We start from the raw sequence: 230,686 nt of genomic DNA, 5'->3' as shown, positions 1-230,686 counted from the left end.
TGCGGCGGACTGGCCGCCGGTCCATGCGCAGCAGGAACGCCGCAAGTTCCTGCTGCGCACTGCCTCCGGCTCCTGGCTTTTGAAATTCGCCGGCCTCGGACGCCTGGGCGAGGCCAAGCTGGACCGGGCCCGCGCGTTGCATCAGGCGGGTTTCACGACGGAACCCATGGCACTCCGTCATGGCTTCCTGGCGGAGCGCTGGTTGGACGGCGCGCAACCGCCCTCCACCATGCCTTTGAAACGTTTGGCCGACTATCTCCGGTTCCGCGCGCAACGCTTTCCGGCGGAGTGCGACACAGGCGCCAGCCTTCCGGACCTGCTGGCGATGGCACGCGTGAACATCGGCGAGGCGCTTGGCGCCGCGGCAACCGTCTCCTTGGATCGCTGGACGCCGGACATCCTGAGAGAGCTGGACGCCGGGGTCCGGCGCGCCGTCACCGACAACCGCCTTCACATCTGGGAGTGGCTGCGCACCACCGACGGCCGGTTGCTGAAGACCGACTCGCTCGATCATGCCGACGCGCATGACCTGATCGGCTGCCAGGACATCGCTTGGGACGTGGCGGGGGCCATCGTCGAATTCGGCCTTGCGGCGGCGGAAGCCGGCCGGCTGTGCGGCGCGGTGGGCGCTTCAAAGCGGCTGGTGGCCTTCCATCTTCCCTGCTATCTCGCCTTCCAGATCGGCTGCTGGTCATTCGCCTCCTCCGATGCGGGAGCGGCGTCGATGCGTCGCTTCTACGAGGAGGCTTGGAAACGGCAAGCGGGCCGTGGCGAGCGCTCCCCACCCCCCGCCGTCACCCCATGACCACCGCTTCGAGCATCACCTTCGGACCTGGCTCGTTCCCGGCAATCGTGGAACTCGTGCTCAGCCGGTCTGGGCAGCGCCTTCGAAGACCGACAGCGTTTATTGGCCTTCTGCCGTCTCGTCACCGTGCGCCGGGCTGATCACAAGCAGCAGGTCTCCGGGCTGGATGATATGGCGGTGACGCTCCGTGAAGGGAATGGCGTGGCCATTGCTGTGGATCTGCACGACCACGCCGGCGGTCGCCATTGCCATGGTCTTGCCGATCTCCTCCGGGGCCGCCGGGCGCTCCGTCAGCACCATTTGGCCACCCACCGACATGAGGTCGCACAGGAAGGGTGTCGCATGGCTGGTTTCCACGGCATCGGCCATGAGATAGCCGCCGATCCTGGGCGGCGACACCACCAAGTCGGCGCCGCTCAACTTGGCCAGCTTGATGTTCTCCTCCTGCTTGATGTTGCCCACGATCTTGGTGCCGGCGGCCAGATGGCGGACCGTCAGGATCACCAGAATGGTGGTGTCGTCCCGGCCCGAGCTGACGATCACGGCCTTGGCGCTTCCCACGCAGGCCCGGGTGAGCATCTCTTCGCTGGTGGCGTCGCCGAGCAACCCGATGAACCCCGCCTCGGCCGCCAGCCGGACGCGTTCCTCCGATTGGTCGATCACGACGATCCGTTCGCCCGGATGTCCCTTGGCGACCGTCTCCTGCGCGGCGATGAGTCCACTATGCCCGAAGCCGCACAGCACGATATGCCCCTGCAGATGCTTCTGAATCCGGCTCATTCGGAAATCCTCGATGATCCGCTGCACAACGAATTCGTAGGCGGTGCCCAGGAAGATGAACCAGATGAAGATGCGGATGGGCGTGACCGCGAAGGCATCGATCAGCCGCGCGGTGTCGCTGACCGGAACGATGTCGCCGTAACCCACGGTGGTGACGGTGATCATCGCGAAGTAGAGGATGTCGGGAAAGCTGACATGGCCGTCGATCTGGTCCTTCAGCCCATCGCGGTCGAACCAGAACACCGCGATGACCAGGGCGATCAGGACGACCACGAGCCCGACACGAAGGGCGAGCGTCTGTTCCGCCGACATTCCGGAGCGGACATGAAGAACCCGGCCCTGCCGGGGCTTAGACTTGATCCGCCACATCTCGTTGCCATTCCGCTCGCCAAGCTTTGGCATGGGCCATCCATTGAATGACACTCCCGGCCTTCATAACGGGGATCGCCGCGTGTCGCTCCACAAGGTGGCCAGGTGGAGCGACTTTCCGCTCAGGCCGTGCCGACAGGCGGAAGCTGTTCGAGCAGGGAGCGCGCATTGTCCAGGATCTCCGACGGTCCGTCGGCGCCCAGCGCAAAGACGAGGCGGTCGTCGGTCCGCCGCACCTGCCCGGTCCACAGACGCTCCAGCGCGGCTTCGCGCACGGCACGGCAGGGCGTGTCGTTCAGGGTCAGCGACACACCGGAAGGGCCGGCGGCCAGGGCGGCGACGCCCAGCCGCCGGCAGCGCGCGCGGAGTGCGGCGGCCGCCAGCAACAGCTCGGCCTCCTCCGGCAACGGCCCGAAGCGGTCCTCGATCTCTTCGCGCAACGGCTCGACCGCCGCTTCGTCGCGCAGGCGCGAGAGGCGGCGGTGCAGGCCGATGCGCAAGTCCTCTTCCGGAAGGTAGGCGGCGGGAATGGTCTGCGGCACGCCCAGGCGCAGTTCGGGGGAATCGTCCGTCTCGGCGCCGGCCAGCGCGCGGGCCAGCAGATGCTGGTACAGCTCGGTTCCGACCAAGCGCAGATGGCCACTCTGATCGGTTCCCAGCAGATCGCCCGCCCCACGCTGGTCGAGATCGAGCAAACTGAGGGCGAAGCCGCCGCCCAGGCTTTCGATCGCCTCAAGCGAGCCCAACCGCCGCTCGGTCCGCTCGTTGAGCGGCGTGTCCGGATCGGTCAGGAGATAGGCGTAGGCCTGCGCTCCTCCGCGCCCGACCCGGCCGCGGAGCTGATGGAGCTGCCCGAGCCCGAACAGGTCCGGACGGCGGATCACGATGGTGTTGGCGCGGGGAATGTCGATGCCGGTCTCTATGATGGGGGTTGAAACCAGCACGTCGACCGCTCCTTCCGCCACATCGACCATGACCTGATCGAGTTCGGCAACGGGGAGACGGCCGTGCGCGACGGCGACCGACAGACCGGGGGCAAGCGCGCGCACCTCGGCCTCCAGCGCCGGCAGGTCGGCGATCCGCGGGGCGACGCAGAAGCTCTGTCCGCCCCGCGCCTTTTCGCGCATCAAGGCGGACCGCAGAACCAAGGGGTCATAGGGGGCGACCCGCGTGCGCACCGGGCGGCGGCGCACCGGCGGGGTGTCGATGACGCTGACTCCCCGCAGCCCCGCCAGCGCCCCCTGCAGCGTCCGCGGAACCGGCGTGGCGCTGAGCGCCAGACAGTGGACGCCGGCCGAAAGCCGGGCCAATGCCCGCTTCTGCACGGTGCCGAAGCGCTGCTCCTCGTCGACGACGACCAACGCCAAGTCGGCGAAGCGCACCGTCTTCGACAAGAGAGCGTGAGTGCCGACCGCGATCGCCACCGATCCGTCGGCGAGGCCTTCGCGCACGGCTTTTGCGGCCGACGCCGCCATGCCGCCGGTCAAGGGCTCAATGCGCAGGCCCAAACCAGCCAGCCGCCGTCGGAACACCTCCAAGTGCTGGCGGGCGAGCACACTGGTCGGAGCAAGAACGGCAACCTGCCGGCCGGTGGAAGCGACCGCCGCCGCGGCGCGCAACGCCACCTCGGTCTTGCCATAGCCGACGTCGGCGCAGACCAGATGGTCCATGGGCCGCCCGCTGGCGAGTTCGGCCATCACGGCGCTGATGGCGCGCCGCTGGCCCGCGGTCTCCTCGTAGGGGAAGCGGGCGGCCACGCGCCGCATCGGTCCGGCCGGCGGCGCGATCACGGGGGCTTCCGTGCGGGCCCGGCGCTCGGCTTGGCGCAGGAGGCTTTTCGCGGTTCGGCCGATCTCGCGCTCCAACTCCGCGCGGCGGGTGATCCAATTTCCGCCCTTCAGCCCATCGAGCGCCACCCGGGCGTCGGTGCTGCCGTAGCGCCACACGCGGTCGAGGTCGGCCGCCGGCACCAGGAGCCGGTTCTCGCGGGCATACTCCATCACCAAGACGTCTTCCGGCTGGCCTCCGGCCTCAACTGTTTCGAGCCCGCGCACCGCACCGATCCCGTAGTCGAGATGGACCGCGAGATCGTCGCACGACAGGTCGACGGGTGCCAGCGGGGCGACCGGGCCGGCTCCGCCTTCCGGACGGGGGCGTTGGGCGAGCACCGTAACCCCGTCGAACGTGAAGCCTGCGGCGACCCGAAGCACCAGGGCTGCCGGCGTCACGGGAGGCCCATCCACCGGCCACCGGTTGAGCACCGGCACCGGCCGGCCGGCCGCCACCGCCACCCGCTCCGCCATTCTGGCCGCGTCGGCGGCGTTCGCGGCGGCGATGATCACGGATTCACCCGCGACAATCCTTTCTCCGGCGAGGCGGGGGAGGGTGCGTTCGGACACCGCCGGCGCCTCGCTGGACAAGGCTTGCCCATCGGGCTCCAGGGTCAGAACCGCGCGTCCCCGCAACGCCATCTCCCACGCGTTGCGGTCGAGGTGCATGGCGGATGCGTCGGCTTCCTCCAGATCGTCGAAGCGCGCCTCCAGCCGGTCGCCAACCCCCTCGTCAATGACGATGGGACTGTCGGCAAGAAGCTCAAGCACGCCCGGTAAGCGGTCGTAGGCCAGGGGCAGCAGGCGCTCGAAAGCGTAGGGGCGCCGTCCGGCGGCGAGTTCCTCCGCGAGCCCTGCGGCCGTCGGGTCCCTGCGGCTCTCCAGCCCTCGGATCAACCGTGCGACGATCTCCGGTACCGCCGGGATTTCGGTCACCGGATGAACGGTGATCCGGTCGCAGTCGCCCGTCGAGCGCTGGCTTGCCGGATCGAAGGTCCTTAGCCGAGCGACCCGGCCATCAACGATGTCGCAGCGGATGGGACGGTCGGCGTCGCCCGCAAAGATCTCCACCACGGAACCGCGAAATGCGGCCTCCCCCGGTTCGTCGATCCGCTCGTCGAGGATGTAGCCGCCGGCGATCAGGCGCCTGCGCCAAGTCTCCTCGTCATAGGGTGTGTCCGTCTCGATGACCAGCGCGACGTCGGGCCAGGCATCGGGGGGCGGAAGACGCTGCAGCGCCGCCTCGACGGTCGCCAGAACCAGCCGCCCGGCGCCTTTGACCGGTCGGGACAAGGCGGCGACGGCAGCGGCGCGTTGCCCAAGCACGGCCCGCGATGGCTGGTCCCGCTCGCCAGGGGGAACGTCCCAACCTGGAACAAGCACGACATCAAGGTCCGGCGCGGCGTCCCGGATCGCCCTGGCGAGCCGGACAGCCCGGGTGTCGCTGCGGGTCACGACCAAGGGCGCCGCCTGTGAACAGGCGGCGCATCGGGCAAGCTCAATTGCCAATGCGCCTTCGGCCGGGGCGGCGCAGGTCATTGACCGGTCCAAGCGGAAAGCGGCGCGGTCGAATTGCATCAGAGATGCAGCATCAGGCATGGCACACTGCGTCAGGGGAAACAGGGACAGTGGGCTCTTAACAGCCGGACGCCCGTTCATTCCCAACAGAGTGGGCAAATTCGTCGAATGTTCCGTGCGAAAGGGGGCGGTATGTCGTCGGCGGGGACGGCTGAGACCTGGCCCTTGCGCGTTATGACCATGACCTCGTAGCGCGCAATGATGGGCGCGCTGTGCGGAAGCTCCGGAATCCGAGCCCCGGCTGGACCAGCCGTTCGACCCGCCGATGGTCCTGCTCGACCATGTTGTTCAAACACTTGCATTGGCGCAGCTTGGCGAAGCGCCACAGCTCGCCGTGCCCGCGCTCCGCCGACAGGATCACCTCCGCCGTGAATTGCCGGCCCTTGAAAGGGCTCCTGCCACCGCGCATCACTCCGCCGCCCCACTTGCCGTAACGCGCGCGATCCTAACCCGACCCCGTGCGGGGCCCCAAATGTGTGACGGAACCGCTAGGTGTCCACGTTACCGCCATCATTTCTTCACGAGGGGGCAATCGCTTTGTGACAGTGGCCGAAAGGCCTCCTCCGCGGGGATCGTGGCGCGCAGGGTGTAGTAGTCCCAGGGGTATTTGGACTCCGAGGGCTTCTTCACCTGCATCAGATACATCTCGCGCATGAAGCGGCCGTCCTCGCGCACCCAGCCGTCCTTCACGAACACGTCGTTGATCCGCGTGCTCTTCAGCTTTTCCATGACCGGGCCGGCCTCGTCGGTGCCCGCGGCCTCGATGGCCTTCAGGTAGGCGAGCGTCGAGGAGTAGACGCCGGCCTGGCCCATGTTCGGCATGATCTTCACCCGCTCGTGGAAACGCCGGGAGAAGGCGCGGGTCTCGTCGTCGCGGTCCCAGTAGAAGGCGGTGGTCAGGTACATCCCCTGCGTCGCCTCCAGCCCGAGGGCGTGGACGTCGGTGTCGAACAGCAGGAGGCCGGCGAGCTGCTGGCCGCTCTGGGTCAGGCCGAATTCTGAGGCGGCCTTGATGGCGTTGCGCGCGTCCATCCCGGTGGTGGCGAGGCCGACGATCTTGGCCCCCGACGCCTGCGCCTGCGTCACATAGGAGGCGAAGTCCAGATTGTTCAACGGGAAGCGCACCGCGCCCAGGACCTTGCCGCCGTTCTCCTGAACGATTTTCGCCGTGTTCTCCTCCAGCCCATGGCCGAAGGCGAAATCGACGGTGAGGAAGTACCAGGTGTCGCCGCCCTGCTTGATCGTTTGCGCCCCGGTGCCCTTGGCCAGCGCGTAGGCGTCGTAGGCGTAGTGGATGGTGTTGGGCGTGCATTTGTCGCCGGTCAGGCGGGTGACGGACGGGCCGTTGAAGATGGCGACGCGGTCTTTGTCGCGGACGATGTCCGCCACCGCCAGCGCCAGACCGGAATTCGCCACGTCCTGGATGAGGTCGACGTTCTGCGCGTCGATCCACTCGCGCACGATGGCCGAGCCCACATCCACCTTGTTCTGGTGGTCGGCCGTCAGCACCTCGACAGGCTTGCCCAGCACCGTGCCGCCGAAATCCTCCACCGCCATCTGCGCGGCGGCGACGGAGCCGCGGCCGCTCTGGTCTGAGAAGGCCCCGGACAGGTCGGTGATCACCCCGATCCGGACGACGTCGTTCGAGATCTTCGCACCCTGCTGCGCCGCCGCCGGCAGCATGGTGGCCAGCAGCAGCGCGGTCCCGGACAGCAGCGCGGTGCTCAACTGACGCTTCATCGTTTCCTCCCTGTTTTCCGTCGTCCCGGCGAGCCTTCACCGAAACCCGTTGCCATACCGTCCCGCCCCATGGTCGATTCCACAACGGCGCGTGATCCGGGGCATGGGTAAAATGGGGAAAAACGGTCGGTTCGACGTACAAATTACCTCCACGCTTGATCCCCATGCCGAACAGGCGGAAGGTGCAGGGGAACGGCTGTTCTGTCCGGCCTTCGGCGGGAATCCGGTGGACTGCGCCGAGTATCTGGCTCTGCTTCCCGTCCAGGACAGCAACGGGCGGCTGCTCGCCGCCTTGGCTGAATTGCCGGACGGCGTGCCGGAGGGTGTGTGCGTCGGCGTGCTGGCCGTCGACCCCTTCCGGCCGGTGGGGCCGTTCCTGAAGACCCTGCGCCGGTTCGGGGTGCGCGCGGTTGCAAATTTCCCCACCACCGCGCTGTTCGACGGGGAAACCGGCGAGACGCTGCGCGGCGTCGGGCTCGGTGCGGAGCGGGAAGTGTCGTTCCTGGAGCAGGCCGCCCATGCGGGATTCGCCGTCACCGGCTTTACCGCCGACGCGGACATCGGCCGTCGCCTGCGGACGGCGGGTGCGGGGCGCCTCGTCGTGCATCCGGGTGCCGCGACCGGCGATGCCTCACGCGACGCCGAGGCGGTCGCGAACGCTGCGGCGGTCGTCGCCGAACTGCGCGGAGAGGGCGGCGGCCCCGTCCTCCTCTATCGGCCGGCCGGCTTCGAGGATTATCATGACCTCATGAGGCGGGCGGCCGACGGGCTGGTGATTCCGCCCGGCGCCGGTCACTCCAACAGGCCGTAGTGGCGCATCTTGTTGTAGAGCGTCTTGCGCGACAGGCCGAGGAAGCGGGCCGTCTCCCCCCGGCGGAAGCGGTGCCGCCGCAGGCCGTCGAGGATCCAGTCCCGTTCCGACTGTTTGGGCGACCGGTCTCCCGGCGCGTCGGGGCGTGGGCGGCCCGTGCGCTTGCCGTCCAGGGAGGGCAGGGCTTCCGCCTCGATGACATCGCCGCTGCCGTCCAGCGCCTGTTCGACCACGGCGCGCAGCTCGCGGAGATTGCCCGGCCAGTCATGGGCGATGAGCAGCCGGAACGCCCGCGGCGACAGGCGCACGGGACCCGCCGATGGGCGCAGCGCCGCCGCGAAATGCTCGACCAGCAGCGGAATGTCGTCCAGCCGCTCGCTCAGCGGTGGCAGGTCGATGGCGCGTCGGGCGAGGCGGCGGGCCAAGTCGGGCACGAGCGTCCCCGCACCGGTCGCGGCCTCCAGACCCGCCGTTCCGATCAGTATGATCCGCGCGTTGGAGCGCAGGCTGTCCTGGCCGCCCTGACGGCGGAAGCTGCCACGCTCCAGGAAGGCGGCAAGCTCGGCCTGCGTGCCGGGCGCCAGTCCTTCCGCGTTCTCGATCACCAGCGTCGTCCCGTTGGCGGCCTCGACCCAGCCGAGGCGGCGGCGTCCGCCGTCCGCCGGCTCCGCCCCGAACAGCCACCCGCCGTCCAGATGGCGGGCATCGACGGTCATCGGCGGACGCTGGCGCTGCGGCCCGCGCCCGTGCAGCAGAGTGGCCACCAGCGAGCGCCCGCTGCCGTCCGGTCCGGCGACCCACACCGGCCCGCCGTCGGGGCCGAGATGCTCCAGCCGCGCCCGCGCCTCCACCAGCGCGTCGGTGCGGCCAACCAGCCCCATCCCCTGGCCGGTCTGGTCGAGGCGCCGTTCCAGCCGGTCGATGCGCCGCTGCAGGGTGGAGACCAGCTTGAAGGCGGCGGTCATCTCCTCCATCGAGCTTTCCGAGGGCAGGCGGTCGATGGTCGAGCCGCCGATGTAGCCGTCGGCGCGCGCCTCGCGGCAGGCCTCGTGCATCTCCTGCGGGGTGGTGATCGGCCCGCCCTCGATCACGCACAGCGCGCCGGGGTCGGCGGTGCGGATCGCCTTGATATGGCCGCGGGCGCGGTTGCCGACCTGCAGCACCGACTCCCCGCTGGGCACGCCCACGGCGCCGCCGGCGTTCCAGCCGATGTTGAAGCAGTAGACGTCCACCCCCGCCCGGGCGAGCGCCAGCGCCTCCTCCCGGCGGCGGAAATAGCCGACGGTCGCCAGCCCGGCGGCCCGCGCGGCTTCCAGCAGGCGGACCTCCCGCGCGAAGCCCAGGCCGGTGCGCTCCAGCGCCTCGCGGAAGCGCCCGTCGACATGAGACACGGTCGGGAAATTCACCACCCCGGCGAATCCCCAACCGCGCAGCCGCTCCATGAGAGGAGAAAACTCCTCCTCCGCGAGGCCCCAGGCGCAGGCGCCGAAGAAGACCGGAATCGGTGTCGCGTCCACGATCTCCGAGCAGGCGAAGTCGGCGACGAAGGCGTTGCTGTCGCGCAGCGCCAGCATGGTGGCGATGGATGATGCTCCCATGGTGCGGAAGCGTCCCGCGGCCAGCGCCAGCAGGAAATCGGCGCCGCCGCGCGCCGCCGCGCGGGCGGCGAGGCCGGTGCCGATGGCGGCGCCGACCAGCAGCGTGTGCCGGCCCGCGCAAGCCCGCCGCAGCTCGTCCAGCAGTTGAGTCCGGTCATGGGTCATGCGAACCACTATACCCAATATTACCCGCTCTACCGCAAGGCTCCGGTTGGCACCCCCGGCGGGCGGCCTACACTTCCGGAAAAGACGAAGGGAGGAGGCCCAGCCATGGCGGATGCGGAGCGAAGCGCGGCGACGGTCTATGTCGTCGGCTGTTACGACACCAAGGGAATCGAGTTGGACTATGTGCGGGGGCTGATCGCGGCGGAGGGGCTGCGCACGGTGACGGTCGATGTGGGCACCCGCCCGCCGGCCGTCCCGGCCGACGTCCCGGCGCGGGACGTCGCCTCCTGCCACCCCGACGGGGCGGAAGCGGTGCTGGGCACCGACGATCGCGGGCTGGCCGTGTCGCGCATGGCCGACGCCTTCCGGCGCTTCGTCGAACAGCGCACCGACGTCGCCGGCATGATCGGCCTGGGCGGCTCCGGCGGCACGGCGATCATCGCGCCGGGTATGCGGGTGCTTCCCGTGGGAACACCCAAGCTGATCGTGTCCACCGTCGCGTCGGGCAACGTGGCGTCCTACGTCGGCGAGACGGACCTCTGCATGATGGCCTCGGTCACCGACGTCGCCGGGCTGAACCGGATTTCGCGCCGCGTGCTGGGCAACGCCGCCCACGCGATGGCCGGCATGGTGGCGCGCGTGATCCCCGAGACGGACACCAAGCCGGCGCTGGGCCTCACCATGTTCGGCGTGACGACGCCCTGCGTCACGCAGGTGTCCCAGGCGCTCGACCCCGCCTACGACTGTCTGGTCTTCCACGCCACCGGCACCGGCGGGCGGGCGATGGAGAAGCTCGTCGCCTCGGGCCTGCTGGCGGGCGTGCTGGACGTGACGACCACCGAGGTCTGCGACCTGCTGATGGGCGGCGTCTTCAGCGCCGGGGAGGAGCGGCTGGACGCCATCGCGCGGGCCGGCATCCCCTATGTCGGGTCCTGCGGGGCGCTGGACATGGTGAATTTTGGCCCGCGCGACAGCGTGCCCGACCGCTACCGCGACCGGCTGTTCTATGTGCACAACCCGCAGGTCACGCTGATGCGCACCACGGCGGACGAGAACCGGGCGATGGGCGCCTGGATCGGCCGCAAGCTGAACGCCTTCACCGGGCCGGTGCGCTTCCTCATCCCCGAAGGGGGCGTGTCGGTCCTCGACGCGCCGGGCCAGCCCTTCCACGATCCCCAGGCGGACGCCGCGCTGTTCGACGCGCTGGAGCGCACCGTCGAGCAGACGGACGCGCGCCGGCTGATCCGCCTTCCCCACAACATCAACGACCCCGCCTTCGCCGCCGCGCTCGTCCAGGCCTTCCGGGACATCGCCGCGACCGGCCACGGCACGACGCCATAAGGAGCCTTCGACGATGCCCCGCATTCCCCGTCAACAAATCCTCAACCGGTTCCGCGGCATGATCGCCCGCGGCGAACCCATCGTCGGCGGCGGCGCCGGAACCGGCCTGTCCGCCAAATGCGAGGAGGCGGGCGGGATCGACCTGATCGTCATCTACAACTCCGGCCGCTACCGTATGGCCGGGCGCGGCTCGCTGGCCGGGCTGCTCGCCTACGGCAACGCCAACGAGATCGTCGTCGACATGGCGCGCGAGGTGCTGCCGGTGGTGCGGCACACCCCGGTGCTGGCCGGCGTCAACGGCACCGATCCCTTCATGATCCAGGACCAGTTCCTGCGGCGGCTGGCCGATCTGGGCTTCTCCGGCGTGCAGAACTTCCCGACCGTCGGGCTGATCGACGGCGTGTTCCGGGCCAACCTGGAGGAGACCGGCATGGGCTACGGGCTGGAGGTGGACATGATCCGCGCCGCTCATGAGCTGGATCTGCTGACCACGCCCTACGTCTTCTCGGAAGGCGAGGCGGTCGCGATGGCCGAGGCCGGGGCCGACGTCATCGTCTGCCACCTCGGCCTGACCACCGGCGGCAGCATCGGGGCGGAGACGGCGCTGTCGCTGAAGGACTGCGTGCCGAGGATCGACGCCTGGGCGGAGGCGGCCCTGCGGGTGCGCAAGGACGTGATCGTGCTGTGCCACGGTGGCCCGATCGCCACGCCGGAGGACGCCTCTTTCGTCCTCGGCGCGTGCGCCGTCTGTCATGGCTTCTATGGGGCGTCCAGCATGGAACGCCTGCCAACGGAAACCGCGCTGACCGAACAGACGCGCCGCTTCAAGGCCATCACCAAGCAACGCTGAGGGGGGAAAAGCATGGCACGGGTCTATGTCAGCGCCGTCATCGACGCGCCCGTCGGGGTGGTCTGGGACAAGGCGCGGGATTTCAACGGCCACCACGCCTGGCATCCCATCATCGCGGACAGCCACATCGAGGACGGGCTGCGCAGCGACACGGTCGGCTGTGTCCGCAACTTCGGGCTCACGCCCGGCGGTCGGCTGCGCGAACAGCTGGTGTCCTTCAGCGACCGCGAGCGCTCCTACACCTACACGATCCTCGAATCCCCGCTGCCGCTCACCGACTACGTTGCGACCTTCCGCCTGACCGAGGTGACGGAGGGCAACCGCACCTTCGGCGAATGGTGGGCCGACTTCGAGTGCCGGCCCGAGGACCTGCCCACGCTGCGCGAGCAGGTCGGCCGGAACACCTTCGCCGCCGGCTTCCAGGCCCTGGCGGACCTGTGCCGCGCCGGTGTCGGAGCGCCTGCCGCAACTCCGGCACCGCCTTGAACAGGTCGGCGACGAGGCGGTGGTCAGCGCCCTGGAAGATCGGCGCCTCCTCGTCCTTCTTACCGGTGAGGGGCCATCGCAAAGCGGGGGGCCATCATACCGACCGCCGGAATGGTTGGTGAGCGTGTGGTTCGGCGGCGGTGTGGTCGAAGGTGAGCGAGCCGTTCACCGGCGTCGGCGCACGGGGGGCTCATGCCCGCAAATGGATGCCGCCTCACCGGCAGGCTTTCGCGCCGTCGCGATGATGCGGCGTGAAGGGTGTTCTGACAGGAAGGGAGGAATCACCATGAAGCCCCAGCGGTCCGCACCCCTGCCCTCGTCACCCTTCGCGCGCCCCGACGGGTCCTGCCTCGGTCGCCTTCCGGACGGGCAGGAGGACGAGCCCGTGCCCGCCGCGCCAGCGGAACCCGAGGACAACCCCGTTCCGCCCACCGAGCCGATGAATCCGGCTTGATTCGGTTCGGAACATCGACGCACGTTGGCCACTACCGACCCGCCGCTGAGTGTCCGTCCCAAGCCCGCGGCGATGATGCGCGTTCATCCACGCCGCCAAGCGCCTCTTCCCCAGGGCGGTAAGCCCGTGCAAGGGCGACGTCCTGTGACGGCGTGAGCACGGCGTCCACGGCGCTGAGCAGTGCGGTCTCTTCCTTCTGAATGTGCAGAACGAGGCCGTCGATCAACTGATGCCCGAAATGGCGGAAAGCCGGCCAGCTTTCCTCATCGAACCCCTCACGCAGAGCCAAGGCACACAGCCGGGCGATGCGGCGGACGAGCGGGCGCAGAGCTTCATGGTCGGTCGACAGGTCGGCCGTCATCTCGTAAGCGCCGGCGGCGGCGATGGGGGGGAAGAGGCACTGCTCTTCCAGGAGGAAATGCCGTTCGAGGTCCTGGCCCAGCTCCTTGCCGAGGGTGGCGAGCAGACCGCGACCGTCCGCGTCGAGATGCGGAATGTCGTCCTCCATGCGCTCAAGATAGGCTTCGAACGCGTTCAAAAGGTCGATGGTCCGGTGATGATCGTCGTGCAGGAGTTGGCCGGTCTTGCTGTCGGTGTGCATGTTCGAAGTCTTTGGAAAGGAGGTCACGCGTCGGGTCGGCCATTCCAGGCGGCAAGGCTGACCAGTCGAGGGTCGCCGGCGTGGTCCACCAGCATGCGCCGGACCCGTTCCTGCCATAGGGTGCGGAACTGTGGCGCTTCGTCCGGGGATGCCGCGTGGGACAAAAGGCGCCGCAGAAGGCCGGGCATCGCCGGATCGACCGGCACGACGCTGATGTCGAGCGTCGCTTGCACGCCCGCTCCCGTGTCGGTGCGGACGAAGGCCATCGTCCCCTGAATGCCGCCCCCGAAGGACAGGAGGTTCCGGCGGTCGAAGAGTCCAGCGATGCCCTTGAAGCCGGTGCTCTCCGTCGCTCCGGTCAGCAGCGTGGCGACGCTTGCCATCACGCCCGCCACGCCTTCGTCGGCGGCCTCCCGGACAGACACCGCAACGGCCCCGCGCTTGGGCATCTCGTCGGGGTACAGACGCTCCAGTGACCGTACGGTCATCAGGTAAGCGCCCGCGACGGTCGGGCAGGAATGGCCGGCCAGCCGCACCGCATCGGCGTAGCCGTACTCAAGCAGGCCGTCCTCGGCCGCGCCGAGGAACGCGCTGAGCGGATCGCACACGACGAGCCGCGGCGCCGCATCATAAAAGGATGGAAAGGTCATGACCGGATCATGCCACGATGATGCGAAGGCTTCTTTGTCCTCGCGCAAACGGCACGGCCAAGCACCGCCGGCATGCGGGAAATACCCAACGGAGGAAGGCAGGGGCCCGCCCCTTACCTTCCCCGTGCGCATCCCACCGGGGTGGGATCAATGCTTCATTTCGCCGAGCTGCTTGCGGGAGTCGCCGCTCTTGTCGAGGATGATGCTGTCGTCCGCCTTTCCATCGACTTCCAGAATGCCGATGAGCCCTTTGGTGGCACGGCTCAGAGCGTGGTCGACCAGGGCGTACTTGCCCGGGTAGTCGACCTTGAACTCCACCATCGTCGCTCCGCCGGGCGCCACCGTGACCGTCTGCACGTTTTTCAGCGGAGGCGTGTCGAGGGCACCGAGGTTGTGGACGCGATCGAAGATCTCGCCGATGACATGGAACGACGAGGTGAAGTTCGGCCCGCCGACACCGAACCAGATGCGCACGGTTTCGCCCACACTGGCCTTCAGCGGTTTGTCCTTCACCAGCCCACCCACGGCGCCGTTGAACACCAGATAGCCGGGCTTCTCGTTCACCAAGCCGTCATAGTCGTCTTCCGCCGCCGGCAGGTTCTTCGCCTTGGTGGCGTAGATCTCCTGCTGCATCACATAGAATTCCTTGTCGACCTTCGGCAGGCCGCCTTCGGGTTCCACCACGATCAGGCCGAACATGCCCTTGGCGATGTGCTGGGCGACCATCGGCGTGGCGCAGTGATAGACGTAGACGCCCGGCGCCATCGCCTTGAACGAGAATTCCTTGGTCTGGCCCGGCTCCGCCTGGGTGATCTGTCCGCCGCCAAGGAAACCGGTGGCCGCGTGGAAATCAATGGAATGGTTCATGATCGATCCGGGCGCGTTCGTCATGGACACGTTCACCGTGTCGCCGACACGGACGCGGACCATCGGGCCGGGGACCTTGTTGTTGAATGTCCAGTAGGTGTAGGTCGTGCCGTCATCCAGCCTGGCTTCGACCTCGGTCGTGGTCAACACGACGTTGTGGGTCTTGGGCGCGCGCTTGCCCGCCGCTTCCGGCGCCGGGACCGCCGCGGGGTCCTGGACGATGTCGACCGCCGGCTCCTTGACCTTCGGCTCGGCGTACAGAGTGGTGGCCGATGCGGCGCCGATCCCCGACAGGGCGATGAGGGCGGCGGCGCTGACGGTGGCGAGGAAGGTCTTGGCTTTCATGATGCAATCCAGGGCGAGTGTTGCGTCTGAAGCCAATGTCCCGGACTTCGCGTCCCAATTACTTGACGGCCGTCAAGAATTTGAAGAAATGACAGCGTTTTGATTGTTCGTATTTTTCCTATTTTTATCGCAATTTCAATAGATTTCCCACGGAATGAGGAAGTGACAAGGGTGTATGGCTTGCAAAGAGGTGCAAAACACCACGTCCCGCCGGCCGCCGCAGCCTGGGCGGTGTCCAACCCAGCGAATTGCGATGTCTCCGTTTTTCTGGACAGTTTTGCGGCTTTGCTATGGCGGATTTCAATCCGCTGTGGACCGCGACGGCGGTCCCGGCCGCACATGCGGGCGAAGCCCGCCGGCGAATGATCCGTGCGTCGGCGGAGGTGGCCATCGTAAACCTCGTCGCCGTGGTCTCTCCGGTGAATCACACCGCACGGTCCTCCGGGAACCGCCGCGTGAGTCGCACTGCGCAGGGCTTGGTATCACTCAGGGTGGAGGGGTTTCAGGGAAACAGGTCACTGAGACGGACGCTTTGTCCGTGGTTCATCCGGTGGGTGCCGGGGTCAGCCCCCTATCCGCGGCACCGGTTCGGTCTCGACCGTCGCTTGACCGCGCGAAGCGTCCGTGATCATGCGAACGACATCATCCACCTCCGCGCAGGGAATTCGGATCTGGAGAAGCACGCCGTCGGGCGTGAAGCCGATGGTTTCGGCAAGCGCCGCGGGGAAGGCGCCAAGTCCCGCCCTGATCCTGGCCTCGTCGGCGAAGGCGCAGGTGACGGACAGGGTGGCGAAGGCGATGATCGGCTGGCGTTCGGCGGCGTGCAGACAGGCCGCCGCGGTGCCGCCGTAGGCGCGCATCAACCCGCCCGCACCGAGAAGAACGCCGCCGAACCAGCGGCTGACCACCACCGCCACCCGATCCAGGTTCTGGCCGTCTATGGCCTGAAGGATCGGGCGCCCCGCCGTTCCCCCGGGTTCGCCATCATCGTTGGACCGGTAAAGGTCGCCGATCCGGAAGGCCCAGCAATTGTGACCGGCATCCCGCTGGCTGAGCGCGGCGATGAACTCACGGGCGTCTTCCTCGGTGCTGACCGGCCCCGCCGAGGCAAGGAAGCGGCTTTTCTTGATGTCCTGCTCGAACCGCTCGTTCTTCTTAAGAGTGAACATTGCCTTTTGCCGCCATCGTTCCCGCACAGCCAAGAGGCCGACGCTTCCATGTGCCGATGGAACGTAGTCGTGCGATGGGGAAATTGCGACAACGCCGCAGCGATACCGGCAACGACACGCGCAATGGACAATGGCTCAGCCGTAGCGCTGCTCCAGCCAGCCGACCGCGAAAGTGGTGATGGTGGCCGCCTCGACTATTGTGCCGGGTGCCTCCCCAACGGTCCCCTGCAGGCCGTGCCCGGTCGCGAGAAAGTCCATGACGATGGTGGCGAAATAGGCCTCATCCGGGCCAGGCACGACCGGAAGCGATGTCTGGAACTCTTCGACCATCCGCCATCGGGTGCCCGCCGCCGTGGCGAACGGCACCTCGCAGCGGCGGATGCGCTTACGCGGAACACGCGCGAGATGCTCGGCGTGGTGGAGCAGGGTCATGGTGTCGAGCGGCGCGCCCACCATCAGGACCTTGCCCCCCGCGTCCACCAGCTTGGCCAGTGGCGAGCCGGGGCCGTACCCGTAGTCCAGCGGATGGTCGGCCGTCAGCCAGTCCGCCCCCGCGCCGATTGCGGCCACGGACGCACCCGGATTGCCGCTCCGTCGGGCGCCCGGCCAAGTGCGGATGAATTCGGCCAGCACACCGTTCTCCCGTGCCGCTCGTGATGCGGCTGGATGGAAGGGCGGCACATGGGCCCGCCATTCTTCGGCGACGCGGCCGTTCCCATCCAGAAGCTCATCATAGCGGGCGTCCCAATCCGTGTAGGCGAGGATCGTGCCATCCGGTCCCGAAGCATCAAGCAGGGCTCCGATCAAGGCATCCGGCCCGTTCAGAAGCGCTCCAACCCGGCTCATCGCCGCATGGACCATCACGATGTCTCCCGGGCCGACGCCCAGGCGTTCGACATCCTCGCGCAACGAGGCCCGCGTGCGGAAGGAAGGGATGTTCAACATGTCGTACCCGCATTTGCAGTGCCCGATCGGCTTGCGCCCACGCCGCCGCCTATGCGCGCTCCTGTGCCTCCATGGCCTTCAACGTGCGGTCGCGGGTGGCGATCAAATGATCGCGCATCGCTGCGGCCGCTCCCTCGGCGTCCTTGGCGCGCAGAGCCTTGCAGATGGCGACATGCTCCTCCAGCGAGGGATCGAAGGCGTTCGGCACCTTCTCGATCACCGCGTTCCGGCACCAGGCCACCGAATCCCGAAGCGTCGCCATGATGCGGGCCAGCCGCTGGTTGGGGCAGTGGGCCAGCACGAAGTCGTGGATGACCTCGTCCACCTCCTGCAGGCGAGCCTGCCGTTCCGCCTCCGGGGCGGGGCGGCCGGCGGCGATGTAGGCTTCGGTCATCGCCTCCACCTCCGCCTCCGGAGCGTGGGGGGTGGCCAGCTCCGTCACCAGCGGCTCCAGGGCGATGCGGAGCTGGAACACCTCCATCAGGGCGTTGCGGTCGATCTCCGCCACGAAGATGCCGCGCCGCGGGTAGATGTGGACCAGCCCGTCCGCCTCCAGCCGCTTGGCGGCGTCGCGCAGCGGCGTGATGCTGATGTTCCACAGCGCCTTGTACTGGTCCAGCATCAGCCGCGATCCCGGCGCCAGCCGGCCGGAGATGATCTCGCTCCGCAGCCGCTGGGTGACCTGCTCGCCGATGGAGGCCGTGTCGAGGGGACCGTTGCCGTCGAGCATGGAAGACCGTTCCTCAGTGAATCGCCGCAGACGGAGGCGCCGCGTCAGGTCCGACATTTTAACACCGCGCCTCCACCGCCTTCAAACCCGCCTTCACATCCTTGGGGCATCGGAGGCCGTCACCGCGCCGTGAACCAGGCGAGCGGCGCCATCACCAGCTCCGGGAAGAGCACCAGCAGGAACAGCACGGCGGTCTGCGCCAGCAGGAAAGGGCCGACGCCCTTCATCAGGTTCGACATCGACATGCGCCCGACGCCGCAGACCACGTTCAGCACCGTGCCGACCGGCGGGGTGATCAGGCCGATGGCGTTGTTCATGATAAAGAGGACACCGAAATAGACCGGGTCGATGCCCGCCTGTTTGATGATCGGCATCAGCACCGGGACCATCAGCAGGATGGTCGGCGCGAAGTCCAGCGCGGTGCCGACGATCAGAACGATGATCATCAGCGCGACCATCAGCAGAAGCCGGTTGTCCATCACCGGGGCCAGCAAATCGGCGAGCTGGGCCGGGATGTTTGACGCGGTGATCAGCCAAGCGGAGATGCCCGCCGCCGCCACCAGGAACATCACCACCGCCGTCGTCTTCGCCGCCGACAGCATCAGCCCGTACAGGTCGGCGATCTTCAGTTCGCGGTAGATGACCAGCCCGACGAACATGGCGTAGACCGCGGCGACCACCGCCGCCTCGGTCGGCGTGAAGACGCCGGTCTTCAGCCCGCCGATGATGACCACCGGAAGCAGCATCGCCCAGAAGGCGTCGGCGGTCAGCCGCAGCCGCTCGCGCAGCGGCACCTTGGGCGGCGTGGTCAGGATCTCGCGGCGGGCCAGCCACCACCAGGTGACCAGAAGCGCCGCTCCCATCATGATTCCCGGCACGATGCCGGCCAGGAACAGCTTGGTGATGGAGACCTGCCCGGCGACGCCGTACAGGATCATGCCGATCGACGGCGGAATCACCGGCGCGATGATGCCCCCGGCCGCGATCAGTCCGCCGGAGCGGTGGATGTCGTAGCCCGCCTGCCGCATCATCGGCAGCAGGATGGAGGCGAGCGCCGCCGTGTCCGCCACCGCCGAGCCGGACAGCGAGGCCATCAGGATCGCCGCGAACACCGCGACGAAGCCCAGCCCGCCGCGCAGGTGGCCGACCCAGGCCATCGCCATGGCGATGATGCGCCGCGACATGCCGCCGGCGTTCATGAATTCGCCGGCCAGCATGAAGAAGGGCACGGCCAGCAGCGGGAAGCTGTTGGCGCCGTCCCACATGCTCTGCACGACGATCTGGGGGTCGAGCATCCCCATGAAGGCCATCAGGGCGAGGCCGGAGACGATCAGCGCGAAGGCGATGGGAAGCCCCAGCGCTATCGCGCCCAGCAGGCTGCCGACGAAGATGAAGATGGTCACGGCGCCGTTTCCTTCAGCGTGTGCGGGCCTTTCAGCCGGTTCGGGTCCACCTCGCCCATGCCCTCCTCCTCGACCTGGATCAGCTCGTCGTCGCCGACCTTGCCGAGCGCCAGCCGGACGAGGTTCAGGATGCACATCAGCCCGATCACCCCGCCGGTCAGGTAGGTGACGCCGAAGACCCAGATCATCGACAGGCCGGTCACCGGGGCGTGGTTCGTCGCGTTCAGATCGTGCTGGAGCAGCGTGCCCTGGACGATGACCGCGCAGCAGACCAGCATGACGATCTGGTTGATCGCCCAGCAGACCTTCTTGCCGGCGCGCGGCAGCAGGCGGACCAGGGCGTCCACGCCAAAGTGCGACCCTTCACGGAAGCCGATCACGGCGCCGATGAAGGTCATCCACACGAACAGGAAACGCGGAAGCTCCTCCGACACGTCGATGCCGCTGTTGAAGACGGCGCGCAGCACGACGTTGCCGAACACCATGACCAGCATCGCCGCGATGCACACCACCAGGATGCCGTCGAGGATTCTGAAGAAGAGGGTGCCGTTCCACATCACGGATCTCCGGCGGGACGTCTCCAACCCGGTCACGCGCTGCGCGACCGCACGGTGTAGCGGGCGAGCTGGTCGGGATCGACCTCCACGCCCAGCCCCGGCCCGCCGGGCACGGCGAGGCACCCGTCCACCAGCGTGAAGTTGTCGATCAGCAGGTCGTCGCGCAGCGGGTTGTGGGTGCGGTCGAACTCCACCATCGGCTCGTTCTGCAACGGCACGCCGAGCGCCGTGTAGGGAACCAGCGGCGCCGTCGCCAGCGCCTGGAGCGCCGCGGCGAGCGCGATGCCGGACCCCCAGATGTGCGGGACGGTCATCACACCGTGGGCGGTGGTCAGCGCCAGGATCTTCTGCCATTCGGTGAAGCCGCCGGCGCAGCACAGGTCCGGCTGGGCGATGTCGATGCAGCCCTCGGCCAGCAGCTCGCGGAAGCCGAAGCGGGTGTATTCGCACTCGCCGCCCGCGATGGGCACGTCGATGGAATCGCGCACGCGGCGGTAGCCCTGGCGGTCCTCCGGCGGCACCGGCTCCTCGAACCAGCGGACGTCGAAGCGCTCCAGCGCCCGCCCGATCCGGATGGCGCCCGCCGTGTTGTAGGCGTGGTTGGCGTCGACCATGATCAGGGTGTCCGGCCCCAGCACGTCGCGGACCAGCGCCACCCGCTCGATGTCCTGGACGATCGGCAGCAGGCCGATCTTGATCTTGATCGCCGGCAGCCCGGCCTCGCGGTAGCGCTGCGCCTCCTCGGCCAGCGCCGCCATCATGCGCGGCGTGTCGCGGAAATAGTCCGGGTAGTAGCAGCCGGTGCCGTAGGCCGCGACCTTGTCGCGGAAGGCGCCGCCCATCAGCGCGTGCACCGGCCGGTTCAGCGACTTGCCCCACAGGTCCCACAGCGCGATGTCGATGGCGCTCAGCGCCTCGATGTAGGTGCCCTTCTGGCCGAAGTCGCGGCAGAAGGAATAGAGATCCTCGAAGACCCGCACCGGCTGGTCGGCGCGGCGGCCGATCAGCCGGGGGGCCAGCACGTCGATGATGCAGCTTTCCGGCGGTTCCGCCGGGCCGTACTGCCCGCCCTCGCCCCAGCCAACCAGACCGTCGTCGGTGGTGATGCGGACCAGCAGGCTGTTGCGCTCCGGAAACGCCGCCTGGGAGGAATAGAAGGTCTTCGCGTTCAGCGGAGTCTTCAGGATGAAGGTGTCGATCTTTTTGATGAGCATCGGGGTTCCCACGGGGAGATCGGGCGTCGGGCGGGCGCACGGCTCCACGGGCGGACTCGTGGCCCGCCCGTGAGTCACTGGGCGCGCGTTACGGGTTGGCCTTGCGGAGCTGGCCGAGTTCGGATTGCAGCAGGGTCATCGTCTCGGCCCCGATGGCCGCGGCGTGCTTCTCGTAGACCGGCGCCACCTTCTGGAGCATGCGCTTGCGCTCCTCGGCGGACAGCTCGTTCACCTGCATGCCGAGGTCCTTCAGGCGGGCCAGCGACTTCTCCGACTGCTCGCGGTTCACCCGGCGCTCCTCGGTGCGGGCCACCGCGGCGCAGGACTGGAGGATGTCCCGCTCGGCGGACGACAGGCCGTCCCAGATCTTCTTGGAGTAGAGGATCACCGCCGGCGTGTAGGCGTGGTTGGTGACCGACAGGTACTTCTGCGCCTCGTAGAACTTGCCGGTCTCGATGTTGGCGTAGGGGTTCTCCTGCCCGTCGACCGCGCGGGTCTCCAGCGCCGTGAACAGCTCGCTGAAGGCCATCGGGACGGCGTTGGCGCCCAGCGTGGAGAAGGTGTCCATGAACACCGGATTCTGCATCACGCGGATCTTGGTGCCGCCCAGATCCTCCCATTTCTGGATGGGCCGGCGGGAGTTGGTGAGGTTGCGGAACCCGTTCTCCCAATAGGCGAGATTGACCAGCCCGACGCCCTGGAGCTTTTCGGACAGTTGCTGGCCGACGGCGCCGTCGAGGATGCGGTCGGCCTCCGCCTCGTTCTCGAACAGGAAGGGCAGGTCGAAGACGCCCATGGCCGGCACCAGAGAGGCGAGCGGCGAGGTGGAGGCGACCACCATGTCCAGCGAGCCGCCGCGCACGAGCTGCACGGCCTGCATGTCGCTGCCCAGCGCGGCGTTCCAGAAGCTCTGGATCTTCATCTTGCCGCCGGACTTGTCGGCCGCGCAGGCGGTCAGCGCCGACACCCCGGCCGCGAAGGGGTGGTCCTGAGCGACGGCGGCCGAGAGGCGCATGGTGCGCTCCGCGGTCTGCGCCGTGGACGGGACGGCGGCGAACAGCGCCGCCACGGCGACCGTCAGGACGATGGGCAGTTTCTCGACGTTCATAGGGGCGTTCCTCCGATCCGCATTGTTCAGGAGACCGGTTCTGTGCCGGCCCCGAAAGGTTGGTGACGCGCACAATGCCTGATGCATCAGGCATTATCAAGGTCATTAGCGTGCGAAGCTAATCCGTCGCGTCGCGGACGGGTGAGCCGCCGGAGGCGGGCATCGGGGCAGGGGCACCCTTGCGTTTTGCTGGGTCTGGGTCGCCGGACACTGTTCAAAGCCGAAGCGGCGCGCCGACGTCGGAAAGTGGACGCGCCGCATCGGCGGACCCGCGCCGTCCGGCTCGGTTGGCTGGAATCACGACGGCGTGTCGCCCGTCGACGGGCGTGCGGATCGCTCAACGTCCGACAAGGACGCGCGCGGCGCGTGCGGACCGTGCTGTTGACCCGGCGCAATCGCCCGCCGGGGAGCCCGGCGGCACAGCGGCCTGTGTCCGGGGGCCCCGATGTCTAAAGTTCGCACCCCGTTTCCATGCCGGTCCGCGGTGGCCGCAGCGGGAACGGGTGCGCCGCCCCTCAGGGTGTCTAGAAGGTGGGCGGAGAGTTGAGCCACAGGACCGCGGCTGGAACGGTCCCCGGATTGGCGTAGCCGTGAGGAATCTCGGACGCGAAGAACGCGGCATCGCCCGCGCCCATCCGGGTGGTCTCGTCGCCCAGGATCAGGTCGATCTCACCCGACAGCACATAGACGAACTCCTCGCCCGGATGGGTGATGCAGCCGTCGGAACGTCCCCCGACGGCCACATGATGGATGTTCACCTGAAAGGAACTGCCCGGGGCGAGCACGGACAGCGCTTCGAGCTGCACGCCGTCCCGCCCGCGCAGCAGGCCGTCGGACAGGATGGGGCGATCTCCGTTGCGAACGATGATCGCCGGCTGGGCCCGCTCGGTCGGCAGCAGGTTTCCGATGTTGGTGTCGAGCGCCGTGGCGATCCTGTGCAGCGTGTTGAGCGATGGCCGGGCCTTGCCCTTCTCGATCTTCGACAGCAGCGCCACCGAGCAGTCGCAGCTTTTCGCCAGGCTCGACAGGGTCATCTTGCGCGCCACGCGCAGCTCATGGAGCCGTCTGCCAAAATTTTCGGACAGAAATTCGTCCTGCATCATCCCCGACTTTCACGCTACGCGCACTTTTTCCCGAAAACCGTGCCGAAACACACCCGCGCAGTCTTCGAAGGCCGCCATCCTATCGTCCCGGACCAACCTCCGCCACAGCGATGGGGTGCCGGGAGGGTCCGTTCACAGGCTCTCGGCGCAGGCGAAAACGGCCTGTGCGAGCACATGGGCGCCCAGCACGATGTCTTCCGCCCGCGTGTCCTCCACCGGCGTGTGGCTCCGCCCGCCGATGCTCGGCACGAACAGCATCGTGGTGGGGACGCTCCGCGCCAGCACCATCGCGTCGTGGATCGCGCCGCTCGGCAATGGCATCGACCGGGCGCCGCGGGCCGCGGCGGCGTCGGCAACCAATCCCCGAAGCGTGGGGTCCAGCGACACCGGCGCCAGACGCCCGGCCTCCTCCAGCGAAACCCGCACACCCTCCTGGCCGTCGAACTCGTCGACCAGCATCGCCAGCGCGGCGCTCAAGCCGTCCAGCGCCACCGGGTCGAGGTCGCGGAACTCGAGCAGAAGCTCCCCCCGCTCGACGACGACGTTCACGGCGCCGGGCTGGAGCGACACCTTGCCCAGGTTCCACACGCTGTCCGTCGAACCGGCTTGGCGGAAACGGTGGTGGCAGGCGTCGGCGAAGCGGTAGAGCAGGCGGGCGGCGTCGCGGCGCAGCGCGATCGGCGTCGTGCCCGCATGGTCGGCGCGGCCGTCGAACCGCACGGCGTAGCGGCGCATGCCGAAGATGCCGGTGACCACGCCGATGGGGAGGCCGGCCGCCTCCAGCCGCGGCCCCTGCTCGATGTGGGCTTCGAAGAAGGCGCGGTGCCGTTGCGGGTCGAGACGGAGCGGCGGGGCGGTGCCCATACCGGTGGTGTCCAGACCGGCGCTGGCCGCCTCCTCGGCGAAACCGGCCGGCAGACCGGGGAGGTCGCCGCAGAAGGAGCGGCTGCCCAGGCAGCTCAGGAAGCGTCCCTCCTCGTCGGAGAAGTCGATCAGGTCGATGCCGACCGGCGCGCCGGGGTGGGCTTCCATCCAGGCGCGGGCGATCTCCAGCCCATAGGCGAGGCCGAGCGTGCCGTCCAGCCAGCCCCCGGTCGGCACGCTGTCGGAATGGGAACCGATCAGCACCGACCGGCCGGCGCCGGGCGCCGCGCCATACAGGTTGCCCACCGCGTCGATGGTCGCCTTGAGGCCGATCCTTTCCATTTCGCCGGCCAGCCAGCGGCGGGCCGCCAGGTCCGCCGGTGAGAGCGCGGGCCGGCAGACGCCGGACCCCACCGCGCCGAATCCCGCCAGGGTCCGCAGGGTCGCCAGAACGGCGTCGCCATTGACGTTGAGCATCGATCGGAAATCCCCGCGCCTCCGCCGCCGACGGACGGGGCGCTTCGCAAAGTTCGTAGGAAGGGAAACGGTGGAGAAGAGGGCGGGGAGCGGGCGTCCGCTCCCCGCCGCCGGGTCCGTCAGGTCCCGGTCTGGCCGGCCTTGCGCATGGCGAGGCCCGCCAGGAAATAGGTCACCGCGTAGACGATGACCCGGTACATGATCGCCGAACCGGGCGGGATGCACAGGAAGGACAGCCCGTCGCAGCCGCGCTTGCCGACCTCGTGCGCGATGCGGATCGCCTCGTAGTCGGTCATGCCGATCGGCTCGGCCAGCTCGCCCAGCACGTCGCCCTCGGTCGGTCCGGCGCCGCCCAGCACGTCCATGTCGAAATGGGCGTAAACGCCGGCCGTGCCGTCGTAGGCGTGGCGCAGGTTGTCGATCACGCCCTGGATGCCCAGCTCCGTCCGGATCTTCCACATCGGCATGAAGCAGGCGCCGTTGCGGAGGTAGTGGCGGACGATGTCCGGATTCTCCAGCATGCCGCGCTCGCCGATCTCGACCAGATTGCGGATGGCGTAGCTGGGGCAGTCGCGGAACAGCTTGTCCTTCCAGTTGGTCGAGCCGGCGACGTAGTCGTTCATGGTGGCCCAGTCGTAGGGCCAGCAGTCCCAATGGGTGTCGAGGCTGATCATGCCGACCGGCCCCTTCACATGCTCGGCCACCGGCCGGCCGATGGCGTAGGAGGCGCAGGGCGAGTTCTGGCCGATGACGATCGGCACCGCGCCGGCGGCCAGCGCCGCCTTGACCTTGCGCTCGACGCCCTCCTGGGCTTCCAGGATGCGCTCGACCGTGCCCTCGTAGCTGGCTTCGAGGGGGATGTCGACGTCGCCGTAATCGACGACCTTCAGATGCTCGAAGATGTCGAGGTCGAAGTCCTGCACGTAGCCGCCGCGGTAGCGGATCGACTGCTGGCGGACGCGGACGGTGGCGGCCAGCCATTCGGCCTTGTCGACGCCGCTGTACTTGGTTCCCCAGCCGGCGGCGAAGGGCGCGCCGATGATGACGGCGTCGGCGCCGGCCAGATCCTCGTCCCGGATGGCGTAGGGAACGCCGAGGAAGGTCGGCATGTCCGCCTTGATGCGGGGAAAGTGGGTCGTGCGCCAGGTTTTGCCGGCCAGGGTATCCTGCCAGCTCGGGTATTGCGGCATGGACGCAGATGTCCTCTTCGGGGGTTTTTCAGGTCGACCGCTGCGGATCGGGTCGGACGGCGGAGCCGGCGATCAGGGAGCCTGCTTCGGGAATTCGCGCAGGGCGGGCTCGTTCACGTAGCGGCCGCCGGAGATGTACTTGGCGGCGATCACGTCCCACTGGCCGGAGGTCAGCAGGTTGTCGAGCCCGACGTTGAGGACCGACTGCAGCTCGCTGTTGCCCTTGCGGACGGTCCAGGCGATCGGCAGGAAATTCACCGGCCGGTCGTTGAACAGCATCTTCACGCCCGGCTGCTGTTCGGTGAAGCGGGTAGCGGTGAACAGATCCTCGAAGCTGGCGTCGGCGCGGCCGGCCGCCACCTCCATGAAGCCCGCGGTCAGGTTGCCGCCGGCCAGCGAGGTCAGCTTGGCGTTGGGGATGGTGCGGCGCACGAAGTCCTCGGCGGCGGTGCCCTGGACCACGGCGATGCGGACGTCCGCCTTGTTCATGTCGGCCAGCGAGGCGAAGCGCGCCTCGTCGTTCTTCACCACGGCGACGCTGCCGAGATAGAAGATCGGCTTGGTGAAATCGACCACGGTGGCGCGCTTCACGGTGGCGAAGGTCGCGCCGATGGACATGTCGAACTGGCCGGCCTGCAGCCCGGCGACGAAGTTCGCCCAGGTCGTCTCGATGAAGACCGGGCGGACGCCCATCTGCTCGGCGATGGCGCGCGCTGCGTCCACGTAGAAGCCGGTCAGTTCGCCCGTCTTGGGGTCCTTGGCGGTTCCGGGCGGGGAGGGGATGTAGCCGATCTTCAGCTCGCCCTGCCGGACGATCTTCTCGACCTCGCCGGCGGCCTGGGCCTTGACGGCGCCGAAGGTCACCAGGGCGCCAACCACCAGCGACGAGATCAGCGTGCGGAATGCGGACATGTTCAGCCTCTTCAATGCAGGACGCGGGCAAGGAACGCGCGGGTCCTCGCGTTGTCCGGGTTGGTGAAAATCTTGCCTGGTGGTCCCTCTTCGACGATTCGGCCGCCTTCCATGAAGACGACCCGGCTCGCGACGTCGCGCGCGAAGCTCATTTCGTGGGTGACGATCACCATGGTCATGCCTTCGGCGGCGAGTTCGCGCATGGTGGTCAGCACCTCGCCGACCAGTTCGGGGTCGAGCGCCGAGGTCGGCTCGTCGAACAGCATCAGGCGCGGGCGCATCGCCAGGGCGCGGGCGATCGCGGCGCGCTGCTGCTGCCCGCCCGACAGCTTGGTCGGACGGACGTCGCGCTTGTCGGCCAGCCCGACCTTGGCGAGAAGCTGCTCGGCGTGGCGGACCGCCTCGTCGCGCGCGACGCCCTTCACCTGGATCGGCCCCTCGATGACGTTCTGGAGCGTCGTCATGTGGGGGAACAGGTTGAAGTTCTGGAAGACCATGCCCATTTCGGCGCGCAGCCGGTTGGTCTGGCGCTCGGTGGCCAGCCGCCGCTGGCCGTTGGCCTCGACATAGCCGACCAGCTCATCGCCGAAGCGGACCTCGCCCTCGTCGTAGCGTTCCAGAAAGTTGATGCATTTCAAAAGCGTGCTCTTGCCGGAGCCGCTGGGTCCGATGATCGCCACGACGTCGTGGGGCTGCACGTCGAGATCGATGCCGCTCAGGACGCGCGCGCTGCCGTAGCTCTTCCCGAGGTTGGTGATGCGCAGCATTGGGGAAACTCCACCGGAGGATCGTGCGAGGATCGGTCAGGCCCGCATCTTCAGGCGCCGTTCCAGGCGCTGCGACAGCCAGATCCAGGGGTAGGTGATGATGAAGAAGAAGATCGCCAGGAACGTGTAGACCTCAAGCGGGCGGTAGGTCGTGGCGATGAGGTTGTTCGATTCCTGAAGAAGCTCATAGACCGCGATCATCGAGCCGAGCGTCGTCAGCTTCATCAGGTTGGCGAATTCGTTGATCAGCGGCGGGATCATCTTCTGTCCGGCCTGGGGCAGGATGATGCGGCGGAGCGCCGTGAAGTGGTTCATGCCGATGGACTTGGCGGCGAGAAACTGGCCGGTGTCCACCGCGTTGATGCCGGCCCGCACGATCTCCGACACGTAGGCTCCGGAATGGATGCCGAGGGCGATGATGATCGAGGTCATCGCGCTGAGTTGGTAACCGAAGATGATCGGAAAGCAGTAGTAGAGCCAGACAATCTGCACGAGCGCCGGAGTGGCGCGAATCATTTCAACATAGACGGATGTGACGGATCTTACAAAGATACCGGATGATTCGCGGCTCACGCCGACCAAGAGTCCGATCAGCAAGCCGATAGCGGAAGACAGTAACGTTATCTGGAGGGTCGTAATGGCCCCGCGTGCGAAAATCGGCCAATACTCAAGTATTATGGCAAACTGCCATTCGTACCCCATCGCCGATGCCCCTGTTCATGGTTTGGCTTTGTCGCCAGACCTAATTTTGAATGGCGTTCAAAATGCTTGATTGATTTGGCAGTGTCAATGGGGTTTCACGATGCATCGGGCATCGGTTTCGGGCTCATGGCCTGTTCAATCAAAGGTGGTGGGTGAGGCGGAGCCATTCTCAGGTTGCTTCGGCGCATGGAGGCGCCGCCCCGATCCGAGGAGCGGCCAGGAAATCGGAGCGGGTCCGTTTCCCATGCGTGATGGGGGATGCATGGGGTGACGATGCCCGGCCGGGCGCTTCCAAACGAAAATGAGAATTCTTCGCATTTGAGCATGAGGCGGAGGGCGCCCCCGTTCGTCTGAACAGGAGGATTGGTGGTTCCATCTGAGAGGACGAGATGAGCGTCGGCAAGTCGCGCACGCGGCTGTGGTTCCTGTGGCACTCCTGGTTGGCGATGCCCATCTGGGCGTTCCTGTTCTTCGTCTGCCTGACCGGGACCATCGCCGTGGTCAGCACCGAGATCATGTGGCTGGTCAACCCGGCCATGCGGGCGTCGGGCGCCGGGGAGCCGCTGCCGGTCAGCGCGCTGATCGCCGCCGCCGAGGCCACGGCGCCGGGCGGGCGGGTGAGTTCGCTGAACTGGGGCGGCTCCCACATGGCGGTCAGCGCCCGCATGGCGATGCCCGACGGCACCTTCACCACCGCCTGGGTGGATCCGGTCAGCGGGGCGGTGCAGGGGCTGTCCACCGGCAACTCGTTCCAGAGCTTCTTCCGCGCCCTGCACGGCTGGCTGATGACCTTCCCCGTGGGCTGGTACCTCGTGACCTTGCTGGCCATTCCGCTCGTCGGGTCGCTGGTCACCGGGCTGGTGGTCTACAAGCGCTTCTGGAAGTCCTTCTACCAGCCGCGCATCCGCTGGCGGCAGGCGCCGCGCGTGATGTGGGGCGACCTGCACCGCGTCGCCGGCACGTGGTCGATCTGGTTCATCGCGGTCATCTCGGTCACCAGCCTGTGGTTCCTGATCTACATGATGCTGTTCCATCTCGGGATGGGGCTGGGCGGCGGGAAGGCGCCGGTGCTGCTGGCCCGCGACCAGATCCCGGTGAGCGCGACCGCGCCGAGGCCGGACGTCGACGCCGTCCTGGCCAGCGCCAAGGCGGCCCTGCCCGACATGCGGCTGCGCTACCTGTGGCTGCCCGGCACCGCCTACGACCCGGCGACGGTGGCGGGGTCCAGCGGGCAGGTGCCGCTGCTGCCCGACTATGTCCGGGTGAATCCCTTCACCGCCGAGGTGATCCTCATCGAGGGCGGGATGGAGGCGGCCTCGGGCATCGAGTTGACCCGCACCATTATGCGCGCCCTGCACACCGGCGATTTCGGCGGCCTGCCGGTCAAGCTGGTGTGGTTCGCTTTTGGCCTGCTGATGACCACGCTGGTCTTCAGCGGCATGCTGATCTGGATGAAGCGGACCGCCCGCGCCACGGTCGAGGCGGTGCGCGACGTCCGGCGCGGGGCCCGGCTGGCGGAGGGCCCGTCCAATGCGTAATGACTCAATGCGTAAGTTCTGGCGGCGCGGCAAGTTCCATCTCAGCGCCCTGATGATGCTGGTGCCGCTGCCCTTCCTCCCCGACTATTTCAGCCCGAAGCCGATCTTCGTGCCGCCCGAGATCCGGCGGGACGTCGCCGTCGGCCCCTTCCCGATCACGCTGGCGACCTACGACGAGGCGCCCAGGCGCATGCCGACGGGGGAGCGGATGAAGGAGTACCGCATCCACATCCGTCCCGCCGACATCGACCATGTGCGCGGCGTTTTCCTGCGCGTCGGCAAGCCGCGCAGCCTGCGCACCGCGGGCGCGCTCGCCTTCGGCAACCCCTATGAGCGGGAGGCCGACGTGACCGTGCCGGACGAACTGGCCGGCACGGAGGAGCTGTGGGTGACCATGGAGGATTGGAGCGGCGGGGTGCATCAGGCGTCCCTGCCGCTGGGCGAAATTTTCGGAGGAAAGCGATGAAGACCCACCGCCTGTTCGCCCTGGCGGGGCTGTTCGCCCTGTGCGCCGCCGGTGCGGCGGAGGCCCATTACCCGATCTGCGAATGCCGCATGGTCGAGGGCGACACGGTGCAGTGCACCGGCGGCTTCTCCGACGGGTCGAAGGCGCCCGGCGTCGTGCTGGACGTCATCGCGTACGACGAGCAGGTGCTGGTCAAGGGCAAGCTGGGGCCGGATTCCACACTGTCCTTCCAGCGCCCCGCGCAGGACTTCTACGTCCTGTTCGACGCCGGGCCCGGCCACACGGTCGAGATCGAGCACACGGCGATCAAGTAGCGCCCTCAGCGAAGCCGGAACCATGCATCACCAGATCGTCCGCCGCGCCGGGGCCGAGCGCGAGACCCTGTGGGTCCTGCTGGCCGCCGGCGCCATTCTCGCGTCCGCCACCCTGGCGGTCGGGCTGCGCGCCGCCCCGGACGCGGACGCCCCGCTGGCCGCCCACCTCATCGACTCCCGCACCGGCCTGACCGCCGCCGAGCAGGGTCTCTACGCCGACCTGAAGGCGGCGGGGGAGGAGATCGCCGCCCTGCGGACGGCGGAGGGCCGGGTGCCGACGCCGGAGGAGCTGGCCTCCGAGGCACTGCCGCCCTTCGCCGCCGATCCCAGCGCCGCGGCACGCGGCGGGCACGCCTGGACCCTTGCCGAGACCGGCGATGGGGTCGCCTATGCCGGCGTCTCCGCCGCGCCGGAACTGGCCGGCTCCCTGGTCCTGCGGCTGGACGGCCATGGCGCCGACATCTGGCTGAAGCGCGCCGCCGAAGCCCCGCCCGCCCCGCCGGAGGACGCGGCCCTGTCCGCCGCCGGCTGGAAGCGGATCGTCTCCACCTTCACCGCCGGGGTGACCCGATGAGCATCCTTCCAAACCGCGGCCCAAACTGCGGCCCGAACCGCCGCCTGATCCTGGCCGGCGCCCTGGCCGCCGCAGCCATGTCCGCCGCCGTCGTGCCCGTCCGCGCCGTCGCGGCTCCCGCCGGACGCCGCCGCTTCGGCGTCACCCTGCACCCCTACTATTCCTACGTCGCCAACATCGTCGGCGACGCGGCCGAGGTGGTGCCGGTCATCCCGGCCGGCTTCAACCCGCACGCCTACGAGCCGCGCCCGGAGGACATCCAGCGCATCGGCGGGCTGGACGCCATCGTGCTGAACGGCATCGGGCACGACGATTTCGCCGGGCGGATGATCGCCGCCTCGGCGAAGCCGTCGCTGCCGGTCGTCGAATCCAACGCCGACGTGCCGCTGCTGCCCGCCGCGGGAACGGCGGCGCGGGCGGCGGGGAAGGTGGTCAACCCGCACAGCTTCCTGTCGATCACCAATTCGGTCCTCCAGGTCTCGACCATCGCGCGCGAGCTGGGGCGGCTCGACCCGGACAACGCCGCCGCCTACGCCGCCAACGCCCGGACCTATTCCCGCCGCTTGCGTCAGCTGCGGGCCGACGCGCTGGCGAAGCTGGCGACGGCCGGCACCGCCAGCCTCCGCGTCGCCACCATCCACGGCGCCTACGACTACCTGCTGCGCGAATTCGGGCTGGAGGTCTCCGCCGTCGTCGAGCCCGCCCACGGCATCGAGCCCAGCCCGGCCCAGCTCGCCGAGACCATCGCGACGATGCGCAAGCTCGACGTGCAGGTGATCTTCTCGGAACTGAACTTCCCCAGCGCCTATGTCGAGACGATCCGGCGCGAGACCGGCATCCGGCTCTACGCCTTCTCCCACATTTCGCATGGCGACTACGCGCCGGACCTGTTCGAGCGCGAGATGGCCCGGAACCTCGACACGCTGGTGCTGGCGATGGCCGAGGCGGCGCCGTGACGGGTCCCGCCATCCTGTTCGACGCGGTGGGCCTGATACTGGGGCGCACGGTGATCCTCGACGGCGTGTCCCTGCGCGTCGCGGCGGGCACCGTTCACGCGCTGGTCGGTCCCAACGGTGGCGGCAAGTCGTCGCTGATCCGCGCCCTGCTCGGGCAGGCGCCGCACCGCGGGACGATCCGGCTCGACTGGCCGGGCGACGGGCCGGGCACCATCGCCTATGTGCCGCAATCGGTCGAGTTCGACCGCGGGCTGCCGCTGACGGTGGAGGATTTCCTGGCCGTGCTGTGCCAGCGCCGCCCCGCCTTCCTCGGGCCGGACCACCGCATGAACTACGGCGCGGCGCTGGACCGCGTCGGCATGGCCGGCAAGGCCCGCCGCCGCTTCGGCGCCCTGTCGGGGGGCGAGCGGCAGCGCGTCCTGCTCGCCCAGGCGCTGATCCCGGCGCCGGACCTGATCGTGCTGGACGAGCCGATGACCGCGCTCGACGAGGCCGGGATCGCCATCTTCGAAACGCTGCTGGCCGAGCTGTCCGCCGCCGGGACCACCGTCCTGTGGGTCGAGCACGATCTGGCCCAGGTGCGCCGGCTGGCGACGCGGGTGACCGGCCTGAACCGGCGCGTGCTGTTCGACGGCGCCCCGCTGGAGATGCTGTCGCCGGAGCGGGTGTTCGACCTGTTCTCGGCCGTTCCCCGCCGCACCGAAGCCGAGAGGATCGCGTCATGAGCTTCGAGGCGTTGCGCGCCCTGGTCCAGGGCTGGGCCGTGGCCGGGCTGCTGCCAGCCGGGCTGACCCACGGCTTTCTCGTCAACGCGCTGCTGTCCGGGCTGGTCATCGGCCCGGTGCTCGGCGGGCTCGGCACGCTGGTGGTGACCAAGCGGCTGGCCTTCTTCTCCGAGGCGGTCGGCCACGCCGCGCTCACCGGTGTGGCGATCGGCATCCTGGTGGGGGAGCCCTACACCGGCCCCTACGCCAGCCTGTTCGGCTACTGCCTGCTGTTCGCGCTGCTGGTGAACTACACCCGCAACCGCAGCAACCTGACCGCCGACACGCTGATCGGCGTCTTCCTGTCGGTGTCGCTGGCGCTGGGCGCCAGCCTGCTGCTGATCCTGGCCAGCCGGGTCAACATCCACATCCTGGAGAACGTGCTGTTCGGCTCGGTCCTGACGGTGGACGACCGTGACCTGACCGTGCTGCTGGTGGTGGCCGCCGGGGTGACCGCGCTGATGCTGCCGCTGTTCAACCGGCTTCTGCTGGCCAGCTTCAACCCGGCGCTGGCGCGGGTGCGCGGCGTGCCGGTGAAGGGGCTGGACTATCTGTTCATCGTGCTGGTGACCGTGGTCACCGTCGCGTCGGTCAAGATCATCGGCGCCATCCTGGTGGGGGCGCTGCTGGTCATTCCCGCCGCCGCGGCGCGGGTCGTCGCCTCGTCGCTGCGTGGCTTCTTCCTGCTGTCGGTCGCCTTCGCCAGCGTGGCGGCGGTGGCCGGAATCCTGCTGCCCGTGCAACTCGCCCTGCCGGTGCCGTCGGGCGGCGCCATCATCCTGGCGGCGGGGCTGCTGTTCCTGGGCGCGCTGCTGGCGCGTCTGTTCATGAAAGGGGAAGAGGGATGAAGCGCGTCACGCTCGCGGCGCTCTTGCTGCTGTCCACGGTGGCGGGCGCCTCCGCCGAGACGGTGCTGGCCGGTCATCCGGTCACCGCCGGGCTGGCCCAGGCGCTGACGAAAGGCACGCCGGTGGCGGTGGAGGCGGTGGTTCCGCCGGCCATCCCCATGGGGCGCCAGCACGCCTTTTTGAGCGGACGCGGGGAAGCGAAGCTGGCGGAGGCCGCCCGCAAGGCCGACGCGGTGCTGACCCTGCGCTCCGCCTGGGCCGAGGACCCGCTCTATCCGCTGGCGCGGCGGGCCAACATCCGCCTCGTCGAGATCGACGCCGCCCGGCCGGTGGACGGCGCCCTGCCGGGGATCGCGGTCAGCGGCGGTGCGGCCTTCCCCTGGCTGGGCATCGCCAACGCCGGGCGCATGGCCGACATCCTGGCCGCCGACCTGCGGCGCCTCTATCCCGGGTCCGCCGACGCCATCGACGCGAATCTCGCCGCCCTGAAGCGCGGGTTGCTGACGGTGTCGTCCCGGTCGGCGCAGGCCTTCGCCGCGCTGCCGGACCCGTCGGCGGCGGCGCTGTCCGACCGCTTCGCCACGCTGGCCGCCGACCTCGGGCTCAACCTGCGCCGGGTCTGGACCCGCGACGACCGCGACTGGACGCCGGAGCGTCTGGCCGAGCTGACCACCACCCTGAAGGCCGAGGCGATTCCCGTGGTGCTGCACCACCGCCAGCCGGCGCCGGAGATCGCCCGGGCGGTGGAGGACGGCGGCGCCCGGCTGATCGTTCTGGACAGTCTGGAGAGCGGTCCACCAGCGGCGATGGACACGGCGCTGGGGCATATGGCGGAGCAGGTCGAGGCGGGGTTGCGGTGAGAGGTGCGGTGCCCCCTCCATAAAACGGGTTGCCCCCTCCCTAAACCCTCCCCCGCTATCGCAGGGGAGGGGACTTTTTTCTCCCTCCCCTGCGAAGCGGGGGAGGGCCGGGGAGGGGGCAACACCCCGACACCCCCATCACTCACTCGCCAGCGCCGCCACCGGGTCGAGCCGCGCCGCGCGGCGGGCGGGGATCAGGCCGAAGACCATGCCGGTCAGCACGGCGGAAGCCACCGCCCCGGCGATCGCGGTCGCGGTGAAGACCACCGGCATCGCCAGCAGCCCGATCACCGCGCCGCCGGCCAGCCCCAGCGCCACCCCGACCAGCCCGCCCAGCCCGGCCACCAGCGCCGCCTCCATCAGGAACTGCCGCTCGATGTCGGCGGCGCGGGCGCCGACGGCCATGCGGATGCCGATCTCGCGGGTGCGCTCGGTCACGCTGACCAGCATGATGTTCATGACCCCGATGCCGCCGACCAGCAGCGTGATCACCGCGGCGCAGCCGAGCAGCAGCGTCATGGTGTCCTGGGTCTCCGCCGCCGCCTGGATGCGCGCTGTCCCATCGTGGATCTGGAAATCCTCCTGGCCGTGACGCCCGGAGAGCAGGGCGTGGATGGCGTCGCGGGTCTGCGCGATCCGCCCCACGTCGTGCACCGAGACGAGGATCAGCTCCAGGTCCGGCTTGCCGATCAGCCGTTGCACGCCGGTGGACAGCGGCACGAACACCCAGTCGTCGGTGCTCTGGTTGCCGGTCAGGTCGCCCTTCCGCGCCATCACGCCGGTGACCAGGAAGGGAATGTTGTTCACCAGCACATGCTTGCCCAGCGGCGGCTCACCGCGCGGAAACAGTCGTTCGGCGACGCGGTGGCCGAGAACCGCCACCGCCGCTCCGGACCGCTCGTCGGCACGGGTGAAGAAGGCCCCCTGGGCGACCGGCCAGCGGTGGGTCAGCGGCAGCGACGCCGAGGTCGCCAGGACTTCGGTGCGGTGGTCGATGTTGCCGTGGCGGGCCATCACCGGCGCGGCGAGGAAGGGCATCACGCTCTCGACGTTGGGCAAGTCCAGGATGGCCTCGCCGTCCGCCTCGGTCAGCGGCGTGGCCGGCAGGCGGGGATCGCCGCTGCCCGCCACGACATAGACCAGATTGACCCCCAGCGCGCCGACCCGCGCCATCACCGCCTGCTTGGCGCCCTCGCCGATGGCGAGCAGGGCGATCACGGACGCCACGCCGATGACGATGCCGAGCAGGGTCAGCGCCGTGCGGAAGCCGTTGGCGCCCAGCGACCGCAGCGCCGCCGAAAAGGCTTCCCCGGCGTCGGTCCACAGGGAGGCGCCGGTCGCCGCGCGCTCCGCCGGGGTGGGGGAGGCACCCGCCGCCGACGGGGCCGGGCGGCCGCTGTCGGCAACGATTCGGCCATCGCGCATTTCGATCACCCGGCCGGCGGCCTCCGCCACCTTGCGATCGTGGGTGATGAGGATCACCGTGCGCCCGGCGGCGGACAGCTCACGCAGCAGCGCCACCACCTCCGCCCCGCTGGCGCTGTCCAGAGCGCCGGTCGGCTCGTCGGCCAGGATCACCGGGGCGTCGTTCATCAGCGCCCGCGCGATCGACACGCGCTGTTGCTGGCCGCCCGAAAGCTGGTTGGGGCGGTGATGGCGCCGCTCCTCCAGCCCCAGGCGGCCGAGCAACGCGACGGCGCGGTCTTCGCGCAGCGCGGCGGGCAGGCCCGCGTAGCGGCCCGGCATCTCGATGTTCTCCTGCGCCGTCGTGCCGGGAATCAGATGGTAGTGCTGGAAGACGAAGCCGAACCCGTCCCGCCGCAGCGCCGCCCGCTCGTCACCCTCCAGCGCCGTCACGTCGCGCCCGTCGACGCGGTAGCGCCCGGAGGTCGGGCGGTCGAGCCCGCCGAGGATGTTCATCAGCGTCGATTTGCCGGAGCCGGAGCTGCCGACGATGGCGACGAACTCCCCCGCTTCGACGGTCAGCGAGACGCCGCGCAGCACCTCGACCGCTAGGCCGCCGCCGCTGATGTAGGTCTTGCGGATGTCCTCCAGGACGAGAAGGGGGCCGCTCACAGCCGGAATCCGATCTTGGGCGGGCGGCCGTCGTCGGTCTTCCAGCCCACCACGATCCGCTCGCCTTCGGCCAAGCCGTCCAGGACTTGGGCGTTGAAGCGGTCGCGCACCCCGACGCGGACCTCGCGCGTCTCGATGGCGCCGCCGCTGCCGATCAGCGTCACGCGGTGCCGTTCCGCCGACTCGTCAGCCAGGGTCAGGGCGGCGACCGGCACGGTGACGGCGTCCTTCGCCGCGGCGGCCACGAAGAAGACCTGGGCGGTCATGTCCGGGCGCAGTTCCCCCCGGTCGTTGGCGATTTCGAACAACGCGGTGTAGAGCACGACGCTGTTGGTCGCCCCGCCGCCCCCGGACGGGGACGAGCCGTTGCCGTTCCCCGTCGCGGGCGGCTTCGGCGGCGCGGGCAGGATTTCCTGCAGGCGCGCGGTCCAGCGCCGTCCCGGATGGCCGAGCGTCGTGAAGTAGAGCGGCATGCCGTCCGTCAGCCGCGTCACGTCGGCTTCCGACACCTGGGTCCACACGGTCATGGCCGACAGGTCGGCGATCCGCATCAGCACCGGCGCCTCGTAGGCGGAGTTGATGGTCTGGCCCTGGCGGGCGTCCACCGAAATCAGCGTGCCGCTCATCGGCGCGTAGATGCGGGTGTAGCCGAGCTGCGCCTCGTCGGCCTGGAGTGTCGAGTCCGTCTGGCGGATCTGCGCCTGGGTGGCCTCGACCTGGGCGGCGGCGATGCGCGCCTCCATGCGGGCCTGGTCGTAGGCCTCGCCGCGCCCCGACCCGCTGCGCCGCAGTGCTGCCTGACGGGCAAGCTGGGCCTCCGCGAAGTCGGCGCGCGCCCGCTGCTCGGCCAGCAGGGCGGTCAGGCGGGCGCGCTCGGCCCGCCCGGCCTCGACCTTGGCCTGTTGCAGGGCGGGGTCGATCTCGGCCAGCAGATCGCCCTCGCGGACCATCTGCCCGACCGTCACGTGCAGCCGGGTCAACTGGCCAGACACCTGGGCGCCGACATCGACGTAGGCGCGCGGCTGGATCTTGCCGAGCGCCGTCACCGTGTCCTCGACCGTGCCGCGGCCGACCACCGCCACCTCCGCCGAGGCGGCGGGATCGGCCGGGCGCAGCAGGGCGGCGGAGGCCAGCCCGCCGAACACCAGCGCGGCGGCGGCGAGGCCGCGGCGGACACCGCGCCGGGAGCCGGAGGTTGCCGCCGACCGCCGCGCCGTCATCACCACGTCGCCCGCAGGGACAGCAGGACGTTGCGCGGCTCGCCGTAGTAGCCGTAGTTCTGGACGCTGCTCAGGTACTTCTTGTCGAACAGGTTGTTGAGGTTCAGCGTGGCCGAGACCTTGTCGGTGATCTGATAGCGCGTCATCAGATCGACCACCGCGTAGCCGTCGCGGTCGTAGCGCCGGGCGCCGGTGCCGGTGTAGACGTCGCCTTCCCACTTGATGTTGCCGCCCACCGTCACGCGGTCCCAGGCGCCCGGCAGGCGGTAGGTGGTGAACAGCTTGAAGGTGTCGCGCGGCACGTAGGTCATCATCCGCTGGCCGTCGGCGTTCTTGATCGAGGTGTGGCTGTAGCCGCCGCCGACCTGCCAGCCGGTCATCACCTCGCCGGCGACTTCCAGCTCGAAGCCCTTGCTTTCCGCACCCTTCACCGCCCGGTATGCCTGCGTGCCGTCCGGAGCGAAGCGGCCGGGATCGGCCTCGCCCAGATTGTCCTGCTGGATCAGGAACACCGCGGCGCTGGCGTTCAGGGCGCCGCCGAAGAACTCGGCCTTCACGCCGGCCTCGTAGGCGTTGCCGTCCAGCGGATCGAGGGACTGGCCGCTGACGTCCTTGTAGTCCTGCGGCTTGAAGATGCTGGTGTAGCTGGCGTAGACCGACCAGATGTCGGTCAGGTCGAGCACGACGCCGGCGTAGGGCGTGAGCACCCCGTTCTCCGACCGCTTGCTGTAGCTTCCCGCCCCCGCGTTTGGGCTGCTCTTCTCGATCTGCTCCCACCGGCTGATGCGGTTGCCGAGGATGACCGACAGCGCGTCGGTCGGGCGCAGGCGGGTGGCGGCGTAGGCGGCCACCTGCCGCTCGTCGGTCTGCGACCGGCCGGTCGGGTTGAGCGTCGGCTGGGCGATGCTGCCGTTCCAGGTGAAGTAGTTGGGGATCGAGTAGTCGTACCCGGTGATGTACCAGAGCGGGTAGTCGAGCCCCTCGCGCTTGGCGTAATATCCATTGATGCCGACCATCAGGTCGTGCCGCCGCCCGAACAGATCGAAGCCGCCGTTCAGGTCGGCGCTGACCGAGGTCTGCTCCAGGTCCGAATTCCAGCGGCCCGGCCAGATGCCCATGCCGGTGCCGTCCCGGTTCAGGCTGCCGCGCGTGCCGAAGCCGAGCAGGCTGTCATATTCGCGGTTGTTGCGCTCCACGTTCAGCGTCGCCGTCCAGCCATCACCGAAGCGGTGCTTCAACTCGCTGAAGACGGTCAGGTTGTCATGCATGTGGTACGCCCACCGGGCGCCGCTGTTGTAGGAGCGGGAGAGGTTCGTCTTCGTCCCGTCGCTGTAGAACAGCGGGAAGCCGGAGTTGGAGGCGTCATCGGAGCGGTGCTTCTGGTACTCGACGCCGACCGTCCAGGTGGTGTCCTCGGTGACGTCGGCCTCCAGGATGCCGTAGAGCACCTTCTTGCGCGCGTGCAGGCGGTCGATGAAGCTGTCGTTGTCCTGATAGGCGCCGACGACGCGCCCGCGCAGGCGGCCGTTCTCCGTCAGCGGACCTGACAGGTCGGCCTCGCCGCGGTAGCGGTTCCAGGAGCCGATCTGGCCCTCGGCGTAGGCCTGGAGGGTCGGGGTCGGGCGCTTGCGGACCAGGTTGACCGAGGCCGACGGCTCGCCGACACCGTTCAGCAGGCCGGTCGCGCCGCGCACCACCTCGATCCGGTCGAACACCGCGGTGTCGGAGATGGAATCGTCGAACCCGTACACGGTCGAGCGCGGGATGCCGTTCACCTGATAATTCGTCACCGGGAAGCCGCGGGAGAAGACATCGTCTCCGTCGCTGCCCAGCGGGCCGCGCTGCATCCGCGACACGCCGACCGTCTGGTCGAGCACGTCGCGGATCTCATTCAGCCCCTGGTCGTCCATGCGCTGGCGGGTCATCACGCTGACCGACTGCGGCGTCTCGCGCGGCGTCAGCGGCAGCTTGGTGGCGCTGTCGGTCGATCCGGTGGTGTAGGAGCCGGTGCCCTCGCTGCGGCCAGGATCGCGGGACAGCCCGCCCTGGACCGTCACCGGGTCGAGCACCGCCGCACCTCCCGCCTGGGCCGGCAGCTTTTCCAGCGTCACCGTGTCGGGATCGACGAAGCGGGCGATCAGGCCGGTGCCGGCCAGCAGCCGGATCAGCGCGTCCTGCGGCGCCAGCGTGCCGGTCACACCCGGCGAGGAAACGCCCTGGGCGATGTCGGAGGGGTAGAGCACCTGGAAGCCGGTGGCCTGCCCATAGGCGGCGAGCACGCCTGGCAACGGTCCGGCGGCGATGGCGAAGCTGACGGTCCGGCCCTGCTGGGCCACCTGCGTGGGCGCCTCATGGGGCGTCACGGGCGCCGCCAGGGCGCCGTGCAGCGCGGTCGATGCCAGCAGCATGCCCAGCAGAGCCGGAGTCCAGCCGGTCCGCACCTTGTTCCCCCACACCTTGTTCCCGCGCGCCGTCTGCCCCCGCAGCAGGCGCCCCCCAACATCGATCATCACCGAGACCCCGTCATTTTGCGAATGAGTTGCATTTTCGCGTATGCAAGTCACGACGTTGTCCGGTGGGAACTGCCTCACCTTGATTTTGAAAAAATTTGATGCGGACCGGCTAGACGGAGCGGATGATGACCAGACCGGGAACGGGGCGCAGCGTGCGCAAGGGAAGCGTGCGGAGAATGGCGTTCAGGGCGGCGTCCGGCCGGCTGATGTCCACGCTGCCGTCGAAGCGCAGGCCGGCGAGCGGGCGGTCCCACAGCACGATGCGGGCGGGGTGGTAGCGGTTGAGATCGGCGATCACCGCGTCGAGCGGCTGTGCCTGGAAGACCAGACGGCCGTGCCGCCACGCGTTCTCCACCGCCACGCCCTGGTTCAGCAGCGGGCCGGGACCATCGGGTCCGTAGGACCGGCTTTGCCCGGCGGCGATGGGGAGGGAGGGCTCCGTCCCGGTGGTCAGGCTGGCCGTTCCGGCCTCCACCGCGACCACCACGGAGTCCAGGCAGCGGTGCACCACGAAGCTGGCGTCGGCGGTGGCGATCCGCCCGTTGGCGCAAGCGACGACGAAGGGACGCCCCGGGTCGGGAGCGGTGATGAAATGCGCCCGTCCCCCGGTCAAACGGACGCGCCGCTCCGCGGCGGTGAAGTCGATGGACAGCGCGCTGTCGGCGTCCAGGGTGAGGACCGAGCCGTCGTCCAGCGTCACCGTCCGCCGCTCGCCAATTCCGGTCTTCAGGTCGCCCGGCCAGCCGGTCAGCACGACCGCGCCGCCCAGCGCCGCGGCGCAGGCCGCCGCCCCGCCGGCGGCGCCGAACGCCAGGAACCGGCGGCGCGTCGGAGCGGCCCGGCGGTCCTTGCGCGGATCGGACACCCGGTCCAGATCGCCCCACAGCCCGGCCAGCCGGTCGTATTCGCGGCGGTGGGCCGGGTCCTGCGCCAGCCAGGCATGGAAGGCCCGGCGGTCCGCCGCGTCGGCGTCGCCGGACTCCAGGCGCACGAACCACGCCAGGGCCGCGTCCCGCGGGTCGTCCGGTAAGCCCGGTTGGTCGCGCTCGCGCTCCATCACGGCGCCAGCCGGTCGCGGCAATGGGCCAAGGCCTTCATGACATGCTTCTCCACCATGCTGCGCGAGATGCCGAGGCGCGCGGCGATGTCGGCATGGCTCAGCCCGTCGAATTTGTGAAGCAGAAACACCTCGCGGCAGCGCGGCGGCAGTTCGTCCAGCGCCCGGCTCAGCCGTTCCAGCCGCTGCTTGTGCTCCAGCGTCGCCTCGGCGTCCGGCTCGTCCAGCGGGCGGTCGAGCCCCAGTTCCGCCGGGGCGAAGCGCCTTCCCCGGCGGATTTCCGCCCGCAACCGGTCCAGCGCGATGTTGTCGGCCATGCGGTACAGGTAGGAGCGCGGGTTGTCGATCTCCGGCAGCGCGGTCAGGCTGCGCAGGCGCAGATAGGTGTCCTGCACGACATCCTCGGCCAGGCAGAGCGACCCCAGACGCCGGGCCAGATGGCCGGTCATCTCTTCGTAGTGGTCGAGCAGCAGACCCAGCAGGGAAGTCCGGTCTCTTTCAGCCATGACAAGGACAACACCCGTTCCCAGAAGCTTGCGGCCTCTCATAACAACGAATGCGAATCATTCGCAATCAATAGATCGGCCGATAAAAATTTCTTTTCTGGGGATGGGTGAGGGGGCGGCGGGCGGCGGTCGTCCTTGTGTCTGGTATCCTGTGCGCGAACGCCGGAGCGCTGTCCGGTGTCCCGTCGCCGGCCGTCTTCGGGTTCGCCCGCCGGCCGCCGCTCCGGCCGGCGCGAGGCTCAGTTTCCCGCCAGAACCTCCAGACAGGCGGCCGGTGGCTCCGGGATGGCTTTGGGTGGCCGGGGCGCCGGCGATTCCTTCGGGGGTTCGAACCAGCTCAGAAGCTCCTGGCCGCAGCCGTCCCCCGGTGGAATGGGCGCTTGCGGGATGCAGGCCGTCGATCCGGCCGGGCAGTTCATCCGCACATGGAAGTGGGAGTCGTGTCCGGCCCAGGGACGAACCGCGTTCAGCCAGGATCGGTCGCCACGCTCGCTCTGGCAGAGCGCCAGCTTGATTGCCGGGTTCACGAACACCCGCGCGACCTTCGGACTGGTCGCCGCCAGTTGCAGCAGGCGCGCCTGCCGGGGGCCGAACCGCTCCGGGAGGACGCGCTGCGTCTGCCGGTTCACCATGGTCGGGAAATCCGTCCGCTCCCGCGCCTCCCGCGCGAGAGGCGGCTGGTCGAGATCGAACCACACGTCCACGTCGAGGCCGATCTGGTGGCTGGCGTGTCCGCTTTCCATGCGGCCGCCGTAAAGCTTGGAGATGTCGCCGATGGCCAGCCGCCCGAGCCGCTCGGCCTGCGCCCGGCGGGCGAGGCTTTCGACGAAGGCGATGGTGTCGGGGTGGCCGTGGTTCCGGTTCCGCGACAGGTTGACCGCCTGGTAGCCGAGGCCTTCGGGGGGCAGCGTCTGCGCGCCGCGGATGCAGCCGTTGGCGTAGCTGCCGATCGGCTGTGCCGAGGGGAACGGGATCGACGGCTGGAAAGCCACCCTGCCGGGATCCATCGGCAGGGTGCCGGAGGCCGGGGGGGACGATCGGGGAACCGGATCGGCCGCCGTCGCGTCAGCGGTGAACCAAACGCCGCAAAGGATCGTCAGCGCTGCGAAAGACCATCGTCGGGCCATGACCGGTCGGGAACCTCTCATCGTTGACGTCGCCCGACAATAGCACGGGAACTGTGGTCTGGGCGTTGCATCCGGTGGGAGGTGGGCCGCCGGATGGACGTCACGGGTCCCGCGCCGATGGCCGGCGGCGTGAGCGTGGACCCGGCGCCGCGTCCCGGATGAGAGACGCCCGATTGATCAGGTTCAGCCAGCCGGGCCGGAACCGGCGGACACCGGCGGCTCCCCGGACAGAAGGCCCCTGGCCAGGAGCTGAAGATACATCCGGACGGCTTCTTCCGGCAGATTGACGACACCGTTCTCATCGGTGTAGCGCAAGGCGAGATAGCCACGCGTGGCGATCAGCATGTAGACCAACGGTTCCAGCGCCTCGTCGCCGAGGTTGGCGATCTCGCCGTTCTTGCGGGCGTTGCGCAGAAAGCGCATGTAGCCGCCGGTGATGTTGTGGAAATGCTGGCGGTGAGCCTTCGGCGCGAAGATCTCCGCCTCGTTCAGGATGCGCAGGAAATAGGGCATGCGCTTGAGGAAGGAGAAGAAGGCGCGGAACGATTGCTCCTCCTTCTCCAGAAAGGTCTTGGCGCCGCTGGCCTGCTGGCGGATGTGAACCAGCATCTTTGCCCCCAGCACCGGAAGCAGCTCGTCGAAGATCTCCTGACGCGAGGCGAAGTAGTTGTAGAAGGTGCCCTGCGCCAGGTTCGCCCGCTGGGTGATCCGGGTGATCGAGGCGTCGATGTAGCCATATTCCCCGACCACCTCGGCGGCGGCCTGGAACAGAGCGTCGCGAACCTCTTCCGACCGCTGCACCCGCGTCTTCTTTCCCGCCGTCCGCCCCATCGCCGCCATCGCCTGAAATCTCCCTCTGCGTCCCGGATTTAGCTGTTCGCCACGCTTTTGACGAGAGAATCCGACGTCTGATGGAGGTGATCGGGAAGCCGCCCGAACGCCTCCAGCACATCGCCGATCGAAGCGCCGGGCAGGGCGCGGGCGAAGCGCTCGATCCAGTCGTAGGCGTCGGCGGGCACCCCGGTTTCATCCCCAATGCGGCGGACCAGAGCGCTCACCGCCTCCCAGGGCAGGGAGAAGTCGCCGGTCGTCATGTCCTGGCGGCGGGCCAGCGCCGTGCCGTCCTCCAACATCACGTCGATGGCACAGCACAGCCGCCGCACGCCCTCGTCGGGGACGAGAGCGACGCGTTCGACCAGGGCGTTGACCGCGCCGTCGTCGTAGCGGGTCATCGTCTCCATGGTCGGCACGCCGCGCAGCAGGGTCAGCGCGATGCAGAAGGGGATGCTCATCAGCGTGCCGGAGATGCTGGCGAAGGGTCCCTTCGAATCCATGCCGGCGTAGCCGGTCTCGAACGGGTTCATGCGCACGGTCACCGACCGGATGGCCCGGCCCGCCACCTCGCCGCGCAGGGCGAGCGCCGCGGTGACCGGGGTCTGGTTGAAGGCGCAGACCGGGTAGGGCTTGAAGGTGACGCGGTGGATCGACCAGTCGCGGCCCAGCCGCGCCGCCAGTTCCGCCGGATCGCAGCCGGTGCGGGCGAAGGCGCGGACGAAGCCGGTCCGTCCCTCGAAGGCACGGGGCGCCGAGACGGAGCCCGCCGCCGCCAGCCGCGCCGCCGTCAGGCCGTTCACCGCGGCGACGCCGACCTGATAGCGCCACTCGTCGGTGCCGTCGTCGAAGGATTGCAGGATGCCGCCGGTGAAGGAGGCGGCGTTGGCGAGCGCCGCCGCGATGCGGTCCTCCGGCAGGCCGAGCAGGTGCGCCGCCCCGGCGGCGGCGGCCAAGGTGCCGTAGAGCGGCGAGGCGCGCAGGCCGGCGGGCGTGGTCAGCGGCGAGAAGGCGTTCTCCAGCAGCCCGCCCGCCTCGTAGCCGGCGACCAGGGCCGGCAGCAGCCGTTCCACCGGGCCGTCCCCGGCCTCGACCAGCGCGGTCAGCAGCGGGATCAGCACGGCTCCGAGGTGGGCGGCGCCGCAGGTGTCCTCCTGCGCCCGGCCGTGGAACAGGGCGGAGCCGGCGAGCGCAGCGCCGGGGATGCTGGTCCGCCGTCCGTCGCCCAGCATGGTGGTGCCGTCGGATCGTTCGCCATGCAGGGCCAGCGCCGCCGCCCGCGCCACCGGTGCGTAGGGGGTGCCGTGGCCGCCGAGGGCGATTCCGTAGCCGTTCAGCAGGCAGACCCGCGCCTTCTCCACCACGTCGGGCGGCAGGCTGTCCAGGGTCAGGCCGGCGACGAAGCGGGCGATGGCCGCCGCCAGGGTGTCGGGAGCGGTCAGGTCGGGAGCGGTCAAGGGGTGTCCTCCGAATGGGCGGGGGCCAGCTCGTCGCGCAGCACGCGCTTCAGCACCTTGCCGGACGGGTTGCGCGGCAGCGCCTCGCGCAGCAGCAGGCGCTTGGGGATCTTGAAGCCGGCAAGGTGCCGGCGGCAGTGCTGTTCCAGCGTCTCGGCGTCGAGGCTCTCGCCCTCCTTCAGCACCACGACCGCCGCCGGCACCTCGCCCCAGCGCTCGTCGGGGACCGCGATGACGGCGACCTCGACGACCTGGGGCAATAGGAAGACGACCCGTTCGATCTCCGAAGACGCGATGTTCTCGCCGCCGCTGATGATCATGTCCTTCTTGCGGTCGGTCAGGAACAGGAAGCCGTCGGCGTCGAGATAGCCGACGTCGCCGGTTCGGAACCAGTCGCCGTAGAAGCTGCGCGCCGTCTTCTCCGGGTCCTTCCAGTAGCCCTTGGTGACCTTCGGGCCGCGCAGGCAGATCTCGCCGATGTCCCCGGCGGGCAGGGAGGTGCCGGCATCGTCGCGGATGTCGACCTCCACATGGGCGAGCGCCCGGCCCGTCGAGCCGATCTTCTCGATCTCGCGCCCGGCCTCCATCAGCGTGTCGCCCGAGCAGCTCTCCGTCAGGCCGTAACCGTCGATGTAGCGGGCGTTGGCGAACAGGCCGGTGAAGTCGCGGATGCGCTGCTCCGGCGTGCGCTCGCCGCCGCCGATCGCCCATTTCAGGCTGGAGACGTCGTAGCGCCCGCGTTCCGGGTGGGACAGGATGCGCCCGACCATCACCGGGGCGAACCAGGCGCCGGTCAGTTGCTCGCGCTCGATGGCGGCGAGCGCCGTGTCGGGATCGAAGTCGCGCAGCAGGCAGATCGTGCCGCCCAGCCACAGCACCGCGAGGCCGGGCAGGTCGAAGGCGCCGACATGGTACAGCGGCCCGACCGCCAGCAGCCGGTCCTCCGCCGTCAGCCCCAGCGCCGTCACATGGTCCATGCATTTCCAATAGAAGTTCTCATAGGAATGCATGACCCCTTTGGGGTGGTCGGTGGTGCCCGACGTGTACATCAACCGGAACAGGTCCTGCGTCCCGCGCACCCGCATCGGCGGCACCGGCCCGTCGGCGCCGGCCAGCGCCCGTCCGTCCGCCTGCGCCGCCGCATCGACCAGGACGGCGCGTGGGTCGTCCGTCACCGCCGCAGCCAGCTCGGTGTCGGCGAAGACCAGCACCGCCCCGGCGTTGCCGGTGATGAAGGCGACCTCGGGGGCGGCCAGCCGGTAGTTGATCGGCAGGAACACCGCGCCGAGGTGGCTGGCGGCGAAGGCGATCTCCAGGAAGGCGGCGCTGTTCTTCATCACCACCGCCACCACGTCGCCCTCGCGCACGCCGCGCCGGTGGAGGAAGGCGGCCATGCGCCCGATGCGGTCGAGGAAGTCGGCGTAGCTGATGCGCTGGTCGCCATAGACCAGCGCCAGCCGGTCGGGCGTGCGCAGCGCGTGGAACCGGATGAAGGCGCTCAGATTGACCACGGGTGTCCCCTCCCTCGGGATGTGCGGCCGGCTTATCCGCCGGCTTCGCTGTCTATACGACCTCACTTGCCGGCTCTCAGCGGATGCCGGTGGCATCCGCTTGCCGCCAGCGGGAACTCTGTTCCCGCGAGAGGTCGGGCTTCGGCCGCATGGGCGGCCGGGACCGCGGTTGCGGTCCGAAGCGGATCGTAATCCGCTTCAGTAGGATTTCGGCATGCCGAGATCGTGCATGGCGATGAAGTTCAGCACCATCTCTTCCGACACCGGGGCGAAGCGGAACAGCCTCGCGTCGCGCCACAGCCGCTCGACATGGTATTCCTTGGCGTAGCCCATGCCGCCCATCGCCTGCATCGACCGCTCGATGGCGTGGGACGCCGCCTGCGCCGCGATCAGCTTGGCGATGTTGGCCTCGCTGCCGTAGGGCAGGCCCGTATCGCAGAGCGACGCCGCCTTCAGATTCATCAGCCGGGCGCATTGCAACTCAGCGTGGGCCTGGGCGAGCGGGAACTGGACGCCCTGGTAGGCGGCCACCGGCTTGTCGCCGAAGACCTTGCGGTCCTTGGCGTAGTCCACCGCCAGCCGGATGGCGAGGCTGCCGGCACCGACTAGTCCGGCGGTGGTGACGATGCGCTCGGTGTTCAGCACGTCGAGAAGCTGGTGCCAGCCGCCGTCGAGCGTGCCGATCAGCTCGTCCGGCTCGATCCGCACGTCGTCGAAATAGACGGTGCTCGAAGCCAGCGTGTTGGTGCCGACCTTTTCGATCGGCTGGTGGCTGAGCCCTTCGCGGTCCACGTCGATCAGGAACAGGCTGATGCCGGCGGTGCGGCGGCCGGCCTCCTCCAGCCGGGTGGTGCGGGCCACCACCAGCATCTTCTGCGCGTCGGGCACGCCGGTGATCCAGATCTTCTGGCCCTTCAGCCGCCAGCCCTGGCCGTCGGCGTGGGCGAAGGTCCGGATCTCTAGGCTGTTGGAGCCGGCGTTCGGCTCGGTCAGCGCCATGCAGAAGTTCAGCTTGCCCTGGATCAGGGCGGGCAGCATGGCGTCCTTCTGCGCCTTGCTGCCGAACTTCGCCAGCGCCACGCCGCCGAAGATCGGGTTGATCATGAAGAGCTGGGCCAGAGTCGCGCCGCCGCCGGCCGCCGACAGCGCCTCCACCACCAGCGCCATGTCGAGCATGCCGAGGCCGGAGCCGCCATATTCCTCCGGCAGGGAGACGCCGCCGAGGCCGGATTCGCAGATGCCGGCCCAAGCCTCGGTCGGGAAACTCTTCTTCGCGTCCTGCTCACGCCAATAGTCGGGACCGAACTCGGCGCCGACGCGCGACGCCGTCTCGATCATCAGGCGCTGTTCTTCGGAAAGCTGGAAGTCCATGGGGAGTCGTTCCTTGGGTCAGGCGGCTTTGGTTCAGGGTGCGCGAAGCAGGCGCAACGGCCGCTCCAGCCCGGCGATGATGCGGTTGAGGAAGGCCAGGGCGGTCACGCCGTCGAACAGCCGGTGGTCCGCCGACAGGACGAGGCCAAGTTCACGCCGCAGCACCGGGGCGCCCGCCTCGTCGGGACGGAACACGGGACGGACGCTGCCGACGCCGAGGATGCTCGACTGGCCGGGATTGATGATCGAGGACATGTAGGTGACGTTGTGCATGCCGGCGTTCGACACGGTGACGGCGCCGCCCTGGAAGTCCTCCTCGGTCAGGCGCCCATCGCGGGCGCGGCGGGTCAGCGACGCGGCCTCCGCCGCCAGCCGGTCGAGCGGCAGGGCCGCCGCCCCGCGCAGCACCGGGGCGACCAGCCCGCGCGGCGTGTCCACCGCCATGCCGATGTCGCCGCGGCCCAGGGCGAGGATCGCGCCGCCGGAAGGCTCGTCGTCCCACACCCGGTCCATCTCCGGCATGGCGGCGAGCGCCCGCCCGACCGCGGCCAGCACCAGATGGGTCATCGAAATCCGCGGCAGCCCGGATTCGGTGTCGGCGTTCAGCCGGTCGCGCAGGGCCGCCAGCTCCGTCACTTCGGCCTCCGCGGCGAGGTAGAAGTGCGGGACGTCGCGCTTGGCGGCGGTCAGGCGGCGGGCGACGGTCGCCTGCAGGGCGGTGGGCTTCGACCGCTCTCCGGCGGATGTCTCGATCTTCGGCGCCGGGGGCGCGGGTTGGGGTGCCGGTTGAGGCGTGGGCCGCGTTTGGGCCGCCGCCTCGACATCGGCCACCTTGATGCGGCCACGCGGCCCGCTTCCGGCCAGCGTCGTGAGATCGACGCCTAAACCCTCGGCGCGTCGACGGGCGAGCGGTGTCGACAGGATGCGCTCCCCGTTGCTGCGGACCGGGGCGGGCAAGGGGCGGGCGTTGGCGGCGACGGGTGTCGGGGCGGGTTTCGCGGCGGGCGCCTCCGCCGGCTCCGGAGCGGGGGCGGCGCCCGCGCCGTCGGCGGACCAGCGGGCGATCGGGGTGCCGACGGCCACCGTCTCACCGGCGGGGATGGTCGTCTCGATCAGCACGCCGTCGCTGTCGGCCTCGACCTCCGAGGCGATCTTGTCGGTTTCGACGACGAGCAGCACGTCGCCGCTGCGGAAGGGCTGGCCGGGAGACACCCGCCATTCGGCGAGCACCCCCTCGGTCATCGTCAGCCCCAGCTTGGGCATCACCAGTTCGCGGACCATGGTCATTGCCCCGTGAAGGCGGCCTTGCGCTTCTCCAGGAAGGCGCGGCAGCCCTCGTGAGCGTCTTGGCTGTCGAGCACCAGCCCGATCATCGCCTGTTCATAGGCCAGCGAGGCGCCGAGCGGCATTTCCGCGCCGTGGCGCAGCGTGCGCTTGGTCAGTTTCAGGATCAGCGGCGACTTGGCGGCGATCTTCTGGGCGGTGGCCATCGCCTCCGCCATCAGATCGGCCTTGGGCACGGCGCGATTCACGAGCCCCCAGGCAACCGCCTCTGCGGCGGTGAACTGGTCGCCGGTGAAGACCAGTTCGCGCGCCCGGCAGGCGGGAATCTGGCGCAGGATGCGCTGGGTGCCGCCGGCGCCGGGGAACAGGCCGAGGTTGATCTCCGGCAGGCCGAACTTCGCGCTGTCGGCGGCGATGCGGATGTCGAGCGACAGCACCAGCTCCGTCCCGCCGCCGAGCGCCCAGCCGTTGACGGCGGCGATGGTCGGCTTGTCGCAGGTCTCGAACCGGCGGAACACCCGGTGCACGACCTCCGCGAAGTCGAGATAGTGGGCGAGGCCCTGGCGGCTGTCGAGGTCGGCGATGTCGCCGCCGGCCACGAAGGCGCGCTCGCCGGCCCCGGTGACGACGATGACATGGACGCCGTCGTCGGCCTCCAGCTCGCCCAGCGCCCGCTCCAGCTCCAGCAGGGTCGGCACGTCGAGCGCGTTGAGGGTCGTCGGGCGGTTGATGGTGATCAGGCCCACGGCGCCGTCGCGGCTGGTGAGGATGGGGCGTTCGTCCGTCATGATGCTGGTCCTCCCGTGGGACGTTCAGGCGAGCGTGCTCTTGACCGCCGCGACGATCCGGTCGGCGTCGGGCAGATAGGCCGCTTCGAGGGTCTTGGCGAAGGCGATGGGCATGAAGGGCGCGCCGACCCGCAGCACCGGGGCGTCGAGGTCGTCGAAGGCGTCCGACGCGATGCGCGCGGCGATCTCCGCCCCGACGCCGAAGGCCTGCACCGCCTCGTGCGCGATCACCACCCGGTGGGTCTTGGCGACGGAGGCGAAGACGGCCTCCTCGTCCCAGGGCTGAATCCAGCGCAGATCGACGATTTCCGCCTCGATGCCCTCGGCGGCCAGCCGGTCGGCGGCGGCGCGGGCGGCGTAGAGGGTGGCGCCGTAGGTGACGATGGTGGCGTCGCGGCCCGCCCGGTCGATGCGCGCCTTGCCGACCTCGCGCGGGGCGGTCACGTCGATGTCGCCCTGGAGTGCATAGAGCGCCTTGTTCTCGACGACGACCACCGGGTCCGGCGCCTCGATGGCGGCGCGCAGCAGGCTGTAGGCGTCGGCGACGGTGGCCGGGCAGACGACGCGCAGGCCGGGGATGTGGGCGAACCACGCCTCCAGGCACTGCGAATGCTGCGGCCCGGCGTTCAGCCCGCCGCCGTGCGGCGTGCGCAGCACCATCGGCACGCTGCATTGTCCGCCGAACATGAAGCGGGCCTTGGCGGCCTGATTGACCACGGCGTCCATCGCCAGCGTCACGAAATCCATGAACATGATCTCGACCACCGGCTTCATGCCGGTCAGTGCCGCCCCGACGGCGGCGCCGACCAGGGAGGCCTCGGAGATCGGCGTGTCGCGCACACGCTCCGGCCCGTGGGCGTCGAGCAGGCCGCGGGTCGCCTTGAACGGCCCCCCGGCGGCGGCCACGTCCTCGCCCATCAGCATCACGGCGGGATCGGCGGCCATCGCGTCGTTGAGGGCCTGGGCGACGGCGTTCACATAGCGCAAAGGCTTCGGCATCGATGGTCAGGCCCCGGCGGTGAGGGTGGTCGGCGTGTAGACATCGCGGAAGGCGGCGTCCACGTCGGGCAGGGCGTCGGCACGGGCGGCCTCCAGTGCGTCGCGGATATCGGCGTCCACCGCGTCGACGAGGGCGGCGAGCGCCGATTCCTCGACACCGGCGGCGAGCAGCGCCTCGGCGGAGCGGCGCAGCGGGTCGTTCTGCGGCAGGCCGGCGATCTCGTCGGCGTTGCGGTAGCGCTGCGGATCGCCTTCGAAATGGCCGTGCCAGCGGGTGGTCAGGCATTCCAGGATGCGCGGACCGCCACCGCGGGCGGCCTCCACCACCTCGGCGGCGGCTTCGGCCACCGCGGCCACGTCGTTGCCGTCCACCCGGCGGTGCGGCACGCCGAAGGCCGCGCCCAGCTTGTCCAGCGTCGCGGCGAACTGAGTGGAGGTCGGCGAGAATTCCGACCAGCCGTTGTTCTCGCAGACGAAGACCATCGGCAGCTTCCACAGCGCCGCCATGTTCAGGCACTCGTGCAGGGCGCCCTCGGCCATGGCGCCGTCGCCGAAGAAGGCGACCGCCACGCCGCCGGTGCGCCGCGTCTGGTGGGCGAGCGCGCTCCCGGTGGCGAGCGGCAGCCCGGCCCCGACGATGCCGTTGGCCCCCAGCACGCCGAGCGACAGGTCGGCGACGTGCATGGAGCCGCCGCGCCCGCCGCAGATGCCGCCGGCCCGCCCCATGATCTCCTTGAAGAAGAGGTCGAGCCTCACGCCGCGGGCGAGCACATGGCCATGGCCGCGGTGGGTGGTGGCGAAGCTGTCCTGCGGCCCGAGCGCGCCGACGACCCCGGCGGCCACCGCCTCCTGCCCGACGCTGAGGTGGATGAAGCCGGGGATCTCGCCGTCGGCGAACAGCCGGGACAGGGTGGTTTCGGTCGCCCGGATCGTCTGCATGGTGCGGTGGAGCGCCAGCCGCCGGTCGGTTGGGATTGAGTTGGCCGGAATCGAATCTGCCTGAGCGGCGGATGACGGCATGGATGCCTCCCTTCGCGTTTCTTCCGCGCCCCGCCGGTGTGTGTGGGAAGGCGCGGTGCGGAGTCGATGCTCCGTTGGTCAGCCAAACAATGAATGATGATTCATGTTTCAGTCAAGCGGTCTGTTTGCCCCATTCCCGCTCCCTCCTGCTGGGTGGGACGACGGCACATCTGGTGACCCTCTCCCGCCCGCCTCCGCGGGCTTCCTCTTCCGGGGCGGGAAAGGGGGCAGCCTCAAATACACCGTTGCGCTGACAGTTGGCGCGCGTTACATTCTCAATGAAAAATGACTCATGGTTCATTCAAAAAGGCGAGGCAGCACGCTCCGCCGCATAAGGGAGGGAAAAGCGCCATGCACCGTCGTTCCGTCATCCGCTTGCTCGGGGCCGCCGTCACGCTGACCTCGGCTCTCGCCCTGTCCGCCGGGTCCGCCGCCGCTCAGGACACCATCAAGATCGGCATGACCTCGGCCCTGACCGGCCCCTACAACGAGTATGGCGAGGGCGGGCGGCGCGGCGTCGAACTCGCCATCGAGAAGTGGAACGCCAAGGGCGGCATCAACGGGAAGAAGGTCGAGCTGGCGATGCTGCTCGACGACCAACTCGTGCCCGACCGCGCGGTGCAGAACATGCGCCGGCTGCTCGACAACAAGGAACTGGTCGCCATCATCGGCCCGGCGGGCAGCGGCCCGACGCTGGCGGTGATCGAGATGGCCGCCGCCGACGGGCGCCCCTACATGAACCCGGTGGCGCAGACCCCGACCGTCACCTACCCGGACGGCGGCAAGCCGCGCCCGAACGTCTTCTCCTTCGCGCTTCAGAACGACGTCGAGTCGACGGTGCTCGGCCGCTACGTCGCCAAGCAGTTCAAGAAGCCGGGGCTGGTCCACGAAAGCACGGCCTACGGCGTGTCCGGCGCCGACATGATCGCCAAGGAGCTGAAGGCGGCGGGCGGTGCCGTCGTGGCGACGGAAACCTACAACCAGCGTGCCCAGGACGTGACGGCGCAGATCGCCCGCCTCCAGCGGGCCGGGGCCGACGTGGTGGTCTGCGTCGGGCTGGGCGCCGATCTGGCGGTGATCCGCCGCACCATGGCGCGGCTGAATTTCAACGTGCCGCTGGTCGCCTCCAACGGCGCCCTGTCGATCCCCTACCAGGAGGCCGCCGGGGATCTGGTGACCGGCACGCGCGGTTCGATGGTCTACGTGTTCGGCGAGGAGACGTTGAATCCGGCGGCCCAGGGCTTCGCCGACGCCTACAAGGCCAAGTACGGCACCGACCGCTGGTGGGGCAACGACCCGCAGCGCCCGCAGATCTTCATGTCGCTGTCGGTCAGCAACGCCTACGACGCCGCCGACGTGCTGTTCGAGGGCATCAAGCGCGCCAACTCCACCGATCCCAAGGCCATTGCGACGGCCATCGAGGGAATCCAGGGCCTGCGCGGGGTGAACGCCACCTATTCCTTCTCCGCCACCAAGCACCACGCCATCGCGCCGGAGGATGTCGCGATCTTCGAGTATGTGAAGACCGGCGACAAGATCGGGCTGACGATCGTCAAGAACTGACGGGGTGCCCTCTCCCGTCCCGGGAGAGGGAAGGGGCCCGCCGCGAAGCGGTGGGAAGGGGGAGGGGTGATCGGGGCATGGAGTCCGTACCACGCCCGACGACCCTCACCCTCCCCACTTCGTGGGTCCCCTCCCTCCCCCGGGGCGGGAGTGGGGTGAGAAAGGACGACGCCATGCATTTCGTGCTGCAACTCGTTTTCGCCGGCGTCTGTGTCGGCGCGGTCTACGCGCTCATCGCCATGGGGCTGTCGCTGACCTTCTGGACCACGCGGACGCTGAATTTCGGCCAGGGCTCGCTGCTGATGACCGCCTCGGTGGCGACGGTGGCGATGCTGGGCGCCGGGATGCCCGCGGCCATCGCCGTGCCGCTGGGCATCCTGCTGGCCGGCGGGCTGATGGTGGTGGCGGAGCGGATCGCCATCCGCCCGCTGCTGAAGTCCGGCGACAGCATGGGCTGGGTGGTGTCCACGCTGGGGCTCGGCATCTTCCTCCAGGGCTTCGTCTCCAGCGTCTTCGGATCGCAGGCCATCGCTTTCCCGTCGCTGGTCTTTGACAGCCTGGATTCGGTGGACGTCGCCGGGGTCCAGGTGTCGTCGCAGTATCTCGCCGTGCTCGCTTTGTCGCTCTCCCTGATGGTGGCGATGGAGCTGTTCCTGCGCCGCTCGGCCTGGGGCCGCGCGGTGCGGGCGGTGTCGCACGACGCCGACGCGGCGGCGCTGGCCGGCATCCCGGTGCGCCGGGTGATCGTGCTGTCCTTCGTCGCCAGCGGCGTGCTGGCCGGCATCGCCGGGGTGATGGTGGCGCAGATCACCGGCACCGTCGATCCCAGCTTCGGCTTCAACCTGATGGTGCTGGGCTTCGTCGCCGCGGTCTTCGGCGGCATGGGCAACACCGCCGGTGCCCTGGTCGGCGGCATCGCTCTCGGCGTCATCGAAAAGCTGGTCGGCGGCTACGTCTCCACCGCCGCCGAACACGGCATGGCCTTCGCCATCCTGATGGTGATCCTCGCCATCCGCCCGCAGGGCCTGTTCGGCCGCAAGGAATTCACGAAGGTGTAAGGGCCAGCCATGCGGAATCTCCTCTCCTTCCTCACCCGGACCCCGGTGGTCGCGGCCCTGCTGGTGGCGCTGGGCGTCGCCGCGGAGTTCGTCAGCGGCGCCACCGTGCAGATCTGGTCCTTCCTTCTCGTCAACGTCCTGCTGGCCCAGAGCATCAACCTGCTGACCGGCGTCGCCGGTCAGATATCGCTGGGCCACGCCGGCTTTCTCGGCATCGGCGCCTACGGCTCCGCCCTGCTGATGAAGAACTTCGGCCTTCCGCTGCCGCTGACCCTGCTGGCCGGGGTGGCGATGGGGGCGGTGAGCGGCTGGCTGCTGTCCTTCGCCGCCGGGCGGGTGCGCGAGTTCTACCTCGCCATGATGACGCTCGGCTTCGGCATGATCTTCTACGAGGTGGTGCGCGAGTGGACCTCGGTCACCGGCGGCATGATGGGGCTGAGCGGCGTGCCGTCGCCCGGCCTGCGCACGCTGACCCTGCTCGGCTGGTCCATCGGCCCGACCGCCTATTTCCAGATCATGCTGGCGGTGGTCGCGGGGGTGGTGTGGCTGCTGCGGAACTTCGTCACCAGCCCCTTCGGCCGTGCCTTCTTCGCCATCCATGTCAGCGAGGTTGCGGCCGGCAGCATCGGCGTGCCGCGCGCCCGGACCAAGCGCAACGCCTACATGCTCAGCGCCGCGCTGGCCGGGCTGGCAGGGGGCTTCTACGCCCATCTCGTCGGCTATCTCGGGCCGGAGACCTTCGGGCTGCACCGCTCGGTGGAGGTGCTGGTGATGGCGGTGGTCGGCGGGCTGGGCACGCTGGCCGGACCTGTGCTGGGCGCCGTCGTCTTCACCTACCTGCCGGAGAAGCTCCAGATCTTCGCCGAGTACCAGTTCATGGTCTACGGCCTAATCCTGCTGCTGTCCTTCGTCCTGCTGCCGCGCGGGCTGGCCGGTTTGCTGCTGCCGCGCCCGCGCTTCGCCAAGGACGTGGCGCCGCTGCCCGCCCAGCCGCCCGCCGCACCGAAACCATCGGGGAGCGGGCCGCTGCTGAGCGCGGAGGGGGTTTCCATCAGCTTCCTCGGGCTGCGGGCGCTCGACAACGCGTCGGTCACCGTGGGGGCGGGGGAAATCCTCGGCCTCGTCGGGCCGAACGGGTCGGGCAAGAGCACGCTCGTCAACATCATCAGCGGCATCTACCGGCCGGGCGACGGGCGCGTGACCTTCGACGGCGCCGCCATCACCGGCCTGCCCGACCACGCGGTGGCGCGGCGGGGCGCGCTGCGCACCTTCCAGGACCCGCGGCTCGTTCCCGCCTTTACGGTGCGCGAGAACGTGCTGCTCGGCGGGCACCGGCTCTACCGGCAGAACCCGCTGGCGGCGGCGCTGAACCTGCCGGGTGCCCTGCGCGAGGATGCGGCGATGCTGGGCCGCGCCGACGCCATCATCGCCATGGCCGGCCTGTCGCATCTGGCCGACACGCCGGTGCGCGACCTGCCCTATGGCGACCAGCGGATGACCGAGCTGTCGCGCGTCATCCTCGCCGACCCGCGCCTCGTCATGCTCGACGAGCCGGCGGCGGGCCTGTCGGAGGTCGAACTGCAACGGCTGGGCGGGCTGGTCCGCCATCTGAAGGAACGGGGTGTCGGCGTGATCCTGATCGAGCACCACATGGATTTCCTCAACGAACTGGTCGACCGCGTGGTCGTGCTGGACAGCGGGCGGGTCATCTACCAGGGCGGCATGGCCGGCATGTACCGCGACCCGGCGGTGGTCGCCGCCTATCTCGGCACCGAAACCCACCCGGGGGAGGCCGTCCATGCCTGACGAGATCAATCCTGCGAGCGGCCTCGAAATCCACGGGCTGGAGGTCCGCTACGGACCGGTGGAGGCGGTGCGCGGCGTCTCGCTGCGGGCCGAGCCGGGGACCATCACCGCCATTCTGGGCGCCAACGGGGCCGGCAAATCCTCGCTGATGAAGGCGATCTCCGGTTTGGTCCCGGCGACGGCGGGGCGCATCACGCTGGACGGCGACGACATCACGCGGCTTCCTCCGCACGAGCGGGCGCGCCGCGGCCTGTCGCACGCGCTGGAGGGGCGCCGGCTGTTCCACCGCATGACGGTGGAGGAGAACCTGAAGGTCGCCTGGGACTTCCGCAACCGCGGCGGCAACTTCCGCGCGGTGGCCGACCGCGTCTACGAGCAGTTCCCCATGCTGGCGCCGCGGCGGCAGACCCCGGCGGGCATGCTGTCGGGCGGGCAGCAGCAGATGGTCATCCTGTCGGCGGCGCTGATCCACGAGCCGCGCTACCTGCTGCTCGACGAGCCGTCGCTGGGGCTGGCGCCGGTGATCGTGCAGCAGATCTTCGGCTTCATCGAGTCCGTCTGCCGCGAGCGCGGCACCACCATCCTGCTGTGCGAGCAGGTGGCGGCCATCGCCCTGCGCGTCGCCCATTCCGGCTGCGTGCTGCGGCGCGGGCAGGTGGTGCGCGGCGGTCCGGCGGCGGAGCTGGCCGCCGATCCGGCGCTGTCGGCGGCGTATCTGGGCGGGTGAGTGGGTGCTGCGCTTGCCCCCATCCCGGCCCTCCCCCGCTGACGCAGGGGAGGGAGAATGGTCCCCTCCCCTGCACAGCGGGGGAGGGTTAGGGTGGGGGCAAGTGTGCCCATGCCGGACCAATCAACGACGGGAGGAAACCACCATGCAGTCGGGTGTCTACGAGTTCCTGGCGCAGGACCGCGTCATCTACGGCCGCCCGGCGGCGGAGGCGGTGGCGGAAACCGTCGCCAAGCTGGGAAAACAGCGCGCGCTGATCGTGGCAAGCCGGACGCTGAGCCGAGGCACAGGCGTCGTCGCCGCCATCCGCGACGCGCTGGGCGCGCGTTGCGCCGGGGTCTTCGATTCCTGCGTCGAGCATGTGCCGCGCGCCTCCGTCCTGGCGCTGGCCGCGGAGGTGCGGCGGCTGGAGCCGGACCTGATCGTCACGGTCGGCGGCGGCACGCCCATGGACACGGTGAAGGTCGCTCTGGTCGCGCTGGCCGAGGGCATCACCGACACCGCCGGCTTCGACGCCGTTCGCATCCGCGTCGCCGAGGACGGAACCCGCATCGTCCCGGCGGTGAAGGACCCGCCGCTGCGCCAGATCATCGTGCCGACCACCCTGTCGGGCGCCGAATTCTCCAACCTGGGCGGGGCCACCGACCCGGACCGCCGGGTCAAGGACCTCTACACCGGGCGGCACATCGGCGGGCAGGTGGTCATCCTCGACCCCGCCGTGACCGTCCACACGCCGGAGCGGCTGTGGCTGTCCACCGGTATCCGCGCCGTCGACCACGCGGTGGAGACGGTCTGTTCCCGCAAGCCCCAGCCCTTCACCGACGCGACGTGCCTGCACGGGCTGGCGATGCTGGCGCGCTCCCTCCCCGCCAACCGGGAGAGGCCGGACGATCTCGACGCGCGGCTGGACAGCCAACTCGGCGTCTGGCTGGCCTCGACCGGGCTGGGCCGGGTGGAGTGGGGGGCCAGCCACGGCATCGGCCACCAGCTCGGCGCCGTCGCCAACGTGCCGCACGGCCATTGCTCCTGCGTCATGCTGCCCAGCGTGCTGCGCTGGAACCACCCGGTGAACGCCGACCGCCAACGGCTGGTGGCGCAGGCGCTGGGGCGGGAGGACGACGACGCGGCGGCGGCGGTCGCCGATCTGGTGCGCGCCCTGGGGCAACCGGACAGCCTGCGGGCGGTCGGCGTGACGCGCGACCACTTCGCCGCCATCGCCGCCGGGGCCATGCAGAACATGATGGTCCGCAGCAACCCGCGTCCGGTCATCAAGGAGGACGATGTCCGGGAGATCCTCGAACTGGCCTGGTGATCCGCAAGCGCCACCACCGTACGGCCCGAACGGCCCCGCCCCTCCCGGCGGGGCCGTTTTGCGTTCGGGATGCGGAGGGGAGCAGCCGTGCAAAATGACTATGGGGGTATGCATTTCAAACAATGCCAAAGACAGACAATTCGTTTGACCAACAATATGTGTGCACTCATAATCTTCATAGAAAATAGAATTCTCAATAGAGAACGGAGAGCGCGCCATGCTCACCGACGACCAGGACCGGGAGTCCTTCACCCTTTCCACGACCTTCAACGCCGGCAAGCCGGTCGGCGCGGTGGTCAGCGCCTTCGCGATCCTGCGTCATCTGGCGGCGCAGGATGGCGCGGTGTCGAGCGCGCAGGTCGCCCGCGCGCTCGGCCTCAACCCGAGCACCTGCTTCAACATCCTGAAGACCCTGGCCGCGGAGCGGGTGGTCCAGTTCGAGGAGGTCGGCAAGGCGTACCGGCTGGGCGCCGGGCTGCTGGAGCTGGCGGGCAGCGCGCTCGACCAGGTCGGCTACACCCGGCTGCTCCATCCGGAGCTGGAACGGCTGGCCGCCGCGTGGCAGACGCCGATGACGGCGTGGCTGCGGGTCAGCGACCACCGCGTCATGCTGGTGGATCAGGCGGTGTCCAGCTCGGCCATCCAGATCCACATGCGGATCGGCCACCGGCTGCCGCTGCTGGTCGGCGCGCTCGGCCGCTGCATGGCGGCGCACGCCGGCCTGCCGGTGGAGGAGATGCGCCGCCAGTACGCCGCCGTCCGCCAGGACAACCCGCCGCCCTTCGAGCAATTCCTGGCCGAGGTGGAGGAGGCGCGGGCCGCCGGCTACGCGGTGGACCGCGACGGCTTCACGCGCGGCGTGACGACGGTGTCCAGCCCGATCCTCGACGCCGAGGGCCGGCCCTTCCTGGCCCTGTCGGCGGTCGGGCTGACCGCGCAGTTCTCCGACGAGCGGGCCGCGGCCATGGCCGCCGACCTGAGCGACACCACGCGGCGCATCGGACGGCAGCTTGCCGGGTCGGGCCGAACCGTCCTTCAGAGGGAGAGCATTCGATGACCCCGGTGATCTCCGGAGCCGCCGACACCGCCGTCGGACGGCTGGACGGCAGCGGCTGCATGGCGCTTCACGCCGAAGCGGCGTCCGCGGCGCTGGCCGACGCCGGCCTGCGCGCCGACGAGGTGGACGGCGTGCTCTGCGCCTATTCGCTGGCCGAGCCGCATCTGATGCTGTCGTCGGTCTTCAACGAGTATTTCGGCATCGCGCCGTCCTACAGCGCCGCCGTTCAGGCCGGCGGGGCGACCGCCTGCGCGCTGGTGATGCAGGCGGCGGCGCTGGTGCGGGCAGGCATCTGCCGCAACGTGCTGGCGGTCTGCGCCGACAACCGGCTGACCGGGCTGGGGCGCAGCGGCGCCGTTGCGGCGCTGGCCGAGGTCGGGCATCCGCAGTTCGAACGCCCCTACGGCATGTCGATCCCCGCAGCCTACGCGCTGGTCGCCCGGCGTTGCATGCATGAACGGGGCGTCACGGCGGAGCATCTCGCCGCCATCTCCGTCACCCAGCGCGGCCACGCGCGCCGCCATCCCAAAGCCCAGGCCCGCGACCCGCTGACCATGGAGCAGGCGCTGTCCGCCCGCATGATCGCCGACCCGCTGCGGCTGTTCGACTGCTGCCTCGTCTCGGACGGCGGGGCCGCCCTGGTGATCAGCGCCGCCGACGCGGCGGCCGACCATACGGACCGTACGGTGTCGATCCTCGGCTACGGCCAGATGAACACGCACGAGCACGCCTTCGCCATGCCGTCGCTGACCGATTTCGGCTGCCGGCAATCGGCGGCGCAGGCCTTTGCCATGGCCGGGCTGACCCCGGCGGACATCGACGTGGCCGAGATCTACGACAGCTTCACCATCACCCTGCTGGCCGAGCTGGAATCCATCGGCTTCTTCCCGAAGGGGGAGGCCGGTCCGGCGATCCTCGACGGCGCGCTGGAGCTGGACGGGGTCCTGCCCTGCAACACCCACGGCGGGCTGCTGTCCTACGGTCATTCGGGGGCGGCGGGCGGCATGTTCCACATCGTCGAGGCGGTGCGGCAATTGCGCGGCGAGGCCGAGGCCCGGCAGGTGGCGGGGGCGGAAACCGCCTTCGTCCATGGCGACGGCGGCATCCTGTCCGCCCACTGCTCGCTGATCCTGGGGAGGGCCTGACGATGAGCACGACCGATCCGTCCCTCATGAAACCCGCCCCGCTGGTCACCGCCGACACCCGCGCCTTCTGGGACGCCTGCGCGGAGGGTGCTCTGACCTTTCAGCGCTGCGCCGCCTGCGGCCACGTCCAGTTTCCGCCGCGGCCCTTCTGCACCGAATGCCGGGCCGCAGGGCCGGGGACGGAGCGGTCCGCCGGGCTCGGCACCATCCACAGCTTCACCATCGTCCACCGGGCGCCGACCGCGGCCTTCAAGGCGGACACGCCCTACGTCCTGGCGCTGGTCGATTTCGACGAGGGCTTCCGCCTGATGGTCAATCTGCGCGGTGGACCGCCGTCGGACGCCCGCATCGGCCTGCGCGTCCGCGTCCTGTTCGAGCCGCTGGCCGGCGGCGGCGCGCTGCCGCAGGTCCGGCCCTTGGTGGAGTGAACCCAACCCTTCGGGAGGGACCATCCATGCATTTGTTCGACACGCTCCGGGAAGGCGCCTCCTTCGGCGCCGAGGAGCTTCACCTGTCCGACGCGCTGATAGAGCGCTGGACCAGCCTGTATCCCGACGACCCGCCGGACGGGCGGATGCCCGCCGGGATGATCGCGGTGGCCACCATGCGGGCCTATTCCAGTCTCGTCGTGCCGCGCCCGCCGGGGAACATCCACGGTTCCCAGCGTTACGAGATGCTGCGCCGCCCGGCGGTCGGGGAGCGGTTGACCACCCGCATCGCCTGCGCTGGAAAGGAGCTGAAGCGCGACCGCCGCTGGGTCCATTTCGACACCGAGACGGTGGGGGAGGATGGGATCCCCTGCTTCCGCGGCCGCATGACCATCCTGTGGGCGGCCTGACCATGACGGACGGGATGACCACCATCGACCGCCTGACCCCGGTCACCAAGCGGATCGACCGCGCGGCGATCCGGCTTTACGCCGAGTTGACCGACGACTTCAACCCGATCCACGTCGATCCCGACTTCGCGGCGAAGACGCCGATGAAGGGCATCATCGCCCACGGCCTGCTGTCGGTGAATCTGCTCTGGCAGTCGGTCCGCCGCAGCCTGGGCGAGGCGGCGGTGTCCGACGCGATGCTGGACATCCGCTTCCTGCGCCCGGTGCGCGAGGGCGACGTGGTGACCGCGGGCGGCGAGCGCCGCGCCGACGGCGACGGCTACGACGTCTGGATCGACAACCAGCATGGGGAAACAGTGATCGCCGGACGCATCCTGCACGGGCCGGGGAGGGCGGCGTCATGACCGGCACGCTTCTCGTCCGCGACGACGGCAACCTGCGGCGCATCACCCTGAACCGACCCGCGAAGATCAACGCGCTCGACACCGCGACCCTGCGGGCGCTGGCCGAGGCCGTGGTCAGCGCGCCCGCCGCCGGGGCGGCTCTGGTGGCGATCGACGGTGCCGGACCGCGCGGCTTCTGCGCCGGCGGCGATGTCGCCGAGATGAGCCGGGGAGCCGAGGCCTTCGCCGCCCAGGAGGAGGCGCTGCGGGCGGCGATGCAGGCGCTGCACGGCTCGGCGGTGCCGGTGATCAGCGTGGTCCACGGAAGGACGCTGGGGGCGGGCTGTATCGTGGCGTGCCTCAGCGACCTCGTGCTGGGTGCCGACGATGTGCAGTTCGGCTTTCCGGAGATGCGCTTCGGCCTCTACCCGGCCTTCGTCCACGCCGCCCTGACGGAACGGCTGCCGGCGGCGCTGGCCTTCCAGATCCTTGCGGGGGGCCGGATGATGGACGCGGCGGAGGCCTACGGCTTCGGCTTCCTGACCGAGATCCTGCCCGCCGACGACCTCGCCGAGGCGGCGGAGGCGCGCATCGCCTACTACCGCGACCGGCTGGACGCCCTGGCGGCGGGCCGGCGCATCCTGCGGATGGAGAACCGCCCGTCGATGGCGGAAAAGACCGCGCGGCTGGCCCCGTTGCTGGCCGAGAACCACGCGGCGCCGTCCGTCCGGCGGCTGCTGTCCGGGCTGTCTTTTGCCCGCTGACGGACGCGCGCTGATGGGCGCCCGCCGACTTTCTTTCGAAACGGCAACGAGTCCCGCCAACGGGACCGCGTCACCCCCGAACAACGGATTCCTGGGAGGGAACGATGTCGAAACGCACCCTGTTCGCCGCGCTCGTGCTGAGCAGCGCCCTGTCCACTGGCGCCCTGTCCACCACCGCCCTGGCCGCCGACCCGGCGGTCTACAAGATCGGCGGCATTTTCGCGATGACCGGCGCCTCGCCCCATTACGGCAAGGTGATGAGCGCCGGGGCGCAGCTTGCGGTGGACGAGATCAACGCCCAGGGAGGCATCGACGGCATCAAGCTGCAACTGGTCATCGAGGACCACAAGAGCGGCAGCGCCCAGGCTGCGGTCGCCGGCATGAACCGGCTGATCGACGTCGAAGGGGTGAAGGCGGTGCTGCCCTCCTTCTCCACGGTGACGCTGGCCACCATGCCCATCGGCGACCAGAAGAAGGTGATGATGATCAACGGCGGCGGGGTCAGCGCCCAGACGGTCGGCACCTCCCCCTACATGTTCAACATCCGCTCCATGGCGTCGGATCTGGCCGCCGGCATCGCCCACCGCGCGGCCGAGCAGGGGGCCAAGAAGCTCGCCCAGATCGCCATCAAGTCGGAGTTCGGCGACGCCACCATCGCCGCCACCACCAAGGCGTGGGAGGGCATGGGGCTGAAGATGGTCGCCGCCGAGCAGTTCCAGGCCGACGCCGCCAACATCGACACCCAGGTCGCCAAGCTGCGCGCCTCCCAGCCCGACGCCATCGCCAACTGGCCGACCACGCCGCAGGCCGGGCTGGCGGTGAAGCGCATGCGCGAGCTGGGCATGAAGCAGCCGGTCTACTGCATGGAATGGACCGCCGAGGACACCAAGGTCGCCGGCAAGCACGCCGAGGGGGTCGAGGTCGTTACCGACTACTTCGCCGCCACCGAGGAGAACCCCTGGTCCAAACGCTTCGCCGACGCCTACAAGGCGAAGTTCGGCGAGATGCCCGACTTCTACGCCGCCAATTACTACGAGGGCGTCTACGTCATCGCCGAGCTGATCCGGCGGGCGAAGGCCAAGGGCGGCGACTATTACAGCGGCGAGCGTCTGGTGCAGGCGCTGTGGGAGAATCCGACCTTCGACAGCGTCTACGGCAAGACGCTGACCTTCCGCAAGAACGGCGTGGCGCAGAAGCCGGTGGCGGTGTTCCGCCTGGAGAACGGCGAACAGAAGTTCGTGAAGTTCACCACCGGCGAATGATCGTCGGTCCGCCCGACTTAGCCCTCTCCCCAGGGGGGAGAGGGGGAAAAAATCAGGAGGGCCATTCCATGGATCTGCTCATCCAACTGACCCTGAACGGTCTGTTCAACGGCGCGCATTTCGCCCTGCTGGCGATGGGTTTCGCGTTGATCTTCGGGACGACGGGCGTCGTGCATTTCGCCTACGGGCCGGTCTACGCGGTCGGTGCCTACGCCATCTGGGCGCTGGCGGCGCTGGTCGGGCTGCCCTTCTGGTTGGCGGTGCTGCTGGGGATCGCCTTCACCGCGGCGCTGGGCGTCGGCTGCTACCTGTTCATCTACCGCCCGTTCGAGATCAGCGGCAGCCCGCCCTTCGTCGTTCTGGTCGCCTCGCTCGGCCTGTTCATCGTCATGAAGAACCTGATCGGCATCGTCTTCGGCACCGGGGTCAAGACGGTCGACAGCGTCGCCTACGACGTGCATTTCGTCGGCGACGCCTTCTTCACCACGGTGCAGGTGGGGCAGGTGGCGGCGGCGCTGCTGGTCGGCTGCGGCATCGCGCTGTTCCTGCGGGCCAGCCGCTACGGCAAGGCCATTCGCGCCATGGCCGACAACCGCGAGATGGCCACCGTCATCGGCATCGACACCACGCGGCTGTCCATGCTGGTCTTCGCGCTGGGATCGGCGGTGTCGGCGGTGGCCGGGGCGCTGGTCCTGCTGCGCGACGGGCTGAACCCCAACATGGGCTTCGGCGCGGTGTTCGTCGCCTTCGTCGCGGTGATCGTCGGCGGGGTGGGATCGCTGCGCGGGGCGGTCATCGCCGCCTTCCTGCTGGCCTTCGTGCAGAGCCTGGGCATGTGGCAGATCCCCACCGAGTGGCAGAACACCATCGTCTTCGTGGTGCTGTTCGGGTTCCTGCTGGCCCGCCCCTCCGGCATCGTCCGCCGGGCGTGAGGGGGGAGCACAGCCATGGAATATCTCGCCCACATCCTCGTCATGGTCTGCCTCTACGGCATCCTGGCGACCTCCTTCAACCTGCTGATCGGCTTCGGCGGCATCTTCGCCCTGGCGCACGCCACCTTCTACGCCAGCGGGGCCTACGCCGCCGGCATCCTGGCGACGAAGCTCGGCATCGGTTTTCCCCTCACCCTGCTGGCCGGGGTGGTGGTGACCGCCGTCCTCGGCTTGCTGGTCGCCTTTCCCGCCATGCGGGTGGGCAGCCATTATCTGGTCGTCATCACGCTGGCGCTGCAGGCCATCACCATCGACGTGCTGATGAACAGCAAGCCGCTGACCGGCGGGCCGGACGGCATCGCCGGCATCCCCCCGGTGTCGCTGTTCGGCACCGCGCTGACCAGCCCGGCGAGTTTCCTGCCGCTGGCCGCGGTGATGGCGGCGCTGTGCTGCGCCGTCGCCTGGAGGCTCGGCGCCTCGCCATTCGGACGCTCCCTGCGCGCCATGCGGGAGAACGAGGCGGCGGCCCAGGCGGTCGGCAAGAACCTCGTCCGCATGAAGCTGGTGGTCTTCGCGATGTCGGCGGGGCTGGCCTCGGTCGCCGGGTCTCTGGTCGCCCACTACATCGCCTTCGTGAACCCGGAATCCTTCACCATCGAGGAGACCATCCTCATTCTCGCCATGGTGATCCTGGGCGGCATGGGGAACCTGTGGGGCTCGCTGGCCGGGGCGGCGATCCTGGTGCTGCTGCCGGAAGGGCTGAAGTTCGTCCATGTGCCGGGCGACATCGCCGACATGGTGCGGCAGGTGATCTACGGCGTCGTGCTGATCGTCATCCTGCGCCTGCGCCCGGAGGGGCTGTTCCCTGAGACGGTGTTCCGCACCCCGACCGGGGCCGCGCGGTCCAGCGTTCCCGCCAACGGCCCGCTCGTGGGTGCGGTGGAGCGCGCGGCCGGCACGCCGGGCGAGGTGGTGGTCTCCGCGACCTCGCTGTCCAAGCATTTCGGCGGCATCCAGGCGGTCAAGGACCTGACCATCGACCTGAAGCGCGGCGAGATCGTCGGGCTGATCGGTCCCAACGGCGCCGGCAAGACGACCGCCTTCAACCTGTTGTCGGGCTTCCTGCGCCCGACCGGCGGCACCATCCTCTACCGGGGCCGCGACGTCACGACGCTGAAGCCGCACGAGGTGGTGGCCGCCGGGCTGGCCCGCTCCTTCCAGGACCTGAAGCTCTTCACCAAGCTGACGGTGGTGGAGAACATCCTGGTCTCGCTGCCCGCGCAGCCGGGCGACCGCCCGCTGGACGTCTATTTCCGCCCCGGCCTCGTCCGCCGGACCGACCGCGAGAACGTCGCCCGCGCGCTGGAGATCGCCTCCTTCGTCGGGCTGCTCGCCAAGGCCGACGAGACCGCCGCCAACCTCTCCTACGCCGAGGAGAAGCTGCTGGTCATCGCCCGGCTGCTGGCGACCGGGGCCGACGTGCTGCTGCTCGACGAGCCGCTGTCCGGCCTCGACACCTTGACGGTGGAGCGCATCTGCGGGGTGATCCGCGACCTCGCCCGCGCCAACAAGGCGGTCTGCATCATCGAGCACAATCTGGAGGTCATCCGCGGCGTCTGCGACGAGATCGTCTTCATCGACGAGGGCCGCGTGCTGACCAAGGGACCGCCGGACACGCTGATGCGCGACCGCGAACTGGCCGAGAGGTATTTCGGATGACCGAGATTCACACCATGCCGATCGCCGAACCCGTCCTGGAGGTGCGCGGCCTCAGCGCCGGCTACGGCAAGCGGGCGGTGGTCCACGAGGTGGACCTGACGGTGCGGGCCGGCGAGATCCGTGTGCTGCTGGGTCACAACGGGGCCGGCAAGACGACGCTGGTGCGCTCCGTCTTCGGGCTGCTGCGGCCCTCCGCCGGGACCGTGCGCTACCGGGGGGAGGACATCACCCGGCGGCGCTGCGCCGACAACGTGAAGGCGGGGATCGCGCTGGTCCCGCAGGGGCACGGCATCTTCCGCAGCCTGACCGTGCGCGAGAATCTGGAGCTTGGCGCTTACACGGCCCACGACCCGGCGGAGATCCGGGCGAACCGCGACGCGGTGATGGACCTGTTCCCGATCCTGCGCGAACGCGCCGGCCAGATCGCCGGCACCATGTCGGGCGGGCAGCAGCAGATGCTGGCGATGGGCATGGCGCTGATGCACCGGCCCGACGTGATGATCCTCGACGAACCGTCGATCGGCCTCGCCCCCAACCTCGTCCAGCGCGTCATGGAGGCCATCGCCGAGGTCAACCGGGCGTTGCGCATGGCCGTGCTGATGGTCGAGCAGAACGTCGTCCACGCCCTGCCCATCGCGCAGAGCGTCACCGTGCTGCGCACCGGCCGCAAGATTTACGAGGGCCCGCCCGAGCCGCTGGGCGACCGCCAATACCTGATGACCCTTTTCTGAAGAATTCCGCACAGAAGGACGAAATCATGGCCCGTCAGAAGATGCTGATCGTGGGTGCGCTGGGGACCGTCGGCCGCCCGATGCTGGAGCATTTCGAAGCCTCCCCGGAATGGGACGTCTGCGGCGTGTCGCGCCGCACCCCGGATTTCGAGACCGCCGCCGAATGGACCGCCGTCGATCTGCGCGACCCCGACGACTGCCGCAAGCTGCGCGCGATCAAGGGCGTCACCAACATCTGCTACACCGCCGTCTATGAAAAACCCGACGTGACGCGCGGCTGGTCGGAATGGGACCATGTCGAGACCAACCTCGCCATGCTGAAAAACGTGGTCGAGAATGTCGAGGCGGTGTCGCCCAACCTGCGCCACATAACGCTGCTCCAGGGCACCAAGGCCTATGGCGGCCATCTCGGCCCGTTCCGCCAGCCGGCGCGCGAAAGCGATCCGCGCTACATGCGCCCCAACTTCTACTACGACCAGCAGGACTGGATCAGCGAGCGGCAGCAGGGGAAGGAGTGGAGCTGGAGCGTGCTGCGCCCGCAGATCGTCTGCGGCCTCGCGGTCGGCAGCCCCTTGAACATCATCACCGCCATCGGCGTCTTCGCCGCGGTGTCGCGCGAATACGGCCTGCCGCTGCGCTTCCCCGGCGGGGCGTCGCGCATCGGCGAGGCGACCGACGCCCGGCTGATCGCCAAGGCCACCGAGTGGGCCGGCACCAGCCCGCAATGCGCCAACCAAGTCTTCAACATCGCCAACGGCGACGTCTATGTCTGGGAGAACGTGTTCCCCAAGGTGGCGGAGCTGTTCCGCATGGAGCTGGAACCGGCTCAGCCCTTCTCGCTGGCCCGCATCATGCCGCAGAACGAGCCGATCTGGGACCGCGTGGTCGCGAAGCACGGCCTCAAGCCCTACAAGTACACCGAGGTCGTGCCGTCCTGGCAGTTCGCCGACTTCCTGTTCGGCTACGGCCAGCGCCCCAACCCGCACCACATGAGCACGATCAAGGCGCGCAAGCTGGGCTTCCACGACTGCGTGGACAGCGAGGAGATGTTCGTTGATCTCCTCCAGGAACTCCAGAAGCGCCGCATCCTGCCGGAATGAAAGAGGCCCGCCGCATGACCATCACGCGCAAAATCCACGGCGTTCCGGTGCAGTGGGAAACCCTGCCGGCGCTGGTTGCCGCCCGCGCGGCGCAGCATGGCGACGCGCCCCGGCTGACCGTCGCCGGGCGGGCGATGAGCTATCGCGAGCTGGACGGGGAGTCCAGCCGCGTGGCCGCCAACTTGCACCGGCTGGGGGTGCGCCGGGGCGACCGGGTCGCCTGCTTCCTGCGCAACGCGCCGGAGCATCTGCTGACCTGGGTCGCCGCCGGCAAGCTGGGGGCGATCTGGGTGCCGTTGAACGCCGGTCTGGTGGGGGAGGATCTCGTCCACACCCTGACCAACGCCACGCCCGCCGTCCTGGTGGTGGACGGCGAGTTGGCGGAGCGGGTCGAGGCGGTCGCGGACCGGCTGCCCCGCATGCGCGTCTACGCGGTGGACGACGGCGAGGGGAGGGGAGGCGGTCGCTTTCCGCCCTTCGCCGAGCTTCTGGAGCCGGGGCATCCGCTGCCGGTGGTGGCGGTGTCCGGCGGCGATCCCGCGGTCATCATCTACACCGGCGGCACCACCGGCCTGCCCAAGGGTGCCCTGCTACCGCATTTTGCCTGGATCGCGGCGGGGATGCGCTACGTCGAGGCGTTCGAGACGCGGCCGGACGACGTCCATTACTCGATCCTGACGCTGTTCCACGTCGGCGGGCTGATGCTCGGCGTGATGGGGCCGATGGTCGCCGACATCCCCACGGTGATCGACCGACGTTTCAGCGGCAGCAACTTCTGGGCACGGGCGCGGGAGAGCGGGGCGACCATCGTCGATCTCATCGGCACCATGATCACCGTGCTGACCGAACAGTCGGAGAGCGCGGCCGACCGGGACCACCGGGTGCGCGTCTCGCTGGGGGTGACGGGCCAGATCCCGCCCGCCGTGGCCGACCGTTTCGTCGAACGGTTCGGCATCGGCTTCGTCAACGTCTATTCGCTGACCGAGACCGGCGGCGTGCTGATCGTCAACAACCGGATGGACTCGCCCAAGCCGCGCGCCAACGGCCTGACCCACGGCTGGGCGGAGGTGACCATCCTGGACGAGGACGATCAGCCGGTGCCGCCGGGCGTCACCGGCCAGATCGCCCTGCGCCCCCGCTACCCGCACATCTTCATGTCGGGCTATTTCAACGCGCCGGAGCGCACGCTGGAGTGCTTGTCGAATCTGTGGCTGCACACCGGCGATCTTGGTCATCTGGACACGGACGGCTATCTGCACTTCACCGGCCGTCAGGCCCATTGGCTGCGCCGGCGCGGTGAGAACGTTTCGGCCTATGAGGTGGAAAGCGTGCTCAGCCAGTGTCCCGGCGTGCGCGAGGTCGTCGTGGTCGGCACGCCGTCCGAGAAGGGCGAGGAGGAGGTGAAGGCCTTCGTCATCCGCGAACCGGGCAGCGGAGTCGAGCCCGCCGCGATCGCCACGTGGTGCGAGGGCCGCATGGCCGCCTTCAAGATCCCCCGCTTCATCGCCTTCGTGGAGAGCTTCCCCCGCTCCGTGACGAAGCGCGAAGTGGAACGTCACAAGCTGCGCGCGCTGCCGAACGACGGAATCTGGGACCGCGAGGCGATGCCCTCGGGATGATGCCCCGTCTCCAACAAGGGCCGACGTTGCAGCGGAGCCGTCTAAACCATCGTCGCCGTCTAAACCATCGTCTAGGTGCATCCTACCGAAATGTTGCGGAGGTTTATCTCTGTCTAATGGTGCGCGGCGGGGGGCCGCGTCTAACCTCTGTCCGAGCGTAGGCGGCGGTCCGCCGGCATCCCGACGGAGACACCCATGGCCCCGGACCATCAGAGCAATCTCCATCTGCGTTACATCCCCCTGCCGCAGGGGCCGGAGGTGCTGGTGCTCCGGTCCCCCCGCGGAACGGCCGGGGTCGCGCGGGTGCGCTGCCTGGGCGGGGGCATCGGCCGCTTTCGCCGCCCCGTGCATGAGGACGCCTTCCTGGTCAGCCACCATCTGTCGAACTTCCATTCCGACATCCGGGTCGATGGTGTGCCGGTGGAGAAGCCGGGCGACATCGCCGGTCTGACCTCCATCCACGATTACCGGCGCACCATCGACTGCCACATGCATTCGGCCTTCGACGCGCTGACCTTCCATCTGCCCCGTTCGTTGCTGGAAAGCGTCCGCCCGGACGGCCGCGGCGGCCGGCTGGACGATCTGGCGATCGAACCCAGCCGTCCGTTGAGGGATCCCACCGTCGCCGCGCTGGCGTCGGCCATGCTGCCGGCGCTGACCCGCCCGGAGCGGATGAGCCTGCTGTTCCACGACCATCTGTGCTCGGCGCTGGCGACCCATCTCGTCACCGCCTATGGGCGGATGAGCGAGGGCGGGCGTGGCGGAACGCTGGCCTCCTGGCAGGAACGGCGGGTGAAGGACATCATCGCCGCCAACCTCCACGGGGAGATCCGGCTGGCCGACCTCGCCGCCGAATGCCGGCTGTCGGTGGGCCATTTCGTCCGCGCCTTCCGGCGCACCGCCAACACGACGCCCCATCAATGGCTGCTGCAGCAGCGGGTCGAACAGGCCAAGACGCTGATGCGCGAAAGGTCCCGGACGCTCGCCGACGTGGCGCTGGCCTGCGGCTTCGCCGACCAGAGCCATTTCACCCGGACCTTCAGCCGCCTCGTCGGTGTCCCGCCACGCCATTGGCGGCGGGACCAAGCGGCTTCCACAATGGCGACGGCCTTATCCCTTTGCCTGCCGGCGAAGGCGCCGGGTGTTGGTGAGGATGTCGATGCCCAGCGCGGACGCCAGGGCGACGGCGCCGCATAGGAAGACCGCGGCGTAGCTCCCCCCGCTGTGGGCGAACAGCGAGGAGTAGCCATAGCCGCCCAGCGCCTGGAACAGCGCGAAGGCGGTGGTGGCGCGGCTCCAGGCCGCGCGCTGCTCCGACGGGCTGCGCGGCAGCAGCTCATGGATGCGGCCCAGCACCAGGGGAACCACGCCCGGAGTCAGGGCGCCGATGACCACCGTCGCGATCCCGACCACCAGCGGATGGCCGCTGATCGCCAGGGCGGCGACGGCGACCGCCTGGAGCAGCAGCGCGATGCGGTAGGCCGCCGCGTAGCCGATCCGGTCGGCCAGCGATCCGACGGCCACCGGTCCGGCCACCGACGCCGCTCCGTAGAGGACCCAGCAGAGGGCGCCGACGTCCGGGCCGTGATTCAGGCCGCGTGCGACATAGTCGACCAGCAGCAGCATGACCGGCACCAACCCCAGCGCGTTCAGCGCGTACGCGGCGTAGAGCGCGCGGAGAGCGCGTCCTTCGTGCCGCGGGGCGTGGTCCACCGGCGCGGCGGGGACGGCCTGCGGCGGGGCCGACGGCGGCCAGCCGAACCAGGAGAGGGCGGTCAGCAGCAGCGACACCCCGCCCAGCCCCAGCCATGTCTCGTGCAACCCCAGCCGCAGCAGGGCCGGCACGGCGGTTCCGGAGGCCGCGATCCCCAGACCGATGCCGAGGAAGATCATGCCGCTGACGAAACCGCGCCGCGCGGCCGGGACATGGGGCAGGATGCTGGTCGCGACCAGCACCATGATGGCGCCTCCGGCCAGGCCCGAGACGAAGCGCCAGCCGAAGAACCAGCCGATCGACAGCGGATAGGCGCAGGCGATGAAGGCGAGGGAAGCCGTCAGCATCAGCACCCGCAGCAGCGCGCGGTTCGGCAGCCGGCTGGCCAGCGGCCGGCCGAGCAGGGCGCCCGCCAGATAGCCGGCGAAGTTCGCCGCGCCAAGCGTCACCGCGTCGGCGGCGGAGAACCAATGCGCCTCGATCAGCGACGGGACCAGCGGCGTGTAGGCGAAGCGGGCCAGCCCGACGGCGACGAGGCTTCCCGACATGCCGGCGAGCGTCGCCATCCAGGCGGCGCCGTCAAGGCGGTCCATGGCCGCGTTTGCGGATGTCCTGTTCATGGGCGTGAGTCCCTGTTGCGGCTCCGCCGCGGCGGGCCGCCCGTTGACCGGGAGGAAATGGAAAGGGGGGGCCGGCGCGGCGGGTCGGGTGTCCGGCTCAGGAGTCCGGCATCGGCGGCAGTCCCAGGCTGGCCAGGGCGGCGCGCGCCGCTCCTTCCAGCAGGTCGCGTTCGGGGCGGACGCGGGCCAGGACGCGGATGCCCAACAGGCAGGAGAAGAGCAGGCGGGCCGCGTCGTCGTCGGGAATGCCGGCCGGGATCGCGCCGCTCCGCCGCCCCTTGACGAGGCAGCGGCGGAAGAAGTCCTCGATGGTCGACAATTCCGCGTTCAGGAAGTCGCGCATGTCGGGATCGTCCGGTGCGACCTCCAGCGCGGAGTTCACCAGCAGGCAGCCGCGCCGGCAGCCGTCGCCGAGCGACCGCTCGATGCTTTCCCGCAGGAAGCCGGAAATGGCGACGGCCGGCGACGCCGCCGCCTCGTGCCGGGCGATGCGGGCGCGCAGCGAGCCGTCCAGGTAATGCTCCAGGGCGCGGCGGAACAGCGCCCGCTTGTCGCCGAAGGCGTTGTGCACGCTGGCGAGCGTCATGCGCATGCTGTCCGCCAGCTCGCGGGTGGAGGTCGCTTCGTACCCCTGGGTCCAGAAGCGGTCCACCGCCGCGTCCAGCACCGCCGTCTCATCGAACTTCCGCGGCCGCGCCATGAGTCCCGCCTTCCGAGCCGGTGTTTTAGATCATATGATCCAAAATACGCCCGGTGGCGTGATGGTCAAGGTCTTTGCCGTCGTACGAACGCAGGCCTGCCCTGCGCCGCCGCTAAAGCGAACTTCCGTTCGCTTTAGACTCACATCGCCTCACTTGCCGGCGGGCTTCGGCCGCATGTGCGGCCGGGACCGCCGTCGCGGTCCAAAGCGAATTGCAATCCGCTTTAATGGGCCGCCGCTGGTGGGCCGCCGCCGGGCCGCTAGTCCAGGGGTTTCAGTTCGCCCAGCAGGGTCGGCAGCAGTTCGGCCACCGTGGGGTGGATGTGGACGGCGCGTTGCAGGGTGGGGTAGGGCGCCTTGGCGTACATCATGTCGAGCACGCCGTGGATGGCCTCGTCGCCGCCGGGGCCGAGGATGGCGGCGCCCAGGATCTCGCGGCTGTCGGCATCGACGACGATCCGCATGAAGCCCTGCGTCTCGCCCTTCTCGACCGCGCGCCCGACGCGCGTCATCGGCCGCATCCCGACCAGCGCGCGCCGGCCGGAGCGGCGGACCGCCTCGTCGGTCATGCCGACGCGGGCGAGCGGCGGGTCGGTGTAGAGCGCGTAGGCCTGGATGCGGTGGTCCACGCGGCGCGGGTCGCCGTCGAGCAGGTTCGCCGCGACGATCTCGAAGTCGTTGTAGGCGGTGTGGGTGAAGGCGCCGCGCCCGTTGCAGTCGCCCATCGCCCAGATGCCCGGCACGGTGGTGCGCAGCGTCGCGTCCACGGTGATGTAGCCGCGGGCATCGGTCGCCACCCCGGCCCGGTCGAGCCCGAGGTCGTCGGTGTTGGGCACGCGCCCCACCGCCAGCAGCGCGTGGCTCCCCACCACCGACGGCGCGCCGGAGGCGCAGGTCACGCCCACCTCCACGCCGTCGTCGTGGGGGGCGAAGCGGATGCAGTCGGCCGACAGGCGGACCGTCACCCCTTCCGCCTCCAGCAGGTCGCGGATCGCCGCGGAAACGTCGGGGTCCTCGCGCGCGATCAGCCGGTCGCCCTTCTCCACGACGGTCACCTCGGCGCCGAAGCGGCGGTACATCTGCGCGAATTCCAGGCCGATGTAGCTGCCGCCGACCACCACGAGATGCCGCGGCACCTGGTCCAGGTCGAGGATCGTGCCGCTGGTCAGGATGCCGACGTCGCGCACCCCCGGCATGTCCGGCACCGCGGCGCGGGCGCCGACGTTGATGAAGATGCGCTCCGCCGTCAGCAGTTCGTCGCCGACGCGCACGCTGTTGGGGGATTCGAAGCGGGCATGGCCCTGCAGCACCCGGCAGTTGGGCATGCCGCGCAGCCAGCGCTCGACATTCTGGCGCGACCGGCCGGAGACGGCGTCCTTGCGCGCCTTGACCCTGGCCATGTCCACGCGCACAGCTCCGTCCAGCATCACGCCATACTCGGCGGCCCTCTGCGCCATCCGGGCCACGCGGGCGCTGGCGACCAGCGTCTTGGTCGGGGTGCAGCCGGTGTTCACGCAGGTGCCGCCGAATTGCTTGCGTTCGACGACCGCGACGGTCATGCCGGCGGCGGTGAGGCGCCCGGCGAGCGGCGGCCCGGCTTGGCCGGCTCCGATGATAATGGCGTCGACCATGGCGCGCTCCTGCAGCCGGCCCCGGGAGTGATGGACCGTCGCCGGCGGGCTGCCGGCGACGGTCGGATCCCGAGAAAACTTAAGTGTGGCCGGCGGCCGGTCAAGATCGGGCAACCGGTCGGCGGAGTCGCCCTTGGCGGCGGAATGCCGCTACCATGGGCGCCGAGGGAGAGGGGCCGATCCATGGAACTCAGTGTCGATCATCTGACGGAAGCCGGTTCCGGCAGCCGCGTCCTGGACAGCGACGGGGAAAGCCGTCTGCTGCGCGTGACGCGGCCGGACCAGCCCTTTCCCATCCTCGCCCGTATGGCGGTCGCAAATTCGGACGATCCGGCCGGACGCGTCGGCGCCACGCTCGACCGGTTGCGGCGCGAACACGCCTTGTCCCGCCGGCTCGATCCCGCCTGGGCGGTCAAGCCGCTCGACCTGCTGCAGCATGGCCATGTCCCGGTCCTGACCCTCGCCGATCCGGGTGGACAGCCGCTCTCGGTGTTGCCGGTGCCGGCGATGCCCTTCCGCCAGCGGCTCGCGCTGGCGCTCCGCATCGCCGAGGCGGTTGCGCAGTTCCAGCGCCGCGGCCTGCTGCACGGCGATCTGCGGCCGTTCAACCTGCTGGTCGACGATGACGGCGCGGTGCGCCTGACCGGCTTCGGCCGGGCCTGCGCCGTGCCGGTGCCGCCGGACCACGCCGCCGGGCGGCCGGACGCGCTGCTGCCCTATATGGCGCCCGAACAGTCGGGGCGGACAGGCCGGCCGGTCGACCAGCGCAGCGACCTCTACGCGCTCGGCGTCACGCTCTACGAGCTGTTCACCGGCGCGCTTCCCTTCGCCGCGTGCGATCCCATGGAATGGGTGCACAGCCATCTCGCGCGGGCGCCGATCCCGCCAGCCCAGCACGCGCCCGACCTGCCCCGGGCCATCGCCGACCTGCTGCTGCGGCTGCTGGCCAAGATGGCGCAGGACCGCTACCAGACCGCCGACGGCCTCGTCCGCGACCTCGCCCACGCGCTGCGGCTTTGGGACATGGAGGGCCGCATCCCCGCCTTTCCGGTCGGCCGGCGCGACGCGCCGGAAGGGCTGGTCCCGCCGCCGGGCCTCTATGGGCGGGACGAGCCGACGGCCGCCCTCGAGGCCGCCTTCGAGCGGGTCGCCGCCCGCGGCCGGATGGGCATCGTCCTGGTCGACGGCCGGTCGGGCGTTGGCAAGTCGGCGGTCGTCGGGGCGCTGGAGGAGCGTGTCGTGCCGCCGCAAGGCCTGTTCGCCGGCGGCAAGATCGACCAGGGCGAGCGCGACCTTCCCTACGCCGGCTTGGCGGAGGCCTTTCGCGGGCTGATCAGCCGCATCCTGGCGCTGCCGGCGCCGCATCGCGACCACTGGCGCCGCGCCCTGGCGGAGGCGGTGGGCGAGGGCGGGGCGCTGATGACCGCGCTGATCCCGAATCTCGCCCTGCTGATCGGCGCGCAGCCCGCCGTCCCGCCCCTGCCGCCGCGGGAGGCCCAGAACCGCTTTGACCTGCTGTTCCGGCGCGTGCTGCAGGTCTTCGCCCGCCCCGACCATCCGCTGGTCCTGTTCCTCGACGACTTGCAATGGCTGGACGGCGCGACCCTGGACCTGCTCGACCGGCTGGTCGCCGACGGGGGCGTGGGCCATCTGCTGCTGGTCGGCGCCTACCGGAGCGACGAGGTCGGCGACGGCCACCCCCTGCAGGCTCTGAAGCGCCGGATTCAGGCGGCCGGTGATGCGATCGATTGCGAGCGGATCGCGCTGGGGCCGCTGCCCCCCGACGAGCTGCGCCGCATGATCGCCGACAGCCTGGACCGCCAGCCCGAGGAGGTCGCGGCGCTCGCCGCCCGGCTGCAGGAGCGGACCGGCGGCAACGCCTTTTTCGCGGTCCAGCTGCTGACCGCGCTGGAGCGCTCCGGCCATCTGTGGTTCGACCGCGACGCCCGGCGCTGGGACTGGGACCTGACGGCGGTGGAGCGGGGGGCGGGGGGCGCCGGCATCGCCACGCTGATGAGCGAGCGGCTGGGCCGCTTCCCGGCGCCGGCGCGCGACCTGCTGTTCCGCCATGCCGCGCTCGGCGCCGCCGTCCGGCTGTCGACCCTGGCCCTCGCCGCCGGCCTGACGGAGGAGGAGACCGCGCGACGACTGGAGCCGGTGCTGGCCGAGGGGCTGATCCTGCGCGCCGGGGACGGAGTCCGCTTCCTCCATGACCGGGTGCAGGAGGGCGCATACGCCCTGGTGCCGGAGGAGGCGCGCGGCGCGCTCCACCTCGCCATCGCCCGCGCGCTGCACCGCGGCTTCGCGGCCGACCTGACGGGGGAGCGGCTGTTCGCTCTGGTCGACCAGTACGACCGTTGCCTTCCCCTGATCCGGGACTCACGGGAGCGGGAGGAGGTGGCGGCGCTCCATCTCGCCGCCGGCCATCAGGCCAAGGCCGCCAGCGCCCACGGTTCGGCGCTGGCCCACGCGCGGGGCGGCCTGCGCCTGCTGGCGGACGGCGGGGACGGGCGGCTGTCCTTCGCGCTGGAGCATCTCCTGGCCGAATGCGAGTTCCTCAGCGGCGAGCTGCAACAGGCGGAGCGGCGGCTGCTCGCCCTCGCCGGACGGGCCGAGCGCCCGGCGGATCGCGCGGCGATCACGGCGCTGCTCGTCACCGTCTTCACCGCGGTCGACCGCAGCGACCGCGCCATCGAATCCTGCCTGGCCTATCTGCGGGGGGTCGGGATCGATTGGCACGCCCACCCGCCCGCCGCCCTGGTTCACGAGGAGTATGAGCGGCTGCGGGCGGCCATCGGCGGCCGCCCCATCGCGTCGCTGGCGTCGCTGAGCGCCGACCCCGACCCCGACAGCCGGGCGACGCTGGACGTGCTGGCCGCCGCCCTGCCGCCCGCCTTCTTCAGCGACCGCAACCTCGTCTGCCTGATCCTCTGCCGGATGGCCAATCTGACCCTCCGAAACGGGGGGAGCGACGCGTCCGCCCTGGGCTTCGCCTATCTCGGCATGATGGCCGGCCCGTATTTCGGCGACTACGCCGCCGGCTACGAGTTCGGCCGCCTCGGCTACGATCTGGCGGAGCGGCAGGGGCCGACGCGCTACCGGGCGCGGGTGCTGATGACCTTCGCCTATCACGTCGTCCCGTGGACCCGCGACATCCGCAGCGAGCGTGCCTTGCTGCTCCGCGCCTTCGAGGAGGCGCGTGAGGCCGGCGACGTCACCTACGGCGGCTTCACCAGCGTCACGCTCGTCACCAGCATGCTGGCGTCGGGCGATCCGCTGGCGACGGTCCAGCGCACGGCCGAGGCGCGCCTCGCCTATGTCCGGCAGGTGAGGTTCGGGCTCTGCGCCGACATCCTGACCACCCAGCTGCAACTGCTGCGCGCCCTGCGCGGCCAGACCGAGGGGATCGACGTCTTCGATGGGCAAGGCTTCGACAACGCCGCCTTCGAGGCGCGGCTGCTCGCCAACCCCAGCCTGGACATCGCCACCTGCTGGCACTGGATACGCACCCTCCAGCTCCGCTGCATCGCCGGGGAGATGACGGCGGCGGTCGAGGCGGCGGAGCGGGCGGAAGGGCTGCTGTGGACCACGTCCGGCCATTGGGAGATGGCCGAGTTCCACGTCCACGCCGCTCTGGCCCGGGCCGGGGCGATGGACGACGCCCCGCCGGACCAGCGCGCCCGCCACGCCGCGGCGCTCGACCGGCATCTCGGCCAACTGCGCGATTGGGCGGTCCACGGCCCCGACAGCTTCGACGCCCGCCTCGCCCTGGTCGAGGCGGAGGCGGCGCGGACCCAGGGGCGGACGGAGGACGCGATGCGCGGCTACGACCGGGCGGTCCAGGCGGCCCGGCGCAACGCCCTGCCGCATGTCGAGGCGCTGGCCCATGAACGCGCCGCCGGCCATTACCGCCGGCTGGGGGTGGCGACGCTGGAGCGCGCCTGCATCCGCGACGCGGCCGAGGCCTACACGCGCTGGGGCGCCACCGCCAAGGTGCGGCAGCTCGCCCGGCGCTATCCCTCCCTCGCCCTGGACGCGGTCGAACCAGCCCTGCCGGAGGCCCCGCGCGGCTTCGATGGCATCGATCCGGCGGCGCTCCTCGGGACGCTGCGCGCGGTCTCCGAGCAGGCGGGCGTGGAGCAGCTCACCGCCACCCTGCTGACCCTGGTCCTGGAGCATGCCGGCGCCAGCCGCGGCCTGCTGATCCTCGCCCGCGGCGATGGGCTGCGGGTGGAGGCGGAGGCGACGACCGGGCTCTATGGCGTGTCGGTCCGGCTGGTCCGCGAGGACGCCGAGCGCATCCCGCTGCCCCACGCCATCGTCCACGGCGCGATCCGCGACCAGGAGGTGGTGATCGTCGACGACACCCGGGCGTCCGGCCCCTTCTCCGCCGATCCCTATGTGCGCCAGACGGAGGCGCGCTCCATCCTGTGCATGCCGCTGCTCCGCCGCCGCCGCGTCGTCGGGCTGCTGCATCTGGAGAACGCGCTGGCCACCCACGCCTTCACGCCGCAGCGGGTCAACGTCCTGACGCTGCTCGGCGCCCAGGCCGCGGCGGCGCTGGAGACCGCGACGCTGGACGAGAAGGAGGCTCTGCTGAAGGAGATCCATCACCGGGTGAAGAACAACCTTCAGCTCGTCACCAGCCTTCTCAACCTGCAGGCCCGCCGCATCGAGGACGAGGCGGTCGCCGCCCTGTTCGCCGACAGCCGCGACCGCGTGCGTTCGATGGCGCTGGTGCACGAGAACCTCTACCGCCTCGGCAACTTCGCGCGCGTGCCGATGCGCGAGCATCTGGAATCGGTGTGCGCCCATCTGCTGCGCGCCTATGCCCGGCAGGCCGGCGCGGTGCGGCTGGAAACCGCCATGGACGACCTGCAGCTCGACCTCGACCGCGCGGTGCCCTGCGGCCTGATCGTCAACGAGCTGGTCTCCAACGCCCTGAAGCACGCCTTTCCCGGGGGACGGGGCGGGGTGCTGGGCGTGGTCCTGGCGGTGGACGGGCGGGAATGCCGGCTGACCGTCCGCGACGACGGCGTGGGCTTGCCCGGTGGTTATGATCCCGATAGGATGGACACGCTCGGTTTCCAGCTGATCGCGGACTTGGTCGCCCAGTTGCACGGTTCTTTGGAATACAACCCCAGCACAGGAACAGAATTCGTCGTTGCTTTTCCCTTGAAGGGGCGCAATCGGGGACATGAATGATCGCGGCTCGTATCCTGATCGTTGAAGACGACCGTATCGTCGCGCGCGATATTCAGCATCAGGTTTCCCGAATGGGGCATGTCGTGGTCGGCCTGTCGGCCAGCGGCGAGGAGGCGGTGCGGCTGGCCGGCAGCCATCAGCCCGATCTGGTCCTGATGGACATCCGTCTGGACGGGGAGATGGACGGGATCGAGGCGGCGCGCCGGATCCGCGAGGCGCATCGCATCCCCGTCGTCTTCCTCACCGCCTACGCCAACGACGAGGTCGTGGAGCGGGCCAGCCGGACGGAGCCCTTCGGCTATCTGCTGAAGCCTCTCGAAGAGCCGCAGATGCGCACGGTCATCCAGATGGCGCTCTACAAGCAGGCCAGCGACGCCAAGCTGCGGCTGAGCGAACGGCGCTACGCCGCCACGCTCGCGAGCATCCGCGACGGGGTGATCCTGTGCGACCGCGACGGGCGCGTCGAATTCATGAACCGGGTGGCGGAGACGATGACCGGCTGGACGGCGGCGGACGCGGCCGGGCGTCCGCTGACCTCCGTCTTCGTCGCCGTGGACGAGGAAACGCAGGAGCCGCAGGAGGATTTCTCCGCCCTCGTCCGGCGCAGCGGCGCGCACGCCCCGCCGGACCGGCTGTCCCGCCTGCTGCCCCGCGGCGAGACGGCTCCGGCCCCGTCCGAGATGCCCGGAATCGTGGTGGAGGAGCGCTGTTCCGCCATCATCGATGACCGCGGCGAGGTGGCCGGCTCCATCCTGGTGTTCAGCGACCTGACGCAGCGCCGTCGCATCGCCGAGGCCTTGCGCAAGGCGCAGGCGGACCTCGCCCATGCCGGCCGCCTGACCATGATGGGGGAGCTGGCCGCCGCCGTCGCGCATGAGGTCAACCAGCCCCTGATGGCGATCATCACCAACGCCGGCACCTGCCTCCAGCACCTGTCGCAACCGGACCCCGACCTTGGCAAGACCCGCGCCGTGGCGGAGCGGATTGTGCGCGACGCCCAGCGCGCCGGCGATGTGGTCCGCAGCATTCATGCGCTGGCGCGGCGGGCCCCGGCCGATCCTGGATGGGTCGACATGAACGCCCTGGTCACCGAGACGCTGGCGCTGGTGCGGGCCGAGCTGCGCCGGGCCAGGGTCGCGGTGGAAACCGATCTCCAGGCGGTCCCGCCCTGGGTCCATGGCGACCGGGTGCAGCTTCAGCAACTCATCCTCAATCTGGTGATGAACGCCATCGAAGCGATGGCCGCCTCCGACCGGCCGCCGCGGCGCCTGCGCGTCGTCACCGCCAGCGGCGACGGCGGGGTCGGCGTCCGTGTCGAGGACAGCGGACCGGGCATCGCGGATGCCGATCCGGATGTCCTCTTCCGCGCCTTGTACACCACCAAGCCCGGCGGCCTGGGCATGGGGCTTTCGATCAGCCGGTCCATCGTGGAGTTGCATGGCGGGCGGCTGTCCGCGATGGCGGGAACGCCGTGCGGGAGCGTGTTCGAATTCGTGATCCCGGTATCGCTCGGAGGGACGTGATGGGGAGCAAGGTCGCCGAGGCGACGGTGACCGTGGTGGTCATCGACGACGATGAAGCCGTCCGGGAAGCGCTGGAAGGGCTGCTCGATTCCGTGGGGCTGCCGGTGAGGAGCTTCGGATCGGTGCAGCAGTACCTCGACCGCAAACCGGCCATCGATGTCGGCTGCATGGTGCTGGACGTGCGGCTGCCGGGGCGCAGCGGCCTGGATTTTCAGGCGGAGCTGGCGCGCTGCGGCGACAGTCTTCCGGTGATCTTCATCACCGGGCACGGCGACGTTCCGATGTCGGTCCGCGCGATGAAGGCGGGCGCTTTCGAATTCCTCACCAAGCCGGTCCACCACCAGCACTTGCTGGACGCCATCCACGCCGCCATCGCCCGGCATGGCGCGTGGCGCGACCAGGAACGCAGCCTCGTCGACCAGCGCGCCCGCTTCGACACGCTGACCATGCGCGAGCGCGAGGTCACGATGATGGTGGTGTCCGGCCTGCGCAACAAGCAGATCGCCGGTGACCTGGACCTCAGCGAGGCGACGGTGAAGCTGCACCGCGGTCAGGCGATGCGCAAGATGGGAGTGCGGTCGGTGGTCGATCTGGTGCGCATCGTCGACAGTCTGGTGCCTGACCACGCCCCGTGACGGCGCCGGCCCGAGCGCACCGGATTCGAACGGGGGCGCGGTGCCCGAAGGCAGCCGGGCATCGCGGTTTCCGGGCGTCCGATCGCGAGGGCCGGCTCAGCTTCGGATGAAGGCCAGCAACTCCTCGTTCACGATGTCCTTGTGGGTGGTGCACAGGCCGTGCGGGGCGCCGGCGACGATTTTCAGCGTGCCCTTGGGCAGCATGGCCGCAGCGGCCTTGCCGGTGGTGGCGAGCGGAACGATCTGGTCGTCGTCGCCGTGCAGGACCAGCGTCGGCACGATCATCTTCTTCAGATCGTCGCGCTGGTCGGTTTCGGAGAAGGCCTTGACGCACTCGTACTCGGCCAGCAGCCCGCCCATCATCCCCTGCATCCAGAAGCTGTCGATCACGCCCTGCGACGCCTTGGCGCCGGGACGGTTGTAGCCGTAGAAGGGGATCGTCAGATCCTTGAAGAACTGCGAGCGGTCGGCCTTCACGCCGGCGCGGATGCCGTCGAACACCTCCATCGGCACGCCGTCCGGGTTCCAGGCGGTCTTCACCATGATGGGCGTGATGGCGCCGATCAGCGCCGCCTTGGCGACGCGCGACACGCCGTGGCGGCCGATGTAGCGCGCGACCTCGCCACCACCGGTGGAATGGCCGACATGGACGGCGTTCTTCAGGTCCAGCGCCTCGGTGACCGCGGCCAGATCGTCGGCGTAATGGTCGAGGTCGTTGCCGAAGCCCGGCTGCGACGACCGGCCATGGCCGCGGCGGTCATGGGCGATGGTGCGATAGCCGTGCTGGGCCAGGAACATCATCTGGTCCTCGAAGGCGTCGCCGGTCAGGGGCCAGCCGTGGCTGAACACGACGGGCTGTCCGGTTTGCGGACCCCACTGCTTGACGTGGATATGAACGCCGTCCTTGGTGGTGACGTGGCTGCCCTGGAGCATGGGTCCCATTCCTTCGGTCAGGTGTTTGGTGTCGGTTTGCGGGCCGGCCGCTGCGGCCGGGGCGGCGAGCCCGCACAGCAGGCCGCCCCCGGCGACGGCGAAACAGGCGGTGCCGGACAGGATCGTCCGGCGCGACGGATGGAAAGTCTCGATGGTCATGCGATGTCCGGTCAGGGCCGCTCCGGTCGGCTGGACCGGTCGCGGTCGTCGTGATGGCTGGAGGGTAGCGGAAGCGCTGCGGGCTTGATTGTCGCTTCGGAACGGATTTTGTCGGTTCTGAACATCCCGCAGGCCGATGGAGGAAATGATCCCCGTCCGCCGGTCGGTCGTCGGTGGAGCCCGAGTCGCCGCCTCCGCCACCGTTGGACGGCATCGATCCATCGGTCCGCCATTGGTGGGACGGTTGGAAAGCCGGTCCGGTGTCCGGCGGAAGTGTCGGAAGGGGCCGGCTGCCGGACGAGGACGCCGGCTGGTGCGTTCGGCGTTGGTTCTGTTTGCCAAGGCGTTTTCCCGTTTTTTCGGAAACCCTTGGTTTCAAATTCAATCGAACGGTAACACTTGTCCGTGCTGGGTATCCTGTTGGGACGGCAGAGCGCGTGCTTTCGTTCTATGCAAGAAACTGGCAAAAAAGTAGGGATTTCCGCGGGCGGGTGCCGGCGCCTTCAACCAGCGGAGAAGCCTGCATGCCTCGCATATACCAATAATTAGGCCTTAATCTTACATTGATTCATCCGTTGAGACCGGTGTCCGCGCCGGTTGTGTGACTTGAGGGTTGATAGACCGTGGCGAATCCGACCTTCACCATGATCGGCACCAACAGCTTCGGCCTCTCCGACATCGGAAGCGAGGCGGCTCCAGTCCTGGCCGACCTTGATGGCGACGGCGACCTCGATCTTCTGGTCGGCAATGCGGACGGAAACACGGTCTTTTTCCGGAACACCGGAACGACACTGTCGCCGACCTACACGCTGGACAGCACCAATCCGTTCGGCATCACCAACCTCAGCGCGGGCGGCGCGCTTCCCTCCTTCGCGGACATCGACGGCGACGGCGATCTCGACCTGTTCGTCGGGAACCACGCCGGCACCACCCTCTTCTTCCGCAACAACGGAACGGCGCAGGCACCGGCCTTCTCGCTGGAGGGCACCAATCTGTTCGGCATCCAGGGCGCGGGCAGTTATGGGGCGCCGAGCTTTGCCGATCTGGACGGCGACGGGGATCTCGACCTGCTGATCGGCAACGCGGAGGGGAACATCCTCCTTTACCGCAACAACGGGTCGACGCTGGCGCCGACCTTCTCGCTGGAAGGGACCAGTCCCTTCGGCCTGTCCCGCGCCGTCGACGGCTACGCGTCCCCCGCGCTGGCGGACATCAACGGGGACGGCCTCGTCGATCTGATCACCAAGAGCACCGTTTACGTCAACGTCGGCACGGCGGCGGCTCCGACCTTTTCGCTGCTTGCCACGAATCCCTATGGGGCTCTCGGCCCCGGAGCGTACCCGCGGCCGGCTCTGGGCGATCTCGACGGCGATGGCGACCGCGATCTGGTGATCGGAGTCGACGGCGGCGATCTTGAGTATTTCCGCAATGTCGCCCCGGTGATCGTGACGCTGGGCGATGGCGGAAACACGATCGCGTTGTCGCAGATCAACACGCTCACCGGCGGAACCGGCACGGACGTGGTGGCCCTGGTCAACGTCGGGGCGACCTTCCTCGTCAGCGGGATCGAGACGCTGACCGGCAGCACCGCCAGCGACCTCGTGATCCTGGCCAACGGCGGCAACACGTTTCTGGTGAGCGGGGTCGAGACGTTGACCGGCGGTGCGGGCACCGACGTGGTGACGCTGGGCTCCTTCGGAAACACCATGCTGGTGGGTGGCGTCGAGACGCTGAGCGGCGGCATCGGCACCGACGTCGTGACGTTGAGCAGCCTCGGCAACACGGTGCTGGTGAGCGGCATCGAGACGCTGACGGGCGGCATCGGCACCGACGCCGTGACGCTGGGCGAGAGCGCGGGCAACACGCTGACGGTGTCGAAGCTGGAGACGCTGGCCGGCAGCGTTGGGACCGACGTCATGACGCTGGGCAGCGGCGGCAACACGGTGCTGGTGACTGGCGTCGAGTCGCTGACGGGTGGCACCGGCACCGACGTTGTGACTCTGGGCGGCGGCGGCGGCACGGTCCTGGTCCGGTTGATTGAGCAATTGATTGGCGGCACCGGCACGGACAACGTGACGTTGGGCAGCGGCGGCACTTCGTTGCTGATACGGGGCGTCGAAACGCTGACGGGGGGAGTCGGCACCGATGTGGTGACGCTGAGCAGCGGCGGCAACACGGTGGCGGTGAGTCTCGTCGAAACGCTGATCGGTGGCACCGGCGCCGACATCGTGAGCCTCGACGGCAACGGCAACACGCTGTTGGTGCGGTTGACCGAGACGCTGATCGGCGGGGCCGGCACCGATGTGGTGACGCTGAGCACCGGTGGCAACACGGTGGCGGTGAGTCTGGTCGAAACGCTGATCGGCGGCACCGGCGCCGACATCGTGAACCTCGACAGCAGCGGCAACACGCTGACGATCCGGTTGATGGAGACGGTGATCGGCGGGGCCGGCACCGACATCCTGACCGTGGGCACCGGCGGCGCCACGATGCGGGTGAGCGGCGTCGAGACCTTGATCGGCGGTGTCGGCATCGAGGCGGTGACGGTGCTCACGGGTGGGAACACACTGACGGTGTCCCTTCTGGAATCGTTGATCGGCGCCTCCGGCATCGACGTGGTGACGCTGGGCGGAGCCGGCAGCACCATGCTGGTGAACGCTCTGGAAACGTTGATCGGCGGCACCGGCACCGACGTGGTGACGGTCTCCGCCTCCGGGATGACCACGCTGGTCGGCGGCATCGAGACGCTGAACGGCAACTCCGGCCGGGATATCGTGACGCTCGTCGACGGCGGCAACACGATGTCGGTGTCACGGTTGGATTCCCTGATCGGCGGTTCCGGCACCGACGTGGTGTCCTTCGGCACGACGTGGGGCAACACCTTGATGGTCAGCGGCATCGAGACGCTGACCGGCGGCGCCGCGACCGACGTTGTGACGCTGGGCAGCGACGGCAACACCATCGGGGTGTCGGAGGTCGAGACGCTGTTTGGCGGCTCCGGCACAGATGTCGTGACGCTGGGCAGCGGCGGCAACACGCTGCTGGTCCGGCTGCTGGAGACGCTGACCGGCGGTTCAGGCACCGACGTCGTGACGTTCGGCACCGGCGGCAACGTGATGACGGCGAGCGGTGTCGAAACGATCAAGGGCGGCAGCGGACTCGACATCGTGACGCTCGGCGACAGTGCCGGCAACACGCTCACAGTGTGGCGGATCGAGACGCTGATCGGCACGTCCGGCACCGACCTGGTGGAACTGGGCAGCGCCGGCAACACGCTGCTGGTGGACGGTGTCGAGACGGTGATCGGCCGCGTCGGCGTCGACTTGGTGGCGTTGGGCAGCGCCGGCAATACGCTGCTGGTGAGCGGCGTCGAAACGCTGGTCGGCGGCATTGGCGCCGACGTGGTGACGCTGGACGGTGTGGGCAACACGCTGCTGGTCAGCGGCGTCGAAACGCTCAACGGCGGCATCGGCCTTGACATCGTGACGCTGGGCGACAGCGCGGGCAACACGCTCGTCGTGGCTGGCGTGGAGACGCTGGTCGGCGGCGTCGGCACCGACGTGGTAACGTTCGCCCCGGTCGGCAACCATGGAACGCTCTTCGTTTCCGGCATCGAGACCGTCCACACGCCGTTCCAGACATTGACGCTCAACGGTGTTGACACGCTGATCGTGCTGCCGGCCATCCCGTCCGTACCGGCGCTGAGCCCGGCGTCGGACAGCGGCGCCATCGGCGACGGGCTGACGAATGCGGCTCAACCCACACTGACCGGAACCGCCGAAGCCGGCGCCGTCGTCCATCTCTACGGAAACGGCGTCGAGATCGGGACGGGCACGGCCGATGGCTCCGGCGCCTGGTCCGTGATCCCCGGCACGACTCTTGCCGACGGGGATTGGACTCTGACGGCCAAGGTGATCGCGTCCGGTGTCGAGGGTGGGGTGTCGGGTCCCCTGCTGGTGACCATCGACACCGGAGCTAATACCCCGAGCGGACTGGCACTGGAAGCAGGCTCGAACAGCGGTTCGACCGCGGACACGCTGACCAACGTGTCGGCTCCAGTGATCACGGGCAGCGTCACCGAGGCTGGTGTGATCGTGCTGTACGAGGGCGCGACCGCCCTGGGCACGGTGACCGCTGCGGCGGCCGGCGCTTGGAGCATCACGGCGGCTTCGCTGGGCGATGGTGCGCACACACTGAGCGCCACGGTGACCGACGCGGCGGGCAACACCTCCTCCGCCTCCACCGCCTTGACCGTGACCATCGACACCAGCGCCAATGCACCAAGCGGGCTGGCACTGGAAGCAGGCTCGAACAGCGGTTCGACGGCTGACACGCTGACCAACGTGGCGGCTCCGGTGATCACCGGGACGGTGGCTGAGGCTGGTGTGATCGTGCTGTACGAGGGCGCGACGGCCCTGGGCACGGTGACCGCTGCGGCGGCCGGTGCCTGGAGCATCGCGGCGGCCTCGCTGGGCGATGGTGCGCACACGCTGAGCGCCACGGTGACCGATGCGGCGGGCAACACCTCCTCCGTCTCGTCTGCGTTGACCGTGACCATCGACACCGGTGCTAATACCCCGAGCGGGCTGGGGCTCACCGCGGGTTCCAACAGCGGTTCGACCGCGGACACGCTGACCAATGTGACGGCTCCGGTGATCACGGGCAGCGTCACCGAGGCCGGTGTGATCGTGCTGTACGAAGGCGCGACGGCCCTGGGCACGGTGACCGCTGCGGCGGCCGGTGCCTGGAGCATCACGGCGGCTTCGCTGGGCGACGGTGCGCATACGCTGAGCGCCACGGTGACCGATGCGGCGGGCAACACATCGGTCGCTTCCACCGCCCTGACCGTGACCATCGACACCAGCGCCTCTGCCCCGACGGGCATCGCCTTGGCGGCAGGCTCGAACAGCGGTTCGACCGTGGACACGCTGACCAACGTGACGGCTCCGGTGATCACCGGGACGGTGGCTGAGGCCGGTGTGATCGTGCTGTACGAGGGCGCGACCGCCCTGGGCACGGTGACCGCTGCGGCGGCCGGTGCCTGGAGCATCACGGCGGCCTCGCTGGGCGATGGTGCGCACACGCTGAGCGCCACGGTGACCGACGCGGCGGGCAACACATCGGTCGCCTCGTCTGCGCTGACTGTGACCATCGACACCAGCGCCAATGCACCAAGCGGGCTGGCACTGGAAGCAGGCTCGAACAGCGGTTCGACGGCTGACACGCTGACCAATGTGACGGCTCCGGTGATCACCGGCAGCGTCACCGAGGCTGGCGTTGTGGTTCTGTACGAAGGCGCGACCGCCCTGGGCACGGTGACCGCTGCGGCGGCCGGTGCCTGGAGCATCACGGCGGCCTCGCTGGGCGATGGTGCGCACACGCTGAGCGCCAGGGTGACCGACGCGGCGGGCAACACCTCTTCCGTCTCGTCTGCGCTGACCGTGACCATCGACACCAGCGCCAATGCACCAAGCGGGCTGGCACTGGAAGCAGGCTCGAACAGCGGTTCGACCGCGGACACGCTGACCAACGTGGCGGCTCCGGTGGTCACCGGGACGGTGGCTGAGGCTGGTGTGATCGTGCTGTACGAGGGCGCGACGGCCCTGGGCACGGTGACCGCTGCGGCGGCCGGTGCCTGGAGCATCACGGCGGCCTCGCTGGGCGATGGTGCGCACACGCTGAGCGCCACGGTGACCGACGCGGCGGGCAACACCTCCTCCGTCTCGTCTGCGCTGACTGTGACCATCGACACCGGCGCCTCTGCCCCGACGGGCATCGCCTTGGCGGCTGGCTCGAACAGCGGTTCGACCGCGGACACGCTGACCAACGTGGCGGCTCCGGTGATCACAGGCAGCGTCGCCGAGGCCGGTGTGATCGTGCTGTACGAGGGCGCGACCGCCCTGGGCACGGTGACCGCTGCGGCGGCCGGTGCCTGGAGCATCACGGCGGCTTCACTGAGCGATGGTGCGCACACGCTGAGCGCCACGGTGACCGACGCGGCGGGCAACACCTCCTCCGCTTCCACCGCCCTGACCGTGACCATCGACACCGGTGCTAATGCACCGAGCGGGCTGGCACTGGAAGCAGGCTCGAACAGCGGTTCGATGGCTGACACGCTGACCAACGTGTCGGCTCCGGTGATCACGGGTAGCGTCGCCGAGGCTGGCGTTGTGGTTCTGTACGAGGGCGCGACGGCCCTGGGCACGGTGACCGCGGCGGCCGCCGGCGCTTGGAGCATCACGGCGGCTTCGCTGGGCAACGGTGCGCACACGCTGAGCGCCACGGTGACTGACGCGGCGGGCAACACCTCTTCCGTCTCGTCTGCGCTGACCGTGACCATCGACACCGGGGCAAGCGCGCCGACGGGCATCGCCTTGGCGGCAGGCTCGAACAGCGGTTCGACCGCGGACACGCTGACCAACGTGGCGGCTCCGGTGGTCACCGGGACGGTGGCTGAGGCTGGTGTGATCGTGCTGTACGAGGGCGCGACGGCCCTGGGCACGGTGACCGCTGCTGCGGCTGGTGCCTGGAGCATCACGGCGGCCTCGCTGGGCGATGGTGCGCACACGCTGAGCGCCACGGTGACCGACGCGGCGGGCAACACCTCCTCCGTCTCGTCTGCGCTGACTGTGACCATCGACACCGGCGCCTCTGCCCCGACGGGCATCGCCTTGGCGGCTGGCTCGAACAGCGGTTCGACCGCGGACACGCTGACCAACGTGGCGGCTCCGGTGATCACAGGCAGCGTCGCCGAGGCCGGTGTGATCGTGCTGTACGAGGGCGCGACCGCCCTGGGCACGGTGACCGCTGCGGCGGCCGGTGCCTGGAGCATCACGGCGGCTTCACTGAGCGATGGTGCGCACACGCTGAGCGCCACGGTGACCGACGCGGCGGGCAACACCTCCTCCGCTTCCACCGCCCTGACCGTGACCATCGACACCAGCGCCTCTGCCCCGACGGGCATCGCCTTGGCGGCTGGCTCGAACAGCGGTTCGACCGCGGACACGCTGACCAACGTGGCGGCTCCGGTGATCACAGGCAGCGTCGCCGAGGCCGGTGTGATCGTGCTGTACGAGGGCGCGACCGCCCTGGGCACGGTGACCGCTGCGGCGGCCGGTGCCTGGAGCATCACGGCGGCTTCACTGAGCGATGGTGCGCACACGCTGAGCGCCACGGTGACCGACGCGGCGGGCAACACATCGGTCGCCTCGTCTGCGCTGACTGTGACCATCGACACCAGCGCCTCTGCCCCGACGGGCATCGCCTTGGCGGCAGGCTCGAACAGCGGTTCGGCCGCGGACACGCTGACCAACGTGACGGCTCCGGTGATCACCGGGACGGTGGCTGAGGCTGGCGTTGTGGTTCTGTACGAGGGCGCGACGGCCCTGGGCACGGTGACCGCTGCGGCGGCCGGTGCCTGGAGCATCACGGCGGCCTCGCTGGGCGATGGTGCGCACACGCTGAGCGCCACGGTGACCGATGCGGCGGGCAACACCTCCTCCGTCTCGTCTGCGCTGACCGTGACCATCGACACCGGTGCTAATACCCCGAGCGGGCTGGCGCTGGAAGCAGGCTCGAACAGCGGTTCGACCGCGGACACGCTGACCAACGTGACGGCTCCGGTGGTCACCGGGACGGTGGCTGAGGCTGGTGTGATCGTGCTGTACGAGGGCGCGACGGCCCTGGGCACGGTGACCGCTGCGGCGGCCGGTGCCTGGAGCATCACGGCGGCCTCGCTGGGCGACGGTGCGCACACGCTGAGCGCCACGGTGACTGACGCGGCGGGCAACACCTCCTCCGTCTCGTCTGCGCTGACTGTGACCATCGACACCAGCGCCAATGCACCAAGCGGGCTGGCGCTCACCGCGGGTTCCAACAGCGGTTCGACCGCGGACACGCTGACCAACGTGGCGGCTCCGGTGATCACCGGGACGGTGGCTGAGGCCGGTGTGATCGTGCTGTACGAGGGCGCGACGGCCCTGGGCACGGTGACCGCTGCGGCGGCCGGTGCCTGGAGCATCACGGCGGCCTCGCTGGGCGATGGTGCGCACACGCTGAGCGCCAAGGTGACCGACGCGGCGGGCAACACATCGGTCGCCTCGTCTGCGTTGACCGTGACCATCGACACCAGCGCCAATGCACCAAGCGGGCTGGCACTGGAAGCAGGCTCGAACAGCGGTTCGACCGTGGACACGCTGACCAACGTGGCGGCTCCGGTGATCACCGGGACGGTGGCTGAGGCCGGTGTGATCGTGCTGTACGAGGGCGCGACGGCCCTGGGCACGGTGACCGCTGCGGCGGCCGGTGCCTGGAGCATCACGGCGGCTTCACTGAGCGATGGTGCGCACACGCTGAGCGCCACGGTGACCGACGCGGCGGGCAACACCTCCTCCGCTTCCACCGCCCTGACCGTGACCATCGACACCGGTGCTAATGCACCGAGCGGGCTGGCACTGGAAGCAGGCTCGAACAGCGGTTCGACCGCGGACACGCTGACCAACGTGGCGGCTCCGGTGATCACCGGGACGGTGGCTGAGGCCGGTGTGATCGTGCTGTACGAGGGCGCGACGGCCCTGGGCACGGTGACCGCTGCGGCGGCCGGTGCCTGGAGCATCACGGCGGCTTCACTGAGCGATGGTGCTCACACGCTGAGCGCCAAGGTGACCGACGCGGCGGGCAACACATCGGTCGCCTCGTCTGCGTTGACCGTGACCATCGACACCAGCGCCAATGCACCAAGCGGGCTGGCACTGGAAGCAGGCTCGAACAGCGGTTCGACCGTGGACACGCTGACCAACGTGGCGGCTCCGGTGATCACCGGGACGGTGGCTGAGGCCGGTGTGATCGTGCTGTACGAGGGCGCGACGGCCCTGGGCACGGTGACCGCTGCGGCGGCCGGTGCCTGGAGCATCACGGCGGCCTCGCTGGGCGACGGTGCGCACACGCTGAGCGCCACGGTGACCGATGCGGCGGGCAACACCTCCTCCGTCTCGTCTGCGCTGACCGTGACCATCGACACCGAGACACCGTCGGTCGCCGTCGCGTTGAGCAAGACGACGCTCGGGGTGGGAGAGACGGCGACCGTCACCTTCACCTTTAGCGAGGCGCCGGTCGGCTTCTCGCTTTCGGCCGTGGCCGCGCAGAACGGAACGCTGTCGAACCTGTCCGTCCTGCCCGGCAGCGATGGGCTGGTCTACACCGCCACTCTCACCCCAAGCGTGGAAACGATCGCTTCCGACAGCCGGATCACCGTGGCAACGGGGTGGAGCGACACCGCCGGAAACAGTCCGACGGGAAGCGTGACCTCGGTCGGCTATGCCATCGACACCCGGAGTCCGTCCGGCAACAGCACTCCCGTGGTCGGCGGCGCGGTCGCCGGGCAAGCGGCCGACGACACCGCCAACCGTCTGCCCTTCGCCACCATGAACATTGCCGACAACGAGGCCAGCCAAGCCCAGACGATCGTGGTGACGGTCCGTGATTCGGGCGGCACGGTCGGCGACTCCACCGGCGCCTTCACTGGCGCCAGCCTCACCGCCAGCGGCTTTGTGAAGTCGTCCGTCGGCACCTACACCCTGATCGCCAGCTCCGCGGCGGCTGCCCAGGCCGCTCTGCGGCTGCTCGACTTCCAGCCGGTGGCCAACCGCGCCGCCCCCGGCTACCAGGAGACGACGACCTTTTCCGTGACGGTCACCGATGCGGACGGCGCGTCGGCGACGAACACCACGACCAGCGTCGTTGTCCTGTCGGTCAACGACGCTCCGGTGCTGGCGCAAACGCTCGGCAGCCGCAACGTGGACCAGGGGCAGGCCTTCTCCTACACGATCCCGGCGGGAGCCTTCACCGACGCGGACACCGGCGACAGCCTGACCTTCAGCGCGACCAGCGGTGACGGCTCGGCGCTCCCCGCCTGGCTCAGCTTCGACGCGGCCACCGGGCGCCTGTCCGGCACGCCGGGGAACGCCGACGTCGGCACCCGGACGGTGCGCGTCACCGCGACCGATTCCTCCGGCACGACGGTTTCGGACCTGCTGACCATTCAGGTCGTCAACGTCAACGACGCGCCGGTCGCGGCGAATGATGCGGGCGACACCGACCGGCTTACCCCGGTCACGGTGGTCGCGGCGAACGGCGTGCTCGCCAACGACACGGACCCCGACGTCGACGACCGGCTGACCGTCAGCGCGGTGAACGGCGACGCCGCCAACGTCGGCCGGGCGATCACGCTGGCCGGTGGCGGCCGGCTGACGCTGAACGCCGACGGCGGCTACAGCTTCGACCCGGCGGGCGGCTACGGCACGCTGCTGTTCGGCCAGACCCGGCAGGAGACGGTCAGCTACACCGTCACCGACCGAGCCGGCGCGACCTCCACCGCGACGCTGACCATCACCGTGCGGGGAGTCAACACCGCCCCGGCGGTGCAGGAGGCCAAGCACGTTGCCATCGACCAGAATTCCAGCCGCGTTGGCCTGTCGATCGACAAGCCGGTCGATCCGGAAGGCGATCCGCTGACCATCACGGTGACCGGCCTGCCGACGGTCGGGACGCTCCAGCGTTACAACGGCACGGCGCTCGCCGTCGGCGACACGCTGACGCCCGACCAGCTCGCCGCGGTGATCTACACGCCGCCCTTCGGCGCCACCGGGGCGGCGGGGGCCTTCAGCTACGCCGTGTCCGACGGGACCAACCTGGTCGGCCGGGCGGTGACGATCAGCCTGACTCCGGTGCAATGGCTGAGCCTAACCCCGTCCAGCCTGTCGATCGCCGAGGGCAACAGCGGGTCGACCAGCCTGACCTACACGATCACCCGGCGCGGCGACAGCTCGGGCGCCACCACGGTCAAATGGCAGGTCGATACGACCGGCTTGAGCGGCAACCTCGCCGACGCGGCCGATTTCGGCGGCACGCTGCCCAGCGGCACCGTCACCTTCGCCGCCGGCGAGACCAGCAAGACGATCACCGTTCCGATCAGCGGCGACCGGCAGGTGGAGGGCAACGAGCGGTTCCGGGTCCTGCTCTTCTCCCCCTCGACCACGGTCGCCGACGCCAAGATCACGGTGGAGAACGCGACGGCGATCGGCACCATCCTCAACGACGACCAGGCCGCCACCGTCGCCGCGGTGACCGGGCCGGCCGCCGGCCGCTATCTGGCGGCGCGCGGCGACACGCTGGACTTCACCGTCGCCTTCAGCGACGCGGTCAGCGTTTCCGGCACCGGCGCCCCGCGGCTGGCGCTGACCATTGGGACCCAGACCCGCTACGCCACCTTCCTGCGTGTGGAGTCCGGCAAGTTGGTGTTCCGCTACGCCGTCGGCGCGGGCGATCTGGACAACGACGGCATCGTGGTCGCCGGGGCCATCGACCCGAACGGCGCGCAGATCCGCGACAGCGCCGGCAACGCCGTCACCAACCTGTCCTTCGGCAGCGCGGCGCCGGTTACCAGCCACGTGCTGGTCAATGTCCGCGGCGGGCACGCCATCGACGGCTACATCGCCGGGGCCACGGTGTTCGCCGACGCCAACGCCAACGGACAGCTCGACGACGGCGAGGCATTCGGGACCACCAACGCGGTGGGCAGCTGGTCGATCCCCGGCGGGTCCGGTCCCATCGTCATGATCGGCGGCACCGACATCTCGACCAACCTGGCCTTCACCGGCGTCTACGAGGCGCCGGGCTCGGCGTCGGTCATCACCCCGCTGACCACCATCATCATGGGCATGGCGGGGCTCGCCGGGACGGACGGGGAGATCGCCGCGGCGGCGACCGAGCTGAAGAGCAAGCTCGGCCTCGACGCCGGCCTCGACCTGCTCACCTACGACCCCATCGTCGCTGTGACCACAACCGGGGCGGACGCCGCGGCCATCGCGAACGCGCTGAAGACCCAGGCCGCGGCGGCCAGCGTCGCCAACGTGATCGTCCAGGGCAGCGCCGTGCTCGCCGGGGTGGTGATCGGCACGCCGCGGGCCAGCGGCGTGATCGGGCGGGCACTGGTGGGGGCGATCGCCGACGCGATCAAGGCCGTCCCGGCCGGCGGCACCATCGACCTTGCCGATCCGGCGGTTCTGGCCGCCATCCTGGCCACCGCCGGCGCACGGATCGGGGCCGTGGACAGCGCGAAGCTGGCCACGGTGACGGGCGGTGCCGCCAACGTCATCGCCGCGTCGAACGGCGCGGTGATCACCGCCGGCACGACCAGCAGCGGCGGCATCGACGGGCTGACCCAGATGGCCCAGGCGCAAGTGGTGGCGCAGGGCACGGCGGCGGACGAGCTGCGCAGCGGCACCGCCGCGGGCGATGTGTCGGGTGCCGTCACCGCCTTCACCGGCGCCAACCTGCAGCAGCAGATCAGCGCCGCCCAGGTGGCCGTGGTCATCCCGTCGCGCCTCGCCATCACGGCGGCCGACGCCGACAAGCGCGAGGGCGACGGCGGCGGTACCACCTTCACCTTCACCGTCACCCGCGCCGGCAACACCAGCGGCGCCCTGAGGGTGGGTTGGACGGTCGCGGCCGGCACCGGTCCGGAGGGCGCGACGCTCGACGCCGCCGATTTCGGCGGGACGCTGCCCTCGGGGACCGTCTCCTTCGCCGACGGCGAGGCGACCAAGACCATCACCATACTGGTGTCGGGCGACACGGACATCGAGCCGGACGAGACCTTCACCGTCACCCTGTCCAACCCGTCGGTCGCGGCGACGGCGATCGAAATGGCGTCGGCGTCGGGGACCATCCGCAACGAGGATCCGATCGACCCGAAGCTCACCCTGCCGACCTCCCCGACCGTGGTGGCGGGAACGGCCGCGGCCATCGCCGGGCTGTCGGTGATGGACGGCGACAGCGCCACGGTGACGGTGACCCTGACGCCCGGCCACGGCAGCCTCGGTCTCGCCGGCCCCGCCGCGGTCAGCACGGCCGGCGACGGCACCGTGACGGTCAGCGGCAGCGTGGCCGACGTCAACACGACGCTGGCCTCGCTGGTCTTCACCGGTTCCGGCGGGCAGACGGCGGGCAGCATCGCGGTGACGGTGAACGACGGCGATCCCTCGACGCCGGACGCCTCGGGCACGCTCGCCATCGCCATCCAGTCGCCGCCGGCCAACGTTCTGCCGAGCAGCCCAACCATCGTCGCCGGCCGGTCGACCGAAGTGCTGGGGCTGGAGATCACAGACGTCGACGGCGGCACGATGACCGTTGTGCTGACGCCGACCAACGGCACGCTCACCCTGCCGCTTTTCGGGTCGGCCACGGCGAGCGACCTCGGCAACGGCAAGGTCCGGCTCACCGGCTCGCTGGAGGACGTGAACCGCACCCTCCAGCAGCTTGAATTCACCGCGTCGCGCAACGTCACCAGCGCGTCGATCCGCTTCGAATCCTCCGACGACCAGCCGCTGACCCCCGATGCCGACAGCCTGCTGGTCATCGGCGTGCTGTCCTCGCCGGAGCACACGGCGCCCACCGCCCTGTCGGTGGTCTCCGGCGTGGCGACGGCGGTGACCGGCCTGTCGGTCAGCGATTACGACAGCCCGACCCTGCAGGTCACGCTGACCACCACCAACGGCGCGCTGGCCCTGACGGCTCAGGGCGGGGTGACCCTGACCCAGCCCTCCGCCGGGGTCTGGCGCCTCCTCGGCACCCAGGCCGACATCACAGCGACGCTGGCTACCCTGACCTTCACCGGGACGGCGGGCCAGACCTCCGGCGCGATCCGGGTGACGACCAGCGACCTCGGCACGCTGACGACCGACGCCGAGGCGACCATCGCGGTGACCATCGCCGATCCGGCGACCCTGGTCGCGCCGACGCTCACCCTGCCGCAGCCGATCACTCTCGCCCAGGGCCTCGCCACGGCGCTGACGGGCATCCAGGTTGCCGATCCGGACAGCCCGGCGGTCACGGTGACCCTGACCCCGTCCCAGGCGACCCTGGGCACCACGGCGGCGGGACAGGCGGCTGTTGCGACGGCGGGTGAAGGAACGGTGACGATCACCGGGTCGGTCGCCGACGTGAACGCGACCCTCGCCGCCCTGCGGATCACCGGCGGCAACGCCGCCACGGCGACGGTCGCGGTGACGGTCAGCGACGGCATCACCACGCCGGCCACCGGCACGCTGACCCTGCCGATGCTGGACGTCACCCCGCCGGGCAGCCCGACGATCACCGCGGCGAGCGCTGACGCCGCCGGCACGCTGCCGGTGACGGTCGCCAGCACCAACCGCAACCGGCTGTTCGTGCGCGGTACGGCGGAAGCCGACAGCCGGGTCGTCCTGTCCGATGGCGGGACGGAGGTGGCGACGGTCACCGCCGACGCGCAAGGCGCCTGGGTCGCCGATCTCAGCGCGACGCCGTTGGCGGACGGCCCCCACGCCTTCACCGCGCGGGCGACCGACGCGGCCGGCAACACCGGTCTGGCGTCGGGCGTCCTGTCGGTGATCATCGACACCGTCGCCCCGCCGGCCCCGTCGGTGGCGTTCGACGACTCGTCCATCGACCAGGCCAAGCAGAGCAGCGTCGGTTTCGTCCTCTCGGGCGGCGAGGCGGGGGCGACCTTCCGCTGGACGCTGTCCTCCTCGGGCGGCGGCGGTCCGCTGACGGGGAGCGGAACGCTCACCGGGGCGGGGCGCACGGTTGGCGGGATCGACGTGTCCGGCCTGCCCGACGGCACGCTGTCCCTCTCGGTCACGCTGACCGATGCGGCGGGCAACGTTTCGGCGGCCGGGACGGCGACCGCGGCGAAGGCGGCGGGAGCGGTGGTGGACGGCGCGCAGGTCCAGACGCTCGCGTCGCAGTCCAGCGGACGGGCCGTCAGCACGGTGATGGTCCAGGCGCCCGCCGCCGGCCGCACGGAGGACCCCGGCAGCCCGAATCCGGCGTTGGCCGACGTGCCGCTGGTCCGCGAGACGCTGACCGACCCCGCCACCGGGCAGCCGACCGTGGTGACCACGCTGCAGGTCGGCCTGCCGACCGGTGTCGGCGTGACGGCGAGCGGCCCGGCGGCCCGCGAGGGGGCGACCCTGGCGCAGGCCGACCTGATCCAGGCGATCGAGGCGCGCACGACGGCCGGGTCGTCGTCTCGGTCCGACCTGTCCAGCGGCGCCGGCCGCTTCCTGGGCACGCTGTCGCAGCAGGCATCCCTGCTGCTGCGCACGCTCACCTTCAGCGCGTCCGCCACCGCGGCGGCGGTCCGGGTCACCGGCGCCGCGTCGGGCTCCGGCATGCCGACGGCCCTGGTCATCGACACCACCGGAGCCGCGGGACCGCTGACCATCCAGCTCGACGCGGTGACGTTCGCCGCGGTCGTCGGTTCGGCGACGCTGACCGGCGGCGAGGGCAACCAGGTGGTGTATGGCGACGGCAGCAGCCAGTCGATCACCCTCGGCCCCGGCGACGATCTCCTGTCCGGCGGTGGCGGCAACGACACGGTGGCCAGCACGCTCGGCGACGACACGCTCTATGGCGACGACGGCGACGACCTGATGCACGGCGGCGACGGCGACGACCTGATGGATGGCGGCGCCGACAACGATACGGTGGGCGGCGGGGCCGGCAACGACACGATGGGCGGTGGGGCCGGCAACGACATCCTGATTGGTGAAGGCGGCAACGACGCTCTGTTCGGCGGCACCGGCAACGACACCCTCTTCGGCGGCGATGGCAACGACACTCTGTTCGGCGAAGCGGGCAACGACGTCCTGTCGCTGGGAGCCGGCAACGATATCGCCAGCGGCGGCGCTGGGGACGACACGCTGTTCGGCGAGGATGGCAACGACACGCTGTTCGGCGAGGCGGGCAACGACATCCTGTCGCTGGGAGCCGGCAACGACCTGGCCGATGGCGGGGCCGGCAACGACACGCTGTATGGTGGAGATGGCAACGACACGCTGTTCGGCGGAGCGGGCGACGATGTGCTGGTCGGTGGAGCGGGCGACGATGTCCTGTTCCTCGACCAGGGGGCCGACACGGTGTGGGGTGGTGCCGGGGCGGACCTCTTCGCCCTCGGTGGGGCGTCCGGCGGGTCGATGGTGATGGATTTCACCGCGGGCACCGACCGGCTGGCGCTGTTCGACGCCTCGCTCGATCTCAAGAGCGTGATCGCGTCGGCGAGGGTCGTCAACGGCAGCACCGTGCTCGATCTGCGGCCCGGGGTGAGCGTCACCATCGTCGGGCAGACCGGTGATGCCGCCCGCTGGTTCAGCTGACGGGGAGGGAGCGGCCGCAAGCGCCTCCTCCTTCCGCGCTGTTGGACGCGGAAAGGAGGGTGTTATCGTCGGGTATGGCTGCGCGTGTGCTGAGGCTTTTTCCGGGACCGCCCGAAGAGGTGGCGCTGGCCGGGCTCTATGTGGCCGATGCGCTGCACACCCTGGGCAGCGCCGCGGCGCCGTTCGTCTATGCGAGTTTCGTCGGCAGCCTCGACGGGCGCATCGCCGTACCGGACACCGTGACCGGAGAAAGCCATCTTCCCAGCGAAATCATCAGCGGGAACGATTTCCGCCTGTTCCTTGAATTGCAGGCCCAGGCGGATTGCCTCGTCACGCACGGCGGCTATCTGCGCGACCTCGCGGCGGGCCGGTTGGACGACGTGTTGCAGATCGGGACGCGGGCCACGGACCGCGACCTTGCGCGGTGGCGGCGGGAGAACGGCCTGTCCGCCCAGCCCGCCATTGTGATCGCCAGCGCCAGCCTGGACTTCCCCGTGCCGGAGTCGGTGATCCGAGAAAGGCAGCGCGTTCTGGTTGCGACCGGCCGGCAGGCCCCGCGCGACCGGGTCGACGCGCTGAGGGCGCGCGGCTATCCGGTGATCATCGCCGGAGACGGTGCGTCCGTGGAGGGCGCGCCTCTGGTCCGGGAACTCGGCACGCTCGGCTTTCGCAGCGTGTATCTGCTGACCGGTCCCCGCATGCTGTCCACGATGCTGCGGGACGGGATGCTGTCGCGTCTCTACCTCACCATCGCCCACCGCGTGGTGGGTGGCGAGGGCTTTCACACCATGGCGACGGGCCCCCGGTTGGAAGGCGCCGGCCGTCTGCGCCTGTCGTCGCTGTACTACGACAACGCGGCGCCGGATGGGGCGGGCCAATGGTTCGCCCGGTTCGAGCCGTTGCGTCCGACGTGAGGCCGTCGCTCGCCTGACGGCCTTGTCGAGAAGGGCGGGCAGCGGAGACGCGATTCACCACTGCCCGCAAGGCGGTTGGCGGTGGGTATGGTGAGGCGCACGGCTTCGCCGTTGCCACGCCATCAAAGCTGGGCGCAGGCGTAGGCGTTTATTTCGGTGCCGACGGCGATCACACGGATTTTCGGTTTGCGCCAGGTCTTCATGATGCGCTCCCTTGGGTCCCGGTTGAATGGATAAGGACCAGCTGCGATTTCGGTCCTCCTGAGGAAGCCTACCGGTCCAATCCCGGTGCGGCCATCCTGCGAAGGGATAGCGGCACGGAAAATAGGGGTGGATGGCTTTGTGGTGAAGGCGCGCCGAATTTATTCAACTCTGTTTCTATTCCGCCGGTCTTTCCCGCAGCCGTCTCCAAATGCGTGCTTGAGGACGGATGCTTGATCGCCCCACCATGACGGCGCGCTCTTTCGAACAGACAAGCATGGACCCGACCCGATGACGAGGAATGGTGTTCCGGTTGCCTTGATCGCGCTTCTGATCGGCTGCGGCACGGCGCAGGCCGAGGACGGCTACCCCACCTACGCCCGCGTCGATTACGTCCTCGGCTGCATGGTTTCCAACGGCCAGGGACCGGACGTGGTGCGCAAATGCTCCTGCAGCATCGACGAGATCGCCGCGCATTTCCCCTACGACAGCTACGTGGCGGTGGAGACCGCGCGCGGCATGCAGGAGGCCCCCGGGGAGCGCGCCGCGCTGATGCGCGACGTCGGGTGGATCAAGGATCTGCTGAACGAGTTCCGGCAGGCCCAGGTCGCCGCCGACCTGAAGTGCTTCTGAACGGTCCGGCGGCGCCGTCCTCTCACGAACCGGAGTTGGCGCGGATCGGCCAGCTTTCCTGGAAGATCCGCCCGTTCGAATCCTCGGCGGTGACCTCCAGCGTTCCCTGCTCGTCCGGCACCAGGGAGAAATGGATGCTGGGGTCCTCGCTCAACGAAATGTCCGATTGCACATCGAGCACCGACGCCCCGTTGTAGCGGATGGCGATGGTTTTCACGTAGTGGGCGGGGATGAAATAGTAGTTGAGTTGGTCGTACTGCATGCCGGTGTAGTTGGGATGGCTGATCAGCAGTTGCGCGGTCAGCGGCTTCCCGGCGGTGATGCTGTCGGGCAGGTTCAGCTTCATCTTGCCCATGCGGGCGACGGCGAGCTGGGCGTTTTTCAGCGCCGGAGCGGAGCATCCTCCGGACGCCTTGACGAATTGCGTGGTGCGGAGCAGCCGCCCGTCGCTGGTCTCCGCGACGGCGGTGATGTTGGTGTAGGCGTTCACCCGCAGACGGGTGTCGACCGCCTGCGGGCTGTCGCCGTGGGCGAAACGGAAGGTCGCGGCCATCGGCACGGGATTCTCATCGACGATGAGATGGACCGCGGTCACCTGGACCCCGCCTCCCGGCGCCGTCACGATCCGGACGGGCACGACCGCCGCGTCGTTGGCCCGCTTCGGCGCCTCCAGGCTGAGGAGCGGACCGGCATCTTCGACGCTGCGGCCCGAGAAATACATGTCGCGCAGCATGTCCCAGCGTTCCTCCTGCGGCGAGGCCGCCAGAGCGCCCACGCTGCCCAGGCACAGCCAGGCGGCGCCCGCCAGCGTCAATCCCGACAGCGTGACGATGATCCGGTGCGGTGTGGTCATGGTGTCATTCCCATTCCAGTTCGGCGAAAGCCGCCGTCACGTTGCGCGGGTTGTAGGACTCGAACAGGCGCCAGCGCGGCGCCTCGTCGGCGGCGACCGTGTCGACCGCCTGCTGGATCGTGCCGTGGGCGGCCTGGACCTTCCGGACGCCTTCGACCACCCGGCCCAGGTAGCGGCGCAGGTCCCCGGCCGCATCGGGCCATGGGGCCGAAGGCGGTCCGTGACCAGGAACGACGCGCGTCGCCGGTTCCGCGGCCAGAGCGTCGAGAACGCGGAGCCAGCCGAGGACGGAGCCGTCGATCGCCGGCGCCCGCTCCATGAACAGCAGGTCCCCGGCCCACAGCGTCCTCGTTTGCCGGTCAAGCACCGTCAGATCGTTGTCGGTGTGGGCCACCGGCCACGCGACAAGCTCCAGCACGCGCCCGCCCAGATCCAGCTCCAGGCGGTCGGCGACCACGACGGTCGGCGGGATGATCCGGACCTCCGCGGCGGCGGCGGAGCCGACCGCGGCGTCGAAGGCCTGCCGGTAGTGGTCCACGCGCGCCGCCAGGGCGGCCTGGAAACGGACATGCGCGACGAAGTCCGGCCGGTCGGGCAGGAAGGCGGCATTCCCCAGCGCATGGTCCGGGTGCATGTGGGTGTTGATCACGTAGCGGATGGGACGGTCGGTGTGGAGGCGGACCGCCTCACGCAAACGATGTCCAATAACCGGCGAGCCGCCGCTGTCGATCACCGCGACCGCCTCGGCCCCGACGATGAACCCGCAGTTGGCGATGTCCCCGGCGTTCGCCGCGTCGGTCTCCTCGTGGCGGCCGGCGTGCACGAACACACCGGGGGCAACCTCGAACACGGGCAGGGGGTCGGCCATCGCCGGGGCCGCCGAGAGCAGGCAAACGAGCAGCCAGACGCCGCCCAGCGCCGCACGCGCGGACGACCAAAGGAACGTGGCCATGGCAGCCATCGTCCGGTCCTGCTTTTGTGTTCAATCGCCCAAGTATGGGACCGCCCCGGCGACCGCGGCAACCGGGCAAAGGTGTTTGTGCGGCGCACCGTCGAAGGCAAGCCAGCCGACGCTGACGGCGGGGGCGAACCATCCCGTGCGCTCCCGCAAGGCCGGCGCCACCAGCAGATTCGCCTCGAAGTCCCGGTAGTCCGCCCCCCGGCGCTCGGCCAGACGCCGCACCAGGAAGCGGCCGACCCCGGCGCCGACGAGCGGCAGGCTGTCGGCCGTCGGGTTCCGCGACAGCACCTGATCGAGCGCGTCCTCGATCCGACGGAGCTGGCGTTCCGCGAGATGGCCGGCGAGGCGACGGGCCTTCGGCAGGCCGTCCGGCTCCAGGTCGTCGCCGACCATCCGCAGCAGGCGCCGCGCGCTGGCGGTGATGCCGTGGTCGCGCCCGTCGGCCGTCGGGTGCTGGTCGGCGCCCTCCGGCAGCGTGCCGGTGAGGCGATGGACGTCGGCCATGGTTGCGAACAGCTCCGCCATCAGCGCGCGCCGGCCTCCGCCATAGGGAACGGTGCGGGCCACCGCCATGACCGGTGTGCGCACGACGCCGGTGTAGACCAGCTCGCCGCTGTCCAGCCGTTCGGCGTCGGAATAGCCGGCGTGGAGCGGGCTGCCGCCGACGAGCGGGACGATGTCGGTCGTGGTGCTTCCGACATCAAACAGAACGCCGTCGCCGCCCGCCGCGGTCACCAGAGCGGTGGCGTACCAGTTGGCGGAGGCCACCGCCTCCGCGCAGTCCGGCACGGCCTCGAGCGGCACCAGCCCGCGGGGACCGGCGAAGACGGTGAGCGTCGCGGCGGGCAGGGCGGTCCGCATCGTGGCGGCGATGCGGCGCACGCCGTCGGCGCGGTCGTCGAACAGGTCCGCCAACTCCCCGGTCATCGTCGCGGCCACCCGCTGCGGTAGGCCCCAGCGGGCGACCACCGCCGCGACGGCCTGCTCCAAGCGGTCGAGCCCCTGCCAGAGCGGGCAGGGCCATTGGTCGAGGTCGCGGAGCGTCCCCGTCCCGTCGAACAGGGCGGCCTTCAGGTGCGCCCCGCCGATGTCCAGCCCGATCAATCCGCCGCCATCCATGTCACCCCTCCAAAGTCAGAAGGACCGGTTCGATGCGCCCCACCGGCGGCGGCGGAACCGGCGGGTCGCGCGCCAGATCCAGCACCGCGGCGGCGACGTTCAGCCCCGTTGCGCGCCGCACTCCCACGGAGGAGGTGGTGAGACGCGGGTTGACCTCGATGACCGTCGGCCCGTCGGGGCTTACGACGATGTCCACCCCCACGCACCCGAACAGGCTGGGCAGCGCCGCCGCGACACCCCGCGCGAGATCGGAAAGGGCGGGGGACAGCGCCATCCCGCCGACGGTCCCTCCGCCGTAGGAGAAGACGCCACCGGACAGGGAGACGTTCTGGCGGTTGGCGGTCAGCGGCCAGGCCCGGCCATCGCGGCAGAGCATCGACAGGCTGGCCGGCGTGCCCGGCTGGAAGGGCTGCACCACGAAGCCGCTCCGGTCCGCCTCTCCCAGCCAGCCCCGCCATTCGGCAGGGGCGCGGATCAGCCGTGTGTCGATGCAGCCGGCCCCGTCGTCGGGCTTGACGACCCAGGGACCGTGTCCCGGCGGGCCGTCCGCAGCGACGGCGCCGACCCGCCAGACCGGGACGACGGGCAGTCCGGCCCCCGACAGCAGGGCCGCCGTCGCCGCCTTGCTGGACGCGACGGCCACCGCCTGGGCGCGGCTGTTGAGCAGGGTGCGCCCGCTGGCCTCGACCATGCGGCTGAAGCGCTCCAGCGCGCCGTCCGTCTCCGGGGCGATCGGCCAGACGCCGTCGGCCTGCCGGGCGAGATCCTCCCAAAGCGACCAGGACTCGCGCGGGTCGGTGATGGTTATGCTGCGCACGGGCGCCGTGAGAGGCGGAAGGCGGGCATCGCGGGTGACCGTCACCGCCACCCCCGGCACCTCCAGCAGGTCGGCCAGCAGGGCGTGGAGCATCAGGTCGCCCTCACGGGTAAGGCTGGCGGGGATGGGGGAGTCCGGCGGCATGCCCCCGCCGGTCACGAACTCAACGACCAGGATGCGCATGCCGTCCGTCACCATGCAGCCGAGGGGGTGGGAGATGTTCCACGTCGTTCCGGTGATCGACCTCAGGGAGGACGGCGTGGTGCACGCCCGCCGCGGCGACCGAGGCTGTTATCGGCCCTTGCACTCCTCGCTGTGCGCCGGCAACGACCCGGTGGCGGTGGTCGGCGGACTGCTGCGCCTGCATCCGTTCCGCGTCGTCTATGCCGCCGACCTCGACGCCATCCAGGGCAGCGGCGACAACCGGCCGGCGCTGGCGCGGCTGAAAGCGGCCTTTCCGGATGTCGGATTCTGGGTCGATGCCGGGTTCCGCAGCGCCGACGCGGTGCGCGGCTTCGTCGCGTCGGGGCTCGGCGACGCGGTGCTCGGCAGCGAGAGCCTGGACGGTCTCGCGCCGCTCGCCGCGCTGAAGGCCGATCCAGCCTGGGAGCGGGTGATCCTGTCGCTCGACTTCCGCGACCGTTTCGTCGGGCCAGCGGACCTGCCGGACCATCCCGACCTGTGGCCGCAGCGGATCATCGTCATGACCTTGGCCCGCGTTGGGTCGGGGGAGGGGCCGGACTGGAGCCGCCTCGCCGAGATCGGTCGGACCAAGCCGCAGGCCAGCCTGTTCGCCGCCGGCGGGGTGCGCGACGGCGACGATCTCCGGAACCTCGCGGCGCGCGGCAGCGCCGGCGCCCTGGTGGCGACGGCGCTGCACGACGGCCGCATCGGCGGCGCGGAACTGGATGGCCTGAACCGGTAGGCCGGTCACGCGGCGAAGGGATGCTTCACCTTGTCCTTCTGGTTCATCAGGTCCTGCGCGCTCGGGAAGCTGGCGACCGCGCGTTCGATGGCCTCCTTGGTGGCGCGGTAGTTGTAGTCCTGGATCTTGGCGTTGTCCTTGGCTTCCCAGTGGATGAAGACGCCGACGCAGATGAAGATGTTGTCGATCTCGTCCTGCGGGATGGTGCCTTCCGACACGCAGTCGGCCACCGCCTTGGCGACGGCGTGCTGGGCGGGGCCGAACATCTGCACGGCCTGCTCCGCGCCCTTGATGGTGACCTTGTTGAACAGGATGGTCGCCGGCTTGCACATCAGGTTGGGTGCCACGACGGCGAGAAGGGCGGTGAAGCCGTCCTTGTTGTTGGTCAGCGCGTTGCAGAAGGCCGTTTCCACGGCGCTGCCGCGCGGTCCCATGATCAGGTCGATGTGGGCGACCTCGTTCCCATCACCGACCAGCGACTCGCCGACGAGCACGCGGTTGATCTTCGTGGACTGTCCTCCCCACATCGGCATGTCCTTTCTCCCTAGCGTTTCCGACGTTCTTCGCGGAGCGCGTCGTTTTGAAGAACGTCCGTTATGACGGGCGGCTGCGGGGATTGCATGAGCCAGAATGCAAAAAGGCAACCCACGACAATATCCGCGGTCGTACCCGGGTTGACGCCATTGTATTTGAGGTCACGGTCCAGTTCCGCCAAGCGCGATCGCGTTAGCGTGAATGCACGATCCGGGGCCGCGTTTTCCCTCAATTCCGAAGCCCGCGCGCGTAACCATTCAGAACGCTCCCGCCCGTATTTTCGGGTGACATGGCTGTCGGGCAGGGTGGCGAGGAATTCGACATAAATCATCTCCGTAGCCTGCTCGAACCCCGCCCCGGCGTCCAGCCATCGCCGCAGGCCCGGCACGCCGGTGTCGAAGACGTCCGCGAAGCCCGTCGCGTATTGCCGGGCGATGGTGTCGCGGTCCCGTGCCTCCCGCATGGCGTCGAGCAGGGTCACCCGCGCCGGGGCGTGCACGTCCGCCCCTTCGACGCGGCCCAGCCCGGCGGGTTCGGCCAGCGCGATCGCCTGGAAAGCCAGCTCCGCGTCCGCCACCGTCAGACTGGCGAGGACATGGCCCAGCCGGTCGCGCAGGGGACCGCCGCCGGTCATCAGCGCGGCCTGGGCCAGCGGTGCGGCGAGCAGCAGGATGCCGAGGTTGGTGTTGCAGCCGACGGCCGCGCGCGTGGCCTGGACGGCCGCGTGCAGCCGCTCCCCGACGCTCAGCCCCGGCCGTGCGAGGATGGGTGCGGTGGCGTCGGCGCTGGCGAGAAACTGGGCAACGGTCATGCCGTGCCCCTCGGCGTGGATGTGCACATTGCCGGGCTTCAGCGCGCGCAGTTCGAGATGGCAGGCGGCGCGGTAGGCGCCGGCCACGCCGGAGGCCGGGTCGGGTGGGATCGGCGCCCAGTCGATCGTAGGCCCACCGATCATGCGCCGACGCGCTCCACGAAGTCGGCGGCCAGCGCGTCGGCGATGTCCACCGCGCTGACCCGCTGCAGGCCTTGCCACGCCGGCATGCTGTTGACCTCCAGCACCAGCCAGCGCCCCGCCCGGTCCTGGATCAGATCGACACCGGCATAGCTCGCGCCGACCGCCGCCGCGGCGCGGACGGCGAGGGTGGCGGGTTCGTCGTCCGCCGGGGCGGCTTCGCACGCCGCCCCCTGATGGACGTTGGTGATCCAGCTCCGCCCGTGCCGGGTCATCGCGGCGACCGCCCGCCCGCCGGTCACGAAGACGCGGCGGTCCTGCCACGCGCCCTCGCTCCGTGGCGGGATGAAGGGCTGGAGGTAGTAGACGCTGCCGACCGCTTCGGCGTCGGGGAGCGCGTCAGGTCCGTCCAACCGTTGCAGGCCGCGCCCCTGGGCGCCGAACAACGGTTTCAGCACCTGGTCGGGCGCGCGGTCGAGGATGTATCGGGCGGGTTCGGGCTCCTGCGTGGCAAGGGCCGGCGGGGTGGGCAGGCCGGCGCGGGCCAACAGGAAGCTCGTCATGCTCTTGTCCACGCAGCGCTCGATGGCCTGCGCGTCGTTGCAGACCGGTACCCCGAGGTCGCGCAGCGCGTGGAGCACGCCCAGGCGCAGCGTCACCTGCTCGAAACTGCCCTGGCCGACCGCGCGGACGAAGACGCCCGCCGGCAGCGTATCCTCGAAGCCGGGGATCAGCAGGCCCGTCGCCGTGTGACCGACGGCGATCCCGCAGCGCCGCGGCGAGACGCAGCGGCAGGGCAGGCCGCGCGCCTCGATGGCCCGGACCAGCCGCGGCGTATGCCAGTCGGGCCGTTCGGTGAGGATCAGGGCAGCGCGCTCACCGGACATCGCGGAACGAGCGCTCCACGAGGTCCGGCGCCAGGGTTCCGCCGTGGAAGCTGCGTCCGCTGTCCAGCGCGGTGACGGTCACGCGCGCCGGGCTGAACAGCATGGAATCGATGGCGTAGAAGTCTCCCTTCGCCGCCGCGAAGATTTCCGCGAAGGGGCGCCCGTGATCCCGCGAGGCGGCGGAAGGCAGGCGCTTGGCCAGATCCTCCGCCGCGTCGTCCGGACCGGTGACGTGCAGATGGACCGTCCCGCCGTAGAGGATCGCGTCGTTGGTGCGGCCCATCGCAGTGAGGAACTTGCCACCGGGTGGGGGAAGCGGCGCCATGCCGATGCCGTCGACGACGCGGTCGAGCGGGAAGCCGAGGGCATGCAGCTTGTGCAGGGCGACCTCCAGCACGCGGGCGACAACCTGGGTGGTCCCCGCGAGGCTCTGCGTCGGAGTGAGGACCAGGGTCAGCCGGTCCGCGGCGATGCCGCAGGTGGCGGCGATGTGGCCGATCAGGTCGGCGGGGGGCACCGCCGTCGCCTCCATGACGAAGGCCGCCGCTTCGGCGCTGTCGCGGTAGGCCAGCTCGTCGAACAGCGCCTCCTGCCGTGCCAGCGCGCGGCCGGGGCCGGAGCCCAGCGCGAAGAAGGCGCCCTTGCCGCTGCCGTGGCTGAGGCTCCAGCCGGCGTATTGACTGCCGAGGCAAGCGAGGACCGGCTGCGCGCTGTGGACGGTAACACCGAACGGCCAGGATGGCGGGCCGGGGACCGGTCCAAACGCGACCCGGCCAAGACCGCCCATGCAGAGTTCAGCGATGCGCCGTCCGGCCTCCAGCCCGCCGGGATGGCCGATCCCGGCATCGACGACGCAGGCCCCGCCGACCCTTTCGATGCCGAGGCGGAGCAGCGGGGCGTCGGCCACCAGCCGTTCGACCAGAGGCGCCGACAGCGCGGCGAGGCTTGGACGCGGATCTGGGGTGTGGGGCTTGGCCATTTTAGCCCTCTCCCCTCTGGGGAGAGGGTGGCCCGGAGGGCCGGTGAGGGGGATGCGCGTGGCGGAGCGCCCGGCAAAAGCGCAACCCCCTCACCCCAACCCTCTCCCCAGGGGGGAGAGGGAGCATCAAGTGCGCGAGCTGCCGGCACAGGTCAGCGGAGGGGACTGTGATCATCACTGCATCTCCATCGCGGCGAGGGCCGCCAGTTCGCGTTGCCGCCGCTCGGCATCACGCCGCGCCGCTGCGGTGCTGGGACCTTCCCCGAACACCGTGCAGACCGGCTCGCCGCGCCCGATGAGGGCCGGTGCCGCCGGCCGGTCCGCGGTCCAGGCCGGCCAGCGCCGGCCCGCCTCGATCCGGGTGGGCGCGTCGGCGTAGAGCACCGCCGCCGCCCGGCATCCCGGCAAGGCCGGAAGGCGGTCGGGCAGGCGCCCGGCGCAGGCGTCCAGGTGGAGGCCCAGCAGCGGCGACAGCGGCGGGCGGTCGAAGACGTCCAGCGTCGCGCCGGGACGCGGATTGATCTCCAACAGATGAAAGTTCGACCCGGTCACCAGGAAATCGGCGCTGTTCAGCCCGACCAGCTCGAACGCCGCCGCAAGGCGATTGATCATGGCGGGCAAGGTCGGGGTCCACCGCTCCGGACAGCGCCACGGTCCGGCCGCCCCGCCGTAGCGGTAGGGGCTGGCCGCGGTCGGCGCGGTCCACTGCCGGCTCAGCCCGACGATGACCGCGCGGTCGCCGTCCGCGAGAAAGAGGACCGACAGGGCATGGCCGGCGACGCGTCGCTGGATGTACCAGCCCGGCTGGGGTTTTCCGCTCGTCGCAGGGGTGATGTGCGCGCCGCCGCTGCCGCCGATCCGCTTCCGCAGATGGTCGCCGGGCGATCCGTCCAAGGCCGGCGCGACCGTAGGATGGGGAATGCCGAGCCGGTCAAGGAGGGTGGCGAAGCGGAACGGGTCCTTGATGCGCGCCACCACGTCGGGCCGGTTGCCCATCAGCGGACGGTCCTCCGCGAGGCGCGCCAGAAGCGCCGGGTCGTCTTCGAAGCCGGCGCCGTAGACCAGCGGCAGACCGCGCAGCTCCGTCCGCGCCAGGGCATCCCGAAGGGGAGCGGACTCCAGGCGCAGACCTTCGGCGAGCAGGCGCAGGCAGGGCTCGGCAAGCTGCTTGGTATCCAGATCGGCGAACAGATCGATGGCCGCCGGCCGCCGGCCGGCGCGGCGGGCGGCGGCGGCGAGCGCCCGCGCCGACAGGGCCGCAACGACGATGTCTGGACCCTCCGTCACCGCGTCAGCCGGCGATCTGGCGGGCGGCGTCGTAGGCATCGCAGAAATCCAGATACACCGCCGTCTTCGTTGCGGCGAGACGCGTCAGCAGGGCGTGCTGCACCCGGAACTTGACGGCGCCGACCGCCAGCGCTCCGACCCCGACGCCACGCCCGCCGGGGAGCGGCGTGCCGTCGTCTTTGGGGCCGACCCCTTCAATCCCGGACGGCGGCACCGCGTTGATGTCCGCCGCGACCAGCAGGCGGCCCGCCGCGGCGAGGTTGCGCGCCGACAGGATCTGCACGCCGGCCCGGCCGCAGCCGAACACCACCTCGGCATCGGCGAGCAGCGCCTCCCGCGCCGTGTCGTCGGGCGCATCCGCGCAGGCCAGCTCCACCCCGAAGCGCCGCCGGAACTCGGCGGCCTTCGGTTCCACGCCCGACAGGCCGCGGTGGCTGACCAGGGTGACGCGCGCGCCGGCCAGCGCCGCGATCACGGCGGCGATTCCGCCGACCACGCCGGTCGCGCCGAACACCTTGAGATTCAGCCCCTTGATCCCGTCCGGATGGCTGCGGCGCAGGGCGCGCTCGACGACGGCGACCATAGCGCCGGCCGTCGTGAAGGCGCCCGACGGATCGACCATGACCGAGATGGTGAAGGGCGCGAACATGGCCTTGCGCGCGGCGTCCATCATGTCGAGCGCCAGCACGGCGTCGCGCCCGCCGATGAACAGCCCGGTGCGCGCCGCGTTCGCCGGGTCCCGGGAGAACATCGCGTCCTGGGTGATGCCGGTGACCTCCTCCAGCGCGACGCCGGTGTAGGGGAACAGCGGTCCCATGCCGGCGTCCGCCGCCATGTTGACGTCGAAGGCGCTGACGTGCTTCAGCGGCGTCAGCATGTGCAGAACGTAGGGTGCGGCCATGGCGCGCCTCCCGCTTGGCTCGGGTGTGGAGGGGTCAGGAGGCCCGCAGCACCACCCGGTCGGTGGTGGATTCCAGCGTCGCGCCGTCGTTGCGGCCGCGGGCCAGATGGAAGTCCAGCGCGGTCCCCGCCCAGCGGCGCCGCGCCTCCGCCAGCAGGGCCTCGGCCCGCCGGGCGTCGCCGACGATGGCGAAGCCGGTCGGCCCCCAGGACGTCTGCCCGACACCGGGAATGCCCTCGGCCTCCAGCCACGCCAGCGCCTCGGCGACCAGCGGGCTGGTGAAGCGGCCGCCCTGGACCGGGGCGAAATGGTCGCCCACCGTGCGTTGCAGCTCGCCCACCGCCCGCCCGAAACGGTCGGCGTCGCCCTCGACCAGGGCGGGGAGGGCGGCCATGACGATCAGGCGGCAGAGATGTCCGGCCCGCTCCGCCGGAAAGGGCGGCAGCGCCTTGAAGGCCTGCAGCTCGGCGGTGCCGTGCAAACCCTGGCCGTCGCGGTGCAGGATCAGCAGCACGCGCCACGCCTCCGGAAAGGGCAGGCGGGCGACGATGGGTGGCGGCGCGTCGTCCGGCCCGCGGCCGCCGTCGAGGATCACGCCGCCCTTCTCGAAGGCGCCGATCCCGATGCCGGAGCGGGCGCCGCGCTCCAGTTCCGCGGCGAGGCGGCGGACCGTCGAAGGCCGCCCGTGCAGATGCGCGAGCGCGGTGCCGACCGCCAGACCGAGCTGGGTGCCGGAGCCCAGCCCGACATGCTCGGGAATGGCCTCCTCCACGGTCAGTTCGGCGCGGGCCGGCCAGCGGAAGCGGTCGCAGACCGCCCGCGCGGCCGTCAGCGCGCGCTCCGCCGACGGGCCGCTCGCGCAGAGGCGGTCGGACGGGCGCGCCCGGAGGGTCGTCGCCATCCCGTCGAGCGTCAGCCCCAGGCTGCCGAAACGGCGGCCCAGGCCGCCGTTCATGTCGAGAAAACCCAGATGCAATCGCGCGGGCGCCGTGACCCGCAACTCCCTGACTTCATCGACGCCGAGTGGCATGAGGACCTCACTCGTTTAAGGAAAGTTGCGTCGTTCTTTTGGTCATGATAATCTTGCGTTAAAAAAAGACCCCGATCCAATAGTATATACCTCTTCGGGGTGAGGACTGTTCGGTCACTTCGGGGAGGAAGACATGACCGCGGTTCAGGAAACCACCTATTCCGATACGGAAATCGCTGAGCGACTGCAGCAAATATTGCCGCGGTGGCGGTTCGAGGACGGCTGGATCCGGCGGAAGTACAAGACGAACAGTTGGAAGGGCACCCTGATGGTGATCAACGCGGTCGGCCATCTGGCCGAGGCGGCGTGGCATCACCCGGACCTCACCGCCTCCTACGCCTGGGTCGAGGTGCGGCTGAAGACCCATTCCGCCAAGGGCATCACCGACAAGGATTTCGACCTCGCCCGCAAGATCGAGGAGGTCATCCAGTGGCAGCCCGCCCGTGACGGCGGCGCGCTGGAGGGAACGCCCAAGGACGATCCGCGCTTCGCCTACATCAAGTACGACTGACGGCATGGCGAGCGAGCGACCAATCCCTCATGCCGTCCATCGTGACGTTGTGTGTCCGTTCTGCGGCCTCGGCTGCGACGACCTGACCATCGAGGAGGAACCACCCTCGACGCTGACGGTTCGCTCCACCGATTGCCCGGTGGCGCGCGAGGGATACTCCCGAACGACGGCGGCGGAACCTCCGCGCGTCGCGGGCATCCCGGTGCCGCTGGAGGAGGCGGTGGAGGCCGCGGCCGCGGTGCTGGCGGCGGCGCAGACGCCCCTGGTGGCCGGGCTCGGCACCGACGTCGATGGGGCACGGGCCGCCCTGGCGCTCGCCGAACGGCTGGGCGCGGTGGTCGATCACGCGCTGTCCGACGGGCTGTACCGAAATCTGGCGGTGCTCCAGCGCACGGGCTGGATCGCCACCACCCTGGCCGAGCTGCGCAACCGCTGCGACCTTCTGCTGGTGGCCGGACCGGACCCGGCGGCGCTGCACCCGCGCCTCTTCGAGCGCTGGGTGGCGCCCGCGCCGGCCCTCCAAACACCGCCATCGCGGGAGGTGGTGTTCCTGTGCGGCGAACCGCTGGACAGCACGCGCGCTGCTCTTTCGGGCCTTTCCGTCACGGTGCTGGCCGGTGACTCCGCAAGGGTCGGGGACGCGGCGGCGTCGCTGGCCGCGGCCTTGGCCGATCCGTCCCGCGCTTCGGGAACCGCCAGCATCGCGGCCGGCGACATCGCCGCCTTGGCGGAGCGGTTGGCGAAGGCGCGCTACGCGGTCGTGGCCTGGGCCGCCGCCGCTTTCGATGGGACGCACGCCGACCTGACGGTGGAGCGGCTGGTCCAGCTCGTGCGCGATATCAACCGGCACACCCGCTGCGCCGGTCTGCCGCTGGCCGGGCACGACAACGTGGTTGGGGTCAATCAGGTCTGCACGTGGCGCTTTGGGGTGCCGCTGCGCACGTCGCTGGCCGGAGGGGCGCCGCTGCACGATCCCCACCGCTTCGCCTGGGCGCGTTATGCGGCGGTGGCGGACGCCGTCATCTGGGTGTCCGCCTTCCGGCCGGAGGTGCCGGCCTTTCCGGCGGAGCAGACCGTCATCGCGCTGGCCCCGCCGGGAACGGCCTTCGTCGACGAGCCGGCGGTGTTCATTCCCGTCGGCACGCCGGGCATCGACCACTCCGCCCATGTCTTCCGCAGCGACACGGTGGTCGCCCTGCGCGCGCGGGGCCTCATCGACCGTGGTCTGCCGGACGGCGCGTCCGTGCTGAAGGCCATCGCCGCCGCTCTGCCAGAGGAGGCCCCCGCATGCTGACGAAGCTCGCCGGGGGGCGCGTTTACGACCCGGCCAACGGGCGCGACGGCGCGGTGGGCGACCTGTTCGTCCGGGACGGGCGGATCGTCGCCGATCCCGGCCCCGGCGCCGCGCCGGACGAGGTCCATGACCTGTCCGGGCGGGTTGTGATGGCCGGCGCCATCGACATCCACAGCCACATCGCCGGCGGCAAGGTCAACATCGCGCGCCTGCTGATGGCGGAGGAACATCGCGCGGCGGCGGAGGAGCCTTGCGGTTGCCGCGGCCTCGCTACCCCCTCGACCCACGCCACCGGCTGCCGCTACGCCCAGATGGGCTACACGGCGGCCTTCGAGCCGGCGATGCTGCCGAGCAACGCCCGCCACGCCCATCTGGAAATGGCGGACATTCCGTTGATCGACACCGGCGGCTATCTGGTGCTGGGCAACGACGACCTGCTGCTGGAGCTTCTCGCCTCCGGCGCCGGTGAGGCGGCGGTGGCCGATTACGTCGGCTTCATGCTGAACGCCACGCGCAGCCTCGCCGTCAAGGCGGTGAATCCCGGCGGAATCAACGCCTTCAAGTACAACCAGCGCCGCCTCGACGTGGACGAGAACGGCCCCTTCCACGCCATCACGCCGCGCCGCATCCTCACCGCCCTGGCGGGGGCGGTGCAGCGGCTGGGCATCCCGCACCCGCTGCATCTGCACGGCTTCAACCTGGGTGTTCCCGGCAACGTCGAGGCGACGCTCGACAGCATCGCGGCGGTCGACGGCCTGCGCCTCCACCTCACACACGTCCAGTTCCATGCTTATGGGGCGGAGGGCGACCGGAAATTCTCCTCCGCCGCCGCGCGGGTGGCCGAGGCGGTCAACCGCCGGCCCAACATCTCGGTGGATGTCGGGCAGATCATGTTCGGCCAGACGGTGACCGCCTCGGCCGACACCATGGCGCAGATGAACAACGCCGGGCTCGCCCATCCGAAGAAATGGGTGATGATGGACATCGAATGCGACGCGGGCTGCGGAGTCGTGCCCTTCCGCTACCGCGACAAGGCCTTCGTCAACGCGCTGCAATGGGCGATCGGGCTGGAGCTGTTCCTGCTGATCGAGGACCCCTGGCGGATCTTCCTGACCACCGACCACCCCAACGGCGCGCCCTTCACCAGCTACCCCGAACTGATCCGCCTGCTGATGGACCGCGACTACCGCCTCGCCCGGATGGCGGAGCTGCACCCGGCGCTGCCGGAGCACACCATCCTGGGGGCGCTGACGCGCGAATATTCGCTGGGCGAGATCGCCACCATGACACGCGCCGCCCCGGCGCGCATCCTGGGCCTGACCGACCGCGGCCATCTCGGTCCGGGAGCGGTCGCCGACATCACCGTCTACACCGACCGGCCGGACCGCCGCGCCATGTTCGAGAAGCCGGACCTCGTCTTCAAGGACGGCCGGCTGATCGTCCGCGACGGCGTGGTGGTGGCGTTCCTCCAGGGGCGCACGCATGTGGTCGAGCCCGCCTACGACCCGACCATCGAGTCCTGGATGGCGCGCCGCTTTGACGAGCGCATGGGCCAGCGGCTGACGCATTTCCGCATCGCGGAGGAGGAGATCCGCGGCGGCAACGGCTTGATCCGCCACGCGTGTCAGCCCGGATCATTTTGATGGGGGCGTTCTGATGCGGCTCAACGGCGTCCTCATCGACGATACCTTCGCCGAGGCCTTTCCCATGCTCGGCACGCGGCTGGTGATCACCGCCGACACGCCGGCCTGGGTCCAGGCGGCGGTGGTCAGCATGACGGGCTTCGCCACCTCGGTGATTGCCTGCGGCTGCGAGGCGGCGATGGAGCGCGTGTTGCCATTCGATGAAACCCCGGATTCCCGGCCCGGCGCCGCGGTGCTGCTGTTCGCCATGTCGAAGGCGGAGCTGGCGAAGCAGGTGGCACGCCGCGTCGGGCAATGCGTGATGACCTGCCCGGGGACGGCCTGTTACGCGGGACTGCGGGAGGGTTCTGTGATCCCGCTCGGCAACGCGCTGCGCTATTTCGGCGACGGCTGGCAGATCGCCAAGCGGATCGGCGGCCGGCGCTATTGGCGCATCCCCGTCATGGATGGCGAGTTCCTGTGCGAGGCGGCCACCGCGGCGGTGGAGGGCGTCGGCGGCGGCAACTTTATCATCCTGGCGGCGGACCGCTGCTCCGGGCTGGCGGCGGCGCAGGCCGCGGTCCTGGCGATCCGCAACGTTCCGGGGGCCATCCTGCCCTTCCCCGGCGGGGTGGTCCGTTCCGGTTCCAAGATCGGCGGCAAGTACAAGGGGCTGATCGCCTCCACCAACACGGCCTTCTGCCCGACCTTGCGGGCGGCGGCTCCGGCGTCGCTGGTGCCGGAGGGCGTGGAATCCATCCTTGAACTGGTGATCGACGGGGTGAGCGAAGCGGCGGTCGCCGCCGCCATGCGCGCGGGCATCGCCGCGGTGGCGGAGCTGGGCGCCGCGGGGGGCGTGGTGTCGGTCACCGCCGGCAATTACGGCGGCAAGCTCGGCCGCTACCAGTTCCGCCTGCATGAGGTGATGGCATGAGCGGCGTCGTCCTCACCACGCGCGATCCCGCCGGTCCACCCATCGACATGACGGGCGTGCTGCCCGAGCGTCTGGCCGAAGGCGGGCGGGAGGCGCTGGCCGGGCTGATGCTGGTCCGCGGGCGGGGGCGTCACCGGTTGGACGCGCTGTTCGCGATGGAGGACGGCGGGCCGTTCGGCGCCCTGATCCTGCGTCCCGGCGGCGCGGTGCTCGACGGGGTGGGGACGGGTATGACCGCCGGGGACATTCGGGTCGAGGGGGATTGCGGCGCCTATCTCGGCAGCGCCATGCGCGGCGGCACGTTGACCGTCGAGGGGAACTGCGGCGCCTTCGCCGCGGCCGGGATGGCCGGCGGGAGCCTGCGCGTCTTGGGCGATGCCGGGGATTTCCTGGGGGCGCCGCTGGCCGGCGGCACGCGCGGCATGAGCGGCGGCTCCGTCCTCGTCATGGGCAACGCCGGGGACCGTGTCGGCGAGCGGATGCGGCGGGGGCTGATCGCCGTCCACGGCCGGGTGGGGAGGCTGTGCGGCGCCCGGATGATCGCCGGGACCGTCGTCGTCGGCGCCGGTTGCGGTCCCGATGCGGGGCAGGCCATGCGCCGGGGCTCCATCCTGCTGCCCCAAGCGCCGGACGCCGTTCCGTCAGGCTTCGTCGATGGCGGCATGAACGACTGGCTGTTTCTGGACCTGATGCGGAAGGAGCTGATCGATGGCGGGGCTTGGCCCAGTGGATTCTCAACCGCCGGAACCCGCGCCCGGCGCCTTATCGGCGACCGGTCGGCCGGAGGGATCGGAGAGGTGCTTATTCTTGGGGAAGCGTAGCGGGCGCACACCCGTGAGCCGAACCGCCGCCCTTTTGACCATCGCCGCAGCGCTCCTGCTCGGGTCTCCGGCGTGGGGCGCCGATCCGCTGGTGGTCCGCATCAGCTATCTGACCCGCGCGGAGGAGCCGCGGATTCCCCAGACCTTCCTCGAACCGGTGTCGGAGGACGAGGGCGTCCAGGGCGCCCGCCTGGCCATCGCCGACAACAACACGACGGGGCGGTTCCTCAACCAGCGCTTCGATCTGGTCGAGGTGACCGTGCCGGAGGACGGGCGCGTCGAGGACGCCGTGCGCGACCTCGCCGGGCAGGGCGTGCGTCTGCTCGTCGCCGACCTGAAGGAGGACGCCCTGCTCGCCGCGGCGGCGGCGCCCGAGGCGGCCGACATGCTGATCTTCAACACCCGCGCCCCGGACGACGACCTGCGCAACGAGCGCTGCCGCGCCAACCTGCTGCACGTCACGCCCAGCCGGCGGATGCAGGCCGACGCGCTGGCCCAGTATCTCGCGTCGCGGAAATGGATGAACTGGCTGCTGGTGGTCGGGCGGACGCCGCAGGACGCCGCCTACGCCGACGCGATCCGCGCCGCCGCCAAGCGCTACCGCGCCAAAATCGTCGAGGAGAAGCGCTGGACCTTCGAGGACGCGAACCGCCGCGTCGACACCGGTCATGTCACCGTGCAGTCGGAAATCCTCACTTTCACCCAGGGCACCGAGCACGACGTGCTGGTCGTCGCCGACGAGGCGGACGGGTTCGGCGAGTATCTGCTCTACCAGACGTGGTTTCCCCGCCCGGTCGCCGGCACCCATGGGCTCGTCCCGACGGCGTGGTCGCGCGTGCACGAGCAGTGGGGGGCGACCCAGATCCACAGCCGCTTCGAGCGGCAGGCCGGGCGCTGGATGCGCCCGCGCGACTACACCGCCTGGATGGCTGTCCGCGCGGTGGGCGAGGCGGCGACGCGCACCAAATCCGGCGACCCCGCGGCGCTCGCCGCCTTCGTGCGCGGCCCGGACTTCACCCTGCCGGCCTTCAAGGGGCAGGGGCTGACCTTCCGGGAGTGGGATGGGCAGCTTCGGCAGCCGGTGCTGCTGGCCGGGCCGCGGGTGCTCGTCTCGGTGTCGCCGCAACCGGGCTACCTGCACCAGTTCTCGGAACTCGACACGCTCGGCGATGATCGCCCGGAAAGCCGGTGCCGCAACCGCTGAGAAAAGCCCCGGCAGGGGGCAACCATGGGAGGGACCGTGATGTCGTTAACCGGAGGAGCCGCCCGGATCGGCGCGTTAGCGCTGCTGGGCTTCGCCGTCGCCCAGCCCGCGCAGGCGGACACCATCTTCGTGTCGAACGAGAAGAGCAACACCGTCTCGGTGGTGGACGGCGGCAAGCTGCAGGTGGTCGCCACGATCAAGGTCGGCCGCCGGCCGCGCGGCATCACCTTCAACGAGGACATGACGCGGATCTTCGTCTGCGTCGGCGACGACAACCGGATCGACGTCATCGACGTGGCGACCCAGAAGGTGGTCGACCGGCTGCCCTCCGGCCCCGATCCGGAGCTGTTCGTCCTGGACCCGCAGGGGCACCGGCTCTACGTCGCCAACGAGGACGACAACATGGTCTCGGTGGTGGACATCGCGAGCAAGAAGATCATCGGCGAGATCCAGGTGGGGGTGGAGCCGGAGGGCATGGGCGTCAGCCCGGACGGCAAGATCCTGGTGAACACGTCCGAAACGACGAACATGGCCCATTTCATCGACACGGAGTCGCACAAGATCATCGACAACGTGCTGGTCGATGCGCGCCCGCGCGTCGCCCAGTTCACCGGGGACGGGCGGTTCGTCTGGGTGTCGTCGGAGGTCGGCGGGACGGTCAGCGTCATCGACGTGGCCTCGCGCAAGCTCGTCCACAAGATCAGCTTCGCCGTCCAGGGCGTGCCGCGTGAATCCATCCAGCCGGTCGGCATCCAGCTGACCAGCGACGGACAGCGCGCCTTCGTCGCCCTCGGCCCGGCCAACCGGGTCGCCGAAATCGACGCCAAGACCTATGAGGTGAAGCGCTACCATCTCGTCGGCCAGCGCGTGTGGAATCTGGCGCTGTCTCCGGACGAGAAGCGCCTCTACACGACGAACGGCGTCAGCAACGACATGTCGGTGATGGATCTGGAGCGCGGCCGGGTCGTGAAGTCGATCTCGGTCGGCGGCGCGCCCTGGGGCGTGATCGTCAAGCCGTGATGGGCACGCTCCCCTCTCCCGCCCCGGGAGAGGGTGGCCGCGAAGCGGCCGGGTGAGGGTTCTGGCAAGGATCAGTGCCTTGATCCTCGCCCGACCCTCACCCTCCCGCCTTCGGCGGGACCCTCCCTCTCCCCAGAGGGGAGAGGGTTTGAACAGCGGCAGTGATGGGCGATGGAGACGACATGGATTGCTTCGAAACGGCGCCACCCGACCCGCAAGCCTGGTCCCGCCACGCCGCGGGAGATCCCGTCCTGGCGGTCGAGGGGCTGAGCCACCGCTTCGGGGCGCGGGCGGCGCTGGAGGGCGTGTCGTTCGGCGTCCCCGCGGGGCGGTTCACGGTGCTGCTGGGGCTCAACGGCGCCGGGAAGACGACGCTCTTCTCTCTGATCACGCGCATCTACAACACCCGCCAGGGAAGCATCCGGGTCTTCGGCTTCGACATGCGCCGGCACCCGGCCCAGGCGCTGGCGCGCATCGGCGTGGTGTTCCAGCAGCCGACGCTCGACCCGGACCTGACCGTCATCCAGAACCTGCGCTACCACGGCGGGCTGCACGGCTTGGCGCCCGCCGACATCGAAGCCCGGGCGGGCGAGGAGCTGGCCCGCATCGGCTTGGCCGAGCGCGCCGGCGAGCGCGTGCGCACCCTGTCCGGCGGGCAGCGGCGCCGGGTGGAGATCGCCCGCGCTCTGCTCCATCGCCCGAGCCTGCTGCTGCTGGACGAGCCGACCGTCGGGCTCGACATCGAGTTGCGCCGGCAGGTGCTTGATCATGTCCACGACCTCTGCCGGGAGCGTGGGCTGGCCGTGCTCTGGGCGACCCACCTGATCGACGAGGCGCGCGACGGCGACGGCGTCGTGGTGCTGCACCGCGGGCGCGTGCGGGCCACCGGGCTGGTGGCGGAGGTGTGCGCCGCCACCGGCGCCGCGACCCTGGGCGACGCCTTTGCCCGGCTGACGGAGACGGGGGCCCGGGAATGAACGCGACGCTCCACTGGCGCTGCCTGCGCGCGGTCATCGTCCGCGAGGGGCTGCGCTTCGTGCACCAGCGCGAGCGGTTCTTCGCCGCCCTGGTGCGGCCGCTGGTCTGGCTGGCCATCTTCGCGGTGGGGTTCCGCGCTGTCCTCGGCCTGTCGATCATCCCGCCCTACGAGACCTACATCCTCTACGAGGATTACGTGACGCCGGGGCTGGTGGCCATGATCCAGCTCTTCAACGGGATGCAGAGTTCGCTGTCCATGGTCTACGACCGGGAGATGGGCAGCATGAAGACCCTGCTGGTCAGCCCGCTGCCGCGCTGGTACCTGCTGGTCTGCAAGCTGCTGGCCGGCGTTCTGGTGTCGATCATCCAGGTCTACGTCTTCCTCGCCATCGCGTGGTTCTGGGGCGTCCAGCCGCCGGAATTCGGCTATCTCGCGGTGCTGCCGGCCCTGGTGCTGAGCGGGCTGATGCTGGGCGCGCTCGGCCTCCTGCTGTCCTCCTTCATCCGGCAATTGGAGAATTTCGCGGGCGTGATGAACTTCGTCATCTTCCCGATGTTCTTCGCCTCCTCCGCGCTCTACCCGCTGTGGCGCATCCGCGAGGGCAGCCCGACGCTCGCCTGGATCGCCGGGATCAACCCCTTCACGCAGGCCGTCGAGCTGATCCGCTTCGCTCTGTATCTGCAATTCAACGGAACGGCGTTCCTGGCCGTCGCCGCGTGCCTCGCGCTGTTCCTGGGGGGAGCGATCCTCGCCTACGATCCTGGGCGGGGCTTCTGGGCCCGCCGCGGCGGGCCGGCGGAACAGGGGTGACAGGACGGACGGAACCGCCCCCGGCGACCTGCGGTTGATGGAGCAGACGACCGTCCGGTCATCCCGCCGGGCGGGCTCGGGTGGAGGAAACGTCATGACGGGACATTCCGACAAGACTCAGGATCAGCCGCGCGGCGAGAAGAGCGTTCTCGGCAGCGAGCAGGAATTCAAAAAGGACGAACCGCAGGACGCCGGGCGGGACGAGCGGGCGAAGGAGGACATCGGCCGCATGGGCGAAGCGTCCCGCCAGAACCGCAGCACGAAGGACGCGGGTTAGCAGCGCCCGATCTTTCCCAGGTTCGTCCAACATCATGCCGGAGGACAGGTCCATGAAACATCTGCACATCCTGGCCGGTGCGTCTCTGCTGGCCCTCGCGTCGGCCGCGGCGGCGGTTCCGGCGTCGGCCCAAAGCACGGGCGGCGCGATGCCTCAGGGCTCCGGAAGCCAAAGCTCCAGCCCATCGACCGGCGCTCTGCCGGACAACTCCCTGGCCGGGCAGCGGCAGGGCACCGTCGGCGGCGGGGTCACTCAAGGCGGCGGACAAAGCGGCACGTCCGGCACTTCCACGCCTGACTCGTCGGCGTCCGGTGCGTCGGGTGGTTCCACGAGCGGCACCGGGGCTCTGCCGGACAACTCCCTGGCCGGACAGCGGCAGGGCACCATCGGCGGCGGGTCGGTGTCGCAGGGCGGCAACGTCACTTCCGAACCGCCGAAGCAGGGGTCCGGGCAATAGCGGGACGCGCGTTCAACCGGTGAGGGGCTGTCTCGGGACGGCGTTGCGGACCGCGGCCAGCGCGGCCGGGTCCAAGGCGCCGCCCCGGTCGGCACCGGCGCACAGCGCGGTGCGGAAACCGAGATAATCAGGCGCGAGCGGCAGCAACGCCGGAATGTCGTCCAGGCGCAATGAACCGGCGAGCCCGGTGAGCAGGCCGTGGCTGCGCGCCTGTGCCAGGAAGCGCTCCAGCTCGTCCTTCGTCTTGTGCTGCAGCAACCCGCCGGAACCCTTGCCGGCGGTGTCGAGCATGGCTCCGGCGAAGCCGGCTTTCGCGATATCGGGAAGCAATGTGCCGGGGTCGGTCCAAAGATCGGCGAACAGCACGGCGATGATGCGGGTGCCCCGCCGGGCCTCCGGCCCCAGTGCCGCCACGCAGCCCGCCGGATCGCCGGAGGGGATCAGGCCGATCTTCACGTAATCGACGCCACAGGCCCAGGTCTCGGCCACGCGGCCCACCACGGCCACCGGGTCCATCGGCAGGTCACCGACGGTGGCGCTCAGGGGGGCGCGGACGGGCCATTGGCGGGCCGTATCGACGGCACGGACAATGCCGTCCAGCGGCCATGCCCCGAGTGCACCCGTTTTCGGGTCCTTCAAATCCAGAATGTCCGCGCCCCCCCGTGCGGCGAGCGTCAGTTCCTCCAGGGACGCGACGCTGGCGAGCAGCCGGGTCATGGTGCCTTCTCTCCGCCAGCCCGGTGTTCGGCGATGCGGTCGAGCAGCCAGCCCCACGCCTCCAGCTCCGCGGGACCGGCGGTCTTGCCGATGGCGATGGACAGATAGTCGATTTCGCGGTCGATTTTCTCGGGCGGCAGGAGATGCAGGCGGCTGACCAGGATCGCCCCCTCCACCACGGCGGCTTGCGCCCGGTTGAAGCCGCGGAAGGGGCGGTGGCTGACCAGATGCACCGGGCGGCAGTCCAGGCGCGGGCGCACCCCGTCGTCCTCCACCACGACCACCTCCAACTCCTCGTGCGCCAGCGCTCCGGCGAGCACCGCGCCGCGGATGCGCTCCGTCGGGACGGTCGGCCAGTCGCGCCGCCGCCCGGTGACGCAGCCGGCGAACACCCGGACGTCGTCGGTGAAATTCACCACCGCGCAGCGCGTGGCGAGCAGGTTGTCGAGCGTGCGCGAGGGGCGGAAGGGGGCCAAAACATAGCCGGTCTCGGTCACCGTGGCTCCCATGGGTGCGACGTGGACGTTTCCCGCCGCGTCGCAGCTGGTGATGATGGTTTCGCGGATGAAGGTCACATCTCGCCCCCTCCGGTGTCGCCGGGCGCGTCCACCGCCACGCCCCAGTGCAGTTCGTTGTCCTGGCTGTAGCGCTTGCCGAGCTGCCAGGCGATTTGCGCGCGCGCCAGTTCCGCTCCGAGATAGAAGGCGTGCCCCATATTGGTGCGGGGATCGATGTGCGGGAGCAGGGCGAAGGGATCGCCGGCCACATGGTGCCCGTCGCGGTTGTAGAGGTGGAGCCCCTGTTCCGTCACCTCGATCCGGTAGTTCGGGTCGCGGATGCGGGCGGCGAGGTCGACCACCTGTTCCGGCGTGCTGGTGAAGGGCTTGCGGTCGCGCAGACAGAGCAGGGCGTCGCCGAAGTTGCGGGGCAGGGCGCCGGCCTCCGCAGCGGCGAAGAACTGGCGCCGCGCCGCGTCGAACTCGCGGATCGTGCGGCGGCAATGGGGGCTGACCTGCACCGTCAGAATGTGGTCGATGCGCAGTTCGGAGACGATCCCCATCAGCAGCGCGGTCATCCCCGGCGTGTCGGCGTCGGTCAGTTCGGTGACGTTGCCGACCCCCATCAGGATTTCCAGGTCGGGGTGGCGCGCCCGGACCTCGCGGTAGCGGAGCAGGGAGTCGGTGAAGCCGTGATGGATCGGTTCCAGGATCGGATCGGCGATGCAGCGCCGTCCTTCGCCGCGGATGCTGTCCAGCGCCCGGTAAAGGGATGGGAGATCGCTCGGCGTGGTGGGGATGACGATCGGCACCGCGTCGGTCTCGCGAGCGACCCAGGCGGTCTCCTCAGTCAGGCTGAGCAGGTAGGAGGCGCCCGCTCCGGCACCGCGCAACAACTCCCTGGGATCGAGGGAATCGACGCTGACCGTGTGGCCGGCCTCGCGCAGAGCCGTTACCGCCTCCTCCAGATGGGGGAAGGGGTGGTCAGGCAGCCCGCCAAGGTCGATCACGTCGGCGCCGTCCGCCGCAAAGCGGGCGGCGCGCTCCAGGATGGCCGGCACGCCGAGCAGCGGCGCCTCGACGATCTCGGCGAAGATTTTCGTGCGGTAGCGGCTGAGATCGAGCGGAGCGGCCTGACGCCGGAAATGCTGGGGCAGATCCTCCAGCTCGTCGGGGCCGCACTCGAAGGGCACGCCGAAATGGGCGGACAGCCGGTCGAGATCGCCGCGGAACCGCCCCGGCAGCAGGACAAGGTCGGCGCCCTCGGTCGAGGCGAGGCGGCGCAGCACGATCTCCGTCGTCGCCAGCGCCGCGACCTTGATGCCGAGATTGACCACTGTGGTCCGGAACTCCAGCGGCTCCAAGGAGGCAAGCACATGGCGCAGGCGCGGTTCAGCCAGCGCGCCGGTCAGGAACAGGACATGCTCGGGGCGCTCAGCCATCGGCGTTCGGAGCGTCAGCGGGCAGGGTCAGCCGGGTGCCGCACGGGTTGCCCTGGTCCAGCGCCTTGGCGAAGCGCCGGTGCTCGTCCCGCGACACGCACCAGACCGCCCCGCCGTAGCGCGCCATGCGGTCCGGCAAGGCCGGGTCGACGATGCCCTCCGTTACGAGCTGGGTTGCCGGGACGGCGGCGTCCGGCAATGAGGCGGACTTGACGAGGACCGCGCAGGTGGCGCCGAGCGCGCCGGCCAGCCAGACCGCCAGACTGTCGGACGTGACGTCCCAGCTTTCCGCCACGTCGGCGTCATCCGCCAGGGGAAGCGGCATCCAGACGGTCGGGCTCGGCCGGCCGCGCAGATCGGCGAGGCTGCGGGCGGGGGACAGCCGCGGCTCCAGGTCGGCCAGGGCGGTTCCGTACTGCTCCATGGCGAGCAGGGCCATGCGGTGCGCAGCGCGGTCGCCGAAGCCGAGCGCCGGCTGGGCGTCGCGCACGGCGTCGGCGAAGGGGCCGCCGCCGGGAACGATCACGACGCGCAGGCGCCGCGCCGCGGCCAGGATCTCCAGCCAGCGCCGCAATTCCGGGGCGCGCCACAGGCTGCCGCCCAGCTTCACGACCCACAGTGGCGCGCTGCTCATGATGACGCTTGCGCTCCTTCGGGGCGGACGCGTTCGATGACCACGCCGACGCCGGCGGATTCCGGAACGACGTCCAGCTTCTCCACCTGCACCCGCGCGCGGGTCACATCCGGGTTGGAGAAGCACAGCGCGAGGATCCGGTCGCCGAGCGTCTCGACGAGGTTCACATGGGCGCCGTCGCGCAGGGCGCGGATGCCGTCGATCAGGAAGTCGTAGGAGAGCACCTCGTCCAGGCTGTCGGTCATCGGCCGGTCGGGCCAGGGCAGCGTCAGCGAGACGTTGATCCGGACGCGCTGCGTGCGCTCCTTCTCCTCGTCCCAGACGCCGATCCGGAACTGGTCCACATAGTCGCGCAGCGTGATGTCGTAGTACCGGACGCGGCTTGCCGCCGGGCGGTACGGCACATAGGAGAGCAAAGCGTCGTCGGCCAAGCGATCCTCCTCCCCGTGTCGGACGAAGGTTGGCTCCCCCGCCTCGGATGTCGTCAGGGTTCGTCACCGGTCGGACGGCGGTGCGGCCAGCAGGCGGTGGCGCAGCAGCCAGTCGACGCCGCGCCGCCACGACCGCTCGTTGTCGCCGCGGATGTCCGCGTTTGCGACGGCGATGATCTCGCCGTCTCCGGTGCCATCTCCGGTGCGGCGCATTATAATCTGCATGTTGAGGATCAGCGTGCTGATCTTATGGATGAAACCCGTCACCACGATGTCCGCGCCGGCCCGGCGCCCGAGGTCGCGTTCGCAGCCGTTGCACCGATGGAGCGACGCCGGCACTTCCGCGGCGACGGCGCTGTCGCGGACGCTCATCACCTCGTAACCGCCCTCCTTCAGCCCGTCGCGCAGCAGCGCCGTCACCCGCTCCAGCCGTCCGGCATGGTCCGGATCGGGGGGCTCCCGGCTGGTGTCCACCAGTTCCAGATCGAAGACAAGAACCCTGGCCGGCGCCTGTGCCGCCGCCGGGGCAGCGCCGCTCAGCAGCAGGAGCAGGAGCGCCGTTGCGGCGAATTCCGTCGGCCTCATCCGAATGCGTGGATGGGCAAGGGCGCCCGATATCCGGCAGACTCTCATCATGCGTCACCGCTCCGCTGTCCTTGCCGCCGCGTTGCTCGCCCTAGCGTCCGTCCCGGCGGGGGCGGCCGGGAGCGATCCGGACTGGCCCTGCGTCCAGATTCTGGTGCCGACCCTGTCGTCCGGCCAGATCTGGCCCGGTGACCCCATCGAGGGGAAGGAAGGCGACTGGCGCGACATTCCCGGCACCGAGCCGGTCCTGAAGCAAATTCTCGACCGCCGGCTCGATCCGGAGCAGGAGCAGGCGGCGATCGACCGCTTCGCCGACCAGTTCGAGGCCGACGGGGCAGCGGCGGACCGCAACGCCGCCCTGACCGCCCTGTTCGCCGGAGCCTTCGACGCGCTCAACCGGGAGCGCGGGCAAGCCATTTCGGCCATCAAGCGCTACGCCCACCAGCAGCGCGTCCTGCTCGACGGCATCGACGCGGCGCTGACCCGTCTCCAGACGCTTCCCGCCGACGCCCCTGAGGCGACTGCTTTGCGTGAGGAGATCGCGTGGCGGCGGCGCATCCTCGACGAGCGGCGGCGCAACCAGACGGCGCTGTGCGAGCAGCCGGTCCAACTCGAACAAAAGGCCGGCCGCATCGCCCGGGACATCGCCGCCCGTCTGGACTGAGACCATCCCGACCAGGACCGGCCGCTTCGGTCAGTTGGAGGCGCCGCCGGCGAAGGGCTCGACCGTCTCCAGCCCGTATCCCGCCTCCTGCCAGCGCAGGGCGCCGTCGGAATACCAATAGACGTTGCCGTATCCCCACTCCACCGCGCGCTTCGCGGCGTTCCAGGACATCCAGCAGTCCGGCTCGCAGAAGAAGACCAGCCGGGACGCCCGATCCCCGCCGGTCAACGTCTCCAGCCCGGCGCGGAAGTAGCGTTCCTGCTCGCCCGACAGGCTGCCGTAGCCGACGTTGGGCAGCCAGACCGCCCCCGGCAGGCTGCGGCGTGGCGGCGGAACCCACACGGCCGGCGCCGGACGGTCCGGCGGGCGCGGCGGCGCCGGCATCACGTCGATCAGCCGCGTGTCGGGGAAATGCTCGATCAGCCGCCGCAACTCCGCCAGGGTCACGGTGGAAGCGCCGGACAGGCCGGCGGGGGTTGGGGCGCGGTACTGGTCCATCCGGTAGCCCGGCGGCTCGATGGCGGCGGCGGTCTTCAGCGCGCCGTCCGGGCCGACGAGCGGGACGTGGTAGCGCAGCAGGATGCGGTCGATGTCGTCCTGGCGGCGCTTGATGAAGTCGTTGAGCCAGTGCTTCCACTCCGGCTCGTCGGAGCGGATGCCCATGGAGATGTTGAATTGCAGCCGGGCACCCGCCGGTTCCTTGACCAGCGGCACGACGGTCAGCGGCTCGCTCTGCTGGGCGGCGTAGTAACCGGCGATCGGCCCCCAGATCACCGCGGCGTCGGTCCGGCCGGCGGCGACGTCCTCGATGGCATCGCGGGCCGGGTTGTTGGCGCGCGTGTCGGTGTTGAGCTGGTAGGGCTCCGTCCGGGTGATGCCGTAGAGCCGCAGCAGGTTGACCGCGGGCGTCTTTTCAACGACGCCGATGCGCGCGTCCTTCAGGGACGGATCGCCCACGCTCTCCGCCCGGATGCCCGACTTTGTGCGGTAGACGAGGGAATAGACGGTCCGGTAGTAGGGGTTGGTGTTCTGCATCAGCTCTTCGCCGGACGCCGTGCCCATCACGAGGTCGCACTGCCGGGCGCGCAGCGTGTTGCGGACGAAGCCGATGGTCTGCGGCCACCAGTAATAGGTCACCGGCTTCTTCAGGTCCTCGCCGATGAGCCGGGCGATCTCGTTCTCGAAGCCCTCCATCCGTTCGTTGGAGTAGGGCAGGAGGTTGCCGTCGGCGCAGACGCGCACCGACTCGCGCTCCGTCGCCTCGACGGCGCGGGCCGGCAGGGCGACGGACAGCAGAGCTGCGGCGCTGGCGACGGCAATGGCGATGGGCGCGGAAGGACGTGCCATGAACGGTCTCCCTCCGCTGGATCAGCCGCCGATGCGTTGCGGACGCCCGCCGGGCAGCGCGCCGTCGGCCCGCGCCTTCAGGTAGCGGTAGATGTCGTCCAGGTGATCCATGATGTTCGGGTCCAGCCCGAAGGAGGGCATCACCTTGTCGCCGGTGGCGCCCTGGTTCTGGCGGCCGTTGACGACGACCTCCTTGAAGTCGTCGTAGCTCAGGCGCTTCAGCGAGTCAGCGAGGCTGGGGGCGAAGGACGACCCCGAGGCGTCGAAGCCGTGGCAGGTGTGGCAGGTCGCGTGGAAGCGGCGGTAGCCGTTGTAGGTTCCCTTGTCCACCTGACCGTCCTTGACGATGTAGGTCGGTGTTCCCTCGGGGGTCGTCGGCGCGTCCTGCGCCAGGGCGGCGAAACAGGCGACGGTGCCCACCGTCAGCGCACCGGTCAGCAAGCCAAGTCTGCGTTGCACAAATCTGCGTTTCATGGATGTCGAGATCCTTGCCCGGAAGCCGGGTCCCAGTAAATGCCGAAGGCTCTAAAGCAAAACCCCCGGTGCGTTGCGGCACCGGGGGCAGGTCTGCCGATCACTTCTGGTCAGGAACGTGGAACACCGTCAGGACGCCGCCGAGCTGGGTGTATTCGCCCAGCGACTGGTGGGCGCCGACCGCGCCGAGGCCGGCGGTCGCCACGCCCGTACCGCCGGCGCGGTTGGGGTGGACGGCCTGATGCCACTGGTTCGCCCCGGATTCCTGGGTCAGACCGGCGGCGAGACCGATGCCGGCCCAGCCGCCGACGCCGGACAGGACGGCCACATACTGCTTGCCGTTGTGGGTGTAGGTGTTGATGTTGCCGATGATGCCGGACGGGGTCTTGAACCGCCACAGCTCGTTGCCGTCCTTCATGTCGACGGCGACGAGGTAGCCTTCCAGCGTGCCGTAATAAGCGACGCCGCCCTTGGTCGACAGGGCGCCGCTCCACACCGCGAACCGCTCCGGCCGCGACCAGACGATCTTGCCGGCCGCCGCGTCCCAGGCGATGAAATTGCCCATGCCGCCGTGCGAGTTCGGCGTCGGGTACATCGACACGGTCGAGCCGACATAGGCCTGACCGGCCGTGTAGGAGACGGAGAACGGCTCGTAGTCCATGCAGATGTGGTTGGTCGGGACGTAGAACAGCCCGGTGTCCGGCGAGAAGGAGGCCGGCTGCTGGTCCTTGGTGCCGAGCGCCGCCGGGCACACGGCCGCGGTGTTCTTGTCCTCGCCGTTGGCGAAGGTGCTGTATTTGTCGACGACGTTCGGCCGTCCGGTCTTCATGTCGACGTCGGTCGCCCAGTTGACCGTCGGGTCGTATTTCTGCGCGACGAGCAGTTCGCCGGTCGCCCGGTCCAGCGTGTAGGCGAAGCCGTTGCGGTCGAAGTTGACCAGGACCTTGCGCTGCTGGCCGTTCATGTTGATGTCGGCCAGGATGTTCTCATTGACGCCGTCGAAGTCCCACTCGTCGAAGGGCGTCTTCTGGTAGACCCACTTCGCCTCCCCGGTGTCGGGATCGCGGGCGAAGATGGTCATCGACCATTTGTTGTCGCTCTTGGCCCGGTCCTTGTCGACGGCCCGCTGCGTCGGGTTCCAGGTGCCGGGGTTGCCGGTGCCGTAATAGATCAGGTTGAGCGCCGGATCGTAGGTGTACCATCCCCAGGTCGTCCCGCCGCCGCGCTTCCATTCCTCGCCCGGCCAGGTCGAGACGCCGAGGTCCTTCTGCCCGATCGGCTTGCCCATCATCATCGTCTTCGACGGGTCGATCTTCACGTCGGCGTCGGGACCGGTCGAGAAGGCCCGCCACACCATCTTGCCGCTGTTCGTGTCGTAGGCCGTCAGATGCCCGCGCACCCCGAACTCGCCGCCGCTGATGCCGACGAAGACCTTGTCCTTGACCACCAGCGGGGCCGCCGTCAGGGTCTCGCCCTTGGTGTGGTCACCGTTCTTGGCCTTCCACATCTCCTTGCCGGTCTTGGCGTCGAGTGCCACCAGCGTGTTGTCCGCCTGGGCCAGGAAGACCTTGCCGTCGGCGACGGCGACGCCGCGGTTGACGGTGTCGCAGCACATCACCGGGATGACGGTCGGGTCCTGGACCGATTCATATTTCCAGATGACCCGCCCCGGGTTGTTGAGGTCCAGCGCGAAGACCTTGTTGGGGAACGGCGTGTGAATGTACATCACGTCGCCGACGACGATCGGCCCGCCTTCATGGCCGCGCAGAACGCCGGTCGAGAACGACCACGCGACCTGGAGATTCTTGACGTTGTTGGTGGTGATCTGGTCGAGGGGGCTGTACCGCTGCCCGGCATAGTTGCCGAGCTGGGACGCCCAGTTGTTGGGGTTCGCTTCATTCTTGAGAATACTGTCGTTCGCAGAAACCGAGCCGGCGGCGACGACAGCGACAGACGCCAGAAGCCAACGAGACAACACCTTCATGACGATCCCTCCCGTGATGGCGCTTATTGTTTACCCAAAAACCAATGGGATTCTTGCTTGTGAGCGCGGTGCTGAGTGCAAAAGGGCGTTGTCGCGCGAATGTTGTCGCGCGGTATGTCCGGTTCTGAATTCAATATTCAGAAAAGCTGACGCCAAATTGGGACTTAATGCTATATTGGGACCATCTTCTCGTCAAGGCTCTGACGAATAGAAAATGCCAAACAATCGTCTCGTGCCAGATTTATCCAGGACTGAACGCAAATTGGGAGTAAGAGATTAATCCCTCAAAACATGATTTTTGTAATTTATTTATTTGCAGTTTCCAAGGAGAGCTTTGTGCAGAGCAGCAATATTTGCTGCAAAGCAGCGCGGCCCGATCCGCGGCGCCGGCTGTTGATGGATGTGTTCCGGCCTTCGTCTGCCTTGGCCAACGTGTCGAAGGCGCCGGCTCTTCGAGCATTCGTACAGGAAACGCGAACCATGTTTGAACTGGTTCTGGTGATCTGTCTGGCCATGCGGCCGGACCAATGCGCCATCGAGCGTCCAGTCTCCTTCGAACGGTACCCGACCGCGGTGGAATGCACGCGCAACAGCTACGTCCACGTCGTGCACTGGCTCATGGAGCATCCCAATTGGAACGTCCGCCAATGGCGGTGCGAGCAGCCCGGGGCCTGACGCCAGCGCAGGTTGCTTCAAGGACCAGCGCAGGTTGCTTCAAGGATACGAGACACTTCACTCAACGTTCCGTTGACCAGCGGCGCGCCGACTCCAGACTTGCGCGAAGGCTTATCTGGACCATGCGGACCGTTCCGCTTCATCCGCTGCACCAACGGCTTCGCAAACTCCCAACGTTTAGGCATTGGTTAACCTTCGATGCCTAATGATTCGGCGCCCTGTGGTCTGGCTCATTTCCGAGCAGCCGGAATCCTGCAATCCTGTCCTCGTCCTGGGCATGGCATGCGGCTTGCTCTCGCTGATCCACACGATGTTGGCACAGCCGTGCCGTTGCGTTTTGGAGCACCCAATGTTCGTTACCCTGTCGATGATCTTCTGCCTGGCGTCCGACCCGACCCAGTGCCGGACCATCAACCCGATGGTTCCCGACACCGAACCCCTGACCATGTCGAGCTGCCCGATCGCCGGCCAGATCGAGAGCGCCAAGTGGATCAATGACCACCCGAAGTACGAGCTTCAACGCATCCAGTGCACGGTGGGCAAGCGGTTCAAGCAGCAGGGCGCGTGAGGACGCGGACGCCGGAGACGGCCTGACCCCGCCTCACGCCAGCGCCGCGGCCCGGCGCAGGTCGGCCACGAACGCCGCTTGCGCCCGCCGCCGCTCCTCCTCCCCCGGAAGCCTCAGCAGGTAGGATGGGTGGACGGTGATGAAGCCGTTCCACCCGTCGAAAGCCATCGGTCCGCGCTCGCGCAGCACCGCAACGGGCCGGCCGGTCATCGCCAGGGCCGCGGTGGCTCCCAGCGCGACGACGAGGCGGGGACGGACGAAGCCAAGCTCCGTCATCAGCCACCAGCGGTAATGCTTGACCTCGCCGGCGGTGGGCGACTGGTGGATGCGCCGCTTGCCGCGCTGGACGAACTTGAAGTGCTTGACGGCGTTGGTCAGGTAGAGGCCGCCGCGGTCGATCCCGGCCTCCTCCAGCGCGGCGGTCAGCAACTGGCCGGCGGGGCCGACGAAGGGGCGGCCCTCGCGGTCCTCCTGGTCGCCCGGCTGCTCGCCGACGATGGCGATGGCCGCACCCTCCGGCCCCTCGCCCAGCACCGCCTGCGTCGCCCCCGGCACCAGCGGTTCGGAGCGTTGGATCAGGCGGTTCAGGTCGGCGAGGCTGTCCGGCGCCTGCCGGGCCATCGCCGCCACGGCCTTCTCGGGCATGCGGCGGCGCGGGACGGCGGCCTCGGCCTCCAGCATCGCCTGGACGCGGGCGGGGGCGGAGCGGACCATGGCCGGGATGGCCGCCGTCTCCGGCATGTTGGCCCAGTATTTCCGCGGCATCTCCGCCCGCATGGCCGTCGGGTTGACCCGCGCCGGGTTGAACGTGCTCTCGTAATAGCGTTGCCAGCCCTCGGCGAAGCGGTCATCGACAAAGCGGTCATGGGCCGGCGCGTCCGGACGCTCGGCGGGCGGGCCGCTCATCAGGCGCCGGCGGTCCCAGTGCAGCGAGCCCTTCGGGGTGAGGATCGTCCACGCCATGCTTTCGAAGCGCTCGACGAAGAAGGGGGCGACGGCTTCGACGATGTGATGGTCGGGTTCGAACCACGCGACGTAACGCTCCTCCCCATCCGGGCCGGGCAGGGCGCGGAAGCGCAGGAAGGCGTGCATCTTGTGGATGTCCCGGCGAACCGCCTTGTCGAGCCGTTCCAACCGGTGCACCAGCGGGTCGGCGTGCTGGTCGAGCAGCGCCCGCTCCCCGTTCAGCACGCGCCAGACCAGCCGGTAGAGCAGGGCGTAGCGTTCCGGATCGCCGTGGCAGACGACGGTTTCGATCAGTTGCCCGACCGCCTGGGGCAGGAAGACCGGGGCGCCGCCTTCGGAAGCGAGCGCCGCCTCGCCGCCGAACAGCGACGGCGCGCCGACGCTCCACAGCACCTTGTCGGGCGCCGTCCCGGCGGCGGCGAGGCGGCGCACCGCCCGGCGGAAGCCGTCGAGATCCGCCCCTTCCCGCAAGGTGATCGTGTGCATCGTCAGAACAGGCTCAGTTGGCTGGACGGCGTGACCAAGCGCTGGCGCAGGTCCAGCCGGTCGGTCAGCCCGCCCGCGGGGTGGTAATCGGCGGCAATCAGGAAGGGGCGGGCGCGCCGCAGCCCGTTCGACAGCCGCCCCAGATCCTCCATGCGCAGGCGGGTATGGCGGCGCGCCGACAGGATCTTGTCCACGGCGCGCGCGCCCAGCCCCGGCACCCGCAGCAGCATCTCGCGGTCGGCGCGGTTGACGTCCACCGGGAAGCGCTCGCGGTTCTTCAGCGCCCAGGCTAGCTTGGGGTCAATGCCGAGGTCGAGCATCCCGCCCTCGCCGCCGGACGCGATCTCCTCCACGGTGAAGCCGTAATAGCGCAGCAGCCAGTCGGCCTGATACAGCCGGTTCTCCCGCTGCAAAGGCGGCGGCTTGACCGGCAGCACAGAGCTGGCCTCCGGGATCGGGCTGAAGGCGGAGTAGTAGACGCGGCGCAGCCCGTAGCGCTGGTAGAGCGTGCCGCTGGTCTCCAGCACCGAGCGGTCGGTGGCGTCGTCGGCGCCGACGATGAGTTGGGTGCTCTGGCCGGCGGGGGAGAAGCGGCGGCGCTCCTCCTTGGCCTCGACGATGCGCTCGTTGACCTGCCCCATCACCGCCTTGATGGTGCCGCCGTTCTTCTCCGGCGCGAAGGCCTTCAGGCTGTGGTCGGAAGGCAGTTCGAGGTTGATCGACAGGCGGTCCGCCCACAGCCCGGCCTGCTCGATCAGCCAGGGGCTGGCTTCGGGAATGGTCTTCAGGTGGATGTAGCCGGCGAAGCCGTGGTCGCGCCGCAGGGTCCGCGCCACCAGCATCATCTGCTCCATCGTGTGATCCGGCGAGCGGATGATGCCGGAGGACAGGAACAATCCCTCGATGCAATTGCGCTTGTAGAAGCCGAGGGTCAGTTCCACCACCTCCTCCACCGTGAAGCGGGCGCGGCGGACGTTGGAGGAGCGCCGGTTGATGCAGTACACGCAGTCGAACAGGCAGTGGTTGGTCAGCAGGATCTTCAGGAGCGAGACGCAGCGCCCGTCCGGCGTGTAGGCATGGCAGATGCCGGCGCCGGTGGTCGAGCCCAGCCCCTCCTTGCCGCCGCGCCGCGGCTTGGCGCCGGACGAGGCGCAGGAGGCGTCGTATTTCGCCGCGTCGGCCAGAATGCCGAGCTTCTCGATCAAGGCGTCGTCCATCATCCCATCCCACGCTGCTTGCATGTTCTTAATATGTTCCCATGGGGTGGGGAGGCAAGCGGCGTGTGCGGCGCCGGGTGGGACAAAGTCCGATCAGGGCCTCTCGGGCAATCTTGGATGGCAGCGACGCGGGACCACATATCCGGGATGACCTCGAACTCGCCGTTGCGGCTCGGCCGCCGCACCGTCCTTGCCGCCGTCGCTGCCGCGTCCCTCGGCGGCCTGATGCGCCCGCTGCTTGCCGCCCAACCCGCGGCCGGGGCCGCGTTCGATCCGGTGCTGCTGGAAAGGGCGGTCAAACGGGCGGCCGGGCTCGAACAGATCCACGCGCTGGTCATCGGGCGGAACGGCGAGGTGGTGTCGGCGGAGGCTTTCCGGGGACCGGCGGTGAACCGCGCCGTGAACGTCAAGTCGGTGTCCAAGACCATTGCCGCCTCGCTCGCCGGCATTGCCATCGACCGCGGGGTCCTGCGCGGCGTCGATGTCACCCTCGCCGAGGCGGCGCCGGGACTGGTTCCGGCGGGCGTCGATCCACGGGTGCGCCGGATCACCATCGCTGACCTTCTGACCATGCAGGCCGGTCTGGAACCGACCTCCGGGCCGGGCTACGGCCGCTGGATCAACAGCCGCAATTGGATCGCCGACGCGCTGCGCCGTCCCTTCGTCACCGAGCCGGGCGCCCGCATGCTCTATTCGACCGGGAGCTACCATTTGCTGGGCGCGGCGCTGTCCAGCGCGTCGGGGCGCAGCCTGCTGTCCCTGGCGCGGGACTGGCTGGGCGAGCCGCTGGGGATCGAGGTGCCGTCATGGACGCGCGACCCGCAGGGCTTCTATCTCGGCGGGAACAACATGGCGCTGTCGCCGCTCGACCTGTTCCGCTTCGGCGAGCTGTGGCGGCAGGGCGGGCTGTGGAACGGGCAGCCGGTCATCAGCACCGCCTGGGTGCGGGATTCCTGGGTGCCGCGCACGCGCTCTCCCTTCTCCGGCGACGACTACGGGTACGGCTGGTTCCTCGCCCAGGCGAAGGGGCACCGCATCGCCTACGCGCGCGGCTATGGCGGGCAGATGCTTTATCTGGTGCCCAGCCTGGGGCTGACGGTCGTCGTCACCTCCGACCCCACCCGCCCGGCGCGGTCGGATGGGCATGTCGGCCTGCTCAACGCCCTGCTGACCGACGACATCATCCCGGCGGCGGAGATGGCCTGACGGGCCGGCGGATCAGGCGGACAGGGGGGTGCTGCGCAGGCGCCGCATCACGTTCCGTCGCGGCAGCCAAGCCACCAGCACGGCCCCGACCGCCGCCATCGCGGCGATGGTGCCAAGAAAGGCGGCCAGGGGAACAGCGCCTCCGGGGAGGGGAGCGCCCTCGGCAAGGCCGGCGACCACCGCCGCGCCGCCGACCCAGCCGAGCGGCACCGCGACCGCGGCGACGGCGGCGCCTAGGAGGACGAACTCCAGCACCACCGCCTGGACCATCGAACGCCGCCCGACCCCGAGGGCGTGCAGGATCGCCATTTCCTGAAGCCGGCGCCGGGCGCTGCTGGCGATGGCGCCGAGAAGGACCACGGCCGCCGCGCCGAGAGCGACGGCGGACAGGCCGTCGAGAAGCCCTCGCACGGTCTGGACGGTCGAGCCGAGCGTGTCCAGAACCTCCGCCACGCGGATCGTGGGGGCTTGCGGGATTGCCTGCGTCACCGCCGCCTCAACCGCCGGAACCGCTTCGGGCAAGGACCAGACGGCAGTGACGAGGCTGTGCGGCGGCGGTTCGGGGAAGGGGGAGAGGAGAACCGGGAAGTCCAGGTCGAGCCGCGTCCAGTCGATGCGCCGGAGGTTGGCGACCGTCGCGGTCACCGGGCCGCTTGCCAGGGCCAGCGTGAGGCGGTCCCCCACCGACAGCCCCAGCCGGCGGGCGACCTGCGCGTCCAGCGAGGCGAGCGGCGGGCCGGTATAGCCCTCGGGCCACCAACTCCCCGCGACGATCCGGTCAGTGGGGGCGGGGCGGTCGCGCCAGGACAGTCCACGGTCGCCGCGCACCGCCCAGCCGACGGAGCGCGGGGCGTCCGCCTCGGTGATGGCGATGCCGTTGAGGCGACTGATCCGGGCGTGCAGGAACGGCGCCGTCTTGACCCGTTCGACGCCGGGGAGGGCGTACAGGTGTTCGCTCAGACGCTTTCCGTCCGGCGGGTGAATGTTCAGAACGACGACGGAAGGCGTCAGCGCCGGCAGCGTCGCCGCGACATGGCCGGTCGCCGACCGTCCGACCACACCGACCGCCACCAGCAGAGTCAGGCCGATGCCCAGCGCGACCGCCATCGGGACCGTCGGGGCACCGGGCCGACCGAGGTTGGCGACGGCCAGCCGGACCACCGGTCGCCGTCCGTGCGCCAGCCGGCGTGCCATGCTGGCGAGCCCGCGCCCGAGCAGCGCGAACCCCGCCGCCACCAGCCCGGCGACAAGGAGGAAACCGGCGACCGCGATCGGCATCCCCGTCCAGGCGGCGAGAAGGCCGGTGAGCGCCAGCCCGAGCAGCGCGATGGCGCCACGGGTCCGCCAGCCCACGGAACGCGTCCGGTCGTCCACTACTCCCCGCCAGATCGCCGCGGGGCTGGTTCCGGCGGCGCGGGCCAGCGGCGGCACGGCGCAGAGCAGGGCCACCAGCAGCCCGACCGCCCCCGCCAACAGCAGGGCCGCCGGATCGACGGCGCCGCCCGTCTCCGGCATCCAGTCGAGAGGCAGCGCGTTCACGGCCATGGCGGCCAGCAGGGCGCCGGTGCCCAGGCCGATCAGCAGCGCCACGCCGACCACCGCCAGCGTCTGGATCAGGAAGGCGGTGAAGAGAAGGCGTGGCGAACCGCCCAGCGCCTTCAGCGTCGCCAGGACCGGCAACCGCCGGGCGAGGTGCGCCGACAGCGCCCGGCTGACGCCGACACCGCCGATCAGCAGGATCGACAGCGACCCGAGAAGGAACAGCGCGCGGGCGAGATGCACGGTGCGGTCCACGCCCGGAATGCCGTGGGCTGCGTCGACAATCCGCCATCCGGCGTCGGGAAAGCGGCGTTCCAGATCGCGCAGGACTTCGTCGGAGCGGGCCGTTTCCGGCAGGAGGAGGCGATAATACCAGTAGACGGGCATCCCCGGCTCGGCGAGGCCCGTCGCGTTCAGCGCCCGGCGGTCGATGACGACGCGCGGGCCGAGGGAGAAGGCGCGGAAGGTCCGGTCCGGCTCATGTTCCAGAACGGCGCGGATCGCGACCTCGGCGGCACCGAGCCGCAGCCGGTCGCCGACGCCCAGCGCCAGCGCGTCGAGGAGGTCGGCGGACACCGCCGCTCCCCATCGCCCGTCCCGATGGGCCAGCGCCTCGGCGAGGGACGCGGCGCCGGACACCGCCGCCGTGCCAACCAGCGGGTAGCTTTCCTCGACCGCCTTCAGCTCGACCAGGGCGCGGGTGTCACCGTTCACCGCCGAGGCAACGGGTCGCAGTTCCGCGGTCTCGCCGACCCTGCCCATCGTGTCGAGGACGGCCCGCTGCTCCGGCGTCGCCGGGGCGTGGAACAGGCGCAGGGAGAGATCGCCGCCGACCGCCTCGCGCGCGGTGGCCCGCATTCCGTCCAGCACGCCGCCGCTGAGCGAGCCGATGGCGGCCATCATGGCGGTCCCCAGCGCCACGCCAAGGACAACGATCCAAAGTCCGGCGACGCCGCCCCGCAGGTCCCGCCAAGCCAGCCGCAACGCGATGCGCAGATGAGTCATGGCGGACATATCGTGAAGGTCCCGCCGGCCGGCAACCGTTTTGGCCGCCTCGCTGTCGCGTTTGAAGTTCCCCTCTCCCCTCCGGGGAGAGGGTCAGGGTGAGGGGGCAGCACAGGCGCAGCCTGTGCCAGGGGATTGCCAAGGGGCAGCATGCCCCTTGGCGGTGCACCGAAGGCGCACCGGCCCCCTCACCCTCCCCACGCCTACGGCGCGGGTCCCCTCCCTCTCCCCGGAGGGGCGAGGGTCATAAAGGCGATTGCGGGCGCTGCTATCCCCGGATGTGCAGCCGTCGCCGGTGGCGGGGCGGCAGGAGATGGGCGGATTGGACCGTCGCCAGGGCGCGCAGGCGCTCCGCAAGCGTCGGCGGAAAGGGCGTCACCTTGCGGGTGCCCAGATCGACGTGGATCGACAGTTGCTCCATGGTCGCCGCGACCGTGCCGTCGTCGGTCCGGCGGATCTCCAGCAGGCTCAGCAGCCGCTTGTCGTCGGCGTCGAGCAGCCGCAGGGCCACCTGCAAGGGCGTGCCGGCGCGCAGCTCCCGCCGGTAATGCACCGCCACATCGACGACGAACAGGCCGAGCCCCTCGTCCCGCGTGTAGGTCTCGCCCAGCCCCCATTGCTCCATCAGGGCATAGCCGACCTCGTCGAACAGGGCGACGTAGCGCACCATGTTCATGTGGCCGTAGAGGTCGATCCAGCTCTCGTCGACGGTGTGCACGCCGGACAGCAGGATGTCGGACGGCAGGATGTCCGGCGGCAGGGCGTGGTCCTGGGTCATGGAAGTGCCTTACAAGGTGGAGGTCTGGTCCGGCGGGAACACGCCGCGCAGCCATTGCCGGATGGCCGAGATCACCGGCGTGTTCCAGCGGTGGACCGGGGCGATGAAGTAATAGCCGCCGATGGTGACGTTGCTGTCCACCATCTCCACCAGTTCGCCGTTGGCCAGCGGCTCGGTCACCAGCAGGTCGCTGACCAGCGCCACCCCGCGCCCCAGCCGGGCCGCCTCGATGGTCAAGTGCGCCTGCCACAGCCGGGGGCCGCGCAGCCGGGGAATGTCGGCGATGCCGGCCTCCTCCAGCCAGGCTTCCCACATGCCGGTGGACTGCTCGTGGATCAGCGGCAGGCCGACGAGGTCGGCGGGCGTGCGCACGTCCGGGTAGCGCGCCTTGAACTCCGGGCTGGCGATGGCGAGGATGCGCGGCCGCGCGAACATTTCCGAGCGCAGCCCGTCGGCGACGGAGCCGCCGTCCTCCAGATACATGATCTCCGCGTCGGCCTCCTCCCGGCTGAAGTCGGGGCGGGTCGAGGTCGGCTGAAGGATCACCTCCCGCCCGGTCAGCGCCTCCTCCAACTCCGGCAGGCGGGCGAGCAGGCAGCGCGACGCCAGCCCGGCGAGGCAGCAGATGTGCACCGCCTCCATCCCGCCGTTGCGCAGCTCGTTGCTCGCCTCGCCGATCAGGTCGAAGGCGCGGCGGAGCTGGGCGGCGTAGCGGATGCCCTCGCGGGTCAGGGACAGGCCGCGCCCCGACTTCGCCACCAGCTTCACCCCCACCGCCTGTTCCAGATTCTGGATGTGGCGCGACACCACCGTGTGGGACACCGCCAGCTCGTCGGCGGCGGCCCGCACCGTGCCCTGCCGGGCGAAGATGTCGAAGGCGCGGAGGGCGAGAAGGGGCGGAAGGCGGCGCGCCATGCGGACCTTTGGGCTGTGGACGGAAGCCGGGGCGAGGCTGGGGGCGATCCCGGCGGCAGTATGAAACATTTCCGCCAGCACCGCACGCGCCCCTTCGCCGCCCGCCACCCGCCGCTCTCCCCCCGCGCCGCCGGCCATCACACCACCGCGTCGCGACGGAAGGCGCCGATCTCGTCGGGGCTGAAGCCGAGATCCGCCAGGATGGCGTCGGTGTGCTCGCCCAGCCGCGGCGCCGGGCTTTCGGCGGGCAGAGGGGCCTCCGGCATGGTGATCGGCACGGCGGCGAAGCGCTTGCCCGAGCCCTCCGGCACCTCCACGACCATCTTGCGGTGGACCACCTGGGGATCGCTCAGCGCGTCCGGCACGCTGTTGATCGGGCTGGCCGGCACGTCGGCGTCCTCCATCGCGTCCAGCCAAGCGTCGCGCCCGCGGGTGAGGAAGACCTCGCGCAGCAGCGGCTCCAGCTCCGCATGGTTGGCGTTGCGGGCCGAGCCGGTGGGGAAGCGCGGGTCGGACAGCAGATGCTCCAGCCCCATGGCGCGGCACATCCGGTCCCACTGCTCGTTGGTGTCGACGCAGATGGCGATCGGCTTGTCGGCGGTGGGGAAGGCCTGGAAGGGGGCGATCAGCGGGTGGCGGCTGCCCAGCGCCCGCGGCGTCTCCCCGGCGTTCAGGAAACGGGCGATGGCGTTCTCCATCAGGGCGAGCTGGCAATCGAGCATCGCCACGTCGATGAAGCTGCCCTCGCCGGTGCTCGCCCGCTTCTGCAGGGCGGCGAGGATGCCGACGGCGGCGAACAGGCTGGACCCGATGTCGCCGATCGACGCGCCGACCCGGCAGGGATCGCCGCCTGGCTCGCCGGTGATGCTCATCATGCCGGACATCGCCTGGGCCACCACGTCGAAGCAAGGGCGGTGGCGGTAGGGGCCGTCCTGCCCGAAGCCGGAGATCGAGGCGTAGACCAGCCGTGGATTGACCGCCTTTAGATCGGTGTAGCCCAGCCCCAGCCGGTCCATCGCCCCGGCCCGGTTGTTCTCCACCAGCACGTCGCAGGTGGCGACGATTTTTTTGAAAATCTCCTTCCCCTTTTCCTCCTTCAAGTTGAGCGTCAGACTCCGCTTGTTGCGGTTGACGCTGAGGAAGTAAATGCTCTCCTCATCGCTGAAGGGGGCAATGATGCGGGTGAAATCGCCCTTGCCGGGACGCTCGATCTTGATGACCTCCGCTCCCAGCGCGCCGAGCAGCCACGTGCTGTAGGGGCCGGCCAACATGTGCGTGAGATCGACCACGCGCACGCCGGCCAGGGGGCCTTCGCGGCGTTGCGTATCGGTGTTGAGCATGCATGATCCTTCGGATGGCCGGGCGCCGCGCAGGCGGTCCGGGCGGGGCCGCGCGCCCGGCTGGAAACCGGTCCGGTCCAGGGCGGCGGCGGGAATGCGATACCCAAAGGCTTGCGCCACGGCGGCCGGAAAACAATCGCTTAGTTTGGCCCAATCCGGTGCATGGAAGGCACCGTTCCGCGGATTCGTTGGGCGCAGCATTGGTGCGTTCCGTGCACCGGACCGCATCGTTTTTTCTGCTTGTGACACGAACTGTGTCCGGTAGTCTTGATCTTGCCGGGAGCGGATCGGCCTGATCGAAAACTCTGCCGGCCATCGGATAGTCTTCATGATTTCCGAGGCGGGCGGCCTCTTTACTCTCATCGCCTGTCCACTGAAGCCGCTCGGCGCGCGTCGCGGCAGCGATGCGCGGCCTTCCACAACCAGGAAAGGACAACCCGCGCGTGATCGATCTTTCGGGAAAGGCGGCCATCGCCGGCGTTTTTGAATCGCCCCGCCGGGATGCGCCGCGCGTCCACCCCTTCGCCCTTCAGATGGAATGCATCCTCGGCGCGCTGGACGACGCCGGGCTGACGCTGAAGGACGTGGACGGGCTGTGCGCGGCCTCCGGCGACTGGGCCGAGGGCGGCAGCACCATGGATGTGGTCGAACTGGCCGAATACATCGGGATCGCGCCGACCTACGTGAACAGCACCGACGTCGGCGGCTGCTCCTACATCCTTCAGGCCGGACAGGCGGCGGCGGCCATCGCCACCGGGCTGGCCGAGGTGGTGGTCATCAGCTACGCCGCCTGCCCGCGCTGGTGGCCGCTGAGCAGCCCGTCCTTCGACCCCTTCGTCTTCCCCGCCGGCCCCGGCCAGTACGAAATTCCCTACGCGCCGACGCTGATTTCAACCTACGGCCTGTTCGCCCGTCGCCATATGGATCTCTACGGCACCACGCCGGAACAGCTTGCCCAGGTGGCCGTGACCTTCCGCGAGCACGCCGCGAAGAACCCCGACGCCCGGCTGCGCAAGCCGATCACGGTGGACGACGTGCTGGCCTCGCCGATGATCGCGTCGCCGCTGCGCCGGCTGGACTGCTGTGTGGTGACCGACGGCGGCGGCGCCGTGGTGATGACCAGCCGGGAGCGGGCGCGCGACCTGAAGAAGCCGCCGGTCCATCTGGTCGGCTACGGGGCCGCCGTGGCGCGCACCCAGAACAGCCAGATCCCTGACGACCTGACCACCCCGGCGGCGCTGTCCGGCCCGCGCGCCTTCGCCATGGCCGGGCTGACCCCCGGCGAGATCGACGTGGCGCAGATCTACGACGCCTTCACCATCACGCCGATGCTGGCGCTGGAGGATCTGGGCTTTTGCGGGCGCGGGGAGAGCGGCGCCTTCGTCGCGGACGGCAATCTGACGCTGGGGGGCAGCCTGCCGACCAACACCGACGGCGGCGGGCTGTCGTCCAACCACCCCGGCAAGCGCGGCATCTTCACGCTGATCGAGAGCGTCCGCCAGCTCCGCGGCGAGGGGCCGGGCGTCCAGGTGACCGACGCGCGCATCGCCCTGGCCCATGGGCTTGGCGGCACCTTCTGCTCCGCCGCCACCGCCATCCTTGCCCGGTAAGGTGCCCCGATGACCGCCCCAACGACCAGCATGACCATCCCGCCCGTCCAGGACGAGACCTCCGCCCCCTTCTGGGAGGCGGCGCGCGAGGGGCGCTTCCTGATCCAGCGCTGCCCGGAGACCGGGCGCTTCCAGTGGTACCCGCGCGCCCATTCCATCCACGCCCCGCACGCCCGCCCGGAATGGGTCGAGGCGAGCGGGCGCGGCGAGCTGCTGACCTATTCGGTCGTCCATCGCGGCAACCAGCGCGGCGATCCCTACGTCTGCGCCCTGATCCGGCTGGAGGAGGGCGTCACCGTCTTCTCCCGCGTCGAGGGGGTGGCGGAGGCCGATCTGCGGGCCGGCCTGCCGCTCGCCGTGGCCTTCCACCAGCTCGACGAGGCGACCAGCCTCCCCGTGTTCCGCCCGCGGACTTCCGACTGAGGGTGCCCTAGAATGACCGCCATCCATCTCGACGACATCAAGCCGGGCGACCGGACGCGCTCCTCGCGCGTCACCGTCACCGAGGCGCACATCGTCTGGTTCGCCGGGCTGACCGGCGACTTCAACCCGCTGCACATGGACGCCGAGGCGGCCAAGGCCAACGGCTTCGGGCGGACCATCGCCCACGGCATGCTGACCCACTCGCTCAGCACCGGGCTGCGCTCCGCCATCGACGACTGGGCGATTCTCGCCTTCCTGGAGACGCGCCGCCGCTTCGTCGGCCCGGTCTTCGCCGGCGACACCGTGCATTACGAGGCGGAGGTGGCGGAGGTCCGCCCCAGCGCCTCCAAGCCCGACCGCGGCATCGTCCGCGTCGCCATCACCGTGAAGAACCAGCGCGGCGAGACCGTGCAGGAGGGCGAGGACGTGCTCTCCATCGCCCGCAAGGAGGCGCAGGCATGAGTTCCGCCACCGCACAGTCAAACCGCCTCGCCGGCCATGTCGCCTTCGTGACCGGCGGCGGCGGCGGCATCGGGCGCGCTGTCTGCGAGCGGCTGGCCGCGGAAGGGGCGGCGGTCGTCGTCGCCGACATCGGGGCGGAGGCCGCCGAGAGTGTCGCCGCCGCGCTGCGCGCCGAAGGGGCTCAGGCCCACGCCACCGCGCTGAACGTCGCCGACCGGGAAAGCTGGGGCGCCGCCGTGACCGGCCTGCCCGAGGCCTTCCGGGGCGTGGACATCATGGTCAACGTCGCCGGCATCGTCCGCGACCGCTCGCTGCCCAAGATGACCGACGCGGAATGGAGCGCCGTCATCGACGTGAACCTTCGCGGCACCTGGCTGGGCTGCCAGACGGCCTTCCGGCTGATCGGCGACCGCGGCTGGGGGCGCATCGTCAACATCGCCTCCACGTCGATCCTGGGGACCTTCGGGCAGGCCAACTACTCCGCCTCCAAGGCCGGGGTGGTCGGGCTGACCCGCACCGCCGCCCTGGAAGGGGCACGCCGCGGCATCCTGGTCAACGCCGTCGCTCCAGGGGTCGTGGAGACCGCCATCGTCGAGGGCGTGCCCGACACTGTGCGCGCGCAATGGCTGGAAAAGACACCCATCGGGCGCCTGGGCAAGCCGGCGGAGATCGCCGCCGTCGTCGCCTTCCTGGCGTCCGACGACGCGGCCTACGTCACCGGCCAGACCATCGTCGCCGACGGCGGGGCGACCACCGGCGACTACTGATTTTCGCGCAAGAACGAAGAACGACGCCGAAACGGCGGTACCGCAACAACAAGACAGGGATTGGCAACATGATGGAATTCTCGCGCCGCCGCCTTCTCCAGACCGGCGGCCTCGTCGGCACCGCCCTGGTGACCGGCGGACTGGCCGGCACCGCCTTCTCGCGCATCGCGTCGGCGGCGGACGACCCGCTCTACGCCGCCGCGAAGAAGGAAGGCGCCCTGACCCTCTACTGGGGCTCCTACGAGCAGCAGACGATGGAGGCGATCCGCGACGCCTTCAAGGCGAAGTATCCGGGCATCGAGGTCAACCTGCTCCGCCAAGCCTCGCAGACCGTCTACACCCGCCTGCGCATGGAGTTGCAGAGCGGCGTCCACGAGTGCGACTCGCTGGGCACCACCAACATGCTGCACTACACCGAGCTGAAGAAGATCGGCGCGCTGGCGCCCTTCGAGCCGGTGGACGGGGTGCACATTCCGGACGCCTTCCGCAACCTCGACCCCGACAAGATGTTCCATGTCGGCGCCATCAGCCTGACCAGCATCAACTACGCGCCGGGCAAGGTGCCGTCCCCGCCGCAGAGCTGGCAGGCGCTGCTGGAGGACCAGTGGCAGGGCAAGATCACCACTGGCAGCCCGGCCTTCTCCGGCGACGTGGCGAACTGGGTGGTCGCCATCCGCCGCAAGTACGGCGACGACTTCCTGCGCGCCTTCGGCAAGCAGAAGCCGAAGGTCGGCCAGTCCAACGTCGACACCGTCACCGACATCCTGGCCGGTGAGCGGGTCGTCGGCTCCGGCGCGCCCTTCAGCTACACGCTGACCCAGAAGGCCGCCGGCAACCCCATCGACGTGGTGGCGCCGTCCGACGATGCCATCCTGAACCTTGGCGTCACCGGCATTCTGGCGAAGGCCCCGCACCCGAACGCCGCCCGGCTGTTCACCAACTTCCTTTATTCCACGGAGGTGTCGATGATCCTCCAGAAGAACTTCTGGCCGACGCTGCGTAAGGACGTGCCCTGGGCGGAAGGGCGGTCGCTGGACCAGTTGAAGTGGACCCGCAACACCGGCGACGACCTCGGCCCGGAGGTCGCGGAAGGCATCGCCAAGTGGAAGGAACTGGTGCGCTGACCGCTGATTCCCTCTCCCGTCCCGGGAGAGGGAAGGGGCCCACGCGAAGCGTGGGAAGGGTGAGGGTACCGGCGATGGGACCATATTCAATCCTTGGCCGTACCCTCACCCGCCCGCTTCGCGGGCACCCTCTCCCGGGACGGGAGAGGGTTCTGATGGACAATGGAGGCGGACCCTATGGGGGTCATTTCTACGGACAGCCCAGACAGCGCAGCCGCGGCGACCGCGCGCCCGGCGATGGCCCGCGTGCCGCTCGCCAGGACCCTGGTCTTCGGCGCCGTCGCCCTTCTTCTCTTCCTGCTGGTGGTTCTGCCCTTCGGCTGGGTTCTCAGCAACAGCATCCACGACGACCTGACCGGCGCCTGGACGCTCGGCAACTACGCGCGGATCTTCCAGTCCGCGGATCTGCTGGAGCCGCTGTTCAACTCGCTGCTCCTCGCGGTGGCGACCGCGGTGATCGCCGTCGGCATCGGCGTGCCCCTGGCCTGGCTGGTGTCGCGGACCGACCTGCCGTTCCGCCGGACCATCCGCGTGCTGACGCTGACCGCCTTCGTCACCCCATCCTTCATCGGGGCGACCGGCTGGATTCTTCTGGCGGCGCCCAACTCCGGCTGGCTGAACGCGCTGTGGCGCTCGCTCGCCGGGGCGGAGGCGGGGCCGCTGCTGAACATCTACTCGATGACCGGCGCGATCTTCATCTGCGGCATCTACACCGTCCCCTACAGCTTCACCATGGTGTCGAGCGCGCTCGACGAGATGGCCGTGGAGCTTGAGGACGCCGCCGCCACGCTGGGCTCCGGCACGCTGCGCACCATGCTCAGCATCACCATCCCGCTGGTCACCCCGGCGGTGATCGCCAGCTTCATCCTGTCCTTCATCCAGGGGCTGACGCTGTTCGGCGTCCCGGCCTTCCTGCTGACGCCGACCGGCATCCCGGTGGTGACGACCAAGCTGGCCGAGTTCTACCAGCTCTTCCCGCCGGAAATTTACATGGCGGCCGCCTACTGCATGCCGCTGCTGCTGGTCACCGCCATGCTGTTCTGGATGCGTCGCCGCATCCTGGGCCGCAAGCAGTTCGTCACCATCTCCGGCAAGAGCCGGGCGGGCCGGCGGATCGCGCTCGGCGCCGCCCGCTGGCCGGCCTTCGGTGCGGCGCTGCTGCTGCCGCTGGTCTCGGTGTTCCTGCCCTACGCGGCGCTGCTGCTGGTGTCGCTGACCCGCGCCTGGGGCCAGGGCCTGTCGTGGGAGAACCTGTCGCTGCACTGGTACTGGTGGGCGCTGTTCGGCAATTCGGAGACGCACACCGCCATCGTCAACTCGCTGCTGTTCTCGACGTTCGCCGCGACGCTGTGCGTGATGCTCGGCACCGTGGTCGCCTACATCGTGGAGCGGCGGATGGTCTTCGGCGCCAGCCTGCTCGGCGCGGTGGCGACCGTTCCCATCATCATCCCCGGCATCGTCATGTCGGTCGGCTTCTTCGCCGCCTACACGCGGGCGCCGCTGAACCTCTACGGCACGCCGCTGCTGCTGGTCGCGGCCTTCGCGGCGACCTTCCTGCCCATCGCCTACGCCCATGGCGGGTCGATCCTCAAGGGCATCGGGCCGGAGCTGGAGCGCGCCGCCCGCAGCCTGGGCGCGGGGGAGGGGCGGACCTTCCTGTCCATCACCATCCCGCTGATGGGCGGCGGGCTGCTGTCGGGCTGGTTTCTGGTCTTCATCCCGATCATCCGCGAGCTGTCGGTGGCGGTCTTCCTGATCACCCCCAAGACCAACGTGATGACCACCCTGATCTACAACGCCAAGGACGGCGGCAATTACGAGGCGGTCTGCGCCATGAGCGTCCTTCTCCTCCTCATCACGCTGGCGCTGGTGGCCGCCGCCGGTCCGCTGACGCGCCTGACCACCGTGCGCCGCACCTCTCGCAAATCCGGTCGTAAAACCGCCCCGGCGGAAGGAGTTCTCCCCACATGAGCGGGATCCGCATCAAGAACCTCCGCAAGTCCTTCGGCACCTACACCGCCCTGCACGGCATCGACCTGCAGGTCCCCAACGGCACGCTGCTGGCCCTGCTCGGCCCGTCGGGCTGCGGCAAGTCCACCACCCTCCAGCTCCTTGCCGGGTTCGAGGCGCCGACGGAGGGCGAGATCTGGGCCGACGACGTGCTGCTCTCCTCGGCGCGCGGGGTGCTGCCGCCGGAGAAGCGCGGCATCTCCCTGGTCTTCCAGAACTACGCGGTGTGGCCGCACAAGACGGTGGCGGAGAACGTCGCCTTCGGCCTCGCCATCCGCCGCCTGCCCAAGGCGGAGATCGCCGAGCGGCTGGACCGCACGCTGCGCACCGTCCGGCTGGAGGCGCTGCGCGACCGCTACCCGTCGGAGCTGTCGGGCGGCCAGCAGCAGCGCGTGGCGCTGGCCCGCGCGCTGGCGGTGGAGCCACGCATCCTCCTGCTCGACGAGCCGCTGTCCAACCTCGACGCCCATCTGCGCGAGGAGATGCGGTTCGAGATCCGGCAGGTTCATGACTTGCTGGGACTGACCACCGTCTACGTCACCCACGACCAGTCGGAGGCGCTGGTCACCGCCGACCGCATCGCCGTCATGAAGTCGGGCCATCTCCAGCAGCTCGGTTCGCCGGAGGACATCTTCGAGCGGCCGTCCAACGCCTTCGTCGCCACCTTCATCGGCGCCAACAACGAGCTGGCCGGGACCAGCGAGGGCAACGGCGCCATCCGCGTCGGCGGCCATGTGCTGACCGCCCCCGACCGCAGCGGTGCGGCGCATGGCGGGACGGTGTCGCTGTGCGTCCGGCCCTCCCAGGTGCGGCTGTTCGGCGCCGAGGAGACGGGGTTGCCCACCGAGGGCTGCAACGTGCTGTCCGGCACGGTCCGGCGCTCCGCCTATCTGGGCGAGTACCGCGATGTGCTGGTGGATCTGGGAGGCGGGCGGACGCTGCGCGCCTTCATCCCGCCCGCGCAGAGTTTCGCTCCGGGCAGCGTGGTGACGGCGCTTCTCCCCATCGGCTCCTGTCAGATCCTCGGGCCGGCGGCCTGAACCCAAGAAAGTTCCGAACGATGACCATCGCCACGACCGGCGAGGCCGACGCCTTGCCCGAAATCCTGACCGAGCGGCGCGGCGCCGTCCAGTGGGTGATCTTCAACCGGCCCAAGGCGCGCAACGCCATCACACCCTGGATGGAGGACCGGCTGATCGAGATCTGCCGGGAGGTCGACGCCGACCCGGCGGTGAAGGCCCTGGTGCTGACCGGTGCCGCCGGCGACAAGCCCGCCTTCATGGCCGGCGCCGACCTGTCCTGCCTGCAGAGCGTCAAGACGCCGGAGGACTACACGATCCTGGAGGACCGCGCGGAGACCGCGGCGATGGCGCTGGAGGCGGTGCGCGTTCCCACCATCGCCGCCCTGGCCGGCGCCTGCGTGGGGGAGGGGGCTCTGCTTGCCGCCTGCTGCGACGTGCGCATCGCCACGCCGTCGGTGCGCTTCGGCTTTCCCATCGCCCGCACGGTCGGCAACTGCCTGAGCATCAAGAACCTCGCCCGGCTGGCCGCCATTCTCGGCACCGCGCGGACCAAGGAGATGATCTTCAGCGCCCGCCTGCTGACCGCCGACGAGCTGTCCGGCGCCGGCGCCCTGCGCGGCGTCGTGCCGGAGGACGACCTCACCGAGCGCACCCAGGAGTTGGCGGAGGAGTTGGCGGGCCTCGCCCCGCTGACCCTGTGGACGACGCGCGAGGCGCTGCGCCGCTGGCGCGACCACGGGCTGCCGGCGGACGGCGACGCCGACCTGCTGCGCCTCTGCTACCTCTCCGCCGACTATCAGGAGGGCATCGCGGCCTTCCTGGAGAAGCGCCGCCCGGTGTGGGTGGGGCGGTAGAGGCTCCGCGGCGGCGTCAAACCCCTCTCCCCAAGTGGAGAGGGGATGCCCTTGCCGCCATCCGGACCCTTCACTATCCTGGGCGCCGCACCACGCGCCCATGCGGGCGTTCAGCCGCCATGGGACCCGCCTGTCATGCCGACCACGCCCGACGACCTTCCGAGCGGCGCTCCGGACGCCGCTGCGCTGGAGCGGCGGTTGCGGGCCTCCCCCGACGATCTCGCGGCGACGCAGGAACTGGCCGGACTGCTGTTCCGGACGGGGCGAGCGGCGGAGGCGGAGACTCACGCCCGCAACGCGGTCCGTCTGGCGCCGGAGGACGCGCGGTCCCACACACTGATGGCGCTGGTGCTGGCCGACACCCACCGGCCCCAGGCCGCCGAGTTCCATTACCGCCGGGCGCTGGCCCTGGCGCCGCCCGACGCCGCGACGCTGGCCAACCTCGCCTGGAGCCTGAACCGGCAGGGCCGGCTGGAGGAGGCGCGGCGGACCTACCGACGGGCCGCGGCGCTGCACCCGTCCATCGCCCTGACCTGGCACGGCTGGGCGCAGACCGAGGACGCCGCCCGCGATCTATCCGCCGCGCGACGGCTGGTGGAGCGCGCCCGGCGGCTCGACCCCGGCCACCGTGGGGCCGACACCTTCGCGGCGGCCCTTCTGGCCCGGCTTGGGGACGGCGAACGGGCGCTCGCCATCCTTGACGCCTCGGCCGCCCGTCATGGCGGCCCCGACCCCGACGCGCTGTTGGAGACGGGGCGCATCCTCGACCGGCTGGGCCGCCACGACGAGGCCTTCGCCGCCTTCTTCGCCGGCAAGGCGCTGCTGCGGCAGGCCGGGCGCGGCTACGGCGAGGAGGAGGCGGTGGACCTCATCGCGCGCCTCGCCACCTTCTTCGTGGCGCCGCGCCTGCGCCTGATGCCACGGCCCGCCGCTCCCGCCGCCGGAGCGCAGCCGGTCTTCATCGTCGGCGCCCCGCGGTCCGGCACCACGCTGGTCGAGCAGATCCTGTCCTGCCATCCCGCCATCGCCGCAGGGGACGAGCTGCCCTCGCTCGGCGCGGTGGTGCGGGCGCTGCCGCAGACGCTGGGCAGCCCGCTCGGCTATCCCGAAGCGTTGTCGGAGCTGTGGATGGGTGACCAGCGCGACGGGCTGGAGCGGCTGCGTGACGCCTATCTGCGCCACGCCCGCAAGCTGGTTCCGGCCAAGCCCGGCCACACGCTGTTCACCGACAAGATGCCCTTCAACGAGACGCATCTCGGTTTGATCGCGCTGATGTTCCCCTCAGCGCCGGTGGTTCATGTGCTGCGCCACCCGCTGGACGTGGTGCTGTCGATGATGGGCACCAACCTCACCCACGGCTTCCATTGCGCCAACGATGTCGAGACAGCGGCGCGCCACGTCCTGCGGGTGTTCGATCTGGTGGAGCACTACCGGCGGGAGATGCCGTTGCGCTACCTGCCGCTGCGCTACGAGGATCTGGTGCGGGAGCCGGAACCGGCGGTGCGGCGTCTGCTGGGCTTCCTCGGGCTGGGTTTCGACCGCCGTTGCCTGCGCTTCGAGGAGAACCGGCGCCACGCCCGCACGCCCAGCCACGCCCAGGTCGCGGAAAAGCTCTACAGCCGCTCCGTCGGCCGCCACCGCGCCTACATGGACCATCTGAAGCCGGTGGTTCCGATCCTGGAGCCGGTCATTCTCGGCCTGGGCTACAGCCTGTAACACATGCCACCCATGCCCCCGTCCGACAGCGACCTCTGCGAAATCCGCCGCCGCGAAGGCCGGCTGGACGAGGCCGCCGCCCATGGCCGTCGCGCCGTCACGCTCGATCCCAGCGACGCGGCGGGCTGGTACAATCTGGGCTTGGCTCTCTACGACCGGCTTGAGGTCGCGGCGTCCATCGCCTGCGAGCGGCGGGCCATCCGGCTCGCCCCGGACGCGCCGGGTCCGCATTTCGAACTGGCCGAGGGGCTGCTGCTCTCCGGGCAATGGGAGGAAGGCTGGCAAGAGTATGAATGGCGCTGGCGTCTTCCCGGCGTGCCGCCGCCGGTCCCGCCGGCCATTCTGAAGCGGTTTGGGGACGCCATCCCGAAACCCTGGGACGGCAGCGTCTTGCCCGGTGGCACTCTGCTGCTGGTCGCCGACCAGGGCTTCGGAGACACCATCCAATTCGCGCGCTACCTGCCGATGGCGGCGGCGCTCTGCCCCAATCTCGTGGTGGCGTGCAGCCCGGACATGCTGCCGGTGATCCGGTCCCTTCCCGGCGGTTACCCGACCGTCACCGCCTGGGAGGAGGCGCCGCCTTTCGACGCCTATGCCGCGCTGTCCAGCCTGCCGGGGCTGTTCGGCACGAGGATCGACACGATTCCGGCGCCGCTTCCCGGCCTGCGGGCCGAGCCGGAGCGGGTGGAGCGTTGGACGGAGCGCCTGGATGGGCTGCTGCCCCATGGCTACCGCCGCGTGGGGCTGGTCTGGGCGGGGCGCCCGACCCATGGCAACGACCGCAACCGCTCCCTGACGCTCGCGCGGCTCGCGCCGTTCTTCGCTCTGGAAAAAACGGTTCTGGTGTCGCTCCAGAAGGGGCCGGCGCAAGCCGAGGCCGCCCGCTACTACGGCGCGGCGCCGCTCGTCGATCTGGGGCCGGAGTTGGAAAGTTTCGCCGACACCATGGCGGTGCTGGCGCAGCTCGACCATGTGGTTTGCGTGGACACGGCGGTCGCCCATCTGGCCGGGGCGATGGGGCGCCCGACCGCGGTGCTTCTGCCTTACGCGCCGGACTGGCGCTGGCTGCTGGGGCGCGGCGGTTCGCCCTGGTATCCCGCCGTCACGCTCCACCGGCAGCCGGCGCCCGGACGGTGGGACCCCGGACCATGGGACGAGGCCATCCGCGGCGCCGTCGCCGCGGTGACCGGCAGCAAACTCAGGGTTTCAGGGCGGCCAAGCCGTCGGTGATCCCCTTGGTGGAGATCGGGAAAGCCACAGCCTGCGTCCCGCCATAGGGCCGGACGGCGATCTGCGCCCCCTTGGAGCGGCGCAGCGCGGTCAGGGTCGCCTCGTCCATCGGGGCGTTGGCGAGGCAACCATCCTGGATGCATTGCTGGTAGGTCAGCGGCAGCGGCTTGCCGTCGTCGATGGTCAGCGCCGCCCCGGCGCGCAGATCGACGCCCAGCGGCAGGATGACGACCATCACCCCCTTGCCGTCCGGGGCGAAGTATCCCACCGACGCTTTGAGGATGCGGGTCGCCTGTTTGGCCTCCTTGTTCTCCATCACGCGGGTCTGCGAGAGGAAGCAGCGCGGCTTGCCGTCGGGAGGCGTCTCGCATTCGGTCTGCCAGTCGCCGAAGGTCTTCCCCGGCTCAACCGCACCGGCGGGCGCCCCGCCCGCGAGGAGGAGGGGGAGCGCCGCCAGCGCCCCCGTGATGATGGCCTTGCGCATCGCCGTCCTGGTCCTCACAGCTTCCACTTCAGGCCGGCGGTCGCCGACACCGTGTTCTCGCGGGCGCGGATCGCGTCCTGAACGGCGATGGTGGCGGTCAGCCGGTCGTCCAGAGCCACGCCCAGCCCGGCGCCGATCACCAGGGCGTCGCGGCCCGGCTTGCTGGCGTCGGCGGTGAAGGCCACCCCGCCCAGACGGTTGGTGGTGGAGGCCGTGGCGTCGGCGAAGTCATGCTCCCACGCCAGGGCGGCGTTGGGCAGCAGGCGCCAGCCGCCCACCGTCACGCTGGTGCCGGCGCGCACGCCGACCGCGCTGCGCAGGCTGGTCCAGCCCGCCGCCTCGACGTCCAGCGCCACGCCGCCGCCGGACTCACGGAAGGCCTCGCGGGTGATGCGGTCGAAGCGCAGGCCGGCCCGCGGCTCGATCCAGGCGCTGTCCGACCCGGCGAAGGCCATGCGGTGCCCGGCGGCGATTTCCACCGAGACGTCGTGACCGTCCGCGCTGCCGCTGGCGCCCTGACCCAGCGTGCCGAAGGCGATGCCGCGCGAGGCGTCGTAATTGGCGTAGCCGTAGCCGACGGCGCCCTCGACGTAGGGGCTGTCCGCCGTGCCGCGCAGGCTCCAGGAGCCGTAGAGAGTCGCCTGGTAGCTGTCCACGTCGGCCTTGCCCAGCCCGTCGCGCGAGGTGACGCGGTTGCGCAGGTAGCCGAGCGCCACGCCGCCGCTCACGCCGTTCTCATAGCTGTGGTCGGCGCCCAGCAGGAAACCGCCGATCCGTTCGGTGGTGCCGGCGGCGTTGCCGTCCGAGCCGGTCCGGCTGTAGGCCGCCAGCGGCTGGCCCCACACGCCGCCCGAGCCGCGGGCCTCACCGGTTTCGCCCACGGCGCTCGTGCCGTTGCCGCTGCCGGCCAGCCGGACGCCGGAGGAGGACGCCGCGCCGCCGCGCAGCGCCGACAGGCGGCCTTCCACCGCGCTGCCGAACAGGCGGCGGTTGGTGCGGTCGGCGGCCAGCGTGTCGGCGTGCAGCTTGCCCGAGAGCTGGTCGAGCGCCCCGGCGATGCCGCTGCCCGGCAGGCCGTAGAGGCCGTTGAACATCGGGGCGGCGACGCCCTCCAGCCGCGCCCCGGCGGCCGGGCGTAGCGCGTCCACCGCCGCGCCGGCGGCCCGCTGGTTGCGGGTGCCGCCGCGGACCGCGTAGTTGGTCGGCGTGACCACCAGCCGGACGGTGGTGGCATCGTACAGCGTGTCGAAGCGGGTGCCGGTCTCCAGCCCCGCCGTCGGCTGCGTCACGGCGGCGAAGCCGCCGGTCACGCCTCCGTCCGCCTGGACGATGGTGAAGCTCTGCCCCAGCGTGGCGGTGTAGGCGTTGGTCGCGTCGCCGCTGATGCCGCGCAGCACCGGAGCCAGCGTGCCGGCGGCGGTGAAAGACGCCCCCTGCACCCGGATCTGGTCGTGGTTGCCGGCGCCGAAGCCGGCGGTCGGGCCGTCGATCTCGGCGTTCAGGACGCTGGTGCCGGTCAGGGTCACCGCGGACTGGAAGGTCAGCACGCCGGGCGAATTGCCCGGCGACACGGTGCCGGCCAGCGTGGCCGGGCCGCGGACGGTGCCGCCGCCGCTGAAGGTCGAGCCGGCGCTGGTGGTCAGCGAGCCGGAGACCACGCCGTTCACGGTCGCCGAACCGCCATTCCCCACATCGACCGCGCCGGTGATGCCGGTGGCGGCCACGGTGACGGTGCCGTCGCTCACCGTGACCGGTGCCATGACGGCGCCGGCCAGGGTGGCGCTGCCGCCGGACGTCACGGTTACCGCGCCGTTGACCGCGCCATAGGCGGCGACGGTCAGGGTGCCGCCCGCCACCGCCAGCGTGCCGCCGACGCCGCCGCCCTCGACGACGGTCATGGCGCCGCCGCGGGCAACCGTCACCGGGACGGCCACGACGCCGCCGACCGTGGCGCTGCCGCCGTTGTTCAGGGCCAGCGTGCCGCCCGCGACCACGCCGCTCTTGGCGATGGTCAGCGCCGCGCCGTCGCCGACCGACAGGCCGCCGGCGTTGGCGATCTGGCCGGAGACGACCACCGTGCCGGGGCCGGAGGCGGCCAGCGCGCCGCTGCCACCGACGGCGCCCGCCAAGGTGACGGTGCTGCCGTCCGGCGTGATGGTGCCGCCGCGGCTGGTCACGGTGACCGACTGGCCGACGGTCAGCGGCGACGCCGGGCGCAGCGTGCCGCCGTCGAAGGTGACCGAACTGCCCTGGACCGCGCCGTCGCTGTTGGTGAAGCTGGGGCGGCTGGTGTCGATCACGCCGGTCGCCGGTGGCGTTGGCGTCGGAGTGGGCGTCGGAGTGGGCGTGGGATCGGGGTTCGGCGTCGGGCCGGGATCGGGGTTGGGATTCGGGTTGGGGTTCGGATTGGGCTCAGGTTCGGGTTCGGGCTCCGGTTCGGGCTGCGGCGTCACCTTGGTCAGGGTGAGCTGAATCCGGTTGTTCGCCGTGTCGAAGGTGGCCGTCGGGGTCAGCGTCGCGTCGCTGCCGGTGATCGCGGTGAAGGCGCCGGACACACCACCCGTCGCGGTCACGATGGTGTAGGTCGTGCTGTCGCCGTAGCCGCTGCCGGTGGAGGTGACGGACAGGTCGCCGCCGATCGTGGCGGTGCCGGTGACGGCCAGCTTGCTGGCCGTGGAGGAGGTCGTCCGGATCGCCAGCGTGCTGCCGCTCTGCTGCGTGTAGTTGCCGGAGACCGTCAGGGTGCCGGGCGCGCCGGAGCCGCCGGGCGTCACGGTCGTGCCGGACGGGCTGGTCACGTTGCCGACGACCGTTCCGGTGCCCGTCAGCGTCGTGCCGCTGCCGAGCTGCAGCCCGGTCGTCAGGGAGCCATTGACGCGCAACGTGCCGGCTTGAAGGTTCGTGCTGGTGGCGGTGCTCACGCCGCCCAGCGTCCACTCCGTTCCGTTGACGTTGAGGGTGGTCAGGCCGGAGATCGGCCCGGACAGGGTGCCGCCGCCCTCCAGAAGAAGAACTTGGTTTTGTCCCCCGGCCTGGATGCCACCGACCAGCACGCTGCCGTTCTTCAGATTGATGAAGCTGCCAGCCCCGTATGCGTTCGTCTTGATCGCGCTGAAGCCGTTTCCGGCGGCGATGGTGCCGTGGTTGACGATGGTCGACGGGCCGTTGACGAACAGCGCGTCGCCGGTGCCGATGATCGTGCCGTGGTTGGTGACGGTGGACAGCTTGGAAATGGAGGCGGCTGAGACCGCCGCGTAATCCGTCTGCATGAACTCCGTCGTCGGCCGCACGTTTTTGATCAGCGCGGCGCTGTTGGACGGGGACCCGTTGGTGAGGGTGAGGGCGTGGGAGCTTTCAATGGCGGACCAATTGCCGATGATCGTTCCGGTGTTCTCGATGACCGATGTCAGCGAGCCCCCGGAGTTGGCCAGGAGGATGCCGTGGTAGGTCTTCGGCACCGAGATCAATCCGGAATTGATGATGGTGCCGTAGGTTGCGGCGTATATGCCGTCGGCCTGATAGAAGTTGGTGTCGACCGAAATCTTGATCGTGCCCTGGTTGGTCAGGGTCCATCCGCCGGACGACTTGACCCACACGCCGGTGGTCAGGTCGGTGTACTGGTTGCCGGTGCCGCTGTCGACCACGCCGCCGGTGCTGGTGATGAGGATGTTGCCGGCGGTCGGCTCGAAGGTCTGGTTCTGGATCGTCGACAGCGTGTCCATCGGTGCCGCGTTCGCGGCCAACGACACGCCGAGCGCGATGGGGGCGGCGACCATCGCCGGCAGGCGCCCGCCCGACATCAGGCTTTGGCGGAGCGACTCGAGGGGGGACGGCGACGGCGGCATGGGCGATTCACCTTGCAAGCGGGGTGTAAGCGTTACGACCAATGGTTTACACCGTTCGATCATAACGGGTGCGTCGCTTTGCCGCCAAGATAAAATATACAAACGTATGAGAATTCGAGATTTATTTTTTGCCAAGTATTTTAAATTATGCAGAAAAAGAGGTGATGAATTTATGGATACTTGCGCAGTGAAAGTTGGAATGGGGTCTTGTCCGTTGGGGAGTGCGCAGGTTTAGCCAAGTTATGCAGAATGTTGGCATGCTCTCAATTAACGATTTGAAGAATGGGCTGATTTGAAAATGCAGAAAATTGTCAAAAACCGTATTCACATCGGACCGCAGCCCCGCTTCGGCCGTGTCGATGTGGCAAATTCCCGCACCAGAGGTTAATGGGTGGAGCGGTGCCGGCCCGGCGGTCGCTGCGCCTTCGCAGGCCGCCGGGCCGGATGCGATCAGAGAAGCCGGGCGCTCAGAGTGATTTCCGTTCCGGCCAAGGCCTTGGACACCGGGCAGTTCTTCTTCGCCCCCTCGGCCTGCTGCCGGAAGGTCTCGGCGTCGATGCCGGGGATCTCGGCCTCGCAATCCAGTTCGATCTTCGTGATGGCAAACCCCTCGCCGGCCTTGTCGAGATGGACGCGGGCGGTGGTGTGCACGCGGGTGGGCGTGTGGCCGGCCTTGGACAGGCCGGCGGACAGCGCCATGGAGAAGCAGCCGGCATGGGCGGCGGCGATCAGCTCCTCCGGGTTGGTGCCGGTGCCGTTCTCGAAACGCGACGGGAAGGAGTAAGCGCCCTCGAACGCGCCGCTGCCCAGCCGCATGGTGCCCGAGCCCTGGGCGAGATTGCCGCGCCATTCCGCATCCGATTGCCGCACAGCCATTGGTGTTCTCCCGATCATCAGAATGTTGGACGAACCAGCGCTCAAGTTAGAGCCGTCCGGGGAAACGGCAATCGCCACAGGAGTTAAGCAAGAGGAGCGTTTGGCACCCGAAAAGCACCCGGGGCATACGGAAAAGCAGAGGAAGGCGCAGAACAATTAAGGTTTTGTGGCGTTGTCCCGGCACAGGGAAAGCCAGAGGTTGAATGGGGGTAGGAGGAATGAGCATGCGCCAACCGGATTGGCAGATCGCGGCTGGAACGGCGCCGCGGGGCGGCGATGCCCCGGTGGTCAGCGCCGCCGACATCCGGACGCTTCTGGCCGACAGTGGCTGGCTGGCCATCGACGCGTCCGCCCTGTCGGACGAGGATGATCTCTACGCCGCCGGTTTGACCTCCCACGGGTCGGTGAACCTGATGCTGGCGCTGGAGGAGCGCTACGGCGTTGAGTTCCCGGAACAGCTTCTGCGCCGACGCACCTTCGAGAGCATCGCGGCGATCCGGTCCGCGGTTGCCGGTCTGCTGGGCGGCGCGCCGGGCGGGATGGGGGCCGGATGAGGGCGCCCACGCCGGACAGCCTGCCGGCGATGGCCGCCGAGGTTGCCGCAGATGCCGCCGCCATCGCCGGGCACCACGCCGACAGCGTGGACCGCGAGGCGCGCTTTCCCGTCGAAGCCTTCGCCGCTTTGCGGGACGCCCGGCTGCTCGGCCTGATGGTGCCGCGGGATTTCGGCGGCGGTGGCGGTGGTCTGGCCGACGCCGCCGCGGTGGCTCATGCGCTGGCCCAGAAATGCCCGTCCAGCGGGCTGATCTACGCCATGCACCAGATCCAGGTCGCCTGCCTCGTGCGCCACGGGCAGGGCAGCGGCTGGCACCGTGATTTCCTGGCGCGGTTGGCCGGGGAGCAGCTTCTGCTCGCCTCCGCGACGACCGAGGCCGGGATCGGCGGCGACGTGCGCTCCAGCGCTTGCGCGGTGGCGGGCGCTGCCGAAGACGAGACGGGCGGCGCCTTCCGGCTGGAGAAGCAGGCGACGGTCATCTCCTATGGGGCGGAAGCCGATGCGATCCTGGTGACGGCGCGGCGCGCGGCGGACTCGCCGCCCTCCGATCAGGTCATCGTGCCGGTGCTGCGCGGGCAGACCCGGTTGGAGGAGATCGGCGGCTGGGACACGCTGGGCATGCGCGGAACCCGCAGCGTCGGCTACCGGCTGGTGGCCGAGGCCGAGCGGGCGCAGATCCTGCCGCTGCCCTACGCCGACATCTCCGCCCGCACCATGCTGCCGGTGACCCACGTCCTGTGGAGCAGCGTCTGGCTGGGCATCGCGACCGACGCGGTGGCGCGGGCCGCCGCCTTCATCCGGGCGGAGGCGCGCAAACGCCCCGGCACCCCGCCGCCGGGGGCGCGGCGGCTGGCCGAGGCGACCGCCGGGCTCCAGGCCATGCGCGGCATGGTGCGCGGCGCGCTCGCCCGGTTCGAGGAGGCGGCGGACGATCCCGACCGCCTCACCGCCCTGGGCTTCGCGGTCGCCATGAACACGCTGAAGATCGAAGCGGCGGACATGGTGGTGCGGATCGTGGGGCAGGCGATGCTGGCCGGCGGCCTGGCCGCCTACCGCAACGACAGCCCCTACAGCCTGTGCCGCCACCTGCGCGACGCCCATTCGGCGCCGCTGATGATCAACAACGACCGGATCCTGGGCAACACGGCGAACCTGCTGCTGGCGCACAGGGACAACGGTTCTCTCTTCGGCTGAGGCTTTCTCGGAACGGAATGCGGCGGATGGACATGCGGGCAGGAAGTACACCGGCGGAGAATGGGCAGGCGGCGTTCCGCGACGCGCTGATCGCGGCCGGGCTGCTGATCCCCACGGGAGTCGACGGGCTGTACGGCCGCAGCGGCGTCTTCGAGGACGTCGTGGAGCGCTTCAACGACCTGATCACCACCTGGGGCGGCGGCGACGGGGCGGACGTCATGCGCTTCCCCCCGGGGGTGGCCCGCCATCAGTTCGAGCAGAGCGGCTATCTGAAAAGCTTCCCGCACCTGGCCGGCACCGTCCACGCCTTCAAGGGCGACGAGCGCGCCCACCAGTCCCTGCTGCGCCGGCTCGAGGAGGGGGAGGAGTGGACCGACTCCCAGATGGCGACCAACGTCGTCCTCACCCCCGCCGCCTGCTACCCCGTCTACCCCACCATCGCGGAGCGCGGGCCGCTGCCCGGCGACGGCGCGCTGGTCGATGTCTATTCCTACTGCTTCCGCCATGAGCCGTCGCTGGACCCGGCGCGGATGCAGCTTTTCCGGATGCGCGAATATGTGCGCGCCGGCACGCCGGAGCAGGTGATGGACTTCCGGCAACGCTGGGTGGAGCGGGGGCGGGCGCTGATGGAATCGCTGGCCCTGCCGGTCGCCGTCGATCTGGCGAACGACCCCTTCTTCGGGCGGGCCGGGCGGATGCTGGCCGCCAGCCAGCGCGACCAGGGGCTGAAATTCGAACTGCTGATCCCCATCGCGTCGGCGGAGCAGCCCACCGCCTGCCTCAGCTTCAATTATCATCAGGACCATTTCGGGCTGCTGTGGGACTTGCGGACGCCGGATGGCGCGGTCGCCCACACCGCTTGCGTCGGCTTCGGGATGGAGCGGGTGGCGCTGGCGCTGTTCCGCCATCACGGCTTCGACCCGAAGGCATGGCCCGCCGCCGTGCGCGCCGTCCTGTGGGGCTGAGCGGACAGGGGAGGCCGGGCATGGCGCATCCGCTCGACAGGCCGGACCGCGACTGGGCGGAGACCAACTGCTACACCGACCTGTGGCTCGGTCTGCTGCGGGCGCTGGGGATGGAGCCGATGGCCGCCCTGGCCTTCACCGTCGCGCAGGATTTCGAGGGCGACCAGTTCACCTTCTTCAAGGTCCCGCCGGAGGATCTGCGCCGGCTTTACGGGCTGGAGGTGCAGGAACTCGCCCTGTACGACCGGGTGGAGGCCCATGCGGCGGTGCAGGTGGCGCGCGGGCGTCCCGTGCTGGTGGAGGTGGACGGCTATCATCTGCCGGACACGCGGGGGACGTCGTATCGCGCGCAGCACGTCAAGACGACCATCGCGATCCTCGGCATGGACGCGGGCGCGCGCCGGCTCGACTACATCCACAACGCCGGGCGCTTCACATTGGAAGGGGAGGACTACGACGGCCTGTTCGCCCCCGCTCCCCTGTTCCCCTATGTGGAGTTCGTGAAGCGCAGCGGTCCGGCCCTGGAGGGAGAGGCACTGATGGACGCCTCGCGGGGGCTGCTGTCGCACCATCTGCGTCGCCGCCCGGCTGGCAACCCCATCGCCGCCTTCCGCGCCGCCTTGCCGGAGCATCTGGAGGTTCTGGCCGCCCGGCCCATGGATTATTTCCATCTCTACGCCTTCAACACGCTGCGGCAGGTGGGGGCGAATTTCGAGCTTCTCGGGATGCACACGCGCTGGATCGGCGGGCCGGCGGAGGCGGCGGAGGCCTGCGCCACCCTTTCCGCCACCGCCAAGGCGTTTCAGTTCCAACTCGCGCGCGGGGTGCACCGGCGGCGCTTCGGCGATCACGCGGAACCGCTGGAAGCGATGGAGCGCGCCTACGACCGCGCGCTCGGCGCGCTGCTCCGCCGCTGCGGGTGACCGACCATGGCGCGCCTTCATGCCGTGACCGGCCGCAGCGTGACGCCCCTGTCCGCGGGATGGGAACTGTGCGTGACGGAGCCGGGGGGAGTGCCTGCCGGGGACTGGCTGCCCGCCCCGGTGCCCGGCACCGTCGCCCAGGCGCTGCGCGCGGCGGGGCTCTACCGGCTGGGCGATCCGCTGCCCCTTCACGACCGCGACGTCTGGTACCGGGTGACGCTGACCGGTGACGGGCCTTGCACCCTGCGCTTCCACGGTCTTGCCACCGTCGCGGAGGTCTGGCTGGACGGCAAGCGCATCCTGGCCAGCGACAGCATGTTCCAGCGCCACGACGTGCCCGTCACGCTGCGCGGCACGCACGCGCTGCGCATCGTCTTCCGCGCCCTGAACCCGGTGCTGAAGGCGCGGAAGGGGCGGGGCCGCTGGCCGGTCCGGCTGGCCGAGCCGGCGGGGCTGCGCGCGGTGCGGACCACGCTGCTGGGGCACATGCCCGGCTGGTGTCCGCCCGTGCCGGCGGTCGGTCCCTGGCGTCCGGTGGAACTGATCACGGAGGATGGGCCGCTGCGCGTCCACTCGGCGGATCTGCGCGCTACGTTGGAGGGGCGGGATGGCCGCCTGTCCCTGACGCTGGAGGCGGCCTGGAACGGGGCCGCTTCCCCGCCGGGCTGGCTGGAGGTGGGGGAGGCGCGGGCGCCGCTCCGCTGGACCGGGCCGGGCGAACTCTGCGGCGACCTCCGCCTGCCCGAGGTCGAGCCCTGGTGGCCGCACAGCCACGGCAAGCCGACGCTCCACACCGTGCGTGCCGTGGTGGGCGACGAGCGCATTGATCTGGGATGCACCGGTTTCCGCCATATCGAGCGGGAGTCCGGCGACGGCTTCGCCCTGCGCATCAACGGGGAGCGCATTTTCTGCCGTGGCGCCTGCTGGAGCAGCCCCGACATCGTGGCCTTGCCGGGAACGCGGGAGGCCTACGCCCCCTGGCTGGAACTGGCGCGGCAGGCCGGAATGACCATGCTGCGGGTGCCGGGCATCGCCGCCTACGAGACCGACGCTTTCTTCGACCTGTGCGACGAGATGGGGATTCTCGTCTGGCAGGATTTCATGTTCGCCAATTTCGACTATCCGGCCGACGAGCCGTTTCTTGAGGGTGCCCGACGGGAGGCGGCGCAGTTCCTCGACCGTGTCCAGGCGGCGCCGTCACTGGCGGTGCTGTGCGGCGGCAGCGAGGCCGAACAGCAGGCGGCCATGCTCGGCCTGCCGCGCGAGCGCTGGAGCCAGCCGCTGTTCGACAGCGTCCTGCGGGACGAGGCGGAGCGGGGACGGCCCGATGTGCCCTACGTGACCAATTCCCCGACCGGCGGGCCGCTGCCCTTCGCCGCCGACGCCGGGCTGACCCATTATTACGGCGTCGGCGCCTATCTGCGCCCGCTGGAGGACGCGCGCCGGGCGCATGTCCGCTTCGCCTCCGAATGCCTCGCCTTCGCCAACATGCCGACGGCGGGAGCGCTGCCCGGCGTGCCGGCGGTCCACGACCCGCGCTGGAAGGCGCGCGTGCCCCGCGACCCCGGCGCCCCGTGGGATTTCGAGGATGTGCGGGACCATTACCTGGGCAGCCTGTACGGGGTCGATCCCATGCTCCTGCGCTACGAGGACCCCGACCGCTACGCGCGGCTGTCGCGCGCCGTGACGGGAGAGGTGATGGAGGCGGTCTTCGCGGAGTGGCGGCGGGCGGGCTCCTCCTGCGCGGGCGGGCTGGTCTGGATGTTCCAGGATGTCTGGCCGGGGGCCGGCTGGGGCGTGGTCGATTCCGCGGGCGTGCCCAAGGCGGCGTGGCACGCGCTGCGCCGGGCCTTCCGGCCGGTGCAGGTCCTGCTGACCGACGAGGGGGTGAACGGGCTGGCGATCCATCTGCTGAACGAGACGGCGCAGCCGGTGGAGGCGGTCCTGTCCCTGACCGCCCTGCGGCGGGGCGAGGTGCCGGTGCTGCGGGCCGAGAAAACGGTCACCCTGCCGCCGCGCAGCGCCCAGGTCATGCCGGCGGCGTCACTGCCCGACCGCTTCGTCGATCTGACCGGTGCTTACCGCTTCGGTCCGCCCACCCACGACGCGGTGGTGGCGGCGCTGTGCGAGGCGCGTTCCGGCGCTCCGGTGGCCGAGGCCTTCCATTTCCTCGGGAGCGGCCGGCTGGAGCGTGCGGAGTTGGGCCTCCGCGCCCGCGCGGAGCGGACGGACGAGGGGTGGGCGCTGATCCTGTCCAGCCGGCGGCTTGCCCGCTCCGTCCACATCGAGGACGACGGGTTCCGGGCGGAGGAGGACTGGTTCCATCTGCCGCCAGGGGCGGAGCGGCGGGTCCGGCTGGTCCCGTACCACCCCGGCGCGGCGGTGCCCGATGGCGAGGTTCATGCGTTGAACGGCCTGGACCCAACGCGCTACCGGGGGGCAGCATGACGCCCGATCCGTCCACGCCCGTTCTGTTCGAGGGATGCTTCGGCTGGCTGCACCCGGCCGGTGGGCGCCGCGGCGTCGTGCTGTGCGCGCCCTACGGTGGCGAGGCGTTGGCCACCCACCGGGCGTGGCGCCGCTTCGCCGAAAGCTTGGCCGCGGCCGGATTGCCGGTGCTGCGCTTCGATTATCCCGGCACCGGAGACAGCGCCGGCGAGGAGGACGATCCGGCCCGGCTGGAGGCGTGGCTTGGCGGCATCCGCGCCGCGGCCGCCCATCTGCGCGCCGTCACGGGGGTTGAGGAGATCGCTCTGGCGGGCTTGCGGCTGGGCGCTCTGCTTGCCGCGGCGGCGGCCCGCGAGGTGGGGGCGGACGCCCTGGTCCTGCTGTCCCCTTTTCCCTCCGGCCGGGCCTTCCTGCAGGAGTTGCGGGCGGTCGCCCTGCTCGCCGAACGGCCGGCGGGCGCCCCGCCCGCGGTCGGGCCGGAGGGGATCGACAGCGCCGGATTCCGCCTGACTCCGGAAACGGCGGAGGCTCTGCGGGCCCTCGACCTCACGCGGATGACCGAGGCTCCGGCACGGCGGGTGCTGATCCTCGACCGTCCGGAGGGCCGCGCCGCCGCGCTGGCGGAGCGGTTCCGCGCGCTGGGCGCCGATGTCGAGGAAGCGCCCTTTCCCGACCACGCGCGGCTGATGACCAGCGTCCAGCACGCCGCCCCGGACTGCTCGGCTTTCGCGCGGGTGGCGGATTGGCTGATGCGGGACAAGGCGCCCGCCGGGCCAAGCCGGACGGAGGAGGCGCCCGCACTCCGTTTGTGCCTTGCCGGCGCCGTGGAGCGCCCGCTCCGCTTCGGTCCCGGCGCCGGCCTTTTCGGCATCCTCTGCGAGCCTGCCGTCGCGGCCGACGGGCGGCCTGCCGTTCTGCTGCTGAACAGCGGCGCCACGCCGCACAGCGGCACCGGGCGCATGTCGGTGCGGCTGGCCCGCAGGCTGGCGGCGCGGGGGATCGCCTCGCTGCGCCTGGACCTGGGCGGGCTGGGCGACAGCGCGTCGAAGCCGGGGCGCCGCGATGGCCTGATCTATTGCCGGGACATGGTGGAGGACGCGCAGGCCGGGCTGGACGCGCTGGCGGCCGCGGGGCATGGCGCCGCGGTGGCCGTGGGGCTGTGCGCCGGGGCGGCGGTGGCGTTGCATGTGGCGCTCGCCGACCCGCGGGTGGTCGGGCTGGCGCTGGTCAATCCGGGCCGCTTCGTGCTGGGGGACGGCGTGACGCAGGAGGAGGCCATCGGCAGCGCGGTGAAGCCGGCCACCGCCTATCTTCCCCGTCTGACCGAGCCGGCGGTGTGGCGGGCCATCCTGCGCCAGGACCGCAAGGCGTCGCGCGTCGCGCGCGGCCTGTCGGAGCGCGCGGCCCGCCGGCTGCGCATCGGCGCCGGGCGGCTGCGCGCCGGGCTGATGGGGCGGGGCTACGCGAGGGACGACGTGCTCCACGCCTTTCACGCTCTGGCCGACCGTGGAGTCCGCACGCTGATGGTGCACAGCGCGGGCGATGTGACGCTGGGCGAACTGGAGGCGCAGGCCGGAGCGGACGGCGGGCGGCTGCGCCGGATGGGCGGGCTGCGGATGGAGCGCCTCGCCGGGGCCGACCACAGCCTGATGGAGCGCGCCGCGCGGGAGCGTTTCGCCGATCTGCTGGATGATCTGCTCGACCGCGTCGGCGCGGGTGCGGCGGGCGCCGTGCGCGGGCAGGGCCCCGGCCCACCGGAAGGGACCGGGGCTCTCCGCGTCAATCACGCGACGGGAAATAGCCCAGCATGAAGATGAAGAAGAACAGCGACTGGTAAGGCTGCAGGTTGTTGAGGGCGACCGGGGTGGAAATGACGCCGCCGCCCGCGCTCACCGCCACGGTGGCGCCTGTGGGACCGCCGCTGACCGTGCCTTGCGTGGAGAGCGCGCCCGTGAGTGAGCTTCCGGTGGGCGGCGTCGGCAGGCTTGAAGCCGGGATGTAGGGGCCGTCGAGGACAACGTCGTAGCTGGGGTCGATGAACTGTCCACCCAGCACCGCGGGAATGGCGGACGGGATGTTGCTGGTGCCGACCGCAGGGTTCAGCGGGACGGTGACCGTCGCGTTGAACGGAACGGTGCCGCCCGCGCTGCCGCCCTGGAAGGCGGCGCCGTGGGTGTGCGCCGGCAGATTGGTGCCGATGATCGTCGTGAACTCCGTGCCGCCCGCATTGCCGGTGTTGATCGTGCTGCTGGTGTAGGGGCTGGTCCCCGGCCCCACCATCACGCGGCCGCGCAGGTCCGGCAGGTTGAACGTCGAGTTGTTCGGCCCGCTGCCGAAGGCCCCGGCCGTGATCGCCCACAGGGCTTGGAACTGGGCCGAGTTGACCGCCTGTCCCAGGCATTGCTGTGTGTTCACGGGGGCGAAATTGCCGGCGAATGGAAAGACGGACCCTATATAGAAATCCATGGCGAAATCTCCGGTGGAATCGATGCGCTGGGGCGGACGGTGCGCGGTGCTTGGCGATGGCGTCGGACGGCTGGGGCTCAGTTCAGGATCAGCTCGAAGCAGCCCCGCTCGGGATCGCGCGGAATGACCCGCACGATGTAGAAGGGGCCCAGCAATCCCATCGTCGGATGGTCGATCTGGAAATAGCCGTTCCACAGCTGGCTGGGGCCGTAGGTTTCGAACAGAGCCGAAAAGGACGTGCGCTTCGCCCAGCGCGGCGTGCATTCCGGACGTGCCGTCAGCTTCGTCAGCTCGACATCCGTGATCACGGACCCGTCCTCCGGGGCCACGAAACGGAACGTCTGGCCGAGATGCGGGGCGAACATCTCGTGGGAGATGGTGGCGATGTCGATGGTCATCTCAAAAGTCCGGGCTCAAGTTCTGAAAGTACGGCTGGCGTTCCGGGCATGCATAGCCAACGCGCAGCATCCGTCCATCCGGTGTTCGACGATCGGGGGGTGTCCCCGGATCAGTCGCGCATCGGGAAGATGCCGCTGGTGACGATCAGCATGGTCAGCGCGAGATAGGGCTGCATGTTGTTCACCGGAGACGGGTTGGTGACGCCGCCGCCTGCCGCAATGCTGACCGTGCCCGTCAGTCCGCCCAGCGTGACGGTGCCGGAGGCCGAACCGACCAGCGCCGAGCCGCTCGGCGCGGTGCCGGAGCTGTAGGGGCCGTCCATGGTGACGCCAACGCCGCCGGGATCGCCGAGCTGGAACGCGCCGAGATAGTTGTTGCCGCCCACCGGGGTGCTGCTGGCGCCGACGACGGTGCTCACGGGGATGGCCGCGGCGGCGGAAACGGTCGCGTTGGTGCTGCTGCCGGATGGCGTGAAGGTGGCGGCGTGGGTGTGCGCCGGCAGATTCTGCAGGGTGAGCGTGTTGTTCGCGACGCCGCCGAAGTTCCCCGGGTTGAGCGTCAGGTTGTTGAGGTAGGGGCTGGTGCCCGAACCGACCATCACGCGGCCGCGCAGGTCCGGCAGGTTGAAGTTGGTCGTGCCGTTGCCGCCGTACATCGCGCCGGTGACCGCGAACAGGGCCTGATTCTGGCTGACCTGCATCTGCTGGCCCAGGCACTGGGCGGTGTACTGGGGGGCGTAGGCGCCGGTGAACGGGAAAATCAGGCCGAGGTAAACTTCCATGACGACACCTCCTGTTTATGAAACCGGTTGCGGCGGCCTATGGCCAGCATCCCTTAAGGACGCGCCATGCCGCCGAATGTGATAGAAAGCATACCGATATATTCTCCTGACCGGCTAGAGCCTGGGCAACAGACGATACAAAAAGTTACTTTTTTTGATTGTTATCGTTGCGGAATGACCCTTCGGTTGCATATTTGCGTATGTTTACTGACGACGGCAGCCGGAGCGGCAGGGGCGCATAGGGCGGCTCGCCGGGGGGGTGACCCGGTTCCGGCCATGGCTGCTCCGCACCGGGCCGAAGCCGAAGCGGACGACTCGCGCGATGTCCGCGACGGCGATTCTTGCGTCGGGTCCGCATCCTCGGTTATTGAGGGCGCACGCTTGTGCTACCGGAAGGGGTGTGGCCGATGGCTGTTTTGAATGGGTCGCTGCCGCTGCTCGGCGGCTTGACGGTGCGGTTTCCCCGGCCATCGGACGAGGATTTCCTCATGGGTCTGTTCATGGATGCGCGCCCCTGGCTGGCCAAGGCGCACCATGACCGTGACTTCATCCGGACGCTCTACGAACAGCAGTACAGCGCCCGGCGCATGGGGCAGGAATCCCGCTATCCGGAGCATCTGGATTTCGTCGTCGAGAAGACGGGCCAGCCGGTCGGTCGGATCGTCATGGATCTCGGCCGCTACGACTGGCGTGTGTCGGAGGTGGAAATCCACCGTCTGGCCCGCGGCAAGGGCATCGGCACCGATCTTCTGCGCAGCTTCCAGGGGACCGCGGCGCAAATGCGCATCCCGATCACCTTGTCGGTGGCCGAGGTGGAGACGCGCGTTCACTGGTTCTATCACCGGCTGGGTTTCGATCTCCTGGCGAAGACGTCGCCGTCCCTGGAGCTGATCTGGCTTCCGCCGGGCCATCCGGGAATTCAGCACCTGCCGCCGCAGATCCTGCCAGCCCAGATGCAGCAGGGCGGAGCGTCCTGAGCCGGAATCCTTGATGACACCGCTGGGCGGCCCGCCCTCTCCGAATCGCGTCTCGGCACGGTCATGGCTTGCCGGGCCTGTGACATCGGTGTGTGGTGTTTTGCACGCAAATGTTTGACCTCGCCACGACGCTCGCTCGCCGACAGCGAAATGACGGTGTGAAAAGCATACCAACATATGCGTTCGTTTCAGCAATGAAATACAAAACGCTTCGCAGAAGCAAATGCATCAAATTATGACACGCCGTCCTCTTTGATGAAGCGAATCGATGCAAATTGGGCACCTCCTTTGTCGCCTGAATAGACCGATGCTCTGTCAAAGACTGTGAAAAGGTGGTACGCTCCCAACGCTATTCACTTTTTGGTGACCGCTTTCGGCTTAGGGTCGGGCGGTGTTGCGTATGGCGGGAGACTGGCGATGACGCGCAAGCGGGGTTCGAACGGCAACGGTGCGACTGGGCGTTCCGGCAGGACGCACAAGCCGTCCTCATCGATGTTCGCGATGGCTCTCGAACCGCGCTTCATGTTCGACGCGGCGGGCGCCATCACGGCCGCCGAGGTCCACCAGCAACCCGATCAGCCCGCGCCGGGCGACAAGGGCGCCGCCAAGGCCGCCGACGCCGACAAGCTGGTCGATTGGGCCATCAAGGAGTCGACCGTCCCGGCCGCAGCGGCGTCCCCGGCCGCCTCCGCTCCGCCGCTCACCGAACCGGCGGCGGTGACGGCGCGGCTCGCCGGGCTCCAGGGACCGGCCCGGTCGGTTGTGTTCGTCGACACCAGCGTGTCCGACTACCAGACGCTGCTCAAGGACATCGCGCCCGACGCCAAGGTCGTCCTGCTCGACCCGCAGCAGGAGGCGCTCGGCCAGATGGCGAAGGCGCTGTCCGGGATGTCCGGTCTGGATTCCGTCCAGGTCGTCAGCCACGGCAACGAAGGCCATCTCTACATCGCCGGCCGCGCCTATTGGGCGGACGGTCTGGCGAACCGCGGGCAGGATCTCCAGGCGATCGGCGCCGCGCTGAAGCCCGGCGGCGACCTTCTTTTCTACGCCTGCAACGTCGGCGCCGGACAGGCGGGGCAGGAGTTCGTTCAGACGGTCCATCGGCTCACCGGGGCCGACGTGGCGGTGTCCAGCGACGAGACCGGCAACGCCACCGGCCAGAATTGGACGCTGGAGGTGCAAAGCGGGGCCATCGAGGCGGCGGTTCCCTTCGCGCGCGCATCCATGGAAACCTTCAGCGGCCGGTTGGGAACCGTCGTCGTCACCTCGGCGACCGGAACGGCGGCGGGATCGTTGAACCACGCGATCGTGAACGCGGCCGCCGGGGACGTGATCGAATTCAGCTCGGCGCTGACGTCCGGCACGGTTTCTCTAAGCGGTGCCACACCGACCAACATCGTAACGGCGTCGACTCAGAGCTTCACGATCAACGGCGACGTGAACGGCGACGGCATCGCCGACATCACGATCTCCGGCGCCAACACCGGCAATGTGCCCGCGACGACGGACTACCGGGGCATCCTCTTCAATGCGTCCGGCAAGACGCTGACGGTCAAGAACGTCATCATGGAGCGCTTTTATTCGGCATCCGCCCTGCAGGGCGCGCTGACGTTGCAGAGCGGGTCGCTCGAAGTGGATGGCGTGACCTTCAGGAACAACCTGAACAACGCCATCGTCACGACCAGCGTGTCCACATCCCTGACGGTCAAGAACTCGGTTTTTCGCGATAACACAGGTGTGGTGAGCGGTACGGCGGGCTTCGCGGTCGTTCGAGCGCAGGTGAACGACACGCTGACGATCGAGAACAGTCTGTTCGCAGACAACAGCTACGTCATGAACATGGGCTCGAATTCGGCTCTCTACCCTGGCTCCATTATTGCGCAAACACACAACACGGCGGCCTATACGGTAAACATACGCAACGTCACCATTGTCAATAACAGCTACATCAACAATGATGCCGGCGCTGTCGGTGTCAAGACGGCAGGCATCGGCACCTATTCCGGTGCATCGGCGACTGTGAACGTTTACAACACGATCATTGCGGGGAACTCCGGCAATCTTGCCGGAACGAGTTTTGCCGATCCGAACGCCATCATTTACAACAGCGCTAACATCACCCTGAACGCAGGCAACAATTACCAGGGCGCCATTACCGGCAACGCGATCTTCGTCGACTCCACCAACGCCACGAAGAGCCTGCGCGACTATCGTCCGGCCTCGACCGCGACGACCTTCATCAACGCCGGCGACAGCAGCAACGCGAACCGCTACGGCGGCAGCTACGACATCCGCGGCATCGACCGCATCCGTGACGGTGCGCTCGACCTCGGCGCCTACGAAGTGCATTGGAACGTGGGCGAACCGTCGGTCGACCTGAACGGGGCGGGTGCCGGCACCGGGGAGTCCGTCAGCACCTCCACCCCAGCGTCCGGCGTGCTGATCGCTCCCAACGCCGTCCTGAGCCAGACGGACAGCGACACCCGCCTGCTCGGCGCCACCATCACCCTGTCCGGCACGTCGGATGGCGCGGCGGAAGTGCTGAGCATGCTGGCGGCCTCCGTGGCGACGGCCAAGACCTACGGCATCAGCGTCACCGGCAACGACTCGTCCACGATCACCCTGCGGGGCGCCGCCAGCGTGGCGGGTTATCAGGCGGTGATCCAACTCATCCAGTACAAGAACACCGCCGGCAGCGCCACGGCGGGCACCCGCACCGCGACGATCACTGTCAACGACGGTGAAACGACCAGCACCGCGCGGACCAGTTCCATCACCCTTGGGGGGGCACCCCCTCCAACGGGGCGCCGGTGAACAGCGTGGTTCCAACGGTGACGGGGACGGCGACGGTTGGCAACGCCTTGAGCGGGGCGACCGGGACCTGGAGCGATCCCGACGGCGACGCTCTGAGCTACAGCTACCAGTGGTATCGGGCCGACGACAGTAACGGCACCAACGCCGCCTCGATCGCCGGAGCGACGAGCGCCAACTACACGCTGACGACGTCCGATGCGCACAAGTACCTGCGCGTGGCGGTGATCGCCAACGACGGCAACTCCAACACGACGACCGCTTACTCCACTTACACGGCGATTGCCAACAGCCTGCCGGTGAACAGTGCGGTGCCCAGCGTGAGCGGCACGGCGACGGTGGGCAACGCGCTGAGCACGACGGACGGCACCTGGAGCGATGCGGACGGCGACAACCGGACCTTCACCTACCAGTGGTACCGGGCCGATGACAGCAACGGCACGAACGCCGCCTCGATCAGCGGCGCGACCAGTTCCAGCTACACGCTGGCGGCCGGTGACCTAAACAAGTATCTGCGCGTTGTGGTGACGGCCAACGACGGCAAGGGCGGCACGCAGACGGCGAGCTCGGCTTATTCGTCGCAGGTCGTGGCGGCGGGCAACGGCGCTCCGGTGAACAGCGCGGTCCCGACGGTGTCGGGGACGGCGACGATTGGCAACGCCTTGAGCGGGGCGACCGGGACCTGGAGCGATCCCGACGGCGACGCTCTGAGCTACAGCTACCAGTGGTACCGGGCCGACGACAGCAACGGCACCAACGCCGCCTCGATCGCCGGGGCGACGAGCGCCAACTACACGCTGACGACGTCCGATGCCCACAAGTACCTGCGCGTGGCGGTGATCGCCAACGACGGCAACTCCAACACGACGACCGCTTACTCCGCTTACACGGCGATCACCAACAGCCTGCCGGTGAACAGCGCGGTGCCGAGCGTGAGCGGCACAGCGACGGTGGGCAACGCGCTGAGCACGACGGACGGCACCTGGAGCGATGCGGACGGCGACAACCGGAGCTTCACCTATCAGTGGTACCGGGCCGATGACAGCAACGGCACGAACGGCGCGTCGATCAGCGGGGCGACGGGCTCCAGCTACACGCTGACCACGTCGGACGCCCACAAGTACCTGCGCGTGGTGGTGACGGCCAACGACGGCAAGGGCGGCACGCAGAGCGCCACCTCGGCCTACACGGCGATCGCCAACAGCCTGCCGGTGAACAGCGCGGTGCCCAGCGTGAGCGGCACGGCGACGGTGGGCAATGCGCTGAGCACGACGGACGGCACCTGGAGTGATGCCGACGGCGACAACCGGACCTTCACCTATCAGTGGTACCGGGCCGATGACACCAACGGGACCAACGCCGCCTCGATCAGCGGCGCGACCAGTTCCAGCTACACGCTGGCGGCCGGTGACCTGAACAAGTATCTGCGCGTTGTGGTGACGGCCAACGACGGGAAGGGCGGCACGCAGACGGCGAGTTCAACCTACTCGTCGCAGGTCGTGGCGGCGGGCAACGGCGCTCCGGTGAACAGCGCGGTTCCGACGGTGTCGGGGACGGCGACGGTTGGCAACGCCTTGAGCGGGGCGACCGGGACCTGGAGCGATCCCGACGGCGACGCGCTGAGCTACAGCTACCAGTGGTACCGGGCGGACGACAGCAACGGCACCAACGCCGCCTCGATCGCCGGAGCGACGAGCGCCAACTACACGATGACGACGTCCGATGCGCACAAGTACCTGCGCGTGGCGGTGATCGCCAACGACGGCAACTCCAACACGACGACCGCTTACTCCACTTACACGGCGATCGCCAACAGCCTGCCGGTGAACAGCGCGGTTCCGACGGTGACGGGGACGGCGACGGTGGGCAACGCGCTGAGCACGACGGACGGCACCTGGAGCGATGCGGACGGCGACAACCGAAACTTCACCTACCAGTGGTACCGGGCCGACGACAGCAACGGCACGAACGGCGCCTCGATCAGCGGGGCAACCGGCTCCAGCTACACGCTGACCGCGTCGGACGCCCACAAGTACCTGCGCGTGGTGGTGACGGCCAACGACGGCAAGGGCGGCACGCAGAGCGCCACCTCGGCCTACACCGCGATCGCCAACAGCCTGCCGGTGAACAGCGCGGTTCCGACGGTGTCGGGGACGGCGACGGTGGGCAACGCACTGTCGACCACCGACGGCACCTGGAGTGATGCCGACGGCGACAACCGGAGCTTCACCTACCAGTGGTACCGGGCCGATGACAGCAACGGCACGAACGGCGCCTCGATCAGCGGGGCGACGGGCTCCAGCTACACGCTGACCGCGTCGGACGCCCACAAGTACCTGCGCGTGGTGGTGACGGCCAACGACGGCAAGGGCGGCACGCAGAGCGCCACCTCGGCCTACACCGCGATCGCCAACAGCCTGCCGGTGAACAGCGCGGTTCCGACGGTGTCGGGGACGGCGACGGTGGGCAACGCACTGTCGACCACCGACGGCACCTGGAGTGATGCCGACGGTGACAACCGGAGCTTCACCTACCAGTGGTACCGGGCCGACGACAGCAACGGCACGAACGGCGCGTCGATCAGCGGGGCGACGGGCTCCAGCTACACGCTGACCACGTCGGACGCCCACAAGTACCTGCGCGTCGTGGTGACGGCCAACGATGGCAAGGGCGGCACGCAGAGCGCCACCTCGGCCTACACGGCGATCGCCAACAGCCTGCCGGTGAACAGCGCGGTGCCCAGCGTGAGCGGCACGGCGACGGTGGGCAACGCGCTGAGCACGACGGACGGCACCTGGAGCGATGCCGACGGTGACAACCGGACCTTCACCTACCAGTGGTACCGGGCCGACGACAGCAACGGCACGAACGGCGCGTCGATCAGCGGGGCGACCGGCTCCAGCTACACGCTGACCACGTCGGACGCCCACAAGTACCTGCGCGTTGTGGTGACGGCCAACGATGGCAAGGGCGGCACGCAGAGCGCCACCTCGGCCTACACCGCGATCGCCAACAGCCTGCCGGTGAACAGTGCGGTGCCGACGGTGTCGGGGACGGCGACGGTGGGCAACGCACTGTCGACCACCGACGGCACCTGGAGTGATGCCGACGGCGACAACCGGAGCTTCACCTACCAGTGGTACCGGGCCGACGACAGCAACGGCACGAACGGCGCCTCGATCAGCGGGGCGACGGGCTCCAGCTACACGCTGACCGCGTCGGACGCCCACAAGTACCTGCGCGTGGTGGTGACGGCCAACGATGGCAAGGGCGGCACGCAGAGCGCCACCTCGGCCTACACCGCGATCGCCAACAGCCTGCCGGTGAACAGCGCGGTTCCGACGGTGTCGGGGACGGCGACGGTGGGCAACGCACTGTCGACCACCGACGGCACCTGGAGTGATGCCGACGGCGACAACCGGAGCTTCACCTACCAGTGGTACCGGGCCGATGACAGCAACGGCACGAACGGCGCCTCGATCAGCGGGGCGACGGGCTCCAGCTACACGCTGACCGCGTCGGACGCCCACAAGTACCTGCGCGTGGTGGTGACGGCCAACGACGGCAAGGGCGGCACGCAGAGCGCCACCTCGGCCTACACGGCGATCGCCAACAGCCTGCCGGTGAACAGCGCGGTGCCCAGCGTGAGCGGCACGGCGACGGTGGGCAACGCGCTGAGCACGACGGACGGCACCTGGAGCGATGCCGACGGTGACAACCGGACCTTCACCTACCAGTGGTACCGGGCCGACGACAGCAACGGCACGAACGGCGCGTCGATCAGCGGGGCGACCGGCTCCAGCTACACGCTGACCACGTCGGACGCCCACAAGTACCTGCGCGTTGTGGTGACGGCCAACGATGGCAAGGGCGGCACGCAGAGCGCCACCTCGGCCTACACCGCGATCGCCAACAGCCTGCCGGTGAACAGTGCGGTGCCGACGGTGTCGGGGACGGCGACGGTGGGCAACGCACTGTCGACCACCGACGGCACCTGGAGTGATGCCGACGGCGACAACCGGAGCTTCACCTACCAGTGGTACCGGGCCGACGACAGCAACGGCACGAACGGCGCCTCGATCAGCGGGGCGACGGGCTCCAGCTACACGCTGACCGCGTCGGACGCCCACAAGTACCTGCGCGTGGTGGTGACGGCCAACGATGGCAAGGGCGGCACGCAGAGCGCCACCTCGGCCTACACCGCGATCGCCAACAGCCTGCCGGTGAACAGCGCGGTGCCCAGCGTGAGCGGCACGGCGACGGTGGGCAACGCGCTGTCGACCACCGACGGCACCTGGAGCGATGCCGACGGTGACAACCGGAGCTTCACCTACCAGTGGTACCGGGCCGACGACAGCAACGGCACGAACGGCGCGTCGATCAGCGGGGCGACCGGCTCCAGCTACACGCTGACCACGTCGGACGCCCACAAGTACCTGCGCGTCGTGGTGACGGCCAACGATGGCAAGGGCGGCACGCAGAGCGCCACCTCGGCCTACACGGCGATCGCCAACAGCCTGCCGGTGAACAGCGCGGTGCCCAGCGTGAGCGGCACGGCGACGGTGGGCAACGCGCTGAGCACGACGGACGGCACCTGGAGCGATGCCGACGGTGACAACCGGACCTTCACCTACCAGTGGTACCGGGCCGACGACAGCAACGGCACGAACGGCGCGTCGATCAGCGGGGCGACCGGCTCCAGCTACACGCTGACCACGTCGGACGCCCACAAGTACCTGCGCGTTGTGGTGACGGCCAACGATGGCAAGGGCGGCACGCAGAGCGCCACCTCGGCCTACACCGCGATCGCCAACAGCCTGCCGGTGAACAGTGCGGTGCCGACGGTGTCGGGGACGGCGACGGTGGGCAACGCACTGTCGACCACCGACGGCACCTGGAGTGATGCCGACGGCGACAACCGGAGCTTCACCTACCAGTGGTACCGGGCCGACGACAGCAACGGCACGAACGGCGCGTCGATCAGCGGGGCGACGGGCTCCAGCTACACGCTGACCACGTCGGACGCCCACAAGTACCTGCGCGTCGTGGTGACGGCCAACGATGGCAAGGGCGGCACGCAGAGCGCCACCTCGGCCTACACGGCGATCGCCAACAGCCTGCCGGTGAACAGCGCGGTGCCCAGCGTGAGCGGCACGGCGACGGTGGGCAACGCGCTGAGCACGACGGACGGCACCTGGAGCGATGCCGACGGTGACAACCGGACCTTCACCTACCAGTGGTACCGGGCCGACGACAGCAACGGCACGAACGGCGCGTCGATCAGCGGGGCGACCGGCTCCAGCTACACGCTGACCACGTCGGACGCCCACAAGTACCTGCGCGTTGTGGTGACGGCCAACGATGGCAAGGGCGGCACGCAGAGCGCCACCTCGGCCTACACCGCGATCGCCAACAGCCTGCCGGTGAACAGTGCGGTGCCGACGGTGTCGGGGACGGCGACGGTGGGCAACGCACTGTCGACCACCGACGGCACCTGGAGTGATGCCGACGGCGACAACCGGAGCTTCACCTACCAGTGGTACCGGGCCGACGACAGCAACGGCACGAACGGCGCCTCGATCAGCGGGGCGACGGGCTCCAGCTACACGCTGACCGCGTCGGACGCCCACAAGTACCTGCGCGTGGTGGTGACGGCCAACGATGGCAAGGGCGGCACGCAGAGCGCCACCTCGGCCTACACCGCGATCGCCAACAGCCTGCCGGTGAACAGCGCGGTGCCCAGCGTGAGCGGCACGGCGACGGTGGGCAACGCGCTGTCGACCACCGACGGCACCTGGAGCGATGCCGACGGTGACAACCGGAGCTTCACCTACCAGTGGTACCGGGCCGACGACAGCAACGGCACGAACGGCGCGTCGATCAGCGGGGCGACCGGCTCCAGCTACACGCTGACCACGTCGGACGCCCACAAGTACCTGCGCGTCGTGGTGACGGCCAACGATGGCAAGGGCGGCACGCAGAGCGCCACCTCGGCCTACACCGCCATCCTCAACAGCGCGCCGGTGCTGAGCACGGACGCGCGCAGCCTGACCGCTATCCAAGAGGACGCCACCGGCCACAATGGCGACACCGTGGCGGCCATTCTGGCGTCCGCCGGCACCGCCACGGATGTGGACGGCAATGCACTGGGCATCGCGATCACCGCGATCGACACCAGCAACGGCGTTTGGCAGTACAAGACCGGGGGCGGGGCCTGGACCACCATCTCCGGGGTTTCGGGCTCGTCGGCCCTGCTGCTCGCCAGCACCGACCGCGTGCGCTTCGTCCCGAACGCCGACTATAACGGATCGGTCGCCAACGGCATCACCTTCAAGGCGTGGGACCAGACCTCCGGCACGGCGGGCACGACGGTCGGCAACGACACCACCGCGAACGGCGGACTGGGGGCCGGTGGCCAGTTCAGCGCCGCCAGCGCGACGGCGGGCCTCGCCGTGACCGCGGTGAACGACGCCCCTGTGCTGACCGACACCATCCTCACCCTGCCCAGCGTCGCCCAGGCCGCGGGCGCGCCGAACGGCGCCGTCGGCGTTGCCGTGTCGTCCCTGGTGACGCTCGGCGGGAACGTGTCCGACGTGGACAGCGGCGCCCTCACGGGCATCGCGCTGGTCAACGTGGACACGTCGGAAGGAGGCACCTGGTTCTACAGCACCGACGGCGGCACCAGCTGGACCGCGGTCGGCACGGTGAACGACAGCGGAAGCGCGCTGCTGCTGCGGACGACCGACCGGCTCTACTACCAGCCGACGGGCGCCAACGCCGGCATCCTCGGCGCCGCGATCACCTTCCGGGCCTGGGACCAGACCAGCGGCGCCGCCGGGACCAAGGTGGCGACCACGGGCGGCGGCGGGATTTCCGCCTTCTCCGCGGCGACGGACACGGCCAGCCTTTCGATCACCCCGGCCGTCCTGGGGAGCACCGTGACGCTTGAGCCCGGTTCGGACACGGGCAACAGCAACACGGACAACATCACCAAGGCGAGCAGCGTCACCTTCAACGGCAGCGGCGCCAACGCTAACGCCAGCACGACGGTCCGGCTCTACGCCAACGGCTCGCTCGTGGCCACGACCACGGCCAACGCGTCGGGCGCCTACAGCTTCGCCAATGTCGACGTGTCCGGCTTCACCGGTGCCGTCGACTTCACCGTCCGTCAGGTCATTGCCGGGATGGAAAGCGCCGACTCCGCCGTCCGGACCGTCACCTTCGACCGCACGGCGCCGACTGTCGCGATCACCACGGTGACCGGCGACAATGTGCTGAACGCCGCGGAAAGCGCGGTGCCCCAGACGGTGTCCGGCACCGCGACCGGGGTCGAGGACGGGCAGACGGTCACGGTGAGGCTGAACGGCAAGACCTACAGCACGACGGTGACCAACAGCGCCTGGAGCCTGACCATCCCTTCCGCCGACCTGCAGGCGCTGACCGACGGAGGCACCTACACCGTCACCGCCGACCTGGCGGACGTGGCGGGCAACGCCGCGGTCCAGGCGACGCGCAGCGTCTCGGTCGACCGCACACCGCCGACCCTCGCCATCGCCACGGTGGCGGGCGACAATGTGCTGAACGCGGCGGACAGCGCCGTCGGGCAGACGGTGGCGGGCGTCACCAACGGTGTCGAGGACGGCCGGACGGTCACGGTGACGTTGAACGGCAAGACCTACACCACGACGGTGACCAACAACCGCTGGAGCCTGACCGTCCCCTCCAGCGACCTGCTGGCGCTGACCGACGGCACCAACTACACCGTCGCCGCCAGCCTCACCGACGCGGCTGGCAATCCCACCCAGGCGACCCGCAGCGTGTCGGTGGACCGCACGCCGCCCTCGGTGGTCAGCGTCACGCCTCCCCCAGCAGGGACCTATCTGCCGGGTGAAACGGTCAGCTTCTTCGTGCAGCTCAGCGAAGCGTCCATCATCAACGGCGGTGCTCCGGTTCTGGAACTGGCGGTCGGAAGCGAGATCCGGAACGCCGTGTACAACGCGGCCGGCAGCACCGGCACGCTGCTGCGGTTCGACTACGTCGTTCCGGTCGGTGACCGTGCGCCGCAGGGCATCGCGGTCCTGGGGCTGGCGCTGAACGGTTCCATCGTGACGGACGCGGCCCAGGGACCCTTGGTGACGGCCCTCAAGGGGGTGGGCGACACCAGCCAGGTGCGTGTCGACACCCCGATCCCGGCGAAGCCGGTCGGGACGGCGTTGAGCGGCCTGTCCGATTCCGGCGTGTCGGCGACGGACCAGCTGACCAACGTGACGCGGCCCACCCTGTCCGGCACCGCGGAAGCGAACGCCACGGTGACCGTGATGGTGGACGGCAAGGCGGTGGGAACCACCGTGGCCGACGAGAACGGCTTCTGGGTCCATCGTCTCCAGACGGCACTGACCGACGGGACGCACAGCATCACGACCACGGCGACCAATCGGTTCGGCATCGTCAGCGATCCGTCGGACGCGCTGGCCGTGGTGGTCGACACCGCGGTGCCGGTGGCGCCCGCGCCGTCGGTGACCAGCGCCACCGTCGCCGGCGCCACGGCGGGCGAGCGGATTTCCGGGATCGCCACGCCGTCCCTCGCCGGGACGACGGAGGCCGGCAGCACGGTGAACGTGCTGGTCGACGGCAAGGCCGTCGGTACGGCGGTCGCCGACGCCAACGGCGCCTGGACGTTCCAGTTCACGGCGGCGCTGGCCGACGGCACGCACAGCGTGCAGGTGCGGGCCACCGACCGGGCGGGCAACGTCAGCAGCCTGTCGGCGGTCACGACCCTGACCATCGACACCACGCCGCCGGCTGCCCCGACGGTGACCCTGAACACCACCGCCGGCAGCACGCCGGTCGTGCAGGGCACCGCCGAGCCGAACAGTCTGGTCAGCGTGGTGATCAACGGGCAGGCGGTCGGCACGGCGCGCGCCAGCGCGACCGGCTCGTGGCAACTGGCCTTGGCCTCCGACCTGAGCGTCGGCAGCTATGTGATCTCGGCCAAGGCGAGCGATGCCGTGGGCAACACCGGCAACGCCGGCACCACCACCTACTCGGTGGCTCCGCCACCGCCGCCGCCGGTCGTTGTGGTTGCGGCCTCCACCGGGAACACGACGACGGCGGCGTCCTCGTCCAACTCCGTGGTGGCGACCGCCGGGACGGGGACAACACAGACCACCGGACCGACGCTGGGGACCGCACCGACCCTGCCCGGCCTGCAGACGAGCAGCGACGCGGGTCGCGTCATCACCAGTTCGTCGATCGGCAGCGGGAGCGGTTCCGGCAACGGGAACAGCAGCACGGACGCCGGGCGTTCGATCACCATCGGCAACATCGGCAACTCGACGAGCAGCGATGCCGGGCGCTCGATCACCATCTCCGCGATGGGCGGGGCGCCCTCCGGCGGCGGCACGGCGAGTTCGTCCAACGCTGTTCTGGGCGGCGGCACCGGCGGGTCGAGCAATTCCGGGTTGAGCGGCGTCGTCAGCGGCGGCGGTGGCCTGGGCAGCGGCGGACTTGGCGGTGGCGGACTTGGCGGTGGCGGGCTTGGCAGCGGTGGACTCGGCGGCGGTTCGGGCCTTGGCGGTTCAGGCCTGGGCGGGACCGCGTCGGGCGGAATCGGGGCCGGTGCCGGATCCGGTGGAGCACCGGCGGGCGGCGGTCCGGGGGCTGGCCTCGGCGTCGGCGGGTCGCCGACGGGCGGACCGGCAGCCGGCGGTCCGGCGACGGGCACCGCAACGGGCAATGGCGGCACGCCGGGCGGCAGCGCGGCTCCCGGCGGCCCCGGCGCTGCAACCGGCGGGTTCGGCGGCGCACCGGGCAACCGGCCCGGCGGACAAACGGGCCCCGGCTCCACGATCGAAAGCGCGCCGGCCAACCGGCCGGCCGGCCCGGGTGGACCGCAAGGACGGCCGCAGGGGCAGGGACAGCCGCCGGCCGGGGACGCGCCGCCGGCGGGTGGCGACCCGGGCACCGCTCCGGCAGCGCCGGACGGTTCGGGGCAGGCCCCCGGCCCGCGCGCCGACCTCGACGGGACGTTGCCGGTCCGTCCGGCCTTTTCCCGTCAGGTTGCCCAGATCCATGGCGCCGCCGACGCCCAAGCCGAGGCTTTGCTGGCGGCCCTCACCGCGCATGTTCCTCCGGGAAGCCGGGCGGCCTAGCGCCGCCCGCGCCTTCCACCGCCGTCCTCCCCGCTTAAGCTTTTCTTTCCAAATGGATTGCCGACGAGAATGACCCGGTTCGCTTCCTCCCTCCGGCCGCGGGGCCGCAAGACCCGCGCGGCCTTCGCCCTGGCCGCTGCCGCGCTGCTCGCCAGCGGATGTTCCGTCAGCCCGAAGCCCCTGACCGATGACGAGAATGTGTCCCGCCTGCGCGAGGACATGTCGGTCATCATGGCGCCGCAGGAGCCCATCACCGGACCGGTGTCGATGCACGAGGCGATGGCGCGGGCCATCAAGTACAACCTCGACGAACGCGTGAAGCTGATGGAGATGGCGGTCGCCAACCAGCAGCTCGACCTGTCGCGGTTCGACATGCTGCCGCGCCTCGTGGCGGGGGCCGGCTACACCGGGCGCAACAACGAATCCGGGTCGGAAAGCCTCAACCTCGCCACCGGCCGCCGCACCGGCGAGAGCACCACCGCCACGGACCGGCACCGCCGGACCGCCGACCTGGGCTTCACCTGGAACATTCTCGATTTCGGCGTCAGCTACCTGCGCGCCCGCCAGAACTCCAACCTCGTCCTGATCGCCGACGAGCGCCGCCGCCGCGTCGTCCAGGGCATCCTGCAGGACGTGCGCACCTCCTATTGGCGCGCGGTCGCGGCGGAGCGGCTGCTGAAGCGGATCGAGCCGCTGGAAAAGCGCATCGAGGCGGCGCGCAAGAACGCGAACGCCCTGGAGGCCCAGCGCGTCCAGGCTCCGCTGCAGACCCTGTCCTACCAGCGCGCGCTGGTCGACACGCTGCGCCAGCTTCAGACGCTGCGGCGCGAACTGGTCGCCGCCAAGTCGCAGCTCGGCGCGTTGATGGGGCTTCCGCCGGGTGAGAACTTCTCCATCCAGATGCCGCCGGACGTCACCGGCAAGGATGTGCCGGCGATCACGGCGTCGGTCGATTCCCTGGAAACCTACGCGCTCCTCAACCGTCCGGAGCTGCTGGAGGAGTCCTACAACGCCCGCATCACCGCCGACGAGACGCGCCGTGCCCTGCTCAAGCTGCTGCCGGGCATCGACCTGAACGCCGGCCTGCATTACGACAGCAACAGTTTCCTGCTGAACCAGCGCTGGGCCGATTACGGGGCGCGGGTGTCCTGGAACATCCTGTCCCTGGCCTCGGCTCCGGACACCCACGCCTTCTCCAAGGCGCAGGAGGAGCTGGTTGCCTTCCGCCGTCAGGCCCTCAGCGTGGCGGTGCTGAGCCAGGTCCGCGTGGCGATGGTGCAGTTCCGCGAGCTGTCGCAGGAGTTCTCGCTCAACGCCGATCAGGCGTCGATCGACCGCCGCATCCGGCAGCAGTACGTCAACAGCAGCACGGTCGGCCAGCAGGGCGACATGAGCGTAATCCAGGCCGATGTGTCGGAACTCGTCTCCGATCTGCGGCGCGATCTCGTCTACGCCGATCTGCAGAACGCCTACGCCCGCGTCATGGTGTCGGCGGGTGTCGATCCGATGCCGGAGGCCGTTCCGTCCCAGGATCTGACGACGCTGCGTCAGGCGGTGTCCGACGGGTTGGGCGCCTGGCAGCAGAAGGCCGGCGGTACGGCACGGCTCCAGGATCTGCTGGTTCCCGCCACGACCTCCGAGAAGGCCCCGGTGGAGAAGGCTCCGGTCGAAAAGGCGGCCGAGCCGGCCGAACCGAAGGCTGTTCCGGTCGCCGCGCGCGGCGCGGATCCGGCCGAGCGCAAGGCCGCAGCACCGGAGCGTGTGACGGTGGCCGAACTGCCGCCGCAACCGGCCGCCTCCATGACCGCCCCGATGACGGTGTCCTACGGCCCGTCCACACGGTCGGAACCGGCGAAGGTCTACTCGGTGCCGCTGAGCGCTCTGACCCCGCTGGGGCGTGCCTCCGCCCGCTGATGCCGATGGGGCGGCGCTCCGGTGCCGCCCCCTTCGGCTGTGCCGGTGCGCCGGTGCTGAAACAAATAAGCGTACAGGACCGCTTGCGAATCCTGGATCGTTGCGCTTCCGGAGCAAAGGGTGCAGAAAATCTCTGCCATGATGTGCCGCTTTCGCCCCTCACGCTTCCTCGCCGCGCTGTCTGTCGCGCTGCTCCCTTTGCCGCTCGCCGCCGCCGACCCGGCGCCGGTGCCCGAAGGCGGGGTCCGCGCGCTGATCGAGGCGCGGCAGCACGCCGTCCTGTCCAGCGAGATCGCCGGGCGGATCGGGCGGATCACCGTGGAGGCGGGCCAGTCCTTCAAGGCGGGGCAGACGCTCATCGCCTTCGACTGCAGCCATTATCAGGCGGCGGTCGATGCGGCCCGCGCCAACCTGCGCGCCGCCGACGTCACGGTGCGGCAGAGCCGCCGGCTGGAGCAGCTCAAGTCCATCGGCGGGGCCGAGGTCGAGATGGCCGAGGTCAAGGCCGAGGCCGCGCGCGCCGATCTGCGCAAGGCGGAGATCGAGGTCCGCCGCTGCGACGTCAAGGCGCCCTTCGACGGCAAGGTGGTGGAGCAGCGGATCCGCGAGCATGAGTCGGTCCCCGCCGGCACGGCCCTGCTCGAAGTGCTGTCCGACCGCGATCTGCGGGTGGAGCTGATCGTCCCGTCCTCCTGGCTGGTCTGGCTGAAGCCCGGCCAGCGGTTCGAATTGCGGGTCGACGAGACGGGCGAGCTTCTCGACGGCGAGGTCGCCCTGGTCGGTGCCCGCGTCGACCCGGTCAGCCAATCGTTGAAGGTCACGGGCAAGCTGCTGGCCGACAAGCAGGGCAACGCCCCGAATCTGGTCGCCGGCATGAGCGGAACCGCGCGCTTCAACCCGCCGGAGGAGGCCAAAGGTGCCCGATGACGTCACATCCGTCCGGATGGAGGCGGCCAACCCGCTGAACAGCCTCCTGCTCCTCCTGAACCTGCAGCAGGAGGCCCGGCAGGCTCAGACTCCGGAGGCGCTCCGCTTCCTCATCGTGAACCAGACCCGGCGGATGATCGCCTATCAGCAGGCGGTCTTCCTGACCGTCGCGCCGTCAGGCAAGACGCGGCTGGAAGCCGTGTCGAACGTCGCCGTTCCGGAACGCGACGCTCCCTTCACCCGCTGGCTGGAGGCCGCCGCCTCGGCCATCGCCGCGGGGGCGGAGGGCCGCAATTTGCACGGCATCGCCGCCACGGAGGTTCCGCCCGCCCTGGCCCGCGACTGGGGCCAGTGGGGACCGGCGCAGGCGCTGTGGGTGCCCCTGCCGGGGCCGGACGGCACCTTGACGGCGGTGTTGTGGCTGGCCCGCGACGATGCGTGGACGGACGGGGAGAAGGTGCTGCTCGGGCAGCTTTCCGGCGGCTATGGGCACGCCTGGTGGGCGCTGACCCGGGCTGGGCGCCGCTCCGGCGTGCGGGCGCGCAAGGGAATTTGGGCGCTGGCGGCGGTGGCGGTCCTGGGAGCGGTCCTGGCCATCCCGGTGCCGCAATCGACGCTGGCCCCGGCGGAGGTGGCGCCGCGCGACCCGCTGATCGTCAGCGCGCCGCTGGAGGGCGTCATCGAACGCTTCCACGTCCAGCCGAACGAACCGGTGGCCACCGGCCAACCGCTGTTCACGTTCGAAGCAACGGTTCTGAAAAGCCGCCTGGAGGTCGCGCGCAAGGCGCTGGCTTCGGCCGAGGCGGAACTGCTGACCGCCTCGCAAGGGGCCTTCACCGACCCGCAGAGCAAGGCGCGCATCGCCCAGTTGAAGACCCAGGTGGAGCTGCGCCGGGCGGAGATGGACTTTGCCCGCGACCTGATGGACCGCGTCACCGTGAAGGCGGAGCGGACGGGCATCGCCGTCTTCACCGACGCCAACGACTGGCTGGGCAAGCCGGTGGCGGTCGGCGAGCGCATCCTGACGCTGGCCGATCCGCAGGCCGCCGAGGTCGACGTGCATGTGTCGGTCAACGACGCCATCGTGCTCCAGGAGGGGGCGGCGGTCAGCCTCTACCTGAACGTCGACCCGCTGCGCCCTCTGCGAGCGACCGTCGCCCACGCCAGCTACGAACCGGGGCTGACGCCGGGGGGTGTCCTGGCCTACCGCGTCCGCGCCGATCTGGCGCCGGACCAGCCGACCCCGCGCATCGGGCTGCGCGGCACCGCCAAGATCCAGGGCGAGCGGGTGCCGCTGGCCTTCTACCTGTTCCGCCGTCCGCTGGCGGCGCTGCGCCAGACCGTGGGGCTCTGAGCCATGGGCGCCGCCGCCATCGGCATGACGACGGGGCCGGCGGCGGTCACGCCGGTCGATCCGCTGGACAGCGTGCGGCTGCCGCCGCTGCGCGAGGAGCTGCAGTTGCTGCCGGCTCCGCCGGCGGTGGACGGGTCGCCCTGCTGGACGATCCACGATCCGGTGCGCAACCGCTACTTCCGCATCGGCCACGGCGCCTTCGAAGTCATCGCCCGCTGGCATCACGGATCGCCCCGCGCCATCGCCGCCGCGGTGGCCGCCGAGACGGTCCTGCAGCCGGAGGCGGAGGACGTGGTCGGCCTCTACAAATTCCTGGCCGGCAGCAACCTGACCCAGGGCGCCGACGTCGATTTCCTGGCGAAGCAGACGGCGGCGCGGCGCACCTCCTGGTGGATGTGGCTGCTGCACAACTACCTGTTCTTCCGCATTCCGCTGGTCCGCCCCGACGCCTTCCTGGACGCCACGGTGCGCTACGTCGCGCCCTTCTACAGCCGCGCCTGGTTGTGGACGGTGATCGGCGCGGGGATCCTGGGCCTGATCCTGGCAATGCGCCAGTGGGACAGCTTCGCCCACACCTTCCTGCACTTCTTCACGCTGGAGGGCATGGCGCTCTACGGCCTGACGCTGCTGGTGACGAAGACGCTGCACGAGCTGGGGCACGCCTACACGGCGAAACGCTTCGGCTGCCGGGTGCCGACCATGGGGGCGGCCTTCCTGGTGATGTGGCCGGTGCTCTACACCGACACCAGCGACGCGTGGCGGCTGGTCTCCCGCCGCGCCCGGCTGCACATTGCGGCGGCGGGCATGCTGACCGAACTGGCGCTGGCCGCCTTCGCCACGCTGGCCTGGAGTTTCCTGCCCGACGGGCCGCTGCGCAGCGCCGCCTTCTTCGTGGCGACCGTGAGCTGGGTGACGACTCTGACGATCAACCTCAGCCCCTTCATGCGCTTCGACGGCTATTACCTGCTGGCCGACGCGCTGGATGTGCCCAACCTGCAGGACCGCGCCTTCGCGCTGGCCCGCTGGCGGCTGAGGGAATGGCTGTTCGGCCTGGGCGACGAGGTGCCGGAGCGGTTCGATCCGTGGATGCACCGGGTGTTGCTGGCCTACGCCTTCGCCACCTGGGTCTACCGGCTGGTGCTGTTCATCGGCATCGCCGTGCTGGTCTATCACGTCTTCATCAAGGTGCTGGGCATCGTGCTGTTCGCGGTGGAAGTCGGCTGGTTCATCCTGCGCCCCCTGGTCAACGAGGCGAAGGAATGGTGGGAGCGGCGGGGCAGCCTGCGGCCCAACCGGAACCTCCTGATGACTCTGGGCGGTCTGGCCGCGCTGGTCTGGCTGGCCTTCGTGCCGGTCACCGGAACCATCGCCGTGCCGTCGGTGTGGCGGGCGGAAGGCTTCTCGACCCTGTTCGCCCCGGTGCCGTCCCGCATCGCGGAGGTGCTGGTCCAGCCCGGCCAGCGGGTGGCGGCAGGCGACCTGCTGTTCCGACTGGAGGCGCCGGAGCTGACGAACCGGTTGCAGCAGTCGGAACTGCGCATCGCGCTGGCCCAGGATCGCATTGACCGCATGCTGGCCGCCCGCGACGGTTTGGACCGGGTGCGCGTGATGGAGGAGGATCTGGCCGCCGGCTTGGCCGACCGGCAGGGCCTGCTGGACGGTCTGGCGCGGCTGGAGATCCGCGCGCCCATCGCCGGCAAGGTGGTGGATATCGCCGACGCGCTGCGCCCCGGGCGCTGGGTGGGGCCGTCGCTGGCGCTGGGCCAGATCATCGCCGACGGCGGCGGTGAACTGGTCGGCTATGTCGCCGAGAACGACCTCACCCGCGTCGCGGTGGGGGCAGGGGCGGTGTTCCATGCCGACGATCCGTTGCGCCCGCGCGTGGAGGCGCGGGTGACGGCGGTGGACCGGGTGAGCGTGAAGGGGCTGGACGTTCCCGCCCTGGCCTCGATCCACGGCGGTCCGATCGCCGTCGAAAGCCAGACCGGCCCGTCGATGGGGCGGACGAACGCCGAGGCCGCACGGTCCAATCTGAAGCCGGTGGAAGCGGTCTACCGGGTGACCCTGGCGCCGCTGGACCGGACGCAGGCGGCACCCGCGCACCAGACGCGCGGCGTGGCCCGCGTGGACGGCGAGGCGCGCAGCCTGGCCGACCGCTTCTGGCGCACCGCGCTGGCCGTTCTGATCCGCGAAACCGGGTTCTGACGCGGAAGGATATCCGCGAGGGTGTGATCATCCCCGGCGCCCGTCAGGGCGCATTCGCCCCTGCGCCCGTCAGGGCGCGATGGCCCATTGCCCGTTGGCCATCTTGCAGAAGGTCAGCCTGTAGGGTTGGACGGTGCGCCGGATGAAATTCGCCTGGACATCACCGCAGGGCGCCCCGTCGCGCTCGTGCACCCTCTGCACGACGACATCCCCGCGCACCCCGGTCTTCGGGTTGTTCCATTCGGTGCGCCGTCCCGCCTCCATGGGGGTCAGCGCGTCGCCAAGCGCCTTGCGGAACAGGTCCCAATCCTCGTCCGTCAGATCCACCCCGCCGCGCCCGCCGAGAAACAGACCGAACTGCGCCTGCGCCGGGGTGACGACGGCCAGCGTCGCGACCAGCGCGGCGGCGTGGACTCCGAAGGCAAAGGACGGGATGGATAACAGGCGCATGCGGCGGCTCCTTAGACCGTTGGTGAATCCGGGCATTTTAGGAACGATTGATGATCCCCGCATGTGACGGCAGGTCACGAACCTGGGTGTTACGGTAACATACGCTTCACCCGTCGGCGGTCGGCGGCCTCCGGCCGTTCCCATGCTCCGGATGCTCCGGATGCTCCGGATGCTCCGGATGCTCCGGATGCTCCGGATGCTCCGGGATGGTCCAAAGTCAGGATCGCGGCGCGCGTTGCGCCGCAGGGCCGTCCGATGGGCAACGGTAACGTACTGGCTTCCTGATCGATGGGCAGACGAGCGTTTCCTATTGTCGGTCCAGGTCGGTGCGGACTTTTCCGCCCGATGCGCACCGCTCCGTCGCTCTCCGGCAGGACGGCCGCTATGAAAGAAGATTCGGGGACGCGCCGCACCTTGGCCCGGTGGCCGGTCCTTGCCTTGCTTGCCGCCCTGCTGTTTGCGGCCTCGCCGTCCGGATGGGCCGTGGCGCAGACGCCCGATGCCCACGCGCCGGTGGCCGGGGAACCGGCGACGGCGCTGGAGGTGTATGCCGCGCGCCTGGAGGCGGTCGCCGCCACCTACCCACAGCTTCCCACCATCCTGTCGGACGCCTTCGCCCGCCCCAACGGGCGCGAGGCGGCGGTGCACCCGCTGCGCCTGCTGCGCGGCCTGCTGATCCTCTTCGCGGCGGGGACGGCGGCGTTGTTGCTGACGAGCCGGGCCCTGGCCGGGCCGCTCCGCAAGCTGGAGTCGGACAGCGGGGCGCCGCTGCTGACCGGCGCGCTGCGCTTCGTGCTGGGGCTGGTTCCGGTGGGCGCCTTCGCGCTCGGTGTGCTGACCGCCTACGCGATCCTGCGGCCGCCGCATCCCGCGGCCCCGGCGGTCCTGCTCGCGGTGCTCCAGGCGGCGCTGACCGTGCTGCTGACCGACCGGCTGATCCGCTTCCTCTGCGCGCCGAGGCGCCCCGGTCTGCGCCTGATCCCGCTGGAGGACGCCGACGCGCGCGCCCTTCACCGCACGGGCGTGGTCACGGTGACGCTGGCCGCGACGGTGCTCGGGCTGATCGATCTTCTGCTGGCGCTGGGAGTCGGCGGGAACGCCATCGTCGCCATCGGCCTGCCGCTGAGCACCGTGCCCTTCCTGTATCTGCTTTACCGCGTGTGGCGAGGGCGTGCCCCGGTGGCGCGGGCCATCGCCCGTCCATTGGGCGTCGAGGTGAGGGACCACCCCACGCTCGGCCTGTGGGCGGTGGCGGCCTCGGTCTATCTCGTCGCCTTGTGGCTGGTCGTCGCGGCGGCGGCGGTGCGGCTGGAACCGGCGACGGGGCCGCGGATGCTCGCCAGCCTGCTGGTGGCGCTGGCCGTGCCGGCCATCGCCCTGATGGCCCAGCGCCCGCTCGCCCGTTTCTACCGGGGGGAGGAGACGGAAACGGGGAAGGCCGCGGTGGCGCGGGTGATGCGGGCGCTGTGGTCGGCCCTGTTCGTCGTCGGAGTCTTCGCCACGGCGGCCATCTGGGGGTTCCGGGTGGAGAAGGCCAGCGGGGCGACCGGCATCGCCCTGCGGCTGCTGTTCAACGTGACGGTGGTGCTTTTGCTGGGCTACGTCGCCTGGACGATGGTGGTGCGGGCGATCGACCGGACGCTGGAGGAGGCCCGGCACGACGGGGTGTCGTCGCGCGGCCAGCGGTTGGCCACACTGCTGCCGCTGCTGCGGAAGTTCCTTCAGGTCGTCCTGGTCGTCATCGTGGTCATGATCGCCCTGTCCTCGCTGGGCATCGAGATCGGGCCGCTGCTGGCCGGGGCGGGGGTGGTCGGCATCGCCATCGGGTTGGGAGCCCAATCGACCATCGCCGACATCCTGGCCGGCGTCTTCTTCCTGCTGGAGGACGCCTTCCACATGGGCGACTATGTGGAGGTCGGCAACCTGCGCGGCACGGTGGAGGGCATCTCCCTGCGCTCGCTGAAGCTGCGCCACCACCGCGGCGCGGTGCACACGCTGCCCTTCGGCCAGATCAAGGCGCTGACCAACTACAGCCGCGACTGGGCGCTGATGCGTCTGGAGTTCCGCGTGCCGCCGGAAACCGACATGGGGCTGGTCAAGAGGCTGGTGAAGGAGGTCGGCAAGGAGCTGTCCGCCGACCCGGAGATGGGATCGAGCTTCATCGAGCCGCTGAAGTCCCAGGGCGTGCGGCGGCTGGAGGACGACGCGGCGATCATCGGCGTCAAGTTCATCACCAAGCCCAACGAGCAGTTCGTCATCCGGCGCGAGGCGTACCATCGCCTGATCCGCGCCTTCCAGGCCCACGGCATCCATCTGGTCGGGCGCGGCGTGGTGGTGCGGGTGGACGATCCGGACGCCACGAACCGGATCATCGGCTTCGCCGCCGCCCAGGCGCTGAACGGAACCCGCAAGGAGAGCGGCGCGGCGGAGTGAGGCCGGTCAGGCCGCCGGGCCGGGCTCCGTCTTGACGGACAGCCAGGCCGCGATGACGAAGGCGGGCAGGCGGCCGAGCGCCGCGTCATCGCGCCCGCTCTCCTCCTGCCACGCCCGGTGGCGGTCCAGCGCCGTCCGCAGGGCGGCGGCGCGCTCCGCCACGGGAACGGCGGACAGCGCGGTGTCCAGGCTGGTCAGGTAGGGCGGGAACTCCGCGTTGGGGCCGGCGAGCCCGCGCTCCGTCCCCTCGGGGTCGAACCACGCCTCCGCGGCGGCGGTGTCGGCGCTGGGCGGGACGACCATGCCGCCGACATAGCCGGTGGGCTGCACCACCTTCCATCCCTTGCGGCTCGGCCCCGTGGTCCAGCCGAGCGCGCGGGCGACCTCCATCGTCGCGGCGCGGGTCGGCGCCTGCCGGGTGATGCGGTCCAGAAGATCGGTCAGGTCGGCGGCGGGCATCGGTGCGCTCCTTGGATAACCAGCCGGCCATGAACCAACCGGATGATCCTCAACGTACAACATCGGTGGCAGGCGGGGCGATGACAGCCTATCTGGGAAACGGCCCATCAGGCGAGAGGGAGCGGTGCGGAAAAGAATGGCGGCCACCATCCTGGTGATTTTGATGACGCTGGTCCTGCTGCTGGCCGGTCCGGCCTTCGTGATCGCGTCGGGAACGGCGACGCTCGGCGTGGACTGGAGCCGGGCGGACCGCGCGTCCGTCGGCCTCGCCCCCGATCCCGCCGCGACGCCGGAGGCGGTTGTGCAGGTCTACGCCGCCCGCGCCCTGTCCTGGCGCGGCGCCTTCGGCACGCACCCGTGGTTCGCGGTGAAGCCGGCGGGGGCGTCGGCCTACACCGTCTACGAGGTGATCGGCTGGCGGGTCTACCGCGGCCTGCCGGCGGTGGCGGTCAGCAACCGCGACCCGGACGGGCGCTGGTTCGGCTCCGCCCCCGCTGTGTTGGCCGAGTTGCGCGGACCCGCCGCCGAGGCGGCCATCCCCAAGATCGCCGGGGCCGCCCGGAGCTACCCCTACGCCGGGGAATACCGCATCTGGCCCGGCCCCAACAGCAACACCTTCGCCGCCTGGGTGGGGCGGGCGGTCCCGGAACTGCGTCTCGACCTGCCCTCCACGGCGCTGGGCAAGGACTATCTGGGCACCGGCCTGATCGCGCGGGCGCCCAGCGGCACCGGCTGGCAGGTCAGCCTGTTCGGCCTCGCCGGCCTGCTCCTGGCCAGGGAGGAAGGGTTCGAGGTGAACCTGTTGGGCATGACCTTCGGCGTCGATCCCTTCGACCTCGCGGTCAAGATTCCGGGGGTCGGGCGGCTGGCGCTGAGCGCTCCCGCACCGACGGCCCCGGCCTCCGCCGACGCTCCGCCGCCGGGCTGAGCCTCAGGTTTCCTCGTCGGCGGCGGACAGGCCGGTGCCGGCGGGGCCGAGCGGCGGGTTGCCGCGCTTGAGGCCGAGCCGGGTCATGCAGTCCCACGCCTCCTCCGCCGTGTCGGCGATGTCGAACAGCTCCAGGTCGCCGGTGCTGATCATGCCGTGGTCGGCCAGCGCGCGGAAGTTCACCACCTCGTTCCAGTAGTCGCGCCCGACGAAGACGATGGGCAGGCGCGACGCCTTGTTGGTGTTGCGCAGGTTCAGGATCTCGAAGGCCTCGTCGAAGGTGCCGAAGCCGCCGGGGAAGATCGCCAGCCCGTTGGCGCGCATCGCCAGATGCATTTTCCGGATGGCGAAATAGTGGAAACGGAAGGTCAGCTCCGGCGTGCTGTAGGGGTTGGGGTGCGGTTCCTGCGGCAGGCTGATGTTGAAGCCGATGCTCGGCGCCCCGGCCTCCTGCGCGCCGCGGTTGGCCGCCTCCATCAGGCCGGGGCCGCCGCCGGTGGCGATCACATTGTCGCGCTGCCCGTCCTCGGTGGGCGCCAGGGCACCGCCGCGCTCCGACACGATGCGGCCGAAGGTGCGCGCCTCCTCGTACCAGGCCGCCTGCTTGGCCCGCCGCTCGGCCTGCTGCCGCTCCTCGGGCGTCCGGGCGTCGCGGAGAAGCTGTTCCGCCCGTTCGGGCGAGGGCACCCGCGCGCTGCCGTAGACCACGATGGTGGAGCGGATGCCCCAGGCCTTCAGCTCCGCTTCCGGCTTGGCGTATTCGAGCATGAAGCGCACGCCGCGCATCGATTCGCTCAAAAGAAAATCGCGGTCCTCGAAGGCGATGCGGTAAGCGGCGGATTCGTGGTTCGGCCTGCTGTCCTTCATGCTGTGCTCCGAGTGGGGACGGGGAACGGCTTCTGGTCATGTGGGGTCCCGGGCGGCCCATTGCCCGGACTCAAAGGATTTGCATTCGAAGCAATTGTGCCGCAGACCATTGGCAGGCGGAAGGGAAACCGGTTCCGTACCTTTCCTTGCGCCTTGAGCTTGCCCACATGATGGTGAAGGCGCTGCCGGACCCGTCCGTGGTGTCTTGTCCGCGTCTTGCCTCAAGTATCTGCCTGAAGGGGCCACGTTGACCAGCATAGAGCCGCCATGGCCATCGAATGAGCGCGCCCGGCTGGACCGGCTGAAGTGCGGCGGCGTGACGGACACGCCGCCGGAAGCGGTCTTCAACCGCTTGGCCCGGCTGGGCGCCCGCCATTTCCGCATGCCCATCGTGACGGTCAACCTGCTGGACGGGACCCAGGAATTGTCCAAGGCCGGCTATGGGCTGGAGACGTTGCCCGCCGAGCGGCGGCTGCCCTTCTGCCCCTTCGCCATCCTTGGCGACGCGGTGCTGGTCGTCCGCGACGCGCTGGAGGACGAGCGCTTCGCCGATCACGAGGCTGTCACCGGGCCGCCGCATCTGCGCTTCTACGCCGGGGCCCCGCTGATCACGCCGGACGGCTTGCGGGTCGGCACCTTCTCCCTCCTCGATCATCAGCCCCATCCCGAGTTCAGCGCGGAGGACGAGCGGGATTTGGAGGAGTTCGCCCGCCTCGCCGTGCACGAGATGGAATCCCAGGCCGCTCAACGCGCCGCCCAGGCGGCGGAACTGCTGCTGCGGGACAAGAACACCCTGCTGGAAAGCCTTCTGGAGAGCGTCACCGACCCGATCTTCACCAAGGATCGCGAGCGCCGCTTCACCCTGGTCAACGCCGCGACCGCGCGCCTGTTCGGACGGACGCGGGACGCGGTGGCCGGGCTGACCGGCGGGGACCTGTTCCCGCCCGAGGAGGCCAAGCGCCTGGATGATCTGTGCGGACGGGTGATCGCCACCGGGCGCGAGGAGACGGTCGAGGAGGAGTTGCCCTTCCCGACGGAGGAGGGCCGGCGCGTCCTGATGATCAGCGTGATGCCGCTGCGCGACGCCGGGGGAAGCACCACCGGCGTCGTCGGGGTGGCCCGCGACATCACCGCCCGCAAGCGCGCGGAGGAGGCGCTGCGGACGAGCGAGGCACGGTTCCGCACGCTGGTGGACAACACGCCGCTGCTCATGTGGATCAACCGCTCCGACGGCACGCCCGAGTATTACAATGAGGAATTGCGCGCCTACACCGGGCAGGACCCGGAAACCATGTCGGCTTGGCAGGGCTTCCATCCGGACGACCGCCCCGCCTACCTTGAGCTGAGGACACGCTCGATCGCCGCCGGCACGCCCTATCAGAGCAACATCCGGATGCGGCGCGCCGACGGGGCGTGGCGCTGGCACCAGTGCCGCGTGGTGCCGGTGCGGGAAAAGGGGAGCATCGTTTCCTGGATCGGCACCGCGGTGGACATCCATGACATCCGGCGCGCCCAGCAGGCGGCGGAGGAGGCCGACCGCTCCAAGGGCCGATTCCTGGCCGCGGCCAGCCACGACCTGCGCCAGCCCATGCAGTCGATCCTGCTGTTCGCCGGGGCGCTCGGCCCGCATGTCACCGGCGGGGCCGGGCAGCGGGCGCTCGACCGGCTCCAGCAGGGGCTGGACACGCTGAAGGATCTTCTGGACAGCCTGCTCGACGTGTCGCGCCTCGACGCCGGGGTGGTGGCGCCGCAGATCGAGGAGTTTCCGGTCGCCGACCTGCTCGGCCCGCTGTCCGCCGCCTACGCGCCGCTGGCCGAGGCCAAGGGGCTGGACTGGCGGGTCGTGCCCTTCACCGGCACGGTGCGCAGCGACCGCGTCCTGCTGGGGCGGATGCTGCGCAATCTGGTCGACAACGCCATCCGCTACACCGACCGCGGCCGCGTCATGGTCGATTGCCGGCCCCAGGGAACCCGCCTGTGCGTCGAGGTGCACGACACCGGCCTGGGCATTCCCCCCGATCAGCGGGAGCGCATCTTCGAGGAGTTCCACCAGATCGGCAATCCGGAGCGCGACCGCGACCAGGGCCTCGGCCTCGGCCTGGCCATCGTGCGGCGGCTGTCGCGGCTGCTCGATCACCCGGTCGATCTGATGTCGCGCCCGGAGCGCGGCTCAATCTTCTCGGTCAGCGTGCCGCTGGTCCGCCACGACGCGCCGCGTCCCCCGCCGCCGCGCTCCCGGATGGCGCGGGACGAAGGCACGGCGGCGACCGGGGAGGGGCGGCTGGCCGTGGTCGTGGAGGACGACGCCATCGTTCTGATGGGGCTGGCGGCGATGCTCGGCGAATGGGGGTTCGATGTGCTGTCCGCGGGGAGCACCGGCGAGGCGCTGGAGCGGCTGGCCCGCGGCGGGCGGCGGCCCGACATCGTGCTGGCCGACTACCGGCTGCGCCAGGGGCGTGTCGGCACCGAGGCCATCCTGCGCATCCGCGATCTGTTCGGCGCGGACGTTCCGGGCCTGATCGTGACCGGGGAGATCGGACCGGAACCGCAGCGCGACGCCGCGCGCCATGGTCTCGGCCTGATGCACAAGCCGGTGACGCCACGCCTTCTCGAAGCGGCGCTGGCCCGCCAACTTGGAGCCATCGGGCCGGCTTGAGCGTTGCTATCACCAGCGGCGCCGATGGCGCCGTGCCGTGAAAGGGTTATGGAGGAGACACCAGCGTGCCATCCCTGTCGAAAGGCCTTGCCATGGTCGCCGTCGCGGCGGCGCTGGCCGCCTGCCAATTCCCCGGATTCCCGCCGCCGCAGCAGACGGCTACTCTGCCGCCCCCGACCGTGCCGAAGCCGCCGCCGGAGGAGCGCGGAATCTGGATCGTCGGCAGCCCGTCCATGCGGGGGGCGGTCGGCACCGCAGCCAGCCGCTTCGACAGCACGCCCGACACCCAGCCGCGCCTCGTCGCCGAGGGCACCAACAGCGGCTTCCGCAGCTTCTGCGCCGGGGTCGGGCTGGAGCATCCCGACATGGTGGTGTCCGACCGCCCCATCCGGGCGGAGGAGCAGAAGCGCTGCCGGGCCAAGGGCATCACGATGACGGAGTACGAGCTTGGCCCCAAGCAATTCGTCTACGTCAAGGACGCCCACATGATGACCATCCCCGGCGTGCGCGACTTCACGGACAGCTGGGGCGTGAAGGGCAAGCCGGTGCGCGGCGCCTGATCAGGCGCCGATTCCGGGGGCGGCGCCGGCCCCGGCCTGCTTGCGGAAGAAATCCACCCCCATCTGGATGCTGCGCCCGATGTTGGCCGCGCGGTCCTCGAAGAAAGCGGCGGCCTCGGGCGTGCAGACCTCGGCCGTCGTCTCGCGGAACAGCGCCAGCCAGCGCTCGAAATGCGCCGGCCCGATGTCGAAGCGGACATGGGCGGGCAGGGGGCGCCCGTCGTAGCGGTGGGTCAGCAGGGCGACCGAGGACCAGAAGTCCATCATCTTCCGCAAGTGAGGCTCCCAGTCGGTGATCGCGGCGCCGAAGACCGGGCCGAGCAGGGCGTCGTCGCGGATCTTGCCGTAGAAGGTGCGGACGAGGGCTTCGATCATCGCCTCGTCGATGCCGGTCTTGGCGACCCGCTCGGCGATGGTGGCGGACTGGGGCGTGGGGGCGGCGGTCTGGTCCAAGGCGGAAGATCCTGAAAAAAACAAGAGGCGAAAAAGTCCCCGCACCATACGCGTTCCGGTCTCCCGCCGCCACCGGTCCCAATCGCGCTTCCGCACGATGCCCGGGCAGCCCGCTCAACGCGTGATCGCGGCGCCGTGGTCCAAGGCGGCATCCCTTTCCGCGTCCGTCCGGTAGCGCGCCGGTGAGACGCCCATGATCCGCCGGAAGGTGGCGCTGAAGGCGCTGTCCGAGAGGTAGCCCAGCGAGGCGGCAATGACCGAGACGGGTTCCTGCCCCTGCCGCAGCCGCGTGGCGGCGAGGCGCATGCGCCAGCGCAGCAGATAATCGATCGGGGGCATGCCGACGCGCTCGCGGAAGGCGGCGGCGAAGCTGGAGCGCGACCGCCCGGCGATGCCCGCCAGCTCGGCCAGTGTCCAGTTGCGGGACGGCTCCGCGTGGATGGCGCCGAGGACCCGGCCGATCGAGGGATCCAGGCTGGCCGCCAGCCAGTTGGCTCCCCCCGGCGGCTGTTCGTTCAAGTGCGTCCGCAAGGTGTGGATGAACATCAGCCGCAGCAGGTCGTTGCAGGCGAGCTGGGACCCCGCCGTGCCGCCGCGCCATTCCTGGTCGAGCTGCTCCAGCAGCCAGCTGACCGGCGCGGCCCCCGGAGCGCCACCGCGGATCATCAGCAGCCGCGGCAGCAGATCGAACAGAAGACCACCGTCCAACCGGTCGAACCACACGCTGCCGCCGAGGAAGCGCACTTCGTCGCCGTCGACCCCCGCGTCCAGGCGGGCCTCCCCCTCCGATCCCCGGAACACCTCATCGGCCGGGACGGGGGCGAGGTCGGGCGCGCTCGCCAGGACGAAGCCGCCGCGCACCACCACGAAGCAGTCGCCGGCGCCGAGGCGCTGCGGCGCGTCCATCCCGTCCGGCCCATCCGGCCCATCCGGCCCGTCCGGGCGAATCCAGCAGGCGCCCGCGGTGACCACATTGAACTTGATGGTGTGCGGCGGCCGGAAGCGGATCGACCAGTTCCCCCGGGCGGCGAGGCGTGCCGAGCACAGGGTCCGGGCCTGCATCAGGCGAAGCACGTCCGACAGCACGTCGGCGGGCGCGTTCTGGACGATCACGACAGGATTCCGGACGGGGCTGGATGGATCATCCCGCGCATATAGGCGACAACGGCGTCCGACGCCACGCCTTGCGAGGAAGCCCCCATGATATCCCCCGACCAGACACCCATCGGGTCCGGCTTCGGCCCCGCCGCCACCGCCGCCGAAGCCGTTCGCGGCATCGATCTCCGCGGGCGGGTGGCGATCGTCACCGGTGGCTATTCCGGCATCGGGCTGGAAACGACCCGCGCGCTCGCCGAGGCCGGCGCGACCGTCATCGTGCCGGCCCGGGATCGCACCCGAGCGTCGGCCGCGCTGGCCGGCCTCGACCGTGTCGAGCTGGAGTCGCTGGACCTCGCGGACCCCGCCTCGGTCGCCGCCTTCGCCCGGCGCTTTTGCGGGTCCGGACGGCCGCTGTCGATCCTTGTCAACAGCGCCGGGATCATGGCGACGCCGCTTCACCGCGACGCCGACGGGCACGAGGGGCAGTTCGCCACGAATCATCTCGGGCATTTCCGGCTGACCTTGGCCTTGTGGCCGGCGCTCCGTGCGGCTGGAGGGGCGCGCGTCGTGTCGGTCTCGTCACGCGGCCACCAGATCGCCGGGATCGACTTCGACGACCTCGACTTCGAGCGGCGCCCCTATGACAAGTGGGCCGCCTATGGCCAGTCCAAGACGGCCAACGCGCTGTTCGCCGTCGCCCTGGACCGCCGCGGTCGGGGGCATGGGGTGCGCGCCTTCTCGCTGCATCCGGGGCAGATCCTCACCGAACTGAGCCGCCATCTGAGCGCCTCGGAGATCGCCGGTTTCGACGCCCTGGACGCGGAGGGGCGTCCGCGCATCGACCCGTCGCGCGGCATGAAGACCGTCACGCAAGGGGCGGCGACCAGCGTGTGGTGCGCGACCAGCCCGCGGCTCGACGGCCTTGGCGGACTCTATTGCGAGGATTGCGACGTCGCCCAAGTCCACAGCGCGGCGACGGGCCGGCGCGGCGTCCATCCCTGGGCGGCGGACGACGCGCTGGCCGAACGCCTGTGGAGCGTCTCGGAAACCCTGACCGGCGCCTCTTTGCCCTGATGAGGCCGCACCGCTGTGGTCCGTGGACCGATCAGGGAGTCGCGGCGAGGCGCCACTGGCCGTCGTCGCCGCGGCAGGCGGTGCCGGTGGCGGATTCCTGGCGGCCGTCGATGGTCACCTTGTGCTGAAACTCCTTGCACTCCCGCCCGGCGGAATCGCGCCCCGCGCGGATCGGCGTGATGGTGCCGCCGGTGTTGGCGCTGTCCGGGCTGTTCCAGCGGATGGTCTGGCCGACCGGCGCGTCGAGGGCGCGGGTCTCCGCGCTCTGCGCCGCGTTGCGGCTGCCCGGGCTCAGCTGCTCCATCAGATAGCCGCCGGCGAAGTAGCCGAGCAGGCCGCCGGCGCCGATGGCCAGCAGATTGCCGCTGCCCTTGCCGATCTGCGACCCGGCGAGCGCCCCGACGGCGGCCCCGCCGAGCTTGCCCAGCAGGTCGTTGTCGATGCCGAAGGTGGTGTTGCCGCCGCCGTTGCCTAGCGGGCCGCCCTGCGGGTTGGTCTGGGTCGGCGCGCCGTAACCGCCCTGGGTGAACACCTGCGCCGCGGCGGGCGCGGAGGTCAGGGGCAGGGCGACGGTCAGACCAAGGCAAAGGACCGAGGCGAAGCGAATCCCGGACAGACGGACAACGGGCACGTCGGCTACTCCTTTATTGCAACGCGACCGTCATCTGAACACCGCGGCCCCGCTCACGGTTGAGGCAAAAGGGCGACAATGGCCTTTCAGAGACGGCCTTTGACAGACATGGCAATCGTCAGGCGCTCTTCAATTCCGGGAAGGCATCCGACACGGCGCCGCCCAGCGCCTTGCGGACGGCGCGGGCGAGGTCGCGGTCGCGGTAGGGCTTGATCAGGAACTCGGCCCCTGGCCCTTCGCCGCTCAAGCCTCCGGCCACACCATGGGCGTAGCCGGAGGCGTAGAGCGCCTTCAGGGCCGGATGGCGCCGCTGCGCCTCCTGGGCCAGCTCCAGCCCGTTCATGCCGCCCGGCATCACCACGTCGGTGAAGAGCAGGTCCACCCGCGGCTCCCCGGCCAGCACGGCCAGCGCCTCCGGCCCGTTCTCCGCCTCGACCACGGTGTAGCCGAGATCCTGGAGGGTCAGCACGGCGACCTGACGCACGTCGCGGTCGTCGTCCACCACCAGGATCACCTCGCCCTGGCCGGGCAGCGGACCGCTGTCCTCGGTGTCCTCCGGCGTCTTCGCCTGACGGACGGCCGCCGGAGCGCAGGGCAGATGGAGGTGGAAGGACGTGCCGCGGCCCGGCTCGCTCTCCACCCGGATCAGCCCGCCCGACTGCTTCACGAAGCCGTGGATCATGCTCAGCCCCAGCCCGGTGCCCTTGCCGATCTCCTTGGTGGTGAAGAAGGGCTCGAAGGCGCGGGCGAGGACCTCCGGCGGCATGCCGCAGCCGGTGTCGCTCACCGTCATCCGCACGTAGCGTCCGGGGCTCAGCTCCGCGTCCCCCTCGTCGGCCTCCACCATCGTGGTGGCGATGGTCAGCTTGCCGCCGGACGGCATGGCGTCGCGGGCGTTGATGACGAGGTTCAGCAGAGCCGACTCCGCCTGCGTGCGGTCGACCAGCGCCGGGCAGAGGGACGGTGCGCTGTCGATCTCGACGGTGATCGCCGAGCCGAGCGTGCGCTCCATCAGCTCGCCCATGTTGCGGACCAGCGCCTCCATGTCCACGCTCTCGGGGTGGAGCTGCTGGCGCCGCGCGAAGGCGAGCAGCCGCCGCGTCAGGTCGGAGCAGCGCAGCGACGCCTGCAGGGCCATCTCCACCCGCCGCGCCGCCTTGGGGTCGTCGAAGGACATGCGGCCCAGCCGCTCCAGGCTGCCGATGACCACGGTCAGCATGTTGTTGAAGTCGTGGGCAATGCCCCCGGTCAACTGGCCGATCGTCTCCATCTTCTGGACATGGGCGAGCTGGAGCTGAAGCTCCCGCGTGTCGGTGACGTCCAGCACCGTGCCGCAGAGTTCCGGCGGCCGTCCGTCCTCGCCCGGCAGCAGCATGGCCTTCTCCAGGAGCGTCCGGTACTGCCCGTCGGCGGCGCGCCAGCGGTACTCGACGGTGGAAACGCCGCCCTGCCGCATCGCCTCGAACTGGACGGCGGCGCGCTCGCGGTCGTCCGGGTGCAGGCGCGATTCCCAGAAACCGCCGTCCGTCAGGAAGCGCTCGGCGGGGAAGCCGAACAGCGCCTCGACGTTCTCGGTGACGTAGCGGAAGGGCGTGCCGCGCTCCGGCCCGGCGGTGTAGAGCAGGATCGGCAGGGAGCGGGCGATCATCGCCTGCCGCTCCTCCGACCGGCGGAGCGCCTGTTCGGCCTCCAGCTTCTCGGCGCGCACGCGGTAGTTCTCGGCCATCAGCCGCTCGCGCAGGGCGGCCTGGCGCTTGACCTCCTCCGTCTTGCGGTACAGCTCGACGAAGACGGTGACCTTGCTGCGCAGGATCACCGGGTCCACCGGCTTGAACATATAGTCGACCGCCCCCGCGGAATAACCGCGGAAGATGTGCATCTCGTCCTTGTTGATGGCGGTCAGGAAGAGGATGGGGATGTGCCGCGACTTGCGGCGGTTTCGGATCAGCTCCGCCGTCTCGTAGCCGTCCATGCCCGGCATATGGACATCCATCAGGATCGCCGCGAAGTCCTGGTCGAGAATACGCTTCAGCGCCTCCTCGCCGGAGCGGGCGAGGATCACCGTGGCGTCGAGGTCGGCCAGAGTCTCCCGCATCGCCAGCAGGTTTCTCGCATCGTCGTCCACGACGAGCACGCGGACCTCCGGCGGCGGCAGGGTGGCGTCCTCGATCTCGGCGAAGCTGGCGGGTATCTGGGTGTGGGGCATCGGCTTCTCCTCACTCCCGTCCGGGGTTGCGGCCGTCGTCCTGCCGTCGTCCGGCCCAGACCCGCAGCAGCGACAGCAGGTGGTCGATGTCCACCGGCTTGGCGAGATAGTCGGTCGCCCCCGCCTCGATGCACTTCTCGCGGTCGCCCTTCATCGCCTTGGCGGTGACGGCGATCACCGGCAGGCCGCGCCCGGCCGCGGTGGCGCGGATCTCCCGGATGGTCTGGTAGCCGTCCATCAGCGGCATCATGATGTCCACGAGCGCCACGTCGAGGTCGGGGTGCGCCTTCAGCAGCTCCAGCCCCTCCGGCCCGCTCTCGGCGTGCAGCACCGTCATGTCGTGGGCCTCCAGGACGCTGGCGAGCGAGAAGATGTTGCGGAAATCGTCGTCCACGATCAGCGCCTTGCGCCCCGCCAGCACCGGGTCGCGCTGGCGGATCTGGTCGAGCGCGTTGCGCTTGTCGTCGGGCAGCCGGTCCACCGCCCGGTGCAGGAACAACGCCGTCTCGTCGAGCAGCGAGTCCGCGGAATGGACGCTGCGCAGCACCACCGTCTCGGCGAGCCGGCGCAGCCGCGCCTCGTCCTCCGGCGCGATGGCGTCGCTGACATAGGCGACGACCGGCATCCAGGCGGTGGAATCGCGGGTGCGCAGGCTGTCGATCAGCTCGAAATCGCTGGGCTGGGGGATCGTCAGGTCGAGCACCATGCAGTCGAACCGCTCCTGCGCCAACAGGGCGCGGGCGGCCTCGGCGGAGGTGACGGTCCTGATGTCGATGTCGTCCCCGCCTCCGCCCCCGCCCTTGTCGTGGTCGATCAGGCCGGCGATGCCGCCGGTCTCCGGGTTGGGCAGCTTCTCGACGATCAGCAGCCGGCGCTGGTGACGCTCAACGAAGCCCTTGACCTTGGCGAGGGCCGCGAAGATCGCCTCGCGGTCGGCCGGCTTCTCGGTGTAGTCGAAGGCGCCCATGGCGAGGCCGCGCCGCCGCTCCTCCTTGGCGGAGATGACGTGGACCGGGATGTGGCGCGTGTGCGGGTCGCGCTTCAGCAGGTCGAGCAGCGCCCAGCCGTCGATGTCCGGCAGGCCGATGTCCAGCATCACCGCGTCCGGGCGGTATTTGCGGGCCATCGGCATGGCCGGGCTTCCGGCGTGGGAGAGGATCGCCTTGAAGCCCTTCTCCCGCGCCAGATCGACCAGGATCGAGGCGAACTTAACGTCGTCCTCGACGATCAGAACCACCGGATCGCCGGGGCGGATGCGCTCGCGGTCGTCGGCGACGGGGTGCTGCTGCGGCAGCGCCAGCCGCTCCTCCGGCCCCGGCACCACGATGGGCCGCGTCGGGGTGGGGAAGGGGGCCAGCTTCGGCGCCGGATCGCCGTAACGGGCGATGTCGAACTCCATCGGCACGTAGAGCGTGAAGGCGCTGCCCGCCCCGGACTCGCTCTGCACGCGGATCTCGCCGCCGAGCAGGCGGGCGATCTCGCGGCTGATCGACAGGCCGAGGCCGGTGCCGCCGTACTTGCGGCTGGTCGTGCCGTCGGCCTGCTGGAACGCCTCGAAGATGATGCGCTGCTTGTTCTCGGGGATGCCGATGCCGGTGTCGACGACGGTGAAGGCCAGAACCCCCTCCGCCGCGTTCAGCACGGGGTGGGCGGCGCTCCAGCCCTCGCCGGCCAGCCCGACGCGGAAGGTGACGCCGCCGGTCTCGGTGAACTTGAAGGCGTTGGACAGCAGGTTGTTCAGCACCTGCTCCAGCCGCTTCTGGTCGGTCTGGATGGCCGCGGGCAGCGGCTGGGTCATGTCGATGTCGAAGCGCAGCCCCTTCTCCTCGGCGAGCTGGGCGAAGGTGCGCTCGACATGGCCGCGCAGGTCGTCCAGCACCACCGCGCCGATCTCCAGCGTGACCGTGCCGGACTCGATCTTCGACAGGTCGAGGATGTCGTTGATGAGGTTCAGCAGGTCGGACCCGGCGGCGTTGATGGTGCGGGCGAACTCCACCTGCCGCGGGGTCAGGTTGTGGTCGCCGTTGTCGGACAGCAGCTTGGACAGGATCAGCAGGCTGTTCAGCGGGGTGCGCAGCTCGTGGCTCATGTTCGCCAGGAACTGCGACTTGTATTTGGAGGTGAGGGAGAGCTGCTCCGCCTTCTCCTCCAGCGCCTCGTTGGTCTGGCGCAGCTTTTCCTGCTGGGCCATCAGCAGCTCCTCCGACTGGCGGAGCGAGGCGGCCTGATGCTCCAGCCGCTCGTTGGTGGTCTTCAGCTCCTCCTGCTGGCTCTGCAGCTCGGCGGTCAGGCGCTGCGACTGCTTGAGCAGCCCTTCGGTCCGCATGTTGGTGGCGATGGTGTTGAGGACGATCCCAATGCTTTCCGTCAGCTGCTCCAGGAAGGAGCGGTGCGTCTCGCTGAAATGGCCGAAGGAGGCCAACTCCAGCACGGCGTTCACCTCGTTCTCGAACAGCACGGGCAGGACGATGATGTTGAGCGGCGCCGCCTCGCCGAGGCCGGAGCTGATGCGCACATAGTCCTTCGGCACGTTGGTCAGCAGGATCGGCTTCTTCTCGTGGGCGCACTGGCCGACCAGACCCTGCTTCAGCGTGAAGCGGGTGCCCAGCCCGTCGCGCTCCTTCAGGGCGTAGCTGGCGACCAGATCGAGGACCGGCTCGTCGCCGTCGCGGCTGGTGACGTAGAGGACGCCGTGCTGGGCGTTCACCAGCGGCGCGATCTCCGACAGGATCATGTTGGTGACGGTGACCAGATCGCGCTCGCCCTGAAGCATCCGGGTGAATTTGGCGATGTTGGTCTTCAGCCAGTCCTGTTCCGCGTTCTTCTGCGTCGTGTCGCGCAGGTTGCGGATCATCTCGTTGATGTTGTCCTTCAGCGACGCCACCTCGCCCGACGCCTCGACGGCGATGGAGCGGGTGAGGTCGCCCTTGGTCACCGCGGTCGCCACCTCGGCGATGGCGCGGACCTGGGTGGTCAGGTTGGCGGCGAGCTGGTTCACGTTGTCGGTCAGGTCGCCCCACACGCCGGTGGCGCCGGGCACCTTGGCCTGACCGCCCAGCTTGCCTTCGATGCCGACCTCGCGCGCCACGTTGGTGACCTGATCGGCGAAGATGGCCAGCGTCTCGATCACGCCGTTTATGGTGTCGGCCAGTGCCGCGATCTCGCCGCGCGCCGCCACGGTCAGCTTGCGCTTCAGGTTGCCCTCGGCGACCGCCGTGACGACCTCGGCGATGCCGCGCACCTGACCGGTCAGGTTGGCGGCCATCATGTTCACGTTGTCGGTGAGGTCCTTCCAGGTGCCGGCGACGCCCTTCACCTGGGCCTGACCGCCCAGCTTGCCTTCGGTGCCGACCTCGCGGGCGACGCGCGTGACCTCGCTGGCGAAGCTGTTGAGCTGGTCGACCATCGTGTTGATGGTGTCCTTCAGCTCCAGGATTTCGCCCTTCACGTCCACGGTGATCTTGCGCGACAGGTCGCCGTTGGCCACCGCGGTGGTCACGTCGGCGATGTTGCGGACCTGATTGGTCAGGTTGCCGGTCAGCAGGTTGACGTTGTCGGTGAGGTCCTTCCAGGTGCCGGCGACGCCCTTCACCTGGGCCTGACCGCCCAGCTTGCCCTCGCTGCCGACCTCGCGGGCGACGCGGGTGACTTCCGAAGCGAAGCTGTTGAGCTGGTCGACCATCGTGTTGATGGTGTCCTTCAGCTCCAGGATTTCGCCCCTCACGTCCACGGTGATCTTGCGCGACAGGTCGCCCTTCGCAACCGCCGTGGTGACCTCCGCGATGTTGCGGACTTGGCTGGTCAGGTTGGTCGCCATCGCGTTGACGTTGTCGGTGAGGTCCTTCCAGGTGCCGGCGACGCCCTTCACCTGAGCCTGACCGCCCAGCTTGCCTTCGGTGCCGACCTCGCGGGCGACGCGCGTGACCTCGCTGGCGAAGCTGTTGAGCTGGTCGACCATCGTGTTGATGGTATCCTTCAGCTCGCGGATCTCGCCTTTCACGTCCACGGTGATCTTGCGCGACAGGTCGCCGTTGGCCACCGCGGTGGTCACGTCGGCGATGTTGCGGACCTGATTGGTCAGGTTGCCGGTCAGCAGGTTGACGTTGTCGGTGAGGTCCTTCCAGGTGCCGGCGACGCCCTTCACCTGGGCCTGACCGCCCAGCTTGCCCTCGCTGCCGACCTCGCGGGCGACGCGGGTGACCTCGCTGGCGAAGCTGTTGAGCTGGTCGACCATCGTGTTGATGGTGTCCTTCAGCTCGCGGATTTCGCCCTTCACGTCCACGGTGATCTTGCGCGACAGGTCGCCCTTCGCCACCGCCGTGGTGACGTCGGCGATGTTGCGGACCTGGGCCGTCAGGTTGGCGGCCATCAGGTTGACGTTGTCGGTGAGGTCCTTCCAGGTGCCGGCGACGTCCTTCACCTGGGCCTGCTCGCCCAGCTTGCCTTCGATGCCGACCTCGCGCGCCACCCGCGTCAGCTCCGCCGTGACGGTGACGAGCTGCTCGACCATCCGGTTGACCGTCCGGGCCGTCTGGAGGAAGTCGCCCTGGAGCGGGCGCCCGTCGACCTCCAGCGGCATCGACTGCGACAGGTCACCCTTGGCGACAGCGCCGATGACCCGGGCCATCTCCCGGGTCGGCTGGGTGAGGTCGGCGACCATGGCGTTGACGCTGTCCACGCAGGCGCCCCAGCCGCCGGACGCGGTGGGCAGGCGGACGCGCTGGCTGATCCGGCCCTCCTTCCCGATGGCGACGCTGACCCGGCCGACGTCCTCCACCAGGGCTTCGTTCATCTCCACCACGTCGTTGAAGGCGGCGGCGATCTCGCCGTCCAGCCCGTCCAGGTCGAGCGGCAGGCGCACGGAGAAGTCGCCCTTGCGGAACTGGCGCAGCGCGCGCAGGAGAAGCTGGGGGGAAAGCCGGTCGTGAGCGTCGGTCATCGTCATGACGCGATGGTCCCTAAGAAGTCCAGGCCTGTGTCTCGGATATCCCCTCGCGCCGGATCGGCGGCGCGTCCGGCGGAACGCCGGAATGGCCGCGCGCCGGAGCGGCGCAGCCATGGGACGTCAAGCGGATGGCGGCGGAAGCTAATGTTGGGGGGCGGCGTTGTTGAGCAGGGTCTTCAACTGGCGCTCGTCGTAGGGCTTCTGAATGAAGCCGTGCGGGCCGGCGGCGCGGGCGCGCTCCAGCAGGACGGGGTCGCTGGCCCCGGACATGAAGATGCTGCCCACGGCGAAGCGCTCGCGCAGGGCCTGTGCCGTCTCGATGCCATCCTGCGGACCGGCGAGGCCGATGTCCACCAGGGCCAGGGCGGGGCGTTCCCGTTCCGCGATCTTCAGCGCGTCGGCGGCGTTGGCGGCGACTCCGCAGACCTCGTAGGACAATTCCTCCAGCATATCGGTCAAATACATGGCGACGATCGTCTCATCCTCGACGACCAGGACCCGTACGGGGCCGGCTGCGACAGGCGCGGTCCCGTCCGCCCCGGTCTGTGGTGACCTGTTGATCGGGTTGGTCATCCCTTATCCCTCTTGTCGTTCTGCCGGCTGCGGTGCCGGAGCGGCGTCGATGAGGCGCCTATCCCGCCCGCCGCCGGAACCCGAGCGGACACGTCGGATACCGGCGAAGCTGACCGGGACGAGTAGCACGGAGGGGTGAGGCAATTAAGGGAGAAAAGGTCAAATACCCCCAACAGGTTATACCCAGTAGGGTGGCTGCACTCCAAAAGAGAGCAAGCATATTCCTTAAATTCAATATGGAATAGAGCGAATCCGGCGCGTTTGGGCCGTCTTTGCTTGGGTTCGATTGAAATGCGCGGTGCAACCGCGCGGCAGCTATGTGGGGATGTGCGGCCTTTTTAACAATTTTGCAAGTAATTTTGCGCGTAAGCTTGTTACTGTCCACGAGGCGGGCGTGGAGTCGATTGCAGGGGTGCTGGGAAGCGGGATGAGTGGTGCCCCGACAAGCGGGCCGGGCGATGGGGCGGACCTGAGCCTGGAGGATCTCGCGCAGGCCATCAGAGCCCACCGGCTCTATCTGGCGGCGCGCCCGAATGGACTGCGCCTTCAATTGAAGGCGGCGGACCTGACCGGTTTCGACCTGTCGGGGCTGCTCCTGTCGGACGCAATTCTGACGGGAGCGAATTTCCGGCGCAGCGTCCTCCAGCGCTGCAACTTCGATGGGGCGGATCTGTTCGGCGCCAGCTTCGTGTCCGCCGACCTGCGGGAGGCTTCGCTGGTCGGGGCGGACATGCGCGGGGCCAACTTCACCAAGGCGTGCCTGCGCAACACCCTGTTCGAACGGGCGGACCTGCGACCGGGACAGCTCGTGCTGTGGAAGGACCGGCGCAAGGCCCGGCAGGAGGCGGCGCTGCGGGAAGCCGTCCTGGTCAACGCGAACTTCACCGACGCCGACCTGACCGGCGCCAACCTGACCCGCGCCAGCCTGGAGGGGGCGGACTTCAGCAACGCCGCCCTGTTCGGCGCCAATCTCAGCGGCGCCGATCTGCGGGGCGCCGATTTCAGCATGGCGAAGCTGAAGGGCGCCATCCTGAACAACGCCTCCGTCGCCGGCGCCACCTTCCAGGGCGCCGACCTGCGCGACGCCGAACTGCGCAACGTCGCCATGGCCACCGCCGACTGGGCGGAGGCGCGTATGACGGGCGCCATCTATCACCGCAACCAGTCGGACTTCCCGCCGGAAATCCGGGAGGGGCTGGATGGCCATATCCGTTGGATCAACAGCAACGGCAAGCAGGGCAAACGGTTCGACGTGTCCGATGCGGCCTTCGTCGGGACGGATTTCGACGGCTGCGACCTGAGCGGGGCGATCTTCCGCAACTGCGACTTCACGCGGGCGAGCTTCCGCGACAGCAAGCTGCAGATCGCCCAGTTTCCCGGTTGCCGCATGCGCGAAGCCTGTTTCGAGAATTCGGAATTGTCCGGCGCCAGCTTCGAAGGCTGCGACCTGACCCGCGCCATGATGCGCAACGCGGTGATGCGCGCCATCGAGCTTCTGGCGGCGGACGGACAGTCCACCGGACGCATGTGGCCGACCAATCTGCGCAACGCCCAACTGGCTGACAGCGACATCCGCGGTGCCGACCTGCGGGGCGCGCGGCTGACCGGGGCGGACCTGACCAACTGCAATCTGTCGGGCGCCGACCTGCGCGACACCGACATCGAAAAGGCCAACACCACCGGGACGACGCTTGTCCATTGCCGGTTGAAGTGACCGCGAAATTTAATCCCGAAAAATTTTCGCAAAGAGTTGGTCATTTTGTCGCAGGGCGTGCCCTCCGCCCACTCCCGGCATTGTGCATGCCAGCATAGCGGGATTAAAACGCCGGCCGAGGTGGCGGCTGGTTTCCCAAGCCGCTTGTCATGATCGAGGCCAAGTAACGGAGCGGCGAACGCCGCGCACCGATGCGACGAATATTGATTGTGGCGAAGCGAGGAACGCAGGACGCCCTGCGGACCTTGGGTGGCCGTGCCTGTCTTTTGGGCATTGGAAATCAAGGATAGTGCAATGAAGCGTAGTGTTGCCGTTCTGGCCTTCGGCCTGTTCGCCGCCCTTCCCGGAATCGCCTCGGCGCAGGACGCCGATGCGGGCGAGAAGGTGTTCAACCAGTGCAAGGCCTGCCACACCATCGAGGCCGGCGGCCCCAACCGCGTCGGTCCGAACCTGCACGGCGTCATCGGCCGTCCGTCGGGCTCCATCGAGAGCTTCAAGTATTCCGACGCGATGAAGGGCGCCGGGCTGACCTGGGACGAGGCCAATCTCGACAAGTACCTGACCGACCCGAAGGGCACCGTCCCCGGCAACAAGATGGCCTTCGCCGGCGTGAAGAACGAGCAGGCCCGCAAGGACCTGATCGCCTTCCTGAAGAAGAACAGCTGACACGTCCGCAAGGACATGCGCTGCGGAACCGGGAGGGGCGACGCCCCCTCCCGCGACCGGCGCCCGATGGCACCGTCCATCCCTTCAAGACGACTCATCCAACCGGCGGCCGGCCGCAAGGGCATGCCCGTCCGGACAGCGCCGCCCGCCTCTCTGCGGTCCATCCTATGAGGATGGCATCGGTCAAACTGCCCTTGTGGGCAGGGGACCCGTAAAAACGCTCATCGCCAGGCACAAGGAGAACAGGAAGCTGTTGGGGGACCGGTGTGTCCCAACGCAAGATTGCATATCGGGAGGTCGGAATGCCCATGTTGCGAACCGCGGCCCTTGCCGCCGTGTCCATCCTCGCGCTCGCCGCCTGTTCGAGCGAGCCGGGCCTCGTGCCACCGATGGGCAGTTCCGGTGCCTCCGCGTCCCAGATGGGAAGCTCCGGGTCAGGCGCCTCGTCGACGCTGACGGTGGCGGACCAGTCCTTTCTGACCCAGGCGGCCTACGGCGGCTTCGGCGAGGTGGCGATGGGCACGCTGGCCCAGCGGCAGGCATCCAGCGCCACCGTGCGCGACCTTGGCCGGCGCATCGCCGCCGACCACACCCAGGCCAACCAGGAACTCGCCCGGCTCGCCCAGGCCAAGGGCGTCACGCCGCCCACCGCCCCGGACCCCGGCCGGCAGGCGGTCGCCGACGCGTTGGCCTCGCTTCAGGGCACCGCGTTCGACCGGCAGTATCTGCAGCAGCAGATCGCCGAGCATGAGGTGTCGGTCGCCCTGTTCAACGCGCAGGCCCAGGGCGGCACCGACCCGGACGTCCGGGCCTTCGCCGCCAAATGGCTACCCGGCCTGCAGATGCACGCGCGCGAACTGCGCGCGCTCGGCAGTCCGCTGGCGCAATTGTCCCAGCCCGCGGGCACCGGCGCCGCCGCAACCCACGGCCACGGGTTGGAGCGGACACGATGAACGGCACGGATCGCGACAGTCGCAAGGGCGGCGGACCGGTCACGCCGGGGCGCGCCGGCCAGGGGATGGGCCTGTCCGGCGGGGCTCCAGAAGGGACTCCCGCGAGCGCCGCCGGCGGACCGGAGGTCACGGAGACGGTCGGGGCGGACACCGGCCAGAGGCGTGACCTTCCCGACCAGCACGCGGCCCCACCCACTCCGAAGGAGGATGCCGGTAAGCGGCCCCGCAATCGGGAGGCGGGTAAGCCGGGCTGATCGGGCACGCCGCAAGGCTCGAAGCCTTCCGCCTCAGGCGACCGCCGGAAGCGGGTGCAGGCCCGCGGTAAGACGCTGGATGTCCGCGGCGAAGCGGTCGGCGACGTCCGGCGCCAGTTCGAACCGGACATGCAGATCCTGCTCCTTGCCCCCCAGCACGGCGAAGGGGATGGAGTTGGTGCAGCCGGGAATGGTCAGCACGCCGCGGCTGCCCAGCTGGGTCCGGTCCAGGCCGCGGATGGTGGCGCCGCCTTCCGACAGGTTGGTGAGCTGTCCCGACAGCGACCCAACCGCCCCGGCGATGGTGCAGGGCAGGTTGACCTCGAACCGCGGGGCGCGGCGGCGGTCCACCTCGGGGGTGGCGGTGCGGACGGCGCGGACCAGCATCTGGCGCAGATGGTCGATGCTCCCCGCCACGTCGGACGCCACCCGGCGCACCTCGTCGGCGCGGCTGCCGGTCACCGCCGCCTCCTCCGACACATGGGCGATGCGGGACGACACTTCCTGGGCGGCGGCGGCGGTCTGGCCGACGTTGCGCGAAATCTCGCTGGTCGCTGCCCCCTGCTCGTCCATGGCGCTGGCGATGCTGCTGGCGACGCCATCGATCTCGGTGATGGTCCGCCCGATGTCCTGCACCGCGTCGACGGCCCCGGCGGTCATGCTTTGCAGATCGGTGATCTGGCGCGAAATCTCTTCGGCCGACTTGGATGTCTGGGTGGCGAGGTTCTTCACCTCCTGGGCCACCACCGCGAAGCCCTTGCCGGCCTCACCCGCGCGCGCCGCCTCGATGGTGGCGTTCAGCGCCAGCAGGTTGGTCTGGCTGGCGATGTCCTGGATGAAGGTGGCGACCTCCCCGATGTGGCCGATGGCCTCGGACAGGGAAAGCACCACGTCCTCGGTCTTGCGGCCGCTTTCCACCGCGCGGCGGGAAATCTGGCTGGCGAAGGTGACCTGCCCGGTGATCTCGGCGATGGAGGCGGTGAGCTGGTCGGTGGCCGCCGCCACGGCCTGGGCGTTGCCCAGCGCCTGTTCCGCCGCCGCCGCCACGCTCTGCGAGTTGGCGGAAACGGTCTCGGCCGAGCTGGCCATCGCCTGGGCGTTGCTGTCCATCGAGACGGAGCGTTCGGCGACGCGGTCCACGGCGGTGCGGGTTTCCTGCTCCACCGTGCGGGCCATGGATTCCAGGGCGGCGATCTTGGCGGCCTCGGCCTCGCGGCGCTCGCGCTCCTGCGTCTCGCGCAGGCGCTGGTTGTCGATGCCCTTCTGGCGGAAGATCTCGACGGTCTTCGCCATGGCGCCGATCTCGTCCCGGCGGTCCAGGCCGGGCACCGTCACCTCGTAGCGCTCGTCGGCCAGCTGGAACATGGTGGCGCGGATCTGGTCCAGCGTGCGGAACTGGCGCCGGACCACCAGCAGCATCACCAAGGACATGCCGATGGTGATGATCGCCGCCACCTGGATGATGTTGGGAACCACCTCCTCCAGCACGCCCAAGGCGACGCTCTTCTTCAGGCCGACGAACAGGACGCCGATCACCTCGCCGTTCTGGTCGATGATTGGGTCGTAGGCGGTGAAATAGGCCTCGCCCAGGATGTCGGCCTCGCCGCGGAAGGGCTCCTTGCCGTCGATGACGGCGCTGTAGACCGGGCCGCGGGCCAGTTTGGTCCCGACGGCCCGGCTGCCGTCCGGGTTGTGGATGTTTGTCGCCACGCGGGTGTCGCCGCGGAAGATGGTGGCCACGCCGCCGGTCACGCTGCGGACGGTGTCGACGATGTCGTTCGCCCCGTCCAGCTTGACATCGTCGATGTAGAGCGCGCCGTCCTTGAGCCGGTACTCGGACCCTTTCTGGTCGAGCAGCATCCGGAAGTTGGTGATGGCCTGCTCCCTCCGCTCCGCCGCGTCCTTGCCGATGCTGGCGGTGACCTTGACGATCGTCGCATAGGTCAGCGCGCCGGACAGGGCAATCAGACCGAGCGTGCACAGAATGGTCAGCTTCGTCGCAAGGCTGAACGTCCGGAGGGGGTTCATCGGCCGAAAACTCCTTGAAAAACCGTCGGATCGTCCCGGAGTCACCGGGAGGGCGCGGCATTGGTATCCTTTGTCGCGCATTTGTAACAAATAGTTTTATCAACCTCGGGACGCACCGGGTCCCTGCAATGTGAAGGTGTCGTTGCCGCTTTTTCCGCCAACTTGGAGGAAAGTTATTGTATTATCAGGCTTATCGACCGCGTTCCTTTTTAGCGGTGCACAAATTAAACCATCTGTTAATCATGAGGTGGGACAGCATGCCGCATGCGAATTCCTTTTAGGGATACCTCCGGTATGGCGGAAATGTTATCGGTTGGGGCTCGTTCATTGCAGAATACAAACATTCGCCATGCCGGATTCCCTGCGCGCCCTTGACGTTGCGAAGACCGCCTATTTCGATCTGGGACCGGACGCGGTCGGCAGCCTGCAGCAGGCATCGCCAATCATCGCCAGGGCCCTTCCGGGGATCCTGGACCGCTTCTACGCCCGCACGTTGTCGCAGCCCGAACTGGCCGGTCTGTTCGCCAACCCGGCGCAGGTCGAAGGGGCCAAGCGCGCCCAGATCGCGCATTGGACGCGGCTGTTCGAAGGCCGCTTCGATGACAGCTACAAGGAGTCGGTGCGCGCGGTCGGCATCGCCCACCACCGCATCGGGCTGAGCCCGAGCTGGTACGTCGGCGGCTACGCCTTCATCCTGGGCGAGATCATGGCCGCCCTGGCGCAGAGCATGGGCGGGACCTTGCTGACCGGCAGCCGGCTCGGCTCCATCGTGACCATGCAGCGCGCCGTGGTGTCGGCGGTGCTGATGGACCTGGACGCCGCGCTGTCCGTCTACTGGGACCGCCTGATCGACGAGCGTCTCCAGGCGGTGGACGCGATGGTCGATTCCATCGACCACGAGGCCAACGACGTGGTGGACAGCGTCGCCAGCTACACCGCGGATCTCCGCCGCACGGTCGGGGACCTGGACAGCGTCTGCGCAACGGTGAAGGACAGCATCACCGGGACCTCCGCCGACACGGCGGAGGCGCTGGACGCCGCCCAGACCGTCGCCGCCGGAGCGGAGCAGCTCCAGGCCGCGGTCGGCGAGATTTCGGTTCAGGTCAGCGGCGCGTCCCGGATCGCCGGCGAGGCGGTGGAGAAGAGCGGCGAGGCCCGCCAGATCATGGCGCAGCTCAGCACCGCGGCGCAGGAGATCGGCGGCATCCTGAACCTCATCCGCGCCATCGCCGGGCAGACCAACCTGCTGGCGCTGAACGCGACCATCGAAGCGGCAAGGGCCGGCGAGGCCGGCAAGGGCTTCGCCGTGGTGGCAACGGAGGTGAAGAACCTGGCCGGGCAGTCGGCCAAGGCGGCGGATGAGATCGCCGCCAAGGTCGGTGCCATCCAGGCGGTGGCGGAGCAGGCGATCACCGGCATGGACGGGGTGGCCACCACCATCACCACCATGCAGGAGATCAACTCTTCGATCGCCGCGGCGGTGGAGGAGCAGTCCTCGGCCTCGCGCGAGATCGCCCGCAACATCGGCGAGGTCGCCGGCATCTTCCGCGGCATCGCCAGCCGGATGACCGACGTGGGCGGCGAGACCCAGCGCGCCACCACCGTCGCCTACACCGTCGGCAAGAGCGCCAACCGCATGCAGGAGGCGCTGGACACCCTGCCGTCCCTGCTGGCGCGGGCCATCCGCACATCCTCCGATCTGGCGAACCGGCGCCACACGCGCCGCCGGCCGGTGCTGCTCGACGGCAGCGTCGACCAGACGCCGGCGCTGGTCCGCGACATCTCCGAATGCGGCTGCTACGCCGAGACGAAGGGGGCGGCGCCCACCGGCGGGCAGGTCACCGTGTCGCTTCCCGGCTACAAGCTGTCCCTGCGCGGCTCGGTGGTGGCGCGGCACGACAACCGGCTGCACATCCGCTTCGACGAGCGGAAAATCGGCCGCGAGGAGGTGGACCGCATGAGCCGCGACGGGGTGGGTGAACTGGTCCGGCTGGCCAAGCAGGACCATCTCGCCTTCGTCGGGAGGATCATGGAGGCGGTGGGCGGCCAGCGCACGCTTCTGCCGGCGGACCTGTCCACCCATCACTCCTGCCGCCTCGGCCGCTGGTACGACAGCGTGAACGATCCCCGGACGATGCGCCTGTCGACCTACAAGGGCATGGCCACCCCGCACCGGACCGTCCATGAGTCGGGCCGCGAGACGCTGGTTGCCCTCCAGGCCGGCAACCGCATGGAGGCCGAACGCCACGCCGCCGAGATGACGCGGGCGTCGGCGGAGGTGGTCCGCCTGCTCGACGAGCTGGAGCGCGATTTTGCCCGGACCCTCGCCGAAGCCGCCGACTAAAGCGAACTTCCGTTCACTTTAGACTCACATCGCCTCACTTGCCGGCGGGCTTCGGTCGCATGTGCGACCGGGACCGCCGTCGCGGTCGCGCCGGGCCTCAGCGCCCGGCGGCGTCCGGCGGGGCTTCCGGCGCACTGTTCTCCGGCGGCGGCTCGTCCAGGGTGGTCAGGCGGGCCGCGAGGCCATCCGGCTCCTTCGCGGCGGTTTCATGGGGGGCTGCGGTGGCGGGTGCGGCCGCCGTTCCCGACTTGGCGTCGTCGCCGGTGTTCAGGATCACCGGCAGACCGTCCCGCCCGCCGATGATGATGGTCTTGGCGTTCGAGGAGGTGGCGAAGGCCCGCGTCGCTTCGATGCCGCGCAGGCGCAGATACTCCGGCGTGATGTTGCGGGCGACGATGTCCTGGAAGTCGCGCACGCCCTCCGCCTCGATCCGCTTGCGGTCGCGCTCCTTGGCCTCGCGGGCGATGCGGAAGTCGTATTCCTCCATGATCTGCTGCTGCTCGATCTTGCGGTCGATGGCTTGGCGGACCAGCGGCGGGAAGCTGACCCCGGCCACCAGCACATCCTCCACCCGGATCATCACGGAGCTGTAATCGTCGGCGATCACGCCCGGCGGCAGCTTCAGCGCCTGCAGATCGGTCGGCGGGGCCGGGAACTGGCGGCGCGCTTCGGTCAGCAGGAAGCCTTGGATGTCCGCCCGGTTGATCGAGTAGAAATTCTCCGGGTTGTGCTTCGACACGAATTCGTAGACAAGGCTGGCGATTTCCGGATGCACCAGCTTTTCCGCGTAATCGTCCCCGGCCAGCTTGTGAAGCAGACCGGCGGCGGGCGGGTTGACGCGGTAGCGCAGAGCCACGGTCACCGTCATCGACATGCCGTTGGCCGCCACCGCCTCGTAGGTGCGGGTGTCGGTGTGCAGGCGCACGTCGTACATCGTCACCCGGTCCCACGGGAAGATCAGGTGGGTGCCTTCGCTGTAGACCCGGTCGGTGACCGTGCCGCCGAAGAAGCGCAGCCACAGCACACCGACATGGCCGGACGGCACCTCGACGAAGACGGCGGGTGCGATGGCGAGGAAACCGAGGATCAGGGTCAGCGTCAGCGCGTAGATCGACACGCTGCGCCGTTTCAGCCAGAGGCCGGCGCGCTGCGGCAATGGCGCGCGGACGAGGCCATCCCCGGCGGACGGGTCCAGGGTGGTCATCGCGGTCTCGTCGCCAGCATCTTCTCACGTTCCCGCGTGCTGGGGCGGCCCACCGCCTGGATCACGAAGTTCACCGGCGGGGTCAGGAAAAGGGCCAGCAGGAAATGGCCGATGAAGCCGATCGTGGTGTTGCGGCCCATGACGGCGCACACCAGACAGGCAAGGAGATAGAGCATGACGAGAACGAGGGGCATGCGCGTCCGGCCTTGGAATGGGAGCAGGGCGGAAGGGTGACGGCGTCGGGAGGGAGGCGGGGAGGCGCGGAGGCGTCCCCGCCCGTCCTTCCGGTCCGCGGCGGCGTCCGGGTGCGGCGGTCAGGCCACGGCCTGAGCGGCCTCCGGCGCGGCGCCCTTGCGGCCGCGGGCCTCCTCGAACTTCTCGCGGAAATAGGCCTTCACCTTTTCCGGCTGGAAGGTCAGGAAGGTGCCGCCCGACGCGAAGTGCTGCTGGAACACCTTGCCAAGCGCGTAGGTGAAGGCGCTGTTGAAGGCCGGCTGGGTGGCCAGCCGCGTCACCGTGCCGATCACCGGCACCGACCGCAGGGCCATGTTGAACGCCATGGAGCCGAGCAGGCCGCCGGCCAGCGCGGTCGGGGCGACCGTGGCGAACAGCGTGCCCACCGCGGAGCGGCCGATGTCGCCACGGAAATCGACGCCGTGCAGCTCCGACAGCTCCTTCAGCAGGCGAAGCTGCACGACGGCGAGCGCCGCGGTGTCCACGAAGTTCAGCGGGATGACGCCCGCGGCGGCGGACAGCAGCACATGCTTGCGGATGATTTCCGCCGCCTGCGCCTCGGTGGCGACCGGAGCGGCTTCGGACGCGCCAGTGCTTGCGCTGACGGTTTCGGGGGCGGTTTCGGGGGCGGCCGTCACGGCCTCCGGAGCCGGGGGTGTGGCCGGGGTGGCCGCCGTTTCCGGCTTGGCCTTGCCGCCCGGTGTTTCCTTCTCACTGACCATGCTGTGGTGCTCCAAAAAGGATGTTGTCGAGAGAAAATCAGCAATGAACGCCACGCACCGGAATGGTTCGCGGCGACAGTCGGCCCCGAAGGGACGGCCCGCTCCGAAAACGCCGCCGTTTGCCGGCGGCACCGTCATATGGGCTAACGAAATTGGTTGTTTTCGTCAAAGTTTCTGCCATTTGAAGTGGGTCGTTGAAGGTAGTTCCACAAGAAATGCGATCGTTGAACTTGCGAGACAATCAGAGAGCGTTTTTCGTGCAGGAAGAAATGCCCGCCGGGAAGTGTGCACAGGGCGAACGCCGCACCGGCCACCTGTTCCCAGGCGGAAACCTCCTCGACCGTGGCCTCGTTGTCCTCCACCCCGGCGAAAGCCAGGATCGGCACGGGAAGCGGCGAGGGGCCGTCTTCGTGGAAGCCGTCGGACATGACGAAGTCGGCGCGCAGCATTGGCAGCATCAGCTCCATCAGCTCGTCGCAGGCGAGAACCTCGGGCGGGGTGCCGCCCAGCGCGATGAGACGGGTGCGGAAGGCCTCATCATCCAAGGCGTGGGATGGGGAGCGCCGCGACGGCAGGTGCGGCGCCCGGCGTCCTGAGACGACCAGCAGAGCGGGTGGGCGCCCCCGCGCCACCAGAGCGCGGGCCGTGGCGTAGGCCAACGCCGCGCCCAGCGAATGGCCGAACAGGATCAGCGGGCGGTCTTCCAGCGATTGCAGCGCGGCCAGGATGGCCGACACGGCGTCTTCGGCCCGGCGCAGCGGTGGTTCGCCGATGCGGCTCTCCCGTCCCGGCAGGCGCACGGCCAACAGTTCCGTGTCCGGTCCGACGTCCGACGCCCAGTCACGGAAGACGGCGGCGCCGGCTCCGGCGTAGGGGAAGCAGACCAGGGTGCGGCACGGCGCCGAAACCGGTCGGAAACCTTGCAGCCAGGGGGAGGGAAACGGTGCCATCACGCCGGCTCCAGCGCGAACAGGTGATGGTGGCCGTGACCTTCCTCGATGCGGCCCTCGTTCATGTGATAGACGCGGTCGGCGAGGCCGAACCAGCGCTCGTCGTGGGTCACGCAGATGACGATCTTCCCCATGGCTTTCAGCTCCGGCAGCAGCTCCTCGTAAAAGACGCGGCGGAAATGCGGGTCCTGGTCGGCGGCCCATTCGTCCAGCACGATGACCGGCTTGTCCTCCAGCTGCGCGACCACGAGGGCGAGGCGCTTGCGCTGGCCGGTGGACAGGGCGACGGTGCTGAAGCCGCCGTCCGTGACCGTCACCTTGTCCTGCATCTCCAGCCGCTCCAGCAGGGCGCGGACGCGCGCCGGGTCGGGGTCGGCAACGCCGTAGAGGCGGCGCGACAGGTGATAGTCGGAGAAGATGGCCGAGATCATGTCGCGGTAGCTCTGCATCCGCTCCGCCGGCACCGGCTCCCCGTCGGCGAGCAGCCGGCCGCCGCCCAACGGCATCAGCCCGGTCAGCAGGCGCAGCATCGTGGACTTTCCGGAGCCGTTGCCGCCGGTGACGAAGGTGATCTCGCCCGCCCGGAACTCCGCGGACAGGGGGCCCACGGCGAAGACGGGGGCACCGTCGGCATCGTGATAGGCGAAGGTCGCGTCCTTCAGCGCGACGCTGGCGGGCGGACCGGGCAGGCGGTCGGCCCCCTCGTCGGGAGCGCTGCCGGCGGCGGCGCGCAGCCGCTCCTCCATCGCCTCGATGTTGGACAGGGCCATCTCGGTCTGGGCGACCAGCGGGGTGACGAAGGAGACGGTGCTGACCGGCCCGACGATGAACAGCGCCGCCGTGGTCGCCGCCACCACCACCGCGTGATAGCCTGTGGTGAACAGCGGCACGACGAAGACCATCATGCCGATCAGCGTGTAGAACATCGCCTCGACCAGAGCGAAATTGCGGCCCCACTGCTCTTTCATATCGACATTCACCGCCCGCGCCCGGGACGAGGCGTCGGCAAGGTCGCGGATCAGCCCGTCGCCGCGGCGGCGGTTCATCCGCACCTCCTTGAAGCCGCGCAGCAGGTCGGTCAGCCCGTCGAAGACGCGCGTTTCGGCCGCCGCCGCCTCCACCATGCTGCGGCGCAGGCGCTGCACCCGCGCGACCTTCACGGCCACGGCGATCCCGGCGAAGGCGAAGGCCATCACGCAGGCCAGTGGCGACAGCCCAGCCAGATAGACCGCCAGGAAAACCAGCATCACCGCCTGCTGCCCGCCGATCGCCAGAAGCGGCAGGGTCTGCGCCAGTGTCTGGGTGTCCTGCGTCAGCACGCCATGCAGCGAGGCCCGCCCGATGCGGTCCACGGTCACGAGGTCGGCGCGGCGCACCAGATCGAACAGGCGCAGCCGGATCTTGTGGATCAGCCGCTCGGCGTCCTGGGACGCGGTGACCAGCGCGTAATTGTGGGTCACCCCGAACAGCGTCACGGTGACCGCGTACATCACCAGAAGCCGCGGGCTGATGATGCCCCTGGCGGCGTCCTTGGCGGCGGCGTCGACCAGCCACAGCAGCGCCGCGGTGGCGATCGCCGACAGGACGTTCATCAGGGCGAGCGTGCGCAGATTCTCCGGAAGCTCGCGCAGGACGATGGCGGCCAGCCTCATGCCACGCCCTCCGTCAGGTGGGAGAGTTCGGTCAGGCGGCCCTCCTCCATGTGCAGGCGGCGGTCGGCGACGTCGAAGTAATGGTCGTCGTGGGTCACCGCCACGATGGTCAGGCCGCGCCGCTTCAGCTCCGGCACGACCTCCCGGTAGAACTTGAAGCGGAAATGCGGGTCCTGGTCGGCCGCCCATTCGTCGAGGATCAGGATCGGCGCCTTCTCCAGGATGGCGGCGACGAGGCCCAGCCGCTTGCGCTGCCCGGCGGACAGGTCGCGCCGCCCGAAGCGGTCGCCCTCCAGGGCCGTCACCCGCTCCATCTCCATCCAGCGCATCAGGTCGGCGGCCTCCACAGGGTTGAGGGCATCCTGGCCGTAGAGCCGGGCGAACAGGTGGAAGTCGGCGAAGACGGTCGCCATCAGCTCGCGGTAGGCGGCGATGCGCTGCGGCCCGACCGGCACCCCGTCCACCGTGATCCGCCCGCGCAGCGGGTGGTAGAGGCCGGTCAGCAGCTTGATGAAGGTCGATTTGCCCGACCCGTTGCCGCCGGTGATGAAGATCACCTCGCCGCGCCGGATGGTCAGGTCGAAGGGGCCGACCGCGAAGGGCGGCTCGCCCGGCGGGGCGGGGAAGGCGAACTCCACCCCCTCCATCCTCACCTCGGCGACGTTGACGGGCACGGGCAAGGCGGGGCCGTCGCTTCCGGCCTCCGCCAACTCGGCGAGCTGGCCTTCCAGGGCCATCATGCGCCCGGCGGCAGCCTCCGCGGCGCTCATCACCGCCAGCGACTGCATCAGTCCGAAGACCGGGGCCGACATGAAGAAGATGGCGGCGGTGATCTTCACCAGCTCCGCCGAGATGGCGCTGGAGTAGGACGGCACCACGAAGACGACCACGCCCAGCATCAGGTTGAAGGCGCATTCGCCGAACACGAACTGCTGCCAGGTGTGCAGATGCACGTCGCCGCGGGCCGTGGTGGTGCGGCCGGACACGGTGGCGAAGGCGGCGTTGAGGTCGTGGCTGCGGGCGCTGTTCAGCCGCTGTTCCTTGAAGCCGTCGAACAGGTCCGACACGCCTTCGAACAGGGCCGCCTCCTCCGCCATCATGGCGCGCTGCCGCTCCTCCAGCGCGCGGCCCAGCCGGATGTAGAACCACGTCCCGGCGCCGAGCAGCCCGCCGATCAGCAGGAAGGCGACCGGCGAGATGGTGGCGATGTAGAGCAGGATCGTCCCGGTCAGCAGGACCGAGCGCACCGTCAGCGCCAGGAACTGCGAGTTCTGCGAGATGAGCTGGCTGCTCTGCGTCACGCTTTCGAACAGCGGGGTCTGGCCGAAGCGCTCCAGCTTCCACAGGTCGGCGCGGCGGATCTGATCGAGCAGCCGCATGCGCAGGCTGTCCACCACCTCCTCCGCGTCCGCCGACAGGTGGGCGACCATGCGGCCTTCCAGGAGCATGTAGAGGAGGACGCTGGCGACGAAGGCGGCGGCCAGAGGCACGTTGACGAAGTCGGCCTTCTCCGCGGCGATCTCCTCCGCGCCGCGGTTGACCAATGCCAGCACCAGCGTGGAGAAGAGGGCCGACCCCAGGGCGTAGAGAACCAGCCGGCGCAGCGGCGCCGGTCCGAGCCGTCCCAGCAGGCGGAGGAGGTTCATCGTGCCTGATCCTGCGCCAGGGATTGCGGCGGGGCGCCATCCTGCGGAGCACCGTCATCGATGCGGATGCGCAGCGCGTGACGCTCCGGGTCGGCGAAGGCGCCGCGCCCGTGGAGCGCCTCATGATTGTTCATCGCCAGCAGGCTGTCGGACTCCAGGAAGGTCTCCAGCCGCCGCGCCGGATTGTCCAGCTCCGCCTGGAGAATGGCGAGCGCGCGGCGGACGTCCGGCGTGTCGTGCTCCGGGCGGGCGGCCAACCCACGGCGCAGCGTGTCGGTGCGGAAGCGGATGAGCGGGCGGTCGCCGAAGACGGTGGCGAAGGTCACCTCCACCGCGTCGCGCGACCCGGTGCGGGTGAAGGTGGCGGGGATGCGGAAGGGCAGCGCCGTCCGCGACAGCAGGTCCAGCGCCCAGCGCCCCTCCTCGCTGCCGGCCAGAGCCGCGCGGACGCAGCGCGCGTCGCGCAGGCTGGACCGCCCGCCGCCGCAGGCCGCCGCCTTGGCAAAATAGAGCAGCATGTAGCGTTCGGGGGTCGGGAAATACTGGGTGTCGGTGTGGAAGTCGGCCTCGTCGGCGTGCTCGGAGAAGGTGGAGGCGCCGCCGCTGCGGACCAGCTCGGGCCGGAGCTTGATGTCCCACACCACCTTGCGGTCGATCCGGTCGGTCGCGGTCGGTGCGCCCATGCCGACGGCCAGCGCGTAGAGCAGGCGCCGCCGGGTGTCGAGGTCATGGCGGTCGAGATGGGCATGGCGGATCAGCACGCCGCTGTGGCTGGTCTCCAGCCGGTCGCGGATCGCCGAGGCCAGGGCGGACAGGCCGGGTGCAGCCTCTGCCAGTTCGCCGCGCAGCTCGGCCTCCCGCCCGTCCGGGACGAGGGCGGCGGCGTCGCTCTCCGCCCCATGGCGGGCGGCCAGGACGGCCAGCACGCGCGCGGTCTCGGCGTAGGGCAGCGGCTCGGCGGTGAATTCCCCGGTGCGGAAGCCGAGATCCTGGACATGGGTGAGCATGATGGCTCCGAAGGCGTTCATCGGGAGAAAAGGTCCGCGGCGGCGCGCAGCATGTCGGCCTGCCCGGCGCGGGGAACCGGCGGCCAGCCGAACCCCATGCGGCCGAGCAGCCCCTGCGTGCGTTCGGAGGTGAGCTCCTGCCGCCGGCCGCGCGCCTGGGGGGAGCGCCCGCTGTAGAGGCCGAAGCCCTCCAGCGTCTGGGCCAGGGCGCCGTCCATCTCGGGTTCGCCGATGGCGCGCTCCAGCCGGTCGAGCAGGGCGTCGAAGCCGACCGCTTGCACCGCGCCGGCCATGCCCGCCGCCGAGGTGACGAAGTCGGCCAGCGTGTCGCGGCGGTGGTTCTCCACATGGTGCGTCTCGTTGGCGAGGCCGGCGGCACCGGCGAGCAACACCACCGCGCGGGCCACGCGATCGACGTGGCACAGCCAGACGTGCGAATCGTCGGGCACCACCCCCAGCCGCACGAAGGCGGCCAGTTGCCGGAAGAAGGCGTTGTCCCGCAGGTTCAACTGCAGCGGCCCGCCCTCCGCCGCGAAGACGACGTTGCCGACGCGGTGGATGCTGGCGTTGCGCAGGTCGCCGCGCGCCGTTGTGACCAGCCGCTCCGCCTCCTGCTTGCTGCGGACGTAGTAGTTCTCGTCGAGGGCGTCCGGCACCGCGTCGTATTCGGTGACCAGTTTGAAGCCGTCCTCCGGCGCCTTGCCGGTGACCGACAGGGTGGAAATCAGGTGGAAGTCCGCCGGGTCGCCGCGCCGCGCGGCGGCGAGGTCGAGGAGCCGGCGCGTCGCCTCGACATTGTCGGCGTGGAACTCCGCGTAATGGCCGAAATGGTTGACGTTGGCCGCGCAGTGGAAGACCGCGCGCACCCCCTCAGCCAGCGCGCCGTGCACCGTGGGGGCGAGGCCCAGCCCGTCGCGGCGCAGGTCGCCGGCCCGCACGGTCAGGCGCGGATCGGCGATCAGCGCGGCACCGTTCGCCGCTCCGAAATAGCCGGCCAGCACACGGCCGAGCCGGACGCGGGCGGCCCCGTCGTCGCCTCCGCGGACCAGGGCGGTCACCCGCCGCTCAGGATCGGACAGAAGCTCCCGCAGCAGATAGGCGCCGAGATAGCCGGTGGCGCCGGTCAGCAGCACCTCGTTATAGCCGCGCCGCTCCGTCCCATCGAAGGCGGCGTAGGCCGCGTTGCGCACCTCGTACGCCCGCTGCTGCTCGGCCAGCGCGCGGTCGCGGGCGGCGTCGAAGGCGGGCAGGGTCGTCTGATAGTCCCGCCAATGGGATCGGACGGCGGCGATGACGCGGTGCAGATGGTCCGGCTGGGGCCGCAGGCGCAACGCGAAATCCGCCAGCACCGGCGCTTCGTAGAGATCGTTGATCTTGCAAGCGAATTCGCGGCGCAGGCGGTTGACCACGGCGATCGCCCGCAGGCTGTCGCCGCCCAGCTCGAAGAAGCCGGCCTCCCGCCCCGGAACGGGCCGCCGGAGCTGCTCCGCCCACAGCTCCGCCACCCGCTGCTCCACCGCGTTGCGCGGCGGGGTGTAGGCGCTGGAAGCCGTGCCTTCGGAGGGCGCATGGTCGGCCAACGTCTGCAGCAGGGCCTTGCGGTCGACCTTGCCGGCCACCGTCACCGGGATCGCCGGCACCCGGATCACCGCCGCCGGCACCATATAGGCGGGCAGCGCCGCCGCCGCATGGGCGGCCCAGGCGGCCTGTGTCGGCTCCGCGGCGTCGGGCGCGAGGCTGACGAAGGCCCACAGCGTCTGGGCGCCGCCCGGCGGCGTGTCCACCAGGGCCACCGCCTGCTGGACGCCGGGGTAGGATTCCAGCCGGTGCTCGATCTCGCCCAGCTCCACGCGCTGGCCGCGCAGCTTCACCTGGCTGTCCGACCGGCCGAGGACCAGAAGCTCCCCGTTGGGCAGCCAGCGGCCGAGGTCGCCGGTGCGGTAGCGGCGGCCCTTCGCCGTCTCCACGAAGGCGGCGGCGGTCAGGTCGGGCCGGTTCAGGTAGCCGATGGCCAACCCCAGGCCGCTCAGCCAGACATGGCCGATGGCACCGGGGGGCACCGGCTCCCCGTCCTCGTCCAGGATGTGGATGGCGGTGTTGGGCAGCGGGCGCCCGGCGCTCATCCAGGGCGAGTCCGGGCGCAGGATGCCGATGCTGGCCGCGGCGGTGTTCTCGGTCGGGCCGTAGCCGTTGATGTAGCGCAGCCGGGCCGCGTAGTGCAGGGCGTCGGCGGCGTTGGGCGGCTCGCCCACCGTCATCAGGATGCGCAGGGTCGGCAGGTCCGCCTGCTCGAACAGCCGCAGGTAGGAGGGCGGCAGGGTGGCGGAGGTGACCCCCAGCCGCTCCATCTTGGCGCGGAGCCCGGCGGTGTCGTCCATTTCGGCGCGGCGGATCGGCACGAGGGCGCCGCCGGTCGCCCAGGTCATCACGGAATCGGAGATCCAGGCGTCGAAGGAGGGGGAGGAGCTGAGGAGCGTGCGTTCGTCCGGCTGGACCCCCATCATCCGCGCCATCGACAGGCCGAGGTTCAGCATACCGCCATGATGCAGCACGACCCCCTTCGGCACCCCGGTCGATCCCGAGGTGTGGATGATGTAGGCGGGATCGCCGGGACCGCTGCGTTCCCCGGCCTCCGGCTCATGGGCGTGGGCGGCGCGGAAATCCCCGGTCAGGGATTCCGGGCGGAGGACGGCGTATCCGGCCGGCGCCAGCGCGTCGGGAAGGGTGTGGCCGTCCAGCGCCACGACGATGCGGATGGCGGCGTCGCGCGCGATGAAGGCCAGCCGGTCCGCCGGCAGGTCGCGGGTCAGCGGCAGATAGGCGGCCCCGGCCTTCCAGATCGCCAGCACCGCTTCGGGCAGGGCGGGCGAGCGCTCCGTCAGGACGCCGACCGCGTCGCCGATCCGCACGCCTTGCGCCAGCAGCGCGCGGGCCAGCGCGTTGGCGCGGGCGTTCATCGCGGCGTAGCTGACCGCGCCGTCATCGGTGATGAGGGCCGGGCAATCCGGCTGCGAGCGCGCCAGCGCGGCGAACTGGTGGTGGAAGCAGGGAACCGGGTGCGGCATCGCCGGGCCGTGTTCCCACGCGGCGAGCCGCGTCTCCTCGTCCGGCAGCAGGGCGGGCAGCGGTTCGCCCGGCGCCCGCTGCGGATCAGCCAGCCGCCGTGCCCAGCCGTCCAGCGCCGCGGTCCAGGCCTGCGCGGTCTCCCGATCATAGAGGGCGGCGTTGGCGTAGAGCTGGAGGACCAGCCCGCCGTCCGCCTGCCCCTCATGCACCAGGACGAGGTCCTGGGCGGGGGCGCTCTGGCGCAGTTCGTACTGGATATCGGGGCCGTGGAAGGCGTCGATGGCCGCGAAGCGGAGCCCATCGCCCCGCGGGGCGGCCATGACCGGATTTTCCGTCACCGCCAGATCGAACAGCGGGTAGCGGGCCGGATGATGCGCCTGCGGGTGGCTGCGGCGGAACTCCTGGTGGATGCGCGCGAAAGGCTGACGGCCATGGCGCAGCGCTTCCGCCAGACGGCTCTGCGTCGCCTTGACCGCCTGCTCCAGCGGCTCGCCCCGGTCGACCTGGAAGGGCACCGGCAGCATGTTGATGCAGTAGCCGACGACGCCCGCCTCCTCCGCCGTCTCGCGGGTGGAAGCGGCGGTGCCCATCAGGAACGCCGTCCGGCCGGTGCGGCGGCGCACCTCATGCGCCATCAGCGTCATCATCAGGGCGTGCAGGCTGGCACCGTTGCGCCGGGCGAGGGCGCGCAACGCTTCCGCCACGTCCGGGGTGAGGCGGACGCGGTGGCAATGGCTTCCCTTGGCCGTCTCCGCGCTGCGCACGGCCGGACGCGGCCGGTCGAGCGGCCATTCCTCGAAGGCGGCGGGGTCGATTCCGGCGAGCAGGCGCCGCCAATGCTCCGTGTCCGCCCAGGCGGCCTCGCTGGTGAGATAGGCCTCCTCCCGCGCTGCGGAGCGGCCGAAGCCGGGGGCGCGGCCGGGCAGGGACTCCCCGCGCAGCAGCGCGGCGAGGTCGTTCGTGAGCAGGCCGAGCGACAGGCCGTCGCCGATGGAATGGTGCAGGGCCAGCCAGAACAGGGCGCCGCCGTCCGCCACCCGGACAAGCCCGGCCCGCCACAGCGGCGGAGCGGCCATGGCGAAGGGTTCGGTCTGGCGCTCCCGGATGTGTTCCAGGGCGGTGGGACGGTCGGGCGCCGTTGAAATGTCCAGACCGGCGGTCGTCGAATGGACAGTCCGGCGGAGCGTGCCGCCTTCGTTTTCCTGGAAGCCGGTGCGCAGGGCCTCGTGCCGCTCGGCCAGGGCGGTCCAGGCGGCTTGCCAGCGGTCGTCGGCCGGGGTGTCGCCCTCCACCGCCAATGTCAGGGGGATGTTGAAGCCGCGGGTGTCCAGCCCGGCCTGCTCGGCCACCCAGAACTCCCGCTGGCCTTCGGTCGCGCGGTCGGATTCGGCGTCGGTTGGGGCATCCGCGGGAGCAGCGGCGGCGAGGCGGGCGGCAAAGCCGCGCAGGGTCGGTTCGGTGAACAGGTCGCGGGCGGAGACGGGGCGCCCCAGCTCCGTTTCCAGAGCGTGGGCGACGGCGATGGCGAGCAGGCTGTGGCCGCCGAGCGCGAAGAAATTGTCGTCGCGCCAGACCGGGCCGCGGCCCAGCCGCGCCGCCCAGACGCGGGCGACGGTTTCCTCAAGCCGGCCCTGCGGCGCCATCCGCGCTCCTTGCGGGGCGTGGCCGGCGATCAGCCCTTGCAGTGCTGCGCGGTCCACCTTGCCCGACGCCGTCACGGGCACCGTTTCCACCGCGATCACCCCGGCCGGGATCATCACCGCGGGCAGCCGGTCGGCCAGCCAGCCGCGCCAGGAGTCCTCGGCTGGCACCGGCTTGCCGGGGATGGGGCGGACGAAGGCCCACAGGCTCTGCGCCGCGCCGGCCTTGCCCTGCACCAGGGCCACCGCCTGTGCGATGTCGGGGTGGCTTCCCAGCGCCTGCTCGATCTCGCCGAGTTCGATGCGGATGCCGTTCAGCTTCACCTGATCGTCGATGCGGCCCAGCACCTCCAGCTCGCCGTCGGCGCGCCAGCGCCCGAGGTCGCCGGAGCGGTAGAGCCGACCGCGTCCCGTCCCGATGAAGGCCGCCGCCTCCTGCTCCGGACGGTTCAGATAGCCGCGGGCGAGGTTGGCACCGCCCAGCCAGATTTCCCCCACCGCCCCTGGAGGCACCGGGCGGCCCGCCGCGTCGCGGATGTGCACCGATGTATTGGGCAGCGGACGGCCGACGGGCAGGAAGCCCCGGTCCTCCGCACCCAGCAGCCCCATGGCGCTGGTGATGGTGTTCTCGGTCGGGCCGTAGGCGTTGTAGTAGCGCAGCCGCCCGGCGTAGGCGCGCACGTCCGCCGCAAGGGGCGCCTCGCCGCCGGTCACCAGGATGCGCAGGGACGGCAGCTCCGCCCCGTCGAACAGGCGCAGATAGGTCGGGGTGAGGTCGGCGACGGTCACCCGCTGCTCCGCAAGGAAGGCGATCAGGCGGGCCGGGGCGCTCAGCACCTCGTAGGACACGGCGCAGAGCGCCGCCCCGGCGGCCAGCGGCATACCGACGTCCGACAGCGACACGTCGAAGGAGGGCGAGGCGAACATCAGCGTCCGGTCCTCGGCGGTCAGGCCGAAGGTCTCGACGGCGCCCAGCACCATGTTCACATAGGCGCCGTGGCTGACCGGCGTGCCCTTGGGGCGGCCGGTGGAACCGGAGGTGTAGAGGATGTAGGCGGTGTCCTCCGGCCCCGTCGCGGCTTGCGGCCGGTGGGCGTGGGCGGTGCGGAAATCGGCGGAGAGACCCTCTGGACGCAGAAGCGGCAGGGCGGACAGCGCGTCAGGCACGGCGACGCCGTCCAGTGCCAGCAGCAGGGCCGCCCCGGCGTCTCCGGCGATGAAGGCCAGCCGTTCGGCCGGCAGGTCGGCGGCGAGCGGGAGATAGACCGCTCCGGCCTTCCACACGCCCAGAAGGGCGGCGGGCAGGTTGGGGGAGCGTCCGGTCAGGACGCCGACCACGCTGCCGCGCTCCGCCCCGCGCTCCCGCAGGGCGTGGGCGATGGCGTTGGCCTCCGCCTCCACCGCGCGGTAGGTCAGAACGCGGTCGGTGGTGATGACCGCCGGGCGTCCGCCCTGGCCGGTGCCGGGCTGGTCGATCAGCCGTTCGAACAGCGCGTGGAAGGGCAGCGCCGGGCGCTCCGCCGCCGGGCCGTGCTCCCACGCCGCGAGCGTCATCTCCTCTTCCGGCAGCAGTTCGGGCGGGGTCGCCTCGGCGCGGGCGACGTCGCCCCCCAGCCAGCGCGCCCAGCCGCTCAACGCCTCGAACCAGCGTTCCGCCGTGTCCTTGGCGTAGAGCGCGGCGTTGACGTGCCATTGCAGCAGCAGTCCGCCGTCGGCCAGCCCTTCATGGATCAGCACCATGTCCTGGCCCGGCGAATGGCCGGTGCGTTCGTAGGCCAACCCCTCGTGATCAGGACGGACGAAGCGCAGCGGGCCGGGGGCGGGGGCGCCCTGCGGATTCTCCGTCACCGCGATGTCGAACAGCGGGTAACGCGCCGGGTCGCGGTGCTGCGGACGATCCGCCCAGAAGCCGTGGCAGATCCGCGTGAAGGGCAGGCGGGCGTGCTGCAGCGCCCCGGCCAGGGCCGCCTGGGTGGCGCGAAGCTCCGCTGCGAAGGGTGCTCCGGCGGCGGACTGGAGGGCCAGCGGCAGCATGGTCACGCCGTAGCCGACGACGCGCGCGTCCTCGGCGGTTTCCCGGATATCGCCGGTGGTGCCGATGGTGACGGCGCCGCGTCCGGTGCGCCGCCGCACCTCGCGCGCCAGCAGGGTCAGCAGGACGGCGTGCAGGCTGGCCTCGTGCCGGCGGGCGACCGCCTTGAGCCCGGCGGCGGTGGCCGGTTCCAACCGCAGTTCGAAGCGGTGGCTGCCGGGCGCGGCACCGGCGGCGCGCGGCGTGTCGAGCGGCCAGTCGTCGAAAACGTCGGCGGGCAGGGTGGACAGCAGGTTCCGCCAATGGGCCTCGTCCACGGCGCGGTCCGGGCCGTCCAGATAACGCCGCTCACGGGCGGCCAGGGCGGCGTAGCGGGCGGGAGGGGGCGGCAGGCGCTCACCCGCCAGCAGCGCGGTCAGTTCCTCCAGCAGGACGCCGACCGAGCGCCCATCCCCGATGGAATGATGCAGCGCCATCCAAAACAGCGGCGTACCGCCGTCCACCGACGTCACCAGCCCGGCCCGCCACAGCGGTGC

Annotated in this window: 174 protein-coding genes and 1 pseudogene (2 of these 175 only partly in view); 85 read left to right on the top strand and 90 right to left on the bottom strand. The window is 70.0% G+C overall.

Annotation, left to right across the window (positions count from 1 at the left end; genetic code table 11):
• On the top strand, nt 1-805 hold the end of the coding sequence (locus D3869_RS25170) for a hypothetical protein (protein ID WP_137142490.1). 950 nt of this gene lie to the left of the window's left edge; 805 of the gene's 1,755 nt are visible here — the last part of the coding sequence; its start codon lies beyond the left edge, outside the window; it ends in the stop codon at nt 803-805.
• Nucleotides 806-904: 99 nt separating this feature from the next.
• Here the strand turns inward: D3869_RS25170 and D3869_RS25165 are convergent, their stop codons facing one another.
• The 3 genes from D3869_RS25165 to D3869_RS25155 all read right to left on the bottom strand — a co-directional run bounded on the left by D3869_RS25165 (nt 905) and on the right by D3869_RS25155 (nt 7,101).
• Entirely contained in the window at nt 905-1,987 is a 1,083-nt protein-coding gene (locus tag D3869_RS25165) for a potassium channel family protein (protein ID WP_137142489.1), read from the bottom strand.
• Nucleotides 1,988-2,076: 89 nt separating this feature from the next.
• A complete protein-coding gene (locus D3869_RS25160; protein WP_175426603.1) occupies nt 2,077-5,361 on the bottom strand; it encodes a DEAD/DEAH box helicase in 3,285 nt (1,094 codons plus the stop codon).
• A 510-nt stretch (nt 5,362-5,871) separates the two neighbouring features.
• Nucleotides 5,872-7,101: an ABC transporter substrate-binding protein gene (locus D3869_RS25155; RefSeq protein WP_175426602.1), complete on the bottom strand. Its 1,230-nt coding sequence runs from the start codon at nt 7,099-7,101 to the stop codon at nt 5,872-5,874.
• Between the two features lie 91 nt (nt 7,102-7,192).
• On the opposite strand from D3869_RS25155, the gene D3869_RS25150 reads away from it, so the two are divergent.
• Nucleotides 7,193-7,912, top strand: a complete 720-nt coding sequence (locus D3869_RS25150) for a phosphoenolpyruvate hydrolase family protein (RefSeq protein ID WP_137142487.1) — start codon at nt 7,193-7,195, stop codon at nt 7,910-7,912.
• Here D3869_RS25150 and D3869_RS25145 read toward each other — a convergent pair.
• Entirely contained in the window at nt 7,894-9,675 is a 1,782-nt protein-coding gene (locus tag D3869_RS25145; RefSeq protein WP_137142486.1) for a phosphoenolpyruvate hydrolase family protein, read from the bottom strand. The genes D3869_RS25150 and D3869_RS25145 overlap by 19 nt on opposite strands.
• Nucleotides 9,676-9,780: 105 nt before the next feature.
• On the opposite strand from D3869_RS25145, the gene D3869_RS25140 reads away from it, so the two are divergent.
• The 3 genes from D3869_RS25140 to D3869_RS25130 are packed head-to-tail and all read left to right on the top strand — an operon-like array spanning nt 9,781 to nt 12,352.
• Nucleotides 9,781-11,016, top strand: a complete 1,236-nt coding sequence (locus D3869_RS25140) for a Tm-1-like ATP-binding domain-containing protein (RefSeq protein WP_137142485.1) — start codon at nt 9,781-9,783, stop codon at nt 11,014-11,016.
• 13 nt (nt 11,017-11,029) lie between these two features.
• Nucleotides 11,030-11,866: a phosphoenolpyruvate hydrolase family protein gene (locus D3869_RS25135; protein ID WP_137142484.1), complete on the top strand. Its 837-nt coding sequence runs from the start codon at nt 11,030-11,032 to the stop codon at nt 11,864-11,866.
• Between the two features lie 12 nt (nt 11,867-11,878).
• Nucleotides 11,879-12,352, top strand: coding sequence for an SRPBCC family protein (locus D3869_RS25130; protein ID WP_137142483.1), 474 nt, complete (start codon nt 11,879-11,881; stop codon nt 12,350-12,352).
• Here D3869_RS25130 and D3869_RS34075 read toward each other — a convergent pair.
• From D3869_RS34075 to D3869_RS25045, 17 genes and pseudogenes are all read right to left on the bottom strand, one after another.
• Nucleotides 12,321-12,410: pseudogene (locus D3869_RS34075) on the bottom strand (electron transfer flavoprotein subunit alpha); the annotation flags it as partial. The gene D3869_RS25130 and the pseudogene D3869_RS34075 overlap by 32 nt on opposite strands.
• Nucleotides 12,411-12,837: 427 nt before the next feature.
• Nucleotides 12,838-13,407 (bottom strand): hemerythrin domain-containing protein, encoded by a 570-nt coding sequence (locus D3869_RS25125; RefSeq protein ID WP_137142482.1) that lies wholly within the window; start codon nt 13,405-13,407, stop codon nt 12,838-12,840.
• A 23-nt stretch (nt 13,408-13,430) separates the two neighbouring features.
• Complete coding sequence (locus tag D3869_RS25120; RefSeq protein WP_137142481.1) at nt 13,431-14,057, bottom strand: hypothetical protein; 627 nt, start codon at nt 14,055-14,057, stop codon at nt 13,431-13,433.
• Between the two features lie 147 nt (nt 14,058-14,204).
• On the bottom strand, nt 14,205-15,269 hold the full coding sequence (nirK, locus tag D3869_RS25115) for a copper-containing nitrite reductase (RefSeq protein ID WP_137142480.1): 1,065 nt from the start codon (nt 15,267-15,269) through the stop codon (nt 14,205-14,207).
• A 563-nt stretch (nt 15,270-15,832) separates the two neighbouring features.
• Nucleotides 15,833-16,438 carry an IMPACT family protein gene (locus D3869_RS25105; protein WP_137142478.1) on the bottom strand — a complete coding sequence of 202 codons (606 nt, stop codon included), beginning with the start codon at nt 16,436-16,438 and terminating at the stop codon, nt 15,833-15,835.
• 135 nt (nt 16,439-16,573) lie between these two features.
• Nucleotides 16,574-17,383, bottom strand: coding sequence for an aminoglycoside 3-N-acetyltransferase (aac(3), locus tag D3869_RS25100; RefSeq protein ID WP_137142477.1), 810 nt, complete (start codon nt 17,381-17,383; stop codon nt 16,574-16,576).
• 49 nt (nt 17,384-17,432) lie between these two features.
• Complete coding sequence (locus tag D3869_RS25095; protein WP_137142476.1) at nt 17,433-18,113, bottom strand: GntR family transcriptional regulator; 681 nt, start codon at nt 18,111-18,113, stop codon at nt 17,433-17,435.
• Nucleotides 18,114-18,232: 119 nt separating this feature from the next.
• Complete coding sequence (locus tag D3869_RS25090; protein WP_137142475.1) at nt 18,233-19,516, bottom strand: TRAP transporter large permease; 1,284 nt, start codon at nt 19,514-19,516, stop codon at nt 18,233-18,235.
• Entirely contained in the window at nt 19,513-20,073 is a 561-nt protein-coding gene (locus D3869_RS25085) for a TRAP transporter small permease (RefSeq protein ID WP_137142474.1), read from the bottom strand. Before D3869_RS25085 ends, D3869_RS25090 begins: the two co-directional genes overlap by 4 nt.
• Before the next feature lie 32 nt (nt 20,074-20,105).
• Nucleotides 20,106-21,287 carry a mandelate racemase/muconate lactonizing enzyme family protein gene (locus D3869_RS25080; RefSeq protein WP_137142473.1) on the bottom strand — a complete coding sequence of 394 codons (1,182 nt, stop codon included), beginning with the start codon at nt 21,285-21,287 and terminating at the stop codon, nt 20,106-20,108.
• Between the two features lie 88 nt (nt 21,288-21,375).
• The gene (locus D3869_RS25075; protein ID WP_137142472.1) at nt 21,376-22,395 is read right to left on the bottom strand and encodes a TRAP transporter substrate-binding protein; all 1,020 of its coding nucleotides are present in this window, start codon (nt 22,393-22,395) and stop codon (nt 21,376-21,378) included.
• A 524-nt stretch (nt 22,396-22,919) separates the two neighbouring features.
• Nucleotides 22,920-23,495 (bottom strand): helix-turn-helix domain-containing protein, encoded by a 576-nt coding sequence (locus tag D3869_RS25070; RefSeq protein ID WP_282190190.1) that lies wholly within the window; start codon nt 23,493-23,495, stop codon nt 22,920-22,922.
• 135 nt (nt 23,496-23,630) lie between these two features.
• Nucleotides 23,631-24,839: a hydantoinase/carbamoylase family amidase gene (locus D3869_RS25065; RefSeq protein ID WP_137142470.1), complete on the bottom strand. Its 1,209-nt coding sequence runs from the start codon at nt 24,837-24,839 to the stop codon at nt 23,631-23,633.
• Between the two features lie 119 nt (nt 24,840-24,958).
• Nucleotides 24,959-26,029, bottom strand: a complete 1,071-nt coding sequence (locus D3869_RS25060) for an arginase family protein (RefSeq protein ID WP_137142469.1) — start codon at nt 26,027-26,029, stop codon at nt 24,959-24,961.
• 72 nt (nt 26,030-26,101) lie between these two features.
• Nucleotides 26,102-26,941 (bottom strand): substrate-binding periplasmic protein, encoded by an 840-nt coding sequence (locus D3869_RS25055; protein WP_137117523.1) that lies wholly within the window; start codon nt 26,939-26,941, stop codon nt 26,102-26,104.
• 11 nt (nt 26,942-26,952) lie between these two features.
• The gene (locus D3869_RS25050; protein ID WP_137117524.1) at nt 26,953-27,708 is read right to left on the bottom strand and encodes an amino acid ABC transporter ATP-binding protein; all 756 of its coding nucleotides are present in this window, start codon (nt 27,706-27,708) and stop codon (nt 26,953-26,955) included.
• A gap of 36 nt (nt 27,709-27,744) precedes the next feature.
• Entirely contained in the window at nt 27,745-28,410 is a 666-nt protein-coding gene (locus D3869_RS25045; protein WP_137142468.1) for an amino acid ABC transporter permease, read from the bottom strand.
• Between the two features lie 389 nt (nt 28,411-28,799).
• On the opposite strand from D3869_RS25045, the gene D3869_RS25040 reads away from it, so the two are divergent.
• Genes D3869_RS25040 through D3869_RS25005 form a run of 8 tightly spaced genes read left to right on the top strand, consistent with a single transcriptional unit; the run spans nt 28,800 to nt 34,730 of the window.
• Complete coding sequence (locus D3869_RS25040) at nt 28,800-29,948, top strand: PepSY-associated TM helix domain-containing protein (RefSeq protein ID WP_137142467.1); 1,149 nt, start codon at nt 28,800-28,802, stop codon at nt 29,946-29,948.
• The gene (locus D3869_RS25035; RefSeq protein WP_247895961.1) at nt 29,941-30,414 is read left to right on the top strand and encodes a hypothetical protein; all 474 of its coding nucleotides are present in this window, start codon (nt 29,941-29,943) and stop codon (nt 30,412-30,414) included. The genes D3869_RS25040 and D3869_RS25035 overlap by 8 nt, the downstream gene beginning before the upstream one ends.
• Entirely contained in the window at nt 30,411-30,728 is a 318-nt protein-coding gene (locus tag D3869_RS25030; protein ID WP_094305361.1) for a hypothetical protein, read from the top strand. The genes D3869_RS25035 and D3869_RS25030 overlap by 4 nt, the downstream gene beginning before the upstream one ends.
• A 22-nt stretch (nt 30,729-30,750) precedes the next feature.
• Nucleotides 30,751-31,302: a DUF6162 family protein gene (locus tag D3869_RS25025; RefSeq protein WP_137142466.1), complete on the top strand. Its 552-nt coding sequence runs from the start codon at nt 30,751-30,753 to the stop codon at nt 31,300-31,302.
• On the top strand, nt 31,299-32,258 hold the full coding sequence (locus D3869_RS25020) for a metal ABC transporter solute-binding protein, Zn/Mn family (RefSeq protein WP_137142465.1): 960 nt from the start codon (nt 31,299-31,301) through the stop codon (nt 32,256-32,258). Before D3869_RS25025 ends, D3869_RS25020 begins: the two co-directional genes overlap by 4 nt.
• On the top strand, nt 32,255-32,983 hold the full coding sequence (locus D3869_RS25015) for a metal ABC transporter ATP-binding protein (RefSeq protein WP_137142464.1): 729 nt from the start codon (nt 32,255-32,257) through the stop codon (nt 32,981-32,983). Before D3869_RS25020 ends, D3869_RS25015 begins: the two co-directional genes overlap by 4 nt.
• Nucleotides 32,980-33,870, top strand: coding sequence for a metal ABC transporter permease (locus D3869_RS25010; protein ID WP_137142463.1), 891 nt, complete (start codon nt 32,980-32,982; stop codon nt 33,868-33,870). Before D3869_RS25015 ends, D3869_RS25010 begins: the two co-directional genes overlap by 4 nt.
• Nucleotides 33,867-34,730: a metal ABC transporter substrate-binding protein gene (locus tag D3869_RS25005; protein WP_137142462.1), complete on the top strand. Its 864-nt coding sequence runs from the start codon at nt 33,867-33,869 to the stop codon at nt 34,728-34,730. Before D3869_RS25010 ends, D3869_RS25005 begins: the two co-directional genes overlap by 4 nt.
• Before the next feature lie 138 nt (nt 34,731-34,868).
• Here D3869_RS25005 and D3869_RS25000 read toward each other — a convergent pair whose 3' ends face one another.
• The 14 genes from D3869_RS25000 to D3869_RS24935 all read right to left on the bottom strand — a co-directional run bounded on the left by D3869_RS25000 (nt 34,869) and on the right by D3869_RS24935 (nt 52,490).
• Nucleotides 34,869-36,806 (bottom strand): MacB family efflux pump subunit, encoded by a 1,938-nt coding sequence (locus D3869_RS25000; protein ID WP_137142461.1) that lies wholly within the window; start codon nt 36,804-36,806, stop codon nt 34,869-34,871.
• Nucleotides 36,803-38,026, bottom strand: a complete 1,224-nt coding sequence (locus D3869_RS24995; protein WP_247895960.1) for an efflux RND transporter periplasmic adaptor subunit — start codon at nt 38,024-38,026, stop codon at nt 36,803-36,805. The genes D3869_RS25000 and D3869_RS24995 overlap by 4 nt, the downstream gene beginning before the upstream one ends.
• Nucleotides 38,026-40,536 (bottom strand): TonB-dependent siderophore receptor, encoded by a 2,511-nt coding sequence (locus tag D3869_RS24990; protein ID WP_137142459.1) that lies wholly within the window; start codon nt 40,534-40,536, stop codon nt 38,026-38,028. The genes D3869_RS24995 and D3869_RS24990 overlap by 1 nt, the downstream gene beginning before the upstream one ends.
• Nucleotides 40,537-40,648: 112 nt before the next feature.
• On the bottom strand, nt 40,649-41,620 hold the full coding sequence (locus D3869_RS24985; RefSeq protein ID WP_137142458.1) for a FecR family protein: 972 nt from the start codon (nt 41,618-41,620) through the stop codon (nt 40,649-40,651).
• Complete coding sequence (locus D3869_RS24980) at nt 41,596-42,102, bottom strand: sigma-70 family RNA polymerase sigma factor (RefSeq protein WP_137142457.1); 507 nt, start codon at nt 42,100-42,102, stop codon at nt 41,596-41,598. Before D3869_RS24980 ends, D3869_RS24985 begins: the two co-directional genes overlap by 25 nt.
• 239 nt (nt 42,103-42,341) lie before the next feature.
• Nucleotides 42,342-43,094, bottom strand: a complete 753-nt coding sequence (mepA, locus tag D3869_RS24975) for a penicillin-insensitive murein endopeptidase (RefSeq protein WP_175426600.1) — start codon at nt 43,092-43,094, stop codon at nt 42,342-42,344.
• Between the two features lie 318 nt (nt 43,095-43,412).
• Nucleotides 43,413-44,069 carry a TetR/AcrR family transcriptional regulator gene (locus tag D3869_RS24970; RefSeq protein ID WP_137142455.1) on the bottom strand — a complete coding sequence of 219 codons (657 nt, stop codon included), beginning with the start codon at nt 44,067-44,069 and terminating at the stop codon, nt 43,413-43,415.
• A gap of 29 nt (nt 44,070-44,098) precedes the next feature.
• Nucleotides 44,099-45,517, bottom strand: a complete 1,419-nt coding sequence (locus D3869_RS24965; RefSeq protein ID WP_247895959.1) for an MmgE/PrpD family protein — start codon at nt 45,515-45,517, stop codon at nt 44,099-44,101.
• Nucleotides 45,514-47,028, bottom strand: coding sequence for an AMP-binding protein (locus D3869_RS24960; RefSeq protein WP_137142454.1), 1,515 nt, complete (start codon nt 47,026-47,028; stop codon nt 45,514-45,516). Before D3869_RS24960 ends, D3869_RS24965 begins: the two co-directional genes overlap by 4 nt.
• Nucleotides 47,029-47,226: 198 nt before the next feature.
• Nucleotides 47,227-48,399, bottom strand: a complete 1,173-nt coding sequence (locus D3869_RS24955) for an acyl-CoA dehydrogenase family protein (RefSeq protein ID WP_035681232.1) — start codon at nt 48,397-48,399, stop codon at nt 47,227-47,229.
• A gap of 33 nt (nt 48,400-48,432) precedes the next feature.
• Nucleotides 48,433-49,680: a dihydrolipoamide acetyltransferase family protein gene (locus D3869_RS24950; protein WP_349017892.1), complete on the bottom strand. Its 1,248-nt coding sequence runs from the start codon at nt 49,678-49,680 to the stop codon at nt 48,433-48,435.
• Nucleotides 49,681-49,682: 2 nt separating this feature from the next.
• Nucleotides 49,683-50,471 carry an enoyl-CoA hydratase/isomerase family protein gene (locus D3869_RS24945; RefSeq protein ID WP_137142452.1) on the bottom strand — a complete coding sequence of 263 codons (789 nt, stop codon included), beginning with the start codon at nt 50,469-50,471 and terminating at the stop codon, nt 49,683-49,685.
• A gap of 24 nt (nt 50,472-50,495) precedes the next feature.
• Nucleotides 50,496-51,470 (bottom strand): alpha-ketoacid dehydrogenase subunit beta, encoded by a 975-nt coding sequence (locus D3869_RS24940; RefSeq protein WP_137142451.1) that lies wholly within the window; start codon nt 51,468-51,470, stop codon nt 50,496-50,498.
• Nucleotides 51,471-51,476: 6 nt separating this feature from the next.
• Nucleotides 51,477-52,490 (bottom strand): thiamine pyrophosphate-dependent dehydrogenase E1 component subunit alpha, encoded by a 1,014-nt coding sequence (locus tag D3869_RS24935; protein ID WP_137142450.1) that lies wholly within the window; start codon nt 52,488-52,490, stop codon nt 51,477-51,479.
• Nucleotides 52,491-52,841: 351 nt separating this feature from the next.
• On the opposite strand from D3869_RS24935, the gene D3869_RS24925 reads away from it, so the two are divergent.
• From D3869_RS24925 to D3869_RS24835, 18 genes are all read left to right on the top strand, one after another.
• Nucleotides 52,842-54,053, top strand: a complete 1,212-nt coding sequence (locus tag D3869_RS24925; protein WP_137142448.1) for an ABC transporter substrate-binding protein — start codon at nt 52,842-52,844, stop codon at nt 54,051-54,053.
• Between the two features lie 173 nt (nt 54,054-54,226).
• A complete protein-coding gene (locus tag D3869_RS24915) occupies nt 54,227-55,111 on the top strand; it encodes a branched-chain amino acid ABC transporter permease (protein WP_137142446.1) in 885 nt (294 codons plus the stop codon).
• Nucleotides 55,112-55,120: 9 nt separating this feature from the next.
• Nucleotides 55,121-56,917, top strand: a complete 1,797-nt coding sequence (locus D3869_RS24910; protein ID WP_137142445.1) for a branched-chain amino acid ABC transporter ATP-binding protein/permease — start codon at nt 55,121-55,123, stop codon at nt 56,915-56,917.
• Entirely contained in the window at nt 56,910-57,644 is a 735-nt protein-coding gene (locus D3869_RS24905; protein ID WP_137142444.1) for an ABC transporter ATP-binding protein, read from the top strand. The genes D3869_RS24910 and D3869_RS24905 overlap by 8 nt, the downstream gene beginning before the upstream one ends.
• Nucleotides 57,645-57,789: 145 nt before the next feature.
• Entirely contained in the window at nt 57,790-58,956 is a 1,167-nt protein-coding gene (locus tag D3869_RS24900; RefSeq protein WP_137142443.1) for an iron-containing alcohol dehydrogenase, read from the top strand.
• A gap of 217 nt (nt 58,957-59,173) precedes the next feature.
• Nucleotides 59,174-60,013, top strand: a complete 840-nt coding sequence (locus tag D3869_RS24895; RefSeq protein ID WP_137142442.1) for an IclR family transcriptional regulator — start codon at nt 59,174-59,176, stop codon at nt 60,011-60,013.
• Nucleotides 60,010-61,158 (top strand): thiolase family protein, encoded by a 1,149-nt coding sequence (locus tag D3869_RS24890; protein WP_137142441.1) that lies wholly within the window; start codon nt 60,010-60,012, stop codon nt 61,156-61,158. The genes D3869_RS24895 and D3869_RS24890 overlap by 4 nt, the downstream gene beginning before the upstream one ends.
• Nucleotides 61,159-61,160: 2 nt before the next feature.
• Nucleotides 61,161-61,586: a Zn-ribbon domain-containing OB-fold protein gene (locus D3869_RS24885; RefSeq protein ID WP_137142440.1), complete on the top strand. Its 426-nt coding sequence runs from the start codon at nt 61,161-61,163 to the stop codon at nt 61,584-61,586.
• Nucleotides 61,587-61,612: 26 nt separating this feature from the next.
• Nucleotides 61,613-61,996 carry a hypothetical protein gene (locus D3869_RS24880; RefSeq protein ID WP_137142439.1) on the top strand — a complete coding sequence of 128 codons (384 nt, stop codon included), beginning with the start codon at nt 61,613-61,615 and terminating at the stop codon, nt 61,994-61,996.
• Between the two features lie 2 nt (nt 61,997-61,998).
• Nucleotides 61,999-62,400, top strand: a complete 402-nt coding sequence (locus D3869_RS24875; RefSeq protein WP_137142438.1) for a MaoC family dehydratase — start codon at nt 61,999-62,001, stop codon at nt 62,398-62,400.
• Entirely contained in the window at nt 62,397-63,143 is a 747-nt protein-coding gene (locus tag D3869_RS24870) for an enoyl-CoA hydratase/isomerase family protein (protein WP_137142437.1), read from the top strand. Before D3869_RS24875 ends, D3869_RS24870 begins: the two co-directional genes overlap by 4 nt.
• A 104-nt stretch (nt 63,144-63,247) precedes the next feature.
• On the top strand, nt 63,248-64,405 hold the full coding sequence (locus tag D3869_RS24865) for an ABC transporter substrate-binding protein (protein ID WP_137142436.1): 1,158 nt from the start codon (nt 63,248-63,250) through the stop codon (nt 64,403-64,405).
• Nucleotides 64,406-64,473: 68 nt separating this feature from the next.
• Nucleotides 64,474-65,337 carry a branched-chain amino acid ABC transporter permease gene (locus tag D3869_RS24860; protein WP_137142435.1) on the top strand — a complete coding sequence of 288 codons (864 nt, stop codon included), beginning with the start codon at nt 64,474-64,476 and terminating at the stop codon, nt 65,335-65,337.
• Between the two features lie 15 nt (nt 65,338-65,352).
• A complete protein-coding gene (locus tag D3869_RS24855; RefSeq protein WP_137142434.1) occupies nt 65,353-67,056 on the top strand; it encodes a branched-chain amino acid ABC transporter ATP-binding protein/permease in 1,704 nt (567 codons plus the stop codon).
• Nucleotides 67,053-67,787 (top strand): ABC transporter ATP-binding protein, encoded by a 735-nt coding sequence (locus tag D3869_RS24850; protein WP_114857308.1) that lies wholly within the window; start codon nt 67,053-67,055, stop codon nt 67,785-67,787. Before D3869_RS24855 ends, D3869_RS24850 begins: the two co-directional genes overlap by 4 nt.
• A gap of 26 nt (nt 67,788-67,813) precedes the next feature.
• Nucleotides 67,814-68,887, top strand: a complete 1,074-nt coding sequence (locus tag D3869_RS24845) for an SDR family oxidoreductase (protein ID WP_137142433.1) — start codon at nt 67,814-67,816, stop codon at nt 68,885-68,887.
• Nucleotides 68,888-68,901: 14 nt separating this feature from the next.
• Complete coding sequence (locus D3869_RS24840) at nt 68,902-70,506, top strand: AMP-binding protein (RefSeq protein WP_247895958.1); 1,605 nt, start codon at nt 68,902-68,904, stop codon at nt 70,504-70,506.
• A 195-nt stretch (nt 70,507-70,701) separates the two neighbouring features.
• Nucleotides 70,702-71,703, top strand: a complete 1,002-nt coding sequence (locus D3869_RS24835; RefSeq protein WP_137142432.1) for a helix-turn-helix transcriptional regulator — start codon at nt 70,702-70,704, stop codon at nt 71,701-71,703.
• Here the strand turns inward: D3869_RS24835 and D3869_RS24830 are convergent.
• From D3869_RS24830 to D3869_RS24820, 3 genes are all read right to left on the bottom strand, one after another.
• Entirely contained in the window at nt 71,617-72,840 is a 1,224-nt protein-coding gene (locus tag D3869_RS24830; protein WP_137142431.1) for a YbfB/YjiJ family MFS transporter, read from the bottom strand. The genes D3869_RS24835 and D3869_RS24830 overlap by 87 nt on opposite strands.
• Nucleotides 72,841-72,937: 97 nt before the next feature.
• Nucleotides 72,938-73,540, bottom strand: coding sequence for a TetR/AcrR family transcriptional regulator (locus D3869_RS24825; protein ID WP_137142430.1), 603 nt, complete (start codon nt 73,538-73,540; stop codon nt 72,938-72,940).
• 260 nt (nt 73,541-73,800) lie between these two features.
• Entirely contained in the window at nt 73,801-75,171 is a 1,371-nt protein-coding gene (locus tag D3869_RS24820) for an FAD-containing oxidoreductase (protein ID WP_137142429.1), read from the bottom strand.
• A 183-nt stretch (nt 75,172-75,354) separates the two neighbouring features.
• Here D3869_RS24820 and D3869_RS34535 point away from each other — a divergent pair, with 183 nt between their 5' ends.
• Genes D3869_RS34535 through D3869_RS24805 form a run of 3 tightly spaced genes read left to right on the top strand, consistent with a single transcriptional unit; the run spans nt 75,355 to nt 82,534 of the window.
• A complete protein-coding gene (locus tag D3869_RS34535) occupies nt 75,355-80,376 on the top strand; it encodes an AAA family ATPase (RefSeq protein ID WP_137142428.1) in 5,022 nt (1,673 codons plus the stop codon).
• A complete protein-coding gene (locus tag D3869_RS24810) occupies nt 80,373-81,899 on the top strand; it encodes a response regulator (protein WP_137142427.1) in 1,527 nt (508 codons plus the stop codon). The genes D3869_RS34535 and D3869_RS24810 overlap by 4 nt, the downstream gene beginning before the upstream one ends.
• A complete protein-coding gene (locus D3869_RS24805; RefSeq protein WP_137142426.1) occupies nt 81,899-82,534 on the top strand; it encodes a response regulator transcription factor in 636 nt (211 codons plus the stop codon). The genes D3869_RS24810 and D3869_RS24805 overlap by 1 nt, the downstream gene beginning before the upstream one ends.
• Before the next feature lie 96 nt (nt 82,535-82,630).
• Here D3869_RS24805 and D3869_RS24800 read toward each other — a convergent pair whose 3' ends face one another.
• A complete protein-coding gene (locus D3869_RS24800; protein WP_137142425.1) occupies nt 82,631-83,626 on the bottom strand; it encodes an alpha/beta fold hydrolase in 996 nt (331 codons plus the stop codon).
• Nucleotides 83,627-84,270: 644 nt separating this feature from the next.
• On the opposite strand from D3869_RS24800, the gene D3869_RS24775 reads away from it, so the two are divergent.
• Together D3869_RS24775 and D3869_RS24770 are read left to right on the top strand one after the other, a co-directional pair.
• Nucleotides 84,271-99,819, top strand: a complete 15,549-nt coding sequence (locus D3869_RS24775; protein ID WP_432613436.1) for an Ig-like domain-containing protein — start codon at nt 84,271-84,273, stop codon at nt 99,817-99,819.
• Between the two features lie 74 nt (nt 99,820-99,893).
• The gene (locus tag D3869_RS24770) at nt 99,894-100,733 is read left to right on the top strand and encodes a RibD family protein (protein ID WP_137142424.1); all 840 of its coding nucleotides are present in this window, start codon (nt 99,894-99,896) and stop codon (nt 100,731-100,733) included.
• Between the two features lie 122 nt (nt 100,734-100,855).
• Here the strand turns inward: D3869_RS24770 and pqqA are convergent, their stop codons facing one another.
• The gene (pqqA, locus tag D3869_RS34660; protein WP_014242213.1) at nt 100,856-100,936 is read right to left on the bottom strand and encodes a pyrroloquinoline quinone precursor peptide PqqA; all 81 of its coding nucleotides are present in this window, start codon (nt 100,934-100,936) and stop codon (nt 100,856-100,858) included.
• A 316-nt stretch (nt 100,937-101,252) separates the two neighbouring features.
• Here pqqA and D3869_RS24760 point away from each other — a divergent pair, with 316 nt between their 5' ends.
• Nucleotides 101,253-101,567: a hypothetical protein gene (locus D3869_RS24760; RefSeq protein ID WP_109069798.1), complete on the top strand. Its 315-nt coding sequence runs from the start codon at nt 101,253-101,255 to the stop codon at nt 101,565-101,567.
• Nucleotides 101,568-101,589: 22 nt separating this feature from the next.
• On the opposite strand, the gene D3869_RS24755 is transcribed toward D3869_RS24760, so the two are convergent.
• Genes D3869_RS24755 through D3869_RS24740 form a run of 4 tightly spaced genes read right to left on the bottom strand, consistent with a single transcriptional unit; the run spans nt 101,590 to nt 105,500 of the window.
• Nucleotides 101,590-102,420, bottom strand: coding sequence for a quinoprotein dehydrogenase-associated SoxYZ-like carrier (locus D3869_RS24755; protein ID WP_137142423.1), 831 nt, complete (start codon nt 102,418-102,420; stop codon nt 101,590-101,592).
• A 4-nt stretch (nt 102,421-102,424) separates the two neighbouring features.
• Complete coding sequence (locus tag D3869_RS24750; protein WP_175426598.1) at nt 102,425-103,372, bottom strand: quinoprotein relay system zinc metallohydrolase 2; 948 nt, start codon at nt 103,370-103,372, stop codon at nt 102,425-102,427.
• Between the two features lie 30 nt (nt 103,373-103,402).
• Nucleotides 103,403-104,500: a hydantoinase/oxoprolinase family protein gene (locus D3869_RS24745; protein WP_137142421.1), complete on the bottom strand. Its 1,098-nt coding sequence runs from the start codon at nt 104,498-104,500 to the stop codon at nt 103,403-103,405.
• A gap of 1 nt (nt 104,501) precedes the next feature.
• On the bottom strand, nt 104,502-105,500 hold the full coding sequence (locus D3869_RS24740; RefSeq protein WP_137142420.1) for an ATP-grasp domain-containing protein: 999 nt from the start codon (nt 105,498-105,500) through the stop codon (nt 104,502-104,504).
• On the opposite strand from D3869_RS24740, the gene D3869_RS24735 reads away from it, so the two are divergent.
• Nucleotides 105,499-106,242: a HisA/HisF-related TIM barrel protein gene (locus tag D3869_RS24735; RefSeq protein WP_247895957.1), complete on the top strand. Its 744-nt coding sequence runs from the start codon at nt 105,499-105,501 to the stop codon at nt 106,240-106,242. The two genes, D3869_RS24740 and D3869_RS24735, sit on opposite strands and share 2 nt — an antisense overlap.
• Before the next feature lie 5 nt (nt 106,243-106,247).
• Here D3869_RS24735 and fae read toward each other — a convergent pair whose 3' ends face one another.
• The 7 genes from fae to D3869_RS24695 form a co-directional block, all read right to left on the bottom strand.
• Entirely contained in the window at nt 106,248-106,775 is a 528-nt protein-coding gene (gene fae, locus D3869_RS24730) for a formaldehyde-activating enzyme (protein ID WP_275945596.1), read from the bottom strand.
• An 11-nt stretch (nt 106,776-106,786) separates the two neighbouring features.
• The gene (locus D3869_RS24725; RefSeq protein WP_137142419.1) at nt 106,787-107,731 is read right to left on the bottom strand and encodes a triphosphoribosyl-dephospho-CoA synthase; all 945 of its coding nucleotides are present in this window, start codon (nt 107,729-107,731) and stop codon (nt 106,787-106,789) included.
• Nucleotides 107,728-108,615, bottom strand: a complete 888-nt coding sequence (locus D3869_RS24720; protein WP_137142418.1) for a RimK family alpha-L-glutamate ligase — start codon at nt 108,613-108,615, stop codon at nt 107,728-107,730. Before D3869_RS24720 ends, D3869_RS24725 begins: the two co-directional genes overlap by 4 nt.
• On the bottom strand, nt 108,605-109,594 hold the full coding sequence (gene mch / locus D3869_RS24715; RefSeq protein ID WP_137142417.1) for a methenyltetrahydromethanopterin cyclohydrolase: 990 nt from the start codon (nt 109,592-109,594) through the stop codon (nt 108,605-108,607). Before mch ends, D3869_RS24720 begins: the two co-directional genes overlap by 11 nt.
• A 174-nt stretch (nt 109,595-109,768) precedes the next feature.
• Complete coding sequence (locus tag D3869_RS24705) at nt 109,769-110,920, bottom strand: ATP-grasp domain-containing protein (protein WP_247895956.1); 1,152 nt, start codon at nt 110,918-110,920, stop codon at nt 109,769-109,771.
• Complete coding sequence (locus tag D3869_RS24700) at nt 110,886-111,782, bottom strand: NAD(P)-dependent methylenetetrahydromethanopterin dehydrogenase (protein ID WP_137142415.1); 897 nt, start codon at nt 111,780-111,782, stop codon at nt 110,886-110,888. Before D3869_RS24700 ends, D3869_RS24705 begins: the two co-directional genes overlap by 35 nt.
• A 34-nt stretch (nt 111,783-111,816) precedes the next feature.
• Nucleotides 111,817-112,812, bottom strand: coding sequence for a beta-ribofuranosylaminobenzene 5'-phosphate synthase family protein (locus D3869_RS24695; RefSeq protein ID WP_137142414.1), 996 nt, complete (start codon nt 112,810-112,812; stop codon nt 111,817-111,819).
• 133 nt (nt 112,813-112,945) lie between these two features.
• Between D3869_RS24695 and D3869_RS24690 the strand changes: the two genes are divergently transcribed.
• From D3869_RS24690 to D3869_RS24640, 11 genes are all read left to right on the top strand, one after another.
• Nucleotides 112,946-113,323 (top strand): 4a-hydroxytetrahydrobiopterin dehydratase, encoded by a 378-nt coding sequence (locus D3869_RS24690; protein WP_137142413.1) that lies wholly within the window; start codon nt 112,946-112,948, stop codon nt 113,321-113,323.
• A gap of 49 nt (nt 113,324-113,372) precedes the next feature.
• Entirely contained in the window at nt 113,373-114,617 is a 1,245-nt protein-coding gene (locus D3869_RS24685) for a formylmethanofuran dehydrogenase (RefSeq protein WP_247895954.1), read from the top strand.
• Nucleotides 114,611-116,260 (top strand): formylmethanofuran dehydrogenase subunit A, encoded by a 1,650-nt coding sequence (locus tag D3869_RS24680; protein WP_137142411.1) that lies wholly within the window; start codon nt 114,611-114,613, stop codon nt 116,258-116,260. Before D3869_RS24685 ends, D3869_RS24680 begins: the two co-directional genes overlap by 7 nt.
• A 13-nt stretch (nt 116,261-116,273) precedes the next feature.
• A complete protein-coding gene (fhcD, locus tag D3869_RS24675; RefSeq protein ID WP_137142410.1) occupies nt 116,274-117,173 on the top strand; it encodes a formylmethanofuran--tetrahydromethanopterin N-formyltransferase in 900 nt (299 codons plus the stop codon).
• Complete coding sequence (locus tag D3869_RS24670; RefSeq protein ID WP_137142409.1) at nt 117,170-117,994, top strand: formylmethanofuran dehydrogenase subunit C; 825 nt, start codon at nt 117,170-117,172, stop codon at nt 117,992-117,994. The genes fhcD and D3869_RS24670 overlap by 4 nt, the downstream gene beginning before the upstream one ends.
• Nucleotides 117,995-118,007: 13 nt before the next feature.
• The gene (locus D3869_RS24665; RefSeq protein WP_137142408.1) at nt 118,008-119,198 is read left to right on the top strand and encodes an ABC transporter substrate-binding protein; all 1,191 of its coding nucleotides are present in this window, start codon (nt 118,008-118,010) and stop codon (nt 119,196-119,198) included.
• Between the two features lie 39 nt (nt 119,199-119,237).
• A complete protein-coding gene (locus D3869_RS24660) occupies nt 119,238-120,218 on the top strand; it encodes a PQQ-dependent catabolism-associated beta-propeller protein (protein ID WP_137142407.1) in 981 nt (326 codons plus the stop codon).
• Between the two features lie 182 nt (nt 120,219-120,400).
• Nucleotides 120,401-121,195: an ABC transporter ATP-binding protein gene (locus tag D3869_RS24655; RefSeq protein WP_175426597.1), complete on the top strand. Its 795-nt coding sequence runs from the start codon at nt 120,401-120,403 to the stop codon at nt 121,193-121,195.
• Nucleotides 121,192-122,007, top strand: a complete 816-nt coding sequence (locus D3869_RS24650) for an ABC transporter permease (RefSeq protein ID WP_137142406.1) — start codon at nt 121,192-121,194, stop codon at nt 122,005-122,007. Before D3869_RS24655 ends, D3869_RS24650 begins: the two co-directional genes overlap by 4 nt.
• Nucleotides 122,008-122,101: 94 nt before the next feature.
• A complete protein-coding gene (locus D3869_RS24645; RefSeq protein WP_137142405.1) occupies nt 122,102-122,284 on the top strand; it encodes a hypothetical protein in 183 nt (60 codons plus the stop codon).
• 52 nt (nt 122,285-122,336) lie between these two features.
• Nucleotides 122,337-122,741, top strand: coding sequence for a hypothetical protein (locus D3869_RS24640; RefSeq protein WP_137142404.1), 405 nt, complete (start codon nt 122,337-122,339; stop codon nt 122,739-122,741).
• Between the two features lie 12 nt (nt 122,742-122,753).
• On the opposite strand, the gene D3869_RS24635 is transcribed toward D3869_RS24640, so the two are convergent.
• From D3869_RS24635 to D3869_RS24610, 6 genes are all read right to left on the bottom strand, one after another.
• Nucleotides 122,754-123,458, bottom strand: a complete 705-nt coding sequence (locus tag D3869_RS24635) for a (5-formylfuran-3-yl)methyl phosphate synthase (protein ID WP_137142403.1) — start codon at nt 123,456-123,458, stop codon at nt 122,754-122,756.
• On the bottom strand, nt 123,455-124,033 hold the full coding sequence (locus D3869_RS24630; RefSeq protein ID WP_137142402.1) for a DUF447 domain-containing protein: 579 nt from the start codon (nt 124,031-124,033) through the stop codon (nt 123,455-123,457). Before D3869_RS24630 ends, D3869_RS24635 begins: the two co-directional genes overlap by 4 nt.
• Complete coding sequence (locus D3869_RS24625) at nt 124,030-125,397, bottom strand: DUF6513 domain-containing protein (RefSeq protein WP_137142401.1); 1,368 nt, start codon at nt 125,395-125,397, stop codon at nt 124,030-124,032. Before D3869_RS24625 ends, D3869_RS24630 begins: the two co-directional genes overlap by 4 nt.
• Nucleotides 125,390-126,031 (bottom strand): aspartate/glutamate/uridylate kinase, encoded by a 642-nt coding sequence (locus D3869_RS24620; RefSeq protein WP_137142400.1) that lies wholly within the window; start codon nt 126,029-126,031, stop codon nt 125,390-125,392. Before D3869_RS24620 ends, D3869_RS24625 begins: the two co-directional genes overlap by 8 nt.
• Nucleotides 126,028-126,462 carry a dihydroneopterin aldolase gene (locus tag D3869_RS24615; RefSeq protein ID WP_137142399.1) on the bottom strand — a complete coding sequence of 145 codons (435 nt, stop codon included), beginning with the start codon at nt 126,460-126,462 and terminating at the stop codon, nt 126,028-126,030. Before D3869_RS24615 ends, D3869_RS24620 begins: the two co-directional genes overlap by 4 nt.
• A gap of 63 nt (nt 126,463-126,525) precedes the next feature.
• On the bottom strand, nt 126,526-127,047 hold the full coding sequence (locus tag D3869_RS24610; RefSeq protein WP_137142398.1) for a DUF3280 domain-containing protein: 522 nt from the start codon (nt 127,045-127,047) through the stop codon (nt 126,526-126,528).
• 49 nt (nt 127,048-127,096) lie between these two features.
• On the opposite strand from D3869_RS24610, the gene D3869_RS24605 reads away from it, so the two are divergent.
• Nucleotides 127,097-127,711 carry a hypothetical protein gene (locus tag D3869_RS24605; protein WP_137142397.1) on the top strand — a complete coding sequence of 205 codons (615 nt, stop codon included), beginning with the start codon at nt 127,097-127,099 and terminating at the stop codon, nt 127,709-127,711.
• A 30-nt stretch (nt 127,712-127,741) separates the two neighbouring features.
• Here the strand turns inward: D3869_RS24605 and D3869_RS24600 are convergent, their stop codons facing one another.
• From D3869_RS24600 to D3869_RS24590, 3 genes are all read right to left on the bottom strand, one after another.
• On the bottom strand, nt 127,742-129,058 hold the full coding sequence (locus tag D3869_RS24600) for a quinoprotein dehydrogenase-associated putative ABC transporter substrate-binding protein (RefSeq protein WP_175426596.1): 1,317 nt from the start codon (nt 129,056-129,058) through the stop codon (nt 127,742-127,744).
• A gap of 21 nt (nt 129,059-129,079) precedes the next feature.
• Nucleotides 129,080-129,532, bottom strand: coding sequence for a c-type cytochrome (locus tag D3869_RS24595; RefSeq protein ID WP_137142396.1), 453 nt, complete (start codon nt 129,530-129,532; stop codon nt 129,080-129,082).
• Nucleotides 129,533-129,632: 100 nt separating this feature from the next.
• A complete protein-coding gene (locus D3869_RS24590; RefSeq protein ID WP_137142395.1) occupies nt 129,633-131,516 on the bottom strand; it encodes a methanol/ethanol family PQQ-dependent dehydrogenase in 1,884 nt (627 codons plus the stop codon).
• Nucleotides 131,517-131,996: 480 nt separating this feature from the next.
• Between D3869_RS24590 and D3869_RS24585 the strand changes: the two genes are divergently transcribed.
• Both D3869_RS24585 and D3869_RS24575 read left to right on the top strand, forming a co-directional pair.
• Nucleotides 131,997-132,191, top strand: coding sequence for a hypothetical protein (locus D3869_RS24585; RefSeq protein ID WP_137142394.1), 195 nt, complete (start codon nt 131,997-131,999; stop codon nt 132,189-132,191).
• A gap of 349 nt (nt 132,192-132,540) precedes the next feature.
• Nucleotides 132,541-132,759, top strand: coding sequence for a hypothetical protein (locus D3869_RS24575; protein WP_035680398.1), 219 nt, complete (start codon nt 132,541-132,543; stop codon nt 132,757-132,759).
• 33 nt (nt 132,760-132,792) lie between these two features.
• Here D3869_RS24575 and D3869_RS24570 read toward each other — a convergent pair whose 3' ends face one another.
• Nucleotides 132,793-134,211: a UdgX family uracil-DNA binding protein gene (locus D3869_RS24570; RefSeq protein ID WP_137142392.1), complete on the bottom strand. Its 1,419-nt coding sequence runs from the start codon at nt 134,209-134,211 to the stop codon at nt 132,793-132,795.
• Nucleotides 134,212-134,213: 2 nt separating this feature from the next.
• Nucleotides 134,214-135,428 (bottom strand): putative DNA modification/repair radical SAM protein, encoded by a 1,215-nt coding sequence (locus D3869_RS24565; RefSeq protein WP_137142391.1) that lies wholly within the window; start codon nt 135,426-135,428, stop codon nt 134,214-134,216.
• Nucleotides 135,429-135,575: 147 nt separating this feature from the next.
• On the opposite strand from D3869_RS24565, the gene D3869_RS24560 reads away from it, so the two are divergent.
• The gene (locus tag D3869_RS24560) at nt 135,576-136,634 is read left to right on the top strand and encodes a serine hydrolase domain-containing protein (protein ID WP_175426595.1); all 1,059 of its coding nucleotides are present in this window, start codon (nt 135,576-135,578) and stop codon (nt 136,632-136,634) included.
• A 12-nt stretch (nt 136,635-136,646) separates the two neighbouring features.
• Here the strand turns inward: D3869_RS24560 and D3869_RS24555 are convergent, their stop codons facing one another.
• From D3869_RS24555 to D3869_RS24540, 4 genes are all read right to left on the bottom strand, one after another.
• Nucleotides 136,647-139,187 carry an ABC transporter permease gene (locus tag D3869_RS24555; RefSeq protein WP_137142390.1) on the bottom strand — a complete coding sequence of 847 codons (2,541 nt, stop codon included), beginning with the start codon at nt 139,185-139,187 and terminating at the stop codon, nt 136,647-136,649.
• A gap of 259 nt (nt 139,188-139,446) precedes the next feature.
• Nucleotides 139,447-139,956 (bottom strand): thioesterase family protein, encoded by a 510-nt coding sequence (locus tag D3869_RS24550; protein ID WP_137142389.1) that lies wholly within the window; start codon nt 139,954-139,956, stop codon nt 139,447-139,449.
• Between the two features lie 9 nt (nt 139,957-139,965).
• On the bottom strand, nt 139,966-140,871 hold the full coding sequence (locus tag D3869_RS24545) for a LysR substrate-binding domain-containing protein (protein WP_094305700.1): 906 nt from the start codon (nt 140,869-140,871) through the stop codon (nt 139,966-139,968).
• Nucleotides 140,872-141,008: 137 nt separating this feature from the next.
• On the bottom strand, nt 141,009-142,211 hold the full coding sequence (locus D3869_RS24540; RefSeq protein WP_175426594.1) for a CaiB/BaiF CoA transferase family protein: 1,203 nt from the start codon (nt 142,209-142,211) through the stop codon (nt 141,009-141,011).
• Nucleotides 142,212-142,654: 443 nt separating this feature from the next.
• Here D3869_RS24540 and D3869_RS24535 point away from each other — a divergent pair, with 443 nt between their 5' ends.
• The 10 genes from D3869_RS24535 to D3869_RS24490 all read left to right on the top strand — a co-directional run bounded on the left by D3869_RS24535 (nt 142,655) and on the right by D3869_RS24490 (nt 153,429).
• A complete protein-coding gene (locus tag D3869_RS24535) occupies nt 142,655-143,821 on the top strand; it encodes an acetyl-CoA acetyltransferase (RefSeq protein ID WP_247895953.1) in 1,167 nt (388 codons plus the stop codon).
• A gap of 9 nt (nt 143,822-143,830) precedes the next feature.
• Nucleotides 143,831-144,244 (top strand): Zn-ribbon domain-containing OB-fold protein, encoded by a 414-nt coding sequence (locus D3869_RS24530; RefSeq protein WP_137142387.1) that lies wholly within the window; start codon nt 143,831-143,833, stop codon nt 144,242-144,244.
• Nucleotides 144,245-144,256: 12 nt separating this feature from the next.
• Nucleotides 144,257-144,706, top strand: coding sequence for a MaoC family dehydratase (locus D3869_RS24525; RefSeq protein WP_014242262.1), 450 nt, complete (start codon nt 144,257-144,259; stop codon nt 144,704-144,706).
• The gene (locus D3869_RS24520) at nt 144,703-145,473 is read left to right on the top strand and encodes an SDR family oxidoreductase (protein ID WP_137142386.1); all 771 of its coding nucleotides are present in this window, start codon (nt 144,703-144,705) and stop codon (nt 145,471-145,473) included. Before D3869_RS24525 ends, D3869_RS24520 begins: the two co-directional genes overlap by 4 nt.
• A gap of 68 nt (nt 145,474-145,541) precedes the next feature.
• Complete coding sequence (locus D3869_RS24515; protein WP_137142385.1) at nt 145,542-146,597, top strand: ABC transporter substrate-binding protein; 1,056 nt, start codon at nt 145,542-145,544, stop codon at nt 146,595-146,597.
• A 177-nt stretch (nt 146,598-146,774) separates the two neighbouring features.
• Nucleotides 146,775-148,568 carry an ABC transporter permease gene (locus D3869_RS24510; RefSeq protein WP_175426593.1) on the top strand — a complete coding sequence of 598 codons (1,794 nt, stop codon included), beginning with the start codon at nt 146,775-146,777 and terminating at the stop codon, nt 148,566-148,568.
• Complete coding sequence (locus D3869_RS24505; protein ID WP_094305705.1) at nt 148,565-149,647, top strand: ABC transporter ATP-binding protein; 1,083 nt, start codon at nt 148,565-148,567, stop codon at nt 149,645-149,647. The genes D3869_RS24510 and D3869_RS24505 overlap by 4 nt, the downstream gene beginning before the upstream one ends.
• A gap of 20 nt (nt 149,648-149,667) precedes the next feature.
• Nucleotides 149,668-150,483, top strand: a complete 816-nt coding sequence (locus D3869_RS24500; protein WP_137142384.1) for an enoyl-CoA hydratase — start codon at nt 149,668-149,670, stop codon at nt 150,481-150,483.
• A 135-nt stretch (nt 150,484-150,618) separates the two neighbouring features.
• The gene (locus D3869_RS24495; RefSeq protein WP_175426592.1) at nt 150,619-152,199 is read left to right on the top strand and encodes a tetratricopeptide repeat-containing sulfotransferase family protein; all 1,581 of its coding nucleotides are present in this window, start codon (nt 150,619-150,621) and stop codon (nt 152,197-152,199) included.
• A 3-nt stretch (nt 152,200-152,202) separates the two neighbouring features.
• On the top strand, nt 152,203-153,429 hold the full coding sequence (locus tag D3869_RS24490; RefSeq protein WP_247895952.1) for a glycosyltransferase family 9 protein: 1,227 nt from the start codon (nt 152,203-152,205) through the stop codon (nt 153,427-153,429).
• On the opposite strand, the gene D3869_RS24485 is transcribed toward D3869_RS24490, so the two are convergent.
• From D3869_RS24485 to D3869_RS24475, 3 genes are all read right to left on the bottom strand, one after another.
• Nucleotides 153,398-153,913 (bottom strand): invasion associated locus B family protein, encoded by a 516-nt coding sequence (locus D3869_RS24485; protein ID WP_137142382.1) that lies wholly within the window; start codon nt 153,911-153,913, stop codon nt 153,398-153,400. The genes D3869_RS24490 and D3869_RS24485 overlap by 32 nt on opposite strands.
• A gap of 14 nt (nt 153,914-153,927) precedes the next feature.
• Nucleotides 153,928-157,758: an autotransporter outer membrane beta-barrel domain-containing protein gene (locus D3869_RS24480; RefSeq protein ID WP_137142381.1), complete on the bottom strand. Its 3,831-nt coding sequence runs from the start codon at nt 157,756-157,758 to the stop codon at nt 153,928-153,930.
• A 450-nt stretch (nt 157,759-158,208) separates the two neighbouring features.
• Entirely contained in the window at nt 158,209-158,634 is a 426-nt protein-coding gene (locus D3869_RS24475) for an OsmC family protein (RefSeq protein WP_137142380.1), read from the bottom strand.
• A gap of 224 nt (nt 158,635-158,858) precedes the next feature.
• On the opposite strand from D3869_RS24475, the gene D3869_RS24470 reads away from it, so the two are divergent.
• From D3869_RS24470 to D3869_RS24445, 6 genes are read left to right on the top strand one after another with little or no spacing between them, the layout of a single operon-like run.
• On the top strand, nt 158,859-159,188 hold the full coding sequence (locus D3869_RS24470; RefSeq protein WP_137142379.1) for an acyl carrier protein: 330 nt from the start codon (nt 158,859-158,861) through the stop codon (nt 159,186-159,188).
• Nucleotides 159,185-160,384, top strand: a complete 1,200-nt coding sequence (locus D3869_RS24465; protein WP_137142378.1) for an acyl-CoA dehydrogenase family protein — start codon at nt 159,185-159,187, stop codon at nt 160,382-160,384. Before D3869_RS24470 ends, D3869_RS24465 begins: the two co-directional genes overlap by 4 nt.
• 17 nt (nt 160,385-160,401) lie before the next feature.
• The gene (locus D3869_RS24460) at nt 160,402-161,349 is read left to right on the top strand and encodes an amino acid--[acyl-carrier-protein] ligase (protein ID WP_432613430.1); all 948 of its coding nucleotides are present in this window, start codon (nt 160,402-160,404) and stop codon (nt 161,347-161,349) included.
• 20 nt (nt 161,350-161,369) lie between these two features.
• On the top strand, nt 161,370-162,272 hold the full coding sequence (locus D3869_RS24455; RefSeq protein ID WP_137142377.1) for a DUF1839 family protein: 903 nt from the start codon (nt 161,370-161,372) through the stop codon (nt 162,270-162,272).
• A gap of 6 nt (nt 162,273-162,278) precedes the next feature.
• Nucleotides 162,279-164,720, top strand: a complete 2,442-nt coding sequence (locus D3869_RS24450; RefSeq protein ID WP_175426591.1) for a glycoside hydrolase family 2 protein — start codon at nt 162,279-162,281, stop codon at nt 164,718-164,720.
• Nucleotides 164,717-166,531 (top strand): alpha/beta fold hydrolase, encoded by a 1,815-nt coding sequence (locus D3869_RS24445; RefSeq protein WP_175426590.1) that lies wholly within the window; start codon nt 164,717-164,719, stop codon nt 166,529-166,531. The genes D3869_RS24450 and D3869_RS24445 overlap by 4 nt, the downstream gene beginning before the upstream one ends.
• On the opposite strand, the gene D3869_RS24440 is transcribed toward D3869_RS24445, so the two are convergent.
• From D3869_RS24440 to D3869_RS24430, 3 genes are all read right to left on the bottom strand, one after another.
• Nucleotides 166,500-167,186, bottom strand: a complete 687-nt coding sequence (locus D3869_RS24440) for a phage tail protein (protein WP_137142376.1) — start codon at nt 167,184-167,186, stop codon at nt 166,500-166,502. The two genes, D3869_RS24445 and D3869_RS24440, sit on opposite strands and share 32 nt — an antisense overlap.
• 77 nt (nt 167,187-167,263) lie before the next feature.
• The gene (locus tag D3869_RS24435) at nt 167,264-167,584 is read right to left on the bottom strand and encodes a DUF6916 family protein (RefSeq protein WP_137142375.1); all 321 of its coding nucleotides are present in this window, start codon (nt 167,582-167,584) and stop codon (nt 167,264-167,266) included.
• Between the two features lie 110 nt (nt 167,585-167,694).
• Entirely contained in the window at nt 167,695-168,366 is a 672-nt protein-coding gene (locus D3869_RS24430; protein WP_137142374.1) for a phage tail protein, read from the bottom strand.
• A 407-nt stretch (nt 168,367-168,773) separates the two neighbouring features.
• Between D3869_RS24430 and D3869_RS24425 the strand changes: the two genes are divergently transcribed.
• The 7 genes from D3869_RS24425 (at nt 168,774) to D3869_RS24395 (ending at nt 188,705) form a co-directional block, all read left to right on the top strand.
• Nucleotides 168,774-169,343 carry a GNAT family N-acetyltransferase gene (locus D3869_RS24425; RefSeq protein WP_094305718.1) on the top strand — a complete coding sequence of 190 codons (570 nt, stop codon included), beginning with the start codon at nt 168,774-168,776 and terminating at the stop codon, nt 169,341-169,343.
• Between the two features lie 417 nt (nt 169,344-169,760).
• Nucleotides 169,761-172,157, top strand: coding sequence for a DUF4347 domain-containing protein (locus D3869_RS24420; protein WP_137142373.1), 2,397 nt, complete (start codon nt 169,761-169,763; stop codon nt 172,155-172,157).
• On the top strand, nt 172,154-182,305 hold the full coding sequence (locus D3869_RS24415; RefSeq protein ID WP_137142372.1) for a beta strand repeat-containing protein: 10,152 nt from the start codon (nt 172,154-172,156) through the stop codon (nt 182,303-182,305). The genes D3869_RS24420 and D3869_RS24415 overlap by 4 nt, the downstream gene beginning before the upstream one ends.
• Nucleotides 182,306-182,374: 69 nt before the next feature.
• Nucleotides 182,375-184,219, top strand: a complete 1,845-nt coding sequence (locus D3869_RS24410) for a TolC family protein (protein ID WP_137142371.1) — start codon at nt 182,375-182,377, stop codon at nt 184,217-184,219.
• A 138-nt stretch (nt 184,220-184,357) separates the two neighbouring features.
• The gene (locus D3869_RS24405; RefSeq protein ID WP_247895950.1) at nt 184,358-185,146 is read left to right on the top strand and encodes an efflux RND transporter periplasmic adaptor subunit; all 789 of its coding nucleotides are present in this window, start codon (nt 184,358-184,360) and stop codon (nt 185,144-185,146) included.
• Nucleotides 185,136-186,500 (top strand): efflux RND transporter periplasmic adaptor subunit, encoded by a 1,365-nt coding sequence (locus D3869_RS24400; protein WP_247895949.1) that lies wholly within the window; start codon nt 185,136-185,138, stop codon nt 186,498-186,500. Before D3869_RS24405 ends, D3869_RS24400 begins: the two co-directional genes overlap by 11 nt.
• A gap of 3 nt (nt 186,501-186,503) precedes the next feature.
• Nucleotides 186,504-188,705 (top strand): HlyD family efflux transporter periplasmic adaptor subunit, encoded by a 2,202-nt coding sequence (locus D3869_RS24395; RefSeq protein ID WP_137142370.1) that lies wholly within the window; start codon nt 186,504-186,506, stop codon nt 188,703-188,705.
• Between the two features lie 69 nt (nt 188,706-188,774).
• Here the strand turns inward: D3869_RS24395 and D3869_RS24390 are convergent, their stop codons facing one another.
• Complete coding sequence (locus tag D3869_RS24390; RefSeq protein WP_137142369.1) at nt 188,775-189,155, bottom strand: RT0821/Lpp0805 family surface protein; 381 nt, start codon at nt 189,153-189,155, stop codon at nt 188,775-188,777.
• A 483-nt stretch (nt 189,156-189,638) separates the two neighbouring features.
• Here D3869_RS24390 and D3869_RS24380 point away from each other — a divergent pair, with 483 nt between their 5' ends.
• Nucleotides 189,639-191,588 carry a mechanosensitive ion channel family protein gene (locus D3869_RS24380; protein WP_175426589.1) on the top strand — a complete coding sequence of 650 codons (1,950 nt, stop codon included), beginning with the start codon at nt 189,639-189,641 and terminating at the stop codon, nt 191,586-191,588.
• A 6-nt stretch (nt 191,589-191,594) separates the two neighbouring features.
• On the opposite strand, the gene D3869_RS24375 is transcribed toward D3869_RS24380, so the two are convergent.
• A complete protein-coding gene (locus tag D3869_RS24375) occupies nt 191,595-192,047 on the bottom strand; it encodes a hypothetical protein (protein WP_137142367.1) in 453 nt (150 codons plus the stop codon).
• A 136-nt stretch (nt 192,048-192,183) separates the two neighbouring features.
• Between D3869_RS24375 and D3869_RS24370 the strand changes: the two genes are divergently transcribed.
• A complete protein-coding gene (locus tag D3869_RS24370) occupies nt 192,184-192,975 on the top strand; it encodes a DUF3750 domain-containing protein (protein WP_137142366.1) in 792 nt (263 codons plus the stop codon).
• 3 nt (nt 192,976-192,978) lie between these two features.
• Here the strand turns inward: D3869_RS24370 and D3869_RS24365 are convergent, their stop codons facing one another.
• Nucleotides 192,979-193,842, bottom strand: a complete 864-nt coding sequence (locus tag D3869_RS24365) for an LOG family protein (protein WP_137142365.1) — start codon at nt 193,840-193,842, stop codon at nt 192,979-192,981.
• A 247-nt stretch (nt 193,843-194,089) separates the two neighbouring features.
• Here D3869_RS24365 and D3869_RS24360 point away from each other — a divergent pair, with 247 nt between their 5' ends.
• Together D3869_RS24360 and D3869_RS24355 are read left to right on the top strand one after the other, a co-directional pair.
• Nucleotides 194,090-196,498: a hybrid sensor histidine kinase/response regulator gene (locus D3869_RS24360; protein WP_247895948.1), complete on the top strand. Its 2,409-nt coding sequence runs from the start codon at nt 194,090-194,092 to the stop codon at nt 196,496-196,498.
• A gap of 65 nt (nt 196,499-196,563) precedes the next feature.
• Nucleotides 196,564-197,058: a substrate-binding domain-containing protein gene (locus tag D3869_RS24355; protein ID WP_247895947.1), complete on the top strand. Its 495-nt coding sequence runs from the start codon at nt 196,564-196,566 to the stop codon at nt 197,056-197,058.
• Here the strand turns inward: D3869_RS24355 and D3869_RS24350 are convergent, their stop codons facing one another.
• Nucleotides 197,059-197,511, bottom strand: coding sequence for a group III truncated hemoglobin (locus D3869_RS24350; RefSeq protein ID WP_137142364.1), 453 nt, complete (start codon nt 197,509-197,511; stop codon nt 197,059-197,061).
• 114 nt (nt 197,512-197,625) lie between these two features.
• Nucleotides 197,626-198,624: an AraC family transcriptional regulator gene (locus D3869_RS24345; RefSeq protein WP_137142363.1), complete on the bottom strand. Its 999-nt coding sequence runs from the start codon at nt 198,622-198,624 to the stop codon at nt 197,626-197,628.
• An 87-nt stretch (nt 198,625-198,711) separates the two neighbouring features.
• On the opposite strand from D3869_RS24345, the gene D3869_RS24340 reads away from it, so the two are divergent.
• A complete protein-coding gene (locus D3869_RS24340; RefSeq protein ID WP_137142362.1) occupies nt 198,712-199,683 on the top strand; it encodes an oxidoreductase in 972 nt (323 codons plus the stop codon).
• 31 nt (nt 199,684-199,714) lie between these two features.
• Here D3869_RS24340 and D3869_RS24335 read toward each other — a convergent pair whose 3' ends face one another.
• The 4 genes from D3869_RS24335 to D3869_RS24320 all read right to left on the bottom strand — a co-directional run bounded on the left by D3869_RS24335 (nt 199,715) and on the right by D3869_RS24320 (nt 208,038).
• Nucleotides 199,715-200,314, bottom strand: a complete 600-nt coding sequence (locus D3869_RS24335; protein WP_137142361.1) for an RT0821/Lpp0805 family surface protein — start codon at nt 200,312-200,314, stop codon at nt 199,715-199,717.
• 118 nt (nt 200,315-200,432) lie between these two features.
• Nucleotides 200,433-202,520, bottom strand: coding sequence for a response regulator (locus tag D3869_RS24330; RefSeq protein WP_137142360.1), 2,088 nt, complete (start codon nt 202,518-202,520; stop codon nt 200,433-200,435).
• 10 nt (nt 202,521-202,530) lie between these two features.
• On the bottom strand, nt 202,531-207,459 hold the full coding sequence (locus tag D3869_RS24325; protein WP_137142627.1) for a HAMP domain-containing protein: 4,929 nt from the start codon (nt 207,457-207,459) through the stop codon (nt 202,531-202,533).
• Nucleotides 207,460-207,606: 147 nt separating this feature from the next.
• Nucleotides 207,607-208,038 (bottom strand): response regulator, encoded by a 432-nt coding sequence (locus D3869_RS24320; RefSeq protein WP_137142359.1) that lies wholly within the window; start codon nt 208,036-208,038, stop codon nt 207,607-207,609.
• Nucleotides 208,039-208,465: 427 nt separating this feature from the next.
• On the opposite strand from D3869_RS24320, the gene D3869_RS24315 reads away from it, so the two are divergent.
• The 3 genes from D3869_RS24315 to D3869_RS24305 all read left to right on the top strand — a co-directional run bounded on the left by D3869_RS24315 (nt 208,466) and on the right by D3869_RS24305 (nt 211,371).
• Nucleotides 208,466-209,752, top strand: a complete 1,287-nt coding sequence (locus tag D3869_RS24315; RefSeq protein WP_137142358.1) for a pentapeptide repeat-containing protein — start codon at nt 208,466-208,468, stop codon at nt 209,750-209,752.
• Nucleotides 209,753-210,046: 294 nt separating this feature from the next.
• Complete coding sequence (locus D3869_RS24310) at nt 210,047-210,418, top strand: c-type cytochrome (protein WP_137142357.1); 372 nt, start codon at nt 210,047-210,049, stop codon at nt 210,416-210,418.
• A gap of 302 nt (nt 210,419-210,720) precedes the next feature.
• Entirely contained in the window at nt 210,721-211,371 is a 651-nt protein-coding gene (locus tag D3869_RS24305) for a DUF4142 domain-containing protein (protein ID WP_137142356.1), read from the top strand.
• Between the two features lie 287 nt (nt 211,372-211,658).
• On the opposite strand, the gene D3869_RS24295 is transcribed toward D3869_RS24305, so the two are convergent.
• Nucleotides 211,659-213,653, bottom strand: coding sequence for a methyl-accepting chemotaxis protein (locus tag D3869_RS24295; protein WP_137142355.1), 1,995 nt, complete (start codon nt 213,651-213,653; stop codon nt 211,659-211,661).
• A 349-nt stretch (nt 213,654-214,002) separates the two neighbouring features.
• On the opposite strand from D3869_RS24295, the gene D3869_RS34530 reads away from it, so the two are divergent.
• Nucleotides 214,003-215,997, top strand: a complete 1,995-nt coding sequence (locus tag D3869_RS34530) for a methyl-accepting chemotaxis protein (RefSeq protein WP_137142354.1) — start codon at nt 214,003-214,005, stop codon at nt 215,995-215,997.
• A gap of 97 nt (nt 215,998-216,094) precedes the next feature.
• On the opposite strand, the gene D3869_RS24285 is transcribed toward D3869_RS34530, so the two are convergent.
• From D3869_RS24285 to D3869_RS24250, 8 genes are all read right to left on the bottom strand, one after another.
• Nucleotides 216,095-217,201 carry a prohibitin family protein gene (locus D3869_RS24285; protein WP_137142353.1) on the bottom strand — a complete coding sequence of 369 codons (1,107 nt, stop codon included), beginning with the start codon at nt 217,199-217,201 and terminating at the stop codon, nt 216,095-216,097.
• Nucleotides 217,198-217,395 carry a hypothetical protein gene (locus D3869_RS24280; RefSeq protein ID WP_137142352.1) on the bottom strand — a complete coding sequence of 66 codons (198 nt, stop codon included), beginning with the start codon at nt 217,393-217,395 and terminating at the stop codon, nt 217,198-217,200. The genes D3869_RS24285 and D3869_RS24280 overlap by 4 nt, the downstream gene beginning before the upstream one ends.
• A gap of 120 nt (nt 217,396-217,515) precedes the next feature.
• Nucleotides 217,516-218,157, bottom strand: a complete 642-nt coding sequence (locus D3869_RS24275) for a YcjF family protein (RefSeq protein WP_137142351.1) — start codon at nt 218,155-218,157, stop codon at nt 217,516-217,518.
• A 143-nt stretch (nt 218,158-218,300) separates the two neighbouring features.
• Nucleotides 218,301-219,107 (bottom strand): thioesterase II family protein, encoded by an 807-nt coding sequence (locus D3869_RS24270; RefSeq protein ID WP_247895946.1) that lies wholly within the window; start codon nt 219,105-219,107, stop codon nt 218,301-218,303.
• Nucleotides 219,107-220,759 (bottom strand): cyclic peptide export ABC transporter, encoded by a 1,653-nt coding sequence (locus tag D3869_RS24265; protein ID WP_137142349.1) that lies wholly within the window; start codon nt 220,757-220,759, stop codon nt 219,107-219,109. The genes D3869_RS24270 and D3869_RS24265 overlap by 1 nt, the downstream gene beginning before the upstream one ends.
• Nucleotides 220,756-222,405 (bottom strand): ATP-binding cassette domain-containing protein, encoded by a 1,650-nt coding sequence (locus tag D3869_RS24260; protein WP_137142348.1) that lies wholly within the window; start codon nt 222,403-222,405, stop codon nt 220,756-220,758. The genes D3869_RS24265 and D3869_RS24260 overlap by 4 nt, the downstream gene beginning before the upstream one ends.
• Complete coding sequence (locus tag D3869_RS24255) at nt 222,402-223,433, bottom strand: TauD/TfdA family dioxygenase (protein ID WP_137142347.1); 1,032 nt, start codon at nt 223,431-223,433, stop codon at nt 222,402-222,404. The genes D3869_RS24260 and D3869_RS24255 overlap by 4 nt, the downstream gene beginning before the upstream one ends.
• Nucleotides 223,430-230,686 carry the 3' portion of a non-ribosomal peptide synthetase gene (locus D3869_RS24250; RefSeq protein ID WP_137142346.1) on the bottom strand. Its footprint extends 5,328 nt past the window's final position, so the window shows 7,257 of its 12,585 coding nt (coding positions 5,329-12,585); the start codon falls outside the window, past its right edge; it ends in the stop codon at nt 223,430-223,432. Before D3869_RS24250 ends, D3869_RS24255 begins: the two co-directional genes overlap by 4 nt.

It is taken from the genome of Azospirillum brasilense, from assembly GCF_005222205.1.
GTDB classification, from domain to species: Bacteria; Pseudomonadota; Alphaproteobacteria; order Azospirillales; family Azospirillaceae; genus Azospirillum; species Azospirillum brasilense_G.
This window is presented reverse-complemented; position numbering and strand designations above follow the sequence as displayed.

Bases quoted from the DNA above. Each gene is read 5' to 3' on its own strand.
- D3869_RS25165 (WP_137142489.1), bottom strand. From the start codon at position 1,987: ATGCCAAAGCTTGGCGAGCGGAATGGCAACGAGATGTGGCGGATCAAG.
- D3869_RS25160 (WP_175426603.1), bottom strand. From the start codon at position 5,361: ATGCAATTCGACCGCGCCGCTTTCCGCTTGGACCGGTCAATGACCTGC.
- D3869_RS25155 (WP_175426602.1), bottom strand. From the start codon at position 7,101: ATGAAGCGTCAGTTGAGCACCGCGCTGCTGTCCGGGACCGCGCTGCTG.
- D3869_RS25145 (WP_137142486.1), bottom strand. From the start codon at position 9,675: ATGACCCATGACCGGACTCAACTGCTGGACGAGCTGCGGCGGGCTTGC.
- D3869_RS25140 (WP_137142485.1), top strand. From the start codon at position 9,781: ATGGCGGATGCGGAGCGAAGCGCGGCGACGGTCTATGTCGTCGGCTGT.
- D3869_RS25135 (WP_137142484.1), top strand. From the start codon at position 11,030: ATGCCCCGCATTCCCCGTCAACAAATCCTCAACCGGTTCCGCGGCATG.
- D3869_RS25130 (WP_137142483.1), top strand. From the start codon at position 11,879: ATGGCACGGGTCTATGTCAGCGCCGTCATCGACGCGCCCGTCGGGGTG.
- D3869_RS25125 (WP_137142482.1), bottom strand. From the start codon at position 13,407: ATGCACACCGACAGCAAGACCGGCCAACTCCTGCACGACGATCATCAC.
- D3869_RS25120 (WP_137142481.1), bottom strand. From the start codon at position 14,057: ATGACCTTTCCATCCTTTTATGATGCGGCGCCGCGGCTCGTCGTGTGC.
- nirK (WP_137142480.1), bottom strand. From the start codon at position 15,269: ATGAAAGCCAAGACCTTCCTCGCCACCGTCAGCGCCGCCGCCCTCATC.
- D3869_RS25105 (WP_137142478.1), bottom strand. From the start codon at position 16,438: ATGTTCACTCTTAAGAAGAACGAGCGGTTCGAGCAGGACATCAAGAAA.
- D3869_RS25095 (WP_137142476.1), bottom strand. From the start codon at position 18,113: ATGCTCGACGGCAACGGTCCCCTCGACACGGCCTCCATCGGCGAGCAG.
- D3869_RS25085 (WP_137142474.1), bottom strand. From the start codon at position 20,073: ATGTGGAACGGCACCCTCTTCTTCAGAATCCTCGACGGCATCCTGGTG.
- D3869_RS25080 (WP_137142473.1), bottom strand. From the start codon at position 21,287: ATGCTCATCAAAAAGATCGACACCTTCATCCTGAAGACTCCGCTGAAC.
- D3869_RS25075 (WP_137142472.1), bottom strand. From the start codon at position 22,395: ATGAACGTCGAGAAACTGCCCATCGTCCTGACGGTCGCCGTGGCGGCG.
- D3869_RS25070 (WP_282190190.1), bottom strand. From the start codon at position 23,495: ATGCAGGACGAATTTCTGTCCGAAAATTTTGGCAGACGGCTCCATGAG.
- D3869_RS25065 (WP_137142470.1), bottom strand. From the start codon at position 24,839: ATGCTCAACGTCAATGGCGACGCCGTTCTGGCGACCCTGCGGACCCTG.
- D3869_RS25060 (WP_137142469.1), bottom strand. From the start codon at position 26,029: ATGCCGCAATACCCGAGCTGGCAGGATACCCTGGCCGGCAAAACCTGG.
- D3869_RS25055 (WP_137117523.1), bottom strand. From the start codon at position 26,941: ATGTCCGCATTCCGCACGCTGATCTCGTCGCTGGTGGTTGGCGCCCTG.
- D3869_RS25050 (WP_137117524.1), bottom strand. From the start codon at position 27,708: ATGCTGCGCATCACCAACCTCGGGAAGAGCTACGGCAGCGCGCGCGTC.
- D3869_RS25045 (WP_137142468.1), bottom strand. From the start codon at position 28,410: ATGGGGTACGAATGGCAGTTTGCCATAATACTTGAGTATTGGCCGATT.
- D3869_RS25040 (WP_137142467.1), top strand. From the start codon at position 28,800: ATGAGCGTCGGCAAGTCGCGCACGCGGCTGTGGTTCCTGTGGCACTCC.
- D3869_RS25035 (WP_247895961.1), top strand. From the start codon at position 29,941: ATGCGTAATGACTCAATGCGTAAGTTCTGGCGGCGCGGCAAGTTCCAT.
- D3869_RS25030 (WP_094305361.1), top strand. From the start codon at position 30,411: ATGAAGACCCACCGCCTGTTCGCCCTGGCGGGGCTGTTCGCCCTGTGC.
- D3869_RS25025 (WP_137142466.1), top strand. From the start codon at position 30,751: ATGCATCACCAGATCGTCCGCCGCGCCGGGGCCGAGCGCGAGACCCTG.
- D3869_RS25020 (WP_137142465.1), top strand. From the start codon at position 31,299: ATGAGCATCCTTCCAAACCGCGGCCCAAACTGCGGCCCGAACCGCCGC.
- D3869_RS25010 (WP_137142463.1), top strand. From the start codon at position 32,980: ATGAGCTTCGAGGCGTTGCGCGCCCTGGTCCAGGGCTGGGCCGTGGCC.
- D3869_RS25005 (WP_137142462.1), top strand. From the start codon at position 33,867: ATGAAGCGCGTCACGCTCGCGGCGCTCTTGCTGCTGTCCACGGTGGCG.
- D3869_RS24995 (WP_247895960.1), bottom strand. From the start codon at position 38,026: ATGACGGCGCGGCGGTCGGCGGCAACCTCCGGCTCCCGGCGCGGTGTC.
- D3869_RS24990 (WP_137142459.1), bottom strand. From the start codon at position 40,536: ATGATCGATGTTGGGGGGCGCCTGCTGCGGGGGCAGACGGCGCGCGGG.
- D3869_RS24980 (WP_137142457.1), bottom strand. From the start codon at position 42,102: ATGGCTGAAAGAGACCGGACTTCCCTGCTGGGTCTGCTGCTCGACCAC.
- D3869_RS24970 (WP_137142455.1), bottom strand. From the start codon at position 44,069: ATGGCGGCGATGGGGCGGACGGCGGGAAAGAAGACGCGGGTGCAGCGG.
- D3869_RS24955 (WP_035681232.1), bottom strand. From the start codon at position 48,399: ATGGACTTCCAGCTTTCCGAAGAACAGCGCCTGATGATCGAGACGGCG.
- D3869_RS24950 (WP_349017892.1), bottom strand. From the start codon at position 49,680: ATGGTCCGCGAACTGGTGATGCCCAAGCTGGGGCTGACGATGACCGAG.
- D3869_RS24945 (WP_137142452.1), bottom strand. From the start codon at position 50,471: ATGACGGACGAACGCCCCATCCTCACCAGCCGCGACGGCGCCGTGGGC.
- D3869_RS24940 (WP_137142451.1), bottom strand. From the start codon at position 51,470: ATGCCGAAGCCTTTGCGCTATGTGAACGCCGTCGCCCAGGCCCTCAAC.
- D3869_RS24935 (WP_137142450.1), bottom strand. From the start codon at position 52,490: ATGCCGTCATCCGCCGCTCAGGCAGATTCGATTCCGGCCAACTCAATC.
- D3869_RS24925 (WP_137142448.1), top strand. From the start codon at position 52,842: ATGCACCGTCGTTCCGTCATCCGCTTGCTCGGGGCCGCCGTCACGCTG.
- D3869_RS24915 (WP_137142446.1), top strand. From the start codon at position 54,227: ATGCATTTCGTGCTGCAACTCGTTTTCGCCGGCGTCTGTGTCGGCGCG.
- D3869_RS24910 (WP_137142445.1), top strand. From the start codon at position 55,121: ATGCGGAATCTCCTCTCCTTCCTCACCCGGACCCCGGTGGTCGCGGCC.
- D3869_RS24905 (WP_137142444.1), top strand. From the start codon at position 56,910: ATGCCTGACGAGATCAATCCTGCGAGCGGCCTCGAAATCCACGGGCTG.
- D3869_RS24900 (WP_137142443.1), top strand. From the start codon at position 57,790: ATGCAGTCGGGTGTCTACGAGTTCCTGGCGCAGGACCGCGTCATCTAC.
- D3869_RS24895 (WP_137142442.1), top strand. From the start codon at position 59,174: ATGCTCACCGACGACCAGGACCGGGAGTCCTTCACCCTTTCCACGACC.
- D3869_RS24890 (WP_137142441.1), top strand. From the start codon at position 60,010: ATGACCCCGGTGATCTCCGGAGCCGCCGACACCGCCGTCGGACGGCTG.
- D3869_RS24885 (WP_137142440.1), top strand. From the start codon at position 61,161: ATGAGCACGACCGATCCGTCCCTCATGAAACCCGCCCCGCTGGTCACC.
- D3869_RS24880 (WP_137142439.1), top strand. From the start codon at position 61,613: ATGCATTTGTTCGACACGCTCCGGGAAGGCGCCTCCTTCGGCGCCGAG.
- D3869_RS24875 (WP_137142438.1), top strand. From the start codon at position 61,999: ATGACGGACGGGATGACCACCATCGACCGCCTGACCCCGGTCACCAAG.
- D3869_RS24870 (WP_137142437.1), top strand. From the start codon at position 62,397: ATGACCGGCACGCTTCTCGTCCGCGACGACGGCAACCTGCGGCGCATC.
- D3869_RS24865 (WP_137142436.1), top strand. From the start codon at position 63,248: ATGTCGAAACGCACCCTGTTCGCCGCGCTCGTGCTGAGCAGCGCCCTG.
- D3869_RS24860 (WP_137142435.1), top strand. From the start codon at position 64,474: ATGGATCTGCTCATCCAACTGACCCTGAACGGTCTGTTCAACGGCGCG.
- D3869_RS24855 (WP_137142434.1), top strand. From the start codon at position 65,353: ATGGAATATCTCGCCCACATCCTCGTCATGGTCTGCCTCTACGGCATC.
- D3869_RS24850 (WP_114857308.1), top strand. From the start codon at position 67,053: ATGACCGAGATTCACACCATGCCGATCGCCGAACCCGTCCTGGAGGTG.
- D3869_RS24845 (WP_137142433.1), top strand. From the start codon at position 67,814: ATGGCCCGTCAGAAGATGCTGATCGTGGGTGCGCTGGGGACCGTCGGC.
- D3869_RS24840 (WP_247895958.1), top strand. From the start codon at position 68,902: ATGACCATCACGCGCAAAATCCACGGCGTTCCGGTGCAGTGGGAAACC.
- D3869_RS24835 (WP_137142432.1), top strand. From the start codon at position 70,702: ATGGCCCCGGACCATCAGAGCAATCTCCATCTGCGTTACATCCCCCTG.
- D3869_RS24830 (WP_137142431.1), bottom strand. From the start codon at position 72,840: ATGAACAGGACATCCGCAAACGCGGCCATGGACCGCCTTGACGGCGCC.
- D3869_RS24825 (WP_137142430.1), bottom strand. From the start codon at position 73,540: ATGGCGCGGCCGCGGAAGTTCGATGAGACGGCGGTGCTGGACGCGGCG.
- D3869_RS24820 (WP_137142429.1), bottom strand. From the start codon at position 75,171: ATGGTCGACGCCATTATCATCGGAGCCGGCCAAGCCGGGCCGCCGCTC.
- D3869_RS34535 (WP_137142428.1), top strand. From the start codon at position 75,355: ATGGAACTCAGTGTCGATCATCTGACGGAAGCCGGTTCCGGCAGCCGC.
- D3869_RS24810 (WP_137142427.1), top strand. From the start codon at position 80,373: ATGATCGCGGCTCGTATCCTGATCGTTGAAGACGACCGTATCGTCGCG.
- D3869_RS24805 (WP_137142426.1), top strand. From the start codon at position 81,899: ATGGGGAGCAAGGTCGCCGAGGCGACGGTGACCGTGGTGGTCATCGAC.
- D3869_RS24800 (WP_137142425.1), bottom strand. From the start codon at position 83,626: ATGACCATCGAGACTTTCCATCCGTCGCGCCGGACGATCCTGTCCGGC.
- D3869_RS24775 (WP_432613436.1), top strand. From the start codon at position 84,271: ATGATCGGCACCAACAGCTTCGGCCTCTCCGACATCGGAAGCGAGGCG.
- D3869_RS24770 (WP_137142424.1), top strand. From the start codon at position 99,894: ATGGCTGCGCGTGTGCTGAGGCTTTTTCCGGGACCGCCCGAAGAGGTG.
- pqqA (WP_014242213.1), bottom strand. From the start codon at position 100,936: ATGAAGACCTGGCGCAAACCGAAAATCCGTGTGATCGCCGTCGGCACC.
- D3869_RS24755 (WP_137142423.1), bottom strand. From the start codon at position 102,420: ATGACCACACCGCACCGGATCATCGTCACGCTGTCGGGATTGACGCTG.
- D3869_RS24750 (WP_175426598.1), bottom strand. From the start codon at position 103,372: ATGGCCACGTTCCTTTGGTCGTCCGCGCGTGCGGCGCTGGGCGGCGTC.
- D3869_RS24745 (WP_137142421.1), bottom strand. From the start codon at position 104,500: ATGGATGGCGGCGGATTGATCGGGCTGGACATCGGCGGGGCGCACCTG.
- D3869_RS24735 (WP_247895957.1), top strand. From the start codon at position 105,499: ATGCCGTCCGTCACCATGCAGCCGAGGGGGTGGGAGATGTTCCACGTC.
- D3869_RS24740 (WP_137142420.1), bottom strand. From the start codon at position 105,500: ATGCGCATCCTGGTCGTTGAGTTCGTGACCGGCGGGGGCATGCCGCCG.
- fae (WP_275945596.1), bottom strand. From the start codon at position 106,775: ATGCCGATGTGGGGAGGACAGTCCACGAAGATCAACCGCGTGCTCGTC.
- D3869_RS24725 (WP_137142419.1), bottom strand. From the start codon at position 107,731: ATGATCGGTGGGCCTACGATCGACTGGGCGCCGATCCCACCCGACCCG.
- D3869_RS24720 (WP_137142418.1), bottom strand. From the start codon at position 108,615: ATGTCCGGTGAGCGCGCTGCCCTGATCCTCACCGAACGGCCCGACTGG.
- mch (WP_137142417.1), bottom strand. From the start codon at position 109,594: ATGGCCAAGCCCCACACCCCAGATCCGCGTCCAAGCCTCGCCGCGCTG.
- D3869_RS24705 (WP_247895956.1), bottom strand. From the start codon at position 110,920: ATGCCTACGACGCCGCCCGCCAGATCGCCGGCTGACGCGGTGACGGAG.
- D3869_RS24700 (WP_137142415.1), bottom strand. From the start codon at position 111,782: ATGGCCGCACCCTACGTTCTGCACATGCTGACGCCGCTGAAGCACGTC.
- D3869_RS24695 (WP_137142414.1), bottom strand. From the start codon at position 112,812: ATGCCACTCGGCGTCGATGAAGTCAGGGAGTTGCGGGTCACGGCGCCC.
- D3869_RS24690 (WP_137142413.1), top strand. From the start codon at position 112,946: ATGACCGCGGTTCAGGAAACCACCTATTCCGATACGGAAATCGCTGAG.
- D3869_RS24680 (WP_137142411.1), top strand. From the start codon at position 114,611: ATGCTGACGAAGCTCGCCGGGGGGCGCGTTTACGACCCGGCCAACGGG.
- fhcD (WP_137142410.1), top strand. From the start codon at position 116,274: ATGCGGCTCAACGGCGTCCTCATCGACGATACCTTCGCCGAGGCCTTT.
- D3869_RS24670 (WP_137142409.1), top strand. From the start codon at position 117,170: ATGAGCGGCGTCGTCCTCACCACGCGCGATCCCGCCGGTCCACCCATC.
- D3869_RS24660 (WP_137142407.1), top strand. From the start codon at position 119,238: ATGTCGTTAACCGGAGGAGCCGCCCGGATCGGCGCGTTAGCGCTGCTG.
- D3869_RS24655 (WP_175426597.1), top strand. From the start codon at position 120,401: ATGGATTGCTTCGAAACGGCGCCACCCGACCCGCAAGCCTGGTCCCGC.
- D3869_RS24650 (WP_137142406.1), top strand. From the start codon at position 121,192: ATGAACGCGACGCTCCACTGGCGCTGCCTGCGCGCGGTCATCGTCCGC.
- D3869_RS24645 (WP_137142405.1), top strand. From the start codon at position 122,102: ATGACGGGACATTCCGACAAGACTCAGGATCAGCCGCGCGGCGAGAAG.
- D3869_RS24640 (WP_137142404.1), top strand. From the start codon at position 122,337: ATGAAACATCTGCACATCCTGGCCGGTGCGTCTCTGCTGGCCCTCGCG.
- D3869_RS24635 (WP_137142403.1), bottom strand. From the start codon at position 123,458: ATGACCCGGCTGCTCGCCAGCGTCGCGTCCCTGGAGGAACTGACGCTC.
- D3869_RS24625 (WP_137142401.1), bottom strand. From the start codon at position 125,397: ATGGCTGAGCGCCCCGAGCATGTCCTGTTCCTGACCGGCGCGCTGGCT.
- D3869_RS24620 (WP_137142400.1), bottom strand. From the start codon at position 126,031: ATGAGCAGCGCGCCACTGTGGGTCGTGAAGCTGGGCGGCAGCCTGTGG.
- D3869_RS24610 (WP_137142398.1), bottom strand. From the start codon at position 127,047: ATGAGGCCGACGGAATTCGCCGCAACGGCGCTCCTGCTCCTGCTGCTG.
- D3869_RS24605 (WP_137142397.1), top strand. From the start codon at position 127,097: ATGCGTCACCGCTCCGCTGTCCTTGCCGCCGCGTTGCTCGCCCTAGCG.
- D3869_RS24600 (WP_175426596.1), bottom strand. From the start codon at position 129,058: ATGGCACGTCCTTCCGCGCCCATCGCCATTGCCGTCGCCAGCGCCGCA.
- D3869_RS24595 (WP_137142396.1), bottom strand. From the start codon at position 129,532: ATGAAACGCAGATTTGTGCAACGCAGACTTGGCTTGCTGACCGGTGCG.
- D3869_RS24590 (WP_137142395.1), bottom strand. From the start codon at position 131,516: ATGAAGGTGTTGTCTCGTTGGCTTCTGGCGTCTGTCGCTGTCGTCGCC.
- D3869_RS24585 (WP_137142394.1), top strand. From the start codon at position 131,997: ATGTTTGAACTGGTTCTGGTGATCTGTCTGGCCATGCGGCCGGACCAA.
- D3869_RS24575 (WP_035680398.1), top strand. From the start codon at position 132,541: ATGTTCGTTACCCTGTCGATGATCTTCTGCCTGGCGTCCGACCCGACC.
- D3869_RS24570 (WP_137142392.1), bottom strand. From the start codon at position 134,211: ATGCACACGATCACCTTGCGGGAAGGGGCGGATCTCGACGGCTTCCGC.
- D3869_RS24565 (WP_137142391.1), bottom strand. From the start codon at position 135,428: ATGGACGACGCCTTGATCGAGAAGCTCGGCATTCTGGCCGACGCGGCG.
- D3869_RS24560 (WP_175426595.1), top strand. From the start codon at position 135,576: ATGACCTCGAACTCGCCGTTGCGGCTCGGCCGCCGCACCGTCCTTGCC.
- D3869_RS24555 (WP_137142390.1), bottom strand. From the start codon at position 139,187: ATGTCCGCCATGACTCATCTGCGCATCGCGTTGCGGCTGGCTTGGCGG.
- D3869_RS24550 (WP_137142389.1), bottom strand. From the start codon at position 139,956: ATGACCCAGGACCACGCCCTGCCGCCGGACATCCTGCCGTCCGACATC.
- D3869_RS24545 (WP_094305700.1), bottom strand. From the start codon at position 140,871: ATGGCGCGCCGCCTTCCGCCCCTTCTCGCCCTCCGCGCCTTCGACATC.
- D3869_RS24540 (WP_175426594.1), bottom strand. From the start codon at position 142,211: ATGCTCAACACCGATACGCAACGCCGCGAAGGCCCCCTGGCCGGCGTG.
- D3869_RS24530 (WP_137142387.1), top strand. From the start codon at position 143,831: ATGACCGCCCCAACGACCAGCATGACCATCCCGCCCGTCCAGGACGAG.
- D3869_RS24525 (WP_014242262.1), top strand. From the start codon at position 144,257: ATGACCGCCATCCATCTCGACGACATCAAGCCGGGCGACCGGACGCGC.
- D3869_RS24520 (WP_137142386.1), top strand. From the start codon at position 144,703: ATGAGTTCCGCCACCGCACAGTCAAACCGCCTCGCCGGCCATGTCGCC.
- D3869_RS24515 (WP_137142385.1), top strand. From the start codon at position 145,542: ATGATGGAATTCTCGCGCCGCCGCCTTCTCCAGACCGGCGGCCTCGTC.
- D3869_RS24510 (WP_175426593.1), top strand. From the start codon at position 146,775: ATGGGGGTCATTTCTACGGACAGCCCAGACAGCGCAGCCGCGGCGACC.
- D3869_RS24505 (WP_094305705.1), top strand. From the start codon at position 148,565: ATGAGCGGGATCCGCATCAAGAACCTCCGCAAGTCCTTCGGCACCTAC.
- D3869_RS24500 (WP_137142384.1), top strand. From the start codon at position 149,668: ATGACCATCGCCACGACCGGCGAGGCCGACGCCTTGCCCGAAATCCTG.
- D3869_RS24495 (WP_175426592.1), top strand. From the start codon at position 150,619: ATGCCGACCACGCCCGACGACCTTCCGAGCGGCGCTCCGGACGCCGCT.
- D3869_RS24490 (WP_247895952.1), top strand. From the start codon at position 152,203: ATGCCACCCATGCCCCCGTCCGACAGCGACCTCTGCGAAATCCGCCGC.
- D3869_RS24485 (WP_137142382.1), bottom strand. From the start codon at position 153,913: ATGCGCAAGGCCATCATCACGGGGGCGCTGGCGGCGCTCCCCCTCCTC.
- D3869_RS24480 (WP_137142381.1), bottom strand. From the start codon at position 157,758: ATGCCGCCGTCGCCGTCCCCCCTCGAGTCGCTCCGCCAAAGCCTGATG.
- D3869_RS24475 (WP_137142380.1), bottom strand. From the start codon at position 158,634: ATGGCTGTGCGGCAATCGGATGCGGAATGGCGCGGCAATCTCGCCCAG.
- D3869_RS24470 (WP_137142379.1), top strand. From the start codon at position 158,859: ATGCGCCAACCGGATTGGCAGATCGCGGCTGGAACGGCGCCGCGGGGC.
- D3869_RS24465 (WP_137142378.1), top strand. From the start codon at position 159,185: ATGAGGGCGCCCACGCCGGACAGCCTGCCGGCGATGGCCGCCGAGGTT.
- D3869_RS24460 (WP_432613430.1), top strand. From the start codon at position 160,402: ATGCGGCGGATGGACATGCGGGCAGGAAGTACACCGGCGGAGAATGGG.
- D3869_RS24455 (WP_137142377.1), top strand. From the start codon at position 161,370: ATGGCGCATCCGCTCGACAGGCCGGACCGCGACTGGGCGGAGACCAAC.
- D3869_RS24450 (WP_175426591.1), top strand. From the start codon at position 162,279: ATGGCGCGCCTTCATGCCGTGACCGGCCGCAGCGTGACGCCCCTGTCC.
- D3869_RS24445 (WP_175426590.1), top strand. From the start codon at position 164,717: ATGACGCCCGATCCGTCCACGCCCGTTCTGTTCGAGGGATGCTTCGGC.
- D3869_RS24440 (WP_137142376.1), bottom strand. From the start codon at position 167,186: ATGGATTTCTATATAGGGTCCGTCTTTCCATTCGCCGGCAATTTCGCC.
- D3869_RS24435 (WP_137142375.1), bottom strand. From the start codon at position 167,584: ATGACCATCGACATCGCCACCATCTCCCACGAGATGTTCGCCCCGCAT.
- D3869_RS24430 (WP_137142374.1), bottom strand. From the start codon at position 168,366: ATGGAAGTTTACCTCGGCCTGATTTTCCCGTTCACCGGCGCCTACGCC.
- D3869_RS24425 (WP_094305718.1), top strand. From the start codon at position 168,774: ATGGCTGTTTTGAATGGGTCGCTGCCGCTGCTCGGCGGCTTGACGGTG.
- D3869_RS24420 (WP_137142373.1), top strand. From the start codon at position 169,761: ATGACGCGCAAGCGGGGTTCGAACGGCAACGGTGCGACTGGGCGTTCC.
- D3869_RS24410 (WP_137142371.1), top strand. From the start codon at position 182,375: ATGACCCGGTTCGCTTCCTCCCTCCGGCCGCGGGGCCGCAAGACCCGC.
- D3869_RS24405 (WP_247895950.1), top strand. From the start codon at position 184,358: ATGATGTGCCGCTTTCGCCCCTCACGCTTCCTCGCCGCGCTGTCTGTC.
- D3869_RS24395 (WP_137142370.1), top strand. From the start codon at position 186,504: ATGGGCGCCGCCGCCATCGGCATGACGACGGGGCCGGCGGCGGTCACG.
- D3869_RS24390 (WP_137142369.1), bottom strand. From the start codon at position 189,155: ATGCGCCTGTTATCCATCCCGTCCTTTGCCTTCGGAGTCCACGCCGCC.
- D3869_RS24375 (WP_137142367.1), bottom strand. From the start codon at position 192,047: ATGCCCGCCGCCGACCTGACCGATCTTCTGGACCGCATCACCCGGCAG.
- D3869_RS24370 (WP_137142366.1), top strand. From the start codon at position 192,184: ATGGCGGCCACCATCCTGGTGATTTTGATGACGCTGGTCCTGCTGCTG.
- D3869_RS24365 (WP_137142365.1), bottom strand. From the start codon at position 193,842: ATGAAGGACAGCAGGCCGAACCACGAATCCGCCGCTTACCGCATCGCC.
- D3869_RS24340 (WP_137142362.1), top strand. From the start codon at position 198,712: ATGATATCCCCCGACCAGACACCCATCGGGTCCGGCTTCGGCCCCGCC.
- D3869_RS24330 (WP_137142360.1), bottom strand. From the start codon at position 202,520: ATGCCCCACACCCAGATACCCGCCAGCTTCGCCGAGATCGAGGACGCC.
- D3869_RS24325 (WP_137142627.1), bottom strand. From the start codon at position 207,459: ATGACCGACGCTCACGACCGGCTTTCCCCCCAGCTTCTCCTGCGCGCG.
- D3869_RS24320 (WP_137142359.1), bottom strand. From the start codon at position 208,038: ATGACCAACCCGATCAACAGGTCACCACAGACCGGGGCGGACGGGACC.
- D3869_RS24315 (WP_137142358.1), top strand. From the start codon at position 208,466: ATGAGTGGTGCCCCGACAAGCGGGCCGGGCGATGGGGCGGACCTGAGC.
- D3869_RS24310 (WP_137142357.1), top strand. From the start codon at position 210,047: ATGAAGCGTAGTGTTGCCGTTCTGGCCTTCGGCCTGTTCGCCGCCCTT.
- D3869_RS24305 (WP_137142356.1), top strand. From the start codon at position 210,721: ATGCCCATGTTGCGAACCGCGGCCCTTGCCGCCGTGTCCATCCTCGCG.
- D3869_RS24295 (WP_137142355.1), bottom strand. From the start codon at position 213,653: ATGAACCCCCTCCGGACGTTCAGCCTTGCGACGAAGCTGACCATTCTG.
- D3869_RS34530 (WP_137142354.1), top strand. From the start codon at position 214,003: ATGCCGGATTCCCTGCGCGCCCTTGACGTTGCGAAGACCGCCTATTTC.
- D3869_RS24285 (WP_137142353.1), bottom strand. From the start codon at position 217,201: ATGACCACCCTGGACCCGTCCGCCGGGGATGGCCTCGTCCGCGCGCCA.
- D3869_RS24280 (WP_137142352.1), bottom strand. From the start codon at position 217,395: ATGCCCCTCGTTCTCGTCATGCTCTATCTCCTTGCCTGTCTGGTGTGC.
- D3869_RS24275 (WP_137142351.1), bottom strand. From the start codon at position 218,157: ATGGTCAGTGAGAAGGAAACACCGGGCGGCAAGGCCAAGCCGGAAACG.
- D3869_RS24270 (WP_247895946.1), bottom strand. From the start codon at position 219,107: ATGGCACCGTTTCCCTCCCCCTGGCTGCAAGGTTTCCGACCGGTTTCG.
- D3869_RS24265 (WP_137142349.1), bottom strand. From the start codon at position 220,759: ATGAGGCTGGCCGCCATCGTCCTGCGCGAGCTTCCGGAGAATCTGCGC.
- D3869_RS24260 (WP_137142348.1), bottom strand. From the start codon at position 222,405: ATGAACCTCCTCCGCCTGCTGGGACGGCTCGGACCGGCGCCGCTGCGC.
- D3869_RS24255 (WP_137142347.1), bottom strand. From the start codon at position 223,433: ATGAACGCCTTCGGAGCCATCATGCTCACCCATGTCCAGGATCTCGGC.